At 64.8% G+C, this 224,358-nt stretch carries 204 protein-coding genes, 5 tRNA genes and 4 pseudogenes (2 of these 213 only partly in view); 84 read left to right on the top strand and 129 right to left on the bottom strand.

Annotated features, from left to right (window positions below; all coding sequences use genetic code 11):
* The 6 genes in view from AB7M16_RS01620 to AB7M16_RS01595 are tightly spaced (at most 47 nt apart) and all read left to right on the top strand, a layout consistent with a single transcriptional unit that may run on beyond the window.
* Window positions 1-283, top strand: partial view of a serine hydrolase gene (locus AB7M16_RS01620; protein ID WP_439363017.1) — the 3' end only. It extends 980 nt beyond the left edge of the window; 283 of the gene's 1,263 nt are visible here — the last part of the coding sequence; the start codon falls outside the window, past its left edge; its stop codon occupies window positions 281-283.
* 2 nt (window positions 284-285) lie between these two features.
* Entirely contained in the window at window positions 286-972 is a 687-nt protein-coding gene (gene tmk, locus AB7M16_RS01615; protein ID WP_453942959.1) for a dTMP kinase, read from the top strand.
* A complete protein-coding gene (locus tag AB7M16_RS01610; protein WP_453942958.1) occupies window positions 969-2,015 on the top strand; it encodes a DNA polymerase III subunit delta' in 1,047 nt (348 codons plus the stop codon). Before tmk ends, AB7M16_RS01610 begins: the two co-directional genes overlap by 4 nt.
* A gap of 47 nt (window positions 2,016-2,062) precedes the next feature.
* Window positions 2,063-4,018: a methionine--tRNA ligase gene (gene metG, locus AB7M16_RS01605; protein WP_453942957.1), complete on the top strand. Its 1,956-nt coding sequence runs from the start codon at window positions 2,063-2,065 to the stop codon at window positions 4,016-4,018.
* Window positions 4,019-4,031: 13 nt separating this feature from the next.
* Window positions 4,032-4,808 carry a TatD family hydrolase gene (locus AB7M16_RS01600; protein ID WP_172788941.1) on the top strand — a complete coding sequence of 259 codons (777 nt, stop codon included), beginning with the start codon at window positions 4,032-4,034 and terminating at the stop codon, window positions 4,806-4,808.
* A 13-nt stretch (window positions 4,809-4,821) separates the two neighbouring features.
* Window positions 4,822-5,619 (top strand): MBL fold metallo-hydrolase, encoded by a 798-nt coding sequence (locus tag AB7M16_RS01595; protein ID WP_172788942.1) that lies wholly within the window; start codon window positions 4,822-4,824, stop codon window positions 5,617-5,619.
* Between the two features lie 138 nt (window positions 5,620-5,757).
* Here the strand turns inward: AB7M16_RS01595 and AB7M16_RS01590 are convergent, their stop codons facing one another.
* From AB7M16_RS01590 to AB7M16_RS01575, 4 genes are all read right to left on the bottom strand, one after another.
* Complete coding sequence (locus AB7M16_RS01590; RefSeq protein WP_453942956.1) at window positions 5,758-7,062, bottom strand: Nramp family divalent metal transporter; 1,305 nt, start codon at window positions 7,060-7,062, stop codon at window positions 5,758-5,760.
* Between the two features lie 253 nt (window positions 7,063-7,315).
* Complete coding sequence (locus tag AB7M16_RS01585) at window positions 7,316-8,965, bottom strand: acyl-CoA synthetase (protein WP_453942955.1); 1,650 nt, start codon at window positions 8,963-8,965, stop codon at window positions 7,316-7,318.
* Between the two features lie 21 nt (window positions 8,966-8,986).
* On the bottom strand, window positions 8,987-10,876 hold the full coding sequence (locus AB7M16_RS01580; RefSeq protein WP_453942954.1) for a TRAP transporter large permease: 1,890 nt from the start codon (window positions 10,874-10,876) through the stop codon (window positions 8,987-8,989).
* A 27-nt stretch (window positions 10,877-10,903) separates the two neighbouring features.
* Window positions 10,904-11,935, bottom strand: a complete 1,032-nt coding sequence (locus AB7M16_RS01575) for a TRAP transporter substrate-binding protein (protein WP_453942953.1) — start codon at window positions 11,933-11,935, stop codon at window positions 10,904-10,906.
* A 631-nt stretch (window positions 11,936-12,566) separates the two neighbouring features.
* Between AB7M16_RS01575 and AB7M16_RS01570 the strand changes: the two genes are divergently transcribed.
* Window positions 12,567-16,385: a hypothetical protein gene (locus AB7M16_RS01570; protein WP_453942952.1), complete on the top strand. Its 3,819-nt coding sequence runs from the start codon at window positions 12,567-12,569 to the stop codon at window positions 16,383-16,385.
* A gap of 33 nt (window positions 16,386-16,418) precedes the next feature.
* Here the strand turns inward: AB7M16_RS01570 and AB7M16_RS01565 are convergent, their stop codons facing one another.
* From AB7M16_RS01565 to AB7M16_RS01535, 7 genes and pseudogenes are all read right to left on the bottom strand, one after another.
* Window positions 16,419-19,520 (bottom strand): ATP-binding protein, encoded by a 3,102-nt coding sequence (locus AB7M16_RS01565; RefSeq protein ID WP_453942951.1) that lies wholly within the window; start codon window positions 19,518-19,520, stop codon window positions 16,419-16,421.
* A 264-nt stretch (window positions 19,521-19,784) separates the two neighbouring features.
* Window positions 19,785-20,612: a hypothetical protein gene (locus AB7M16_RS01560; RefSeq protein ID WP_453942950.1), complete on the bottom strand. Its 828-nt coding sequence runs from the start codon at window positions 20,610-20,612 to the stop codon at window positions 19,785-19,787.
* A gap of 87 nt (window positions 20,613-20,699) precedes the next feature.
* Window positions 20,700-21,992, bottom strand: a complete 1,293-nt coding sequence (fsrB, locus tag AB7M16_RS01555; protein ID WP_271498330.1) for a siderophore utilization protein FsrB — start codon at window positions 21,990-21,992, stop codon at window positions 20,700-20,702.
* Window positions 21,993-22,048: 56 nt separating this feature from the next.
* Window positions 22,049-24,364 carry a TonB-dependent siderophore receptor gene (locus AB7M16_RS01550; protein ID WP_453942949.1) on the bottom strand — a complete coding sequence of 772 codons (2,316 nt, stop codon included), beginning with the start codon at window positions 24,362-24,364 and terminating at the stop codon, window positions 22,049-22,051.
* Window positions 24,365-24,556: 192 nt separating this feature from the next.
* Entirely contained in the window at window positions 24,557-25,222 is a 666-nt protein-coding gene (locus AB7M16_RS01545; protein WP_212257066.1) for a methionine ABC transporter permease, read from the bottom strand.
* On the bottom strand, window positions 25,212-26,351 hold the full coding sequence (locus AB7M16_RS01540; RefSeq protein WP_453942948.1) for a methionine ABC transporter ATP-binding protein: 1,140 nt from the start codon (window positions 26,349-26,351) through the stop codon (window positions 25,212-25,214). Before AB7M16_RS01540 ends, AB7M16_RS01545 begins: the two co-directional genes overlap by 11 nt.
* Window positions 26,352-26,585: 234 nt before the next feature.
* A pseudogene (locus tag AB7M16_RS01535) lies at window positions 26,586-26,833 on the bottom strand (anion permease); the annotation flags it as partial.
* Window positions 26,834-27,064: 231 nt separating this feature from the next.
* Here AB7M16_RS01535 and nthA point away from each other — a divergent pair.
* The 3 genes from nthA to AB7M16_RS01520 are packed head-to-tail and all read left to right on the top strand — an operon-like array spanning window position 27,065 to window position 28,727.
* Window positions 27,065-27,694, top strand: a complete 630-nt coding sequence (gene nthA, locus AB7M16_RS01530) for a nitrile hydratase subunit alpha (RefSeq protein ID WP_453942947.1) — start codon at window positions 27,065-27,067, stop codon at window positions 27,692-27,694.
* Window positions 27,691-28,350, top strand: a complete 660-nt coding sequence (gene nthB / locus AB7M16_RS01525; RefSeq protein WP_212257063.1) for a nitrile hydratase subunit beta — start codon at window positions 27,691-27,693, stop codon at window positions 28,348-28,350. Before nthA ends, nthB begins: the two co-directional genes overlap by 4 nt.
* A complete protein-coding gene (locus AB7M16_RS01520; protein WP_453942946.1) occupies window positions 28,350-28,727 on the top strand; it encodes a nitrile hydratase accessory protein in 378 nt (125 codons plus the stop codon). Before nthB ends, AB7M16_RS01520 begins: the two co-directional genes overlap by 1 nt.
* Window positions 28,728-28,868: 141 nt before the next feature.
* Here the strand turns inward: AB7M16_RS01520 and queC are convergent, their stop codons facing one another.
* Window positions 28,869-29,582, bottom strand: a complete 714-nt coding sequence (gene queC, locus AB7M16_RS01515) for a 7-cyano-7-deazaguanine synthase QueC (RefSeq protein ID WP_453942945.1) — start codon at window positions 29,580-29,582, stop codon at window positions 28,869-28,871.
* A gap of 127 nt (window positions 29,583-29,709) precedes the next feature.
* Here queC and mazG point away from each other — a divergent pair, with 127 nt between their 5' ends.
* The gene (gene mazG / locus AB7M16_RS01510) at window positions 29,710-30,528 is read left to right on the top strand and encodes a nucleoside triphosphate pyrophosphohydrolase (protein WP_453942944.1); all 819 of its coding nucleotides are present in this window, start codon (window positions 29,710-29,712) and stop codon (window positions 30,526-30,528) included.
* A gap of 191 nt (window positions 30,529-30,719) precedes the next feature.
* Window positions 30,720-31,748: a DUF2278 family protein gene (locus tag AB7M16_RS01505; protein WP_439363029.1), complete on the top strand. Its 1,029-nt coding sequence runs from the start codon at window positions 30,720-30,722 to the stop codon at window positions 31,746-31,748.
* A 160-nt stretch (window positions 31,749-31,908) separates the two neighbouring features.
* Here AB7M16_RS01505 and hflX read toward each other — a convergent pair whose 3' ends face one another.
* The 4 genes from hflX to AB7M16_RS01485 form a co-directional block, all read right to left on the bottom strand.
* The gene (gene hflX, locus AB7M16_RS01500; RefSeq protein ID WP_453942943.1) at window positions 31,909-33,291 is read right to left on the bottom strand and encodes a GTPase HflX; all 1,383 of its coding nucleotides are present in this window, start codon (window positions 33,289-33,291) and stop codon (window positions 31,909-31,911) included.
* Between the two features lie 11 nt (window positions 33,292-33,302).
* Window positions 33,303-33,551 carry an RNA chaperone Hfq gene (gene hfq / locus AB7M16_RS01495; protein ID WP_007591126.1) on the bottom strand — a complete coding sequence of 83 codons (249 nt, stop codon included), beginning with the start codon at window positions 33,549-33,551 and terminating at the stop codon, window positions 33,303-33,305.
* Between the two features lie 249 nt (window positions 33,552-33,800).
* Window positions 33,801-35,171, bottom strand: coding sequence for a nitrogen assimilation response regulator NtrX (gene ntrX, locus AB7M16_RS01490; RefSeq protein WP_453942942.1), 1,371 nt, complete (start codon window positions 35,169-35,171; stop codon window positions 33,801-33,803).
* Window positions 35,172-35,188: 17 nt separating this feature from the next.
* On the bottom strand, window positions 35,189-37,594 hold the full coding sequence (locus tag AB7M16_RS01485; RefSeq protein WP_453942941.1) for an ATP-binding protein: 2,406 nt from the start codon (window positions 37,592-37,594) through the stop codon (window positions 35,189-35,191).
* A 173-nt stretch (window positions 37,595-37,767) separates the two neighbouring features.
* Here AB7M16_RS01485 and AB7M16_RS01480 point away from each other — a divergent pair, with 173 nt between their 5' ends.
* A complete protein-coding gene (locus AB7M16_RS01480; protein WP_172788964.1) occupies window positions 37,768-37,914 on the top strand; it encodes a hypothetical protein in 147 nt (48 codons plus the stop codon).
* 165 nt (window positions 37,915-38,079) lie between these two features.
* On the opposite strand, the gene ntrC is transcribed toward AB7M16_RS01480, so the two are convergent.
* From ntrC to dusB, 3 genes are read right to left on the bottom strand one after another with little or no spacing between them, the layout of a single operon-like run.
* Entirely contained in the window at window positions 38,080-39,522 is a 1,443-nt protein-coding gene (gene ntrC, locus AB7M16_RS01475) for a nitrogen regulation protein NR(I) (protein ID WP_128261688.1), read from the bottom strand.
* A 9-nt stretch (window positions 39,523-39,531) separates the two neighbouring features.
* Window positions 39,532-40,707, bottom strand: a complete 1,176-nt coding sequence (locus AB7M16_RS01470) for a two-component system sensor histidine kinase NtrB (RefSeq protein WP_172788966.1) — start codon at window positions 40,705-40,707, stop codon at window positions 39,532-39,534.
* Window positions 40,704-41,705 (bottom strand): tRNA dihydrouridine synthase DusB, encoded by a 1,002-nt coding sequence (gene dusB, locus AB7M16_RS01465; RefSeq protein WP_453947111.1) that lies wholly within the window; start codon window positions 41,703-41,705, stop codon window positions 40,704-40,706. The genes AB7M16_RS01470 and dusB overlap by 4 nt, the downstream gene beginning before the upstream one ends.
* Window positions 41,706-41,982: 277 nt before the next feature.
* Here dusB and AB7M16_RS01460 point away from each other — a divergent pair, with 277 nt between their 5' ends.
* Both AB7M16_RS01460 and AB7M16_RS01455 read left to right on the top strand, forming a co-directional pair.
* Complete coding sequence (locus tag AB7M16_RS01460) at window positions 41,983-43,164, top strand: bifunctional 2-C-methyl-D-erythritol 4-phosphate cytidylyltransferase/2-C-methyl-D-erythritol 2,4-cyclodiphosphate synthase (protein ID WP_453942940.1); 1,182 nt, start codon at window positions 41,983-41,985, stop codon at window positions 43,162-43,164.
* A gap of 4 nt (window positions 43,165-43,168) precedes the next feature.
* A complete protein-coding gene (locus tag AB7M16_RS01455; RefSeq protein ID WP_157284384.1) occupies window positions 43,169-43,777 on the top strand; it encodes a CinA family protein in 609 nt (202 codons plus the stop codon).
* A gap of 6 nt (window positions 43,778-43,783) precedes the next feature.
* Here the strand turns inward: AB7M16_RS01455 and AB7M16_RS01450 are convergent, their stop codons facing one another.
* On the bottom strand, window positions 43,784-44,566 hold the full coding sequence (locus AB7M16_RS01450; protein ID WP_453942939.1) for a mechanosensitive ion channel family protein: 783 nt from the start codon (window positions 44,564-44,566) through the stop codon (window positions 43,784-43,786).
* A gap of 900 nt (window positions 44,567-45,466) precedes the next feature.
* On the opposite strand from AB7M16_RS01450, the gene AB7M16_RS01445 reads away from it, so the two are divergent.
* From AB7M16_RS01445 to AB7M16_RS01420, 6 genes are read left to right on the top strand one after another with little or no spacing between them, the layout of a single operon-like run.
* Complete coding sequence (locus tag AB7M16_RS01445) at window positions 45,467-46,174, top strand: c-type cytochrome (protein WP_453942938.1); 708 nt, start codon at window positions 45,467-45,469, stop codon at window positions 46,172-46,174.
* Between the two features lie 8 nt (window positions 46,175-46,182).
* Window positions 46,183-47,424 carry a cytochrome c gene (locus tag AB7M16_RS01440; RefSeq protein ID WP_453942937.1) on the top strand — a complete coding sequence of 414 codons (1,242 nt, stop codon included), beginning with the start codon at window positions 46,183-46,185 and terminating at the stop codon, window positions 47,422-47,424.
* Between the two features lie 16 nt (window positions 47,425-47,440).
* Window positions 47,441-47,617 (top strand): hypothetical protein, encoded by a 177-nt coding sequence (locus tag AB7M16_RS01435; protein ID WP_172789075.1) that lies wholly within the window; start codon window positions 47,441-47,443, stop codon window positions 47,615-47,617.
* A complete protein-coding gene (locus tag AB7M16_RS01430) occupies window positions 47,614-48,177 on the top strand; it encodes a cytochrome C oxidase subunit II (protein WP_453942936.1) in 564 nt (187 codons plus the stop codon). Before AB7M16_RS01435 ends, AB7M16_RS01430 begins: the two co-directional genes overlap by 4 nt.
* Window positions 48,164-49,786, top strand: a complete 1,623-nt coding sequence (locus AB7M16_RS01425; RefSeq protein ID WP_172789077.1) for a b(o/a)3-type cytochrome-c oxidase subunit 1 — start codon at window positions 48,164-48,166, stop codon at window positions 49,784-49,786. The genes AB7M16_RS01430 and AB7M16_RS01425 overlap by 14 nt, the downstream gene beginning before the upstream one ends.
* Entirely contained in the window at window positions 49,786-50,601 is an 816-nt protein-coding gene (locus AB7M16_RS01420) for a c-type cytochrome (protein ID WP_439363037.1), read from the top strand. Before AB7M16_RS01425 ends, AB7M16_RS01420 begins: the two co-directional genes overlap by 1 nt.
* A 109-nt stretch (window positions 50,602-50,710) precedes the next feature.
* Here AB7M16_RS01420 and AB7M16_RS01415 read toward each other — a convergent pair whose 3' ends face one another.
* Window positions 50,711-51,181 carry a type II toxin-antitoxin system RatA family toxin gene (locus tag AB7M16_RS01415; protein WP_172789079.1) on the bottom strand — a complete coding sequence of 157 codons (471 nt, stop codon included), beginning with the start codon at window positions 51,179-51,181 and terminating at the stop codon, window positions 50,711-50,713.
* Window positions 51,182-51,187: 6 nt separating this feature from the next.
* Window positions 51,188-52,144, bottom strand: coding sequence for a lipoyl synthase (lipA, locus tag AB7M16_RS01410; RefSeq protein ID WP_453942935.1), 957 nt, complete (start codon window positions 52,142-52,144; stop codon window positions 51,188-51,190).
* A 130-nt stretch (window positions 52,145-52,274) separates the two neighbouring features.
* Here lipA and AB7M16_RS01405 point away from each other — a divergent pair, with 130 nt between their 5' ends.
* Window positions 52,275-52,877 (top strand): DNA-3-methyladenine glycosylase, encoded by a 603-nt coding sequence (locus AB7M16_RS01405; protein ID WP_453942934.1) that lies wholly within the window; start codon window positions 52,275-52,277, stop codon window positions 52,875-52,877.
* A gap of 2 nt (window positions 52,878-52,879) precedes the next feature.
* On the opposite strand, the gene AB7M16_RS01400 is transcribed toward AB7M16_RS01405, so the two are convergent.
* The 11 genes and pseudogenes from AB7M16_RS01400 to AB7M16_RS01350 all read right to left on the bottom strand — a co-directional run bounded on the left by AB7M16_RS01400 (window position 52,880) and on the right by AB7M16_RS01350 (window position 64,790).
* Entirely contained in the window at window positions 52,880-55,756 is a 2,877-nt protein-coding gene (locus AB7M16_RS01400) for a valine--tRNA ligase (protein ID WP_439400592.1), read from the bottom strand.
* A gap of 140 nt (window positions 55,757-55,896) precedes the next feature.
* Window positions 55,897-56,664 carry a PopZ family protein gene (locus AB7M16_RS01395; protein ID WP_453942933.1) on the bottom strand — a complete coding sequence of 256 codons (768 nt, stop codon included), beginning with the start codon at window positions 56,662-56,664 and terminating at the stop codon, window positions 55,897-55,899.
* A 303-nt stretch (window positions 56,665-56,967) separates the two neighbouring features.
* Entirely contained in the window at window positions 56,968-58,353 is a 1,386-nt protein-coding gene (locus AB7M16_RS01390; protein ID WP_453947110.1) for a TolC family outer membrane protein, read from the bottom strand.
* 204 nt (window positions 58,354-58,557) lie between these two features.
* Complete coding sequence (locus tag AB7M16_RS01385; protein WP_453942932.1) at window positions 58,558-59,220, bottom strand: protein-L-isoaspartate O-methyltransferase family protein; 663 nt, start codon at window positions 59,218-59,220, stop codon at window positions 58,558-58,560.
* Between the two features lie 137 nt (window positions 59,221-59,357).
* Window positions 59,358-59,537, bottom strand: a complete 180-nt coding sequence (locus AB7M16_RS01380) for a hypothetical protein (protein WP_172789085.1) — start codon at window positions 59,535-59,537, stop codon at window positions 59,358-59,360.
* A gap of 203 nt (window positions 59,538-59,740) precedes the next feature.
* Window positions 59,741-59,815: transfer RNA gene (locus AB7M16_RS01375), tRNA-Asn, on the bottom strand.
* 136 nt (window positions 59,816-59,951) lie between these two features.
* Window positions 59,952-60,320, bottom strand: a complete 369-nt coding sequence (locus AB7M16_RS01370) for a hypothetical protein (RefSeq protein WP_212257048.1) — start codon at window positions 60,318-60,320, stop codon at window positions 59,952-59,954.
* Window positions 60,321-60,526: 206 nt separating this feature from the next.
* Window positions 60,527-62,221 (bottom strand): flotillin family protein, encoded by a 1,695-nt coding sequence (locus tag AB7M16_RS01365; RefSeq protein ID WP_453942931.1) that lies wholly within the window; start codon window positions 62,219-62,221, stop codon window positions 60,527-60,529.
* A 23-nt stretch (window positions 62,222-62,244) separates the two neighbouring features.
* Window positions 62,245-62,904: an OB-fold-containig protein gene (locus tag AB7M16_RS01360; RefSeq protein WP_439363044.1), complete on the bottom strand. Its 660-nt coding sequence runs from the start codon at window positions 62,902-62,904 to the stop codon at window positions 62,245-62,247.
* A gap of 10 nt (window positions 62,905-62,914) precedes the next feature.
* A pseudogene (locus AB7M16_RS01355) lies at window positions 62,915-64,079 on the bottom strand (PspA/IM30 family protein).
* 450 nt (window positions 64,080-64,529) lie between these two features.
* On the bottom strand, window positions 64,530-64,790 hold the full coding sequence (locus AB7M16_RS01350; protein ID WP_453942930.1) for a hypothetical protein: 261 nt from the start codon (window positions 64,788-64,790) through the stop codon (window positions 64,530-64,532).
* A gap of 261 nt (window positions 64,791-65,051) precedes the next feature.
* Here AB7M16_RS01350 and AB7M16_RS01345 point away from each other — a divergent pair, with 261 nt between their 5' ends.
* Window positions 65,052-65,246, top strand: coding sequence for a hypothetical protein (locus AB7M16_RS01345; RefSeq protein ID WP_172789091.1), 195 nt, complete (start codon window positions 65,052-65,054; stop codon window positions 65,244-65,246).
* Between the two features lie 78 nt (window positions 65,247-65,324).
* Here AB7M16_RS01345 and AB7M16_RS01340 read toward each other — a convergent pair whose 3' ends face one another.
* From AB7M16_RS01340 to AB7M16_RS01310, 7 genes and pseudogenes are all read right to left on the bottom strand, one after another.
* On the bottom strand, window positions 65,325-65,471 hold the full coding sequence (locus tag AB7M16_RS01340; RefSeq protein ID WP_172789092.1) for a hypothetical protein: 147 nt from the start codon (window positions 65,469-65,471) through the stop codon (window positions 65,325-65,327).
* Between the two features lie 191 nt (window positions 65,472-65,662).
* A tRNA-Cys gene (locus AB7M16_RS01335) sits at window positions 65,663-65,736 on the bottom strand.
* Between the two features lie 93 nt (window positions 65,737-65,829).
* Window positions 65,830-66,570: a tRNA-uridine aminocarboxypropyltransferase gene (locus AB7M16_RS01330; protein ID WP_453942929.1), complete on the bottom strand. Its 741-nt coding sequence runs from the start codon at window positions 66,568-66,570 to the stop codon at window positions 65,830-65,832.
* A 36-nt stretch (window positions 66,571-66,606) separates the two neighbouring features.
* Window positions 66,607-69,714 carry an efflux RND transporter permease subunit gene (locus AB7M16_RS01325; protein WP_453942928.1) on the bottom strand — a complete coding sequence of 1,036 codons (3,108 nt, stop codon included), beginning with the start codon at window positions 69,712-69,714 and terminating at the stop codon, window positions 66,607-66,609.
* Window positions 69,714-72,865: pseudogene (locus tag AB7M16_RS01320) on the bottom strand (efflux RND transporter permease subunit). The gene AB7M16_RS01325 and the pseudogene AB7M16_RS01320 overlap by 1 nt, the downstream one beginning before the upstream one ends.
* A 36-nt stretch (window positions 72,866-72,901) precedes the next feature.
* Complete coding sequence (locus tag AB7M16_RS01315) at window positions 72,902-74,293, bottom strand: efflux RND transporter periplasmic adaptor subunit (RefSeq protein ID WP_453942927.1); 1,392 nt, start codon at window positions 74,291-74,293, stop codon at window positions 72,902-72,904.
* Window positions 74,283-75,767 (bottom strand): efflux transporter outer membrane subunit, encoded by a 1,485-nt coding sequence (locus tag AB7M16_RS01310; RefSeq protein WP_453942926.1) that lies wholly within the window; start codon window positions 75,765-75,767, stop codon window positions 74,283-74,285. Before AB7M16_RS01310 ends, AB7M16_RS01315 begins: the two co-directional genes overlap by 11 nt.
* A 726-nt stretch (window positions 75,768-76,493) precedes the next feature.
* Between AB7M16_RS01310 and AB7M16_RS01305 the strand changes: the two genes are divergently transcribed.
* Window positions 76,494-77,528 carry a cysteine synthase A gene (locus AB7M16_RS01305; protein ID WP_453942925.1) on the top strand — a complete coding sequence of 345 codons (1,035 nt, stop codon included), beginning with the start codon at window positions 76,494-76,496 and terminating at the stop codon, window positions 77,526-77,528.
* A gap of 58 nt (window positions 77,529-77,586) precedes the next feature.
* Here AB7M16_RS01305 and AB7M16_RS01300 read toward each other — a convergent pair whose 3' ends face one another.
* The 7 genes from AB7M16_RS01300 to AB7M16_RS01270 all read right to left on the bottom strand — a co-directional run bounded on the left by AB7M16_RS01300 (window position 77,587) and on the right by AB7M16_RS01270 (window position 89,167).
* Window positions 77,587-79,824: an O-linked N-acetylglucosamine transferase family protein gene (locus tag AB7M16_RS01300; protein WP_453942924.1), complete on the bottom strand. Its 2,238-nt coding sequence runs from the start codon at window positions 79,822-79,824 to the stop codon at window positions 77,587-77,589.
* A gap of 118 nt (window positions 79,825-79,942) precedes the next feature.
* Window positions 79,943-82,213 carry an O-linked N-acetylglucosamine transferase, SPINDLY family protein gene (locus AB7M16_RS01295; RefSeq protein WP_453942923.1) on the bottom strand — a complete coding sequence of 757 codons (2,271 nt, stop codon included), beginning with the start codon at window positions 82,211-82,213 and terminating at the stop codon, window positions 79,943-79,945.
* Between the two features lie 114 nt (window positions 82,214-82,327).
* On the bottom strand, window positions 82,328-84,559 hold the full coding sequence (locus tag AB7M16_RS01290) for an O-linked N-acetylglucosamine transferase family protein (RefSeq protein WP_453942922.1): 2,232 nt from the start codon (window positions 84,557-84,559) through the stop codon (window positions 82,328-82,330).
* A 94-nt stretch (window positions 84,560-84,653) separates the two neighbouring features.
* On the bottom strand, window positions 84,654-85,391 hold the full coding sequence (locus tag AB7M16_RS01285; protein WP_172789102.1) for an amino acid ABC transporter ATP-binding protein: 738 nt from the start codon (window positions 85,389-85,391) through the stop codon (window positions 84,654-84,656).
* Between the two features lie 11 nt (window positions 85,392-85,402).
* Window positions 85,403-86,923: an amino acid ABC transporter permease gene (locus AB7M16_RS01280; protein WP_453942921.1), complete on the bottom strand. Its 1,521-nt coding sequence runs from the start codon at window positions 86,921-86,923 to the stop codon at window positions 85,403-85,405.
* Complete coding sequence (locus AB7M16_RS01275) at window positions 86,920-88,125, bottom strand: amino acid ABC transporter permease (protein WP_212257033.1); 1,206 nt, start codon at window positions 88,123-88,125, stop codon at window positions 86,920-86,922. Before AB7M16_RS01275 ends, AB7M16_RS01280 begins: the two co-directional genes overlap by 4 nt.
* A gap of 25 nt (window positions 88,126-88,150) precedes the next feature.
* Window positions 88,151-89,167: an amino acid ABC transporter substrate-binding protein gene (locus AB7M16_RS01270; protein ID WP_453942920.1), complete on the bottom strand. Its 1,017-nt coding sequence runs from the start codon at window positions 89,165-89,167 to the stop codon at window positions 88,151-88,153.
* 401 nt (window positions 89,168-89,568) lie between these two features.
* Between AB7M16_RS01270 and metC the strand changes: the two genes are divergently transcribed.
* Together metC and AB7M16_RS01260 are read left to right on the top strand one after the other, a co-directional pair.
* Window positions 89,569-90,753 carry a cystathionine beta-lyase gene (gene metC / locus AB7M16_RS01265; RefSeq protein ID WP_453942919.1) on the top strand — a complete coding sequence of 395 codons (1,185 nt, stop codon included), beginning with the start codon at window positions 89,569-89,571 and terminating at the stop codon, window positions 90,751-90,753.
* A 156-nt stretch (window positions 90,754-90,909) separates the two neighbouring features.
* On the top strand, window positions 90,910-92,601 hold the full coding sequence (locus AB7M16_RS01260; RefSeq protein ID WP_453942918.1) for a Na/Pi cotransporter family protein: 1,692 nt from the start codon (window positions 90,910-90,912) through the stop codon (window positions 92,599-92,601).
* Between the two features lie 10 nt (window positions 92,602-92,611).
* Here AB7M16_RS01260 and AB7M16_RS01255 read toward each other — a convergent pair whose 3' ends face one another.
* The 6 genes from AB7M16_RS01255 to AB7M16_RS01230 all read right to left on the bottom strand — a co-directional run bounded on the left by AB7M16_RS01255 (window position 92,612) and on the right by AB7M16_RS01230 (window position 103,804).
* On the bottom strand, window positions 92,612-92,950 hold the full coding sequence (locus AB7M16_RS01255; RefSeq protein WP_025036223.1) for a lipid-A-disaccharide synthase N-terminal domain-containing protein: 339 nt from the start codon (window positions 92,948-92,950) through the stop codon (window positions 92,612-92,614).
* On the bottom strand, window positions 92,947-93,684 hold the full coding sequence (locus AB7M16_RS01250; protein ID WP_453942917.1) for a glycosyltransferase family 2 protein: 738 nt from the start codon (window positions 93,682-93,684) through the stop codon (window positions 92,947-92,949). Before AB7M16_RS01250 ends, AB7M16_RS01255 begins: the two co-directional genes overlap by 4 nt.
* 64 nt (window positions 93,685-93,748) lie before the next feature.
* Window positions 93,749-94,594: a phosphatase PAP2 family protein gene (locus tag AB7M16_RS01245; protein ID WP_453942916.1), complete on the bottom strand. Its 846-nt coding sequence runs from the start codon at window positions 94,592-94,594 to the stop codon at window positions 93,749-93,751.
* Between the two features lies 1 nt (window position 94,595).
* On the bottom strand, window positions 94,596-96,338 hold the full coding sequence (locus AB7M16_RS01240; protein ID WP_453942915.1) for an ArnT family glycosyltransferase: 1,743 nt from the start codon (window positions 96,336-96,338) through the stop codon (window positions 94,596-94,598).
* Between the two features lie 50 nt (window positions 96,339-96,388).
* Complete coding sequence (gene pbpC, locus AB7M16_RS01235; RefSeq protein ID WP_453942914.1) at window positions 96,389-98,500, bottom strand: penicillin-binding protein 1C; 2,112 nt, start codon at window positions 98,498-98,500, stop codon at window positions 96,389-96,391.
* 99 nt (window positions 98,501-98,599) lie between these two features.
* On the bottom strand, window positions 98,600-103,804 hold the full coding sequence (locus AB7M16_RS01230; protein WP_453942913.1) for an alpha-2-macroglobulin family protein: 5,205 nt from the start codon (window positions 103,802-103,804) through the stop codon (window positions 98,600-98,602).
* 418 nt (window positions 103,805-104,222) lie between these two features.
* Here AB7M16_RS01230 and AB7M16_RS01225 point away from each other — a divergent pair.
* Together AB7M16_RS01225 and AB7M16_RS01220 are read left to right on the top strand one after the other, a co-directional pair.
* A tRNA-Arg gene (locus AB7M16_RS01225) sits at window positions 104,223-104,299 on the top strand.
* A gap of 118 nt (window positions 104,300-104,417) precedes the next feature.
* Window positions 104,418-104,660 carry a hypothetical protein gene (locus tag AB7M16_RS01220; protein WP_172789113.1) on the top strand — a complete coding sequence of 81 codons (243 nt, stop codon included), beginning with the start codon at window positions 104,418-104,420 and terminating at the stop codon, window positions 104,658-104,660.
* Here AB7M16_RS01220 and AB7M16_RS01215 read toward each other — a convergent pair.
* Window positions 104,590-105,975, bottom strand: a complete 1,386-nt coding sequence (locus AB7M16_RS01215) for a hypothetical protein (RefSeq protein WP_453942912.1) — start codon at window positions 105,973-105,975, stop codon at window positions 104,590-104,592. The genes AB7M16_RS01220 and AB7M16_RS01215 overlap by 71 nt on opposite strands.
* A 114-nt stretch (window positions 105,976-106,089) precedes the next feature.
* On the opposite strand from AB7M16_RS01215, the gene AB7M16_RS01210 reads away from it, so the two are divergent.
* On the top strand, window positions 106,090-106,317 hold the full coding sequence (locus AB7M16_RS01210) for a DUF2171 domain-containing protein (RefSeq protein ID WP_025036201.1): 228 nt from the start codon (window positions 106,090-106,092) through the stop codon (window positions 106,315-106,317).
* Between the two features lie 289 nt (window positions 106,318-106,606).
* On the opposite strand, the gene AB7M16_RS01205 is transcribed toward AB7M16_RS01210, so the two are convergent.
* Window positions 106,607-106,792 carry a hypothetical protein gene (locus AB7M16_RS01205; protein ID WP_172789114.1) on the bottom strand — a complete coding sequence of 62 codons (186 nt, stop codon included), beginning with the start codon at window positions 106,790-106,792 and terminating at the stop codon, window positions 106,607-106,609.
* Window positions 106,793-106,957: 165 nt separating this feature from the next.
* On the opposite strand from AB7M16_RS01205, the gene AB7M16_RS01200 reads away from it, so the two are divergent.
* Window positions 106,958-107,119 carry a hypothetical protein gene (locus AB7M16_RS01200; protein WP_172789115.1) on the top strand — a complete coding sequence of 54 codons (162 nt, stop codon included), beginning with the start codon at window positions 106,958-106,960 and terminating at the stop codon, window positions 107,117-107,119.
* Window positions 107,120-107,412: 293 nt separating this feature from the next.
* Here AB7M16_RS01200 and AB7M16_RS01195 read toward each other — a convergent pair whose 3' ends face one another.
* The 3 genes from AB7M16_RS01195 to AB7M16_RS01185 form a co-directional block, all read right to left on the bottom strand.
* Window positions 107,413-108,171 carry a hypothetical protein gene (locus AB7M16_RS01195; protein ID WP_453942911.1) on the bottom strand — a complete coding sequence of 253 codons (759 nt, stop codon included), beginning with the start codon at window positions 108,169-108,171 and terminating at the stop codon, window positions 107,413-107,415.
* Window positions 108,172-108,345: 174 nt separating this feature from the next.
* The gene (locus AB7M16_RS01190; protein ID WP_271504357.1) at window positions 108,346-108,582 is read right to left on the bottom strand and encodes a hypothetical protein; all 237 of its coding nucleotides are present in this window, start codon (window positions 108,580-108,582) and stop codon (window positions 108,346-108,348) included.
* A 76-nt stretch (window positions 108,583-108,658) separates the two neighbouring features.
* Window positions 108,659-108,895 (bottom strand): hypothetical protein, encoded by a 237-nt coding sequence (locus AB7M16_RS01185; protein WP_453942910.1) that lies wholly within the window; start codon window positions 108,893-108,895, stop codon window positions 108,659-108,661.
* A 265-nt stretch (window positions 108,896-109,160) separates the two neighbouring features.
* Here AB7M16_RS01185 and AB7M16_RS01180 point away from each other — a divergent pair, with 265 nt between their 5' ends.
* A complete protein-coding gene (locus AB7M16_RS01180) occupies window positions 109,161-109,508 on the top strand; it encodes a DUF6481 family protein (RefSeq protein ID WP_172789119.1) in 348 nt (115 codons plus the stop codon).
* A gap of 124 nt (window positions 109,509-109,632) precedes the next feature.
* On the opposite strand, the gene AB7M16_RS01175 is transcribed toward AB7M16_RS01180, so the two are convergent.
* On the bottom strand, window positions 109,633-109,878 hold the full coding sequence (locus tag AB7M16_RS01175) for a pentapeptide MXKDX repeat protein (RefSeq protein WP_453942909.1): 246 nt from the start codon (window positions 109,876-109,878) through the stop codon (window positions 109,633-109,635).
* A gap of 332 nt (window positions 109,879-110,210) precedes the next feature.
* Here AB7M16_RS01175 and AB7M16_RS01170 point away from each other — a divergent pair, with 332 nt between their 5' ends.
* The 3 genes from AB7M16_RS01170 to AB7M16_RS01160 are packed head-to-tail and all read left to right on the top strand — an operon-like array spanning window position 110,211 to window position 113,139.
* The gene (locus AB7M16_RS01170) at window positions 110,211-111,233 is read left to right on the top strand and encodes a TRAP transporter substrate-binding protein (RefSeq protein ID WP_172789120.1); all 1,023 of its coding nucleotides are present in this window, start codon (window positions 110,211-110,213) and stop codon (window positions 111,231-111,233) included.
* Window positions 111,230-111,784: a TRAP transporter small permease gene (locus tag AB7M16_RS01165; protein ID WP_172789121.1), complete on the top strand. Its 555-nt coding sequence runs from the start codon at window positions 111,230-111,232 to the stop codon at window positions 111,782-111,784. The genes AB7M16_RS01170 and AB7M16_RS01165 overlap by 4 nt, the downstream gene beginning before the upstream one ends.
* Window positions 111,781-113,139, top strand: a complete 1,359-nt coding sequence (locus tag AB7M16_RS01160; RefSeq protein WP_172789122.1) for a TRAP transporter large permease — start codon at window positions 111,781-111,783, stop codon at window positions 113,137-113,139. The genes AB7M16_RS01165 and AB7M16_RS01160 overlap by 4 nt, the downstream gene beginning before the upstream one ends.
* 102 nt (window positions 113,140-113,241) lie before the next feature.
* Here AB7M16_RS01160 and AB7M16_RS01155 read toward each other — a convergent pair whose 3' ends face one another.
* A complete protein-coding gene (locus tag AB7M16_RS01155; protein ID WP_453942908.1) occupies window positions 113,242-113,925 on the bottom strand; it encodes a GntR family transcriptional regulator in 684 nt (227 codons plus the stop codon).
* A gap of 216 nt (window positions 113,926-114,141) precedes the next feature.
* Here AB7M16_RS01155 and AB7M16_RS01150 point away from each other — a divergent pair, with 216 nt between their 5' ends.
* The 4 genes from AB7M16_RS01150 (at window position 114,142) to AB7M16_RS01135 (ending at window position 118,037) form a co-directional block, all read left to right on the top strand.
* Window positions 114,142-114,765, top strand: coding sequence for a TRAP transporter small permease (locus tag AB7M16_RS01150; RefSeq protein ID WP_453942907.1), 624 nt, complete (start codon window positions 114,142-114,144; stop codon window positions 114,763-114,765).
* On the top strand, window positions 114,765-116,030 hold the full coding sequence (locus tag AB7M16_RS01145; RefSeq protein ID WP_453942906.1) for a TRAP transporter large permease: 1,266 nt from the start codon (window positions 114,765-114,767) through the stop codon (window positions 116,028-116,030). The genes AB7M16_RS01150 and AB7M16_RS01145 overlap by 1 nt, the downstream gene beginning before the upstream one ends.
* A 23-nt stretch (window positions 116,031-116,053) precedes the next feature.
* Entirely contained in the window at window positions 116,054-117,037 is a 984-nt protein-coding gene (locus AB7M16_RS01140) for a TRAP transporter substrate-binding protein (RefSeq protein ID WP_453942905.1), read from the top strand.
* A gap of 73 nt (window positions 117,038-117,110) precedes the next feature.
* Entirely contained in the window at window positions 117,111-118,037 is a 927-nt protein-coding gene (locus tag AB7M16_RS01135; RefSeq protein WP_453942904.1) for a dihydrodipicolinate synthase family protein, read from the top strand.
* Between the two features lie 207 nt (window positions 118,038-118,244).
* On the opposite strand, the gene AB7M16_RS01130 is transcribed toward AB7M16_RS01135, so the two are convergent.
* Genes AB7M16_RS01130 through AB7M16_RS01115 form a run of 4 tightly spaced genes read right to left on the bottom strand, consistent with a single transcriptional unit; the run spans window position 118,245 to window position 123,967 of the window.
* Window positions 118,245-119,156 (bottom strand): hydroxymethylglutaryl-CoA lyase, encoded by a 912-nt coding sequence (locus tag AB7M16_RS01130; protein ID WP_453942903.1) that lies wholly within the window; start codon window positions 119,154-119,156, stop codon window positions 118,245-118,247.
* Between the two features lies 1 nt (window position 119,157).
* Entirely contained in the window at window positions 119,158-121,161 is a 2,004-nt protein-coding gene (locus AB7M16_RS01125) for an acetyl/propionyl/methylcrotonyl-CoA carboxylase subunit alpha (RefSeq protein WP_453942902.1), read from the bottom strand.
* Window positions 121,162-121,165: 4 nt separating this feature from the next.
* Window positions 121,166-122,770 (bottom strand): carboxyl transferase domain-containing protein, encoded by a 1,605-nt coding sequence (locus tag AB7M16_RS01120; RefSeq protein ID WP_453942901.1) that lies wholly within the window; start codon window positions 122,768-122,770, stop codon window positions 121,166-121,168.
* 24 nt (window positions 122,771-122,794) lie between these two features.
* Window positions 122,795-123,967, bottom strand: coding sequence for an isovaleryl-CoA dehydrogenase (locus tag AB7M16_RS01115; protein WP_453942900.1), 1,173 nt, complete (start codon window positions 123,965-123,967; stop codon window positions 122,795-122,797).
* Window positions 123,968-124,078: 111 nt separating this feature from the next.
* Between AB7M16_RS01115 and AB7M16_RS01110 the strand changes: the two genes are divergently transcribed.
* Window positions 124,079-125,107 (top strand): AraC family transcriptional regulator, encoded by a 1,029-nt coding sequence (locus AB7M16_RS01110; RefSeq protein WP_453942899.1) that lies wholly within the window; start codon window positions 124,079-124,081, stop codon window positions 125,105-125,107.
* A 45-nt stretch (window positions 125,108-125,152) separates the two neighbouring features.
* Here AB7M16_RS01110 and AB7M16_RS01105 read toward each other — a convergent pair whose 3' ends face one another.
* From AB7M16_RS01105 to AB7M16_RS01095, 3 genes are all read right to left on the bottom strand, one after another.
* Entirely contained in the window at window positions 125,153-125,647 is a 495-nt protein-coding gene (locus tag AB7M16_RS01105) for an Lrp/AsnC family transcriptional regulator (protein WP_172789574.1), read from the bottom strand.
* A 110-nt stretch (window positions 125,648-125,757) separates the two neighbouring features.
* A complete protein-coding gene (locus AB7M16_RS01100; RefSeq protein ID WP_453942898.1) occupies window positions 125,758-125,982 on the bottom strand; it encodes a hypothetical protein in 225 nt (74 codons plus the stop codon).
* Window positions 125,983-126,013: 31 nt separating this feature from the next.
* Complete coding sequence (locus AB7M16_RS01095) at window positions 126,014-126,319, bottom strand: ETC complex I subunit (protein ID WP_172789567.1); 306 nt, start codon at window positions 126,317-126,319, stop codon at window positions 126,014-126,016.
* A 249-nt stretch (window positions 126,320-126,568) separates the two neighbouring features.
* On the opposite strand from AB7M16_RS01095, the gene AB7M16_RS01090 reads away from it, so the two are divergent.
* The gene (locus AB7M16_RS01090; protein ID WP_172789566.1) at window positions 126,569-127,741 is read left to right on the top strand and encodes an OpgC domain-containing protein; all 1,173 of its coding nucleotides are present in this window, start codon (window positions 126,569-126,571) and stop codon (window positions 127,739-127,741) included.
* A 12-nt stretch (window positions 127,742-127,753) separates the two neighbouring features.
* On the opposite strand, the gene AB7M16_RS01085 is transcribed toward AB7M16_RS01090, so the two are convergent.
* The 5 genes from AB7M16_RS01085 to AB7M16_RS01065 all read right to left on the bottom strand — a co-directional run bounded on the left by AB7M16_RS01085 (window position 127,754) and on the right by AB7M16_RS01065 (window position 131,046).
* Window positions 127,754-127,948: a hypothetical protein gene (locus tag AB7M16_RS01085; protein WP_172789565.1), complete on the bottom strand. Its 195-nt coding sequence runs from the start codon at window positions 127,946-127,948 to the stop codon at window positions 127,754-127,756.
* Window positions 127,949-128,662: 714 nt separating this feature from the next.
* Window positions 128,663-128,739: transfer RNA gene (locus AB7M16_RS01080), tRNA-Pro, on the bottom strand.
* A 91-nt stretch (window positions 128,740-128,830) separates the two neighbouring features.
* On the bottom strand, window positions 128,831-129,313 hold the full coding sequence (locus AB7M16_RS01075; protein ID WP_453942897.1) for a DUF192 domain-containing protein: 483 nt from the start codon (window positions 129,311-129,313) through the stop codon (window positions 128,831-128,833).
* A gap of 110 nt (window positions 129,314-129,423) precedes the next feature.
* On the bottom strand, window positions 129,424-130,086 hold the full coding sequence (locus AB7M16_RS01070; RefSeq protein ID WP_172789563.1) for a cold-shock protein: 663 nt from the start codon (window positions 130,084-130,086) through the stop codon (window positions 129,424-129,426).
* Between the two features lie 198 nt (window positions 130,087-130,284).
* Window positions 130,285-131,046, bottom strand: coding sequence for an SIR2 family NAD-dependent protein deacylase (locus AB7M16_RS01065; protein ID WP_453942896.1), 762 nt, complete (start codon window positions 131,044-131,046; stop codon window positions 130,285-130,287).
* A 256-nt stretch (window positions 131,047-131,302) separates the two neighbouring features.
* Between AB7M16_RS01065 and AB7M16_RS01060 the strand changes: the two genes are divergently transcribed.
* Window positions 131,303-131,467 carry a hypothetical protein gene (locus AB7M16_RS01060; protein WP_453942895.1) on the top strand — a complete coding sequence of 55 codons (165 nt, stop codon included), beginning with the start codon at window positions 131,303-131,305 and terminating at the stop codon, window positions 131,465-131,467.
* 96 nt (window positions 131,468-131,563) lie between these two features.
* Here the strand turns inward: AB7M16_RS01060 and AB7M16_RS01055 are convergent, their stop codons facing one another.
* Window positions 131,564-131,851, bottom strand: a complete 288-nt coding sequence (locus AB7M16_RS01055; RefSeq protein WP_172789561.1) for a hypothetical protein — start codon at window positions 131,849-131,851, stop codon at window positions 131,564-131,566.
* A gap of 282 nt (window positions 131,852-132,133) precedes the next feature.
* On the opposite strand from AB7M16_RS01055, the gene AB7M16_RS01050 reads away from it, so the two are divergent.
* Together AB7M16_RS01050 and AB7M16_RS01045 are read left to right on the top strand one after the other, a co-directional pair.
* The gene (locus AB7M16_RS01050) at window positions 132,134-132,364 is read left to right on the top strand and encodes a hypothetical protein (protein WP_212257011.1); all 231 of its coding nucleotides are present in this window, start codon (window positions 132,134-132,136) and stop codon (window positions 132,362-132,364) included.
* Window positions 132,365-132,447: 83 nt separating this feature from the next.
* Window positions 132,448-132,573: a hypothetical protein gene (locus AB7M16_RS01045; RefSeq protein WP_257187420.1), complete on the top strand. Its 126-nt coding sequence runs from the start codon at window positions 132,448-132,450 to the stop codon at window positions 132,571-132,573.
* Here AB7M16_RS01045 and AB7M16_RS01040 read toward each other — a convergent pair.
* The 3 genes from AB7M16_RS01040 to AB7M16_RS01030 form a co-directional block, all read right to left on the bottom strand.
* Window positions 132,570-132,767 (bottom strand): hypothetical protein, encoded by a 198-nt coding sequence (locus AB7M16_RS01040; RefSeq protein ID WP_212257284.1) that lies wholly within the window; start codon window positions 132,765-132,767, stop codon window positions 132,570-132,572. The genes AB7M16_RS01045 and AB7M16_RS01040 overlap by 4 nt on opposite strands.
* Before the next feature lie 487 nt (window positions 132,768-133,254).
* On the bottom strand, window positions 133,255-133,389 hold the full coding sequence (locus tag AB7M16_RS01035) for a hypothetical protein (RefSeq protein ID WP_257187419.1): 135 nt from the start codon (window positions 133,387-133,389) through the stop codon (window positions 133,255-133,257).
* A gap of 498 nt (window positions 133,390-133,887) precedes the next feature.
* A complete protein-coding gene (locus tag AB7M16_RS01030; protein ID WP_018323108.1) occupies window positions 133,888-134,184 on the bottom strand; it encodes an HU family DNA-binding protein in 297 nt (98 codons plus the stop codon).
* 256 nt (window positions 134,185-134,440) lie between these two features.
* Between AB7M16_RS01030 and AB7M16_RS01025 the strand changes: the two genes are divergently transcribed.
* Entirely contained in the window at window positions 134,441-134,932 is a 492-nt protein-coding gene (locus tag AB7M16_RS01025) for a hypothetical protein (RefSeq protein ID WP_212257009.1), read from the top strand.
* A 212-nt stretch (window positions 134,933-135,144) separates the two neighbouring features.
* Window positions 135,145-135,447, top strand: coding sequence for a hypothetical protein (locus tag AB7M16_RS01020; protein ID WP_212257008.1), 303 nt, complete (start codon window positions 135,145-135,147; stop codon window positions 135,445-135,447).
* 83 nt (window positions 135,448-135,530) lie between these two features.
* On the opposite strand, the gene AB7M16_RS01015 is transcribed toward AB7M16_RS01020, so the two are convergent.
* The 3 genes from AB7M16_RS01015 to AB7M16_RS01005 form a co-directional block, all read right to left on the bottom strand.
* Window positions 135,531-135,737 (bottom strand): hypothetical protein, encoded by a 207-nt coding sequence (locus AB7M16_RS01015; RefSeq protein WP_260383572.1) that lies wholly within the window; start codon window positions 135,735-135,737, stop codon window positions 135,531-135,533.
* A gap of 688 nt (window positions 135,738-136,425) precedes the next feature.
* Window positions 136,426-136,653: a hypothetical protein gene (locus AB7M16_RS01010; protein WP_025036169.1), complete on the bottom strand. Its 228-nt coding sequence runs from the start codon at window positions 136,651-136,653 to the stop codon at window positions 136,426-136,428.
* Window positions 136,647-136,880: a hypothetical protein gene (locus AB7M16_RS01005; RefSeq protein WP_453942894.1), complete on the bottom strand. Its 234-nt coding sequence runs from the start codon at window positions 136,878-136,880 to the stop codon at window positions 136,647-136,649. Before AB7M16_RS01005 ends, AB7M16_RS01010 begins: the two co-directional genes overlap by 7 nt.
* A gap of 89 nt (window positions 136,881-136,969) precedes the next feature.
* On the opposite strand from AB7M16_RS01005, the gene AB7M16_RS01000 reads away from it, so the two are divergent.
* Together AB7M16_RS01000 and AB7M16_RS00995 are read left to right on the top strand one after the other, a co-directional pair.
* The gene (locus AB7M16_RS01000; RefSeq protein WP_453942893.1) at window positions 136,970-137,161 is read left to right on the top strand and encodes a DUF3072 domain-containing protein; all 192 of its coding nucleotides are present in this window, start codon (window positions 136,970-136,972) and stop codon (window positions 137,159-137,161) included.
* Between the two features lie 721 nt (window positions 137,162-137,882).
* Window positions 137,883-138,149, top strand: coding sequence for a hypothetical protein (locus AB7M16_RS00995; protein ID WP_453942892.1), 267 nt, complete (start codon window positions 137,883-137,885; stop codon window positions 138,147-138,149).
* A gap of 152 nt (window positions 138,150-138,301) precedes the next feature.
* On the opposite strand, the gene AB7M16_RS00990 is transcribed toward AB7M16_RS00995, so the two are convergent.
* Both AB7M16_RS00990 and AB7M16_RS00985 read right to left on the bottom strand, forming a co-directional pair.
* Window positions 138,302-138,565 (bottom strand): hypothetical protein, encoded by a 264-nt coding sequence (locus tag AB7M16_RS00990; RefSeq protein ID WP_453942891.1) that lies wholly within the window; start codon window positions 138,563-138,565, stop codon window positions 138,302-138,304.
* The gene (locus AB7M16_RS00985) at window positions 138,565-138,765 is read right to left on the bottom strand and encodes a hypothetical protein (RefSeq protein WP_453942890.1); all 201 of its coding nucleotides are present in this window, start codon (window positions 138,763-138,765) and stop codon (window positions 138,565-138,567) included. The genes AB7M16_RS00990 and AB7M16_RS00985 overlap by 1 nt, the downstream gene beginning before the upstream one ends.
* Window positions 138,766-139,019: 254 nt before the next feature.
* Between AB7M16_RS00985 and AB7M16_RS00980 the strand changes: the two genes are divergently transcribed.
* Window positions 139,020-139,808, top strand: coding sequence for an oxidoreductase (locus AB7M16_RS00980; protein ID WP_453942889.1), 789 nt, complete (start codon window positions 139,020-139,022; stop codon window positions 139,806-139,808).
* Window positions 139,809-140,078: 270 nt separating this feature from the next.
* On the opposite strand, the gene AB7M16_RS00975 is transcribed toward AB7M16_RS00980, so the two are convergent.
* The gene (locus AB7M16_RS00975) at window positions 140,079-141,857 is read right to left on the bottom strand and encodes a phospholipase D-like domain-containing protein (RefSeq protein ID WP_453942888.1); all 1,779 of its coding nucleotides are present in this window, start codon (window positions 141,855-141,857) and stop codon (window positions 140,079-140,081) included.
* 234 nt (window positions 141,858-142,091) lie between these two features.
* Here AB7M16_RS00975 and AB7M16_RS00970 point away from each other — a divergent pair, with 234 nt between their 5' ends.
* From AB7M16_RS00970 to AB7M16_RS00960, 3 genes are all read left to right on the top strand, one after another.
* Complete coding sequence (locus AB7M16_RS00970) at window positions 142,092-142,544, top strand: VOC family protein (RefSeq protein WP_453942887.1); 453 nt, start codon at window positions 142,092-142,094, stop codon at window positions 142,542-142,544.
* A 27-nt stretch (window positions 142,545-142,571) separates the two neighbouring features.
* Window positions 142,572-142,697, top strand: coding sequence for a hypothetical protein (locus AB7M16_RS00965; protein ID WP_453942886.1), 126 nt, complete (start codon window positions 142,572-142,574; stop codon window positions 142,695-142,697).
* Between the two features lie 139 nt (window positions 142,698-142,836).
* Window positions 142,837-143,475 (top strand): glutathione S-transferase family protein, encoded by a 639-nt coding sequence (locus AB7M16_RS00960; protein WP_453942885.1) that lies wholly within the window; start codon window positions 142,837-142,839, stop codon window positions 143,473-143,475.
* Between the two features lie 127 nt (window positions 143,476-143,602).
* On the opposite strand, the gene AB7M16_RS00955 is transcribed toward AB7M16_RS00960, so the two are convergent.
* Genes AB7M16_RS00955 through AB7M16_RS00945 form a run of 3 tightly spaced genes read right to left on the bottom strand, consistent with a single transcriptional unit; the run spans window position 143,603 to window position 144,329 of the window.
* A complete protein-coding gene (locus tag AB7M16_RS00955; RefSeq protein ID WP_453942884.1) occupies window positions 143,603-143,770 on the bottom strand; it encodes a hypothetical protein in 168 nt (55 codons plus the stop codon).
* Between the two features lie 5 nt (window positions 143,771-143,775).
* Window positions 143,776-144,024: a hypothetical protein gene (locus tag AB7M16_RS00950; RefSeq protein WP_453947109.1), complete on the bottom strand. Its 249-nt coding sequence runs from the start codon at window positions 144,022-144,024 to the stop codon at window positions 143,776-143,778.
* A gap of 50 nt (window positions 144,025-144,074) precedes the next feature.
* Window positions 144,075-144,329 (bottom strand): PilZ domain-containing protein, encoded by a 255-nt coding sequence (locus AB7M16_RS00945; protein ID WP_172789179.1) that lies wholly within the window; start codon window positions 144,327-144,329, stop codon window positions 144,075-144,077.
* 224 nt (window positions 144,330-144,553) lie between these two features.
* Between AB7M16_RS00945 and AB7M16_RS00940 the strand changes: the two genes are divergently transcribed.
* Window positions 144,554-144,628: transfer RNA gene (locus tag AB7M16_RS00940), tRNA-Glu, on the top strand.
* 18 nt (window positions 144,629-144,646) lie between these two features.
* Here the strand turns inward: AB7M16_RS00940 and AB7M16_RS00935 are convergent.
* Both AB7M16_RS00935 and AB7M16_RS00930 read right to left on the bottom strand, forming a co-directional pair.
* Entirely contained in the window at window positions 144,647-146,218 is a 1,572-nt protein-coding gene (locus tag AB7M16_RS00935) for a hypothetical protein (protein WP_453942883.1), read from the bottom strand.
* Window positions 146,219-146,307: 89 nt separating this feature from the next.
* A complete protein-coding gene (locus AB7M16_RS00930) occupies window positions 146,308-147,759 on the bottom strand; it encodes a glycosyltransferase (protein WP_453942882.1) in 1,452 nt (483 codons plus the stop codon).
* A 327-nt stretch (window positions 147,760-148,086) separates the two neighbouring features.
* Between AB7M16_RS00930 and AB7M16_RS00925 the strand changes: the two genes are divergently transcribed.
* The 6 genes from AB7M16_RS00925 to AB7M16_RS00900 all read left to right on the top strand — a co-directional run bounded on the left by AB7M16_RS00925 (window position 148,087) and on the right by AB7M16_RS00900 (window position 153,491).
* Window positions 148,087-148,761 carry a hypothetical protein gene (locus AB7M16_RS00925; protein ID WP_453942881.1) on the top strand — a complete coding sequence of 225 codons (675 nt, stop codon included), beginning with the start codon at window positions 148,087-148,089 and terminating at the stop codon, window positions 148,759-148,761.
* Window positions 148,762-148,978: 217 nt separating this feature from the next.
* Entirely contained in the window at window positions 148,979-149,605 is a 627-nt protein-coding gene (locus tag AB7M16_RS00920) for a PilZ domain-containing protein (RefSeq protein WP_172789177.1), read from the top strand.
* 104 nt (window positions 149,606-149,709) lie between these two features.
* Complete coding sequence (locus tag AB7M16_RS00915; protein WP_260383564.1) at window positions 149,710-149,982, top strand: hypothetical protein; 273 nt, start codon at window positions 149,710-149,712, stop codon at window positions 149,980-149,982.
* Window positions 149,983-150,482: 500 nt separating this feature from the next.
* Window positions 150,483-151,523, top strand: a complete 1,041-nt coding sequence (locus tag AB7M16_RS00910) for a PrsW family glutamic-type intramembrane protease (RefSeq protein ID WP_172789175.1) — start codon at window positions 150,483-150,485, stop codon at window positions 151,521-151,523.
* Window positions 151,524-151,591: 68 nt separating this feature from the next.
* Window positions 151,592-152,170, top strand: coding sequence for an HdeD family acid-resistance protein (locus AB7M16_RS00905; RefSeq protein ID WP_453942880.1), 579 nt, complete (start codon window positions 151,592-151,594; stop codon window positions 152,168-152,170).
* A gap of 235 nt (window positions 152,171-152,405) precedes the next feature.
* Window positions 152,406-153,491 carry a 3-deoxy-7-phosphoheptulonate synthase gene (locus AB7M16_RS00900; RefSeq protein WP_453942879.1) on the top strand — a complete coding sequence of 362 codons (1,086 nt, stop codon included), beginning with the start codon at window positions 152,406-152,408 and terminating at the stop codon, window positions 153,489-153,491.
* 60 nt (window positions 153,492-153,551) lie between these two features.
* On the opposite strand, the gene AB7M16_RS00895 is transcribed toward AB7M16_RS00900, so the two are convergent.
* From AB7M16_RS00895 to epmA, 3 genes are read right to left on the bottom strand one after another with little or no spacing between them, the layout of a single operon-like run.
* Entirely contained in the window at window positions 153,552-153,806 is a 255-nt protein-coding gene (locus tag AB7M16_RS00895) for a hypothetical protein (RefSeq protein ID WP_172789172.1), read from the bottom strand.
* 44 nt (window positions 153,807-153,850) lie between these two features.
* A complete protein-coding gene (locus AB7M16_RS00890) occupies window positions 153,851-154,945 on the bottom strand; it encodes a lysine-2,3-aminomutase-like protein (RefSeq protein ID WP_453942878.1) in 1,095 nt (364 codons plus the stop codon).
* Entirely contained in the window at window positions 154,942-155,994 is a 1,053-nt protein-coding gene (epmA, locus tag AB7M16_RS00885; protein ID WP_212258652.1) for an EF-P lysine aminoacylase EpmA, read from the bottom strand. Before epmA ends, AB7M16_RS00890 begins: the two co-directional genes overlap by 4 nt.
* A gap of 162 nt (window positions 155,995-156,156) precedes the next feature.
* Between epmA and efp the strand changes: the two genes are divergently transcribed.
* From efp to AB7M16_RS00870, 3 genes are all read left to right on the top strand, one after another.
* Window positions 156,157-156,723 carry an elongation factor P gene (gene efp / locus AB7M16_RS00880; RefSeq protein WP_172789169.1) on the top strand — a complete coding sequence of 189 codons (567 nt, stop codon included), beginning with the start codon at window positions 156,157-156,159 and terminating at the stop codon, window positions 156,721-156,723.
* A 45-nt stretch (window positions 156,724-156,768) separates the two neighbouring features.
* Window positions 156,769-158,370 carry a M23 family peptidase gene (locus AB7M16_RS00875; RefSeq protein WP_453942877.1) on the top strand — a complete coding sequence of 534 codons (1,602 nt, stop codon included), beginning with the start codon at window positions 156,769-156,771 and terminating at the stop codon, window positions 158,368-158,370.
* Between the two features lie 74 nt (window positions 158,371-158,444).
* Window positions 158,445-159,431 carry a DUF808 domain-containing protein gene (locus AB7M16_RS00870; protein ID WP_453942876.1) on the top strand — a complete coding sequence of 329 codons (987 nt, stop codon included), beginning with the start codon at window positions 158,445-158,447 and terminating at the stop codon, window positions 159,429-159,431.
* A gap of 29 nt (window positions 159,432-159,460) precedes the next feature.
* Here AB7M16_RS00870 and AB7M16_RS00865 read toward each other — a convergent pair whose 3' ends face one another.
* Both AB7M16_RS00865 and AB7M16_RS00860 read right to left on the bottom strand, forming a co-directional pair.
* Window positions 159,461-159,964, bottom strand: coding sequence for a cupin domain-containing protein (locus tag AB7M16_RS00865; protein ID WP_453942875.1), 504 nt, complete (start codon window positions 159,962-159,964; stop codon window positions 159,461-159,463).
* A 20-nt stretch (window positions 159,965-159,984) separates the two neighbouring features.
* The gene (locus tag AB7M16_RS00860) at window positions 159,985-160,464 is read right to left on the bottom strand and encodes a carboxymuconolactone decarboxylase family protein (protein WP_453942874.1); all 480 of its coding nucleotides are present in this window, start codon (window positions 160,462-160,464) and stop codon (window positions 159,985-159,987) included.
* A 54-nt stretch (window positions 160,465-160,518) separates the two neighbouring features.
* Here AB7M16_RS00860 and AB7M16_RS00855 point away from each other — a divergent pair, with 54 nt between their 5' ends.
* Window positions 160,519-161,040 (top strand): MarR family winged helix-turn-helix transcriptional regulator, encoded by a 522-nt coding sequence (locus AB7M16_RS00855; protein ID WP_172789164.1) that lies wholly within the window; start codon window positions 160,519-160,521, stop codon window positions 161,038-161,040.
* Window positions 161,041-161,073: 33 nt separating this feature from the next.
* On the opposite strand, the gene AB7M16_RS00850 is transcribed toward AB7M16_RS00855, so the two are convergent.
* Complete coding sequence (locus AB7M16_RS00850; RefSeq protein WP_172789163.1) at window positions 161,074-161,325, bottom strand: hypothetical protein; 252 nt, start codon at window positions 161,323-161,325, stop codon at window positions 161,074-161,076.
* Window positions 161,326-161,522: 197 nt separating this feature from the next.
* Between AB7M16_RS00850 and AB7M16_RS00845 the strand changes: the two genes are divergently transcribed.
* Window positions 161,523-162,752: a lytic murein transglycosylase gene (locus AB7M16_RS00845; protein WP_453942873.1), complete on the top strand. Its 1,230-nt coding sequence runs from the start codon at window positions 161,523-161,525 to the stop codon at window positions 162,750-162,752.
* A 133-nt stretch (window positions 162,753-162,885) separates the two neighbouring features.
* Here AB7M16_RS00845 and AB7M16_RS00840 read toward each other — a convergent pair whose 3' ends face one another.
* The 3 genes from AB7M16_RS00840 to recJ all read right to left on the bottom strand — a co-directional run bounded on the left by AB7M16_RS00840 (window position 162,886) and on the right by recJ (window position 166,496).
* Window positions 162,886-163,683 carry an aldolase gene (locus AB7M16_RS00840; RefSeq protein WP_212258641.1) on the bottom strand — a complete coding sequence of 266 codons (798 nt, stop codon included), beginning with the start codon at window positions 163,681-163,683 and terminating at the stop codon, window positions 162,886-162,888.
* Window positions 163,684-163,781: 98 nt separating this feature from the next.
* Window positions 163,782-164,591, bottom strand: coding sequence for an SDR family NAD(P)-dependent oxidoreductase (locus AB7M16_RS00835; protein ID WP_453942872.1), 810 nt, complete (start codon window positions 164,589-164,591; stop codon window positions 163,782-163,784).
* A gap of 63 nt (window positions 164,592-164,654) precedes the next feature.
* A complete protein-coding gene (gene recJ / locus AB7M16_RS00830; RefSeq protein ID WP_453942871.1) occupies window positions 164,655-166,496 on the bottom strand; it encodes a single-stranded-DNA-specific exonuclease RecJ in 1,842 nt (613 codons plus the stop codon).
* A gap of 283 nt (window positions 166,497-166,779) precedes the next feature.
* Here recJ and AB7M16_RS00825 point away from each other — a divergent pair, with 283 nt between their 5' ends.
* Together AB7M16_RS00825 and AB7M16_RS00820 are read left to right on the top strand one after the other, a co-directional pair.
* Window positions 166,780-167,856 (top strand): methyl-accepting chemotaxis protein, encoded by a 1,077-nt coding sequence (locus tag AB7M16_RS00825; RefSeq protein WP_172789158.1) that lies wholly within the window; start codon window positions 166,780-166,782, stop codon window positions 167,854-167,856.
* Window positions 167,857-168,122: 266 nt separating this feature from the next.
* Window positions 168,123-168,866: an SDR family oxidoreductase gene (locus AB7M16_RS00820; RefSeq protein ID WP_260383550.1), complete on the top strand. Its 744-nt coding sequence runs from the start codon at window positions 168,123-168,125 to the stop codon at window positions 168,864-168,866.
* Between the two features lie 14 nt (window positions 168,867-168,880).
* On the opposite strand, the gene AB7M16_RS00815 is transcribed toward AB7M16_RS00820, so the two are convergent.
* The 6 genes from AB7M16_RS00815 to AB7M16_RS00790 form a co-directional block, all read right to left on the bottom strand.
* Window positions 168,881-169,882 carry a 4-hydroxythreonine-4-phosphate dehydrogenase PdxA gene (locus AB7M16_RS00815; protein WP_453942870.1) on the bottom strand — a complete coding sequence of 334 codons (1,002 nt, stop codon included), beginning with the start codon at window positions 169,880-169,882 and terminating at the stop codon, window positions 168,881-168,883.
* Window positions 169,879-171,417, bottom strand: coding sequence for a tripartite tricarboxylate transporter permease (locus AB7M16_RS00810; RefSeq protein ID WP_453942869.1), 1,539 nt, complete (start codon window positions 171,415-171,417; stop codon window positions 169,879-169,881). The genes AB7M16_RS00815 and AB7M16_RS00810 overlap by 4 nt, the downstream gene beginning before the upstream one ends.
* A gap of 11 nt (window positions 171,418-171,428) precedes the next feature.
* Window positions 171,429-171,911, bottom strand: a complete 483-nt coding sequence (locus AB7M16_RS00805; protein WP_212258628.1) for a tripartite tricarboxylate transporter TctB family protein — start codon at window positions 171,909-171,911, stop codon at window positions 171,429-171,431.
* Window positions 171,912-172,089: 178 nt separating this feature from the next.
* Window positions 172,090-173,082 carry a Bug family tripartite tricarboxylate transporter substrate binding protein gene (locus tag AB7M16_RS00800; RefSeq protein WP_453942868.1) on the bottom strand — a complete coding sequence of 331 codons (993 nt, stop codon included), beginning with the start codon at window positions 173,080-173,082 and terminating at the stop codon, window positions 172,090-172,092.
* A gap of 53 nt (window positions 173,083-173,135) precedes the next feature.
* Window positions 173,136-174,389, bottom strand: coding sequence for a CaiB/BaiF CoA transferase family protein (locus AB7M16_RS00795; protein ID WP_453942867.1), 1,254 nt, complete (start codon window positions 174,387-174,389; stop codon window positions 173,136-173,138).
* A 9-nt stretch (window positions 174,390-174,398) separates the two neighbouring features.
* Window positions 174,399-175,193, bottom strand: coding sequence for an enoyl-CoA hydratase/isomerase family protein (locus tag AB7M16_RS00790; protein WP_453942866.1), 795 nt, complete (start codon window positions 175,191-175,193; stop codon window positions 174,399-174,401).
* A gap of 115 nt (window positions 175,194-175,308) precedes the next feature.
* Here AB7M16_RS00790 and AB7M16_RS00785 point away from each other — a divergent pair, with 115 nt between their 5' ends.
* Window positions 175,309-175,974, top strand: coding sequence for a GntR family transcriptional regulator (locus tag AB7M16_RS00785; RefSeq protein WP_453942865.1), 666 nt, complete (start codon window positions 175,309-175,311; stop codon window positions 175,972-175,974).
* A gap of 191 nt (window positions 175,975-176,165) precedes the next feature.
* Window positions 176,166-177,137, top strand: coding sequence for an MBL fold metallo-hydrolase (locus AB7M16_RS00780; RefSeq protein ID WP_453942864.1), 972 nt, complete (start codon window positions 176,166-176,168; stop codon window positions 177,135-177,137).
* A 111-nt stretch (window positions 177,138-177,248) separates the two neighbouring features.
* On the opposite strand, the gene AB7M16_RS00775 is transcribed toward AB7M16_RS00780, so the two are convergent.
* The 6 genes from AB7M16_RS00775 to AB7M16_RS00750 all read right to left on the bottom strand — a co-directional run bounded on the left by AB7M16_RS00775 (window position 177,249) and on the right by AB7M16_RS00750 (window position 182,740).
* Window positions 177,249-177,662, bottom strand: coding sequence for an ASCH domain-containing protein (locus tag AB7M16_RS00775; protein ID WP_453942863.1), 414 nt, complete (start codon window positions 177,660-177,662; stop codon window positions 177,249-177,251).
* A gap of 1 nt (window position 177,663) precedes the next feature.
* On the bottom strand, window positions 177,664-178,383 hold the full coding sequence (locus AB7M16_RS00770) for a haloacid dehalogenase type II (RefSeq protein ID WP_453942862.1): 720 nt from the start codon (window positions 178,381-178,383) through the stop codon (window positions 177,664-177,666).
* A 147-nt stretch (window positions 178,384-178,530) separates the two neighbouring features.
* On the bottom strand, window positions 178,531-179,532 hold the full coding sequence (glpX, locus tag AB7M16_RS00765) for a class II fructose-bisphosphatase (protein WP_453942861.1): 1,002 nt from the start codon (window positions 179,530-179,532) through the stop codon (window positions 178,531-178,533).
* A 138-nt stretch (window positions 179,533-179,670) separates the two neighbouring features.
* A complete protein-coding gene (locus AB7M16_RS00760; protein WP_172789144.1) occupies window positions 179,671-180,987 on the bottom strand; it encodes a homoserine dehydrogenase in 1,317 nt (438 codons plus the stop codon).
* Window positions 180,988-181,015: 28 nt separating this feature from the next.
* The gene (locus AB7M16_RS00755; protein WP_172789143.1) at window positions 181,016-182,236 is read right to left on the bottom strand and encodes an LL-diaminopimelate aminotransferase; all 1,221 of its coding nucleotides are present in this window, start codon (window positions 182,234-182,236) and stop codon (window positions 181,016-181,018) included.
* Between the two features lie 228 nt (window positions 182,237-182,464).
* Complete coding sequence (locus tag AB7M16_RS00750; RefSeq protein ID WP_453942860.1) at window positions 182,465-182,740, bottom strand: hypothetical protein; 276 nt, start codon at window positions 182,738-182,740, stop codon at window positions 182,465-182,467.
* A 254-nt stretch (window positions 182,741-182,994) separates the two neighbouring features.
* Here AB7M16_RS00750 and AB7M16_RS00745 point away from each other — a divergent pair, with 254 nt between their 5' ends.
* The 3 genes from AB7M16_RS00745 (at window position 182,995) to AB7M16_RS00735 (ending at window position 186,212) form a co-directional block, all read left to right on the top strand.
* Entirely contained in the window at window positions 182,995-184,803 is a 1,809-nt protein-coding gene (locus tag AB7M16_RS00745; RefSeq protein WP_453942859.1) for a PHA/PHB synthase family protein, read from the top strand.
* A 64-nt stretch (window positions 184,804-184,867) separates the two neighbouring features.
* Window positions 184,868-185,266: an MAPEG family protein gene (locus AB7M16_RS00740; protein WP_172789140.1), complete on the top strand. Its 399-nt coding sequence runs from the start codon at window positions 184,868-184,870 to the stop codon at window positions 185,264-185,266.
* A gap of 178 nt (window positions 185,267-185,444) precedes the next feature.
* The gene (locus AB7M16_RS00735) at window positions 185,445-186,212 is read left to right on the top strand and encodes an outer membrane protein (protein ID WP_453942858.1); all 768 of its coding nucleotides are present in this window, start codon (window positions 185,445-185,447) and stop codon (window positions 186,210-186,212) included.
* A 146-nt stretch (window positions 186,213-186,358) separates the two neighbouring features.
* On the opposite strand, the gene argC is transcribed toward AB7M16_RS00735, so the two are convergent.
* Entirely contained in the window at window positions 186,359-187,342 is a 984-nt protein-coding gene (argC, locus tag AB7M16_RS00730; protein WP_172789137.1) for an N-acetyl-gamma-glutamyl-phosphate reductase, read from the bottom strand.
* Entirely contained in the window at window positions 187,339-188,007 is a 669-nt protein-coding gene (locus AB7M16_RS00725) for an FMN-binding negative transcriptional regulator (RefSeq protein ID WP_453942857.1), read from the bottom strand. The genes argC and AB7M16_RS00725 overlap by 4 nt, the downstream gene beginning before the upstream one ends.
* A 423-nt stretch (window positions 188,008-188,430) precedes the next feature.
* On the opposite strand from AB7M16_RS00725, the gene AB7M16_RS00720 reads away from it, so the two are divergent.
* The gene (locus tag AB7M16_RS00720) at window positions 188,431-189,432 is read left to right on the top strand and encodes an MBL fold metallo-hydrolase (RefSeq protein ID WP_453942856.1); all 1,002 of its coding nucleotides are present in this window, start codon (window positions 188,431-188,433) and stop codon (window positions 189,430-189,432) included.
* A 40-nt stretch (window positions 189,433-189,472) separates the two neighbouring features.
* On the opposite strand, the gene AB7M16_RS00715 is transcribed toward AB7M16_RS00720, so the two are convergent.
* Complete coding sequence (locus tag AB7M16_RS00715) at window positions 189,473-190,003, bottom strand: DedA family protein (protein ID WP_271498485.1); 531 nt, start codon at window positions 190,001-190,003, stop codon at window positions 189,473-189,475.
* 274 nt (window positions 190,004-190,277) lie between these two features.
* On the opposite strand from AB7M16_RS00715, the gene parE reads away from it, so the two are divergent.
* The 4 genes from parE to AB7M16_RS00695 all read left to right on the top strand — a co-directional run bounded on the left by parE (window position 190,278) and on the right by AB7M16_RS00695 (window position 194,797).
* The gene (gene parE / locus AB7M16_RS00710; RefSeq protein ID WP_260383545.1) at window positions 190,278-192,320 is read left to right on the top strand and encodes a DNA topoisomerase IV subunit B; all 2,043 of its coding nucleotides are present in this window, start codon (window positions 190,278-190,280) and stop codon (window positions 192,318-192,320) included.
* Between the two features lie 438 nt (window positions 192,321-192,758).
* The gene (locus AB7M16_RS00705; protein ID WP_172789132.1) at window positions 192,759-193,541 is read left to right on the top strand and encodes an outer membrane protein; all 783 of its coding nucleotides are present in this window, start codon (window positions 192,759-192,761) and stop codon (window positions 193,539-193,541) included.
* A gap of 279 nt (window positions 193,542-193,820) precedes the next feature.
* A complete protein-coding gene (locus AB7M16_RS00700) occupies window positions 193,821-194,006 on the top strand; it encodes a hypothetical protein (protein WP_172789131.1) in 186 nt (61 codons plus the stop codon).
* A 20-nt stretch (window positions 194,007-194,026) separates the two neighbouring features.
* The gene (locus AB7M16_RS00695; RefSeq protein ID WP_453942855.1) at window positions 194,027-194,797 is read left to right on the top strand and encodes an SDR family NAD(P)-dependent oxidoreductase; all 771 of its coding nucleotides are present in this window, start codon (window positions 194,027-194,029) and stop codon (window positions 194,795-194,797) included.
* 112 nt (window positions 194,798-194,909) lie between these two features.
* Here AB7M16_RS00695 and AB7M16_RS00690 read toward each other — a convergent pair whose 3' ends face one another.
* The 5 genes from AB7M16_RS00690 to AB7M16_RS00670 form a co-directional block, all read right to left on the bottom strand.
* Complete coding sequence (locus AB7M16_RS00690) at window positions 194,910-195,677, bottom strand: outer membrane protein (protein ID WP_212258596.1); 768 nt, start codon at window positions 195,675-195,677, stop codon at window positions 194,910-194,912.
* A 178-nt stretch (window positions 195,678-195,855) separates the two neighbouring features.
* Window positions 195,856-197,103, bottom strand: a complete 1,248-nt coding sequence (locus tag AB7M16_RS00685; RefSeq protein WP_453942854.1) for an FAD-dependent oxidoreductase — start codon at window positions 197,101-197,103, stop codon at window positions 195,856-195,858.
* 153 nt (window positions 197,104-197,256) lie between these two features.
* Complete coding sequence (locus AB7M16_RS00680; protein ID WP_453942853.1) at window positions 197,257-197,658, bottom strand: hypothetical protein; 402 nt, start codon at window positions 197,656-197,658, stop codon at window positions 197,257-197,259.
* A 77-nt stretch (window positions 197,659-197,735) separates the two neighbouring features.
* Window positions 197,736-197,951 carry a hypothetical protein gene (locus AB7M16_RS00675; protein ID WP_172789126.1) on the bottom strand — a complete coding sequence of 72 codons (216 nt, stop codon included), beginning with the start codon at window positions 197,949-197,951 and terminating at the stop codon, window positions 197,736-197,738.
* 94 nt (window positions 197,952-198,045) lie between these two features.
* Window positions 198,046-199,560, bottom strand: a complete 1,515-nt coding sequence (locus AB7M16_RS00670) for a caspase family protein (protein ID WP_212258592.1) — start codon at window positions 199,558-199,560, stop codon at window positions 198,046-198,048.
* A gap of 201 nt (window positions 199,561-199,761) precedes the next feature.
* Here AB7M16_RS00670 and AB7M16_RS00665 point away from each other — a divergent pair.
* The 3 genes and pseudogenes from AB7M16_RS00665 to AB7M16_RS00655 all read left to right on the top strand — a co-directional run bounded on the left by AB7M16_RS00665 (window position 199,762) and on the right by AB7M16_RS00655 (window position 203,779).
* A pseudogene (locus tag AB7M16_RS00665) lies at window positions 199,762-200,737 on the top strand (helix-turn-helix transcriptional regulator).
* 299 nt (window positions 200,738-201,036) lie between these two features.
* Entirely contained in the window at window positions 201,037-202,545 is a 1,509-nt protein-coding gene (locus AB7M16_RS00660; protein WP_453942852.1) for a DEAD/DEAH box helicase, read from the top strand.
* A gap of 166 nt (window positions 202,546-202,711) precedes the next feature.
* Window positions 202,712-203,779 carry a GGDEF domain-containing protein gene (locus AB7M16_RS00655; RefSeq protein WP_271498472.1) on the top strand — a complete coding sequence of 356 codons (1,068 nt, stop codon included), beginning with the start codon at window positions 202,712-202,714 and terminating at the stop codon, window positions 203,777-203,779.
* Between the two features lie 88 nt (window positions 203,780-203,867).
* Here the strand turns inward: AB7M16_RS00655 and AB7M16_RS00650 are convergent, their stop codons facing one another.
* From AB7M16_RS00650 to AB7M16_RS00610, 9 genes are all read right to left on the bottom strand, one after another.
* Window positions 203,868-204,287: a TfoX/Sxy family protein gene (locus AB7M16_RS00650; RefSeq protein WP_439363161.1), complete on the bottom strand. Its 420-nt coding sequence runs from the start codon at window positions 204,285-204,287 to the stop codon at window positions 203,868-203,870.
* A 167-nt stretch (window positions 204,288-204,454) separates the two neighbouring features.
* On the bottom strand, window positions 204,455-204,856 hold the full coding sequence (locus tag AB7M16_RS00645) for a HesB/IscA family protein (protein WP_453942851.1): 402 nt from the start codon (window positions 204,854-204,856) through the stop codon (window positions 204,455-204,457).
* A 49-nt stretch (window positions 204,857-204,905) separates the two neighbouring features.
* Window positions 204,906-205,277, bottom strand: coding sequence for an SUF system Fe-S cluster assembly protein (locus AB7M16_RS00640; RefSeq protein WP_063683732.1), 372 nt, complete (start codon window positions 205,275-205,277; stop codon window positions 204,906-204,908).
* Entirely contained in the window at window positions 205,274-206,521 is a 1,248-nt protein-coding gene (locus tag AB7M16_RS00635) for a cysteine desulfurase (protein WP_453942850.1), read from the bottom strand. The genes AB7M16_RS00640 and AB7M16_RS00635 overlap by 4 nt, the downstream gene beginning before the upstream one ends.
* The gene (sufD, locus tag AB7M16_RS00630; RefSeq protein WP_453942849.1) at window positions 206,518-207,822 is read right to left on the bottom strand and encodes a Fe-S cluster assembly protein SufD; all 1,305 of its coding nucleotides are present in this window, start codon (window positions 207,820-207,822) and stop codon (window positions 206,518-206,520) included. The genes AB7M16_RS00635 and sufD overlap by 4 nt, the downstream gene beginning before the upstream one ends.
* A 12-nt stretch (window positions 207,823-207,834) precedes the next feature.
* Window positions 207,835-208,587, bottom strand: coding sequence for a Fe-S cluster assembly ATPase SufC (gene sufC, locus AB7M16_RS00625; RefSeq protein WP_172788691.1), 753 nt, complete (start codon window positions 208,585-208,587; stop codon window positions 207,835-207,837).
* A 67-nt stretch (window positions 208,588-208,654) separates the two neighbouring features.
* On the bottom strand, window positions 208,655-210,151 hold the full coding sequence (sufB, locus tag AB7M16_RS00620) for a Fe-S cluster assembly protein SufB (protein ID WP_172788690.1): 1,497 nt from the start codon (window positions 210,149-210,151) through the stop codon (window positions 208,655-208,657).
* Between the two features lie 113 nt (window positions 210,152-210,264).
* On the bottom strand, window positions 210,265-211,404 hold the full coding sequence (locus tag AB7M16_RS00615; RefSeq protein ID WP_453942848.1) for a cysteine desulfurase family protein: 1,140 nt from the start codon (window positions 211,402-211,404) through the stop codon (window positions 210,265-210,267).
* A gap of 52 nt (window positions 211,405-211,456) precedes the next feature.
* A complete protein-coding gene (locus AB7M16_RS00610) occupies window positions 211,457-212,647 on the bottom strand; it encodes an acyltransferase family protein (protein WP_453942847.1) in 1,191 nt (396 codons plus the stop codon).
* A 192-nt stretch (window positions 212,648-212,839) separates the two neighbouring features.
* Here AB7M16_RS00610 and AB7M16_RS00605 point away from each other — a divergent pair, with 192 nt between their 5' ends.
* Window positions 212,840-213,676: a LytTR family DNA-binding domain-containing protein gene (locus tag AB7M16_RS00605; protein WP_453942846.1), complete on the top strand. Its 837-nt coding sequence runs from the start codon at window positions 212,840-212,842 to the stop codon at window positions 213,674-213,676.
* A gap of 347 nt (window positions 213,677-214,023) precedes the next feature.
* Entirely contained in the window at window positions 214,024-214,671 is a 648-nt protein-coding gene (locus AB7M16_RS00600; protein ID WP_025036034.1) for an alpha/beta hydrolase, read from the top strand.
* Between the two features lie 10 nt (window positions 214,672-214,681).
* Here the strand turns inward: AB7M16_RS00600 and AB7M16_RS00595 are convergent, their stop codons facing one another.
* From AB7M16_RS00595 to AB7M16_RS00585, 3 genes are all read right to left on the bottom strand, one after another.
* Entirely contained in the window at window positions 214,682-215,005 is a 324-nt protein-coding gene (locus AB7M16_RS00595) for a DMT family transporter (protein ID WP_260383534.1), read from the bottom strand.
* Between the two features lie 4 nt (window positions 215,006-215,009).
* Complete coding sequence (locus AB7M16_RS00590) at window positions 215,010-215,687, bottom strand: glutathione S-transferase family protein (RefSeq protein ID WP_453942845.1); 678 nt, start codon at window positions 215,685-215,687, stop codon at window positions 215,010-215,012.
* Window positions 215,688-215,799: 112 nt separating this feature from the next.
* On the bottom strand, window positions 215,800-216,903 hold the full coding sequence (locus tag AB7M16_RS00585) for an anhydro-N-acetylmuramic acid kinase (protein WP_453942844.1): 1,104 nt from the start codon (window positions 216,901-216,903) through the stop codon (window positions 215,800-215,802).
* A gap of 166 nt (window positions 216,904-217,069) precedes the next feature.
* Here AB7M16_RS00585 and tyrS point away from each other — a divergent pair, with 166 nt between their 5' ends.
* The 4 genes from tyrS (at window position 217,070) to AB7M16_RS00565 (ending at window position 222,370) form a co-directional block, all read left to right on the top strand.
* The gene (gene tyrS, locus AB7M16_RS00580; protein ID WP_453942843.1) at window positions 217,070-218,323 is read left to right on the top strand and encodes a tyrosine--tRNA ligase; all 1,254 of its coding nucleotides are present in this window, start codon (window positions 217,070-217,072) and stop codon (window positions 218,321-218,323) included.
* 56 nt (window positions 218,324-218,379) lie between these two features.
* Window positions 218,380-219,651 carry an MFS transporter gene (locus tag AB7M16_RS00575; protein ID WP_172788682.1) on the top strand — a complete coding sequence of 424 codons (1,272 nt, stop codon included), beginning with the start codon at window positions 218,380-218,382 and terminating at the stop codon, window positions 219,649-219,651.
* Between the two features lie 221 nt (window positions 219,652-219,872).
* A complete protein-coding gene (locus AB7M16_RS00570; protein WP_172788704.1) occupies window positions 219,873-220,316 on the top strand; it encodes a DoxX family protein in 444 nt (147 codons plus the stop codon).
* Between the two features lie 359 nt (window positions 220,317-220,675).
* On the top strand, window positions 220,676-222,370 hold the full coding sequence (locus tag AB7M16_RS00565; protein ID WP_453942842.1) for a methyl-accepting chemotaxis protein: 1,695 nt from the start codon (window positions 220,676-220,678) through the stop codon (window positions 222,368-222,370).
* A gap of 164 nt (window positions 222,371-222,534) precedes the next feature.
* Here the strand turns inward: AB7M16_RS00565 and AB7M16_RS00560 are convergent, their stop codons facing one another.
* Window positions 222,535-224,358 carry the end of a YhdP family protein gene (locus AB7M16_RS00560; protein WP_453942841.1) on the bottom strand. Its footprint extends 1,983 nt past the window's final position, so only the last 1,824 of its 3,807 coding nucleotides appear in the window; its start codon lies off the right edge, out of view; its stop codon occupies window positions 222,535-222,537.

The raw sequence follows: 224,358 nt of genomic DNA, 5'->3' as shown, positions 1-224,358 counted from the left end.
GTCGGTCAAGCTCGTCGCCAAGACGCCGGTGAAGGTGATGGTGCACAAGAACGGCAGCGACAAGCTGATTGCGCGCATCGTCTACAGCGGCCCGGTGCGCGCGCCGGTGGAGGCCGGCCAGCGGGTCGGCGTGGTCAGGGTCTGGCGCAGCGGCAACATCGCGGTCGAGACGCCGGTCTATGCCGCTGAGGCGATCAGCACCGGCTCGACCATGCGCCGCGCGATCGACGGCGCCAGCGAGCTCGTGATCGGCATGTTCCGCGCAGGTGCCGAGAAGCTCTGATCATGAGTGAGAGTGCTGCACAGCGGCCGTCCGGACGGGGACGCTTCGTCACCTTTGAAGGCGGCGAGGGCACGGGCAAGTCGACCCAGATCAAGAAGCTCGCCGATCGCCTCACGGCGGCCAAGCTTCGCATCCGGGTCACGCGTGAGCCGGGCGGCTCGCCGGGCGCCGAGATCATGCGCCATCTGGTGCTGTCGGGCATGGGCAAGCTGCTCGGTCCCGAAGCCGAGACGCTGCTGTTTGCCGCCGCGCGCGATGATCATGTCCACACCGTGATTCAGCCGGCATTGAGCCAGGGCGTCTGGGTGCTGTGCGACCGCTTCGCCGACTCGACGCGGGCCTATCAGGGCAGCCTGGGCCGCGTACCTGAGGGCCTGATCAACGCCATGCAGCGGGTTACCATCGGCGATCTCAAGCCGGACCTCACCATCATCCTCGACTTGCCGGTCGAGATTGGCTTGCAACGCGCCGCCGCGCGCCGCGGCAGCAGTACGCCTGACCGGTTCGAGGCCGAGAAGCTCAGCTTCCACGAGGGCTTGCGCGAGGCCTATCGCAGGATCGCGGCGGAGGATCCGGCGCGCTGCGTGCTGATCGACGCCAATTCCGATCCGGACACGGTTGCCGCGCGCGTTTGGACCGCACTGCGCGAGCGTCTGCTGCCCACGCCTGCGTCAGTGGTGTCGGTATGAGTCCGCGTCAGGCCGAGCAGGAAACCGCCGTACCGCATCCGCGCGAGACGTCGCAGCTGTTCGGCCATCGCGAGGCGGAGGCTGCGCTGCTCGATGCCTATCGCAGCGGGCGCATTCCCCATGCCTGGCTGATCGGCGGATCGCAGGGGATCGGCAAGGCCACGCTGGCCTATCGGATGGCGCGGTTCGTGCTCGCCCATGCGCAGCCGTTGGCGCCGGCCGTGCAGCGCGCCGAGAGCCTTGCGATCGATCCCGACGACGCCGTGGCGCGGCAGGTGGCGGCTGGCTCACATGGTGGCCTGCTGACGCTCGAGCGTACCCCCAACGAGCGCGGCGTGATGCGCACCGTGATCACCGTGGACGAGACGCGCGAGACGATCGCGTTCTTCGGATCGACCGCGGCGGCCGAAGGCTGGCGCGTTTGCATCGTCGACACCGTCGACGAACTCAATCCGAACGCGGCCAACGCGCTTCTGAAAATTCTCGAGGAGCCGCCGCAGCAATCGCTGTTCCTGCTGGTCAGCCACGCGCCCGCGCGGGTGCTCGCCACGATCCAGTCGCGCTGCCGCAAGCTGCGCCTGCGGCCGCTCGCCACGAACGAGGTGATCGACGCTGCGGCTTCAGCGGCCGGGCTCGATCCGAACGATGCCGCGCTGCGCGAGGCGGCGGAGGCCTCCGAGGGCAGCGTCGCACGGGCGCTGACGTTGCTCGGTGGCGACGCCCTGAAGCTTCAGCAGCGCACGGCGGCGCTGCTCGCGCGCCTGCCGCAGGTCGACCCGCGCGAATTGCACACGCTCGGCGATTCGCTTGGCACCAGCGACCGCGTGGCGCTTGCGGCCTTCATCGACGGCATCGACCGCTGGATCGCGGAGCGCCTGCATGCGGATGAGGCCAATGCCAACCAGAACCTGCCGCGCCTTGCGCGGCTAGCTGAGGTATGGGAAAAGATCGTCCGCGCCGCGCGCGACACCGAAACCTACAATCTGGAGCGAAAGCCCTTGGTTTTCTCGGTGTTTGGCTGGCTGGCGGACGCAACGCGCTAAGCGCCGAGCCGTTTCCAAAATTCGAGAAGCCGGTAAAGGAATTCGTGGTGGCAACGCGAGCTAAGAAATCCGTCAAACGCAAGAGCGGCAAGAAGTCTGCGAAGAAGGCCGTCAAGAAAGCCGCGAAAAAGGCCGTGAAGGCGCGCGCGAGCAAAGCCGCCAAGAAGGTCAAAAAGACCAAGAAGGGTGCCGTCAAGAAGAGCGTGAAGAAGGGCGCAGCAAAGAAGGCGGGCAAGAAGGCCGCGAAGAAGAAGGTCGTCGCCAAGAAGGCGGTAAAGAAGGCTGCCAAGCGGCCGGCCAAGGCTCCGGCGAAGAAGGTCGCGAAAGAGGCGACTGCGCCTGCTGTGGCCGCCGCGCCGGCTCCCGTCGTCACGCCTGTGAAGCCAAAGCCGACGAAGCCAAAGGCCCCGCGCGCGCCAAAGCCCGTCACTTCGCCGCAAGTTGCCGCGCCCGCGGTCGCGCGCGACAACGTCTTCTACATCACAACCGCGATCGCCTATCCCAACGGCAGCCCGCATATCGGCCATGCCTACGAGGCGATTGCGACCGACACGCTGGCGCGCTTTGCGCGCCTCGACGGCAAGGATGTGTTCTTCCTGACCGGCACCGACGAGCACGGTCAGAAGATGATCCAGACGGCGGCGAACGAAGGCATGTCCGCTGCCGCGCTCGCGACGCGTAATGCCGGCCGCTTCAAGGAGATGGACGAGCGCCTGGACGTGTCGTTCGACCGCTTCATCCGCACCACCGAGGAGCAGCACCATCGCTCCAGCCAGGAGATCTGGCGGCGCATGGAGGCGAGCGGCGACATCTACGCCGACACCTATTCGGGCTGGTACTCGGTCCGCGACGAGGCCTATTACGCCGAGGACGAGACGCGCGTGAACGACGACGGCCTGCGGCTCGGACCACAGGGCACGCCGGTGGAATGGGTGGAGGAGAAGAGCTATTTCTTCCGCCTGTCGGCCTACCAGGACAAGCTGCTCAAGCTCTATGCGGACCACCCCGATTTCATCGGGCCGGATTCCCGCAAGAACGAGGTGGTGAGCTTCGTCAAGGGCGGCCTGCGCGATCTCTCGATCTCGCGCACCACGTTCGATTGGGGCGTGAAGGTGCCCGGCGACGAAGAGCATGTGATGTATGTCTGGGTCGACGCGCTGACCAACTACATCACCGGCGTCGGCTTCCCCGACGAGAGCGACAAGAACTGGCGCTACTGGCCGGCCGATGTGCACATCATCGGCAAGGACATCATCCGCTTCCATGCGGTGTACTGGCCCGCCTTCCTGCTCTCGGCCGGCATCCCACTGCCGAAGCGGGTCTATGCCCACGGCTTCCTGTTCAACAGGGGCGAGAAGATGTCGAAGTCGGTCGGCAACGTCGTCGATCCCTTCAACCTGGCCGAGCAGTACGGCGTCGACCAGATGCGCTACTTCTTCCTGCGCGAGGTGCCGTTCGGCCAGGACGGCAACTACAATCACGAGGCCATCGTGGCGCGCATCAATGCCGATCTCGCCAACGATCTCGGCAATCTCGCGCAGCGTTCGCTCTCGATGATCGCCAAGCAACTGGGCGGCGTGCTGCCTGAGCCCGGCGAGTTCAGCGACAACGACAAGGCGATCCTTTCGATGGCCGACGGCATGATCGCAGCGTCGCGCGAGGCCATGGCGACGCAGCAGATCCATCAATGGCTCAACGCCGTCTGGGCCGTGGTCGCGGAGGCCAACCGCTATTTTGCGGGCGAGGCGCCGTGGGCGCTCGCCAAGACCGATGCCGCCAGGCAGAAGACGGTGCTCTACGTCACCGCCGAAGTCGTGCGCCAGATCGCGATCCTGGCTCAGCCAGCGATGCCGACCGCCTCCGGCAAGCTGCTCGACAGCCTCGGTATCCCCGAAGCCGAGCGCAACTTCGCCATGCTCGGCGGCGCAAAGCGCATCGCGCCCGATTCGACGCTGCCGGCGCCGACGCCGGCGTTTCCGCGCTACATTGAGCCGGCGGCCTGAAGGCGCTCGCACGATGCTGGTCGACAGTCATTGCCATCTGGATTTTCCGGACTTTGCGGAAGATCTCGACGGGATCGTGTCGCGGGCGCGAGCCGCCGGCATCGCGCGCATGGTCACGATCTCGACGCGGGTGCGGCGGCTAAAGGACCTGCTCAAGATCGCCGAGCGGTATGACGACGTCTATTGCTCGGTCGGCACCCATCCGCATCATGCGGACGAGGAGGACGGCATCGCGCCGGACGAGCTGATTGCGTTGACCCAGCATCCCAAGGTCGTCGCGCTCGGTGAAGCCGGGCTCGATTATTTCTACGACAACGGCTCGCCGGAAGCGCAGGCGAGGGGCTTTCGCGCCCACATCGCCGCCGCCCGTGCCACCGGCCTGCCGCTGGTGATCCATACCCGCGAGGCCGACGAGGACTGCGCGCGCATCCTGGAAGAGGAGGCGGCAAAGGGATCGTTTCGCGCCGTGCTGCATTGTTACACGGGCGGGCGCGAGCTGGCGCTGAAGGCGGTGTCGCTCGGGCTCTATATCGGTTTCACGGGAATCCTGACCTTCAAAAAATCGGAGGCATTGCGCGCGCTCGCAGCCGAACTGCCGCCCGACCGTATTCTGGTTGAAACAGACTCGCCCTATCTTGCGCCCGGCAAGTTTCGGGGCAAGCGCAATGAGCCGGCCTACGTGGTCGAGGTCGCAAAAGTACTCGCCGAGACGCGCGGCGTGTCGCTTGACGAGGTTGCGCGCCAGACCAGCGAAAATTTCTTCCGCCTGTTCTCGAAGGTGAAAGCTTGAGACTGGGAGCCGCATGACGCTGACGCTGACGATCCTGGGCTGCGGCTCCTCCGCCGGCGTGCCGCGCCCGGCGCTCGGCTGGGGCGCCTGTGATCCCAACAATCCCAAGAACCGCCGTCGCCGCTGCTCGCTGCTGGTCGAACGGACGTCCGAGCACGGCACGACACGCATCGTGATCGACACCTCGCCGGACCTGCGCGAGCAATTGCTCTCGACCAATGTCGACCACATCGATGCGGTGTTCCTGACGCACGAGCATGCCGACCAGACTCACGGCATGGATGATCTGCGGTCGGTCGTCATGCACATGCGCCGGCGCATTCCGACCTATTTCAACCAGTCGACCGCCAAGGACATCCTGTCGCGGTTCTCGTATTGCTTCATCTCGCCCGAGGGCAGCGATTATCCGCCGATCCTGACCCGGCATTCGATCGAGGCGGGCGAAAGCCAGACCATTCTGGGGAAGGGCGGCGCCGTGACGATGACGGCGTTTCTGGTGCAGCACGGCAACATTCCCGCGCTCGGCTATCGCATCGGGAATGCGGCCTATACGCCGGATCTCAATGATATCCCGCGCGAGAGCTGGGGCGCGCTGGAGAATCTCGATCTCTGGATCGTCGACGGCCTGCGCTATACCAGCCATGTCAGCCATTTCAGCATCAACGATGCGCTGTCCTGGATCGAGCGCTTCAAGCCGAAGCGTGCGGTCATCACCAACATGACCGCCGACGTCGACTACGAGGTCATCCGGCAGTCGCTGCCCCCTGGCGTGGTGCCGGCCTATGACGGGCTGCGGCTGGAGACGCACTAAGGCGAGCAAGAATTCTGGTCAGTGAAACGTTAAAGCATGATCCGGGCAAGGGTGCAGCGATTTACGAAACGACCATGCGCGAGCCATGAGGTAAGGCGCGGTAAGGATCCATCCCGATCCGATCGCGCTTAGCCAAGACTAGATGAACCAGGAAGCGACGAGGCCCGCCGTCGCCGCGAAGATTGCGCCCACCGTGATCCACGAGAGGATGTTGAGCGGCAGGGTGTTGACTTTATCACCCATGATCTTGCGGTTGTTTGTCATCAACAGGATGAACAACAGCAGCGGCGGGGTCGAAAAGCCCTGTACGATCCCGGAATAGACCAGCGCGCGCATGGGATTGAAGCCAAGAAAATTCAGGACAACCGCAACCAGCGTAAAGCCGGCGATCACTGCATAGAATTTCTTGGCCTCCTTGGGACGCGCATGCAGGCTGCTCTTCCAGCCTATCACCTGACAGAGATCGTAGGCCGCGCCGGTGGTCATGATCGGCACAGCGAGGAAGCCGACTGCGATAATTCCGACCGCGAACAGGATGCCTGCTGTGTCCCCGGCGATCGGGCGCAAGGCTTCGGCGGCCTGTGCCGCCGTGTCGATATTGGTTTGGCCCGCCTTGTGAAGGGTGGCGCCGGTCGAAAGGATGATGAAATACATGATGATGTTGGAGAACAGCATTCCGGTCAGGATATCATTGCGCGATCGGCGCAAATCGCCCTGCGTCGTTCCGCGCCGCTCCTCCAGCGTGGTGCGTCCCTGCTGAATCTTCTCCTCGACCTCGACATTGGATTGCCAGGTGTAGAGGTACGCCGACAGGCTCGTGCCGATAATCGCAACGAGGATAGAGAGAAATTCGCCTGAGAATTGCACGGTCGGAGCCAAGGTGCCGCGCAGCACCTCCCACGGGTCCGGCTTGGCGAGAAGGGCCGAACCGACATAGGCAAACAGCACCAAGGCGAGCCATCTGAAAATGTTGCGGATGGTCTCGTACGAACCCCAAACCTGAAGCGCGAGAATCGCGAGGGCGACGCCGGACACGATGACCGGAGCAGGCAACGGAACGAACAGTCCGAGCGCTGCTGCCATGCCTCCGAGATCCGCGGCCGCTTCGATGGTGTTCCCAACCAGCACGCCTATCAGCGTCGGCCAGAGGACCCAACTTGAATAGTGATCTTTGATGACGTGAAACAGCCCCTTGCCGCTGACCTGCCCGAGCTTGGAGGAGAGGTAGACGACCGCGAACATCATTGGAAACGTGATGGGGGCAGTCCACAACAGCGATGTTCCAAATTGCGCTCCGGCGCTCGCATAGGTTCCTATGGCCGAGCAATCGTCGTCAGCGGCTCCGGTGACCACACCTAGCCCGAGCGAGCGCGCGAGACCACGCCGCTTCGGGTTTGAGGAGGGAGCCTCAGATTGTTCGCCGTCGTTCTCAGCCTTTGGCAACGTGCATTCCGAGCGTGGTTCGGGAAAAGTCGAACACCAATGGTCCCGCATGCGGGAGGTTCCTCCGCGACACGCGTTTCAGTCGTCAGGCTCACTTGCAAGCGGGAGCCCTGGTGTGGCTGTCGATAAGGATGCTACCCGAGGCGGTCGAAGCCTGCCCCGGGCTGCGGCGGGAATGCGTCTCCGACGTGTCCTGCGCACAATCATCGCGCGGGCGGAGACTTTCAGATCCCTTTGTGAGGCCGCGAGAAGCTCACGCTGAGATCGCCTTCGCGGAGTCCACCTGGTTACGCAGCAGGAATTTCTGGATCTTGCCGGTGGACGTCTTCGGGATCGGCCCAAACACGACCGCCTTCGGCGTCTTGAAGCCGCTCATGTGCGTTCGGCAGAACGCAATGATCTCGGCCTCGGTTGCGCTCGCGCCGTCCTTCAGCTCGACGAAGGCGCAAGGTACCTCACCCCATTTCGGATCGGGCTTTGCCACCACGGCGGCGAACAGCACTGCCGGGTGCTTGTAGAGGACGTCCTCGACCTCGACGGAGGAAATGTTCTCGCCGCCGGAGATGATGATGTCCTTGGAGCGGTCCTTGATGATGACGTAGCCGTGCTCGTCGAGCACGCCGAGATCGCCGGTGTGAAACCAGCCGCCTTCGAACGCTTCCTTGGTCGCCTTCTCGTTCTTGAGGTAACCCTTCATCACGATGTTGCCGCGGAACATGACCTCGCCGATGGTCTCGCCGTCGCGCGGCACCTCCAGCATGGTCTGCGGATTGATCACAGTGACGGCTTCCTCGAGCGGGTAGGGCACGCCCTGCCGGCGCTTCATGCGGGCGCGCTCGGCGGGAGGGAGCTCGTCCCAGCCCGGCTGCTCGGCGCAGACGGAGGCGGGGCCGTAGACCTCGGTCAGGCCGTAGACATGCGTCAGCTTGATGCCGATGCTTTCGGCGCCTTCCAGCACGGCGACCGGCGGCGCAGCGCCCGCGATCAGGCCGACGACGCGGCGGGCGGCATTGCCTTTGGGCGCATCGGGGGCGTTGATCAGCGTGTTGTAGACGATCGGCGCGCCGCACATATGGGTCACGCCCTGGCTCTTGATCAGCTCGAATATCTTTGTCGGCTCGACCTTGCGCAGGCAGACATTGATGCCGGCGGCGGCCGCGATGGTCCACGGAAAGCACCAGCCGTTGCAGTGGAACATCGGCAGGGTCCAGAGATAGACCGGATGCTGGCCGAGATTGCCTGCGAGGATGTTGCTGACGGCGTTCAGATAGGCGCCGCGATGGTGGGTGACGACGCCCTTGGGATTGCCCGTCGTGCCCGAGGTGTAGCTCAGTGCGATCGCGTCCCATTCATCGCTTAGCGTGATCGGCGCGAAGCCGGGATCGCCTTCGGCGACCGCTGTCTCATATTCGATCTCGCCGATGCGCTTGCCGCCTTTGAATGCGGCGTCGTCGACGTCGATCACCAACGGCTTGGGGCCGCTCATCTTCGCCAGCGCGTCGCTGATGACGGCCGAAAACTCTGGATCGACCAGGATGATCTTGGCGCCGCCATGGTCGAGCTGGAACGCGATCGAAGGCGCATCGAGCCGGATGTTGAGCGCGTTGAGCGCCGCGCCCGTCATCGGCACGGCGAAGTGCGCCTCGTTCATCGCGGGAATGTTCGGCAGCATCGCCGCGACCGTGTCGCCGACGCCGATGCCCTTGCCTGCGAGCCAGGACGCAAAGCGCCGGCAGCGCTCATAGGTCTGCGCCCAGGTGAAGCTGCGGCCTTCATAGACCGTGCTGACGTGAGCGGGATAGACGGCGGCGCTGCGCGCGAGGAAGCTGAGCGGGCTCAGCGGCACATAATTGGCTCGCGTCTTGTCGAGGCCGATATTGTACGGGTTCGGTCGCTCACTCATCGACACCCTCCTTAAACAGCTTCAAAGAAATCCGATCGAGATCCAGGGGAAGATCGCGACGATGATCAATCCCACCAGCAGCGCCAGCAGATAGCCCCAGATCGGCTTGATGCCTTCGGCCGGATCGACGCGTCCGATGGCGCAGGCGGCATAATAGCCGACACCGAAGGGCGGGGCGAATAGCCCGATACCCATGGCCAGAATGATCACCATGGCATAGTGCACCTCGTGCACGCCGACGGCGCGGGCGATCGGGAACAACAGCGGCCCGAACAGCACGATGGCCGGAATGCCCTCCAGCACGCTGCCGAGGATGGTGAAGGCCAGGATGGACACGGCAATGAAGGTCGCAGCTCCCCCTGGCAATCCGGTCATGGCCGCGGCCAGCGAGCGCGAGAAGCCGGACTGTGTCAGGCCCCAGGCCATGCCGGTCGCCGTGCCGATGATCAGGAGGATCGCTCCCGACAGCGCGGCGGTCTCGACCAGCATCGGAAACAGCCGCCGCCAGTCGAAGCGGCGATAGACAAGGAGGCCGACCACGGCGCCGTAGACGATGCCGATGGTGGAAACCTCGGTGGCGGTCGCGATGCCCTCGACCACGGCATAGCGGATCACGAAGGGCAGCGCGAGCGCGGGCAGGGCAATGACGAAGGTCTTGCCGATCTCGGAAGCGGTGGCGCGGCGAACATGGCTCATGTCCTCGTGGCGGTAGCGCCACCACACCAGCATGCAGAGCGTGACCGCGAGCACGACGCCGGGCAGCAGGCCTCCGGTGAAGAGGGCGGCGATCGAGACGCCCGTCACCGAGCCGATCGTGATCAGCACCAGGCTCGGCGGAATGGTCTCGGTCTGGGCGCCTGTTGCCGCCAGCAGCGCGACGAGATCGCCGGGCTTTGCGCCGCGCTGTTTCATCTCAGGGAACAGCACCGGCGCGACCGCGGCCATGTCGGCGGCCTTGGCGCCGGAAATGCCGGAGACGAGGTACATCGCGCCGACCAGCACGTAATGCAGGCCGCCCCTGATGTGGCCGAGCAGGCTCGCCAGGAACGCCACCATGGCCCGCGCCATGCCGGTCATCTCGATCAGCAGGCCTAAGAACACGAACAGCGGCACGGAAAGCAGGATGAGGTGGCTCATGCCCTCGTCCATGCGCCCGACCAGCACCATGACGGGTGTGCGCGTCGTCAGCGCGAGATAGCCGAAGATGGCGAGGCCAAAGCCGAACGCAATGGGAACGCCGGCAAAGACGCAGAAGCCGGCAACGCCGACGAAGAAGATGACGAGGTTGAGATTGCCGAGCGGCCGCAGGAGCGGCTCCGCTAGCCAGAACAGGCCGATCACGATCGCAACCGACAGCACGGCGGTGGCTACCATCCGGTAGTCGGCCGCGCGTAGCAGCCGCAGCAAGGCAAAGGCCGCCATCAGCCCGACGCCGGCCGGCAGCGCGGCGGCGCGCCACATGTTGGAGATCTGCAGCGCCGGCGTGGTGATGTAGCTCTCTTCGTAGGCATAGTCGCAGGACGGCCAGACGATCAGCGCCAGGAACGCCAGCGCGGCCGAGGTCGCGACCAGATCGAGATAGGCTCGCATCGCCGGCCTGGCGCTCGCGACGATCGCGGTCATGCGCATATGCTCGGAGCGGCGGAACGCGACTGCCGCGCCCAGCATGGCAAGCCACAGGAACAGGATCGAGGCGAGCTCGTCCGACCAGATCAGCGGCCGGTGCAGACCGTAGCGCGCGACCACACCGGCAAACAGGATCACGATCTCGGCGACGACCAGGGTCGCCGCCGGGATTTCGACGACGAGACCGAGCACGCGCTCGAGCGAAGTCAGCAGCGAAGGTCGGCGAGGGGACTGCAACGTCACCTCGCCCACCACTTCGGTCACCTCGATCCCGACGTGAGCCATCCTGATACTGACCTCGGGCCCAACGCGTTACGACAGCTTGCCGACGGCCTTCTCCAGGAGCTCCCAGGCCTGATCGCCATATTTGCCCTTCCATTCGGCATAGAAGCCGGCAGCGCGCAGCTTGTCGCGGAACGGCGCCACGGCCGGCTGGTTGAAGGTCAGGCCCTTGCCCGCGAGCTCCTGCTGCAGGTTGGCATTCAGCTTGGCGGTATCCTCACGTTCCTTGACGGCGGCGGCATTGATGTTCTTGGCGACCACGGTGCGCACGTCCTGCGGCAGCTTTTCCCAGGCTCTGCGGTTGGCCAGGAACCAGAAGCCGTCCCACATGTGGTTGGTCAGCGAGCAGTATTTCTGCACCTCGTAGAGCTTGGCGGTCGAGATGATGGCCAGCGGGTTCTCCTGGCCCTCGACGATCTTGGTCTGCAGCGCCGAATAGACTTCGCTGAAATTGATCGAGGCCGGTGCGGCATCGAACGCCTTGAACATCGAGGTCCACAGCGGCGACACCGGCACCCGGATCTTGAAGCCCTTGAGGTCGTCAGGCCCGGTGATCGGCTTGGTCGAGGACGTGGTCTGGCGGAAGCCGTTGTCCCAGATCTTGTCCATGACCTCGAGACCGGCCTTCTTGATCTCGCCGCGGACATGGGCGCCGAGATCGCCGTCCATGGCCTTCCAGACCGTATCGTAGTCCGGGAACGCGAAGCCGATGCCGTTGATCGACGCTGCCGGCACCAGGGTCGACAGGATCAGGCCCGACAGCGTGAAGAACTCGACGCCGCCGGAGCGGATCTGGCTCAGCATGTCGGTGTCCGAGCCGAGCTGGTTGTTCGGGAAGATCTGCAGGTCGAACTTGCCGCCTGTCTCGGTCTTGATCGCCGCCGCCATCTCCTTGGCGCGGACGTTGAGCGGATGGGTGTCGGGCAGGTTATTGGCGTACTTGTAGGTGAACTCGGCGCTCTGGGCGCGGGCCACATGGGGCGCACCGATGCCGCCCAGGACCGCGGTCGCGGCGGAGGCCTTGAGAAGCGTGCGTCGGGAAAAGCGCGTCGAAAAGACCATGGGTCTGCTTCCTCGGAAGGTTTGTTGTTGTTCTGAGATGCAAACCTATACGGACGGTCGCCTTAAGGTCATCTGCGATCTCGCGGAAGCCTCGCTTATTGCAGCCGGACAAGGTCACGGCAATATCGGCTTTCGGCACAGGAGACCCGATTTCAAATCTGCAAAAACAACCCCATGCACAGTAGCAAACACGAGCTCAGGCGACGGTCGAGGCGCAGGCCGCAACCAGCGCTCAAGTGGAGATACGGCTGAAGGAGTTTTGGCTAAACTATTGATCTGATTGTAGATAAATATATTCCATAATATACCTTATGCGAATCAGGGATATGGATGCCGACCGCTGTCTGCACGGCCTGTGAGCTGCACCGCTAGCTCGCGCGCGAGCGATTGCGGCCCCTTCCCGGGCTCAAACCTATGCCGCTCTCGCAGGCTAGCTGATTGCATTGCTCCGGCGAAACTTCCGCCTGCGCGCCGCGCCCGAAAGTTCGGAGAGTGTGGGCCAGTTCATACAATTGAACGGCCGAGAGCCGCACTATTCTCAAATAGCGTTGCATAACGAAACACGTTTCGGTTGCCGGGCCCAGGCGCGAAGGCGCCTCCAGCCCGCGTGCGACCCGGGGGAGCCAGAGACATGCGTCGTGATTTGACCATCAAGACCGGCAGCATGGCCGGCACGTCCGATTTCAGGGTGATGGCTCCGATCAAGAAGGGGTTCGTGCCCTCCCTGGATGCGACCACGTACAAGACCCGCGTCAAATATGTATTGCGGGCGCTGAATAGCGGACGCGCCAATGCGTATGAATACGAGCTCGCCCGCGTGCTGTCCGATTCCGTGGACCGCGTCGGACGGATCCACTCGGTGGGCATCGCCGTGCTCGAACCCGAGGACGATTCCGTCGATGCCGTGGACTACGTGCTGCTCACCGCGACGTTCGACGGCTCCTGGGAGGCCTATGTCCGCGTCATCTGGCAGAAGGCCGCCCGGCTGCTCGACCTCATCTTCTGCAATACCGAGGGCTACGTGCTCGGTCACGAGAACACGTACGAAAACTGGGGTATCTGGCTCAAGAGCAGGCAGACTGAAGCCTATTTCCTCTACGCCACCCCCGACCTGACCGTGGATGACACACGCTTCCTGCGGATGGAGGAGCGGGTCTATCGGCGCGCCTCGGGCGCCGGCGCCGATCAGATCGTCACGCGGATGAGGATTCCGTCGCCGGAAGAGATTGCGCGACGCTCGGTGTTCCAGGGCGTCGATCCGAGCAATGCCGGCTTCAGCGAACCGCTCACCCCCGAAGCGGCCGGCCGGCCCGCCTTTCGCCACGGCATCCTTGCGCTGGCGGGGCTCTACCGTCTGGCCGACTTCTATCCGCCGGGGACGCATGACGGAGTGGTTCTGCATCGGGCCGCCCACGAGCTGCTGCCGGAATTCGTCACCATGATCAACACTCCCGCCTATGCGGAAGGCGTCAAACGCGCCAGCCGGCGCTATGAAGAAGCGCTGCACTGGTTGATGACCCCGCCCGACGTGGCGCCGGTGCGACAAAAGCTCCCGCTCGCCCTGCCGCCCCAATCGCCGTTGCAGGATCGCTGCAACGTGCAAGGCGGGATTCTCTCCGCCTACCCCGCTTCGGATCACGGCTGCCTGCTGCTGTTGCAGTTCGCCAATCCGGCTGCGCTGGCGGCATTTCTCGACGTCCTGCAGGTGACGTCCGCGGCCGACGTTCTGACACCCGGACAGATCGTCACCAACATCGCATTCACCGTCGAGGGGCTGCGCCAGGCCGGCCTGTCAGACGAAGAGGTGCGCACACTGCCGGAAGAGTTTGTGCAGGGCATGGAAAGACGCGCCGGCTTGCTCGGCGACGTGCGCTGGAATCATCCCCAGCGATGGCGCCTTCCGGCCAGCAACTGGGCTCTCGGGATCAACGCGCCGGACCTGCCCGAAGGCGCCCCGGCGCCGCGCATCAGCATGAGCTCCGTCCATGCCGTCCTTCAGCTTCGCCTGCTGACCAAGGACCCGACCAAGGACCCGCAGACGGCGGCGGACGCGAGAAAACCGTTGATGGCCGAAATGAACCGCCTGGTCGAGGTGGATCCAGGCGTCAGGCCGCTGTCGATTCAGTGGATGCAGCGGCAACGTGTTGGGTCCTCTGAGAACATGAAGGACCATTTTGGTTTCGCCGATGGCAGTTCGAACCCGGTGCTGGACGCGAGCGAGGCCGGCGAGGTCTATTCCAATCGGGTGCATCTTGGCGAGATTCTGTGCGGCTACCCCAACCTCGCGGACGAGACCGCGCCGCTCGGCGACGCGACCAATCGTGCTCACGCAATGCTCCGCGACGGCAGCTTCATGGCGCTGCGCAAGCTGCGACAGGATGTCGAGCAGCTCGAGGACGTGCTGTGCCGCGCGACGCGACAGGCGACCGAGACGGCCGGACCGGACGCACCTGCCCTGACGCGCGAGATGCTGATGGCCAAGATGATGGGACGCTGGCCGACGGGCCATCCCCAGGCCGGCCAACCCCTGACCCCTACTCCGCCCCCCGACAAAGGCTACAACGACTTCAACTACGACGCCGATCCACAGGCCCAACTGTGCCCGTTTCACGCACACATACGGCGCGCCAATCCGCGCCTCTCGATCACCAAGGCGGATGCCGGCGCCAGGCCCCCACGGATCGTCAGGCGTGGCATGTCCTACGGTCCGCCCGTCGACGCGCAAACCGCCAAATCCGGCCAGCAACCAGAACGCGGCCTGGTCTTCATGGCCTACAATGCCAGCCTCGGCGAGCAGTTCGAGGTGGTGCAGAGCTGGCTGGCCGGCGGCAACAGCTCGGCGTCGTCCTCGGGGGTAAGCGATCCTTTCCTCGGCCTCGCCGAGCCTGGCCGGCTCCGACATTTCCGTTTCGAGCATGGAGGCCAAACCATTCGCGTGGCGCTGGACGGCTCGGACCGGCTCCACGATGAACCTCGTCCGTTCGTTCGTCTGGAATGGGGAGCGTATTTCTTTGCGCCATCCAAGAAGGCGCTTGCCGACCTGCAGCAATGGGCGGCGAGCCAGGGCCACAAACCGGCGGTGACGTGGAGCGTCGATCAGGGGGAAAAGGAGATCGCGCGTCTGCGCCTGATCGAGAGCCGGCAGGGCGAAGCCGCGGCGATGGCCGCATGGAAGACGGCGCTCGAAGATCCGGATTCGGCCTCGCATTTCGTCAACGCGTCGATCTGGGCTGCGATCCGCGAGCGCCACGGCGGCGCGCTCCGCACGCCCTTCGGTGTCTTGGTCGCCGACCGCGACATGGTCTACCGGGTCTTTGCCGATTCCGACACCAAGCTGACCATCACCGGCTACCTTCCCCGCATGCTGCGGTCGTTCGGCATCCTCTATCTTGGCCGCGACGCCGGACAGCCTGACCAAGTCTATGAGCAGGAATCCGCAGCCTGCAACGCTGCGATCATGGCCCTTGACCAACCCGCCGCATTCGAGCTGGCGCGCACAGTCACACAGAAGGTGCTGGGCTTCATGGTCAAGCAGATGATTGACTATGCCGCTAGCGACGGCGAAGCGAGCTGGGAACTGACCGTCGACGTGCACGAATTGGTGGATCCGCTGCTCGCCGCCTTCTGCGAAGCGTGGTTCGGGTTGAGCGAAGACGGGGGGCATTTCCGCCGCATCGGCTATCGCTGGGATTGGAAGCCAGGCGAGCCGCCCGGTTATCCCGGCCATTTCCTCTCCCCTTCGCGCTACATCTTCCAACCCCACCCGAACACGACGGTGGAGGCGATCGGCGCGGCACATGGCGACGCTGCGCGCCGCGCCATGGAGAGTTTCCTGACGCAGTTCGGGCCGACGAGCGGACCCGTGACGAAGGCGGTTTACAATTCGCCGCGAGGCACCGGCGACATTCCGTTCGTGGCTCGTACCATCGCCGGCGCCATGATGGGCTTCATTCCGACCGTCGACGGCAACCTGCGCAGGATATTGAACGAATGGCTGCGCGAAGGAACGCTATGGGCGTTGCGCGCTCGCTATGCCGGCACGGAAGCAAAGAACTACATGGACGCCCTCAACCGCCTGAGAGACGACTTCATCCCCGCGATGCAACTTCGCGCGGTGCCCGAACTGATTTGGCGCACAGCCGTCGTTTCGCAAACCATCGGAGGTGTCGAGGTCAGGCCGGGGGACGTCATCGTCGCCGGCGCGGTCTCCGCCACCCAGCAAAATCTCGCCGAAGGTCGTCAGGACCTCTATCACGCCTTCGGCGGCAACCGCAGGGTCGCGGGGCATCCCACGCATTCATGTCCCGGAGCAGATCCGGCATTGGCAGTGATGCTGGGTTTCTTCAGCGCATTGGTGGAGACGCCGCTACCCTTGCGGGCCGGCCCCATTCCAATGAGCCTGACGATGGACGGAAGGGTTCCCGCGCCGCCGAGTCCAGCTCTGCGCTAAATTTAGAGCCGTTCAGGACAGGCGGCGCAGCGACTAGACGGCACAAGGCTGAGCACGACCGAGTTGCTCGTTGGCGTAGACGACGGGTGTGCCGATGAAGAGCCGGATCGCCTGCTCCGCATGCCAGTGCATGCCGAGCGCCTTGAGTTTCTCGGCAGCTTCCATCATGGTCTGGCGGGCCGCCTCGCCCTGCCCCTGCCCCGCGAGAAGCTCGCCGCGCAGGGCCAGGTTCAGGGCCGCATCGCGCAGCGAACCGCGCCAGCCTGCGGAGGCCTCGGCCCGCTGCAACCACCGTTCGCTGAGGCTAAGATCCTGGCGCCGGGCTGCGAGCCTCGCCAGCGAGCGGCACGCTGCCGCCTCGCCCAGCCGCTCGCCTTCGCGCGCGCGGCGCAGGACATGGGCGGCATATCGCCGTGCCGTCTCGACGTCGCCTTCGGCCGTCGCCGCCTCGACGAGCCAGCTATATTGAACCGACGTGTAGAATTGAAAATTGCGCCGCTCCATCCATTCCGCGGCGTTGCGCAGCTGCAGCAAGCCATCGGCGTCGGCGGCCGCCGACCAGCGGGCAAATCCCGAGGCGGCCCGGCAATCCGCCAGCAGCAGCAGACTGCGGGTGTTCTCGGCGATGCGCGCCCCTTCGACGGCAAGCTGCTCCGCCTCGCGCCAGCGGCCCTGCCAGTTCAGCGCGACCGCAATCCAGTTGCGTACGGAATTGACGACCGGATGGGTCGAGCCTTCGACCAGGGCCATGGCTTCGCGGAAACATGCGTGGGCACCGTCGAAATCGCCGCGATCCGCGAGGATGCCGCCCTTGCACGACAGCGCGTAGGCCGCTCCGAAGGATATCGCGCCATGCCGCCGGGTGCGCTGCTGCTTGGTCGAAATGGCAGCGTCGATCAGGGCGATGGCTTCGTCGTACTGACAGCTTGCGGCCAGAATTTGCCCGAGCGTTGCTTCGATCTGGGCGATCAGGCGATGATCACCGAGCTTGCGCGCCAATTCCAGTGCCGTCCGCGTGTGCGTCACAGCTTCCCGGAAACGGCCGAACCCGTAGCACATGTAGCCGAGCCATTCATAGGCGCTGGCCATCGCGGCGGTCTCGCCGAGGGAGGACGCGATCGCAACCGCGCGTTCGAACACGGACGTATCGTCGGTCAGCGACAGCGGGTCGAAGATGTTGGCCATACCAAGCTTATTGGCCAGCAAGCACCAGCGCAGCGATTGCTCGCGGGAGCGATCCGGCACGCGATCCAGCGCCTGCATGGCGACCTGGTACTGCGCACTGGCACGATCGAGCGCGAATGCAGCCATGGCCTTGTCGCCGGCGCGTTCGGCATAGCGGGCGGCGCTTTCCCAATGACCTGCGCCGCGCGAATGATAGGCCAGAGCTTCCATCGCGTCCTCGCGATCAGCCTGCTCGGACCGCGCCAGCAAGGTGGCTTCGATCCGCTTGTGCAATGCCTGACGCTCGTGCAGGCCAATGCTGTCGTAGACCGCGTCGCGCGTGATGCCGTGCTTGAAGCGCAGGACGTCGCCCCCTGGATCGGCATAGAGAAAGTCCGCATCGGCCAATGCCCGCACGATGGCCGGGTCGGGTTCGCTGCCGCAGGCCGAAACCAGCAAGCCGTGCGGCACGGTGTTGCCGATGACGGCCGCGGCGCGGACCACCTTCGCCTCATCGGACGGCAGGCGTGCCAGGCGCGAGGCGACCAGTGTTGCGATCCAGCCCTGTTTGCTGCGCGCTTCGAATGAAGCAGGATCGTTGGCGGCGATGGAATGGCAGAGCTCTTCGATGAACAACGGCACTCCGCCCGCGTAGGCGTGGATGCGCGCGACGAGGAACGGATCGGCCTGCGGCACCCAGCGGCGTACGGCAAGGTCTGTTTCGGGCCCCTGAAACGGTTCGAGGAGCAGGTGCGGCGCGCCTGAAATCCATTCGGTGCCGTCCTCGCGTGGCCGGCTGGCGAGGATGACACGAGGTCCGTTGGGCAATTCCAGCAAGGCCTGGAGCAATTGGCGGCTTGCATCGTCGGACCATTGCCAATCGTCGATCACCAGCACCAGCGGGCCGTGCGCCGACACGCCGGTGAAGAACGCGAGGAGATCGCCGACGACGCCGTCGACGGTGATGCGGCCGCCGCGCGCATCGGCGCCGGCCGACGCCAGAGCGAGGATCGATTCTGCATGCGGGCCGAGCTGGGCGGCCCATGGCTCCAGAGCCGTGCGCGCGGTCTCCTTGGCCTCAACGATGGACGCATCCGGGCCTATTCCGAGTGCGGAGCGCAGCATTTGCAGGAACGGTTGCAGAACCTCGGCACCGACATAACTCTCGCAACTGCCCCGCAGCAGCCTGAAGCGCTCGGTGCCGACGTGCTCCAGCACTTCTTCCAGAAGGCGTGTCTTGCCGAGGCCGGGGCCGCCCACGACGACCGTGCAGCGTTGCGCGGGCGGAGGTGCCTCGCTCAGAAAGCGTGTCAGGAAGCCGAATACCTCGTTGCGGCCGATGAAGGGTGTCAAGCCGCGGCGCGCGGTTGCCTCGAAGCGTCGGGTCGCCGTGCTTCGTCTCAGCACCAGCCTCGCCTGCGGCATTCCGGAAATCCCTCCCGATGGGAGGTGGGCACCGAGCTCGAAGAAGTTGGCGTGCGGCCCAAGGGCATCGAGGCTGGCGAGGATCTGATCCGGACCGGCGTGACGCGACAGGTGCGCCGCCGTGTTTACGACATCGCCGATCAGGTCATACCGGCCGGACTCGATGTCGCCTTGGGTCAGGAGCACGGTGCCGGCATGGATACCCGAATGCATTCGCAGCGGCATCAGCGCCGGCGACACGCCATCGTGGCGCAGCTGCCCGACCCATTGGTGAATATCGAGCGCTGCTTCTGCAGCACGACGACCGTCGTCCTCGCCCGACTGGGGATGGCCGAAAATCGCGAGGGCACCGTCTCCCTGTGTTCTGATGATGTGACCGCCGTGCTTCGCCACCGCGCGATGCCAGATCTGCCGCAATTGGCTGAGGAGCTCGGAAAGGTGCTCGGACTCGACATCTCTGCCCAGGGCCGTGGACCCCACAAGGTCAGAGAACAGCACCGTCAATCGATGACGTTCGCCTTTTGGATCGCGGGTTTGCGTACTCATCGTCAATCGCAGCCAAATCGTTGACGAACCGCAAGAACGGTCCCCAGCTGGTGCCAGACCGGATGCAGCAAGTATGACAAAAGGCCATAGTATCTCGCCTAACCCGCAAGTGGAAGCTCGCGGATTGCATCCGCCGAACACGGCGCTTATCGGTCTAACTTGCTCAAAAATCTCATGTCTTGCCCTTTGCCGGACGGCGCGTCGGCCGCCTCGCCGGCACAGGCCAAGGCGGAGTATCAAGGTGGAGGATCTTGAGCTGGCGTTCTAGGGAAGCGGCAGCCGCTCCAACTGGCTCTGCGCCTTCTTGACGGCGGCCGCATACCAGCTCTGGCTCGGGGCTTCCTTGGCGAAGCACGAAGTGAAGGCGGTCATCGCCTTGTCTTCGCGGGCCATCTCGCCGCGCGGATCCTTCTTGTCGACGGGCTTTGCCATCATCTGCTTCCAGACCTTCTCGCAGGCCGGAATCGGGGCGGTCTTCACGGCCTCCGTTGCCGCGAGGAAATAGACCTTGTCGCCCTGGATCGCGACGACGTCGATTTCGTCCGGGGGACCCTTGAGGTCGCCATTGCCGCGCACGCCGAGCACAGCGGCTGCGACGCTCGCCCTTGCCGGCTTGGTGATCGGCAGCTCCGCATAGATCGCGAAGGCGGCGTCCTGGATCGCATAATAATAGAAGCGGTCGGATTTCAACGCTGCGCCGCTCTCCTGCGGCATGCCGTCCTCGCGATGCTCGCCCAGCCAGTGCCTGAGCAGGCCGGTCGTGGTCACCACGGCCTGCATCTTGTCGCCTTCGGAAGCGAAGCTCAGCCCGTCGAGATGGCCGAAGCCGATGTCGCTCTTGAACAGCGTATCGACGTTCGACTTGCCCTCGGCCGGGAGCCCCTTGATCGCGACCGGACCGACCAGGCCGCGCAGCACGCTGGCCAGCTCCTTCAGGGCCGCATCATGCTGCTTGTAGATCTCGTCGCTCTCCTTGGCGCTGGAGAATTTTGCGATGTAGCGGTCGCGCAGGTCGAGATAGTGCTGCTCGGGCGCGGCAGCACGGGCAGGTGCGGCCAGGACGAGCAGGCAGAGCAAGGCAGGCAATCTCATTGCAATTCCGGAAGACTGGAGAGCGATCTCCCATCTTTGTGCCGACGCCGGGTGCGAAGGTTCATCCGCTGGCAGAACGCGGGTGCCCTACTCTGCCGGCGTGAGTTGCTGCCGGTTCAGCCGCAGGGCCGCGGTCTCGCGTACGCGAACCCGGGCGCGGCGCTTGCGCCACCAGATCACGACGCCGGTGACCGAGAGCGCGGCGACCACGAGGCCCATCACCGAGATCAGGATGCGCCCGAACAATCCGACGATGCGGCCCGAATGCAGCGGAAACTGCGCCTGCACGAAGATGTCGGCAGCGGTGCCGACCCAGGGCAGTCGCTCGCCGATGGGACGGCCGTCCTCGCTGTCGTAATAGAGCTGCGCCGGGCCGACGCCGCCGGCGCCGTGATCGTCGCCGGGGTGGAAGAAGGCGGCGGCATAGACGCCATGGGCCGGGCCGTAATTGATCGACCCGACCGGGACCGTCCACCCGCGCGCCTTGCCGTCGGCCGCGGCGCGCGCGGCGATGTCGGCGAAGGTGACCTTGGGCTCGATGGGATCGTCGAGATCGCGGTACGGCCGCTGCTCGTAGGGCGTCGGCGTGTAGTTCGACACCATCTTCATCAGCGGCGAGAACACCTCGAAATAGAGGTTCAGCGAGAACGCCGTGAAGGCGATGATGAACAGCACACCCCACGTCCACAGGCTGAAAGCGCGATGGATGTCGAAATTGATCCGGTAGGCGCTGCCCGAGGTCTTGATGGTCCAGGCCGGCGCCCAGCGCGCCCAGAAGCCGCGCTCGAGCTGGCGCGCGACCGCGGGCGCGCGCGCCGCCTTGGCGCGCCGGCGCGAGGGCAGCGTCAGGTAGAAGCCGACGAAGCAATCGATGGTCCAGATGATGGCGATGATGCCGAGCACGCGCATGCCCCAGCGGTCGCTGCCCCAGAATTCCGGAATGTGCATCGTGTAGTGCAGCTTGTAGAGAAACGAGACGAAGTTTTCCCGCGTGACGGGCCACACCGCCCCCCAATAGCGCCGGCCAAGCTCCGCGCCGGTGTTGGGATCGAGGAAGACCTGATTGTAGTCGAGCGGGTAGCGCTTGCCCGTCGCGGGATCGATCCGCGGCATGACGAAGAACCACAGCGAGTGGCCCTGCTCCGGCGTCATGAAGAGGTAGACGACGCGCGCGCGGGGATCACGCTGCTCGATCATCTTGGCGAGCTCGAGCGAGGGAATGGCCGGCCCCTTCGTCGAGACATCGAACAGATGGCTGTTCAGGACGTCGTCGATCTCGTGATCCCAGGAGATGATCGCGCCGGTGATGCCGGAGAAGAACAGGAATCCGGCCGTGAGCAGTCCAGCCCAGCGATGCAGCCTGCCGAATATCGCTCTCATCGTCTTCCACTCTCATCCAGCGGGTCCGGCCCCCGGGTGCCGGACCGTCTTTGATTTCACCAGCGATAAGTCAGCTTGCCGATCGCCTTGCGTCCCTCGGCATAGAAGCAGCCCGCCAGGCTATAGCACGCAGCGACGTAGCGCGTGTCGGCCAGGTTGGTCACGTTCAGCGACAGCCGCCAATTGCCATGGGTGTAGGCAAGCAGGGCGTCCAGCACGGTCGAGGCGCCCACCTTGAAGGTGTTGGCGTCGTCGCCCCAGGTCGCGCCGACATAGCGGATGCCGCCGCCGAACTGCAGGCCCGCGAGCGGCCCGTTCTGCAGCGTGTAGTCGCTCCACAGCGAAGCGCGGTTGAGTGGCACGGTGACCGGCGCCTTGCCGACGTTGACCGGATCCTGCGTGACCATGGCGTCGACATAGGCATAGGCCGCGCGCAGGTTCCAGCCGTCGGCGAGCGACATCGTGCCTTCGAGCTCGATGCCGCGCGACTTCACCTGCCCGATCTGTTCGTAAAAGGTGGCTGCAGGCACGTACACAGCGAGGTTGTCGCGCGTCAGGTCGAACGCGGCGAAGGTGAACAGCGCGTTCCAGCCGATCGGCTGGTACTTGACGCCGACCTCGTATTGGACGCCGGTCTCGGGATTGAGCATCTGTCCGCCAAATCCGGTCGCGAGCAGCGGCAAAAACGATTCCGAGTAGCTGAAATAGGGCGCGATGCCGTTGTCGAAATTGTACATCACGGCAGCGCGGCCGGTGAAGGCCGAGGCGTCCTTCGCGACCGTGGTGTTGAAGATGCCGTTGTCGACCTGCGTCGTCACGAAATCCTGGCGGCCGCCGAGCTGGAACGAGAGCCGGCCGAGCTTGATCTGATCCTGCGCGTAAATTCCCACCTGCGACTGCTTGACGCCGGTCTTGTCGCTCGGCAGGCCGTCCACGGCATAGTCGTAGCTGTACACCGGGTTGAAGACGTCGATCGTCGGAGACGAGGTCGTCACGCCATAGGCGGTGTCGCGGAAGGACGTGTTGCGGTAGTCGACGCCGACCAGCGTGGTGTGGCTGAGAATGCCGGTGGTGAACTTGCCCTGGAGCTGATTATCGACGGCGAAGGAATTGATGTAGGAGTTGCTGTAGCTGCCATAGCGTGCGAGCTGCCCTGCGGCTTCATCGGCATAGCCGCCGCCGTAAAACACCTTTTCCTCGTTGTGCTGGTAGGCGTAGCGCAGGTTCTGCCGGAACGTGAGGTAGTCGGTGAAATCGTGCGAGAGCTGGTAGCCGATTGTTGCGATCTCGGTGTTGAATGCGTCGAAGCTCGGCACGCCCGCGAAGAACGAGACCGGGATGGTGCGGCCATTGTTCGGCCACACCGTGCCCGAGGCCGGCAGGAACTGGAGGCCCCACCCTGCCCGATCCCTCTGGTAGTTGGCGAGCAAGGTGATGGTGGTGTCCTCGTTCGGCTTGAAGGTGACGGCGGGCGCGATGAAGACGCGATTGTCCTTGCTGAAGTCGACCTGGGTTTCGCCGTCGCGCACGACGCCGGTCAGGCGCCACAGCACGGTGCCTTCCTTGTTGGCGGGGCCGCCCATGTCGAACTGGCCCTGATAGCGGTTGAAGCTGCCGCCGGAGATCGAGACCTCGCCGAACTGCTGCGCCGTCGGCAGCTTGGTCACGTAGTTGAGAATGCCGCCGGTGCCGCTGCCGCCATACATCGCGGAGGACGGGCCCTTGAGCACCTCGATACGCTCGGCCCCATAGGGCTCGAGGCCATTGAAGTGCACGTAATTGCTGGAGGGAATCCGCAAGCCGTCGACGTAGAGGCCCGGCATGGTCATGTCGAAGCCGCGAATCTGGAGGCCGCCGAAGCGGGTGTCCGAGCCGCCATTGACATCGCCGCTGACGCCGGCGGTGTAGCGCAGGGCCTCGCCGATCGAGACCGCGCCCTGGTTCCTGACCTGGTCGGTGGTGATGACGGACACCGACTGCGGCGTTTCGATCAGGGGCGTATCGGTCTTGGTCGCGGTACCGCTGCGCGTGGCGACAAAACCGCGTACCGGACCATTGGCGCGTTCGCCTGTGGCGCCATTCGATGACGCCGACTGCGTTGGCGCAGCCTGCTGCGCCGGGCCGCTGCGATTGGCGCGTGCGGTTCGCGCCGCCGCCCGTCGCGAGGACGCAATGGCCGCAGGACGGGCGCGCTGCGCCGGCGCTTCGACGGTGACCGCAGGAATTTGCGTCTGCGCCTCCACGGTAGCGAAGGGAATGACGAGAGAGAATGTGCTGACCGCCCCGAGGAAAAGTACCTGAATCTGTCGACGACGCGTGTCGCCACGCGAAGAAAATTGAAAGTCGCTCACGTCTTTCGAGGCCCCACGCACTGCCGGCTTCGCCGGTACCGTTTTTGATGCCCCGCCCTAGCTCAGCCGGTTTTCGAGTGCGATAGGAACCGCGTTAGAATTTCTCCAGACGTGTGCGCCGCACCTGCGACGAATGCGCTCAGGCGCGCTTCGCAGTTTGGAATGTTTCCAGGCAGAAGCAGAATCGCCCTGTCTGAAACATCGGGAAATGTTTCAGCGATGCCGCAGCCGGCGATTGACCCGGCGTGCCAGGTAATCGCCCGCGCTCTGGACGATCTGCACCAGGGCGATCAGCACGACCACGACGGCCAGCATCATCTCCGGCATGAAGCGCTGATAGCCGTAGCGAATACCGAGATCGCCAAGGCCCCCGCCGCCCACCGCGCCGACCATCGCGGAGTAGCCGAGCAGGCTGACGACGGCGAGCGTCAGCGCCAGCAGCAGTCCCGGCAGCGCCTCCGGGATCAGCACCTTGAACACGATCTGGAGCGGCGAGGCGCCGAACGAGGACGCGGTCTCGATCAGGCCGCCGTCGACCTCGCGGATCGCAGCCTCGACGAGGCGCGCGATGAACGGCGTCGAGGCGATGGTCAGCGGCACGATCGCCGCCGTCGAGCCGATCGAGGTGCCGGCCACGAGGCGCGTGAACGGGATGATGGCGACGACCAGGATGATGAAGGGCGTCGAGCGCGTCGCATTGACGACGATGCCGAGCACGCGATTGACGATGGGCGCCGCGAACAGCTCGCCTTTGCGGCTGGTGGCCAGGAACACGCCGAGCGGCAGGCCGAAGGCGGTGCCGAGCAGCGCCGCGATGCCGACCATGTACAGGCTTTCGAAGGTCGCCTGGATGATCAGGTTGATGAGTTCAGGCGACATAGCCGAGACGCTCCGCCGAGAATTGATATTGAGAGAGCCAGGCGAGCGTCCGCGTCACCGCGTCCTCGCCGCCGGGAAGTCCGAGCGTCAGCGAGCCCACATGCTGGCCGCCGATCTCGTCGATGCGCGCCGACAGCAGCGCGACGTCGAGCCCGAGCTCGCGCGCGAGCCGGGCCACCAATGTGTCGCCGGCCCCTGCCCCGCGCACCTGGACCCGGATCACGGCCTGCCCGCCGGCAGCCTGCTCCGAAACGATCCGGCTCGCCAGTGACACCGGCAGGCTGTCGCCGATCACCTCGGCCAGGAAGGACTGCGTAATCGGATGTTTGGGATCCGTGAAGATGTCGGCGACGTGGCCGCTCTCGACGACGCGGCCGGCGTCTAACACCACCACCTCCTTGGCGAGCTGGCGCACCACGGACATCTCATGCGTGATCAGCACGATGGTCACCCCGAGCTCGCGGTTGATGCTCGCAAGCAGATCGAGGATCGCCCGCGTGGTCTGCGGATCGAGCGCCGAGGTCGCTTCATCCGACAACAGCACGCTCGGCCGCGTCGCCAGCGCGCGGGCGATGCCGACGCGCTGCTTCTGGCCACCGGACAGTTCGGAAGGATAGCGATCGTGCTTGTCGGCGATACCGACCAGTGCGAGCAGCTCGGCGACGCGGGCCTTGATGTCGGCCTTGGCCCAGCCGGCGATCTCCAGCGGCAGCGCGATGTTGTCGGCGGCAGTGCGCGAGGACAGCAGATTGAAATGCTGGAAGATCATGCCGATCGAGCGCTGCGCCAGCCGCAGCTCGCGGCCGGTGAGCGCCGAGATATCCCTGTTGTCCACGATCACGCGGCCCGTGGTCGGCTTCTCCAGCCCGTTGATGAGCCGGACCAGGCTCGATTTTCCGGCGCCGGAGCGGCCGATCACGCCTGTGATGGAACCGCGCGGTATCGCGAAGTCGATGTCTTGCAGCGCGTCGACGCCGGGCTTGCCGCGATAGGCCGGATAGGTCTTCGAGATATTGGCGAAACGGACCATCGCGTCGGGCTCGGCCGGCGCGGGTGAAATCGCTTCAAGCGTTTCGATCGGTCGTCCAATCGCGAGCGATTGGTGGGCATTCATGGAGGCAGCCTTCATGCACAATAGTTCGCGTTCCCAGTTGGGCGCTCGGGAACCAAGTCGGCATCGCGCGACGGGAGAGAGACAGCGGTGAGGATCCGGAACGAACGCGCTGCACCGCAGCACGCACCATGGCCTTTTCCAGTCTTTCTTGCAATTTCAGATATTTGGCAGGAGTTGGACGAAGATTTCCCGATCACTCCCTGAAGCAGAAAATTCCTCCGCCGCGTCAGCCTCCACACTGGCTCGGTAGACCCTCAACCAGGGCAGCACGATCAGCAGGTGCCCGCGAAATAGAGCAGTCCGAAGGCCCAGAACTGCCCTTCCGGATATAGCCGCTGCCGAAATACATCGGCGCAGGTCCGGTGCGTAAGAAGCGAGATCACGCCATCAGGCCGAGCGAATACATGTAAAGCATGGCCAGCGTCGTGACTGGTAGGTCGGCGATGCCCGAGCCGACCGCCAGCACCCACCGGCAGCACTGCGGTGGCATGCGAAGTAGATCCCTCGATTGTCGTCGCGTCGTTCCGGCCTGACGGAGCCCTTTTGTCTTTGCGCCGCGTATACGGATTGTCCTCGGTGCAATCAATGGCCGTCTGGACCATCTTTTGCGATGGCTTCGCCAGGTTGCCGACAGCAATGTCAGCGCACAACAGCGTCACGAACACGTGGCCGGATTGGGCTGCAACGAACGCTCGACAGAAACGGACCCTTGCGCCTATCTTCGCGCCATGAGCCACGATCACGACCATCACCACGATCACGACCATTCCGAGCTGTCCGAGACCGAGCTGCGCGTGCGCGCACTCGAGACGATCCTGACCGAGAAGGGCTATGTCGAGCCGGCTGCGCTCGATGCCATCATCCAGGCCTATGAGACCAAGATCGGCCCGCACAATGGCGCGCGCGTCGTCGCCAAGGCCTGGACCGATCCGGCGTTCAGGAAGGCGCTGCTGGAGGATGGCTCCAAGGCCATCGGCACGCTCGGCCATGTCAGCCGCGTCGGCGATCATCTCGTCGTGGTCGAGAACACGCCCGAGCGGCACAACATGGTCGTGTGCACGCTGTGCTCCTGCTATCCCTGGGAAATGCTCGGGCTGCCGCCGGTCTGGTACAAGGCCGCGCCCTACCGCTCGCGTGCGGTGAAGGATCCGCGCGGCGTGCTCGCCGATTTCGGGGTCGCGCTGTCGAAGGACACGGAGATCCGGGTGTGGGATTCCACCGCCGAGACGCGCTTCCTGGTGCTGCCGATGCGCCCCGCCGGCACGGAAGGCTGGAGCGAGGAGCAGCTCGCCGAGCTCGTGACGCGCGACTCCATGATCGGCACTGGTTTTCCCAAGACGCCGGGAGCACCGTCGTGAACGGCGTGCACGACATGGGCGGCATGGACGGGTTCGGCAAGGTCGAGCCCGAGCCGAACGAGCCGATGTTTCACTGGGAATGGGAATCGCGCGTGCTGGCCATGGTGCGCGCGATGGGCGCGGCCGGCGCCTTCAACATCGACACCTCGCGCTTCTATCGCGAGACCTTGCCGCCGCAGGTCTATCTGTCGAGCTCCTATTACAAGAAATGGTTTCTCGGGCTCGAGGAGATGCTGATCGACAAGGGCTATCTCACCCGCGAGGAGGTCGCTGCCGGCCATGCGATGCAGCCCGCAAAGGCGCTCAAGCACGGCACGTTCGACCGCGCCAATGTCGAGCGCGTGATGGTGCGCGGCAAGTTCGACCGCCCTGCCCCGGCTCCGGCGAAATTCAAGATCGGCGATCGCGTGCGGGCGAAGAACATCCATCCTGCGACCCACACGCGGCTGCCTCGCTATGTCCGCGGCCATGTCGGTGTCGTCGAGCTGAATCACGGCTGTCACGTGTTTCCGGATACGGCGGCGATGGAGCGCGGCGAGAACCCGCAATGGCTCTATACCGTCGTGTTCGAGGGCCGCGACCTCTGGGGCGAGGACGGCGATCCCACGCTGAAGGTCTCGATCGACGCGTTCGAGCCCTATCTGGATCCGGCGTGATGAGCGGCGCACTTGCGGCCGCGGCGACGGCAGCGATCCCGAGCATTCCGCGCGACGACGACGGCCCGGTGTTCCGCGCGCCTTGGGAGGCGCATGCGTTCGCGATGGCCTTGAGCCTGCACGAGCGCGGCGTTTTCACCTGGCCGGAATGGGCCGCAGCACTCGCCGACGAGATCAAGCGCGCCCAGGCCGCGGGCGATCCTGACACCGGCGAGACCTACTATCTGCACTGGCTCGCCACGCTGGAGGGCCTCGTCGCGCGCAAGGGTGTCGCGTCGATGGAAACGCTGCACCGCTATCGCGACGCCTGGGACCACGCCGCAGATCGCACACCACACGGCAAGCCGATCGAGCTGCGGGAGGAGGATTTTGGCTAGCTGTCACTGAGATCGTCATTGCGAGCGAAGCGAAGCAATCCAGAATCCCTCCGCGGCGGCAGTCCGGATTGCTTCGTCGCATCAGCGCAAAATTGCTGCGCAATTTTGTCGCGAGCTCCTCGCAATGACGGCGGAGCGACCCTACCGCCCTGCCACGTACTCGTTCCACCCCTTCGCCCGCAAACTGCAGGCCGGGCACTCGCCGCAGCCATAGCCCCATTCATGCAGCGCGCCGCGTTCGCCGAGATAGCAGGTGTGCGATTGCTCACGGATGAGATCGACCAGCCCTTCACCGCCGAGATCGTGCGCCAGCTTCCAGGTCGCGGCCTTGTCGATCCACATCAGTGGCGTGTGCAGCTCGAAGGGCCTCGCCATGCCGAGCGAGAGCGCGGCCTGCATGGCGCGAATGGTCTCGTCGCGGCAATCGGGATAGCCGGAATAGTCGGTCTCGCACATGCCGCCGACGATGTGGCGGATGCCGCGCCGGTAGGCCAGCGCCGCGGCAAAGGTCAGGAACACGAGGTTGCGGCCCGGCACGAAAGTGTTGGGCAGGCCGTCCGCGCCCATCGCGATCGCGACGTCACGGGTCAGCGCCGTCTCGGAAACGGCCGCCAGCGTCGGGATCGACAGCGTGTGGCCCTCGCCGAGCCTTGCGGCCCAATCGGCGCGCAGGCCCTTGATGCCGTCGAGCAGGCGGTCGCGGCAGTCAAGCTCGATGGCGTGGCGCTGGCCGTACTCGAACCCCAGCGTCTCCACGCGGGCGAAGCGGCTCAAAGCCCAGGCGAGGCAGGTGGTGGAATCCTGGCCGCCGGAGAACAGCACCAGCGCGGTTTCGGAAGAAAATGCGTCGCTCATGGCCCGCGCTTTAGCATTGCGCGACTTGCTCGCCAATCGGTGGAAATCGGCCTGTTCCGCCGCCTTGCGCTGGGATTGGGGGTCCGCTTTTGGCATAAGGCTCTGGACCCCAGGAGACTGCCCGGCAATGGCCCCTTCCCGCGATATCTCCCGCCTGATCGAAATCATGGCGGCACTGCGCACCCCGGTGACCGGCTGCCCTTGGGACCTCGAGCAGGACTTTGCGACGATTGCGCCCTACACGATCGAGGAAGCCTATGAGGTGGTCGACGCCATCACCCGCGGCGATCTCGACGATCTCAGAGAGGAGCTCGGCGATCTCCTGCTTCAGGTGGTGTTCCACGCGCAGATGGCCTCAGAGCAGAACGCGTTCGATTTTGGTGACGTGGTCGAGGCCATCACCCGCAAGATGATCCGCCGCCATCCCCACGTCTTCGCCGACAAGGACGGCAATCTCGCCCCGCACCACGTCAAGGAGGTCTGGGACCGCATCAAGGCCGAGGAAAAGGCCGAACGCGCCGCGCGCCGGCCGCCGGAAGCGACGCCGACGCACAAGTCGCTGCTGTCGGGCGTGAAGGCCGGCCAGCCGGCGTTGACGCGCGCGATGGAGCTGCAGCGCAAGGCCTCCACCGTCGGCTTCGACTGGAACGACCCGCGCGCGGTCCTGCAGAAGATCCGCGAGGAAGCCGACGAGATCGAAGCCGCGCTGGACCGCAACGACCGCGCGGGCCTGGCGGAAGAGACCGGCGACCTGATGTTCGCGCTGGTCAACCTTGCCCGCCATGTCGATGCAGATCCGGAAGCCGCGTTGCGTGCGACCAACGCGAAATTCGAGCGGCGCTTTGCCTATATCGAGCGGGCGCTGGCGGCGCAGGGCCGGACGCTGGAGCAGGCCTCGCTGGCGGAGATGGACGCGCTGTGGAATGCGGCGAAGACCGCCGCTTAGTCGGGTGCGGTGGCGGAGAGATCCGGCAACACCATCCATCGCCGATCGGTCAGCAATGTACCCCGATTGACCGCCCCCAGCGGCTCGCACGGAAAGATGCGTCAAGCCGCCGCCATGAAATTGTCACCGCAGACAGTCTAAAGTTGTATAATTCTGACGCAGCCACCCCCCCCTACGGCAGGTGAAGCGCGATGCCATTGAAACATTATTCAGTCCTCAAGGGACGCCCGATTGCGATGCGTTTCGGCACCGGCAGGTCGCCGCACTATCAAGTCCATATCGTCGCCGGCGGTGAAGATTTCCGCATTGCCGTCAACGTGCAGTCGGCCGACGGAAGCGAGGTCGAATTCCTGGTGCGATCTCGTTTCGTCCATCCGATCACCGAACGACTCGCGGCACTCCCGGAGGGGCTGCACCCGCAGGCCCCCCAGCCCAACAGCATCGCGCTGGACTTCATCCGCGGTAATCTGATGCAGCCCCAGGAGATGGTGCCGCTGCCGCTGTCCGTGCCTGGGCCGGACAACGACCTCAACGAGAAGCTCGACCAGTTCGTCCAGCGCGCACTCTCGGACGAAAGCGCGATGGTCTACGCGTTCGGCGAGACATGGGGCCCCGAGACCAAGGCGGACAATTATTTCGGCTTCAGGCCGGGACGCGGCATTCACGACATCCATATGAACCAGGGAAATCCCATCGGAAGGTTCTCGGGCGACAACGGGCCGTGGCAGGACGGCGGGCTCGTGTTCGAATTCCCGGAGCAAAATTTATGGACGGCAGTCCTTCTCAAATTCCAGACGCAGGCCTGGCACACTGACGACGAGACCGGTCATCCGATTGATCTCGGCGGCGGCACGCCGACAGCGCCGCTGGATCCGACGGCCCCTCCGACGGAGGAAATGCCGGATGGGCTCGTGCGGATCATTGCGGCACTCGTCAACGCCGTGAAGACGCCGGAGCGCGAAGTCGTCACACTGCTCAACACGGCCGATCGCGACATCGATCTCACCGGCTGGAAGCTGGCCGACAAGCAGAAGAAGAAGATGACGCTGTCGGGGAAGATCGCAGCCGGAGGAACGCTCGCCGTCGTCGTGGAGAAGCCGATGGAATTGTCGAACCAGGGCGGCATTATCTCGCTGCTGGACACGCGTGGTATCAAGGTTCACGGCGTCGCCTATACCAGGGCGCAAGCCAAACATCCGGGCCTGACAATTCCGTTCTGATGTGCTGATCAAGTTCGCAACCGACGAGCGTCAGCACGCCGCCAGGTCAGCTGTCGTTCGTGCCCCGTGCGTAGCGCGCACGAGGGTGTAGCGATCCATGCCGCGTGTGATCTCTCGTCGCCAGATGCGATCGATGCCGCGCACCAATGGCATCGCGCCGTTATGTGGCGTGATGCGGCACGGCGTCGAACCTGTTCACCACGATGTCCCGCTTGGTCTCGTCCACCCGCACGGTCATGTCGAAGCGGCCGTCGTGCAGCTCCTTCGACAGCACCTCGGCATTGCGGTGCAGCCAGCTGATGCCGGCGCCGTCGGCGGCGTCGATCGACAGATCGAGCGTGGTGCGCTTGGCGGCCAGGCGTTGCTCGATCGCGGCGAGCAGAGCATCGATGCCCTCGCCCGACACGGCTGAGACCAGCATCGCCGGATGATCCTCCGGCCTGCGCGCGGCGATGTTGAGCAGCTCTTCGCGTTGCTCGGGGGCGAAACGGTCAATCTTGTTCCAGACCTCGATGATGCGGCCGGAATCGTCGGGGTTGATGCCGAGCTGGCGCAGCACCGCGTCAACGTCGCTCTGCTGCGCCTCGGCGTCTTCATGCGAGATGTCGCGGACATGCAGGATGACGTCGGCCTCCAGCACCTCCTCCAGCGTGGCGCGGAAGGCGGCGACGAGCTGCGTCGGCAGGTTGGAGATGAAGCCGACGGTGTCCGACAGCATCGCCTTGCCGCCATGCGGCAGGTTGAGCGCCCGCAAGGTGGGATCGAGCGTCGCAAACAGCATGTCGGCCGCCTGCACGTCGGCGCGGGTCAGGCGATTGAACAGCGTCGACTTGCCGGCATTGGTGTAACCGACCAGCGCGACGACGCGATACGGCACGCGTTGGCGGCCGGCGCGATGCAGCCGCCGCGTCGCCTGCACCTTTTTCAGCTCGCTCTCCAGCTTGGAGATGCGCTCCTGGATCAGGCGGCGGTCGGCCTCGATCTGGGTCTCGCCGGGACCGCCCATGAAGCCGAAACCGCCGCGCTGGCGTTCGAGATGGGTCCAGGAGCGCACCAGGCGCGAGCGCTGGTAGTTGAGATGCGCAAGCTCGACCTGCAGCGAGCCTTCCCTGGTCTTGGCGCGACGGCCGAAGATTTCGAGGATGAGCCCGGTTCGGTCGAGCACCTTGGCGTGCCATTCCTTCTCGAGGTTGCGCTGCTGGATCGGCGACAGCGCGCAATCCATCACCACGAGCTCGACCTCGAGGGTCTTGATCAGCCCGGCGATCTCCTCGACCTTGCCTTTGCCGATATAGGTCGCGGGCCGGATCTGGCTGACCGGGGCGACGATGGCGTCGGCAATGACGAGATCGATCGCGCGCGCAAGGCCCGCGGCTTCATCGAGCCGGGCCTCGGTGTCTCGCAAGGCATGAGTCTCCGATTGCGCGTCGGCACCGCCCGCGCGCACGCGCAAGTAGGGACCGATGACAAGCACCCGCCCCGTCTGCGTAGCCCCTGCCGACCGTGGACGGTCGGCATCCCCGTCGAAATTCCGGGGTTCCAATCAGATCACTCTCAAGCCGGCTGGTCCTCGCCGCCTTCGAACAGCTGAATCGGAGCGCCCGGCATGATGGTCGAGATCGCATGCTTGTAGACGAGCTGCGAATGACCGTCGCGCCGAAGCAGCAAACAGAAATTGTCGAACCAGGTCACGATGCCCTGGAGCTTCACTCCGTTGACCAGAAAGATCGTCAGTGGCGTCTTGGTTTTGCGAACGTGATTTAGGAAGGTGTCCTGTAGGTTTTGTGCGCGGTCTGCCGCCATTGTTTTTTTCTCGCTTTGAGTTTCTTTTTATTGCGCCGGATGCGGCCCTCTTTGTGGAGTTCGGGGCCTCCTCCGGTTGCCGTCCCTCATGAGATCCCCCTCGGAAGGAACAGCGGTTCGATTAGAGGACAGGTCGGGATATTAGGCAAGCCGCTTCAAGCGGCAGGCCCGGCCCTATTGCCCCGAAAAATTACGGAAATCGATGATTTTCTTGGCCTATTGTCGAGATGCCGCCGCGGCGTCGCAGCCTTAGCCGACGCCGAGCGCTTTCAACTTCCGGTGCAAGGCCGAACGTTCCATGCCAACGAACTCGGCCGTTCGGGAAATATTTCCTGAGAAACGGCTGATCTGTGCAATCAAATAGTCGCGCTCGAACACTTCGCGTGCCTCGCGCAGCGGCAGGCCCATGATGTGCTCGCCATTGTTGCTGGTCGGCATCGCCGGCACCATCGAGCCGACATCCTGCGGCAGCATGTCGGCGGTGATGATGACCTCCGGCCCACCGGCGGCCAGAATCATTACTCTTTCGACGTTATTGCGGAGCTGACGCACATTGCCGGGCCAGACATGCGATTGCAGCACCGCCATCGCGTCCTGACCGATCTGGCGCCTGGGCAGGCCGCTGCCCGCCGAGATCTGCTCCATGAAATAGTCGATCAATTCCGGAATGTCCTCGCGCCGCTCCGACAGTGCGGGCACGCGGATCGGCACCACCGAGAGCCGGTGGTAGAGATCCTCGCGGAAGCGGCCGGCCGTGATCTCCTCTTCGAGATTGCGGGCGGTCGATGAGATGATGCGCACGTCGACCTGCACCTTGGCGGTACCGCCGACGCGCTGGAACGACTGCTCCACCAGCACGCGCAGGATCTTGTTCTGGGTCTCGCGCGGCATGTCCGCGATCTCGTCGATGAACAGCGTGCCGCCATGCGCTTCTTCGAGCGCGCCGGGCTTGCGCGGCTGCTCGCCGTTGGACTGCTCGACGCCGAACAGCTCATGCTCCATCCGGTCCGGCGTGATCGCGGCGGCGTTGATGACGACGAAAGGACCGTCGGCGCGGCCCGAGGCGGCATGCAGCGTGCGCGCGGTCAGCTCCTTGCCGGCGCCGGCGGGGCCGACGATCAGGATGCGGCTGTTGGCCTTGGCCGCCCGCTCGATGGTCTGGCGCAGCTGGTTCATGCTGGGCGAGCGGCCGACCAGCTGGCTGGCGCTCGGCGCGAGCTGCTTCAGCTCCTTGACCTCGCGCTTGAGCCGCGAGTTCTCCAGCGCCCTGGTCGCGACCAGGATGAGGCGGTCGGCCTTGAACGGCTTCTCGATGAAATCGTAGGCGCCGCGCTTGATCGCGGCGACCGCGGTCTCGATGTTGCCGTGGCCGGAGATCATCACGACGGGCAGATCGGCATTGTCCTTCTTGACCTGCTCCAGGAGCTGCAGGCCGTCGAGCTTGGAGCCCTGCAGCCAGATATCGAGGAATACCAGGTGCGGCCGACGATTGGCGATCTCGGCGAGCGCCGAGTCGCTGTCGCGTGCGGTCCTTGTGACGAATCCCTCGTCTTCGAGAATGCCCGCAACGAGATCCCGAATATCGGCCTCATCATCGACAATCAGAATTTCACTTGCCATGGATCGCGCCTGTCTTGTCAGCTGCCTGTTGAGGCTTCGATTTTGGTTGAATCATTGGTCTTTTCAGCCGGCTCTTTGGTTCCGGCGGCCGGCTCTTTTGTTTCCCGGTTCTCGACGGATTCCGTCACCGTTTGCGTGATGTCGGCTTTGGAGGTCGTCTCGGTCGCGGCGTTGGCCGCCGGCACGTGCTCCGTTTTCGCGGGTTGCCCTGAGACGGCAAAGCGCATCCGCATCCAGGCGCCGCGCTGGCCTGCACGGAAGTCGGAGGCATCCTTCAGCTCGATCCGCCCGCCGTGGTCTTCCAGCACGCGGCCGACGATGGCGAGCCCGAGCCCGGTGCCCTTGGCGCGCGTGGTGACGTACGGTTCGAGCAGGCGCGAGCGCGCGACCTTGGGCAGGCCGATGCCGTTGTCGATGACGTCGATCAGCACGTCGTCGCCCTCGCGCGACACCACGACGTCGATCCGGCCCTTGCCCTTGCCGAGCTCCTCGGGCGGGACCTGCTCGATCGCCTCGGTGGCGTTCTTGACGATGTTGGTGACCGCCTGCGAGATCAGGCGCCGGTCGAACTGGGCGCGCAGCGGATCCTGCTTGAACTCAGCCTCGATGTCGATCTCGGGATGGGCGACCTTCATCAGGAACACCGCCTGGCGCACGGTGTCGGCGACGTCCTCCCCCTCCATCACGGGCTTGGGCATCCGCGCAAAGCGCGAGAACTCGTCGACCATGCGCCTGATGTCGTCGACCTGGCGCACAATGGTGTCGGTGCACTGATCGAATATCTGCTTGTCCTTGTCCTCGGTGATGGTCTTGCCGAACTTGCGGCGGATGCGCTCGGCCGAGAGCTGGATCGGGGTCAGCGGATTCTTGATCTCGTGGGCGATGCGGCGCGCGACGTCGCCCCAGGCCGAGGTGCGCTGCGCCGAGACCAGCTCGGTGATGTCGTCGAGCGTGATGATGTAGCTGTCGTGCGGCTGGTTCTTCTCGGCGCTGACGCGGACAGACAGGTTGCGCTCGGTGCCGTCGCGGGTGATCGTGATCTGGCCCTGCACCAGGCGCTGGGTCCCTTCCCGCGCGGTCTTCATCATCTCGTCCAGCTCCGGCAGCACGTCGGAGAGCGGATGGCCGAGCGTCTCGGCTTCGGAGTGCCCGATCAGCTTCTCGGCGGAGCGGTTGAGGATGCCGACGCTGCCGGACGCGTCGACGCCGATGATGCCGGCGCTCGCCGATGACAGCACCGCTTCGATGAAGCGGCGGCGGCTGTCGATGAGGTCGCTGGCGCTCACGAGCTCGTCGCGCTGGCTGCGCAACTCCTGCGTCATCTTGTTGAAGGTCTCGCCCAGCTGGGCGAGGTCGCCTTCCGACTGGTGCACGGGCACCTGGACGTGCAGGTCGCCGGTCGAGACCGTGTGGGCCGCGTTCATCAGCCGCCGGATCGGCGAGACCAGCGAGTTGGCGAAGTTGAGACCGATCAGCACCGAAGCCATCAAGATGGTCAGCGCGATCACCGCGAACATCAGCGCGAAGGCGACCTGGATACCGAGCCGGCGCGATTCGATCTGGGCGTATTCGGCGACGCTGACCTCGGTCTGCTTGAGCTGATTGACGACGTTCGGATCAAGCGGCCGGGCGACATAGAGGAAGGTGTCGTTGAAGGCACGCAGGCGGATCACCGCGGCGACGAAGCTCGCATCGGGAAGCACCGCGATCTCGGGCTCGGCCTCGTTGACGTTGCTGAGAAAGTCGGGCGCGGGCGGCGAATAAGCGAGCCGCATGCCGGTGTCGGCGGATTCCAGAATGTTGGTGTTCTTGTCGATGATCATCGCGCCCGGCAGGTTGCGGGACGCGGCGCTCGCCGTCAGCATCTCGCGAAACGTGCGGCGGTCCTGGTCATAGAGCGGCCGGGCATGGGCGATGTCGTTGGCCATGCCGAGAATGTCGCCGCGGATCAGCTGCGCATGGTCCTGCATATAGGCCCGCGCGATCGTCAGCGAGTTCTGGATGACCTGCTTGGTCGGCCCGGAGAACAGCCGGTCGAGGCCGCGCTCGATGGTGACATTGGCGACGACGGCGACCAGCACCGCCGGCAGCACCGCGACGATCGAGAACAGGCTGACGATCTGGACGTGAAGACGCGCCGCCGCCCTGCCCCGCCGCCGCGCCAGGATCAGCTGCCAGAGTTCCCGGATGATGATCCCGACCAGCAGCAGGATCGTGGCGGCATTGATCAGATAGAATGTGCGGACCACCCCGGGCGTCGGCTCGATCGTGCTCAGACCGGTCAGGACCAGGAAGGTCAGGAAGGCCGACAGCAGCGCCAGCGCGACGGCAAAGGGCGCCAGCCAGCGTCGCACCGACCAATGCCGGGTCTCTTCCGCTGGGGCCGTGTCAAAGTGTGCGGCCGAGGTCTCTGCGCTGGTCATTCCGGCAATGGTGCTGAAAACGGGTCCGCGGACGCGCGGATACTGATGTATTCGTACCACATTGTTGCCAAATTGCGACAATTCCGCGGCGTCTCGGCCGCGGCGGACCCGCGCAATCCACAGGCACATGCGGAGGGACGGGAACGGATTCCCGCCATTCCGGCTTGATCAGCATGGATAAGATCTGTCTCGCGACGATGGTTTCGGCCGTTCTGCTGCTGATCGTGGCCTCCGACCTCCTGGTCAACGGCCTCGGCCATAAGCAGGACCCGGTGACTCTCGCCAGCGTGATGCCGGCATCTGGGCGGCTGGTCAGATAGATGTGACGCCGCGCGCTGCGGCCTAACAAATTTAAATGGACGACCGGAACATTTGGGCCCAGCGCGGACTTCTGCTCACCGCGTCAGCCACAACGGCCAGCGCGATCCGGACAGGCTCAGCTCTGCCTTGGTAGGGGGAGCTGAGCCACCGTCCGCTTCGAGAGACTAGCCCCCGCTCCGATACACCTGGATGTCGAGATCCCGGATCTTCTTCCGCAGCGTGTTGCGGTTGAGACCGAGCAGGTCCGCGGCGCGGATCTGGTTGCCGCGGGTGGCGGCGAGCGCCGCCGTCAGCAACGGCACCTCGATCTCCTTGAGGATGCGGTGATAGAGGCCCGGCGGCGGCACGCCGTTCGGGAAGCCCTGGAAGTGCGAGGACAGATACGCCTCCACGGCGCCGCCGAGATTGTCGACGCCCTGCTGGACCGCGGCGCCCGGGCTGACCGAGGGCGGTGCGAGCTCGCCATCGATGACGGAGGACGTGATCACGTCCTGCGGATAGAGCGCGGCGAGGCGTCGGGCGAGGTTTTCTAGCTCGCGCACGTTGCCGGGCCAGCGGTGCTGCTTCAGCCGCTCCAGCGCCAGCGTATCCAGTTTCTTCGGCGGCAACCCGTCCTTCTCGGCCAGCGTGAAGAAGTGACGCACGAGATCGGGCAGGTCCTCGATGCGCTCGCGCAAGGGCGGCAGCCGCAGCGGAACGACATTGAGGCGGAAGAACAGGTCTTCGCGGAACAGGCCCTGCTGGATCAGGACGCGCAGGTCCTTGTTGGAGGCCGCGACGATGCGCACGTCGGTCTTGATCGGGGTGCGGCCGCCGACGGTGGTGTATTCGCCCTGCTGCAACACGCGCAGCAGGCGGGTCTGCGCCTCCATCGGCATGTCGCCGATCTCGTCCAGGAACAGCGTGCCGCCTTCGGCCTGCTCGAACCGGCCGGAGGCGCGGGTGTTGGCGCCGGTGAAGGCACCGCGCTCGTGGCCGAACAATTCGGACTCGATGAGATCGCGCGGGATCGCCGCCATGTTGACCGCGACGAACGGGCCGTTGCGGCGCTTGCCGTAATCGTGCAGCGCGCGCGCCACCAGCTCCTTGCCAGTGCCGGACTCGCCCGTGATCATCACGGTGAGGTCGGTCTGCATCAGGCGCGCCAGCACGCGGTAGATTTCCTGCATCGCTGGCGAGCGGCCGACCAGCGGGATCGCCTCCATCTCGGCGTCCTCGTCCGGCGTCGAGGTCCGCTCCTTCGGCTCGGCCAGCGCGCGGCCGACGATGGCGATCAGCTCCTTCAGGTCGAACGGCTTCGGCAGATATTCGTAAGCCCCGCGCTCGGAGGCGCGGATCGCCGTCATGAAGGTGTTCTGCGCACTCATGACGATGACGGGCAGGTTCGGCCGCATCTTCTTGATCCGCGGCAACAGATCGAAGGCGTTTTCATCCGGCATCACCACATCGGTGATGACGAGATCGCCCTCGCCCTGGCTGACCCAGCGCCACAGCGTCGCGGCATTGCCGGTCAGCCGCACTTCGTAACCGGCGCGGGACAGTGCCTGATTGAGAACGGTGCGGATGGCGGTATCGTCATCGGCTACGAGAATGCTACCTGCGGGCATTGTTAATCCTCATTTTGCCCCCTGTGACGCAGGCGACGACTTCCCGGCAGAGCCGTCGCGACTGCTTTGATCGGCGTGTTTCACCGATGTGGAATACATCGGCATCAGCACGCGGAAGGTGGTCTTGCGCGGCTGAGATTCGCATTCGATGATGCCCCCGTGATCGCCGACGATCTTGGCAACCAGCGCCAGGCCGAGACCCGAGCCGGTCTGCTTGGTGGTCACGAAGGGGTCGAACAGGTTGGGCAGAAGATCGTCGGGCACGCCGGGTCCGTTGTCCTTCACGCAGAATTCGAGCGGAAGGGATACCCGGGATTTTTGACCGGGGACTGACAGGCGCACACCGGGACGGAACGCGGTGGTGAGCTGGATCTCGGCGTCGGGCACGTCGATCAACGCTTCGGCGGCGTTCTTCACGAGATTGAGGAACACCTGGATCAGCTGGTCCTGGTTCGCCAGCACCGGCGGCAGCGACGGATCGTAGTCCTCGATGAAGCGGATGTTGCGGGCAAAGCCCGACTGCGCCAGCCGCTTCACGTGATCGAGCACCGAATGGATGTTGACGGGGCCGCGCACCACGGGGCGCTCGTCGCCGAACACCTCCATGCGATCGACCAGCGTCACGATGCGGTCGGCCTCGTCGCAGATCAGCCGCGTCAGCATGCGGTCCTCGGACGAGGCCTGCTGCTCGAGCAGCTGTGCGGCGCCGCGAATGCCCGACAGCGGATTCTTGATTTCATGCGCGAGCATCGCTGCTAGCGCTATCACCGAGCGCGCTGCGCTGCGGTGGGTGAGCTGCCGATCCATCTTGTCGGCGATGGTGCGCTCCTGCAGCATCACCACAATATGGCCGGGCCGCTCGGTGAGCGGCGCGACATGCAGGTCGACCTGGCGGTCGCCGCCCATGCGCGGCGTACCGAGATCGACCTTGTATTCGTTGACCGGCGAGTTCGACGAGCGCACCTGGTCGATCAGCGCCAGCAACGGACTTCCGAACGGCACCAGCTCCTTCAACGACTGCCGCTTCAGGAATTGCGTCGAGATCTCGAAGAAGGCTTCGGTGGCGATGTTGGCGGCGACGATCTTGCCGTCCGGCCCGATCATGAGAACGGGGTTGGGCAAGGCATCCAGGATGGCGTCGCTGTCGGACTGAAGCGGCCGACGATGTTCAGCGGCTGAGCTCATGCAGCAGCGCTCCATGCGAAGTCGTCGAAGGCGTCTTGCAGTGAATCGTGAACGAGGCGCGGATCCTCCGAGACCAGGATTTTCTGCCGCCAGGATTTCAGCTTCTCGGCCGGCGCACGGCTCGCCTGCGCTGCGACGTCGAGCGCCCAGCCCAGATGCTTGCGGGCGTGCCTCAGCCCGATGCGCAGACCATAGAGCGCACAAACGCCGTCATAGAGCGTGCGGACATAATGCAGCTGCGTTTCGAGCGAGGGCGCGGCTTCCTCGGCCCCGCCCTTCAGGCGGCGGCCGATCTGGCCTGGCAGCCAGGGCTGGCCCTGCGCGCCGCGGCCGATCATCACGGCGTCGGCGCCCGAGGCGTCCAATGCCGCGAGCGCCTTCTCGTAGGAGGTGATGTCGCCGTTGACGACGAGCGGAATGGAGACGGCCTCGCGCACGGCGCGGATCGCATCCCAATCGGCCTCGCCCTTGTAGAACTGGCAGCGGGTGCGGCCGTGCACGGTGACGAGCTTGACCCCGGCGGCCTGCGCGCGCCGCGCCAGCTCCGGCGCGTTGCGGCTGCGGTCGTCCCAGCCGAGCCGCATCTTCAGCGTAACCGGCACCTTCACCGCCGCGATCGTCGCCTCGATCAGGCTGACGGCATGGTCGAGGTCGCGCATCAAGGCCGAGCCGGACTGGCCGCCGGTGACGTGGCGGGCGGGACAGCCCATGTTGATGTCGATGATATCGGCGCCTTCCGCTTCGGCGATCCGGGCGCCTTCGGCCATCCAGTGCGTCTCGCAGCCGGCGAGCTGGACCACGTGCGGGCCGATGCCGGTGGCTTCGCAGCGCAACCGGGACATCCGGTGGCCGTTGGCGAGCTCATCGCTCGCGGTCATTTCGGACACGACGAGACCGGCTCCAAGCTCGGCAGCCAGCCGGCGGACGGGCGAGTCAGTCACACCCGACATCGGTGCCAGGAAGACCGGGGCGGCGACTTCAATATCGCCTATTTTCAACGGCTTAGAGCCTGATACTGCCGAGCCGGTCACGGGGGTCTCGTTGACTGGGCAGGGCCTCATCGCGCCTGCCATGATCTATCTTGCGCACAATTCTTGTGCAGTCAAGCGTCATGCCTACAGTTTAGACAGTTCTGTAGATCTTTCAAGTGCAGTGCAGCAAAATGCTGTTTCCCACAATCCAGGGAAACCCCCTTTTTTTGCGGGCCTGCCGTGCTAGAGGCATGCCGGCAAATCACCCCCTGCTCTTTCATTGGCAACTGAGTATTTGAGTCCTATGGCGAAATCACAGCGCACCGCGGTCGTCCTCGTCGCAGCCGGGCGTGGATTGCGCGCCGGCGCCGGCGGGCCGAAGCAATATCGCGAGATCGGCGGCGTGCCCGTGATTTATCGCGCGATGGAAGCCTTCAGCCGCCACGCCGATGTGTTTGCGGTGCAGCCGGTGGTGAACCCCGACGACAGCGCCATGTTCACGGCAGCGGTCGCAGGGCTAAGGCATGAGCCGCCGGCCAATGGCGGCGCGACGCGGCAGGCTTCGGTGCTCGCCGGCCTCGAGGCCCTGGCCAAGCACAAGCCGGACATCGTGCTGATCCACGACGCCGCGCGGCCCTTCGTTTCGGAAGGCGTGATCTCGCGCGCGATCGAGGCGGCGAGCCGCACCGGTGCTGCGATCCCCGTTGTTCCCGTCACCGACACCATCAAGGTCACCGGCGAGAGCGGCAACGTCGAGGCCACGCCGGACCGCGCTTCCTTGCGAATCGCACAGACGCCGCAATCCTTTCGTTTCGACGTCATCCTCGAGGCGCATCGTCGCGCGGCAAGGGATGCACGCTCGGATTTCACCGACGATGCCGCGATTGCCGAATGGGCGGGATTGACGGTCGCAACCTTTGAAGGCGATGTTGCCAACATGAAGCTCACCACTCCCGAGGATTTCGTGCGCGAGGAAGCGCGCCTGGCCGCCCAGCTAGGCGACATCAGGACCGGCACCGGCTACGACGTGCACGCCTTCGGCGAAGGCGACCATGTCATGATCTGCGGCGTGCGCGTGCCGCACACCAAGGGTTTTTTGGCTCATTCCGACGGCGACGTCGGCCTGCATGCGCTGGTCGACGCCATTCTCGGCGCGCTCGCCGACGGCGACATCGGCTCGCACTTTCCGCCGAGCGATGCGAAGTGGAAGGGCGCCTCCTCCGACCAGTTCCTGAAATATGCCATCGAGCGCGTCGCAGCGCGCGGCGGCCGCGTCGCCAATCTCGAGGTGACGCTGATCTGCGAGCGGCCGAAGATCGGTCCGTTGCGCGACACCATGCGCGCACGCATCGCCGAGATCTCCGGCGTCGACATCTCGCGCGTCGCGGTAAAGGCGACCACCAGCGAGCGGCTCGGCTTCACCGGCCGTGAGGAAGGCATCGCGGCCACCGCGAGCGCCACCATCCGCCTGCCCTGGGGCGTGTAAGGCCATGGGCGGCAGCGACGCACGCGCCCTCTCCCGCTCGCTGCTCGATCTGTGTCGGATGCGCAAGCTGACGATCGCGACCGCCGAATCCTGCACCGGCGGTCTCGTTGCGGGCGCGCTGACCGACATCCCCGGCTCGTCCGATGTCATCGACCGCGGCTTCGTCACCTATTCCAATGAGGCCAAGCGCGCGATGCTTGGCGTCGAGGCGAGCACGCTTGCGAATTTCGGTGCGGTGAGCAAGGAGACCGCGACCGCGATGGCGATCGGTGCGCTGGAGCGCGCCGATGTCGATCTCGCCGTCGCCATCACCGGCATCGCCGGCCCGGGCGGCGCCACGCCCGGCAAGCCGGTCGGTCTCGTGCACTTCGCCGCTGCCGCGCGCGACGGCCGCATCATCCACCGCGAGCACCGCTTCGGCGCCATCGGCCGCAGCGCCGTGCGCGCCCGCTCGGTTGTCGAGGCGCTGCGCATGCTGATGGATCTGGCCCGCGGCCCGCAAGTCGCGGCCAAGCCGCAACGTGCCGCGGCAAGCCGCCTCCGCCCGCGCGTGACCCGCTCGCCGCGCCGGCATGTGGTGAAGCGCCGGCCGCCACGTTCGCCGCGGGGATAAAACGCCTCAGGCCGCCGCCGCAAGCAACGCGCTCGCGTGATCGAGCACGCACTGCTTGACCGCGTCGGCTTCAGACGGCTTCGCCTTTGCGCTAACCGTCAATTCCAGGATCGGTGCTGCGGGATTGGCGACATCGAGGACCTTGGTGACGGAGACGGCAGGCGCAGCCTGCTCGTCCATGCGGGAGTCGTTGCGCAATTCCCTCAGGATGCGATCGGCCAGCGTATTGGCCGCGCCGGCGGGGACCGGAAACGTCACCTTGACCTCGCCCGTGCCAGGATAGGCGCTATGGTTGATGATGGCCGCGCCCCAGACCTGTCCATTCGGCAACAGGATCTGCGTGTTGTCGGGCGCGACCAGCTCGGTCATGAACAGCGACAGCGACCTCACCTTGCCGGCCTTGCCGGCGACCTCGACGTCGTCGCCGATGTGAAAGGGCCGGAACAAGAGCAGCATCACGCCGGCGGTGAGATTGGACAACGTGCCCTGCAAGGCGAGACCAATGGCGAGCGAGGTCGCGCCCAGAACGGCGACCAGGCTCGCCGTCTGGATGCCGAAGAGCTGCAGCACGGCGATGCCGACGACCGCGAGGACGCCATAGCGCGCAAGGCTGCCCACGAACAGCGTCACCAGCGGGTCGACGCGGTGCGTGACGCTGAGGACTCGCGTTGCGAAACGCTGCATCGCGCCGGACAGATACCAGCCGACCGCGAGCAACAGGATCGCGTAGATCGCGTTCAGCCCGTACAGGACGAGCGACGCTTTCAGCGTGTCGAAATTGATGGTCATGGCGGCTCCAACCCGGACTGTCAGTTGAGAACGCGCCGCAATGCGAAATGATCCCCGCGACGGCTGAGGCGGAACACGGGAGGAAACTCTTGGTCTGGTGGATTGCGCCTTCGGCTATCCACCTTACGAGATCTTGCGTTGCCCGACGGGCAAAACACACAAACGGCCGGTCAACCACCCGCAACGAAAATATTCGCCTTTACAGAATTTCGGCTTTGTCGCATTCTCGTCGCACCTCATCCCTTGTCAGAGGGGCGTATCGCGATCGTCACGAACGCGGGGTGAGCTGCGGTGGACGCTAGTTGCACCGGCGCGAAGGGTTTTGCAGGGCGGGCAACCGTGAGCGAAAACCGTCGCGCACACGACCGGTGTGATTTGCGTACGGCAAAACCGTGTCGTCCTGGCGCCCGGGGTCTGTGCGCCAAGTCTTGCGGTGATGTGGCGGTCCAACCGGACGCGCGCGTCAGTTATCGGCAAGGCGACGGGGGCAATAGTGCATCGCTCCCCGGGGAGAGCTCGGCATAAGCCGTCAAACCACTGCGCAGGGAAGGCCGGTTGTTGGGCTTCACCTGTATGCCGCTGTGCAGCCTCTTGTAGCGCAACCTTCGCACAGTGGACCGTGGGTGCCCGGCCGGCACCTGGTCTTCCCTGCGCCTTCTGACATTTGAGGGCGTCATGACAACGCAAAGCTCGGGCAGGAACTGTCGCGAGGCTGCAGCGTTATGTTCCGTTTTCAGAAAGCATGTAAATTCGTCGATACCGATCGGAACGCCCATGCGAACGGCGCGACCAAACCTCATCGCTGGTGTCCGATCTTGCACGGGAAAATATTGGCGCAATAATGCCGACTTAGGCTGTGCTCCGGAATCAACCGGACCAGCATCGTGGAGGGCGACGCAATTGTTCGCTCGCGTCGCGGCCTCGGCCGCCGTGATCATCACTTTGGCCGCCATTGATGGTGCGTCCGCGCAAATGGCCAACCAGCCGCCGGACACGATGGCAGCGCGGGTGGAGGCGTGCACGCCCTGCCATGGCAACAAGGGCGAAGGCACCAGCGACGTCTATTTCCCGCGCCTCGCGGGCAAGCCGGCCGGCTATCTCTACAACCAGCTTCTCGCCTTCCGCAGCGGCCGGCGCAAATATCCGCCGATGAACTATCTCCTGGAGTTTCTGCCCGATCCGTATCTGCAGGCAATGGCGGAGTATTTTGCCAACGAGCATCCGCCACTGCCGCAGCCGACGCCGAGCGAGGTCAGCAGGGACGTCCTCGCACAGGGCGAACAGCTCGCCACCAGCGGCGATGCCAATCGCAACATTCCGGCATGCGTGAGCTGCCACGGCCCCGACCTGACCGGCATGCAGCCAGGCATCCCCGGCCTGTTGGGCTTGCGCGCCGCCTATATCAGCGCACAGCTCGGCGCCTGGCGTTACGGCACCCGTACGGCCAAGTCGCCGGACTGCATGCAGCTCGTCGCCGGTCATCTCACCGAGGCCGACGTGACGGCCGTGGCCGCCTGGCTCGCGACGCGGCCTGCGCCCGCCAACCCGGCCCCCCTCCCGAAAGGCACCTATGCCCTGCCCTTCGGCTGCGGCAGCCAGCCCAACTGACGAGGCGGATGATGGTCTCGAAACTGTTGATCACGCTCTTTGCCATCGTTGCGCTCGCGACAATTGCGCACGCGCAAGACAAGAGCAGCGATGTCGTCGCGCGCGGCGAATATCTCGCCCGCGCCGGCGATTGCACGGCGTGCCACACTGCACCCGAGGGACGCTTGTTCGCCGGCGGCCGGCCTATGCCGACCCCGTTCGGCACGCTTTACACCTCCAACATCACGCCGGATCCCGACATGGGAATCGGCAAATGGAGCGCCGACGATTTCTACAAGACCATGCACAGCGGCCGCTTCCCGGACGGCGGGCTGATCTATCCAGCGATGCCGTTCGCCTCCTACACCAAGGTGACGCGCGCCGACAGCGACGCGATCTACGCCTATCTGCGCTCGATTCAGCCTGTGAACCAGAAGAACAAGCCGCACGAGCTGCGCTTCCCCTACGATAATCGCCAGCTCATCCTCGGCTGGCGCACGTTGTTCTTCACCGAGGGCGAGTTCAAGCCGGATCCGAAGAAATCGGCGGAATGGAATCGCGGCGCCTATCTCGTCGAGGGCCTCGGCCATTGCGGCATGTGCCATTCGCCGATCAACGCGCTCGGCGGCACCTCGCAATCGGACGCCTTCAAGGGCGGCCTGATCCCGATGCAAAACTGGTACGCGCCGTCCCTCACCTCAAATCGCGAAGCGGGGCTCGGCGACTGGAGCATCAAGGACATCACCGACCTGCTCCAGACCGGCGTCTCCATGCGCGGCGTCGTTTACGGCCCGATGGCCGAGGTCGTGCACAACAGCCTGCAATATCTCAGCGACGAGGACACGCGCGCCATGGCGGTGTACCTCAAGAGCATTGCGGAGCCCTCGCCGTCGCCGCCGGCAAGCTCGACACTGCCGACCAGCGAGAGCAGCCTCTTGATCAGCCTCGGCAAGACCGTTTACGACAAGCACTGCGCGAGCTGTCACGGCGCTCAGGGCGAAGGCAAGCCGCCGCACTGGCCGCCGCTCGCCAACAACCAGTCGATCGAGATGCAGTCGGCGGTCAATCCGATCCGCATGGTGCTCAATGGCGGCTATCCGCCGGGCACCAAGGGCAACCCGATGCCCTACGGCATGCCGCCGTTTGCGGGGCTTCTGTCCGATAACGAGATCGCTGCCGTCGTCTCCTACATCCGCACCGCCTGGGGCAATCGCGGCACGCCGGTCTCGGCGCGCGAGGCCAACGAGCTGCGCTCCGCACCGCTGAACTGAGACCCAGAGATCCGTCATGATCAATTCCGACCCGCCGACCAGCCCAGCCGCCGCCGACCAGGCCGTCGACGAGGTCGTCGCCCAAGGCCCGTCCGGGGCGATCGTGCTTGCCGGCATCGCCACGGCCTGCGTCGTCGCAATGTGGTTTGCCTTCTACCTGTTCGTCTTCCTGCCGCGCGGACCGCTGCAATGAGCGCCCAGGACACTCACGCCAGCGCTGAGGTCGCGGCCCGCGTCGAGCGGCGCTGGGCGACCATTGCCGTGATCATCATCGTGATGATGGCGCTGCTCGCGGCATTCGCCGGTATCCATCGCGCGACCATGCCGCAGCCGCGCGTCGAGACGACCGATCCATCCCGGCTGCATCTCTCAGGCGAATTCGTCGAGAGCAATCTCGGCAGCGTGCTCGAGGCGAACGGCAATGTGACCGTGCGCGCGATCGGCCAGCAATATTCCTTCACACCGGCCTGCATCCTGGTGCCTGCGGACACGCCGATCACGCTGCGCGCCACCAGCGCCGACGTCGTGCACGGCATCCTGATCCAGGGCACCAACGTCAACGCCATGCTGGTCCCGGGCTACATCTCCGAACAGCTCATGCGTTTCACGAAGACCGGCGATTATCTGATGCCCTGCCAGGAGTTTTGCAGCTTCGGCCACGAAGGCATGTGGGGCAAGGTCAAGGTGATCGACAAGGCCGAATTCGCCGGTCGTGCGAAGGGTGGCGGGAGGCTGAGCTGTGTTGGCCAATAGGAAGCTCATCCTCGCTCATTTCTGGCTCGCTTTTGCCGTATTCGGCATCGCGCTCGCGCTCGGCGCCTGGCAGATGTTCATCCGCAGCCCGATCGGCACATGGCTGTCCAATCCCGAACTGTACTACCGCTCGCTGACCGCGCATGGCACGGTGATGGGCTACGTCTTCCCGACGCTGGTCGCGATGGGTTTTGGCTATGCCATAGCTGAGTCCGCGCTGGAGCAGCGCCTGGTCGGGGTGCGCTGGGCCTGGACCGGGTTCTGGCTGATCGTCGCCGGCAGTATCATGGCGGTGATCCCGATCGCGCTCGGCCGCGCCTCGGTGCTCTACACCTTCTATCCGCCGCTGATCGGCAACGTCTTCTACTATCTCGGTGTCGTGCTGGTCGTGGTTGGCTCGTGGGTCTGGGTCGCGCTGATGTCGATCAATTTGCGCGTCTGGCGCAAGGCCCATCCCGGCGCGCCGGTGCCGCTCGCCATGTTCGCCAATGTCGCGGGCTCCTATTTATGGGCCTGGACCGCAGTCGGCGCCGCGCTCGAGCTGCTGCTCCAGATCATTCCCGTCGCGGCGGGCCTGAAGAGCACAATCGATGCCGGCCTTGCCCGCGTGTTCTTCTCCTGGACGCTGCACGCCATCGTCTATTTCTGGCTGATGCCGACCTACATTGCCTATTACACCATCGTGCCGCGCGCGATCGGCGGGCGCGTCTATTCCGACACCATGGCTCGCATCTCCTTCATCCTGTTCCTGGTGGTCGCGATGCCGATCGGCATGCACCACACCTTTGCCGATCCGCAGGTCGGCGCCGGCTTCAAGTTCATCCATTCGGCCTTCACCGCGCTGGTCGCGCTGCCGACGCTGCTGACCGTGTTCACGATCTGCGCCTCGGTCGAGATCGCTGCGCGGCTGCGCGGCGGGCGCGGCCTGTTCGGCTGGATCAGGGCCCTGCCCTGGGACAATCCGATGATGCTGGCGCTGGCCTTCTCGTTCGTCATGCTCGGCTTCGGCGGAGCCGGCGGCCTGATCAACATGAGCTATCAGCTCGATGCGTCCATCCACAACACGCAGTGGATCACCGGACATTTCCACCTGATCTTCGGCGGCGCCATCGTGATCATGTATTTCGCGATCGCCTATGATCTGTGGCCGCATCTGACCGGCCGCGAGCTGATCGATCTCCGCCTGATCCGGACCCAGCTCTGGCTCTGGTTCGTCGGCATGATGGTCACCACCTTCCCGTGGCACTGGGTCGGCATTCTGGGCATGCCGCGCCGCATGGCCTATTTCGACTTCGCCGATCCAGCGATCTCGCCGCAGGCGCTGTCCGTGACCCTTTCGGCGATCGGCGGCTTCATCCTGTTGACCTCGGGTATTCTGTTCCTGGTCATTCTTGCGCGCGGCATGCGCGCGCCGCAGGCTGACGCCGGGCCCTATCGGTTTGCGCTGGCCGTGCACCAGCCGGCGACCGTGCCGGTCGCGCTCAACACCTACGCCCTGTGGGTCGGGCTGATGATCGCGCTCACCCTCACCAATTACGGCTACCCGATCCTGACGCTGGCGCTGAACGAAGGCACCTCGGTGCCGGCCGTCTATGTGGGAGCGCAGTGATGAGTGCGCGCGACCTCTTCAGCTTCCGTAACCCGCATTTTACGACGGCTGTCGGCGTCACCGCCGCGATCCTCATCGTGACCGCGATCGGCGGCTTCATCGTGCTGCCGTTCGCGCAGCCCTGGGTCCAGTTCGCCAATGTCTGGGATGCGATCTGTAGTGCCGCCGGCCTGCCACAGCGCGCGGCAACCGTCACGGCGCCCGAGCAGACCAAGCGTCTGTCCGACGTCGTGCTCACCTCGAATACGCTCTCACGGCCGAGCCAGGAGGCGATCGGCCGCGGCGCGACGCTGGCACAGCGTTGCGCCATCTGTCACGGCCCGACCGGCATCAGTCGCGCGGACTCCCCCAACCTTGCGGGCCAGTATGCCGCGGTCATCTACAAGCAGCTGCACGACTTCCGCTCGGGCGCGCGCACCAATGCCGTGATGTCGCCGTTTGCGGTCAATCTGACCGACCAGGAGATCGCCGATCTCTCTCACTATTATGCCTATCTGCCGCGGCTGCCGGCCTATCATCCGACGCCGCAACTGCCGAAGCCCAACATCGTCATCTATGGCGCGCCGATGCGCGGGATCGCGCCCTGCGGCTCCTGCCATGGCAGCCTCGACAACAAGACCGGTAGCCCATGGCTCGAAGGACAATCGGAGACGTACATGAAGGCGCAGCTTCAGGCCTTCGCGTCAGGCGAGCGCCGCAACGACATCAGCCAGCAGATGCGCAACATCGCGCGCGCGATGACGCCGCAGGATATCGAGCAGGCGGCGGCGTATTACGCCTCGCAGCCGCCGGATGTGGTGAAGGCGGTGGATTGAGCCTCACTGTCATTGCGAGCGAAGCGAAGCAATCCAGAATCTTTCCGCGGAGGGATTCTGGATTGCTTCGTCGCAAGAGCTCCTCGCAATGACGGCGGAAAGAGTGTGCCTACGTCGACGCCACCTTCGGCCGACCGTAGATCGCGTCTGCCCGTTTCTCGAACGCCGTCGAGAACCGCGCAAAGGCGGCATCGAACATCGAGCCCATCAGCATCGCCAGCATGCGGCTCTTGAATTCGTAGGCGAGGAAGAAGCCGACGTCGCAGACGCCCTCTCCCTTGGGCTCGAACGTCCAACGATTTTCCAGATTCCTGAACGGACCTTGCAGGTATTCGACGAGGATTTTCAGGTTGGCGCGGTCGAGGGTCACGCGGCTGGTGAAGGATTCCTTGACCAGCTTGAACGACACCGTCATGTCGGCGACCAGCACCTCGGTGCCGTCGGGCTTCGCCATGCGCTGGCGCACCTTCAGCGCGCTGCACAGCGGCACGAATTCCGGGTAGCGCTCGACATCGGCGACCAGATCGAACATCTCGGACGCGCTGTGGTTGACACGGTGCTTGCTCGAAACTCGATGCATGGTACGTCAGCTGGCGTGAGCTGCCCGCGCAGCCTTCAGTCTCGCGAAATCCTCGCCGGCATGATGCGACGAGCGGGTGAGCGGGCTCGCCGACACCATCAGGAAGCCCTTGGTGTAGGCGATCTTTTCGTAGGACGAGAACTCGTCCGGCGGCACGTAGCGCATCACCGCGTGATGCTTGCGGGTCGGTTGCAAATATTGCCCGATGGTCAGAAAGTCGACGTCGGCCGAACGCAGATCGTCCATCACCTGCTGCACCTCGTGGCGCTCCTCGCCGAGGCCGACCATGATGCCGGACTTGGTGAAGATGGTGGGATCGAGCTCCTTGACCCGCTGCAGCAGCCGGATCGAATGGAAGTAGCGTGCGCCGGGCCGCACCGTGAGATAGCGCGACGGCACCGTCTCGAGATTGTGGTTGAACACGTCAGGCTTCGCCGCAACGACGATTTCGAGTGCCCCCTCCTTGCGCAGGAAGTCGGGCGTCAGGATCTCGATCGTCGTCGAGGGACACGCGGCCCTGATGGCGCGGATGGTCTCTGCGAAATGCTCGGCGCCGCCATCAGCGAGGTCGTCACGGTCGACCGAGGTGATGACGACGTGGGCGAGGCCGAGCTTGGCCACGGCCTCGGCGACATTCTCAGGCTCGGCCGCATCCAGTGCGTTCGGCAGGCCGGTCTTGACGTTGCAGAAAGCGCAGGCTCGGGTGCAGGTGTCACCCATGATCATGAAGGTCGCGTGCTTTTTGTCCCAGCACTCGCCGATATTCGGGCAGCCCGCCTCCTCGCACACCGTATGCAGGCCGTTCGCGCGCACGATGTTGCGGGTGTCGGCGTAGCCGCGGGTGTTGGGTGCGCGCACGCGGATCCAGTCCGGCTTCGGCGGCGAAGCGGAATCGGGGCGGTTCACCTTTTCGGGGTGGCGTGGGCGCAGCGGGTTCGCGATGGTATCGACAATAACGACCATGGGGTGTCCGGTCTGTTCAGGTCCTACCTAGTCGGTCTGGCCCGGCATCGCAACCCGGCTCGCCCCGCTTCAGGGAACATGGCAGATATGGGCAATATCCTGCTCTGTTCTCAGGCGATTCTCACCTCGAATGGCTCCAATCTCGAAGACTTCTCCACCGCGGCTCGGCAAGCCCCTGAAGCGCGCCTTCTTCGGACGCAGCGTGCACGAGGTCGCACCCGACCTGATCGGTGCCACCATGCTGGTCGACGGTGTCGGCGGCATCATCGTCGAGGTCGAGGCCTATCATCATACCGACCCGGCCGCGCACTCCTACCGCGGGGCGACGCCGCGGAACCAGGTCATGTTTGGCCCGCCCGGCTTTGCCTATGTCTACCGCTCCTACGGCATCCATTGGTGCGTGAACTTCGTTTGCGAGGAGGAAGGCTCGGCCAGCGCCGTGCTGATCCGTGCGCTGGAGCCGACGCATGGCCTGGCTGCGATGCGCCGACGCCGGCACATGCAGGACGTGCATGCGCTGTGCTCTGGCCCGGGCAAGCTGACCGAGGCACTCGGCATCACCATCGCGCACAACGCCCTGCCGCTGGATCGGCCGCCGATCTCGCTGCATGCGCGGACGGAGGAGATGGAGGTCGCAACCGGCATCCGCATCGGCATCACCAAGGCGGTCGAGCTGCCCTGGCGCTACGGCGTCAGGGGCTCGAACTTTCTGAGCAAGCCGTTTCCGAAGTAGCCCTAAGACGCCTGCTTCAGCCGCTCCAGCGCCTCCAGCAGCTTGGCCTTGCGGGCCAGCGCCGCCTCGCGCTTTTCGCGCTCCTCCTCGACGACCTCCTCGGCCGCGTTGGCGACGAACTTTTCGTTGGCCAGCTTGGACTCGGCACGCTTGATGTCGGCCTCGGCCTTGGCGATCTCCTTGTCGAGACGCGTGCGCTCGGCGGCCACGTCGATCACGCCCTTGAGCGGCAGCGCGGCGACCTCACCGCGCACCAGCAGCTGGACAGCGCCGTCAGGCGCGCGGTCGGCGAACGAGATATCCGACAGCCGCGCCAGGCGCTTGATGACATCGGTCCAGCGCGGCGCGCGCTCCTTCGTCTCGGCGGAGGCGCCGGCAAGCACCAGCGCCGTCAGCGTTGCCGGCGCGATGTTCATCTCGGCGCGCACCGAGCGGATCTGCGTGACGAGGTCGATGACCCAGCCGATCTCGGCCTCGGCCTTGGGATCGGCAAAGTCGGCATGATCGAAGATCGGCAGCACCCAGGCCGGCGAGACGAGCGCATCGGTCGGTCCCGTGGTCACCGCGAGCATCGCGAGCTGCTCCGGCGTCGGCTCGACCGGCCTCAGCGGCCACGGTGCCAGCGCGAGCAGGCCGTCGCGCTTGGCCGTCACCTCCCACAGCTCTTCGGTGATGAAGGGCATGAAGGGATGCAGCAGCTTCAGGATCTCGTCGCGCGCCCAGGCGACCATGGCGCGGGTCTCGTCCTTGGCAGGGCTGTCCGGACCGAGCAGCACGGGCTTGGCGAGTTCGACATACCAGTCGCAATAGACGTTCCAGACGAAGCGGTAGATGCTGCCGGCGGCATCGTTGAAGCGATAGGCCTCGATCGCCTCGGTCACCTCGCGCGTGGTGTGGGCGGTCTCATGCGCGATCCAGCGGTTCAGCGTCTCCTTTGCCTTCGCCGGCTCGAAGCCTTCCGGCACGGCGCAGTGGTTCATCTCCGCGAAGCGGCACGCGTTCCAGAGCTTGGTCGCGAAATTGCGGTAGCCTTCGACGCGGCTGGTGGCGAGCTTGATGTCGCGGCCCTGCGCTGCCATCGCCGCCAGCGTGAAGCGCAGCGCGTCCGCGCCGTATTCGTCGATCAGGTGGAGGGGATCGATGACGTTGCCCTTCGACTTCGACATCTTGGCGCCCTTCTCGTCCCGGACGAGGGCGTGGATGTAGACGGTCGAGAACGGCACCTCCTTCATGAAGTGCAGGCCCATCATCATCATGCGGGCGACCCAGAAGAAGATGATGTCGAAGCCGGTCACCAGCGCATTGGTCGGGTAGTAGCGCTGCACCTCGGGCGTGTCGTCGGGCCAGCCGAGCGTCGAGAACGGCCACAGCGCCGAGGAGAACCAGGTGTCGAGCACGTCCTCGTCGCGGGTGATGAAGCCTTCGCGCTTGTTGCGGTCGAGCGCCATCTCGCGGCCCTGCTCGGCCGTGATGACCTCCTGCTCGACGTAATAGCCGAGCGCGTGGCTGACGGCCTCCTCCTCGGTCTCGGCGACGAACACCTTGCCGTCCGGCCCGTACCAGGCCGGGATCTGGTGGCCCCACCAGAGCTGGCGCGAGATGCACCAGGGCTGGATGTTCTCCATCCAGTCGAAATAGGTCTTTTCCCAGTTCTTCGGCACGAACGTCGTTTCGCCCGAACGCACCGCGGCGATCGCAGGTCTCGCCAGCGTCTTGGCGTCGACGTACCACTGGTCGGTCAGGTAGGGCTCGATCACGCTGCCAGAGCGATCGCCGTGCGGCACCATGTGGGTGTGCGGCTCGATTCGCTCGACGAAGCCGAACGATTCCAGCCGCTCGACGATGCGCTTGCGCGCGGCGAAGCGGTCGACTTTGTGGAACTCCTCGGCGAATTGCGCGGCGCCTTCGGGCAGGTCGCGCAGATAGTCCTCATTGTCGAGGAGATCGAGGCAGCCTTCCCTGTCGAGCACGCTGATGCGACGCAGGCCGTGGCGATTGCCGACCTCGAAATCGTTGAAGTCGTGCGCCGGCGTCACCTTCACCGCGCCCGAGCCCTTCTCGGGATCGGAATACTCGTCGGCGACGATCTGGATCTTGCGGCCGACCAGCGGCAGGACGACGTTCTTGCCGATCAGCTTCTGATAGCGCTCGTCCTCCGGATGCACGGCCACGCCGGTATCGCCGAGCATGGTCTCGGGGCGCGTGGTGGCGACGACGATGAAACTCGAGGGATCCTCGGGGCTGAAGGTCTTGCCCTCGATCGGATAGCGCAGATACCAGAGGCTGCCCTTGACCTCGGTCTGCTGCACCTCGAGATCCGAGATCGCAGTGAGCAGCTTGGTGTCCCAATTCACCAGCCGCTTGTCCTTGTAGATCAGGCCCTCGCGGTGCAGCTCGACGAACACCTTGATGACGGCCTTCGACAGGCCCTCGTCCATGGTGAAGCGCTCGCGCGACCAGTCGCAGGACGCACCGAGCCGCTTGAGCTGGTTGATGATGGTGTCGCCGCTCTCGGCCTTCCACTGCCAGACCCGCTCCAGAAACTTCTCGCGCCCCATCTCGCGGCGGCCGGGCTGCTGACGCTCCATCAGCTGCCGCTCGACCACCATCTGGGTGGCGATGCCGGCATGGTCGGTGCCGGGCTGCCAGAGCACGTCGCGGCCGCGCATGCGCTCGAACCGGCACAGGATGTCCTGCAGCGTGTTGTTGAGGGCGTGGCCCATGTGCAGCGAGCCCGTCACGTTCGGCGGCGGGATCACGATGGTGAAGGGCACGGCATCACGGCGGTCGGGCCGGCCAGCCTTGAACGCAAGGCTGTCCTCCCACACCACGGACATGCGGGTTTCGATATCGGCGGGCTGGTAATTTTTCTCGATCATGGGGCTGCTAGAAAGCCGCGGGAGGGGGCCAAGTCAACGAAAAGGTCAGGGAAAAACGAGGCGGCAACGGCGCTTTCCGGCCCGGTCGGGGCGCGGATATGACACCCAAGCCGGGCTTTATGAGGGCCTGTCGGCCGCCCTCAGCGGCCGCCGCGCGAGACCCGCTCGATTTCGGCCTTCACGATGCGTTCAACGAGGCCGGGCAGGTTGTCGTCGAGCCAGGACTTCAGCATCGGCCGCAGCATCTCCTTGACGAGGTCTTCCAGCGTGCGCGCGTTGCTGCTGAGCACCGTATGGGCTAGGGAGTTGAAGGCGGATTCGACCGCGGAGACCGTCGATTGCGCGAGGATCGGCTGCTGCGGGGGCAGCGGCGGCGCGTCGAAGTCCACCGGCGCGTAGGACGGCGGCGGAGCGGGCCGCGGCGGTTCGGCGAATTCGAGATCGTCGCGCGGCTCGACCTTGCGGAAGCTCGGCGGCGGCGGAGGCGGCGTCGGGTCCATCGCCATGTCGTCGGTCAGCTCGAGCACGTCCGGCTCGGGCTCTGGCTCTGGTTCGGGCGCGCGGACCTCGGGCGCAGGTGTGGCCGCATCGAGGCCAGCCAGCAACGCGTCGATATCGTCCTGGCTGTTGGATGCGTCCGCCGCGGGCGCCGGCGCAGGTGGCGGCGCCGGCTTTGCGGCCGGCGGCGGTGCAGCGGGCTTCTCGGCAGCGGGTTTGGGTGGAGCGACCTTGGATGGCGGAATGTCGTTCATCGCCTGCGGCTTCGGCGGCGCGGCGGGCGCCGCCGCCTTCTCGGGCTTGGCGGCCTCGGCCGGCGGGGGCTTTGCCTCATCGTCGGCAATGATGCGCCGGATCGAGGCCAGAATCTCCTCCATGGAGGGTTCTGTGACCTTTGCAGGCTGCGTCATCTCCGACTCCACATCATCAACGCCCTCGCATGCGTTGTTTTACACCAAGCACGGCAGGATTGGCCGGTTCCGCAACGACAGGCCCGTCATTTTCGTCGCCGCAGCCCGACTTGTCCCCAGATCACGGCTCAACGTGCAGCGGCGTGCCCCTGCCCCCGGCACTGAAGCGTTACGCACACGACATCAACGCGGGGCGAATCGACCCGCATCATCTTGGCAAGGCTATGTCAGGGAATTTGATGATTGCAAGCAAAGCACCGGTCGACCTCGGCTGTTGGCGAGATCGACCGGATGATTGCGGGATCAGCGCCCGTCAGGCGTGCGCACGCCGGCCCAGCTGTCGCGGACCTGATGGTAGTGAACGCTGGGGTCGTAGACCGTGGTCGCAAGGCCGAGGACTTGCGGCGAGAGACGCCCGACCGCAGCGAGGACGTTATAGGATGCAACGACGCGATCGTGCTGCGCGGTCACCAACGCAACGCGCGCATTCACCAGCGCCTGCTGCGCGTTGAGCACGTCCAGCGTGGTGCGCTGGCCGGCCTTGGCCTCCTCACGTACGCCGTTCAGGGCGATCTCGGATGCCGCCACCTGCGCCTGGGCCGACTGGACCTGCGCCTTAGTGGCCTGCAGCGAGCCCCACCATTGCACAACCGTCGCACGGGTCTGGTCGCGGGTCGTTTCGAGGTTGAGGCGCTGCTGCGCCAGGTTTTCCTTGGACTGGCGGATCAGCGCGTATTCACTGCCGCCCTGATAGATCGGCACCGAGAGCTGCGCGATCGCGGATGCGTTGAACGAACGCAACGAAATCAAGGACTGTTCGTTGGCCTGTGTGGCCGATGCCTGGATCGTCATCGTGGGCAGCAACGCACCTTCGGCGACCTTGACCTGCAGGAAATTGACGTCGATGCCGAACATCGCAGCCGTGACGTTGGGATGCTCGATCAGGCCAAGCTCGATCGCTGCGGCAAGCGTTGAGGGGAGGAAACGATCGACAGGTGATCCGGGTGCAAGATTTGCCGGCTCGTTGCCGATGATGCGGCGGAAGTTTGCGCGCGTGGTGGTGAGATTTGCTTCCGCGGTAAGGGCCTGCGTTCGGCCGGCGGCCAGCTGTGCTTCCGATTGCGCAACGTCGGTGCGCGTCACTTCGCCGACATTGAAGCGATCGCGAGTTTGCTTCAACGTCTGCTCGAGCACGCGCACGTTGCTGCGCTGGACTTCGAGCGTGGCCGCATCGCGCAGATAGTCCATGTAGGTCGTTGCGGCCTGAAGCAGCACACTTTGATCTAGGCTGCGCAGTGCTTCGCGAGCACCGGACACCTGGCTCTCCGCCGCCCGCGTTCTGTTGGCTGTCTGATTGCCATTGTAGAGTGTCTGCGAAGCGGTAATTCCAGCGCTGCGAGGTAAGGTGGTTCCGTGGATTGAGTTGGTGCCGACGCCGCTCTGCAGATCCTGGTATTGATAGCCACCGCTCGCGGTCATCGAGACCCGAGGACGATAGCCAGACAAGGCCTGCGGCACGTTTTCGTCGGTCGAGCGCACCTGGGCACGCTGCGCGTTGAGCTGCGGATTGTTCTGATAGGCGCGCACCAGCGCGCCATCGATCGTATCCGCCAAGGCAGGCCTCGGCCCGGCAAGCGCCAGGAGCAGGACCGAAACCGCAGCTCCGGTGAAGAGCTTCACCCCATGCATCCGTGAAATTCCGTTCATTCTAGCGCCCGACTCGTGCCCGCGAGCCGGGTTACCGTACCAGTGGAGTCGTTGCCCCGCCGCAACATAGGACGCGGTCAAGCGCGACGGAACTACCCGAGGGTAGTTCTCAGTGGAAACTCTTCACGTGCAGCATCCCGGCCACACTTCTGATTCAGAACGGGATTTGGGGCGGCTTTGGGGCCGTCAGAAGACAAAGGCAGCCGCCCGCTCCAGCCCGGGAAGGACCGGGGCGGCGGCGTCGAAAAGCGCCCGATGGCCGAATTCGCCGTGAGTACGGGTCACAATTACGGCACGCGGCGGCCTCGATTCGGCCGACACCCCCACCAGGCGCCCACCCTCCTTCAGCTGCCCGAGCAGAGCTTCCGGCAGCACTTCGGCCGCCCCGTTGAGGACAATCACGTCATAGGGGGCGGCAGCGGGATCCCCGTCGGTACAGGCCGCCGCCTTGCAGGCGACATTGGCCAGCCCCTGGGCGGTGAAGGCGTCCCCGGCCTTGGCGGCCAAAGCCGAATCGCACTCGGTCGCCGTGACCTGCCGCGCCAGCTTAGCGGCCAGTGCGGCGAGATAGCCGGTGGCGCAGCCGACGACCAGCACGTTGTCACCCTCGCCGATTTCGGCGGCCTGAAGCAGCTTGCCGGTCAGCGCCGGCTTGATCAAAAACCGCTTGGCGGTGCCTTCGCTCACGTCGAGATCGAGATCGAGGTAGGCCAGCGCCTGCCTGCCGGCCGGCACAAAGGCTTCGCGCGGCACCGTGAGCATGGCATCGAGAACACGACGGTCGGTGACGTCATTGGTGCGCACCTGGCCATCGACCATTTTTTGGCGCGCGGTCGAGAAACCGGACATTTGCGGACCCTGCAATGCGGACGATGCCGCGGAGAAAAATCGCGGCATCTTTGGAGCATGCTCGGTCAAAACGCAACATGGCCGTTGGCGGTGGCGCACCGCGCTCCGCAGCCCGCCTGATGGGGGCCCGACCAGCCCTATTCGATGGCGACCGCCAGGCGGCCGATCAGGGCAGCGACCTCGTCCAGCCGCGCCGAATCCGGCGCCTCGACTGCGCGCGCGAGACAAGCGAGGCATTGATCGTCGCTGAGCTCGGGAATGCCGGCCGGCAGAATCGAGGGGGCGATATCCGAACGGTCGACCTGGATCTCTGGCATGGGAATCAGCTCCGCAAATGTCCGGCAAATCCACGCTCGACGTGAATTGAGTCGTCCCAATGGCGAGACGACGACCGACGCAAACACATCTGTTTGACCCCGATTCCGCGCCGGACCACGGGTGCAATGTTCAAAGATCAGGGAAAGCAGATCGCGCGCCGCGTTAGGAGGCGGACACAAATCATTGAAATATCTGAAAGATTTGGCTCCCCGGGCTGGATTCGAACCAGCGACCATCCGATTAACAGTCGGATGCTCTACCGCTGAGCTACCGAGGAAAAGGCGAACCATTCGTTCGCGCGCGGCTGCGTATAACAAAGCCGCTTGCGCTTGCAAAGGACGAATTCGTCATCATCCGCAACGCGCTCGGGAGGGGCCTGGAATGGCCTCTCCTCCGGCCCTGCCGGGCAAAGACTATTCGGCGAGGAACGAGGTGGTCTTGGTGCCGGGGTCGTAACGCAAGCGGAGCGCGGTGAACTTGCAGAGATTGACGTTCTTCCACAGCACCGACTCGTCATAGTTCTGCCAATCGACGCGAATGTTCCAGACGCAGCCCTCGTCGTCGTCGTCGAACTCGACATAGGTGCTGGCCTGGTTCTGCAACACCTTGTCGAGTTCGTTCTCCCATTCGTCCAGCCCGTCATCCGGCGCGTTGAAGCCGAGGAACTTGATGGCATAGCCGGTCTCGTTGACGACCGTGACGTTGCGGGCATCGGCCGCAAGCGACGGCGCAGCGGCGATCGAAAGACTGACGGCGATCAGTCCAGACAGAAATTGCTTCATGTGAAATTCTCCGATCGAAACAGGTCTCAGCGCCCGACGTCGATCGACGCAGGCGCTGCGGCAAACAAAACGTTGCCTCAAGACAAGTCCGGAGCGAGATCGAACGATTCAAGAGACGATCGGTCTGCACTTCCGAACGTTTGCGCGACGCGAGACGCGCCCAGCCTGTTTATCGGTTGGAATTCTCCGCAGCAATGAACGGGCATTCATAGTTCGGCAGGGCTTGTTTTCTCCGGCACCGGCGCCGGCATGGCCGCGCCGTTGCTCTTTCCCGTCACGGCGCCGACCAGCGCCTTCACCGGATCGTCGCCCGGCGCAAAGCCGCTCTGGCGCAGGATCTCGTCGATCATCGGACGCAGCGCGTGCACCTTGAGCAGCTCGCCGGCAAGGCCTTCGCCGAAGCCGACATTGCCTGCGCCAGCGCCGTTGCCGCCGAACGCGCCACCCGTGTGCAGGATGCGGACGTCCTTGAGGTTCGCGATCGGCTTCACCATCTCGGCCAGGGCCGAGGGCATGGTCTCGATCCGCTTCTTGGCGATCTCGAAATCGATCACGTTGCTGCCGAGCTTGTTCTGCGCCTCGTTCTTCATGGTGATGACGGCAGCTTCCGCCTCGCCGATATTGCGCACGCCGACTGCCTTGATCTTGTTGGATTCGGCTTCCGCCGTGGCCAGCGTCTTGACGGCCTCGGCGCGGTCGAGCGAGGCCTTCTTCTCGGCTTCGGCCGCAACGATCAATTCGGTCGACTTGCGCTCGGCCTCGGTCCGGGCGGCGAGCACCTGAGTGAGACGGGCGCGATCGGCGACCTCGACCGCGCGTGCAGTCACGACCTTTTCTTCGGCCGAGACGGCGAGCGCTTCGGCGGTCTTGGCCTCGGCGACGGCTTCCGAGGTCTGCTTGCTCTTCGCTGCGATCTGGATCTCGTTTTCCTGCGTCGCGATCTGGATCTCGCGCTGGGCGTCGGTCTTGCGCTTGTTGATCGCGAGGTCCGACTCGATCACCGCGGTTTCCTTGACCTGCTTGGCGCCGGCCTCCTTCTCGGCAACCGCCCTGTCGGTGTCGATGCGGGCATTCTCCTCGGTCAGGCGCGCGGTCTGCGTCGCGGTTGCGACCTCGGCGCGGGTGCTCGCGGTCTTGTTGGCGATGTCGCGCTCCTGGGAGAGCTCAGCTTCCTTCTTGGTCCGCTCGATCCCGAGGGTCTGCTGCCGCGCCTCGAGGTCCTTTTGCGCGATCGCCACCTCGTTGTCGCGCACGATGGCGTTGCGATCGCGGCGGCGGGTCTCGGTGACCGTCTTCAACTGGGTGAGACCTTCGGCGTCGAAGAAATTCTCCGGGTTGAAGAACTTGACGTCGGTCTGGTCGAGCTTGGTCAGCGACACCGATTCCAGCTCGAGCCCGTTCGATTTCACGTCGGACTCGACCGTCGATTGCACGTGCTTGACGAAGTCCGAGCGCTTCTCCTGAAGCTCCAGGATGCTCATGGTCGCCGCTACCGAGCGCAGGCCGTCGACGAATTTCGCTTCGACCTGGTTGCGTAGCGCTTCGGCATCGTTGGTCAACGCGCCCAGCGTCTGGCTCGCGAGCGCGATGCTTTCCTCGTCCGGGCGGACGCGCACATAGAACTCGGCCACGATGTCGACGCGCAGGCGGTCCTTGGTGATGAGGGATTCCCGCTCCTTGCGCTCGACGGTGAGCCGCAGCGTCTTCAGATTGACGCTGGCGTAGGAGTGGAAGATCGGCAGGATCATGGCGCCACCGTCGAGCACCACCTTCTTGCCGCCGAGCCCGGTGCGCACGAAGGCCTCGTCGCGGGTGGCGCGCTTGTAGAGAATGGTAAAGACGATCCCCAGGACGACGATCAGCGCGACGCCAATCACGGCCGGGACTGCGATGTCGAACATGGCTTTCTCCGCTGTGGAACTTGCTAACTGCTTAGAGTGGGCTTGGACGGCTTGAGTTCATCGTCGGCCTTCACCGCGACGAAACGGGTGCCATCGCGGTCGACCAGCAGGACCATGGTTCCCTGCGGCAAAGGCCCCGATGACGGCGCCGCGACCGCCGAGACGAAATGACGGTTGCCGTGGACGTCGGCGACGCTGACGCGGCCCGGCGGCCCCTGGTCGAGCGGGCCGACGACGACCTCCCCGATGCGGCCGACGAGATCGCCCAAGCCGACGACGTAGCTTTCGTCCTTGGGAATGATCCGCGCGATAGCCCGGCTGGCGGAGCGGACCAGCGGAACCGACACCACGACGGCGGCGGCAGAGGCGACCGTCGCCGGCAAGGGACCTGCAACAAACCGGGCGATGTCCTGGATCAGGAAGCCGGTAATGGAGAAGGCGCCGAGCAGCAACAACAGGAAGATCAAGAGCGGCACGCCACCGACATTGACCCAGGAGATGGCATTGAGCACGCCGTTGTCGCTGGGATGGGCGAAATCGATGTTGGTGCCGAGCATCTCGCTGAGCGAGGCCCCCACCAGCATGGAGACCACCTCGATCGAGCCGACGATGACGATCATGGCCGCCGCGATAGCGAACGGCCTGACTTCCGGCGACATGACGTGTTCGAGCAGAGCGCTCATGACACGGCACTCAGGAGCCTGACTTCAACCGGGCCAGCCGCGCTGCAATTTCCTTGTCGCGATGCAACGTGCTGAGCTCGTCGATGTCGCTCGAATAAGGGATGCCCGGAGGCACGCCGGTGGCCCGCGCCACCGCCCTGCCCGCGCGCAACGCCTTCGCGGCAGCGGAGGTGCCGCCGGATTTCCGCGACGACGTTGATGCCTGTGGGCTGGCATGTGCCTCGCTCTTTTCGAGATCGGCGCGGCGCTGCTCGGCATCCTGGAGCGCCGACAGCACCGCGCGCAGCGAGGTGACGCATTGCTCGATCTTCTCGTTGTTCTCGTCGATGGCCCGCGAGAGCACCTCGAACTGCGCCTCCAGATCCATCTGCCGCGCGATGCCGGCGCGAGCGAGATCGTCGCGGCCATCGGCGATCGCGCCCTCGATCTTGGCGGTCAGATCGGTCATCGCCCGCTCGATTTCGCTACGGCGCGCGTTGAGGCGGTATTCCTCGGCCCGCGCGGCGGCGAGCGCATCTCGCGCTTCGCTCTCGGCGCGCTCGATCTCGCGGATGGCTTGGCCAACCACCTTGAGCTTGTTCTTGCCTTCCGCCTGCTCGATCGCATCGTACGCGATCCCGGCGATCAGGCGCCCGACCCGGGACAGGAAGTTGTCGGGAGCGGCAGCGATGGTATCCATGGCGTTCTCCTCCTCTGGCAGGCTGTTCGGCGTGACGCCGTAGTGAACTTCGAAACCGTCGTCGGTGCGGATGAGGCGCGCCGGCACGCTCTGGCCCCAGCCCTCGGCATAGCCGGCGTAGTCGAAGGGCACGCTGAAGCGCCCTTGCACGGTCGCGATCGAAATGGTGGCCGGGCCCTTTGATCTTGGCGAGCTTGTCGTCGAGCGGCAGGCGGCGCCCCTGGGCGGCGCGATACTCCGTGCGGTCGCGCAGGCCGAGCGTCACCAGCCGCGAGGGCAGCGCGGTCTGTTTGCGGATCGACTCGTAGGCATGGGCGTGGAGCAGGACCACGTTGGAACCCACATTGTGAGCCCGCGCCACCTCGTCGAGGATCTCCATCATGCGGTCATAAGCCTGAAACGTCGCCTCGATGGCGGCCTTGGCGGCCGGGTCAGGGGCAAGCCTGTAACGCAGCGCAGACGGCGCGTGTCGGGGCGATTGGCTCATGGAAAGCACTAAAGCACCATTTTGGTGCTTTCGGAAGAGGAAGCTCGATCACGTTCCGCTGATCCCTATGCACTCTGTCGGTTAGTCGCGGCGCTCCGGGCCCGCGTTCAAGGCGGCCTGATCACCCCTAGCTCACGGCCGATCAAGACTTCTTGCACGCGTCGGTTGCAATTTGAGGCGAAATGCGGGGACGGTTCGGCAGTCCGTGGTTCATCAATGGGCTTCGAATGCTGGAAACCAACTGATATCGGCCGGCGCCGCAACTTCTTCGCGTTTACGAATCATTCGGTGAGCTCATTTGACAGAGCTATGACGATTGCCGACCAGGATGCGACGAGAGAGCGAAGCATCCACGTCCGGTATCCGCAGCAAATCCACAGCATATCCACAGGGTGACTGTGGCGGATTCGCGAGCCCGTGCGATGCCCTTGCTGCGCACAAACCCACAAGCGGGGCCGTTCAGCCACCCGCCTGGTCGAACACGGATCGGCAGGCCTCGCTGAGGCTGGCGCGGTTGCGGCGCAGGCAGGTGGTGATGGCGCGGACGTTGGGGATCTCGCCGGCGCACAGCCGGTAGACGTCGGGGGCACAGGCCCGCCGCTGCTCCGCTGTTCCCTGTGCATGGGCGGCGGAGGCAAACAGCGTCAGGAACAGCCCGACCGTCGAGGCGCCCCGCGCCCGGCTCTTCACGCCCGCAAACCGCAAGAATCTCGCCTTCATGACCAGTCTCCCGCTCTGCCCTGCCCGCTCCGGCCTGCATTGGCCGGCATGGTGCAAAGGGGTAGGAGAAATAAACCGCTGAGAATGTGATCTCTTTCACACCCGCCGCGAGGCGGCGGCGCTTAGGGTTCCATGGGGATTTTCAGGAATCGCTAACCATTCGGATCCCGATCGCCGCATCGTTAAAATGCGAACGATCGGGTCAATCCGGAAACAAACCGACTTTGCGACATTGCGCCATCCGCGTTCTGCGAGGGTGTGATGAGCGAAGCCGAATTCAATTTGCTGCTGGATGCTGTCCGGGACGCCATGGTCTTTGAAGATTTCGCGCCTGTGCCGGTGGAGGAATTCGTGCCTCGCTCGTGGAGCTTCGACGCGACGCCCAAGGCAGCCAATGACAACGAGGGCGCCTGGCCCCTCTTGCCCTTTCCCGACGGCTGGTACGCGGCCTGCTGAGGCCGACTTCACGTCAGCGGATGCGGCTCGCCTCGCGGGCGGCCCACCACCGAGCCCCCACGCCCAGCGTCACGACGATCAATTCTTGGCGCGCTCGTCGCCGTCCTGCGGCGCCCGCTCGGGTACGGCCGGTGGGAAGATGCTGTCATAGATCGCGCGCGCCTCACGAATGAGACGCGCCCGCTCCAGCTCGGATTTCGAGACAAATCGGACGATTTCGCCCACGTGCTCTCCAGCGCTCAGTTGATGGGAACATGCATCGCTTCGCACATGCGAAGTCTGTGCCATGGGACTGAATCGCGGGTTTCCGCCAAGCCCCGGACAAACCCGGTGGGCGCGGCAATGCAGGCCTTGCCGGCACTGCCGTGAAAGCCGCGGCGAGTTCGCATTTTTGCTGACAAATCAGGAGCTTGTAATGGAGGCCACGACCAGAATTGAACTGGTGTACACGGTTTTGCAGACCGTTGCGTAACCACTCCGCCACGTGGCCCCGTAGGGGCGGAGCAATATAGGGGATCAATGGCCGAGGCAACCGCCTTCGTGCGACTTGGACGGCACTAGCCTTTTCCAATGTGGACCAAAGTCAGGCGCGCTTGCCGCGCCGGAAGTCGCGCCGACGGCTCTTCGGCGCGGGTTTGGGCGCGAGTTCCGGCATCTCTGCCTGGACCTCGCGGTAGCGCGCCAGCATCCGTTCGAAACTGGTAAGCAATGTCTCGGCGATGTCGGAACGCCGCTCGAGGCCGGCCAGAATCGTCGCCGCCGCTTCGATGGTCGAGAGACCGTCGCGGCGCGGCTCCTTGCGCAGGCGTCCGTAGCGCGAGGGGCGTGACGGATTGAGGATCACGCGCTGGCATTTCAGCATCCAGGGATTGCGCCACCACAGCGCCTTGGCCTGGCTCCAGGTGCCGTCGAGCAGCACCACGCCTTCGAGCTTGCCGAGGAGCGCGCGCTGGTTCTCCGCGATCTCGCCCTTGCGGTTGAGCGCGACGATCTCGCCTTCAGCATCGAGATCGGCCGCGCGCGCCGAGCCGAGATAGAGCACGGCCCAGTGCGAGGCATTCTCGACCGGCCGTCCCAGCGCCTTGGACAGGCTCGGCCAGGACAGGCCGACCCGCACGGTGGCATCGGCGAAGTGCCTGGCCAGCAGCCGCGCCGTGCCGAGCGCTCTGTCCTGCTCCTGCGGATGCTGGAGGATCAGGAGCGAGAGCCGGTTCTCGATCGGCGTGACGCTGTCGCAAATGCAGAGCGGCATCGGCTTCTGGCAATGCGGGCATTCAGGGATCGGTTCGGCCGGCGCGGCGACGGTGTCGGGCGGGTTGGACATGGCGCCGCTATACGCTTGAAGCGGCGCGTCAACAACCTATTCCGCCGGTGCCGCCAGCGGCCGCGGCCCGGAGCGGCGCCGCATGCGGTCGATCAGCAGGTAGATCACGGGCGTCGTGTACAGCGTCAGGATCTGCGAGACGAACAGGCCGCCGATGATGGTGATTCCGAGCGGGCGGCGCAGCTCCGTGCCGGGGCCGGTCGCGATCACCAGCGGAATGCCGGCAAACAGCGCCGCCATGGTCGTCATCAGGATCGGGCGGAAACGCGCCTGGCAGGCCTCGAAGATCGCCTCGGCCGAGGACAGGCCGCGCTGGCGCTCGGCGTCGAGCGCGAAGTCCACCATCATGATCCCGTTCTTCTTGACGATGCCGATCAAGAGGATGATGCCGACGAAGGCAATCACCGTCAGCGGCGTGTTGGTGAGCTGCAAGGCGAGCAGCGCACCTAAGCCGGCCGAGGGCAGCGTCGAGATGATCGTGAGCGGATGGGCAAGGCTCTCATAGAGCACCCCGAGCACGATATACATCGCAACCAACGCGCCGAGGATCAAGAGCGGCTGGCGGCCGCTCGTCCTGGCGAAGTCGCCGGCATTGCCGTCGAAGCTGCCGCGAATGCCTTCCGGCATGTGCAACTCATCGACCGCGCGCTGGATGTTCTGCGTCGCCGCCTGAAGCGGCACGTCCGGCATCAGGTTGAAGGACACCGTAGTCGATGGGAACGACTGCGAATGATAGACGGCGAGCGCAGCGAGCCCGCGCGTCGCGCGCACCACGGCCGACAGCGGCACCTGCGCATCTCCCGCGCCGGCGACGTAGATGCGATCGAGATTGGAGGGGTCGACCTGGAACTTCGGGTCGATCTCCAGCACGGTCATGTACTGGTTGCGCTGGGTGTAGATGATGGAGATCTGCCGCTGTGCGAACGCGTTGTTCAGCGCGTTGTCGATGTCCTGAACCCTGACGCCGAGCGCGGACGCCTTCTGGCGGTCGATGGCGAGCGTCAGCTGCAGGCCGCCGGGGTCGCGATCGCTGGAGATGTCGGTGATGCCCTCCACGCTCTCCATGCGCTTGGCCACGATCGGCGCCCATGTCTGCAGCAGGCTGAGATCGGTGCTGGTGAGCGTATATTGGTAATCGGAATCGCTCTGCCGCCCGCCGGCGCGCACGTCCTGGGCGGCGAACATGAAGAGGCGGATGCCGGGCACGGGATACAGCGCCCGCCTGAGCCGGTCGATCACGACCTCCGTCGACACGTGCGCGCGCTCCTCCGGCGGTTTCAGGCTGATGAACATGGTGCCGCGGTTCGAGGTCGCCGGCCCCGGGCCCCCGCCTCCGCTGCCGACGGTCGATCCGATGCCGGCCACGGCCGGATCCTTCATCACGATCTCGGCGAGCCGCTGCTGCAGGCCGAGCATCGACTGGAACGAGATATCGGCCGAGGCGCGCGTCGCGCCGATGATCAAGCCGGAATCGTCCGTCGGGAAGTAGCCTTTGGGGATCTTGACGTAGAGCGTCACCGTGAGCGCGATGGTGGCGAAGAACACCAGCAACGTCAGAAGCGGGAATTCCAGCACTGTGCGCAGGCTGCGAGCGTAGAACACGATGGTGCGCGACAGCGTGCCTTCGATGATGCGGTCGAACAGCGTTGCCGTGCCGGAGGTGGTCTGCCGGATGTAATGGGCGCAGATCATCGGCGTGACCGTCAGCGACACCAGCGTCGAGACCAGGATGGCGAAGGTCAGCGTCAGGGAGAATTCGCGTAAGAGCCGGCCGACGACGCCGTCCATGAAGATCAGCGGCGTGAAGGCCGCGATCAGCGACAGGCTGATCGAAACCACGGTGAAGCCGATCTGCTTGGCGCCCTCCTGCGCCGCCCGGAACGGGGGCATGCCGTGCTCGAGATTGCGGAACATGTTCTCGATCATGACGATGGCATCGTCGACGACGAAGCCGACGGAGATGGCGAGCGCCATCAGCGACAGATTGTCAATGGAGAAGCCCGCGACCCACATGCCGGCGCAGGTCCCGGCGAGTGCCAGCGGCACCGAGATGCCGGCCGCGATGGTCGGCGTGATCCGCCGCAGGAACAGGAATACGACGACCATCACCAGGACGGCCGTCGCCAGCAGCGTCCATTGCATATCCAGCACGCTGGCGCGGATCGTGCCGGTCCGATCGACCAGGGTGGAGATTTCGACCCCGGCGGGGATCCACTGCTTCAGCTCGGGGATCAGCGCCTTGACCCTGTCGACGGTGTCGATGACGTTGGCATCGCCCTGCTTGGTGATCTGGATCAGAACCGCCGGTTGCCTGTTGAACCAGGCGATCGAGCGGACGTTGCGGACGGAATCCTCGATGTCGGCGACATCGGACAGCCGCACGAAATTGCTGCCCGAGCTCTTGATGACGATGTCGCGGAACTCCTTCGCCGTGCGCATCTGCTTGTTCAGCGACAGCGTCTCGCTTTGACGTTCGCCCTCGAAGATACCGACGGGGCCGAGCGCGTTGGCGCCGATGATCGCGGTGCGCACGTCGTCGGTCGCTATTCCAGCATTGGACAGTGCGACCGGGTTGAGCTGCACGCGCACGGCCGGCTGGTCGGCGCCGGAGATCGACACGTTGCCGACGCCCGGTACCTGTGAGATGCGTTGCGCCAGCACGCTGTCGGCGACGTCGTAGATCGCCGACGGAGAGATCGTCTTGGAGGTCAGCGCCAGCACGAAGATGGGTGCGCCGGCCGTGTTCGCCTTGCGGAAACGCGGCAACGTCGGCAGGTCGCTCGGCAGGTCGACCATCGCGGCGTTGATGGCCGCCTGCACGTCGCGCGCAGCCTTGTCGATGTTGCGGCCGATGTCGAACTGGAGCTGGATGCTGGTCGTGCCGAGGCTCGAGGTCGAGGTGATCTGGTTGATACCGGCGATCTCGCCGAGACGCCGCTCCAAGGGTGAAGCCACCGTCGCCGCCATCACGGATGGATCGGCGCCGGGCCGGCTGGCGGAGACGAAGATGGCGGGGAAGTCGACGTTCGGGACCGAGGCGACGGGCAGGAACTCGTAGGCGACGACCCCCAGCAGGAACAACCCGATCGACAGCAGCGTGGTCGCGACCGGACGGCGGATGAAGGGCTCCGAGATCGACGCCATCACTGCATCCCCTCGGTCGCGCCGGCAACCGGCGGGCCGCCGGATTCGGTCGGCGGCAACGCCCGCTCGAGACGGCGGTTGATGCGATCGAGCGCCAGATAGATCACGGGCGTCGTGTAAAGTGTCAGCAGTTGGCTGAGAAGCAGGCCGCCGATGATGGAGATGCCGAGCGGAAAGCGCAGCTCGGCGCCGGTGCCGCTCTCGATCGCGAGCGGCAGCGCCCCGAACAGCGCCGCCAGCGTCGTCATCATGATCGGGCGGAAGCGCAAGAGACACGCCTGCACGATCGCTTCATGGGGCGACATGCCCTGCCCGCGCTCGGCCTCGAGCGCAAAGTCGATCATCATGATCGCGTTCTTCTTGACGATGCCCATCAGGAGGATGATGCCGATCAGGCCGATCACCGAGAGGTCCTGTCCGCACAACATCAGTGCCAGGATGGCGCCGACGCCGGCCGAGGGTAGCGTCGAAAGGATCGTGATCGGGTGGATGTAGCTCTCGTAGAGCACCCCTAACACGATGTAGATCGTGATCACGGCGGGGCGAGCAGCAGCCAGGGCTGGCCGGCCAGCGCCTTGGCGAACTCGGCGGCATCGCCGGCATAAATGCCGACGATGCTGCCCGGCATTTCGATGCGGGTCTCGATCACCTTCACGGCTTCGACGGCATCGCCGAGCGCCGCGCCCGGCGCGAGGTTGAAGCTGAGTGACACCGACGGGAATTGCGCCTGGTGCGAGATCGCGAGCGGCGCCGTGGTCCGCTTCAGCGTCGCCACGGCCGACAGCGGCACCTGGGCATTGGGCGCGCCGGCGGTGGCGCTCGCCGCGCCCGGCAGATAGAGCTTAGACAGGATCGAGGGATCGCGCTGGTACATCGGCAGCGCCTCGAGCACCACGCGGTACTGGTTGGCCTGGCCGTAGATCGTCGAGATCTGCCGCTGTGCGAAGGCATCGTTCAGCGTGTCGGTGATTCCTTGCAGGCTCACGCCGAGCTGGCCGGCCCGGGTGCGGTCGACGTCGAGCTGCGCCCGCAGGCCGCCCTCCTGCGCCTCCGAGGAGACGTCGCGGAACAGGGGATCGCGCCGCATCTCCGCAACCAGCTTGCGCGCCCATTCCGAGACCAGCGTCGCATCGGTGCCGGTCAACGTGTACTGGTATTGCGAGCGGCTCGACTGGGTCGAGATCTGCACGTCCTGCACCGGCTGGAAATAGACGGTCATGCCGGGGATGTCGGAGACCCTCTCCTTCAGCCGGGTCACGACCACGCTGACATCGTCACGGCGCTCGCCGCGCGGCCGCAAGCTCATGACGAGGCGGCCGACATTAGTGGTCGGGTTGACGGAGCCCGCACCGATCACCGAGACCACGCCGACCACATCAGGATCAGCCCTGATGGCGTCCGCCGCCTCGGCCTGCCGCCTCTTCATCTCCGCAAACGACACGTCGGGCCCAGCCTCCGTCACCGCGGTGATCGAGGCGGTGTCCTGCAGCGGCAGGAAGCCCTTGGGCGCGACGACATAGAGCACCAGGGTCGCGATCAGCGTGGCGAAGGTCACGACCAGCGTGGCGCGCTGCCGCTCCAGCACCCACAACAGCGATCGGTGATAGGCATGGACCGTGCGGTCGATGAAGCGGCTGATCGCGGCCAGTCCCGGCACGGCCAGCTCCTCGTGGGCGTGCTTGAGCAGCCGCGAGCACATCATCGGCGTCAGGGTCAGCGAGACCACTGCCGAGGTCACGACCGCGATGGTCAGGGTCAGCGCGAACTCGCGGAACATGCGCCCGACCAGGCCCGACATGAACAGGAGCGGGATGAACACCGCGATCAGCGAGACCGTCAGCGATATCACGGTGAAGCCGATCTCGCTGGCGCCCTTGAGCGAGGCTTCCATCGCGCCGTCGCCATTCTCCATGTGGCGCACGATGTTCTCGATCATGACGATGGCGTCGTCGACGACGAACCCGGTGCCGATCGTCAGCGCCATCAGCGACAGATTGTCGAGGCTGAAGCCGGCAAAATACATGATGCCGAAGCTCGTGATCAGCGACAACGGCAGCGCGACGCCCGCGATCACGGTCGCGCGCAACGAACGCAGGAACAACAGCACGACCAGCGTCACCAGCACGACGGCAAGGACCAGCGTGAACTGCACGTCGCGCACCGAGGCGCGGATGGTGACGGTGCGGTCGGAGACGATGGTGAGGTTCACGCCGGCCGGGATCGCGCGCTGGACCTTGGGAATTTCGGCGCGGATCTGGCTGACGACGTCGATGACGTTGGCACCGGGCTGGCGCTGGATGTCGATGATCACCGCCGGCGTGCCCTGGTACCAGCCACCGGTGCGGTCGTTCTCGAGACCGTCGACGATCTGGGCGACGTCGGCAATGGTCACCGGAGAGCCGTTGCGGTAGGCGATGATGACGGGCTTGTAGGCCTCGGCGACGGCGATCTGGTCGTTGGCGGCGATGACGTAGGATTGCTGTGCGCCGTCGAGCGAGCCCTTCGGGCCCGAGACATTGGCATTGGCGATCGCCGTGCGCAGGTCTTCCATCGCGATGCCATAGGCTGCAAGGCGCGCAAGATCGGCCTGGATACGCACGGCCGGTTTCAACCCGCCCAGCACGGAAACGCGCCCGACGCCGGAGATCTGGCTCAAACGTTGCGCCAGAATGGTGTCGGCGATGTCGCTCATTGCGCGCAGCGAGATCGTGTCCGAGCGCAGCGCGAGCGTCATCACCGGCGCATCCGCCGGATTCACCTTCGCGTAGGTCGGCGGGTAAGGCAGCGTCTTGGGCAGCACGCCGGCCGCGGCATTGATCGCGGCCTGCACGTCCTGCGTTGCCCCGTCGATGTCGCGGTTGAGATCGAACTGCAGCGAGATCTGGCTGACGCCGAACGAGCTCGTCGAGTTCATCGCCGAGAGCGACGGGATCTGCCCGAGCTGCCGCTCCAGCGGCGCGGTGATCAGCGAGGCGATCACGTCGGGGCTCGCGCCAGGCAGCTGCGTCGTCACCTGCACGGTCGGGAAATCGACTTGCGGCAACGCCGAGACCGGCAGCGCGAAATAGCCCAACAGCCCGCCGATCAGTAGCGCAATGCCGAGCAGCGAGGTCGCGATCGGCCGGCGGATGAAGGGTTCAGAGACACCCATGGGCTGTGCCTGCCGCTGCAAGCGGCCGTTGTCGGATCATGGCTGCTTGGCTCCACTTTCCGATGCCCCCGGCCCCGGTGCCGGTCCTGTCTGCCCCTTCTGGTCGCCTTCGCTGCTCTTGCGCTTGGCGCGCAACTCGCTGTCCTTGCCCTGCCCGTCCTTCTGGCCTTCTTTGGCACCGTCCTGCCTCTGAGCGTCCGGTGCGCGCGAGCGCTTGCGCGGGGCGAGATCGGCCGACGGCGTCTGGTCGTCGCGGCCGACGATCACCTTGGAGCCGTCGGACAGATTGGCAAAGCCCGTGGTGACGACCCTGTCGCCCGCCGACAGGCCGCTGGCGATCACGGCATCATGCTCGTTCTGCTGGGTCACCGTCACGGGCTTGGCCGAGACGATGTTGCCCTCGCCGATGACGTAGCTGAAAGTGCCGATCGGGCCGCGCTGCACCGCCGAGGTCGGCACCACCAGCGCCTGCGTCAAGGTCTCGACCTTGAGGCGGACGTTGACGAACTGGCCCGGCCAGAGCTGGTAATTGGCATTGGGAAATTCGGCCTTGAGCCTGAGCGTGCCGGTGGTCTGGTCGACCTGGTTGTCGATGCCGGTAAGCTTGCCGGTATCGATCACCGTAATGCCGTCATTGCCGAACACGTCGACCGCGAGCGTACCCTTCGCCGCGGCCGCATTGACCCGCATGATCTGTTGCTGCGGCAGGCTGAACCACACCGCAATCGGCTGCAATTGCGTGATCACCACGAGGCCGGTGGTGTCGGAGGCATGAATGATGTTGCCCTGGTCGACCTGGCGCAGGCCGGCACGACCCGAGATCGGCGCCACGATCTTGGTGTAGCTCAGCGTCGCCGCAGCGTTGTCGATCGCGGCCTGATCGGCCTTGACCAGCGCCTCGGTCTGCGCGACCAGCGCGCGCTGGGTGTCGGCCTGCTGCTTGGAGCCGGCGTTGGAGGCGGCGAGCTGCTCGTAGCGTGTCAGGTCGATGCGCTGGTTTGCGAGCTGGGCCTGATCCTGCGCCTTCTTGGCGACCGCCTGGTCGTACTGCGCCTGATAGATGGCCGGATCGATCTCGCCGAGCACGTCGCCCTTCTTGACGTCCTGGCCCTCCGTGAAGTTGACCGCGATCAGCTTGCCGTCGACCTGCGAGCGCAGGGTCACGGTGTTGAGTGCGCGGATCGCGCCGACGCCGTCGAGATAGACCGGCACGTCCTGGATGCGCGGGCTCGCTGCCAGCACCGGCACAGGCAGATCGGGACGCTGGTTGCGGTTGTTCGTCTGCTGCTGGTGCATGACGATCCAGCCGACATAGCCCAGGCCGCCGAGGATCGCGAGCGTGATCAGGGTCATGACGAAGCCGCGGCCGCGCGATCTCGTCGCCGTCCCCTCTCCCGCGCCCTGCTTGGTGTCGGGCTTAAAGAGCATTGACCGGTTTCTCCATTCGCGGCTCCCAGCCGCCGCCGAGCGCCTGGTACAGGCTGACGATGGCCAGAAGCCGTGCGAGTTGGGCCTGCGACAGCGCGTCTTCCGCCTGGAACAGGGTCAGTTGGGTGTTGAGCACGGTGACGATGTCGGCGGTGCCGGCACGCAATTGCTGCTCGGAGAGATCGAAAGCGCGACGCGAGGCGGCAACGACGTCGCGCTGCAATTGCAGCTTGATCGTGGTCTGCTTGATCGAGAACAGCGCGTTGTCGACGTCGGCAAAGGCCTGGACGATGGTCTTGCGGTAGGTCTGCAGCAGCTCGTCCTGCCGCGCCTTGGCCAGTTCGAAATTGCCGAGGATCTTGCCGCCGTCGAAGATCGGCTGCGTCGCGCTGCCGACGAGCTGGAAGAAGGCCGCATGCGGCTGGAACAGCGAGACCAGCGCCGCGCTCTGATAGCCGCCATTGCCGGTGAGCTGGATGGTCGGAAAGAACTGCGCACGGGCATTGCCGATGTTGGCGGTGGCCGAGGCGAGCTGCGCCTCCTGCCGGCGGATGTCCGGCCGCTGCGTCAGCAGCTCCGACGGCAGGCCGGGCGTCACGCGCGGGATCGCGATCCGATCCAGGGAGCCGCCGTGCACGCGCACGCTCTCCGGCGGGCGCGAGACCAGCACGGCGAGCGCGTTGACGTTCTGATCGAGTGTCTGGCGCAGCGGCGGCACCAGGGCCTTCTGATTCGCCAGCACGCTCTCCTGCTGGGCGACGTCGAGATCGGTGCCGGTGCCGGCCTTGCGGCGGTCCCTCACCGCATCGAGGATGCGCTGCGCGCTCGCGATGTTGCGCTGAGAGGTCCTGATGCGATCCTGCGAGGCCAGCACCTGGAAATAGGCGTTGGCGACGGCGGCGAGCGTGGTCAGCGCGACCGTGTCGCGATCGAAGCGGTTGGCGTTCGCAGTCTCCTCTGCCGATTGCAGCGCGTCGCGGTTCTGGCCCCAGAAATCGAGCTGGTAGCTCGCGCTGAGCGAAGCCTGATAGTTGACGACCTCACGGCCGCCATTGGTGAGCCCCGAGGCCGAAGAGCCGGAGGTGCGCGAATAGGTCTCCTGGCCGGTGCCAGACAGACTCGGCAGCAACGCCGCGCCGGCCTGCCGCGCCTGGGCGTCAGCCTGGACGATACGGGCCACGGCGGCAGCGATGTCGAGATTGACGGTCTGCGCTTCCTCCATCAGCTGCGTCAGCTCCGCAGAGCGGAAACCGCGCCACCAATCCAGCGACGGCGGCGCATCGCCCTTGCCGGCATATTTGTAATGCGCGGGAACGTCGAGCGCGGGATCGGGAAGATCCTGGGTCAGCACGCAGGCCCCCGAGGCGGCGGCGAGACACAGCACGGCCATCCATCGGGCCGCGGGCCGCATCCTGAATGCAGAACCGAGAGATCGCCGCGAGGCGATCGCTGGAACTTGGTGTGTCACGTCCACCCCCCGCCGGGCAGATCAAGCCGCCGCAACGCCGCCGGATTAACCGATTCGCGGCGGGACAGTCGGGTGGCCTTGGACAACGCGTTCACAGCGGTGATGCTTTCTGCGGAACCTGCGATGCATACTAGCCGGGCGCGGAACGGCGGGACAGTGCCGCAGTTGCGAGATGCCCGGGCCAATGCGCTGGGCGCGAGCTGAAGAAAATACGAAAAGTACCTGTCTCGCAGTAACTTCTTTTACTGAGAAACATTGGGAAACGTAAGCAAGCTTACCAAGATTTCATGTGATATCGCGGCCACACCCTTAGCTTCGCTCTTCATTTGGACCGCCCAACGCGCCTTCAGCTCAGTCCCATCCTCTGCGCGGCGCGCAACACCGTCAATCTTGCCGAAAACGAAGCCGTCCAACGCGCCGATATTCTCCTGGGCTGTCACCGCGGTCCACGCGTCCTGTCGCAGCCCGTCTCGCCAGTGGCAAGAATTGGTCGCGACAGCGCTCATCGGGAGCGCAATCGTTTCTTGCCCTGGCCGGGGTTCGGCTGTTTCCTCCTACTCATATCCCGCCTCATGGCCCCGCGCATCAGCGCCGGTCTCTTCTCGGGCATATCACTGTTTCCGTGGGCGTTTCGCTCGGGTTCGCCGCAGCGCAAAAGCCTTCCCCTTTGGCGTGCCAAGCACTAGGTTCGGGCCAAAGCCGATCAACCCCTTGGTAGTGATTTCCCCTGACATGACCATTCGCAACGACGTTGTCGAGGCCATCGGCAACACCCCCCTCATCAAGCTCAAGCGGGCTTCGGAATTGACCGGCTGCACCATCCTGGGCAAGGCCGAGTTCATGAATCCCGGTCAGTCGGTGAAGGACCGCGCCGGCAAATGGATGATCCTGGAGGCCGAGAAGCGCGGCGAGCTGAAGCCCGGCGGGCTCGTGGTGGAAGCGACCGCCGGCAATACCGGCATCGGCCTTGCCGTCGTTGCGAGCGCGCGCGGCTACCGCACCCTGATCGTGATCCCGGAGACGCAGAGCCAGGAAAAGAAGGACTTCCTGAAGCTTTGCGGCGCCGAGCTGATCGAGGTGCCGGCCCTTCCCTACGCCAACCCCAACAACTACCAGCATGTCGGCCGGCGGCTCGCCGACGAGCTGCGCAAGACCGAGCCCAATGGCGTGCTGTTCGCCGACCAGTGGAACAACCTCGACAACGCCAAGGCGCATTACGAATCCACGGGGCCCGAGATCTGGGAGCAGACCGGCGGCAAGGTCGACGGCTTCGTCTGCTCGGTCGGCAGCGGCGGCACGCTGGCCGGCGTCAGCCGCTATCTGAAGGAGAAGAACAAGGACATCCGCATCGCCTGCGCCGATCCGCACGGCGCCGGCATGTACGAATATTTCAGGACCGGGGATCCCAAGGCGACGCCCGGCGGCTCGATCACCGAGGGCATCGGCCTCAACCGCGCCACGGCGATCGTCGAGACCGCCAAGGTCGACGAGGCCTATCTCGTTCCCGACACTGACGCCGTCAGCGCGATCTACGAGCTGCTCCAGCACGAAGGTCTGTGCCTCGGCGGCTCGACGGGCATCAATGTCGTCGGCGCGATGCGACTTGCGAAGCAGCTCGGGCCCGGCAAGACGATCGTCACCGTGCTGTGCGATTCCGGCAGCCGCTATCTGTCGAAGCTGTTCAACGCGGACTTCATGCGGGCCAAGAACCTGCCGGTGCCGGAATGGCTGGAGAAGCGCAGCAACATCAAGCCGCCGTTCGTCTGATCGTCACGCGCGTCCTCGGGCCGAGGGCGCACGTCCACAAGCACTGCGCAGTTCGGCTCTAAGCGATCTCCCCGCTTTCCAAGGCTGCGGCGCAATAGTCGCGCCAGAGCTTGCGGTAGCCCTCCTCGACCCTGCGCGTGTAGGTTTCGACATTGCCCGCGGCTGAAGCTGCGATCCGGGCCGGCAATTCCGCGCGCAACTGTGCCAGAAGCGCGGGCTGGGCAGCAAATTGGCACGCGATCGCGGCGTAGCCCGCGTCATCCTCGGCCACCCAGTCGTCGAGACCGACGGCCGCCACGATGGAGCCGCCGGCGCGCGACGATGCGCCGTGGCCGAGCTTGGCGACGACCGGAACGCCCGCATAGAGGGATTCCCAGGTGCTGACGCCACCGTTCTGCGGAAATGGATCGAGCGAAATATCGACCAAGGCGAAGGCTCGCAGATGATCGGCGCGCTCGGACGAGCCGAGGCAAGTGATCCTCTCTTCGGCAATCCCGTGAGCGACAAACCGCGCGAGGAGACCGTCGCGCACCAGGGCATCGTCGAGCAGCGTATGCTTGATGATGATCTTCGATCCGGCCACCTCCCGCATCACGTTCGACCAGACGCGGATGGCCTCGTCCGAAATCTTGTTGACGCGGTTGAACACGCCGAAGGTGACGTAGCCGTTGCGGAGCATGGGAAGCTCCGACGGCGGCACATCCAGGATGGGATCGATCGTGATCAGGCACGGCAGGTCATAGACCTTTTCGGTCAGCAGATGCCGTGCCGATTGCGGAATGAAGACGGGGTCCGCGAGCACGTAGTCCATCGTCCGAAGGCCCGTACCGGTCGCGTGTCCGAAGCCCGTGACCTGGATGGGCGCCGGCTTGCGGGCGAAGACCTGGAGCCTGTTGCCCGACGAATGCCCGGAGACGTCGATCAGGATATCGACCTTGTCGGCCTCGATACGATCGGCCAATTCGTCGTCGAACATCTGCCAGGCATCGACCCAGACGTCCGCCGCCGACCTGAATTCGGCCGTGATCGCATCTTTCGTCGGCGAACACGAATAACAGACGACCTCAAAGCTCGCATGATCATGGTGGCGCAGCACCGGCAGCAGGCCGAACGCCGCCGAGTGATACCAGAATTCGGCAGAAACATAGCCGATCACGATCCGCCTGTCGGGATCGAGCTGCCGAGAGGCGAGCGTCCTTTGCGGCAAGCGGGCGCCGATCGCTTCGCCCCAGGACCTTCGTGTCGCCTGCTGGATCGTGAAATCTGCGTCGGGAAGAAAGTCCAGAAAGTAGATCTTCCGCGCCATCAAGTCTGGATCCGGCGAGATCGCCAGCGCCGCGTCGAGATGTTCGATCGCGGAGGCGATTTCTCCCTGATTTGCAAGGCAGGAGCTCAGCAAGGCCAATGCGATCGTGGAACGTGGATTTTGCTCGAGCAAAGTCGTGCAGGCCAGGATCGCCTGTGCGGTGTTCCCCAGGCTGAGCGAGACCTCCGCCTTTCCCCGCAAGGCAAGTTCGAACCGCGGCGAAAGTGCAAGTGCCGCATCGAAGTCCGCGGCAGCCTGTTCCAGCCGCGACAGTGCCGAGTTGAGGCGTCCGCGCTGCGCCAGAATCTTCGCAGAATCGGGCTTGATCGCGAACGCCGCCGCGAGCGCAGCTTCCGCTTCATCGTAGCGCTTGAGCTCGATGCTGACCATTCCCTTGCCGATGAGCGCTTCGACGTGGCGCGGCTGAAACAACAGCGCGCGATCAAAGCTCTCCCTGGCGCGGTCAAAACGGTACAGTGCCAGCTCCGCCACGCCACGATTGCAAAGCGCGTCGGCGTAGTCGGGCTTCAGCTTGATGGCGCGATCGTAGATATCGATAGCCTGTCCCGGCAGGTTCATCTGGAGCAAGGTGTTGCCGAGGCCGACAAGGGCCGGCGTAAAATTCGGCTTCAGCGCGATCGCCCTCTCCTGACAGGCGCGGGCCGCCTCCAATTTCTGAAGGACGACGTAGACGGTCGCGAGATTGCTCTGCGCCTCGTGCGAACGCGGATCGATCGCGATCGCACGCTCGAGCAGCTGTTGCGCCTCCTCCAGGCGTCCGCCCTGCTGCACACTCAGCCCGAGCAGGTGCGTGGCGTCGAAATGATCCGGAACGGCTTGCACGATCTGGCGGCAGAGCGCCTCGCACTCCGCATACCTGCCCTGGCCATAGGCGCTCGCCGCGGCGGGAATGATGGCGTCGGCCTGCTTCTTCAATTTCTTCTGCAATCGCGCATTCTGGAATGCGCGCGCGCCGGCGCTGCTCTGCAAGGTGTCTCTCCGGAAGATGGCCCAGGGCCGAGTCTAACTGATTCGCGTCCCGGCCCGGCCGAACTGCCGGACCAGAAATCCGTCCGGGAGATCCCGGGGTTCGCCTGCAGGATGCGGCTCAGGAGCCGCCAGGTGCGTCCGCCTCGCTGACCGCGGCGTCGCCGCGCTCGCCGGCAGCGGCACAATAGTCGCGCCAGAACTTGCGGTACCCCGCTTCGAGCTCACGCGTGTAGATCTCGACATTGCCGGCGGGCGAGGCTGCGATCTGGGCCGGCAAGCCCGCGCGCAACTTCGCCAGATATTCGGGCTGCGAGGCAAACTTGCGGGCGATCTCGACATAGCCGTCGTCGTCCTCCGCGACCCATTCGCCGAGGCCGACGGCCGCCACGATGGAGGCGCCGGCACGCGAGGAGGCCCCAATGCCGAGCTTGGCCACGACCGGAACGCCCTTGTAGAGGGATTCCCAGGTGCTGATGCCGCCGTTCTGCGGGAACGTGTCGAGGGAAATATCGATCTTGTCGAACGCCATCAGGTGATCGTCGCGCGAGGTGGTGCCGAGGCAGGTGATGTCCTCCTCCGCAATGCCCTGCGCAATGAAACGTGCGACCAGGCTATCGCGCAGCAGGGTATCGTCGAGCAGACCGTGCTTGAGGACGATCTTCGATCCCGGCACCTCGCGCATGATGCGCGACCACACACGGATCGCATCATCCGAGATCTTGTAGATGCGGTTGAACACTCCGAAGGTAACGTAGCCGTTGCGGAGCATCGGCAGCTCGGAGGGCTGCAGATTGGTGACCGGCTCCATCGTGATCAGGCACGGCAGATCGTGGATCTTCTCGGGAAACAGATGCCGGGCCGAAGGCGGAATGAAGATGGGATCGGCGAGCACATAATCCATGGTCTGCATGCCTGTGCCCGTCGCGTGTCCGAAGCCGGTGGCCTGGATCGGAACCGGCTTCCGCGCGAAAACCTTCAGCCTGTTGCCGGTCGTGTGGCCGGACACGTCGATCAGGATGTCGACATTATCGGCCTGAATGCGATCGGCGAGCTCGTCGTCAGAAAGCCCCCAGGCATCCACCCAGACGTCCGCCAATGATTTGAACATGGCGGTGTACTCGTCCGCGCCCGGCCAGGAATAGTAGCAGACGATCTCGAACTTGGTATGATCGTGGTTGCGCAGCACCGGCAGCAAGGTGAGGCCCGCCGAGTGCTGCCGGAATTCGGCGGCGACATAGCCGACCACGATCCGCTTTTCCGGATCGAGCGGCCGCTTCGGCAGCGTCCTTTGCGGTATCTTCGAGCCGATCGCATCCCACCAGGACTTCCGTACAGCCTGCTGGACCGAGAAATCGGCCTCCGCGAGGTAGTCGAGCAAGAAGATCTTGCCCCTGATCGCATCTCCATAATCCGGCCGGAGAGCAAGTGCGCGATCGAGATAGTGGATCGCAGCGTCCATGTCTCCCTGGTTTGAATAGGCGAAGCCCATCAGGGCCTGCCCCATCTCGGAGCGCGGATTTTGCTCGATCAACGCCGCTGCGGCCGCCATCGCCTGCGCGGTCCTTCCCATCACGAGGCAGGCCTGTGCCTTGCCGCGCAGCGCCAGTTCGAGCTTGGGCGAGATCGCGAGCGCCGCTTCGAAATCCGCAAGCGCGGGCTCGAGGCGCTGCAGCTCGTAGCTGAGCCGCCCGCGCTGGGCCAGGATCCTCGGCGCGCCGGGCTTGATCGCGAGCGCCGTCGCAAATTTGGCTGCCGCCTCCTCGTGATGCCGCAGCTCCATGCTGACCATGCCGCTGCCGACGATGGCCTCGGCGTGACGCGGCTGAAACAGCAAAGCGCGATCGAAGCTCTCCTTGGCACGCATGATCTGCCCAAGCACGATCTCGACCATGCCGCGATTGCAGAACGCATCGGCATAATCCGGTTTGATCTTGATCGCGCGCTCGTGCAGCTCGAGCGCTTGTTCGTACTGGCCCATATGCATCAGCGTATTGCCGAGGTTGGTCAGCGCCACCGCGAAATTCGGCTTCAGCGCGATCGCCCTCTCCTGGCACCGCCGCGCCTCCTCGTAATTGCCGAGGTCGAAATGCACCGTCGCGAGGTTGTTATGGGCATCGTGCAGGCGCGGATCGAGCGCAATCACGCGCTCCAGCAGCTCTCTTGCCTCCTCGAGGCGCCGGCCGTCATGGGCGCACATGCCGAGCAGGTGAAGGGCATCGACATGATCCGGAAGGGCTTTCAGGATCTCGCGGCACAGCGCCTCGGTCTCGGCATATCGGCCCTGGCCATAGGCGTTCGCCGCGGCGGCAATCACGGCGTCGGCCTGCTTCATCAATTTCTTCTGCAATCGCGCATTCTGAAACGCGCGCGCGCCGCCGCTCTTCTGCAAGGTGTCTCTCCGGAGGATGCCCTCGGCAAAGTCTAACTGATTCGCGAGCCTGGCCGGCCGGTCACCCGAGCTCCATCGCTTCCGGGATTTCACGGGGCCCGGCGCAAGATCTTGCTACACCAGCTCCGAGGCGGCGGCACAATGATCGCGCCAGAACCGGCGATAGGCCGCCTCGACCTCACGCGTGTAAAGTCCGACGTCGCCGGCGGGCGAGGCAGCGATCCGAGCCGGCAGATCCGCCCGCAACTTTGCCAGATGGGCCGGCTGCGCCGCATATTTGCACGCGATCGCGGCATAGCCCTCGTCATCCTCGGCCACCCAGTCATCGAGGCCGACGGCCGCGACGATGGAGCCGCCGGCGCGCGACGAAGCGCCGTGGCCCAGCTTGGCGACGACCGGAACGCCGGCATAGAGGGACTCCCAGGTGCTGATGCCGCCATTCTGCGGGAACGTATCGAGGGAAATGTCGACCATCGCAAAGGCCCGCAGATGCTCGGGGCGCGAGGTCGAGCCCATGCAGATGACGTTCTCTTCGGCGATGCCCTGCGCCGTGAACCGCGCGATCAGCCGATCGCGCAGCAATGGATCGTCAAGCAGCCCGTTCTTGACGATGATCTTCGATCCCCTCACCGCATGCATGACTTTCGCCCAGACCCGGATGGCCTCGTCCGAAATCTTGAAGATGCGGTTGAACACGCCGAAAGTGACGTAGCCGTTGCGGAGCATGGGAGGCTCCGAAGGCGGCACGTGCAGGATCGGATCGATCGTGATCAGGCACGGCAGGTCATGGACCTTCTCGGCCAGGAGGTGGCGCACCGATTGCGGAATGAAGATCGGGTCCGCGAGCACGTAGTCCATGGTTCGAAGGCCTGTCCCCGTGGCGTGCCCGAAGCCCGTGACCTGGATCGGCGCCGGCTTGCGGGCAAAGACATGAAGCCTGCTGCCGGTCGTGTGCCCGGACACGTCGATCAGAATGTCGATCCCATCGGCCTGGATGCGGTCGGCCAGCTCGTCATCGGACAATTGTGCGGCGTCGACAAAGACATCCGCGAGAGGCTTGAACCTCTCCGTCATGTCGTCCTGCACCGGCCAGCAGGAATAGCAGACAATCTTGAACCTGGCGTGATCATGATGGCGCAGCACCGGCAACAGCGAGTACGCCGCGGAGTGGTTCCTGAATTCGGACGCGACGTATCCGATCACGATCCGCCGGTCCGGATCGAGCGACCGGGGCGCCAGCGTCCTTTGCGGAAGCTTGGCACCGATCGCATCCCACCAGTATCTTCGCGCGGCCTGCTGCGCGACGAAATCGGCCTCCGGCAGGTAGTCCAGCACAAAGATCTTGTATCCGATCGCCTCCGGGAAGTCCGGTGCGATCTCGAGCGCAGCGTCGAGGTGTGCGAGCGCCGTCCCGATGTCTCCCTGGTTGACGTGGCAGGCCGCCAGAAGCGCCAACCCCATCTCGGATCGCGGATTGACCTCGAGCAGTGTCTTGACGCCCGCCATCGCCCGCGCGGTGTTTCCCGCGAGAATGTCGATCTGCGCCCGCCAGCACAGCGCGAGCTCGAGCCGTGGCGATTGCGCCAGCGCCGCGTCGAGATCCGCGGCCGCCTGCTCCAGCCGGGACAGACTGAGGTTGAGCCGTCCACGCTGCAGCAGAATCCGCGGCGAACCCGGCTTGATCGCGAGCGCTGCGTCGAAGGCGGCAGCCGCCACCGCGAAGTGCCGGAGCTCGAGGCTGACCATGCCCCCGCCCGCGATCGCCTCGGCGTGAGATGGCTGAAACGACAGGGCGCGTTCGAAGCTCGCCTTGGCGCACTCGAACTGGCCGGTCATCAACTCCGCCATGCCGCGGTTGCAGAACGCATCGGCATAATCCGGCTTCAGCCTGATCGCCCGCTCATGCAGCCCGATCGCCTCATCGCCGAGGCCGATGTGCAGCAACGTATTGCCGAGATTGGTCAGGGTGATCGGACAATTCGGCTTCAGCGCGATGGCCTTCTCCTGGCAGGCGCGGGCGTCTTTGAATTTCTCCATCGCGAAATAGACGGCCCCGAGATTGCCGTGCGCGTCGGGCGAGCGCGGATCGAGCGCAATCGCACGCTCGAGCAGGAATTCCGCTTCCTCGAGCCGCCCGCCGTCGAACGCGCGCAGGCCGAGCAGGTGCGTGGCATGGAAATGATCGGGCACTTCCTTCAAGATCTCGCGGCAGAGCATCTCGGCCTCGGCAAGCCTGCCCTGCCCGAGCGCCTCGATCGCGAAGGCCATGACGGCGTCCGCCTGCTTCTTCAGCTTCTTTTCCAGTCGCGCATTCTGGTATGCGCGCGCGCCGGCACTGCTCTGCAAGGTCTCTCTCCGGAGGATGGGTCCGAAGAGAGGCAAGCCGATTCGGATGGTGCCAGGCTTGCGGTCAGGCCGGCGAGGCCGCCGGCGCCGAGGCTCAGCGCAGAATCTGGCTCAGGAACAGCTTCGTGCGCGCGTGCTGCGGGGCGGCGAAGAACTCGTTCGGGGTGTTGGCCTCGATGATCTGCCCGGCGTCCATGAACACGACGCGATTGGCAACCTCGCGGGCAAAGCCCATCTCGTGGGTGACGACCAGCATGGTCATGCCTTCTTCAGCGAGGTCGACCATGGTGTCGAGCACCTCCTTGACCATCTCGGGGTCGAGCGCCGAAGTCGGCTCGTCGAACAGCATCACCTTCGGGTTCATGGTCAGGGCCCGGGCAATCGCGACACGCTGCTGCTGGCCGCCGGACATCTGGCCCGGAAACTTGTTGGCCTGGTGCGGGATCTTGACCCGCTCCAGGAACTTCATCGCAGTCGCCTCGGCGTCCTTCTTGGGGATGTTGCGGACCCAGATCGGCGCCAACGTGCAATTGTCGAGCACGGTCAGATGCGGGAACAGATTGAAGCTTTGGAACACCATGCCGACTTCACGGCGAACCGCATCGATATGCTTGAGGTTCGGCCCGAGCTCGATGCCGTCGACGACGATCTCGCCCTCCTGGAATTCCTCCAGCGCATTGATGCAGCGGATCAGCGTGGACTTGCCCGAGCCCGAGGGGCCGCAGATCACGATGCGCTCGCCCTTCTGCACCGCAAGGTCGACGTCGCGCAGGACGTGGAAATCGCCGTACCATTTGTTCAGGCCGGAAATCTTGACGATGGGGGCGGACATGGTGGCCTCGATCAGTTGCGGCGGTGGGCGTTGAGGCGCCGCTCGACGAACAACGAATAGCGCGACATTCCAAAGCAGAACATGAAGTAGATGATCCCGGCGAAGGCGAAGCCGGTGAACGCCGTCGACGGCGTCGACCATTTCGGATCCGCGAACGAGGCGCGCAGCGAGCCGAGCAGATCGAACAGCGCCACGATCGAAACCAGCGAGGTGTCCTTGAACAGCGAGATGAAGCTGTTGACGAGGTTCGGAATGACGTGCCGCAGCGCCTGCGGCAGCACGATCAGCGAGGTCGTCTTCCACCAGGACAGCCCGAGGGCGGCGGCCGCCTCGCTTTGACCGCGCGGGATCGCCGCGAGCCCGCCGCGGACGTTCTCGGCCTGATAGGCACCGGTGAACAGCGCGATGCCGATCAGCGCACGCACCAGGCCATCGACGGTGAAATTTCCGGGCAGGAACAGGGGCAGCATGTAGGTTGCGAAGAACAGCACGGTGATCAGCGGCACGCCGCGCCAGAACTCGATGAAGGCGATCGAGAAGATCCGGATCAGTGGAATCGTCGAGCGGCGGCCGAGTGCGAGCGCAATGCCGATCGGCAGCGAGGTGACGATGCCGGTGACGGAGACCACCAGCGTCACCAGGAGGCCGCCCCACAGGTTCGTCGTCACGACCGGCAATCCGCCGTGGTCGAGATCCATCAGCTTGATCACGATGGCGATGGCAATGAAGGTGGCGATGCTCGATGCCAGAGCCCGCCCGCCGGTGCGAACACCGCCGCCGAGAACGAAGGCGATCAGGCAGACGATCGCGGCTGTGATGGCGAAATCCGTCCAGACCGACTGGCCCGTGCCCTGGATATAATCGCGCAGCCAGGTGAGCGGAAAGATCAGCCAATGGATCGCCGTGCCGAGCAGAACGATGAGGCTGCCGACGGCCCAGAGCAGCGGGCCGACCGCAGAGGTCCTGCTCGAGGTGAGCAGCGCCTGTCCGGCACCGACGATGCTCTCGTCGAACAATTGCAGCAGGCCAGCGGTCCAGCTCAGCCCAAAGCCCTTGATGCCGCCGCCGTGCAGCAGGAAGAAGGCCACCACCGGAAAGGCGACGAAGAACAGGCCGGCATTCAGGCTCTTCGCCGGCAGCCGCGGAACGAGCAGCGGCAACAGCAGGACGGTTGCGAGCAACAGCGTCAGGTTCACCCGCCAGCGCTCGGCCTCGGGATAGAAGCCGTAGATCAGTTGCGGGAGCTTCGCCTGGATGTAGGGCCAGCAGGCGCCGACCGCGAAGCCGGCGTTCTCGGCGAGGCACGCGGCGCGGTCCTTGCCGCTCCAGACCGCATCGACCATCAGGAACTTGACGGAGGGAATGATGGTGAACCAGAGCAGCAAGGCGCCCAGGATCGTCAGCAGGATGTTGGTCGGCGAGTTGAACAGGCGCGTGCGCATCAGGCCGATGAAGCCCGTCGTCTTCACCGGCGCCGGACGCTCGGCGAGCAGGTCCTGGCGGACGAAGTTGGATGACATGACATCGCTCATGCGCCGAGGCTCCGGCTGACGCGCCAACCGTAGACGCTCATGATCGCGCTGGTGAGGAGCGAGATCAGGAGATAAACACCCATCGTCATGGCGATGATCTCGATCGCCTGCCCGGTCTGGCTCAGCGACGTGCCGGCGAACACCGACACCAGGTCAGGATAGCCGATCGCGACCGCCAGCGACGAGTTCTTGGTGAGATTGAGGTACTGGTTGGTCAGCGGCGGCACGATGACGCGCATGGCCTGCGGCACGACGATGAGGCGGAGCGTGGCGCCGCGGCTGAGGCCGAGCGAAGATCCCGCCTCCATCTGCCCCTTGTGAACGGACAGGATGCCGGCGCGCACGATCTCGGCGATGAAGGCGGCGGTATAAGTGGACAGCGCCACCGTCAGCGCCACGAATTCCGGGATGATGCGTGAGCCGCCGGCGAAGTTGAACCCCTTCAGCTGCGGCAGCTCGAAGGTGAAGGGCAGACCGAATACCAGCATCGTGGCGAGCGGAAGCCCGAACAGCAGGGCCAGCACGTAAGGCCAGATGTGGATCACCTGCCCGCGCTGAAACAGCGCTCGCCTGGCGTAGAAGCGCAGCGCCAGCGAGGCGACGATGCCGAGCGCCAGCACCGCCAGGAATGGCTCGAGACCGCTCTGGCCGATCGGGCTCGGAACGACGAGGCCGCGATTGCTGATGAAGGCGACGCCGAGCAGGGAAATGCTCTGCCGCGGATTGGGCAAGGCCGCGAGCACCGCCAGATACCAGAACAGGATCTGGAACAGCAGCGGCAGGTTGCGGATGACCTCGACATAGATCTCGCCGACGCGCGACAGCAGCCAATTGGGCGACAGCCGGCACAGCGCGACGATGAAGCCGATCACCGTGGCGAAGAAGATGCCCACCACGGAGACCACGAGCGTGTTCAACAGCCCGACCACGAACACGCGCAGGAACGTGTCCGAGCCGGTATAGGAGATCAGGGTCTGGTTGACGTCGAAGCCGGCATTGTTCCTGAGGAAGCCGAAGCCGGCGGCGATGTGCTGGTTCTCGAGATTGGCCCGCGCATTGGAGACGATCTCGTAGCCGATCCAGCCCAGGATCGCCGCGAAGGCAAACTGGACGGCAACGCCGTTCCAGCCTGCCTTGCCGCCCAGAATGCGCCGGATCTTCAGCGCGATCTGGGGCGGCGGTTTTCGAGCCTCGGTGCTCATGCCGCTGCCGGCCGATCGGGGCTGATCAGCGGATCGGCGGCGCGTACTGAAGACCGCCCTTGTTCCAGAGATTGTTGACGCCGCGATTGATGCCGAGCGGCGAGCCGGCACCGACGTTGCGATCGAACACCTCGCCGTAATTGCCGACGGTCTTCACGATCCGCACCACCCAATCCTTGGTCAGGCCGAGCTGTTCGCCGAAATTGCCGTCGCTGCCCAGCACGCGCTTCAGCTCGGGATTTTCCAGCTTCGCCTTCTCGTCGACGTTCTTCGAGCTGACGCCGAGCTCTTCGGCGGTGAGCATCGCAAACAGCGTCCATTTCACGATGTCGAACCACTGGTCGTCGCCGTGGCGCACCATCGGGCCGAGCGGCTCCTTCGAGATGATCTCGGGCAGCACCATATGCTCGTTGGGATTGGCGAGCTTGAGGCGATTGGCGTACAGGCCCGACTGGTCGGTGGTGAAGACGTCGCAGCGGCCGGCTTCATAGGCCTTGACGGTTTCGTCGTTGGTGGCGAACGCGATCACCTCGTACTTCATGTTGTTGGCCGTGAAGTAGTCGGCGAGATTCTGCTCGGTGGTGGTGCCGGTCTGCACGCAGACCGACGCGCTGTTGAGCTCGAGCGCCGAATTCACCTTCAGCGACTTCTTCACCATGAAGCCCTGCCCGTCGTAATAGGTCACTCCGGTGAAATTGGCGCCGAGCGAGGTGTCGCGCGAGATGGTCCAGGTGGTGTTGCGCGAGAGCACGTCGATCTCGCCGGATTGCAGCGCGGTGAAGCGGTCCTTGGCGGACAGCGGCACGAACTTGACCTTGGTCGGATCGTTGAAGATCGCGCCGGCAATGGCGCGGCAGACGTCGACGTCGATGCCGGTCCAGTTGCCCTTGTCGTCGGGCGAGGAGAAGCCCGGCAGGCCCTGGCTGACGCCGCAGGACACCATGCCCCGGTCCTTGACAGTCTTGAGCGTTTGCGCATCGGCGGCTTGGGCGGTGAGGCCGGCGGCGAGAGCAAGGGTGAGAGCCAGGGTTACGCGTTTCATGGGCTTTGGGCCTTTCAAGGTCGTCTCAAGGTCAGGAATGTTGTCGTTAGGTTCGTCTCTGCCAGGCCAGGTCTTCTAAGGGTCTGGCCTTGCAAGAGTCATGCTGGAAAACCTTGCCGAACACTCGCCGATCTCGGGAGGCCATACCTTCATCCCCGCCGCTGGCGCCCGCCATCTCGTTGGCTGTGACGCGAAGTCCGGTCAGGCAATGGATCGAAGGTCGCGGCAGGCCCCTCAACATGCGGCGACTGAATAGCACCTGCGCATCACAGAACGACTGGCGAGCCGGGTCAAGGGGTTGACGGGACTCTTCTGTGTTCTGTTATTAACGACCGCGGCCTTCCGGCCGGCCCAGGGGCGCGATGCGTCCGGTGGAAAACGCGGTTTTTGAAAGCAGACGCATGGATTCTTCGCACCCCCAAGAGCAGCACGCCGAGACCCGGCTGGTCACCTCCGGCCGCGACACCAAGGCGCAGAAGGGGTTCGTCAATCCGCCGGTCTTCCACGGCTCGACCGTGCTCTATCCGACCGCCGAGGACCTGCACGCCCATCGCGGCGAGTTCACCTATGGCCGTCACGGTTCCCCGACCACCAAGGCGTTCCAGGAGACTCTGATGGCGCTGGAGGGTCCGCAATGCGCCGGCGTCGGCATCGTGCCGTCGGGGCTGTCGGCGATCTCCACCACCCTGCTCTCGGTGCTGAACGCCGGCGACCACATCCTGGTGGTCGACAACGTCTATCGGCCCACGCGCAATTTCTGCAACGGCATGCTGACCCGCTACGGCGTCGAGACCACCTATTTCGATCCGCTGATCGGCGCCGGCATCGACAAGCTGTTCAAGCCCAACACCCGGGCCGTTCTGGTGGAGGCGCCGGGCTCGCAGTCGTTCGAGATGCCCGACATCCGCGTCATCGCCGACGTCGCGCATGGGCGCGGCGCGCTCGTCATCGACGACAACACCTGGGCGACGCCGCTCTATCACCGCTCGCTGGAACAGGGCGTCGACATCAGCATGCAGGCCGCCACCAAATATATCGGCGGCCATTCCGACATCATGTTCGGCACCATCTCGGCCAACGCCAAGGCCTGGCCGATGATCGCCGAAGGCATCCGCCTGCTCGGCGTCTGCGCCGGCCCCGACGACGTCTTCCTGGCGCTGCGCGGCCTGCGCACCCTGTCGGTGCGGCTCGCGCAACATCATCGCTCCGGGCTCGAGATGGCGCGCTGGCTGGCGGCGAGGCCTGAGGTCGCGCGCGTGCTGCATCCCGGGCTTGAGACCGATCCCGGTCATGCGATCTGGAAGCGCGACTTCAGCGGCGCCTCGGGCCTGTTCAGCATCGTGCTGAAGCCGGCGCCGCAGAAGGCGGTCGACACCATGCTCAACACGCTCAAGCTGTTCGGCATGGGCTTCTCCTGGGGCGGATTCGAAAGCCTCGCGATTCCCTTCGATTGCGACGCCTATCGGACCGCGACCAAATGGGCGCCCGGCGGCCCGACGCTCCGTCTCCACATCGGGCTCGAGAGCACCGACGATCTCAAGGCCGATCTCGATCGCGGCTTCGCTGCCCTCAAAGCGGCAATGTGAGCCTGCGCGCAAGGCATCGCGCCTGCGGACGCGCCAATGCGCGCCGCGGGAACGTGCAGCCACGGCAAACGTTAACGCCGATGCGCCAACAAATGGTTTGATCCTCAAGCATTTGGCGCTAGCCTCAGCAATCGACTTCCAATCCGGACACGGAGCATGGGAACGTTGGTTCTGCTCGATCTCATGGGCGGCGTTGCGCTGTTGCTGTGGGGCCTGCACATGGTCCACAGCGGGATCTTGCGCGCCTTCGGCCCCGACCTCAGGCGCCTGCTCGGCAAGGCGCTGAGCAACCGCGCCAGCGCCTTCGCGGCCGGGCTCTCGCTCACGGCGCTGCTCCAGAGCAGCACGGCGACGGCGCTGATCACCTCGTCGTTCGCGGCCGAGGGCCTCGTCAGTCTCGCCGCAGCGCTTGCCATCATGCTGGGAGCCAATGTCGGCACGACGCTGATCGTGCAGGTGCTGTCATTCAACATCGCAGCCGTCGCGCCGGTGCTGTTCGTGCTCGGCCTCGTCGCCTTCCGCGCGGGACCGCGCTCCCGGATCAAGGACATTGGCCGCGTCTGCATCGGCCTCGGCCTGATGCTGCTGTCGCTGCACATCCTGCTCGACACGATGGCGCCGGCGGAGAACGCACCCGGCATGCGCCTCGTGATGTCGGCCGTCACCGGCGATCCCGTTCTCTGCATCGTCATCGCCGCGCTCGTCACCTGGGCGGTACATTCGAGCGTCGCCAGCGTGCTTCTGATCATGTCGCTGGCCTATTCGCAGTTCATCACGCCGGAAGCGGCGCTGGCGCTGGTGCTGGGTGCCAATCTCGGCAGCGCCATCAATCCGGTGTTCGAAGGCGCCAGGCGCGACGATCCCGCGAGCTATCGCCTGCCGGTCGGCAATCTCATCAACCGCGTCATCGGGATCGCGCTCGTGCTGCCCTTCCTCGGCGTCATCGCCGGGCACATGCATGCCTGGCAGCCGGATCTCGCGAAGATGACGGCGGCCTTCCACATCGCCTTCAACGTCGGCACGGCCGTCCTCTTCATCGGCCTGCTCGACACCTTGTCGCGCCTGCTCACGCGGCTGTTGCCCGATCGGGTGCAGGAGGCCGACCCGGCCCGGCCGCGCTATCTCGACGAGACCGCGCTGGAGACGCCCTCGCTTGCGCTCGCCGACGCCGCCCGCGAAACCTTGCGCATGGGCGACTTCGTCGAGGTGATGCTGCGCAAGGTGATGGCCGCGATGATGACCGGCGACCGTGCGCTGGTCGACCAGGTCTCCAAGATGGACAATCTCGTCGACGGTCTCGACGAGGCCATCAAGCTCTACGTGACGAAATTGATGCGCGGCAGCCTCGACGAGAGCGAAGGGCGGCGCGCGATGGAGATCATCTCCTTCGCCATCAACCTCGAGCATATAGGCGACATCATCGACAAGAGCCTGAGCGAGCTCGCCACCAAGAAGATCAAGCGCCGCTTCCAGTTCTCGGCCGAGGGGGCCGAGGAGCTCGCCGCCTTCCACAAGCGCACGATGGATTCGCTGCGCATCGCCTTCGGCGTCTTCATGTCGGGCGACGCCAACGAGGCGCGCAAGCTGCTGGTTGAAAAGACCATGCTGAAGAACGCCGAGCTTGCCGCCGTCGAGCGTCATCTCGACCGCCTGCGCGAGGGCCGCTCCGAAACCATCGAAACGACGTCGCTGCATCTCGACGTGCTGCGCGACCTCAGGCGCATCCATTCGCACATCTGCTCGGTCGCCTATCCCGTGCTCGATGCGGCCGGCGAGCCCTACCGCAGAACCGAGACGGAGACGGCCACCCTGCCCGCCTCAGGCGCGGCGTCGGCGCTGCCGCGATAACCACCTCGTATCAGCGGTCCAGCGTCTTCGAGGCGGTGCCGCGGTTCTTCCAGATCAGCATGATGTTGCGGATATAGATGATCGTCGCCAGCGACTGTCCGAGGATGATCACGGGCTCGCGCTTCACGACGCCATAGACCAGCGTCATCAGCCCGCCGCCCATCGAGCAGAACCAGAACGCCATCGGCACCACGCTGTTGCCGGCGCGCTCGCTCGCGATCCACTGCACCAGGAAGCGCGCGGTGAAGAACAATTGCGCGACAAGGCCGAACGCCAGCCAGAAGTCGAACTTGGCGACGAAGACGTCATACAGATAATTGCTCAGCGCCTGACCGTATTGAATGATCATGCGTTCACCTCGGTCACCTCAGGCGTCGGCTTCTTGCGGCGGATCAGCCACCACACGCCTGCGAGATCCATGATGCCGATCCACAGCCGATCGAAGAAGCCATAGTTGGACACGCCGGAATGGCGCGGCCGGTCGATCACGTCGACATAGGCGATGTTGTAGCCTTCGCGGCGGACCAGCGCGGGGAGGAAGCGATGCAGCCCGTCGAAATAGGGCAGCATCAGGAAGACGTCGCGGCGGAACGCCTTCAGCCCGCAGCCGGTGTCGCGCGTGCCGTCCTTCAGGATGGCATTGCGAACCCCATTGGCCACGCGCGACTGGAATTTCTTGAAACCGGTGTCCTTGCGCCCGACGCGCTGGCCGGCAGCGAGCCCGACGCGCCCTGCTCCCTTCTCGACCGCCGCGATCAGGTCGGGCAGGAAGGCCGGATTATTCTGGCCGTCGCCGTCGAGCGTCGCCACGATCTCTCCGCGCGCCGCGCGCACGCCGCTGCGCACGGCCGCGGACTGGCCGCCCGATCTTGCGTGGCGAAGCTGACGCAGATTGCTCCGTTGTTTCATGATGGCGGCAAGCCGCTCGCCGGTGGCGTCGGTGGAGCCATCGTTGACGTAGATGATCTCATAGGGCCAGCGGCCATCGAGCGCCGCGCCGATCTCCGCGATCAGTGGCGCGATGTTGTCGGCTTCGTTGCGCACGGGAACGACGATGGAAACCGATGGCTGGGACGTCGACAAATCGAGGCTCGTGGTTGGAATTGACCTGCCCAAGGGAACCGGTGGTCCCGGCAGGCAGCCGCTTTTATGGGCCGGATGCCCGGTGGGCAACCCTTTTGAGGCGGTCGGAAACCGTCCCTGAAAGCGGCACGATGGTGCCGTCGGCGCGGATGGCAAAGCCGAGTTTTCGAGCCGCGAACCAGTAGCGGACGGCCAGGGCGCCGACCGTTCCGACCAGAGCGCCGGCCACGACGTCGCTCGGGTGATGGGCCAGCAGCACGAGGCGCGTCAGCAGGATCACGATTGCGTAAGTGAACATGAAGACGCGCAGGCGCGGCCACAATGCGGACACGGCAAACGCCAGGGCGAACGCAGCCACGGCATGGCCGGACGGCAGGCTGGCATAAGCTCCCGTCCCCTCGAACGGAACGAAGTTAAACGGATTGGCCGTGCCCCCGACGAAGGGGCGTCCGCGGCCGATGAGATATTTCAGGATCTCGGCGACGAAGGCAGACACGGCAACCGACAGAAACATGAATTGCAGCCGTGTGCCGAAGCCCAGCAGCAGCGCGCGGCGGCTCCCGCGCAGCCCGGCCGCGACGAGCGCCAGCACCACCAGCGCAGCCCCCAGCACCGAGAGGATATACTCGTCCTTGCCGAAATCGGTCAGGATCCGGATCGGCCACAGGCTCGGCGTGCCGCGCGGCGGCATCAGCAGGATCTCGGTCTGATCGAACGCGACCATCAGCACGATGACCAGGGCTGCACCCGCCATGGCAAGCCATAGTGAATGCCGCGCCAGCTTCCGGGCGGCCTCGGCGCGGCACGAATGCGAGGGCGACCGCACGAGCTGCGCCAGCGCGCGCCAGGACACGGCGAGCAATTGCGCGGGGTAACCGGCATGCGGCGCAATATCGGTCGGCGCCTGCATCCTATTCGGTACCTTCCGAGCGGAAGATCGAGATCGAGATGGCTCGTCCTTGCGAGAAATTATAACCGTCGATGCGCGCGCCGACCTTGTAGCGCAGCCCGATCGCCTCGGCGCGCTGCACGAAGCTGCGCTCCGAGCGCTGCTCGATCAGCGCGAAGCGGCAGCTGCCCTGCCGCAGGAAGTCCGCCGCGCCGGAGCCGTCGGTGAGCAAGGTCCGGGTGCCCGCCAGGAAGACGAGGCTCGGCTCGTGATAACCGGCCGCAGCCGCCTTTGGTCCGACGCAGGTGACGTTGCGAAGCGCGCGCGCGATCTCGACGCTGGGAAAGAGCGGCGTCAGCGACGGCAGCACGATGCCGTAGATCGTCACGGCGAGCATCAGGGCTGCGACCAGCGCGTTGAGCAGTGAGCGCTCGGCGCGGTTGGTATCGAACAGCCACCAGGCGAACAGGCCGAAGATCAGCGCGGCCGCGATGAACGGCCAGGCCACGAAGGCGGGCTGCCGCGTCAGCATCACCGCGCCGACCACCGCAATGATCGAGGCGGCGGCGGGGATCGCGAACCACCAGGCCGACCCGCGCATCAGCCAGGAGCGCGACAGCACGCGCCGCTCGACCGCGCCGGCGGTGAGGATCGCGATCGCTGGATACAGCGGCAGCACGTAATGCGGCAGCTTGGTCAGCACGGCCTCGAACACGATCCAGGACGGGATCAGCCAGGCCAGCAGGAACTGCGCGCCGGGCTCGCGCCGGGCCCGCCACACCGCAGGCGCCGCCATCGCCGCCAGCGGCGCGCCCGGCCAGAACGTGATCCAGAACAGCGCCAGGTACAGTCCGGGCGGCGCGCCGTGGGATTCCTGGGCCCCGATCTTGCTCAGCATGTCACCGCCGACAGAGTCAGCGAAGAAGGTCTCGCCCGCGCGCCAGAAGATCGCGACGAACCACGGCAGCACCAGCACCAGCATCCACATCAGGCCCCAGACCGGCCGCAGCTTCCACAGCCAGGAGGCGTCGCGGTCCTGGATCGCGAGCGCGACGATGGTCAGGCCTGCAAACATCAGGATCAGCGGGCCCTTGATCAGGATGCCCACTGCGAGCGCGGTCCAGAAAATCGCGGGCCAGCTCCACGGCGGATGCGTCTCGTCCTCGGCGCGCTGCCAGGACAAATATGCCCGCGCCATCGCGCCCATCGCGGAGACGACGCAAAGCAGCAGCATCGCATCGGTCTTCGCCAGGCGCGCTTCGACGCCGAGCAGCACGGAGGCGCACATCATCAGCGCCGCCAGCACCGCGGCGCGCCGCGTGACGAAGCCGAGCGCGGCCCAATAGGTCATGAGCACGGCGCCGATCGCGCCCATCAGCGACGGCAGCCGGTAGACCCAGATGCGCAATTCGGCCTTCGGCAGCTTGAGCATCGCGGCGGCTTCGACGGTCGCCGATTGCAACCAGTAGATGCCGACCGGCTTCTTGTAGCGGACGTCCTCCTGAAAGCGGATATCGACATAGTCGCCGCTCTCGACCATCTGCTTGGTGGCCTGGGCAAACCGTGCCTCATCGCGATCGATCGGCGGAATGGTGAAGAAGCCCGGCAGGAACAGCAGCAGCGCGCACAGCACCAGGAAGGCGACCGCGCGCGTGTGGCTGGCGGTGACGATGTCGAGCATGCGCACGAGCCCGCTGCCCGGATTTGCGGGCGATTTCGGCTCGCGGGGGGCTCCAAAACGGGGGCTTGGGTAGGTCTCGGCCATTGGTTCCGCTTACGCTGAAACCGCCATGGCCACAACCGCTTAAGGCCGGGTCATTGAATTCGAATGACGACTGTGTCCGCGGCGCCCGTGGCGTCGATCACCGTGAGCCGTGCAAAGCCCGGGCCGGGCGGATCGATCAGCCGTTGCCGGCGGCCGTCGATCTCGCCGAGCGCGGTGCCGTTAACCATGACCGTCATGGGCAGCACGCCGCCGGCGACCTTGACCGGCATGGCTGCGCTCTCCCGGCCACCTGATCGATCGACGTCGATCCGCGAGCCGTTCAGGGGAAACTGGATGTGCAGCGCCTGCTCGCCCCCGCTTCGCACCAGTTCGCCGACCGGGCGGAACCGCTTCAAGGGCAGCGGCAGCTTCGCGTTGCTTGCGACCAGGGTTCCCTTGGGCGGCTTCGGCAAGGGGGCCAGCGTCTTGCCGCTGCGGGCGAAGGCGTCGAACAGGATGGGCGCAGCGGCGACGCGTCCGATCAGGCCGGGAACCGGCGCCCCATCCGGACGGCCGACCCAGACGCCGATAGTCATGCGGCCGTCGAAGCCGACCGACCAGGCATCGCGATAGCCATAGGAGGTGCCGGTCTTGAAGGCGATGCGGTTGTGGGCGACGTTCTCCGGCGGGGGCGTGCCGAGCAGGACGTTGCCGACCTGCCAGGCTGCGACCTGATCCAGCAGCCGGAGCGGCTCGCGATCGTCCTTGGCCGTCACGATCTCGCGAAGCGGCTTGGTGGTTCCGAGCCGGGCGAAGCCGGCATAGAGCTGGGCGAGGTCCTGGAGCGTCACGCCGACGCCGCCGAGGCCCATGGCAAGGCCGGGCGCTTCGTCCTTGGGCAGGATGAGGTTGCCGCCGGCCTGCCGCAGCCGCGAGGCGAGCCGGCTCGAGCCGACGCGGTCGAGCAGCACGATGGCCGGCACGTTCAACGACAATTGCAGCGCCTTCCTCACCGGCACCGCGCCCTGGAAGGTCATGTCGAAATTTTCCGGCGCATAGGAGCCGAAGCGGACCGGCCGGTCGTCGATCAGACTGTCGGGATGGACGAAGCCGTCCTCGAAGGCGAGTCCGTAGATGAAAGGCTTCAGTGTCGAGCCGGGCGAGCGGACTGCGCGGGTCATGTCGACCTGCCCTGCCCGGCTCTCGTCGAAATAATCGGCCGAGCCGACGCGCGCGAGCACGTCGCCGCTCTCATTGTCGATCACGATGATGCCAACCGAGATGTTCGGACCCAGCGCGATGGCGCGGTCGCGCGCCAGCGGCTCCAGCATCTTCTGCAGGTTCGCATCGAGCGCCAGCTTGATGATCGGCGTGTCCTTGACCGTCGACAACGCAGAGTCGGAGGCATGCGGCGCCAGGATCGGCATCGGCTTGCGCAGGTTCGGCACCGCCACAGCCTTGGCCTGCGCCGCGTCGTCGGCACTAACCACGTGCTCCTCGACCATGCGGTCGAGCACGCGGTCGCGCGCCTTTCGCGCCGCCTCAGGATAGCGGTCCAGCCGGCGCGTCTCCGGCGACTGCGGCAGCGCGACCAGCAGCGCGGCCTCCGCCAGCGACAGCCGCTTCGGCTCCTTGCCGAGATAGGCGATCGACGCCGCGCGGATTCCTTCGAGATTGCCGCCATAGGGCGCGAGCGCCAGATAGAGATCGAGGATCTCTTCCTTGCTCATGCTGCGCTCGATCTCGATCGCACGCACGATCTGCCGCAGCTTTGCGTAGAGCGAACGCTGCCGCCGCGGCTCCATCAGGCGGGCGAGCTGCATCGTGATGGTCGAGCCGCCCGAGACGATTTGGCCGCGCGTTCCCAGCTGCATCGCGGCGCGCCCCAGCGCCAGCGGATCGATGCCGTCATGAGCGTAGAAGCGCTGGTCCTCATAGGCGAACAGCAGCTTCAGGTATGTCGGATCGACGTTGGTCTTGGCATCGACCGGCAACCGCCAGCGCCCATCCGCCATCGCATAGGCGCGCAGCAGCTTGCCATTGCGATCGACGATGGTGGTGGAGACCTGGCGGGCTTCGTCGAGTGGAAGCGGGCCGAGGGAGTAGACCCAGGCGACGAAGCCGATGATGGTGAGGATGAAAGAGAGCGCGGCTGTCGAGAGAAAGCGAAAGGCAATGCGCCCTCTCCACCCGTCATGGCCGGGCTTGTCCCGGCCATCCACGTTCTGAGCCGCGGCGCCAAAGTCCGTGGATGCCCGGGCCAAGCCCGGGCATGACGACGGTGTTTGTGGCCCCTTCGGAGCGTCAGTCATTCCAAGCACTCACTTCGCCGCCCGCACCTCGACGGTCCCCGTGCTGGTCCGGCCATAGCGCGAGGGATTGTACATGTCCTCGACATAGGCCTGCGGCAATACGTATTTGCCGGGCGAGACCGCGCGGACGACATAGGCGACGGTGAAGACCGACTTGGAGTCCGAGGCCCGGTCGACGGCCGCGGTGAAGCGGTCGTCGCGGAACTCGGTGTCTTCAGGCTCCTCGCCGTCCTCGATCCAGTCCAGCGTCCCGCTGTCGCCCGACGAGACCAGCTTCGGATTGTCGATCTCCAGGCCCGCCGGCAGATAGTCGGACACCATGATGTGGCCGTACTCGGGCTTGGCCTCGGTGATCTTCAGCACCACCGCAAAGCGCTGGTTCTGCTTGACCTTGCTGATGTCCGCGGGCTTGCCGTCGAGCGTGTGGTAGCTGCGCTCGATCTTGAAGCCGTTCGACGCCGCCGGCTCCGGCGTCACCGGCGAGCCCGACACCGAGACGACCGCCTGCACCGGCGCATCGCCGGTGTTGGTGATCTTCAGCGGCTTGCCGCTCAACGTGTCCGCCTTGTAGCTGCGATACACGGCGGTCTTGACCGGTTGGCCGTCGACCTCGATCGAGAGGTTCTCCTTGGCGAGCGCTCGCGCCGCCAGCACCAGCCACGCATTCTCCTGCGTCGAGGTGTAGGGCGTCAGACCGCGGGCAGTCTCGACCCGGGACACGGCCTGCGTCAGCGTCGCCCTCGGCGCGTTGCCTTCGCTGGCGAGCGACACCAATGCTGCGGCATCGCGAAGCTGCGAGCCATAATCGGTGCGGCCGAATTCCAGCGCGGGTTTTGGCGCAAGGCTGTCGAGCGCCGCGCCATAGACCCGCTCGGCGCGGTTGCGGTCGCCGACGAGAGCGAGCGCCGCCGCAAGCTGCGACTTCGCGATCGGGGTCGCGAGGTTGTTCAGCTTGGTATCGGCGAGATAGCGGAGATCGCCGATCGGAGCTGCGCCGTTACGCGCCAGCACGTAGAGGCCGTAGGCGAGATCGCGGCCACCGTCCTTCTCCGGCTCGTTGCCATTGACGACGGAGTTGCGGATGCGGTCCAGCGCGTTCTTGAACAGCACGTCCGGCACCGCAAACCCCTTCTCGCGGGCGCGGGTAAGGAAGTCCGTCACATAGGCATCGAGCCAGGCATCGTCGCCGCCGGCCGACCACAGGCCGAACGAACCGTTCGAGCCCTGGCGGGAAAGCAGCCGATCGATGGCGTCGCGAATGCGCTGGTCGACCTCGGTATCCATGGCGAGATGCGCGCCGGCCGCGAGCTCGTTGACATAGAGCAGCGGCATGGCCCGGCTCGTGATCTGCTCCGAGCAACCATAGGGATAGCGGTCGAGCGCCTTCAGGATCGTTGCCGCATCGAGCGCGGTCGACAGGCTGGCCGAGACCGAGACACTGCCGGTGCCCGGCACCAGGTCGGAGAACATGTCCGAGGTCAGGGTCAGGCTCTCGCCCTTCGCCAGCGTCCGGATCGAACGCCGCGCCAGCACCTGCGTCGCCGCCTTGACGTCGAACGCATAGTGACGTGCCAGCGCGAGGCCGTTCGGCCCCTTGATGTCGACGTCGAGCGTCGCCTGCCCCGCCGCGGTCGCGTCCAGCGCGAGCGAGAACGAATTGCGCTGCTTGGCGGCGAGCTTCACCGTGGTTGCGGGATTGCCGGTCATCTTCACCGGGCCGCCCGCCTTCACATTGATGACGTAGTCGCCGGCCTGGCCCTCGACGTTGTCGATCTCAAGATTGACCGTGCCGTGGTCGCCGTTGAGCAGGAAGCGCGGCAGCGTCGTGGTCAGCACGACGGGATCGCGGATCACGACGTCGGTGTTGGCGCGGCCGAGCTTGGTCGCGGTCCACGCCACCGCCATCACGCGCGCGGTGCCGGCGAACTCCGGAATGTCGAAGCTCACGTCCGCGGTGCCGTCGGCAGCGACCGTGACGATGCCGGAATAGAGCGCGAGCGGCTTCTGCGTGGGCGGCGAGCCCTGGAGCTCACCCGCACCGGCATCGCCGCCGGACTTGATCTGGCCGCGCGTGCCGGACATCCCATCGATCAGCTGCCCGTAGAGATCGCGGATCTCGGCGCTGAGGCGGCGCTGGCCGAGATAGTAATCGTCCGGCGCGGGCGGCTTGTAATTGGTGAGGTTGAGGATGCCGACATCGACGGCGGCGATGACGACCTTGGCGTCCTCGCCCGGATTGAGGCCGTCGAGCTTGACCGGGATCTTCAGCGTGGAGTTCGGCCGGATCAGCGAGGGCGGCGACAGCTTCACCTGCAAGGTGCGGGTCTGCTTGTCGATGCCGAACCATTTCAGCCCGATCGCCCGGCCCGGCATGCGCTGGGCAGCCGCATCGAGCGGACGGCGCAGCGTCGCCACCACATAAGCACCGGTGCCCCAGTCCTTGCCGATCGGGAGCTTCACCTGCGCGGTGCCTTCCTTGACGTCGATGGTCTGCGTCGTCAGCAGGCGGTCGCCGAGCACGTTGACGGTGAGCTTGCCGGCGCTGCGGACGTTGACCGAGACCGTCATGGTGTCGCCGGAGGCATATTGCGGCTTGTCGACCGAGGTCTCCAGCAGGTCCGGCGTGTCAGCGCTGCCGTCGGAGTACCAGCCGACGTCGAACTGCACCGACGTCACCGGGCCGTCGGCGTCGTTGGACTTGACGTCGAGCCGGTAGCGGCCGGGCTGCGGCGTGAGCGAGATCCGCGCCGGCTTGTCGGCCGCGATCGTGACGTCACCGTCGGCGACGCGCGAGGTCGACTTGACCGGCTCATACTCCCAGTAATTGTTCTGGCGGTACCACTGGTAACGCGACTCCATCTTCAGGAGCTCGTAGCGCAGGCCGTCGCGGCGCAGCTTCTCGCCTTCCGGCGAGACGAACACGACGTCGAACTCGGCCTTGTCGCCCTCGGCGACGTTCTTGTCGCCGAACAGCGGCTTGATGCCGATCTGCGCCGTCGCGGGCGCGACCGGCAGCACGATCTTGCGCTCGACGGCGCGGCCGCCGGTCTCGACCATGCGGACGAAGATCTGCGCCTCCTGCGGACGCGTCGAGGCCGGCTGCTTGTCCAGCGTCACCGGGAAGGTGGCAACACCATTGGCGTCGGCTTCGGGTAGGCTCTCCAGCGGCGTGCGCTCGTTCGAGGTGGTTTCCTCGTCGTCGACGCCGAACTTGTAGCCGGCAAAGCCGGGCCGCTCGGCCGCGGGCGCGATCAGCATGTCGCCTTCGAGCTGAAGGCCCGAGGCCGGTGCGCCATAGAGGAAATGACCGTCGGCCTTAAGCTCCACTGGAGCGTTAGCTTTGATCCGCTTGTCCTTGGCGGACAGGTCGAATTCGATCCGATCGGGCACATAATCCTCGACCATGAAGGTGGTTTCGCCGACCGAAGCCCCCTTCGGATCGGTGAAGGCGCGCACCCGCCACGTTCCGGTGGGAACAGCCGAGTTGAGCGGCACCGAGAGCGTGCGGCCGCCGGCGCCCTGATCCGCCAGCACGGCGCGACGATATTCGACGCCGTCGGGGCGCTCGACCACCAGCGTCATCGGACCGCCGGTGACGGCATTGCCCTGCCCGTCGCGCAGCAGCGCGGTGAGGAAGACGGTCTCGCTGGAGCGGTACACGCCACGCTCGGCATAGACGAAGGCATCGGCGCCGGCGGGCGCCGCGCGGCCCGAGACGCCGCGGTCGGACAAGTCGAAGGCCGACGTCTTCAGGCTCAGGAAGGCATAGTCGGCCTTCTCGCCGGTGACCGTGAGCATCGCCGGCGACAATCCGCCCTCGCCGCGCGCAAGGCCGGCCTCGAACAGCACGTGACCGGTCTCGTCGGTCTTGCGCGTCGCCAGGATCTCGTTGTTGCGGGCGACCAGCCGCACCTCGGCCTTGCCGACCGGATCGGTCGACGCCAGCGAATTGACGAAGACATGGATGCCGTCATTGCCGGAGTAAGCGGAGATGCCGAGGTCGGAGACGATGAACCATTGCGTGGCGAGCTGGTAGTCGTCGTCCGAGCCTGGGCCCTTGGCCGCTGCCGTCATGACGTAGACACCGGGCTGCAGTTCGCCGAGCGCCTGATCGACCGGGAATGCCGTGGTGACGTCCTGATTCAGCGTCATCGCGGTCGCAAGCTCACCCGACCAGACCTTGACGCCGCGCTCGTCGCCGAGATCGCTGAGCTGATACTTGGACAGCGTCTTCTGGAAATCGCTGTCGACCACCGTGTTGATCAGGTTGCGGTCGCCGATCCTGTAAACGTTGATGTTGACCGCGGGCGTGTTGACGCTGACGACGGGAATGCCGCGCTGGCCGGTCCGCGGCAGCACATAGGCCCGGCTGGTGAAGCGCACGAAGGGCTTGCGGTCGCGCACATAGATGTTGAACTCGGCCGATTTCGGCAGCCCCTCCTTCACCGTGGACGGCAGGCCGGCGCGTAGATTGATGTTGTAGCGCTCGCCGTGCTTGAGCCCGTCGACGCAGAGCTGCTTGGCTTCGGCCGACAGCGCTGGCTTGTCCTGGCCCGCCAGCGCCAGGAACGGCGCGAAATCGGTGCGCTTGGCCAATTCCTCGGAGAATTGGAAGCAGGCGCGCGGGCTCGCCGAATCCGAGTCGACGGTGTAGTCGAGCAGGCGGAAGCCGTGCTCGTCGCGCATCCTCTCATATTGGCCGCGAACGTCGGCAACCTCGCGCATGTCGAGCGACAGCCGCAGCGCATCCAGCGCCGGCCGCCACAGCTTGCGTTCAGCCAGCGCCTTGCCGAGCACGGCGAGCGCGTCGGCCTCCTCGCCCGAATTGCCGGCGCGCTGATAGGCGATATAGGCCGCGGTCGAGGCGCGCTCCAGCAGGAAGGTCTGCTCGCTCGAGCTCTTCGGCGAGATCTGGAAGATGACCTTGGCTAGCCGCAGCCAGTTGCCGGCATCCTCGGGCGTGGTTGCGGCGATCTGGCCGAGCACCGAAAGTCCGGTGCGATTATCATTGCGCCGGAAGGCGGCGTCGGCGTCCGTCTTCAGCGTCGCGTTGGTCTTGGCGACCGGCCCCGCCTCGCTCTTGATCTGGGCCTCGAGCTTGATCGCGGAATCGGCGAGGTCGTCGCGTTTGAACGCCTTGTCGGCGGCCTCTGCAGCGACAAGGCCGAGCGCCAGCGCGGCGCAGATTGTGACGGCGCGAACAAGACCGATCATGGAGGACTCCCGGAAAGCGCGGACGAACGCCGCGGCGGCAAATGAAATGCGCGGAAAGGTGACCGACTCAAGGCGATGGAACCGTAAGGTGCAAATCGTCGCATTCGCCATGACAAGGCAAGCCCAGGGAGACCAGCCGAGATACTGCCGCGCACGCCGTCCTGATGGCGCAGCAACACCTAGCCAGTCGACCGGCGGCCGTGTCCCGGAAGCTGTTCAGCGTTCCCGGCGATGTGATCCATCGTCCAATCCGCTGCCGCTCAACCCGGCACCCTGACACCCCACCGTTCCGCTTTGTCGCAGCACGGAGGAAAACGGTTCGGTTCAGGCTTGGCGAAACACCCAATTTTTCATATTGGCATGCTACATGAACGGCCAGCCGCCCAATCCGGGCGGCCCCAACCGGCCGGCTCAAGACGGTCCCGTAGCTCAACTGGATAGAGTAGCGGATTTCTACTCCGCGGGTTGCAGGTTCGAGTCCTGCCGGGATCGCCACTCACGATTGCAAAGCCGGCGCCCATCACGAACGCGTGGGTAACCATATGCCGGCCTTTGAACGGTGCCGACCAGCACTATGTAAGCGCCGGGCGAGACGGGCCCGACAGGTTTCTGAATGCAGCAATCCGAGCTGACGAGAATGGCGATCGCATCTGCGGTCGCGGTCGTTGCGATATCGTATCTGGCAATCGACGCAGGCGTGGTGAACACCAATGTGGTCACGCGGCCCATCAAGCTGGCCCAGGCCTCGATCATTGGCGCCGCAACGGGACAACGTCAGCCTGCATTTACCCTCCAGGAGTGGGCGCGCCGCGACCGCGAGAAGCCGCAACTGGAATATTGCCTGGCGGTCGACTGATCGACGCGCCCTCCGCCGGGCCGTCGACAGACACGTCACCGCCTGCCGGCTGATGACCGCGCCACCACCGCGCAATGGCAGCGGTGAGATCGCCCCACATCTCGGTCGGCAGATCCGGAACCGCCACCCGGACACTGTACTGATCCGTCGTCGCATCGTGAAACCATTCGGTCGCGGCGAAGTCGAAGCCGAAGCTGCCGGCGTGGCGGATGGGAAAGCCCTCGCGGCGCAATTCGCAGCTCATGTCTTCGGCAGCCTGCCGCGCTGCCGCCTCGTCGAGCGCGCGCTGTCCGCGAAGGGTCACGTAGAGACCGTGGGTGAAGCGAAGCTGAGCCGAGAGCGCCGGGATCTCGGCGGCAAAGTATCGCGCCGAGCTTCGGCCGTTACGCAAGATCGCCGCCACGCGCCGCTTCGTCAGCGCCCAGTACGCCGCGCTGCCTGCGAAGGGCGGGAAGTGGGCCGGCAATGCCGCACCGCCGAGCAGCCGCACCGCATTGCGCGTTTCGGACGCGAGACGTGTCCATTCAATATCCCCTGCCCGCGGCGAACGCTCATGCCCGTGCACGAAGACGGCTGAGCCGAGCCGGCCATATTCCGCTCCGAGCGAGTCGAGCTTGTTGTGGCTTCGCACCAGCACCAGCGGAATTCCGTGCCGCCTGGCCCACCTCGAGACCCGCCTGATGCGACCAGACCTGCCGGCGAAGCACGTCGTATCGAAAATCAGGAGATCGAGTCCCGAGCCGTCACGGCGCAGCACCGCTTCGATGGCGCCGGCGACGGAGCAGGAATCCAGCAGGAGGATCCGCGGCGAGCCCACCCGTGCCAACGCATCGCCGAGCGGCAGCGTCAAGGCCTCGATCCGCAAATGCGGGATGAAGCTTCGGATCAGCTCCAGCGACTCGCCGTAGGAGCCTGGCAGCACCAGGATGTCGGCCTTCGCAACGATCCGCGCGGAGGCAAGCAGCACCGCGGAGATCGCCGCCATTCCCGAGGCGGTGTAGATCGCCGTGCTCGTGCAGCCGCCGTCGAGCGCGTAGAACGACGGGCCGCGTACCGTGAGATCGGCCCGCTGGTAATCGTAACTGAACTCGAATGGCCCACTGGCGGGATCGGCCGTGTGCGACCAGGCCGTCTCGGTCGCCTTCCACTCGTGCAATTCGTGCTCCGCCCTGAGCGCCGCAGTGATCTGGAATTTGGATCGGACGACGTCGTCGACGGAACACGGCGGCGCCAAGTCGAGCGGGTTTCTCAGGCTGCCGTTCAACAGCCTGAGTTCCGCGTGCTTGCGCTCCAGATAGGCTCGAATGGTCTCCATTGCGCTTCTTGACAGATCCAGTCAGGCGTCAACGTCTGGAAAACCCAGCGGGTCCAACGCGCCTGCTGCAACGAACAGGCACCTTCGCAGTTGAATCCATGCAAGGAGGACAGCATGGCTGACATCAGAGAGCACATGAAAATCATCGGCAAGGACGGCGCACATGTCGGCACCGTCGATCGGCTCGAGGGCAACCGCATCAAGCTGACGCGCAAGGACAGCCCGGAAGGTCACAAGGACCATCACCACTATATCGACACGAAATATGTCGGTGCCGTCGAAGGCGACGTCGTCAAGCTGTCGGTGAATGCCGATGCCGTTCCGAAGACGGAAGCGGCGTAAAACACTGAGCCCCCGCGGGGCTTTTGTTTGTTCACGGTCCGACTCCGCTTCGTTCGCAAGCACGAATCGCAACCGCAATTCGATTGGCGCGGCGCATTCGTTAACGATGGCTTGCTGCGGTGGAAGATCGCTGCAATTCGATGGCCTTGATCACTGCGGAGCGATCGGGAACGAATGCGCGATCAGCGCGTTTGATAACCGAACAGAGTGGTGCCGATCCGCCAGCCCCGGTCGGCTTTGAAGGACCCCGTGCTTGTCCCCCGAGCACGGGGTTTTTCTCATGTCAGTGCTATCGGGCCGGCGGTCTGTGTCCGGCCGGATGCGAGGCGCCGGCTTGCTCATCGCGCAGATCGCGGGCGAGTTCGTGCCATGCCAGGGCCAGCTGGATCAGCCGTTGCCGGTCGACACCCTCGGCCTCCGCGGCGCGCTTCATTGCGGCCTCGGCCTCATGTTGCGGATCGTACTCGGTGTACATGAGGCAGACTCTAGCCGGCCATCTGGACAAGCGCGTGGCAATTTCGTTCCGTATGATTGCGGGGTCCCCCGCCAGCCGCGTGGACCGATCTGTGAACCACGTCACAGCCTGTCCGCGACATCTCCGCTAAACAAGCTGCCAAGGCTTCATGGGTGATGTCCGGTCATGACACGCAAAGCAGCAACCGAAGTCATCGTGCCGACGCAGCGACATCGCGCGGACCTGCTCGGCATCGCCTATCTCGGTACCATCGGCGTCGTCATGGTGGCCTGGATCGCCGGCCTGGTCTGGGCCTCGATCGCGTTCTTCAACTGGCTCGTGTCCTGACGCGCCGACGTGGTCGGTCTGCCCGCTGATCCTGCCTTAGATCAGGCTGGGCAGCACCTGCGCGAGTTTAATTCCGCCGCAAACGATCATGGCCCAGAGCGCCAGGCTGATCTGGATGGCATCCAGCATGTCCCACATCCCCGCGAATCATCCCGTCATTTTTCTTTGAGATTTGCGTGGAGCGGCGGCGAGCGCCAGAGCCAATTCGAAGCAACCGCCGGTGTGCAAGAAGATGAGGCGGGCCCGAGCCCGCCTCAATGGTCCGATCCGGCCAGGAAAACTCAATAGAAAACTCAATAGCAGGCGCGGGGATCGGCCTGCACATATTGGCCGTTCGGATAGCGGTAGTAGCAGGCGCCCTGCGCCCAGTAATAGCCGGGCTGGGCTGCAGCGGTCGCACCGGCGATTGCCCCCGTTGCACCGCCGAGGACCGCGCCAGCCGCAGCCCCTGTTGCATTGCCTGAGATCAGCCCGCCCAGCAGGCCGCCGACGATCGCGCCGCCAAGCGCGCTGGCGCCGGGATCAGCCGGTGGCGGCGGCGGAGGTGGCGGCGCATAGGCCACCGAAGGCGGGGCGTAGGCTACCGGCTCGTCGTCGATATAGTCCTCTGAGATGTAGGCCGGCGGGCCAGCCATGCGCTGCGGATAATAGTACCAGACGCCGCCAACGTCCCACCACCAGCCGGACCGGCCATGGCGGACTTCGTGGCGCCAGCGTCCGCCCTCCCAGGCTAGATTGCCGCGATAGCTGTGTCCGCCCCAGTCCCGTGCCGGAGCAGGACCGCGCGCAACATGACGTCCGGACGGCGGGCCGCCGGCATTGTGACCCGCATGGGGCTGACCGCCGGGCTGCGCAGGGCGGGTCGCCTGCTGGGGTGGAGGGCCCTTGCGCATGGTCGGATTGGCCTGTGGCGGCGCGCCTGCGGCCGGCCCCGCCGGCGGTGGGCCGGCGTCTTTCGGTGGCCTGGCCTCCTGGGCCTGCGCCGACAGCGCGAGCAACGAGATGGCGGAGACCACGGGAAGGATGATCTTGATGCGTTTGGACGCACTCATGCGTGCTAGCCCCCTGTTCTTTCCATGGCCATGATTTCCGGGCGCGATCGACGAATCGCCACGCGCCGGGCTGATGCCGGCCGAAATCACTGCCCTGCTTGATCGGCTAAGTCCCGTTACAAATGATTAAGATCAGGGCCTTTTTTCAGCCCTGCGGGTCGTGCGGGATCGCGCCTACCGCGCCGGCTCGATCACGTTGCAATTGCTTCGCCCGGACATCAGGCAATCCTGCATCTTGCTGGCTGCCGTCAGATCCCGGGCCAGCCACCAGCCGACGCCGAGGATCACGACCGCGATGATCAATCCTGCGAGCGCGCCGCGGCGGTCGCCGCCGGACGGACGCTTGGGCTGACGGTTCGGTCGAGGATTGGGCTCCTCGCCCGGTTCGGATCTGGACTCTGGTTTCGACATGGCCGCCTGGTCACGCTGGCGCGCTGGCTTTACCACCTCTGCGGCGTCGCGTCACATCCCGATCACCCGGCCCAATTCAGCCCCGGGTCTGCCGCATCGCATCCTTGCGCAAGGTTTCGACCGCCGGAATTGCCTCCTGAACGCGCGGTGCGCAGCTCGTGAGCACGAATGCAGTCCGGGTGCATTCCCAATCCGCTCCCAGCACCGCACTTTCGATGGGCTGCGGACGTGCGAGCAGCAGCGCGGCGCCGGCCACGCCTGCCACGGCGAAGGCAATCGCCAGCGCTTTCAGGCTTGGTCTTGAGATCGTCATGCCCGTGCTCCGTCTCGTACGGGGCGGACGCTAGGCGTCGCCCGTGTGCCCCGTTTATGAGGGACATCACAATTCAGCAGTTTTTCCGGGCTACGAGAGATCGTCGGGGGGCGATTTTTCGTTGACCTGATCGGCTGCGATTATGGGTGGCTTCGCGACGCGCGCCGATGTACACGCTTCTGCGTCGCGTGGCGCCTGCTATGCCCAGCCGACGTACCAACAGGCACCGATGTAGGATCGAAAGCGAGGAAGACAAGGCTCGTCGATGAGTGGATTCAGGGAACCCGGCTTTGCAGACCGGCAAAAGGCGGCGCAGGACGCTCGCAAGAATCTTTTGAACAAGTTCAAGTCGCAGCCGGGCCCCGATGATCCGGCGGTGATCGCGCGCCGCGCTGAACGCGAGGCCCTTGCGGCCAAGCGCGCCGAGGCAAAGGCCGCGCGCGAGGCCGAAAAGGCCGAGCAGAAGCGCCTCGAGGAAGAGGCCAAGGCGGCGGAAGCTGCGCGGATCGCGCGGGAGGCCGAGGAAGCCGCCGAGAGGCTGGCTGCGCTCGAGGCCGAGCAGAAGGCCAAGCGCGATGCGCGCTACGCCGCCCGCAAAGCGAAGCGCAAGTAAGACTCGCCGGTCACGTTCAATTGAACTTGAACTGAACAATCATTCCGGAGGCGGCCTCAAAGGCCGCCGCCGGAATTCGAGAGGGCGCGACCCGCCAAAGGGCGTTGCGCGATGACGGCCTGGATCAGTTCTTCTTCATCATCCCGTCGTCTTTCTTCATGCCGTCCTTCGACATGTGGTCCTTCTTCATGCCGTCGTCCTTGGAAATGGTGTCCTTCTTCATCATGCCGTCCTTCGACATCGTGTCCTTTTTCATCATGCCCTCGTCCTTGCCCATCTTGTCCTGAGCAAAAGCGGCCGGCGCAAACGCGAGGCCTAGCGAGAGAGCGGCAGCCGAGACGCCGAGCACGATGCGGGTGCGAATGGTCATGGTTCATCTTTCCTTCGAGATGGTGTTTGTCAGCGACGGACGCCGCTATTCAATATCGACGGATCGCCAGTCGGCGTTGTTACGCCGCTGCCTATAAATTTTGGCGAGCCATCCGCTGGCCGCTGTACGGCGTGCTTCGCGCTCACAACCGGGATCGCAAGTGTGCAGCGCAGCACGGCCGGCACTTGCCGGGGCATTCGGTCTCGAACTATCAGATGAGAGAATATCGGGTGGAAGACCGGCTAGGATGGGCCCGAACGCCGGTCTGACAAGACCCGACCCAAATCACACCAACAAGAACAGTCCAAAGAAACGATCAAAGGGATCACACCATGATTACGCGCCGACATCTGATCGCGACCGCCGTCGCGGCACCCGCCATTCTGCGCTTCGGCACTGGCACCGCGCAGGCCGCGACCACGCTGAAGATCTCACATCAATTTCCGGGCGGCACCATCGACAAGGGCGATTTCCGCGACCGGCTCTGCCGCATGTTCGCCGCTGAAGTTGCCAAGCGCAGCAACGGCGACATTGCCGCCGAGATCTATCCGAACTCCTCGCTGATCAAGACCAACGCGCAGTTCTCCGCCATGCGCAAGGGCGCGCTCGATATCAGCCTCTATCCGATGCCCTATGCCGGCGGCGAGGTGCCGGAAACCAATATCGGCCTGATGCCGGGCCTGGTGACCACCTACGACCAGGGCCTGCGCTGGAAGAAGGAGCCCGTCGGCAAGGCGCTGACCGACTTCCTCGCCGACAAGGGCATCATCCTGCTCACCTGGGTCTGGCAGGCCGGCGGCGTCGCCAGCCGCTCGAAGCCGATCGTCGCGCCGGAAGACGCCAAGGGCCTGAAGGTGCGCGGCGGCTCGCGCGAGATGGACATGGTGCTGCAGACCGCCGGCGCCTCGGTGCTGTCGGTGCCTTCCAACGAAATCTACGCGGCGATGCAGACCGGCGCCTGCGATGCCGGCATCACCTCCTCGACCAGCCTGATCTCGTTCCGCCTGGAAGAGGTCGCGAAGTCGCTGACATCAGGGGCAGGCGCCTCCTACTGGTTCATGCTCGAGCCGCTGATGATGTCGAAGGCGATCTTCGACAAGCTGCCGAAGAACCATCAGGACATCCTGCTCGCGGTCGGCACCGAGCTCGAAGCCTTCGGCCGCAAGGGCGCGCAGGACGACGACGTCGAGGTCGCCAAGGTCTACGAGAAGGCCGGCGCCAAGGTCTCGGTTCTGGATGCCGCGACCGTCGGCAAATGGCGCGACATCGCGCGCGACACCGCGTGGAAGGATTACAGCGCCAAGACCGCGACCGCCGCAAACCTGCTCAAGCTCGCCATCGACGTCGCGGCATGAGCCACGGTCCGCTTCCGGATCGTGACGACCAGGCGAGCGTTGCCGCAGGGACCGGCCCTGCGGCGGCGATCGATCGCGGTCTCGCTGTCCTCAACAGCATCATCGTCGTGTTCGCCGCGATTGCGCTGGTCGCCGCCTGCACCATCCTGAGCTACAGCGTGCTCAGCCGCGCGCTGTTCAAGGCCGCCAATTACTGGCAGGACGAGGCCGCCGTGTTCCTCCTGGTCGGCGCCACCTTCATGACGGCGGCCTATGTGCAGCAGAATCGCGGTCATATCGGCATCGAGGCCTTCGTCGGCCTGCTGTCGCCATTCGCGAACCAGGTTCGCCTCTGGCTGGTCGATGCCGCCACATTCCTGTTCTGCGCCTTCTTCACCTGGAAGTCCTGGACACTGGCCCATGAGGCCTATGTCGACGGCCAAGTCTCCAACTCGATGTGGTCGCCGCCGCTCGCGATCCCCTACTCGCTGATGGCACTCGGGATGAGCCTGCTCTGCCTCCAGATCCTCGTGCAGCTTGCGCTGCCCTTCACCGGAGCCAAGCGGCCATGAGCGTTTTCGGCATTGGCCTTGCCTACGGCATTGCGACCCTGCTGGTGATGTTCTCGGGCATGCCGATCGCGTTCGCGCTCGGCGCGGTCGCGGTCGTGTTCATGGGCATCTACATGCCCTCCGCCTCGCTCGATACGGTGACACAGAACGTCTACGAGGAGATGGCCTCGATCACGCTGCTGTCGATCCCGCTCTTCATCCTGAAGGGCGCGGCGATCGGCAAGTCGCGCGCGGGCCAGGATCTCTATTCGGCGTTGCACGCCTGGCTGCATCGCGTGCCCGGCGGCCTCGGCGTCGCCAACGTGTTCGCCTGCGCATTGTTCGCGGCGATGGCCGGCTCCTCGCCCGCGACCTGCTCGGCGATCGGCTCGGCCGGCATCCCCGAGATGCGCAAGCGCGGCTATTCCGGCGGCTTCGCCGCTGGCATCATCGCCGCCGGCGGCACACTCGGCATCCTGCTTCCGCCCTCGATCACCATGATCCTGTTCGCGGTCGCCGCCGAAAAGTCGCTCGGGCGGTTGTTCCTCGCCGGCATCGGACCGGGCCTGCTGCTGGTCACGCTGTTCGGCGCCTATGCCGTGATCCGCTTCCGCCAGGAATACAGGGCGGCCGAAGCGGTCTACAAGAACGGCGGGCCGGAGGCTGCGATCCTCACCCGCGACGAATATACGCTCGCCGAGCGCTTCAGCGTGCTGCCGCGCGTGATCCCTTTCGTGCTGCTGCTCACGGGTGTCATGGTCGCGCTCTATGGCGGCTACGCCACGCCGTCGGAAACCGCGGGCCTCGGCGGCCTCCTGGCGCTGGCGCTGATCGCGGCAATCTACAGCGTGTGGCGGCCGAGCGACCTCGCCCCGATCATGAAGTCGACGATCCGGGAATCGACCATGCTGATGATGATCATCGGCATGTCGCTGCTCTATTCCTACGTGATGAGCTATCTGCACATCTCGCAATCGGTGGCCGAAGCCATCGTCGCAATGCATTTGCCGCGCTGGGAGCTGCTGTTCGCGATCCTCGTCATGGTCGTCGTGCTCGGCTTCTTCCTGCCGCCGGTCTCGATCATCCTGATGACGGCGCCGATCATCCTGCCGCCGCTCCGCGCCGCCAACTTCGACATCATCTGGTTCGGCGTGGTCATGACCATCGTGATGGAGATGGGGCTGATCCATCCGCCGGTCGGCCTCAACATTTTCGTCATCCGCAACGTCGCGCCCGATATTCCCCTGCGCGAGGTGATCTGGGGCACGCTGCCCTTCGTGCTCTTGATGATGCTCGCGGTGCTGCTGCTCTGCTTCGTGCCGGGGATCTCGACCTGGCTGCCGGACCTCGTGATGGGGCCGGACGGCAGCAGGTGACGCTGCGGCCGCTATCGTAGGGTGGGCAAAGCGAAGCGTGCCCACCACCTGTCGGCAGTCACGAAGAGATGGTGGGCACGGCGCTGCGCGCCTTTGCCCACCCTACGAATTCTCTTTCCGCCGTCCCTTCGGCGCATTCGCCACCACCTGCAACAGATCCTTGCGCACGGCCTCGATGTGCCGCTCCAGAAACCGGCAGGCCTCGTCCACCTTCTCCGCACGGCACAGCGCGATCAGCTGGGCGTGCTCCTTCTCGGCAATGCCCATCGCCTTGGTGTTGGAGAGCTGTAGGCGCGTGTAGCGGTCGCTGGTCTGGAGCAGCGACAGCACGATCGCGCGGGTGCGCGGCTGCGGCGCGTGAACGTAGAGCGCCATGTGGAAGTCGGCGTTGAGCTGGCCCCACTCACTGACGTTGCGCGCCTTGATCGCCTTCTCGAAACTCTTGTGGATGTTATCGAGCCCGTCGAAATCCTCAGTCGTGAAACGCGGCGCCGACTGCGCCAGCAGCCGCGGCTCCAGGATGCGGCGCAGGTCGAACACGTCGTTGATCTCGTCCAGCGACAGCTCGGAGACGATGGCGCCCTTCTGCGGCACGATCCGCACCAGGCCTTCCGCCTCGAGCTGGAATAGCGCCTCGCGCACGGGAATGCGGCTGACGCCATAGGCCTCGCCGAGCGCGTCCTGGCGCAGTTGCGATCCGGCCGGATAGGTGCCGTCGAGGATCGCCTGGCGGAGCTGGTCGACGATCGCAGCCGACAGGGTGCGATGCTTCAGAGGCTGTTTCATCTGATCGTCCGTTGTCCTTCCCGACTCGTGCGGCCGACGCGGTCCCTGTCTTGCATGTCGAGCTGCCCGGCAAAAGCCAAGGCGCCACAACCAAAGTGCCCAGCAAAAGCGCGCCCTGCCGACGAAACGACCGCAAACTCCGTTTGACTCCCAAAATGTATAAATTATACATTCGGCAATCGCACGACAAATCTTCAGGGGGTTGGGGCCTCTTTCATGATCGAGCAGACCATGCCGGCCACGCGCGCACTCGGCCTCCGACGCATGATCGTCCGGATGTCGAGCGCCCTGCTCGCCTGCGAGCGGCTGGCGCTGATGGGCCTGATGTACCTGCTCACCGGCCTGATCCTGGTGAACGTCGTCACCCGCTACTCGCACTTCCCGATCTACTGGATCGACGAATCCGCCGTTTATTGCGTGGTCTGGCTGACCTTCATCGGGGCGTCCGCGATGACGCGGCTGCGGCTCGATTTTGCGGTGTCCATGCTGACGGAGCGGCTGTCGCCGCAGCACCAGAAATTTGCAAAAGTGATCTCGACCGGGCTCGTCGTCGTGTTCGGCGTCGCGCTGATCGTCACCTGCGTGCTCTGGATGGACCCGGTCGGCCTCGCCCGCGCCGGCTTCGACGGGCGCAAGCTCGCCGCCGAGACCTTCAACTTCCTCTACACCGAGCGCACCCAGACGCTGAACTGGCCGACCTGGGTGCTCTATCTCACGCTGCCGATCTTCGCGGTGTCGATGACCATCCACGGCGTCGCCAATCTGCTGGAAGATCTCGAGCTGGTCCCGCGCACGCCGCTGACAGGCTTCCAGCTCTCCGAGCTAGACGGGGTCAATTGATGATCACGTCAGCAGCCTTCATGGCGTTCATGCTGGTCGGCGTTCCGATCGGCCTCTGCCTCTGCCTCGCCGGGCTCGTCTATATCGCGGCGTCCGGCAACCCGGTGCTGTTCCAGTCCTATCCGCTTCAGCTGTTCGGCGGCGTCGACAGCTACGGCCTGATCGCGATCCCGCTCTTCATTCTGATCGGCGAGATCATGAACGGCGGCGGCATCACGCGGCGCATCGTCGACATGGCGATGGCCTTCGTCGGCTCGCTCAAGGGCGGGCTCGCCTACGTCAACATCCTCGCCAACATGTTCATCTCCTCCATCCTGGGCTCGGCAACCGCGCAGGTCGCGATCATGGCCCAGATCATGGTGCCGGAGATGGAGAAGAAGGGCTACGACAAGACTTTTGCGGCCGGCCTCACCGCCTATGGCGGCATGCTCGGCCCGATCATCCCGCCCTCGGTGATGTTCGTGGTCTACAGCGTGCTGGCGCAGGTCTCGGTCAGCGACATGCTGATCGCCGGCATCGTGCCGGGCGTCATCCTCACCGTGATGTTCTGCCTCGTCATCGCGCTGATGGGCTACATCTACAACTATCCCCGCGCCGACTATCAGACGCCGCGCCAGCGAGTCATGACGATCCTGCGGACCTCGCCGACCCTGCTGATCCCGATCGTCATCGTCGGCAGCATTCTCGGCGGCCTCGCCAACGCCACGGAATCCGCCGCCGTCGGCGCCGTGGCCGCCGCGCTGGTCGGAAAGTTCTGGACCAGGGAGTTCGAGTTCTCGCAGCTGCCGCAGATGATGCTGCGCAGCGCCATCTATTCGGCGATCGTGCTGTTTCTGGTCGCGGCCGCCGCCGTGTTCTCCTGGGTCCTGATCTTCGGCAAGGTGCCGCAGGAGACCGCGGCCTGGATCCAGACCGCCGCCAAGGATCCCGTCAGCTTCATGCTGATCTGCAACGCCATCCTGCTGGTGATCGGCACTGTGATCGACGGCATTCCCGGCCTGATCATGACGGTGCCGATCCTGCTGCCGGTCGCAACCGAGATCTATCACATCGACCCCCGGCAGTTCGGCGTCGTCGTGGTGATCAACCTCGTGCTCGGCCTTTTGTCGCCGCCAGTCGGGCTCTGCTTCTTCGTCGCGGCCGCCGTCACCGGCGCCAAGCCCGGCAGGATGTTCATTGTGACACTGCCCTTCTTCGTCATCTCCTGCGTCCTCCTGGTGCTGCTCTCGCTCTATCCCTCGCTCTCGCTGATCCTCGTCAAATAGGCCCATCCGAAAGGAGCCCGACCATGCCGCTTTCACGCCGCCACTTTCTCGCCGCCAGTGCCGCCGCCTCGGTGTTCGCGCCGTCGCTGGCGCTCGCCCAGGCCAAGGAATTCCGTCTCGGCCTGATCACGCCGAACGGCCATTCCTGGAACAAGGCCGCGCTCAAATTCGGCGACGAGCTCAAGGCCGCCACCAACGGCCGCCTGACCTTGACCGTGTTTCACTCCGGCCAGCTCGGCAACGAGACCGCGATGATGCAGCAATTGCAATCCGGCGCGCTCGACATGGGCTTCATCCAGGCCGCCGAGCTCGGCTCGCGCGTGCCGCACATCGCCGCGATCAACGCACCCTATATCGTCCGCTCGACGCCGGCGGTGGCGAAGTTCGTGCGGCATCCGGCGGCGGTGAAGCTGTTCGAGGTGCTGCCGCAGGAGACCGGCACGATCGGGCTCGGCTGGGGCATCACCGGCATGCGCGCGGTGTTCTCCTCCAAGGACCTGAATTCGCTGGCCGACATCAAGGGCATGAAGCTGCGCATCAACCCGACGCCGGTCTATCGCGATTTCTATTCATCGCTCGGCGCAGCGCCGACGCCGATTCCGACGCCGCAGGTGTTCGATGCCATGGCCAACGGCCAGGTCGACGGCCTCGAAGCCGATCTCGAATTCTCCTGGAACCAGCGCTTCGACAAGGTGTCGAAGGTCATCCTGCAGATGAACGCCGTCTTCATGCCGATGGCAGCCGTCGTCTCCGGCCGCGTCTGGCAATCGCTGCCCGCCGCCGACCGCGAGCTGATTACCAAGACGATCAAGACGACGCTGGACGCGCAGATCGACGAGCTCGCCGGCAACGAGCCCACGCTGATCCAGAACTTCAAGAACGCGCCGATCCCGATCCGCCAGGTCGACGCCAAGGACACCGAGGCCGTCATTGCCGAGTTCGACAAGATCTGGCTGCCCAAGGCGCCCGTCCTCGCCGAGCTGCGCAAGGTCGGCGCGACGCTCTGATCCGGTTCCCCATCCCTTTCACATAAGCCGGCGGCTCCAGCCCCCCGCCGGCATATTCACCTGGAGTCCAACCATGAGCCGCCGCGTTGCCTGGGAAGGCGTCTTCCCGGCCGTCACCACCCAATTCCACGACGATCTCTCGCTCGACATTGACGCGACCGCCAAGGTGATGGACGGATTGATCCGCGACGGCGTCTCCGGCCTGATCGTCTGCGGCTCGGTCGGCGAGAACACCTCGCTGGAGCGCAAGGAGAAGGTCGCGATCATGGAGACGGCGAAGGCGGTCGCGAAGGGCCGCGTGCCCGTGCTGTGCGGCATCGCCGAGTTCACCACCGCGTTTGCGGTGGAGACCGCGAAGGAAGCCGCACGCGTCGGCATCGACGGCGTCATGGTGATGCCGGCGCTGGTCTATTCCTCCAAGCCGCACGAGACCGCCGCGCATTTCCGCGCCGTCGCCTCTGCGACCGACCTGCCGGTGATGCTCTACAACAATCCGCCGATCTACAAGAACGACGTCACACCCGACATCCTGGCCTCGCTCGCCGACGTCGAGACCGTGGTCTGCTTCAAGGATTCCTCCGGCGACACGCGACGATTCATCGATACCAGGAACATGGTCGGTGACCGCTTCGTGCTGTTCGCAGGGCTCGACGACGTCATCGTCGAGAGCATCGCCATGGGTGCCGTCGGCTGGGTCTCCGGCATGTCCAACGCCTTCCCGCGCGAGGGCGAAACGCTGTTCCGCCTGGCCAAAGCCGGCCGCTTGGCCGAGGCGATGCCGCTCTACGAATGGTTTATGCCGCTATTGCATCTCGATGCCCGCCCGGACCTCGTCCAGTGCATCAAGCTGTGCGAGCACATCATGGGCCGCGGCACCGCCCTGACCCGCCCGCCCCGCCTCGCACTGCTGCCGCACGAGAAGGCCGAGGTCGAGGCCATGATGGCCAAGGCGCTCAAGAACCGGCCGCGTCTGCCGGATGTCGGGCTGAAGGCGGCGTAACGGCAGGTCTCGTAGGGTGGGCAAAGCGAAAGCGTGCCCACCTTCTGCCAACGATTGTGAAAGATGGTGGGCACGGCGCTTCGCGCCTTTGCCCACCCTACGAAGGCTCTCTCACTTGTCATTGCGAGGAGCGAAGCGACGAAGCAATCCAGACCGCCTCAACGGAAAGACTCTGGATTGCTTCGCTGCGCTCGCAATGACGGAGACTTACGAACCCACCTGCTTCTTCTTCGCGTTCAGCGCGGAGGCCACGCGGCTCACGGGCGGCTTGCCCAGCACGACGCTCATCGCGTTCGTCGCCACGAGCAGCTTGTCCATATCGACGCCGGTCCTGATACCCATGCCCTCGAGCATGTAGACGACATCCTCGGTCGCGACATTGCCGGTCGCGCCCGGCGCATAGGGACAGCCGCCGAGCCCACCGGCGGCGGCGTCGATGACGCGAACGCCCTCCTCCAGGCCGGCATAGAGATTGGCGAGCGCCTGACCATAGGTGTCGTGGAAATGCATCGCGAGTTTTGCTGGCGGGATGTTGGCGCTGACCGCGCGTAACATGTCCTTCGCCCTATCAGGCGTGCCGACGCCGATGGTATCGCCGAGCGAGATCTCGTAGCATCCGAGATCCCACAGCGTGCTCGCAAGATCGGCCACCGCCTTCGGCTTGATCTCGCCATCGAACGGACAGCCGAGCACGCAGGAGATATAGCCGCGCACCTTGACGCCATCGTCCCTAGCGCGCGCCAGCACCGGCTTGAAGCGCTCGATGGACTCCGCAACCGTGCAGTTGATGTTCGCCCGCGAAAATCCTTCAGAGGCCGCCGCGAACACGGAGACCACTTTGGCGCCCGCAGCGCGCGCGGCGTCATAGCCCTTCTCGTTCGGTACCAGCACGTGGAATTCGGCGTCCTTCACATGCGCGACGCCGCGCAGCACGGCGTCCGAGCTTGCCATCTGCGGGATGGCCTTGGGCGAGACGAAGGCGCCGACCTCGACCGTATGTAGCCCGGCCGCGACCAGCGCCTCGACGAACGCGATGCGCGCCTCGACGCTGACAGGCGTCTTCTCGTTCTGAAGGCCGTCGCGCGGCCCCATTTCGATGATGCGGACCTGGTCGCTCATGTCACTCTCCTGCAGGCTCGACCACGGCGAGCTCGACGCCCTCCTGCACGATGTCCCCGACCTTGCACTTGATGGATTTCAGCACACCGGCATAGGGCGCGCGCAGCGTCTGCTCCATCTTCATCACTTCGAGCGTGAGGATCGGCGCACCCTTCTCCAGCTTGGCACCCTCCTCGGCCAGCACGGCGACGACGGTTCCCGGCAGCGGCGCTGCGATCTTGTCCTCGCCGACATGCTCCTCGCTCTCGCCGCCGAATGGATCGACCCAGTGCAGGTCGAAGCGGCCGTTGCGCGTGCGCAGGTACAGTTCATGGCCGTCGATCACAGCCGCAACCGATGATTTGACGCCGTCAAGCGTGAGATCGAATCCGCCGTCCTTGGCCGCGATCGTGAACGCCAGCTCGCGCTCGCCGATCACCAGCGTCGCCGGCCCGCTGCCGTAGTTCAGCGTGATCTTCTGCTCCGGACCATGGCCGACGCGGAAGGCAAAGCTGCGCTGGCGGCGGCCGACCGGCTGCCAGCCAAAGGTCTGCCAGGGCGAATTCGCTTCCGCCTGCGCCGTCTGCCGCTCCTCGTTGACGATTGCACCGACTGCGGCGCAGAGCTCGAGCTCTCCAGGCGCCGGCGCCGCCGACGTCAGTACCGCCAGCTCGCGCTCGATGAAGCCGGTGTCGATCGCGTTCGCGCGCACCTTCGGGTGGGTGATCAGCGCGGACAGGAACGGGATGTTGGTGACGATGCCGCGGACATCGGACTCCTCCAGGCCGCGGTTCAGGCGGTCGATCGCAACGTCCCGCGTGGGCGCCCATGCAATCGTCTTTGCGAGCATCGCATCGTAGTAGGGCGAGACGCTATCGCCCTCGCGATAGCCGGCGTCGATGCGCAGGCCGCCGGTTTCCGCCGGCATGCGCCAGGTCGAGATTCTGCCGACCGACGGCATGAAGTTCTTGGTCGGGTTCTCGGCGTAGACGCGCGCCTCGATGGTATGGCCGTTGAGCTTGATCTCGTCCTGCTTCAGCGGCAGCGCCTCGCCGAAGGCGACGCGCAGCTGCCACTCGACGAGGTCGATCCCGGTGATCAGCTCGGTTACGGGATGCTCGACCTGCAGGCGCGTGTTCATCTCGATGAAGAACACATCCTTGCCGTCGGAGACGAACTCGATGGTGCCGGCACCGACATAGTTCACGGCGCCCGCTGCCTTTCGCGCGGCAGCACAAACTGTCTCGCGCTGCGCGGCATTGAGCGTTGGCGATGGCGCCTCCTCGATCACCTTCTGGTGCCGGCGCTGCAGCGTGCATTCGCGCTCGAACAGCGAGAGCAGATTGCCATGGCTGTCGCCGATGATCTGGACCTCGATATGCCTGGGATTGTCGACGTACTTTTCAATCAGCATGCGGTCGTCGCCGAAGGCGGCCTTGGCCTCGCGCTTGGCGCTGACGATCGCAGGCGCAAGCTCATCAGCCGAGCGCACGATGCGCATGCCGCGACCGCCGCCGCCGGCCGAGGCCTTCACCAGCACGGGAAAGCCGACCTTCTCGGCCGCCTTCGCCAGCGTCGCGTCGTCCTGCGCATCGCCGTGATAGCCGGGCACCAGCGGCACGCCGGCCTGCTCCATCAGCTCTTTCGAGCCGGATTTTGAGCCCATCGCCGTCATCATCCCGGCGGTGGGGCCGACGAACACCAACCCGGCGTCCAAGCAGGCTCGTGCAAACTCGGCATTTTCCGACAGGAAGCCATAGCCGGGATGCACGGCCTCGGCGCCGGTCTTGCGCGCGGCCTCGATCAGCCGCTCGATATTGAGATAGCTGTCGCGGGCCCGGGCGGGCCCGAGCAACACGGCCTCGTCCGCGAGCGCGACGTGCATCGCATCGCGATCGGCTTCGGAATAGACCGCGACCGTGCGCAGGCCCATGGCCCGCGCGGTGCGGATGACGCGGCAGGCGATCTCGCCGCGGTTGGCGATCAGGAGCGTGCGAAAACGCCGGTAGAGCTTTGAGCGGTCCATCGCATCACATCCTGAACAGGCCGAATTTCGTCGGCTCGATCGGCGCATTCGACGCCGCCGAGAGGCCGAGGCCGAGCACGAGGCGCGTGTCGGCGGGGTCGATCACGCCGTCGTCCCACAGCCGTGCGGTTGCGTAATATGGGTGGCCCTGGCTCTCATATTGCGCGCGAATGGGCTCGCGGAATTTATCTTCCTCTTCCCTGGACCAGCTGTCGCCCTTGGCCTCGATATTGTCGCGGCGGACCTGGCTCAGCACCATCGAAGCCTGCTCGCCACCCATCACCGAGATGCGCGCGTTCGGCCACATCCAGAGGAAGCGCGGCGCGTAGGCGCGGCCGCACATGCCGTAATTGCCGGCGCCATAGGAGCCGCCGATCACGACCGTAAATTTCGGCACCGACGCCGTCGCGACCGCCGTCACCAGCTTGGCGCCGTCGCGGGCGATGCCGCCGGCCTCGTATTTCTTGCCGACCATGAAGCCGGTGATGTTCTGCAGGAACACCAGCGGAATGCCGCGCTGGCAGCACAGCTCGATGAAATGCGCGCCCTTCAGCGAGCTCTCGCTGAACAAAATGCCGTTGTTGGCGATGATGCCGACCGGATAGCCCCAGATATGGGCGAAGCCGCACACCAGCGTCGTGCCGTAAAGCTTCTTGAACTCGTCGAACTCCGAGCCGTCGACGATGCGGGCGATGATGTCGCGCACGTCGAACGGTTTTCTGCCGTCGACCGGCACCACGCCATAGATTTCCTCCGCCGCGAACAGCGGATCGCGCGGCTTATGCATGTTCAGGTTCGGCCGCGTGGAAGGCTTGAGCGTGCCGACGATGCGCCGGGCGATGCCGATCGCATGCGCATCGTTCTGGGCGTAGTGATCGGTCACGCCGGACTGCCGCGAATGAACATCGGCGCCGCCGAGCTCCTCGGCGCTGACGACCTCACCGGTCGCGGCCTTCACCAGCGGCGGGCCGCCGAGGAAGATGGTGCCTTGGTTGCGCACGATAATGCTCTCGTCCGACATCGCCGGCACATAGGCGCCGCCGGCGGTGCAGGAGCCCATCACGATCGCGATCTGCGGAATGCCCTGCGACGACATCTGCGCCTGATTGTAGAAGATGCGGCCGAAGTGCCGCTCGTCCGGAAAGATCTCGTCCTGCAGCGGCAGGAAGGCGCCGCCGGAATCCACCAAGTAGACGCAGGGCAGATTGTTCTGCCGCGCGATGTCCTGCGCCCGCAGATGCTTCTTCACCGTCATCGGGTAGTAGGTGCCGCCCTTGATGGTGGCGTCGTTGGCGACGATCACGCATTCACGCCCCGAGATGCGGCCGACCCCGGTGACGACACTGGCCGAATGCACGTCGCCGCCATAGAGGCCGTAGGCCGCGAGCGGCGACAGCTCCAGGAACGAGGTGCCGGGATCGACCAACAGGTCGACGCGCTCACGCGCCAGCATCTTGCCGCGCGCGGTGTGGCGCTGGCGCGAGGCCTCGCCGCCGCCGCCGGCGACTTGGGCAAGCTTTTCGCGCAAGTCGGCGACGAGGCCGCGCATGGCCTCGGAATTGCGCGCGAAATCTGATGAAGACGGATCGATGCTGGAATGGAGCGGCATGGTGATTCCAATGGAGTGAAGGACTTAAGCCGTCTCGGCCATCAGTTCGCGGCCGATCAGCATGCGCCGAACTTCGGAGGTGCCGGCGCCGATCTCGTAGAGTTTTGCGTCGCGCCACAGGCGCCCGACCGGGAATTCGGAGGTATAGCCGACCCCGCCCAGAGCCTGGATCGCCTCGCCAGCCATCCACGTTGCCTTCTCTGCTGAATAGAGGATCGCAGCAGCAGCGTCCTTGCGTAAGCTGCGCGCATGGTCGGCGCGGTCGCAGGCGCGTCCCACCGCATAGACATAGGCGCGCGTGGCCTGCCAGGTCGCGTACATGTCGGCGAGCTTGCCCTGCATCAGCTGGAAATCGCCGATCGGCTGACCGAACTGCTTGCGCTCGTGCATGTAGGGCACGACCGCGTCCATGCAGGCCGCCATGATGCCGAGCGGGCCGCCCGAGAGCACCGCGCGCTCGTAGTCGAGGCCGGACATCAGCACCTTGACGCCCTCGCCCACCTTGCCCATCACATTCTCCTCCGGCACCTCGCAATCGTCGAAGAACAGCGGATAGGTGTTGGAGCCGCGCATGCCGAGCTTGTCGAGATGCTGGCCGTGGGTGAAGCCCTTGAAGCCTTTCTCGATGAGGAAGGCGGTCATGCCGCGCGGGCCGGCCTCCGGATCGGTCTTGGCATAGACCACCAGCACGTCGGCATCGCCGCCATTGGTGATCCACATCTTGGAGCCGTTGAGCACGTAGCGGTCGCCGCGCTTGTCGGCGCGCAGCTTCATCGAGACGACGTCGGAGCCGGCGCCCGGCTCGGACATCGCGAGCGCACCGACATATTCGCCTGAGATCAGCTTCGGCAGATAGCGCTGCCGCTGCGCGTCATTGCCGTTGCGGCGGATCTGGTTGACGCAGAGGTTGGAATGGGCGCCGTAGGACAGCCCCACGGCCGCCGAGCCGCGCGAGATTTCCTCCATGGCGACGATATGGGCGAGATAGCCCATGTTGGAGCCGCCATATTGCTCCGGCGCGGTCATGCCGAGCAGGCCGAGGTCGCCAAGGCGCTCCCACAGGTCTGCCGGGAACAGGTTGGCCTTCTCGATCTCGGCCGCGCGCGGCGTGATCTCCGCCTCCACGAAGGCGCGGAGCGTGTCGCGCAGCATGCCGATATCTTCGCCCAGATCGAAATCGATGCTCGGGATGTTCAAGGCGATTCCTCCGTAATTTGGGTCCGAACCTAGCGAGGTCCGGGACCTTCTCCGGTCGAAAAGGTTGCATTTTCCGCCAAACTTGGCGAGGATTTTCCGGAGGGAATTCCGATGCCTTTTCAAGCCGTAACCGCGATCCCGCGTCGCGCCGTCACCCCCACCGCCTTCGTCCGCGGCGTCGTGGCCGCGTATGAGCGATATGGCCGCGATCCCGCGGAGGCGTTGAGCCGGGGTCAGGTTGCGCCGGACCTGGTCAGTTCTCCGGACGGGCGGGTCACCGCCGCCCAGTTCGAGGCCCTCGCCGGCCACGCCATGCGCGAGCTCGATGACGAGGCGCTCGGCTGGTTCTCGCGCCGGCTGCCATGGGGCTCCTACGGCATGCTGTGCCGCGCCTCGATCACCGCGCCGACGCTGGAGGTCGCGCTCAAGCGCTGGTGCCGGCATCACCGCCTGCTCACCGAGGACGTGCTGCTCGATCTCGAAATCGGCGAGGAGACTGCGGTCGTAGCGATCCGGGAGCAGCGTGACCTCGGGGCTTTGCGCGAATTCTGCCTGGTCACCCTGCTCCGCTACGTGCTCGGCTTCTCCTGCTGGGCGGTGGATTCCAGGATCGCGCTCCGCGCAGCCGAATTTCCCCACCCGGAGCCGGGCCACGTCTCGGTCTATCCGACCATCTTTTGCCGAAACGTCCGCTTCGACGCGGCCCATGCCCGCATCGTCTTCGATAAGCACTATCTGTCGCTGCCGCTGACGCGCAGCGCGGCCGATCTCGACAACATGCTCAAGGGCGCGCTCCGGCTCACCGTGCTGCCCTACCGGCGCGACCGCCTACTGGTCGAGCGCGTCCGCCGCGTGCTGCGCAATGCGCGCGGACGCGTCCTCGGGGCCGAGGACGTCGCGAGTGAGCTCGCGCTTTCCACCCGCACGATGCATCGCCGCCTGCGCGAGGAGTCCACCTCGCTGCGCGATCTCAAGGAGGAGGCGAAATTCGAGCTCGCCAAACAGGAGCTGATGCGCGGCCGCACGCCGATCAAGCGCATCGCGGAGATCGCCGGATTCCGCAACGAGAAGAGCTTCTCGCGCGCTTTCCGCACCTGGACCGGTGCCAGCCCGCGCGAGTTTCGTGGGCGGTATCGCTGAGACGCGCCTCTGAACTTCAGATTTGATGGTGGGATATTCGAAGCCCTACCCAGCCGCCTCCGCCACCGCGACCTCCTGCAAAGGCAGCGGCACGTCCTTGGCAACCCCGAGCACGGGGAAGCTGCGGACGTTCTTGACGTTTGGCATCGCGGCGAAATGCAGGAGCTGCTGGCGCATGCTCTCGACACTCGGCGCCACGCATTTGAGGAGATAGTCAGTATCGCCGGAAATCCGCCAGCATTGCTGGATGCGCGGGATCGCGGCGATCGAGCTCTCGAACGCCTCCAGCACCGGCTGGGCCTGGCTGCCGAGCTGGATCGAGACGAACGACACCACCTCGTAGCCGAGCAGCCGCTCGTCGATCACGGCGCGCACTGCCCGGATCACGCCGCGGCTGAACAGCGACTTCAGCCGCCGCAGGCAGTTCGGCGCGGACACACCGACCCGCAGTGCCAGCTCGTTGTTGCGAACCCGCCCGTCCTGCTGCAGCTCGGATAGGATTTTCAGATCGACGCCGTCGAGCTGGTCACGCCCCGCCATACCCCGCCTCGTCCTGGTCGTGTCATGCGGGGCAGCGAAGCATGGGGCGGAATTGATGCCAAGGGCAATTCGAGGCCAGGATTTGCTTCGACCAGGGCTCCGTAGACTGTTCAGAACCGATCGCGCAGCCCCGAGTCCAGGATCGTAAAGCTTAACCGCTTGCCGATTGGCTTGCGTCGAATTTTGGCCAGCCCGCGCTCCACACAATAGCTGGCTACGGGCGATAGCCGGCGGTCGATCCTCATGAGCCCGCTGTGTGCGCCTCGACGCCCGGCATTGAGCCAGCGCAAAAAGTCCATCGCCCGCGCATGCTTCTTTCGTTTGTCTCTGCTCATGGCGCGCTCCCGGACAGGTACTGGCCGCCCCTCAATGCGTCCAGGGCTCGCCGCGACGGAACGAGAAATTGTCGGCATAGGCAACCGGCCTGCGGATCGACTCCTTGGGCTCGATCACCTGATAGGCGATGCCCTTGCGCTCGCAATAGGCGATCGCCTCTTCCTTGCTGTGGAAACGCAGCGTAATTTGCTGCTTCATGTCGGCCGACGAAGTCCAGCCCATCAGCGGCTCGACCGACCGCGGCTGCTCCGGCTCGTAGTCGAGCTGCCATTCCTTGGTCTTGGACCGGCCGGATTGCATCGCGTTCTTGGCAGGCTTGAAAATGCGTGCGGTCATGACTGGTCCGGGCCTCTTCGTCTTTTCGTTCGATTTCGATGCGTCACGGTGGCAGTTGGTGGAAATCTCGGGGATAGTATAGAGAAACCGGTTGGGAACTGATCGTGATTCCGGCCCCGGCACCCTCGCCAACGGTATAGTCATTATGCTGCACCGTGACAATTGCGTACCCGCCTTCCGCGCCGGGATCCCGCCCGACGCCGTCTCGTCGATACCAGCAGATCCGTCCTCTTCGAGAGCTTCTGTCGCATGGCCTTCCTGAACATCAACGCCACGCTGCCCGAAAAGGGCCGTGACCTCAGGCTCGACCTGTTTCGCGGTGTCGCGAACTGGGCGATCTTTCTCGACCACATCCCCGACAACGTCGTGAACTGGATCACGACCCGTAACTACGGCTTTTCCGACGCGGCCGACCTGTTCGTGTTCATCTCCGGCTACACCGCCTCCTTCGTCTATGCACGGATGATGCTGGACCGCGGCTTCATCGTCGGCGCGACGCGGCTGACCAAGCGGGTCTGGCAGCTCTATGTCGCCCACATCATCCTGTTCGTGATCTACATCGCCTCGATCAGCTATCTCGCGCTGCGCTTCGGCGATTCCGAGATGATCAACGAGTTCAACGTCGCCGGCCTCGTCGACAACGCCACCGAGACGCTGCGCCAGGGCCTGTTCCTGCGCTTCAAGCCGCTCAACCTCGACGTGCTGCCGCTCTATATCGTGCTGATGGGCCTGTTCCCGCCGGTGCTGTGGTTCATGCTGCGCAAGCCCGATTTGACGATGATCCTGTCGATCGTGCTGTGGCTCGCCGCGCGCCATTTCGGCTGGAATCTCACCGCCTATCCGGCCGGCCAGTGGTACTTCAATCCGTATTGCTGGCAGGTGCTGTTCGTGTTCGGCGCCTGGTGCTCCATGGGCGGCGCGCGCCGCTCGATCGCGCTGATCAATTCGCCTGTTACGCTGTGGGTCTGCCTCGGTTATCTCCTGTTCGCGCTGGTCATGACCATGGCCGGCCGTTTCCCCACCTTCGGCGGCATGTTCCCGGAATGGCTGTTCTCGGCCTTCAACCCCAATGACAAGACCAACCTCGCGCCGTACCGCTTCCTCCATTTCGTGGTGATCGTGATCCTGGTGATCCGCTTCGTGCCGAAGGAGTGGCCGGGGCTGGAGTGGAAGGTGTTCGACCCCTTGATCGTCTGCGGCCAGCAGTCGCTCGCCGTGTTCTGCGTCGGCGTGTTCTTGTCCTTCGTCGGTCATTTCGAGCTGTCGATGAGCTCGGGCTCGCTGCTCGCGCAGATCTTCGTCAGTGTCGCCGGCATCGCGATCATGACGACCGTGGCCTATTACATCTCGTGGTCGAAGAAGCAGGACAAGCCGCTGAAGCCGCCGCCGGCCAAGCCGGCTGCCGAAGCGAAGGCGGCCTGAGAGAGGCGGCGGCTAAGCCGCCTCTTCGCCGTCGAACTCGGTGAACTTCTTGTAGATCCAGTCGCGGCCGTCGTGGCGACGCCAGACCTTGCCGAGCACGAACTGCCCGTTGATGGAGCGGCGCGGTACGATCACCGTCCAGAGGTGCCAGATCTCGGTCCAGTTCGATTGCGGACCGACGGTCCTGATGTTGGGATCAAGAGACATGGGCAGAACTCGCTGGCGCAGAACTCAAAAGATGCGCGCGCCGCGACGAACCGTCATCTGTGGTCGCACAGAGTGAAAGCAGCCCATCGCGAGCCGGGACCGACGTGATAACAGCCACGCAGACGACCGCAACAGCCGCTCGCCTTTAACCTTGCCGATCAACCTTACTTCTTGGGATGGGGCGGCGCGATCGGTTGAAAGTCGGCGCCGGTTTTTCTAGAATGTCCGTGATTTGAGGGCGAGCGCGCCGTTTCGGCGCACAGTGATTTCTAGACTGAACTTTGCAGACGATCGGACGTTTGGAAGCAAGTAGATTGCGGGGGGACAATAATGTTGAAATTGCAATGGGCACGTCTGCGCCTCGCGCTCCGCGTGGCGCGGCCCGCGTCAATCGTGAGCACGGCATCGCAAGAGCCACCGCAAGCCGCCAACGACAACCAGATGGCCTGGTCGTACGTCCCATTTCCGCCCGGCTGGTGCGCGTCGAACTGACGAGCGCGGCCCGAAAAGCGCAACGCCGCACAAGCGGAATATTCATCGCTTGGCGGCGTCCGTTTAGACATTGGGCGCTGAAATCCCCAACACGGATTTGTCGATGGCGACGGGCGAAGGTTCGATGAGGTCTTGGTGATTTCCGCGCGATGCGGAGGCCGGACGCGTGGACGTGGCCATTGCCGGTTGGATGCTGACCTCTAGGCCAGCGCCGCCCGGGACTGGTCGGGGCAGCTGGATTCGAACCAACGACCTGCAGTACCCAAAACTGCCGCGCTACCAGGCTGCGCTATACCCCGAATGTCCGGCGAGCCCCGTCGATACACGCTTCCCGGAGCGCCAGCAAGCTTCCAAAAGCCGCCGGCCGGGGCGGCAATAGCCCTGCCCGCCCTATTTGCCGCCGAACAGGGGGTGACCGACGCGGTCACCGGGACGGATGCCGTACTTCTGCGCCGTTCCCGCCACCACCTCCAGCACGGCCCGAGCGGGCCCCCGGGAGGAGATGATCTTCGTCGACAACGGCTCGGTATTCTCGGCGATGCGCAAAATGCGGCCATCGGCGCGGATGAAGATCATGTCGAGCGAAACATAAGTGTTCTTCATCCACATCGAGATTTCCTGCTCGGGATTGAAGTCGAACAGCATGCCTTTGCCGTCGGCCAATTCCTTGCGGTACATCAGGCCGGTCTCCTTCTCCTCCGCGGTCGTTGCCATCTCGACCGAGAACACCTGCACGCCATTCTTGGTGACGATCTCGAGCGGCTGGAAGCTGGCGGCGCCGACCGGCGCGCCGGCGACGGCCCAGACGGCGATGACGAGGATGGCGGCCAGCCAGCCCTTCACGGACCAGACGGCCTTTCGATCAGAATTCATGGGGGCTCTCGCGGCGTGGGACTTAAAGTCAGTCCTTACGCGGCGACCGCCCGAAAAGGAAGAGGCGCGCCACACTCGCAGCGCGCCTCTGCTCACGATTGCGGGAATTCTTAGTGCGACTGCAATCCCGGCGATCCGGTCTCGGGATGGATCTCGGCCGCCATCATGCCCTTGGAGCCGGGCCCGAAGCGGACCAGCACATACTGGCCCGGCCTGAGCTCGGTCATGCCGAAGCGGCGCAGCGTCTCCATGTGCACGAAGATGTCAGGGGTGCCCTCGCCGCAGGTCAGGAAGCCGAAGCCGCGCAGCCGGTTGAACCATTTGACTTGGGCCCGCTCCAGCCCGCTGGTCGGGGTGACCGTGACATGGGTGCGCGGCGGCAGCATCTGCGCCGGATGGATCGCGGTCGATTCGTCCATCGAGACGACGCGGAAAGCCTGGTAGCCCTTGGCGCGCTGGATGCACTCGACGACGATGCGGGCGCCTTCATAAGCCGTCTGGAAGCCGTCGCGCCTAAGCACGGTAACGTGCAGCAGGACGTCGGGCCAGCCATTGTCGGGAACGATGAAGCCGTAGCCTTTGGAGGCGTCGAACCATTTGATGACGCCGGTGACCTCGACGAGGTTGGCGCTGGCTTCGCCCAATCCGGTGAAGGGACTGAGTGCGGTGTCGCGGCCGGCGCTGCCATGCTCGCTCGGCGTCAAGCGCCCCGGCGAGGTGCCCTGTCCGGGAACTCCAAGCTTCTTGGACTCAAATCCGTCCGACGACCCCATAACCCCGGACCCCACACTGCCATGCAACCCGCCACATTGGCGGCGCTCGAATCACGCGTCTTAAGAGAATGTTCTCAATTCGACGCGACGCGAATCTTTCGACTCAAAAGATAACACTCCCGGTTGCGACGCATAGACAAAAAAGAGATTCGCCGGAACCTATGAACAGCTTGCACAGCCGCGAATCAAAATGACGCCTCAATTTGCGACAAAGGGCCCGAGAGTCTCGCCGATGTCGTGCTGGATGACGAGGTCGGCGATGTCGTCCTGCTCGGTCGGCTCGCGATTGATGATCACGAGACGTGCACCGGCGCGCTTGGCCATCATCGGAAAACCGGCGGCCGGCCAGACCACCAGCGAGGAACCGACCGCGATGAAGAGATCGCAAGCCTGCGACAGCGCTGTCGCGCGCTGCATCTCGTCCTCCGGCATCATCTGGCCGAAGGAAATCGTGGCGGTTTTCACCGGCTCGTCGCAGGCGGTGCAGTTGGGCGCCGCGCCATCGTCGTCGAAACGGCGCTTCACCCAGTCGAGCGGATAGGCCTGCCCACAACCGATGCAGCGCGCATAAGTGGTATTTCCGTGAAGTTCAACCACGTGCTCCGGCGCGAAGCCCGAAGCCTGGTGCAGGTTGTCGATGTTCTGGGTGATGACGGCGGGAACCTTGCCGGCGCGGTAGAGCGATGCCAGCGCCCGATGGCCGCGGCCGGGCTTCGCTGCGGCAAAGACCGCCTCCATCGCAAAGCGCCGACGCCAGGATTCGTCCCGCGCCTCCTGGCTCGCGACGAACTCGTCGAACGGGATCGGACGGTTGCGCGTCCAAATTCCGCCCGGCGAGCGGAAGTCGGGAATGCCGCATTCGGTCGAGATGCCGGCACCGGTGAACGGCACGATGGTCCTGGCACCGGCGATCATGTCGCCGAGCCGCTCGATACCGCTCTGAAGATCCGATGCGATCAATCGCGCCTCCCGACTCCGTTTGGCCTGACAGCAACATGCGCAAGCGGCAAGATCGTTGACGCTCTTATCAAGCGCCAACGCAACGCGCTCGGCAATTTCTTCCGACCTTCGCATATCACAATCCTGCAATGCCTCCTCCCCATTGACGCCCCATTCGGAAGTGCCAATGGATGTGTTGACGCGACTCAACGTGATTGCGGCGGCAGTGCTTGAGTTCAGATGTGCACATACTCAAGGTGTAGAGGGGAGATTTGACATGACCGAGGACGAACAGCGCAAAGCGCGCGAACGCGAAGAGATCGCCGCCCGTGTCGCCGCCTTCCGTGCCACTCAGGAAAAGTTCAAGCGCGAGCGCGAGGAATACTTCGTGTCGACGCTGGAGAATGCCCGCAAGGTCGAGCGGCCCTCGCTCTGGCCGTAATCGGTCGCGCCGGCAGGGCGCGACGACATGCGAATGAAAAAAGCCCGGAGCAGCGCTCCGGGCTTTTCGCTATCGGCGATCACTCAATTACCGGACTTACCAATGGCGCCAGTGGTGGTGGCGTCGGTAGTACGGCCCGCCGTAATAGGCATACGGACCCGGTCCGTAATAATAGCTCGGGCCGTCATAATAGCCGTAGCGGGGGCCGTAATAGCCATAGGGATGGGAGGCTGCGACCGCGCCCGCGGTGATGGCGCCGGCGGCAAGGCCGAACGCGAGGCCCGGCCCGATGCCGCGGTGACCTGCCTCGGCGGGCGCAGGGGCCGCGACCGCGGTCACGCCAACGGCTGCGACGGTGGCCAGAACTGCCAGTGTCTTCTTCATGCTCTCCTCCTTCGCGTCTTGCGGGGATAACCGCGAGCGCCCGCGATGGTTGCGCGGGGCGCAGGGAACCGATCGCGGTCAAAAATGTCGATGCAGCGGGAACGAAATCGCCTGTGGCGGATTGACGTTCCAAGTGCGGGAGCCTCCGCCATCCGGGTTGAGGCGACAGCACGAAGACCCCGTCAGCATCTCCGCGATGCTGGCGGGGTTTTCAGTTTCACGGGAGCAGATGGCAGCAGACCATGACGGTTGCCAGCAGGGACGACGATCGAGGAGGAAAGCTTGCCGTTATCCGCTTTGCTGGCCCGTATCCGCAAATTGGTTCCCAGATCCGACGATGAGCACTACGACGAGATCGTCCGCAGCTTCGGTGTCGGCACGCTGCGCCCGCCGCCGACGCCGATGAGCGACCGCGAGCTGGCGCAGGCGATCTCCGAGTTCCTGAAGGAGCAGCCGTCGAGCGAATCCGTCGCCACCCTCGGCCGAAGGCTCGACCCCTCCTCTCCGCTTTGAATTTCTCTGCGGGAGCACGGAACCGGGATTGCGCGCGGACGTTGAATCTTTCCTCCCGCTGAGCGGAGGGAAAGAAGGCCGATATGCCCGTCTGGCTCGAAGTCTTGCTCAACCTGTCCGGCTATGCCGGCTTCGTGGCGCTCGCCTCGCGCGGTGCCGCATGCCCGCAGGCACGGGCCGACGACCGCCGCTGCGGCGACGAGCGTTAATTGGCGCGCGGTGCCTGGCCTGCCGTGCGGACCAGCCGGTCGGCCTTGACCGCAACGCGCGTGTCCTCGGCCTGCGGCCGCAGCGAGAAGCTGATCACGACGAAGGCAAGACAGAACAGCGCGCCGACGACGGCGACGCGCCGGTAGGTGTGCCGGTCGCCTTGAAAAAAGGACGGCTCTGAAAAAGGCATCATGGCAAATTTGCTTCTTGGCAAAGTCGTTTCTTGCTTGTCTTTGCAGGACACCTACTCCAAGGCGCAGCAAGCGCAACGCGATTGGGCTTTTAACCTAACCGAATAGGGTTATCGGCATCCGCGTAAGCTATCGTTAGCCAGACCGCAGCCGGCAGCTCCGCGGCGATGAACTGCAACAACACGACCCGCTTTGTTCCAGCTTCGACTCCATTTCGTTCGCGAAGAACGAATCGGAGTCGCAAGAATCAGCGCAGAGCAATTCCTAACGATCGATGAAAGCGCGCACGCTCACACGTTCGCCGCGGCAGGACTCTTCGGCGGCAAGACTCTGCAACAAGACCCTTCTGCAACAAGACCTTCTCCGACAAAACTCCGCGACAAGAGTTCGCCGGCAAGAGTTCGCCGGCAAGCAACGCGGCGACAGATCAAGCACGCTCCCCTCAGAGCGGGATCGCGCTTGCGCGTCGCCGCGCGGCGTCGATGCAGGTCAGGCCGCCCGCTTCGTCTTCTCCTTCGAGAAGCATTCGAGGATCTGGATGCGGAGCTCTTCCGCGGCAGGGCCCTCGAGCTTCCTGAGCTCGTTCCAGAGCCTGATCACTTCGCGCTGTTTTTCGACGGTCATGAGCAACCTCCAACGGTCCACCTGGGCGGCTCATACTAGAACAAAATGAGAACAAAAAGTCCAGCCCCCACCAGCGAAATTTCCTGGGGCGGTGTTGAACCTTTGCGGCGCAGCAAGCACTCATTGAAGCTGGGGATTTCAGCGCCCAGTTACACGGCAGCGCCGCCTGACGAACATATTCCGTCACGGCGGCGCTGTTGCTTTTTGCAATTTCAACTTTAGGTTAGAAGCCTTGGCTGTCGGCCAGGCGCTGAAATCCCAATGCCGTCAGCCAAAAGAGCCTCGCGCGAAAGCGCGGGGCTTTTTCTTGTGAAAGCGGGTGAGGATGGTGACGGAACGGGGCTCGCCGTTCCCGATGGCGCGAGCACCGCGCGCTACGGCTTGTCCTGATGGTCTGGTGATGTTCGGCATCGCCATGGCCGAGCACCACCTGGTCTTCAGCGGTTGATCGTTGCGGCGTCGCGCCAATGACCGCGCCGCAACGACATCGCCGGCACGTCAGACGGCGTCCTTGGCCACCTTCAGCGGCGAGGCTTTGACCGACTTGCTGGCGGGCTTCGCCGCGAACTGCATCGGCTCCTTGGTGAAGGGATTGACGCCCATGCGGGCTTCGGTCGCCGGCTTGTTCACGACCGACATCTTCACGAAGCCGGGAATGACGAACTCGCCGGACTCGTTGAGCTCCTTGTAGCCGACGGTCGCCATGTACTCGATCACGGACTTCACGTCGTTCTTCGAAAGCTGCGTGCCCTCGGCAATTGCATCGATCAATTGGGTCTTCGTCATCTTTGCCATGGTCTGAATTCCTTTGAATGGGTGCGCGGAGCAATCTGCTGCTGGGGACGCGGCCGGACCCGCGAATGCGCGCTGCTGATTCATGCCAGAAGTCATGAAGTGATCGGGCTTAGACCCTATCGAGGCCGAAAACGCAAGCATGGGCTCTGCGGGGTTCCGGACTTCCTGTGCAAGATGTTGTAAGACCTGCAATTTTCTTGAACCTGTGAGAGCACCGCGCCTGCTATAAGGTCGCAAGTTTTCCGATGGGGTGCTGATGAAGGTCGCTATCGTCATTGCAGGTTTGATCGTGTTCGCTGTCGCAGCCCTCGTCGCGATCCAGCCAGGCTTCTTGAAGCCTGCGTCGCTTGCCCTCGTGAAAAAGTCCGACATCTTCGGCTTCTCGCCGGGGATGACATTCGATGAGGCGAGCAAGCTCGTCAGTCAACGCCACTATCTCTGCCGGCAGAGCCGAGGTCCGTACACCCTCGAATGCGAGATCAACGGCGCCAAGGTCACAGCCCACGGCGTTGAAGCCGACGCCAGGCATCCGATCTGGCGCGTCGATGCGACGCTGAACAATCCCGGATCGCAGGACACCGCCGTCAAATCGATCTCCGAGCAGTTCAACGCACCTGCCATCAAGGACCGCGAAGGCTGGACTTGGATCGTCGGCCGCGGGCTCAAGCTGAGTTATGACGGCGCCACCTTGAACCTGGTGGACGAGGCCACGGAGGCCGGGCTTCGCAAGGAGGACGCCAGGCGTTAGAGCATGATCCGGAGAAGTGTGGAGCGGTTCTCCGAAATGATCATGCTCAAACAATAACCTAAAGCGCGATGACGATTCATCCCCAAGCATCGGGCTTTAGAGCATGGAGTCACCTCGTCGTGAAACTTGTGGCTCGGCGCCCGTTGTTGACGCTTCGGTAACCTAACGCGACCAAGCTTCGATCAGGTTGGTTGCGTTGGAGTATCCTGACAGTGCTGGATTTTAACGAGCTGCGTGAACTCGCAGCTGATGTTCGTGTTTTTGTCGATGTCGCCGAAGACAAGGCAGAGGCGCTCAGAGCGGTCATCGCGGCTTACGACGTGGTGCTGGCGATCTTCCCCGTCGATGACGGCATGGGCCTCCACGTCATCAAGGGCAAGGATATCCTGGACAAGATCGCGGCGTCGCGGACACACGCGATGTACAGCCACACGGCGATCGCGGTTCCGGATCTCGCACATGCCGAAGCGCTCAAGTTCCTGACGACGCCGGTCGAACACCGGATCGCGGCCTAGCCCGGCCGCAAGAGCGTGCAAGTGCGCACCGGCTTTCAGCGATGGAGGCAGGTCGCTCAGCAGCCTTGTCCGGACGCGCAGGCTCAAGCGGTTCGCCGCTTCCGTCGCAGGCCGATGCGCGTGCCCGGGAGATTGATGCCAAGCTCGATCGCGCGCGACCTGATCGATGCAATGGGCCGCTTCAGCTTCACGATCATCAGCGTGAGGCTCTTGCCGCTATCACACATGGATCGAAGCAGCCGGTCGTCGTCTTCCGACCAGCGTTCGTGATTGTAGGTGCGGGCAGCCATGGACGTTTGCCTCTGAGGCCAATGAGGCGGGACCTTAAGCGGGAGAATGTCAAAGGACCCAGCTTCGCCTGTTCTGAGCGCGGCGGCTGGGTGTCAGTTGAAGGGCGGCTTGTTACGCTGCCGCCTGACGCAGAGATAGTTTTTCGGCGTCGGTTTTCAACCGAGTTACGGATTTGTAATTGCCCGGCGCGAGTGCATCCGCGTCCTCATTTGAACTTTCTTGCCGCTTGCGCGTCTTACAGTTGAAGCGTCCCTAAGCTTCACCTCGACAGAGAACCCCGCTCCAAAAGGGCGGGGTTTTCGCTTTTGGCGCTGCATCAGCTCGCCCGGGATTTCAAGCGCTCTTTGCGGTTGACCCGGCAGCCCTCCAGACCCATTTTTGCTACGGGCAGGGTTTTGAGGAGCCGTGATGCCGAAAACCCTTGTGGAATTCAGAGCGCAGAACCTTCGTTTGCTCGAGCGGCTTTGTCCCGAGGACCCGCGATATATCGCGGCCTGGCTGAAGCAGTTCGATGAGCAGAACGGGATCACGCCAAGAGCTGGCCCGAAGTCGGGCAAGAGCCGCGCGACTGCCTCGCCGCGAAGCAAGACCGCTTCGCCCGGGCGTGCGAGGTCAGCGCCCTCCTCCTCGATCTCACCGCGCTGATCGGCAACGATAGCCGCGCAGTCCCGAGAGCCGCTGGAACGCTCACGGAATGTCCGCCGCCTTCCGGTTGTCTCCGATCGAAACCGGCTTGTTCAGGAAATACTCGCGGTTACCTGTCGCAGCTTCCGCGTATTGATCAATGGCGACGATGATGGCCTGGACGTGGGCATAGCACCACCCTTCCCGCGTCGCTCTGCGGCGAACGTCCTCGAGCGCGGTCAGGAAGGGCGACAGGTCTCTCTCGTCGTCGAACCACCGCCTGCTCACCATGTCCTCCCTCCGAGCACCCGGCCCTTGGTCTGGCGCGGCTCTGCCGCCTTCAACGCGTCCCGCTCCGCGCACAGGCTCTCGACCTTCGCCTCCATCCGCGACAGCAGCGCCTCAGTCGAGGCCGTGCCGATCCCCGCCCGCTGGAGCTGGAGGATCTCCTTCCTCTGCCTGCCCATCTGGATGCGCATCCGTTCGATTTCCCGCCTGAGATAGTCCAGGTCCGGCATTGTTCCGCCTCGCGAATTCTAGAGATAGCCCATGAGAACAAAAACGGAACGAAGAGTCGAGTCCGACGTTCTAGAATAGGAGATGCGCGATGGCCGACAACACCCGGAAGGACCCGAAGGACTGGGTTTCCGGCGACGACCCGATGACCGGAGCCCAGGAATCCTATCTCAAGACCCTCGCCGAGCAGGCTCACCAGGACCTGCCCGAGGACGAGCTGACCAAGGCCGAGGCCTCGGAGCTGATCGACAAGATGCGGCAAAAGGCCGGGCTGGAGCAGTGAGCCGCCCGATTGCGGGAACCCGGCTCCGTGCGTATGCAAACGAAATTGGGAATCGAGAATGCCTTATTTCGTTTGCGCCCGCGACGGAGCGGGCCAGATCATCTTGAAGAGAGACACAAGGGAAGCGGCCGAGAAAAAAGCCGCCGAGCTCCGCGACATGGGCTATTTCGAAGTCGAGATCGTCGCGAAGGGGGCTGAGAAGCCCTGCAGATGAACGTACGCCGTAGCACCGCCGTCATAGGTCGAGCTAACCATACCTGGAGCGGTGCATGTCCATGTCGATTGGGCCCACGCTGTTGTCGTCGGACAGACGGCGGCCTGGATAAGCAGGCTCTCATCACCGCCGCCTCGACTCCTTCGGCAGCACTGACGGCTGCGTATCCGAGATGACCTTCTTTTCGCTCATCGATTTACCGCAATATGACTGGCATTGAGATTGACTGCGGCCACCCGCCACGCAACACGGCACACACTGTGCGTAAGACTTCGAGCCACAGACCTGCGCGTGAGACGGAGACAAAGAGTTTGACCAAACCACAGCTGCAGCAAGTAGAATATACCTCATAACCTTCCCCCTCTGGTTGAAACCGCAGGAAGGTATCAAGGGGCCCATATCCGATCTAGTGGGGTACTCAGAAATTAACGCAGGACATCAAGCACCACACTTGCGCTTTCAATTTCCCATCGCGATCATACCCGCTTTCGAACCAAGGATCAGTACATGCGCATTTTGATTGCCTTTTTGCTCTTCGTCCTCAGCACTGCTTCGTTTGCACAAACCACGTCCGGTCCCGCCAATGGTAAGTCCTGCAGTGACCTCGTCCAGGAATGCGTCGACTACAACCACTCACGCGGCCATGACACTGCTCGCTGTCAGGGCTACAAGGCGAGCTGTATGAAAAGCGGCGTCTACAAGGACCGCAACCGCACCATTACGGCGTCGCGAAGCGGTAACGCAGGCTACCTCTTCGACCCGACCGCCCGCTGATACCGGCAATTATCGAGAGCCCAGCCGTTCCAGGAATGGGTGGCTCACCTGTTTCCAGTACGCATCCCCTCATGACGAGCGAATAATTACGGTGACAGTGCTGGACAGCACTGCTATCGCAACTCCCCTCCCGATCATTTAAAGCCAGCGCTTCATGCGTCCCTCAGCACCTTGAATGCGCTGAGAATGACGAAAGCACCGAGACCATAGCTCAGTGCATTCACGACCCAGGAAATGGCGATGCCGAGGAAGGCGTTTCCTCCGACCGCTCCCCGGAAAAAATACGCTGCGCTGATGCCCGGCCACTCCAGCCAAAGGAACGCGAAGTCGGTCAGCGGCTCAAGAACGAGGAGCACCGTCGAGATAAGCGCCCCGATGGCTAACGCGATGACGAAGTGTGTCCTGATCGAAGGCATCAAAGACCCAGCAGGCCGGCGATCACAGGAATGAGGAAGAAAGCGGCGATCCCCAGCAGCCCGCCCATGACAAAGCGTGCAGCGCGGCCGTGAATCTTGGTATCGAGCCACGCACCGATGGCGAACGCAGTCTCTCTCAGCCAGCTCCTCACGAGGGCTCTGACGAGATCGAACAGAAGTTCTGCAACGAATGCGGCCATGGCGTTTGGTCGGCGCCACTGCTGGCGGGGTTCATTGGGCCGGACATCGCGGCGTCTTGATCGGCCAAATGGCCGGCACAGGCGAGTTCGTCATTGTCGGCACGCCATGTCGCGGCCTATACCGTAGCGGAAGGCTCGATCCGGATGTTGCGCATCCTGCACCGACCTACGGCCGCCACTCCCCCTGACTTTCAACAACCGATCAGCTCGTAGGATGGGTAGAGCGAAGCGAAACCCATCGAGGGCCTTGTTGCGTGACGAAACAGGATGGGTTTCGCAAGTGCTCTACCCATCCTACCGAGCTAACCCAGGTTTGCCTTGGGCCTCCTGATCTGCATTCATCAACCTGGCCTTTGGGCTCTCAACGCGAAACGGTGGCTCGAATGAAAACCGCACTTGTCTTCGGCGCAACCGGCTTCATCGGCTCGCATTTGCTGCGCGACCTCCTGGACAGTCCCGATTATTCGCGGGTTGTGGCGGTGGCCCGCAAGCCGCTGGCGGAGAGCCATCCGAAGCTCAGGGTGCTGATCGGCGATCTCGCCTCCCTGCCCGCGCTCAAGCCGCAATTGGTTGCGGACGAGATCTTCATTGCGGTGGGGACGACGCGCAAGCACACCCCTGACGAGGCCGAGTACTACAAGATCGATCATGATTATCCGGTGTTGGCGGCCGAGATCGCAAAAGCGAACGGCGCGCGGTCTGTGTTTCTGGTCACGGCCGTTGGCGCCAACGCCGGCTCCGGCGTGTTCTATCTCAGGACCAAGGGCGAGGTGGAGCGCGACATTCTCGCGCTCGATTTCGAGCACACGCATATTTTCCGCCCGTCGATGATCCTCGGCGCGCGCGATGAGGACCGCCCGCGTGAACGCCTCATCATCGCGATATGGGGCGTGCTCAATCCGCTGCTCCTTGGCCCGGCCGACCGATATCGCGGGCTCGCCGGCAACGACATCGCGCACGCCATCGCCAAAGCCGCGCGGCATCAAACGGAGAAGGTGCGAATCTATCATTGGAAAGAGATGGCGGCACTGCTTCGAACGTGATGCAGCTCGTAGGATGGGTTGAGCCCTTGCGAAACCTTCTCGATCGACGCTCTTCGTCGCCAGCAACGTAAGCTCGTAGATGGGTAGAGCGAAGCGAAACCCATCTAGAGCCTTGTTGCGTGACGAAGCATGATGGGTTTCGCAAGTGCTCTACCCATTCTACGAACCAAGTCAGTGTCCGGCGTCCCGCCCCACACTCCGGGAGTCTGGTGCACGTCACCCTAAGTCGAAGCCGCCTCTTCGGGCGACGTTAATCCCAACAGCTTCCAATCAATCCTGCTTCATGAAGATCTCGCGCCGCAACTGCTTTTGCCCCGCTTTGAAATGACCGGGCACCCATTCCTTCCAATTCTCCTTCAGGAAACCAGCGTCCGGGTCGCCCTTGCCCGCCTCCTTGATCTTCTTGACGACATAGCGCGAGTAGAAGTGGTCGAACACGCGCATGAACTCGCCGAAATAGATGTCGGCGACTCTCGTGTTACCGCGGATGACCAGCATATTCTCGTCGTTGGCGTTCTGTGACGGCTGGCTGAAATTTGCAGTGCCGGTGACGACGACCGGGTCGCCTCCCAGCGGATCGACTAGCAGAAACTTGTCGTGAACATAGAAGTTGCGGTTGAAACCGGTCAGCTTCTCGCCGAGGAAGAATTCGAGATCGCCCTTTGAAAGCTTGGCGCCCGGCGCCATGACACTGTTGCCCGTGACTTTGATTTCGTCGGCAAACTCGTCTCCCGGATCCTTGTCGAACAGCGAGTAGCGGAGAGTATCATCGTCTTTTGCCAGCGCCTCGTAGAGGAAGTCGTCCAGGTTGAAGGCGAACGTGATGCAGGCCATCCGCTTGGCGTCGGCGATGAGATCCGCATACCATTCCAGTGTCGTCGGCTTCGTCTTGTCGTCGCGCGGCGAGTACAGCTGCAAGATGCGATTCTTCGGCGGCAAAGTATGGCGCGCAGGCGTCGCATCGACAGCGAGATTTGCTTTCTTCAGGGGAGCAAGCGTGACGTCCGGTGCAGCCAGGCGCTCCCAATAATCGAGGAAGCTCTGTGCAATCTCCCCATCCCATATGACATGGCCGACATTGGAATGGCCGAAGATGCCGCCCGAGGAAATGTTCGTCGACCCCGTCCAGACGGCGATCGGCACGTCGTTGTGGAGCAGAACGATGAACTTATTGTGCCTAATTCCGGCGCGCGACTTCTGCGGCGTGCAGATGCTCTTGATCCTGGCCGCAGCTATCATCTCCTCGTTTTCGTCCACATAGCTTTGTGCCTCGTAGCGGATATCGACGTCGACGCCGGCATTCTTCGCTTTCTTGAACGCCAGGCCGACGGGCTTGTAACGAAACTCGTAAAGCATCGCCCGCAAGGCGTAGTCACCGGGGTTTTGCAGCGTCGAGGGATATTCGATGAACTTGACGAGTGCCTCGAACAGGCCACGGGAAAGCCATTTCATCGCATCCGAGCTGGGATCGTTTTCATCGAGCTCGGTCTTGCCGAACTTGCGTGCGAACGCCTGAGAACCGGCGGCACCGCGGTTGAAATAGATGTCGTGAGTGAGTTCTCCCGGCTTCTTTCCACCCTCTTCTGCCTCCGTGCTCACACGAATTTTGGTTGCCGATGCAACATCGAGCTCGAGGAGTTTTGGCTTGCCGTAGACCGGGATGACGCGGAATTCGTAGGTTGTCTCGGGCTTGGCGGTGTAGTCGCCCCACTGAAATGTCTGAATCGGATGCTCCGACGTCGGCACCGGAGTTCCAGGAGCCAGTCCCTCGTCCTTGTGCTTGAAGCGCTTGATCCCTCTAATGAAGTAGCGCTCGTGGATATTGTCGTTCCTGTCGAACTCGGTGCGCTCGATGGCAAAGCCCAATAGTCCGGTTTTCTTGGCTTCCTGGCCCGGTGCGAAGTCCCAAGCCAGCGTAACGACGTGCAGTCCAGCAATTGCGCGCACGTGCAATACGGCGCCTTCTTCAAATTCGCGCACGGAGATCCCCCAGTTTTGTCCCTGCGCAATATGCAGGGGGTTGCGTTCTCTCAACGAGAACACGTGCATCTTTTCACGCGAACAATCCAAAGTCGAGACACCTCGTGGAAGATCACTGCAGCTGCCGTCGGAAAAGGGACTCATCGGGTGCCGTCAGCATCGTGTGTCCGGCTGGCAATCTTCGCTGACGCTTCGGCTTCGCGCGAGCCTTCCCCCTGCCCCTCCTCCCCGTTTCCTGCTATTTCCTACCCCGCCGTCCCGGCCCAAGACAAAACCCTCCGTCCGTTCCAGGGAGCAACAACCATGCGATACCTCCACACCATGCTGCGCGTGCGCAATCTCGATGTCGCGCTGAAATTCTATGTTGATGCTTTCGGCTTGAAGGAGGTGCGGCGGATCGAGAACGAGAAGGGGCGGTTCACGCTGGTGTTCCTGTGCTCGGCGGACGATCTCGAAGCCTTGAGGAAGCAGCCGCCGACCCGCGGGGCGCCGCTGGTCGAGCTCACCTACAATTGGGACGAGGAGAAGTACGGCGAGGATCGCTTCTTCGGCCATCTCGCCTATGAGGTCGACGACATCTACGCCACCTGCGAGAAGCTGATGAAGGCGGGCGTCACCATCAACCGTCCCCCGCGCGACGGCAACATGGCCTTCGTCCGCTCGCCGGACCTGCACTCGATCGAGCTGCTGCAGAAGGGCGATCCGAAGCCGCCGCAGGAGCCCTGGGCGTCGATGCCCAATACCGGCCATTGGTAGGCCCTTTCGCGCAGGAACAAGCGCCCATTGCCCGCGTTCACCCTCCAAGCGATGCGATTGGAGGAGGATGCGATGGCGAGAGGGCTGTTGCTGTGGATGCTTGGCGTGCCGATCCCTGTGATCATTCTGTTGTGGCTGTTCTTCGGCCGCTGAGCGAAAGTCTTGAAATTTGCAATGAAGGCTCCGCCGCGTGCGGAGCTTTTTGCATGAGGGGCACGATGCAATCGCGCATCGCTCGGCGCGCCGAATTCCGCTATCACCCGCAGCGAGTGACAATGCGGGGAGACGCTTCATGGCCGATACCAAGCCGACGATCTGGGGCCGCGCCAATTCGGTCAACGTGCAAAAGGTGCTGTGGTGCTGCACCGAGCTCGGCCTCGCTTACGAGCGCATCGATGCCGGCATGCAATACGGCAAGACGCGCGAGGCCGATTATTTGGCGATGAATCCGAACGCGCGGATTCCGACGCTGGTCGAGGGCGACTTCGTGCTGTGGGAGTCCAACTCGATCATGCGCTATCTCTGCCTCGCGCATGGGCGCGGCACGCCGCTCTATCCCGAGGCGCCGAAGCAGCGCGCCTCGATCGACCGCTGGCTCGACTGGACGCTGTCGACGGTGCAGCCGGTCGACCGCCCGGTGTTCTGGGGCATCGTGCGCACCGCGCCCGCCGAGCGCGACATGATCCAGGTGCAGCGCGACGCCGATGCCGCCGCCGAGGTCTGGGCCATCGCCGACCGCCTGCTCGCCACGCGCCGCTTCATCGAGGGCGATGCGTTCACGCTGGCCGACATCGCGATCGGATCCTATGCGCGGCGCTGGCTCGGGGTCGAAGGCATCAGCCGGCCGGCCCAGCCGCACCTCACCCGCTGGCTCGCCGAGCTCGGCAAGCGGCCGGGATTTGCGCAATTCGTCGCACCGCCGATGTCGTGAGCACCTCGCGCACCTTAAGCCGCGGCGATCGCGCGGGGAATCCGCGTTCCGGCGCCCTTCCGCGGCGTCACCGCCGCGCTTGACGGCTACTGTGCATGGGGTTGTTTTCGCGGTTTTGTTTCAGGCTTTAGCGCCAGCCGCGCTCGACCAGCAGCACGATGATGATCAGCAGCAGCGTCACGGCGGCCGTGGCGAGCCGCGCGGTCCAGCTGAGGCCGCGGCCGACCCACCACAACAACGCGCAATACATCAGCACGGGGACGATGATGTCGAGCCGCACCAGATCCGCGGGCATGGGCTTCAGCGCCGGGTGTTGGTGTCGAGGCTGGTCGAGCCGCCGAGCTTGACGCAGGTCCCGGTGCCCTCGGCCATCGCGAAGCCCGGGCCGTAGGCGGCGCAGGAGCCTGCCTTCGCCTTCCCGGCCGTGCTGCCGGCCAGCGGCAGCGCCTTGCCCGCCTGTGGCGGCGCGGCAGGCGGCAGGCGCAGGCTCTCGGCCGCGGTCGCGGACGTGGCCAGCAGGGAGAGCAGGATGAGGAGCGGCGTGCGCATCGCCGCCTTGTAGCCCGGACCGGCCGCGCGCGCCATCGGGCGGTCCGCGATCAGAGGAACCTGACGCCGGCCGACTTGCCGCGGCGCCAGATCACCTGGCAGCTCCGCCCGGTGCGCGCATCGCGCGCGAAGGCCATCCGGATCACGCCGGGAAGCTGGCTTGCGTCCTCGTCGAGGGTGATCTTGGCACCCGAATCCGAAATGTCCTGAACCAGGCAATGCCGCGCGGCGAATCCGCCGTCCAGCGTAATCCAGGCGTGCTGCGACAGCAGCTTGCGGGCTGCGCGCTTCTTCGGCGGTGGCATCGGCAAAATCTCCCCATCCAGCGCTACGCAGGGAACCCTAACAAACCGTTGAAATCGCCTCCGAATGATCCCGGGCTCGGAGCTATCCACCGGAGCCAAAAGACCGTTCCCGAACGGCTTGCCCGGGAGCGCAAAGGCCACTATACGTTCGCCCGCTGCAAGCCGCCGGACCCTGTTCGGCCGGCCAGCGGCCGTGCCGGGACAATCGGCAGGGCCCTGCGTTTGCTCCCTTCGTCTATCGGTTAGGACGCCACCCTTTCACGGTGGAGAGAGCGGTTCGATTCCGCTAGGGAGCGCCAGCCAGTCCGCAATCCCCCTCACCGCTGCTCCAGGAAGCTGCTGCCGACCTTCGCGCAGGCAAGCCCGACGGTATAGACGTGGATCCCCTCGATCAGGCAATGGTCGGGATTAAGTGTCAGCAGCCCGATCGAGTTTTCGGCGTCGAGCGCCTCCGGTGCGCGGACGATGATGCAGGGATAATCCGCCGCGAGCTTCGCGTAGCTGTCCGGACGAAAGTTGTTCTTGAGAACGTGCGTGTAGCCGTTGTGGTCCAGCAGCGGGATCCTGAAGACGCTCGCATAGGCCGCAGAGAACCTGTCCCGCATCGCCTTGTCGCCCCAGAGCTGCACCGTCATGTCCCAGCCGTGGTTCATGTCGTTCTCCGGCGCGCGCACGAACATGCTGGAGACGTTGGCGCAGGCGGGGCCTGCCGCGACCACGGCCTTCGAGAGCCTGACTCCGATCGCGTTCAAGCGATACGAATGCAGTGCTGCGGCGCGGGCTTCGATCAGCGTCCCCGCGCTGATCGCCACGCACAGGCTGCCAGCGAGCAGGCTCAGCGCGGCCGACGGGACCGCCGGGACGAGCCGTCTGACCTGCACCACGACCAGGACCAGTACGCCGCCCGTCAGCACCCAGGGCAGCAGCATGTAATGGACCGCATAATGCTTCGACGTTGCCACGAGGTGCGCAGCATAGATGAGGACGGCGGCACCGAGCGTCAGGCTGACCGGATCCCGCCAGCTCCGGCTCCTGACGCACCAGGTCAGCGCCACGGCCGCGGCGACGACGTACACGGCGAGCACAAGCGGCGCGGCTTTGACGATCGCGGCCATGTTCGACCAGAATATTCCGAAATCAATGAACCCTGGCTCGCCCTCGCCGTAGTTTCCCTTGTGGGTGGCGATTTGCGCAAGCCATCCGAATCCGCGCGTGATCGTTCCCGGATTGAAGATCAGGCTGAAGCCAACGAAGCCGATCGCCCCGGCGATCGTGGCGGCGACGAACGCACGCCTGTTTCTGAGCAGGCACACGGCGAACAGCGCCTGCGGCAGATAGAGATATTTGGTCGAAAATCCGACGGCGAAGATGACCCCGGACACGACGCCGAGCCCCGTCCCCGGCGGGCGCGCATCGAGCGCGGCCTTGATCACGATCGCCATGCCGAACAGCGCGAAGGCGGCCATCAGGCTTTCCGGCGCGAGCACGGTCTGGAAGTGAAACGAGTCGGAGTGCACGAACGCACCGGCCTGAAACAGCATCGCAGCGATCGCGCTCTGGGTCGTCCGACCGACGATGAGTCCGCCGGCCAGCAACGCGCCAGTGAGCGCCAGCGCCTCTCCGGTTCGGCCCGCCCATGTGATGGCATCGTAGTGTTCGAGCCCGAACGCAAGGATATCCCCGGCCCCGGCGACCAGAGCCCAGCCCCTGACGATCAACGCGACGAGCAGCGTCGTCGTCGTACCCGGGTGATCGAATTTCAGCGAGCCGTATCCCGCCGCCATCGCCAGCCCGTTCATCGTGTAGGCCGATTCCGGATCGACCTGGACGCCCCAAACTGCCTGGTAGGCCGAATAGAGCAAGGTCGCCGCCAGGTACAGCGACGGCACGATGAGGATCAGCGGCGTTCTGATCCTTCCGCTTAACCGTGCGTCGGGAAAGCAATCGTCTGACATACTCGAACCGTGGCTTCCGCGGCCTAGATCGCCTTGATCTTGAAGAAGGCGAAAGCCACCATCTTCAGCAACATCCAGCCATGGCGAAACCTGGAGATCTGAGTCTCGCCGTACGTGCGCGCGGCATAGCGGATCGGGAGATCCACGGTCTTCAGGTTGAGCTTCGATGCGCCGAAGATCAGGTCGAAGTCGCCGAACGGATCGAAATCACCGAAATAGGCCTTGCCGGCCTTCAGGCGCTGATAGTCGCTGCGGCGCAGAACCTTGGTGCCGCACAGCGTGTCGGTATAGCGCTGATTGAGCAGCCAGGAGAACAGATAGGAGAAGATCTTGTTGGCGATCAGGTTGAGGAAGCGCATCGCGCCATCGTCCATGGGATAGACCAGGCGCGATCCGTTGACGAATTCGCCCTTGCCCGCCTGCAGCGCCTCGACGAATTTCGGAATCTGCTCCGGCGGCATCGTCAGGTCGGCGTCGAGAATGATCAGCACGTCGCCGCGCGCCGCGTCGAAGGCGGTGAAGACGGCGTCGGCTTTGCCCTTGCCCGGCTGCCGCATCACCTTGATGTCCTTGGATGGATGCGCCTGCTTGACCCGCTCCATCTCCTCGAACGTACCGTCCTGGCTGTGACCTTCGATGAAGATGATCTCGATGTCGCTGCAGAAGTCGGGAATTCGCAGGACCGCAGGCTCGATATTGCCGCGTTCGTTGCGCGCCGGGACGACGACGGTGGCCGAAGCGAATTCTTCCCTCGCGCTGCGGCCGGAGCGAGCGACCAGATAATGCCGAAGCGCCAGTTGGCGGATCCCCGGGAGCACGCTGACGAAACGATTGAGAAAACGGCCGACCCCGAACATCCCGACCGGAGAGAGCACGCGTTGCTCCGACTTCACCGGATCGAAATCCGCAAGCCTGGCAAGGCTGCGCAGGTCGGTCGGCGACAGCACGTTCTGGTCCGGTTGCGGCATTCGCAGGCCGACGAATTCGGCGAATTTCAGCAGGGGATACCAGAGATGCGAGAAGTAGCCGATCACCAGGCGCGTATTCCGCGTACAGAACGGATGCAGCTGGGCGATGAACCTCTGACAATCCTCCACCGAACCGATCGTATCGAGGACGAGGATATAGTCGAACGGACCTTGCAGCCCATCGAGCGTCGCGGGGTCTTCGGCATCGCCTTCGATGAAGGTGAGATCGGGGTGGCGCTGCCGCGCGATCGTGATTTGCTTGCGACAGAGATCGACCCCGACGCCATGTGATGGCGCAAGACTCGCGAGCGTATCGCCGATGCCGCAACCAATGTCGAGGACGCGGCTTCCCGGCGGGATCAGAAACCGGAGATAGCGCTCATCCTCCTCGTGAAAAAAGCGGTTCTTCTCGCGCCAGGCCACGCGATCCGCGGCGATCCGGTCGGCGTGATCGAGAATTCCTGCCTTCCGCGGGGACAGGCAGTCGGAGACGACTGTCATGTCCATGGCAAGACGCAGGTTTCATTGAGCCTGCTCGAACTGAAACGGACCGCAAAATTCAACGCCGCGGCGCAGGATGCCGCAGCCACTAAAATAGACATCAATATGGTCCCCCAGACCTGATCGTACTCAAGCGCAACTGGGGGGCGAGATCAACAGGAAGATCATCGACGTGGATCGCCGGATATGCCGCCATCCATTCGTCCTCGGCCGGCGACGATGAGCGGCAAAATCCGTTACCAGGCATGAACTCCCCGGCCCTCACCCGCAACCAATGTCTGAAGGAAACCACCGCCGCGGCGGCGCCGCGCATTGAAGGATCTGGTTCGACTCATGGAGCAGGGCAAGCCGACCTTGGAAGGCCAGTCCGGCCTCCCCTCCACGACGACCACGCCACTGGCATGGATGCGCCGCACCGCGCCATATTCGCCGGAGCGACGCGCCAAAATGCTCGAGCACATGGCGCGCGCCCGGTCGGCGCCGCGGCCGCAGGCCGATTTTGCGCCGGCCGCACCCGTGCCGTCTGGCAGCAGCGCCAAGGACGTTGTTAGCGATGTCATCGCCTACGTCGTCCTGTCCGGTGTCGGCGGGCTGCTCTTCCAGTCGCACGTTCCTCTCAATTTCGGCGCGTTTCTGTTCCTGACCGACGGCGAGCGCATTGAACGCGCGCTGGCAAGCATCGGTATCCGCCTCGAGCCCGAAACGATCGGCCCAGACCTCGTCAAGCGCTCTGTATTCTGGTTCGGATGGTTCGCGTTGCTCGGCGCTTTGAAAGGCTCCGTCCCCGTGTGGCTCGCACCATGGATGCCTCCGACCGAGTCATGGCCTTCCCTGGCAGGCATTGCCCTTCTGCTCGCCGTCGTCGAGGCATTGACGGCGCTCGCATTGCGGCGCGCATTGCCGCGTTTAGTATGGGAGATCCGTCCGGACGCCCCGACGTGGAGGACGATCCAGTTCGCCGTGGCCGCTGCCGCGCTGACTATTCTGGTGCTGTTCGGACTCCTCTAGGGGCCGCCGCGGAGCGCCGTGTCTTCGCTGCACCCTGAGTGGACAACGCTGTGCGATTGCCTGTAGCACAACGGGGCTTTATGCCGCGCGCCCTACTGTGCCGCCGAGCCGCGCATTTACTGAAAATTTACCCCTGCTCTTGGGCTTCAGTATCATTTGCTTAGAGTTTCGCAGTTACCGTGAAAGTACGGAAGTCATCCAAAGCAGATTGGCGCTCATGTCCGTCGCAGAATTCCTGAGGCAGCGAGCAGTGGATGTTGCGGTCAGCGGCAGCTACTCGCTGCCCCGCTGGTACGATTGCGAGGGCAAGCTCCGCAGCTTCGCCTGCCGGACCAAGCGCGTCTCACCCTTCCGGATGATCGTGGACGTGCCTGTGGTCGGCAAGGTCGGCGAGCGCTTGACCTCTTACTTCCAGGATTTCGGCGAATTCCAGGGCACCATCAGTGCGACATTGAAGGCAGGCTTCCTGATGGAGCTCGAGATGACGCGGGCGCGGCGCGCCTGGATGTCGGAAAAGCTGACCTGGCTGGAGAAGAAGCAGAAGGATGCCAGCGTTCGGGAGCTGCGGCGTGACGCGCGTTTCGTTCCGCAGATCTCGCACACCGTCCTGACCCTCGCGGACGGCAGCAGCCATTCCTGCTTCATCATCGACGTCTCGACGGCCGGCGTCGCGGTGTCCTCCGAATACGATCCGGCGATCGGAACCCCGCTTGCTGTCGGCGGCTGCGTCGGGCGGGTGATCCGCAAGTTCGACCACGGCTTTGCGGTCAAATTCGCCGAAAAGCAGGACCGGGACGACCTCGGCCGCCTGATCGTGCGCGCGCCCTTGCTGAAGTCGGCCTGACCCTCCGCCACGCCGCCCTATAGCGGCCCCAATGCCGGATCAGCTTTTGCAGGTCTGTGCCTCGGGCCGGACGTCATTTTGCAGACTTGCGATCGGGGGACCGAATGGCAGTCGACAAGATCACGGCTGAAAAGATCAAGGTTGGTAAGATCACCTGGGACAGGGTCGGCCGGGTCACCGAGCCCGGACGCTACATGTACACGTTCGGCTGGCTCACCATCACCGCCGGCGATCTCGAGATCTGGAAGCGATACCCACAAGCCGCGTTCACGCTGCTGGCGCAGAGTTCCGAATCGCCCGACTCCACCGGCGAGGAATTCCATCTCGGCGCCTTCGACGTCGCACCCGACGCGCCGCCTGCGATCACCACGCACTGAGCTGGAAAAAGCGCGGACCGTCGCGGGAACGCCTGGCATGGGCGTTGCTTTATCATCGCCATGATACACATCCCTGCCGTCGATCAGGCATTTCTGTTGCTGCTCATCGTCCTCTGCCTCGGCACGTGCCTCGTCCGCGCGTTCTGGGAGCTGGAGCGGTTGCGCGCACGCCGGATCGACGCCCCGCGCCACGGGCGCATAGCGAAGCGAGACTAGGACCGGCCGCCGCCGGGCCATGTGCGCCGAGAATCGAAGAACCAACGCATTGCCTTGATCTGGCTTGCAAATCTCAATCCCACGCCCGCCGCGCACTCGTTGCCATGGATGACGAGCATCTTTTGTCATGCAATTGATTGCGCTTGTATTCTACCTCGTAACGGGAGAGGAGCGCATGAACGGCAGCTGTCGCGCGTGTTAAGCGACCCGACAGCAGGCGCATGACACATGGTCGCATCGGTGAACGTAGATAAGCGGATCAAGGGAACCTATTTTCGGCGCCAATGTACCTGATCGAAGCGCTCCCCACCGTCATTGGAACTGCCGCCATCGCCCCGGCGCTGCTGATGCTCTGGCTCGTCATCGCCGCCGAAGAGCGGCCCGGCCCGCCGGCCCAGGTCTGGACCGCATTCCTGCTGGGGGCGGCCAGCATTTCACTCCTGGGTCTCGCGCGCGCCCCCTTCGCCAAGATGGTCGCCGCCCCGGACGACCCCTGGGCGGCGCTGGCCATGCATTCGATCTTCGGCGTCGCGCTGCCCGAGGAGGCCGTCAAGGTGGTCGCCATCGTGCTGGTCTCTTCCACCAAGCGGCGGACCTTTGCCAATCCGATGGACACCGTGGTCTACGGAGCCGCGGTCGGCCTCGGCTTCGCCGCCTACGAGAACCTCGCCTACCTGGTCCAGCACGCCGACATGTGGCGCTCGCTAGCCGCGCTGCGCAGCGTCCTGACCGTGCCCTTCCACGGTGCGCTCGGCATCATCGCGGGCGCCTACCTGACCATCGCGCGCGCCGGCACGGCGCTGGGCGCGAACCGCCATCATCGCGATTGGGCCCGTCTGTCCAGCCGGCTGTTGATCTTCGCCGGCCCGCTCGCGCTGCATTCGGCCTTCGACTTCCCGCTGCTGACGCTCCAGCGCATGCCCGATCTCGATCCCAGCTTGCGCATGTGGCTGGGCGCGGCGAGCCTGTTGATCGGCTTCGGCTCGATCGCCTTTGCCATCCGCCTGGTCCGGCGCGTCGCTCGCCACCATGCGCCGCGGACCGATGTCGCACGCGAGCGGCTCAGCCAGCTGCGCCGGATGTGGGCGCTGCTGCTCGCCGGCGGTGGCATCGGCTTTGTCGGGCTCGCCTTCGTCCTGACCTCGATCCATCACTGGCTGATCAACCCCGAGCGTAACCTGACGCTGGCGCTGATCCCGATCGGTTTCGTCTCGATCCTGCTCGGCCTTGCGCTTCTGATTGTCACATCGGCGATCTACATTCTCGGTCGCAACCGCATCCGCACCAGCGCGGAGGGCTTCTCCTCGGCGCCCGGCAGCAGTTGATCCACCGCATGGCGAACGCGCCATCGGCCTACTAGATTGGGGTAATCCTCTCGTTCCGGAGCCCGACGATGACATCGCCCGAGGAATTTGCTCGCCTCCAATCCGAGATGAACCAGGCGGTCGAGACGCATTGGAAGGCTTTTCTGTTCGAAGGCATCCTGCTTGCCGTCCTCGGCATTGCCGCGCTTGTCCTGCCGCCGCTCGCCAGTCTTGCGACCGCGATCTTCCTCGGCTGGATGTTCCTGATCGGCGGCATCGGCGGACTGATCGCGACCTATTGGGCGCGCAGCACGCCGGGTTTCTGGTGGTCGCTGATCTCGGCTGCGCTGGCCGTGCTCACCGGCATGCTGCTGTTGGCCCGGCCGATGCAGGCCGTGCTGACGCTGACCATCGTGCTCGGCGCCTATTTCCTCGCCGAGGGCGTCGCCACCATCATGTACGCGCTGGAGCACCGCCGCGAGCTCAGCGGCCGCTGGTCGTGGCTCCTGATCTCGGGCCTCGTCGACATCGCGATCTCGTTCATGGTGATCACGGGACTGCCGAGCTCGGCGGAATGGGCGATCGGCGTCCTCGTCGGTATCAACCTGCTGTTCGGCGGCGCCACCCTGATCGGCATGGCGCTGGCGGCACGCAAAAGCAACACCTGAGACGCGCGTTGCGTCTTGTGCCGTCGCGGGGGGTGACAAGGCGCCAGCGGCACGCTATATGGCCTTCCCATGATCACCGTCGCCACCAGCTATTTTTGGTACTTTAGCTACGACAGCTCGCTGGCGGCGGGAGGATCGCGCTCAATCTAAAACATTGCAGCAAACGTCCGAACAGCCGCCAGACCTGGCGGCTTTTTTATTGGCCGGCAGGTTCTAGAACAGACAGGAGCCCGCCGTGCTGAGCACGACCGACGATCTTCGTATCCGCGAACTGAAAGAGCTGAGCACGCCTGAAGAGGTGATGCGGGAAGTCCCCCGTACGCTCACCGCAACGCGTGTGGTGATGGCCGCGCGCAACGCCATCCACGCCATCCTGAGCAATCAGGACGACCGCCTTTTGGTCGTCGTCGGCCCATGCTCAGTGCATGATCCCAAGGCCGCGCTCGACTACGCCGAGCGCCTGGCAAGACTGCGCGAGGATCTCGCCGATCAGCTCGAGATCGTGATGCGGGTCTATTTCGAGAAGCCGCGCACGACGGTCGGCTGGAAGGGCCTGATCAACGATCCCGACCTCGACGGCAGCTTCGACATCAACAAGGGCTTGCGGCTCGCGCGCAACGTGCTCGCGGCCGTGAACAATCTCGGCCTGCCTGCGGGCACCGAGTTCCTGGACATGACCACGCCGCAATACATCGCCGACCTCGTCTCCTGGGCTGCGATCGGCGCACGTACGACCGAGAGCCAGATCCATCGCGAGCTGGCATCGGGGCTGTCCTGTCCGGTCGGCTTCAAGAACGGCACCGACGGCAATATGCGGATCGCGGCCGACGCGGTGAAATCAGCCTCGCATCCCCATCATTTCATGGCCGTCACGAAGCTCGGCCGCTCGGCGATCGCCTCGACCGCCGGCAACGAGGACTGCCACATCATCCTGCGCGGCGGAGCTGAGCCAAACTACGACGCGGCAAGCGTTGCGGCCGCCTGCAATGAATTGACCAAATCCGGCGTTGCCCCGCTGGTGATGGTCGATGCCAGCCATGCCAATTCGAGCAAGAAGCCGGAGAACCAGCCGCTGGTGATGGCCGATATCGCCCGCCAGATCTCGGGCGGCGAGAGCCGCATCATGGGCGTGATGATCGAGAGCAATCTCGTCGCCGGCCGCCAGGATGTCGTGCCGGGCAAGCCGCTCACCTATGGGCAGAGCATCACTGACGGTTGCATCGACTGGGCAACGACGTCGAAGACGCTCGAGCAGCTCGCCGACGCCGTCGAGATCCGCCGCAACACCCAGCGCGCGGGACTGCACGAGAGGTCAGCCTGACGGATCACTGGGTTAGATGGCTCGTTCCTCACCTCTCCCCGACGGGGAGAGGTGAAAGTCTCAGCAGCCGCGGCAGATGCTTTTGATCTTCTTGTCGAGCGCCTGGTTTTCCTTGCTGAGCGGATCGTTCGCATCGCTCAGATTCTTCTCGCTAGGCACATCCCCTGCACGCGGCTGGCGATGACCGACCGGCGCCGGCAACACCGATCCGGACGATGCGCCGCTTGATGTCGATCCCTTGGAGCCGCCGGTCTGCGCAACAGCCGCGCCGCCAAGCAAGACCACGAGCGATGTTGCCAGCATGATCTTCTTCATGTCCGTTTCTCCATTCTCAAATCAAGCGTCCATGCCATCGCCCCTCATGTCTCGGGCGGATAGAGATGAACGTCGCCGCAATAGTCGACGATACGATAGCGCGTTTCCGATTCCGCTTCACGCGCCTCGTCCGCGGTATTTTGCAGCGCCAACACGTAATTCGGCCCTACCGGCGACTTGCCGGCGCCGCCGGGAATGTCGATGACATAGTCCGGTTGACACAGGCCTGACACCCGTCCGCGCAACTGCCGCATCAAGTCCTGGCCTTGCGCCAGCGTCGTTCGCAGATGCGCGGTGCCCGGCGCGAGATCGCCGTGATGCAGGTAATAGGGCTTGATCCGGCATTCGACGAAAGCTCTCATCAAATCCGACAGCGCGGCGATGTCGTCGTTGACGCCGCGCAACAGCACGGACTGGCTCACAAGCGGTATACCAGCATCGACGAGCCGCGCACAGGCGGCGCGCGCGGGACCCGTCAGTTCCCGCGCGTGGTTGGCGTGTACCGCGACCCAGGTGGCCGCGCCCGCGACCTTCAGGGCCGCAACCATCTCAGCGCTGACGCGTGCAGGTTCGGCCACGGGAACGCGGGTATGAAGACGGATGATCTTGACGTGATCGATGGCCGCAAGTTCGGCCATGATCTCGCTCATTCGCCGGGGCGACAGCATCAGGGGATCGCCGCCGGTCAGGATCACTTCCCAAATCTCGCCATGCGCCCGGATATAGTCGATCGCGGCGCGATAGGCACTCTCCGACAACGCATTGTCCTTGCCGGGGCCGACCATCTCGCGGCGGAAGCAGAAGCGGCAGTAGACCGCACAGACATGAACGAGCTTGAACAGCACGCGGTCGGGATAGCGGTGCACGATTCCGGCGACCGGCGAATACGGGCGATCGCCGATCGGATCGGCATTCTCGCCCGGCCGCGCCTCGAGCTCGGCCGAGGTCGGAACGAACTGCCGCGCGATGGGATCGTCGGGATCCGTCGGGTCGATCAATCCGGCCAGATCAGGCGTGATCGCCACGGCATAGCGCGCGGCAACGCGTTCGAGCGCCGGCAGCGCCGCTGCGGGCGCCAGCCCCTCGGCCACCAGCTCGGCAGGCTCGCGCAGAGTGCGTGCAAGATTGGTCTTTGTCATCTCTCATCCGCAGGGGGTGTCCACACCACCTGATCAATTCGTGTCGCGCCGCTCGCCAGCATCACCAGCCGATCGAAGCCGAGCGCGACACCACTTGCCTCCGGCATTGCGGCAACCGCCGTCAGAAAATCCTCGTCGAGCGGATAGGCTTCGCCGTAGCGGCGCTGCTTCTCCGTCATCGATTCCGTGAAGCGTTTGCGCTGCTCCTCGGCATCGGTCAGCTCTCCAAAGCCGTTGGCGAGCTCGACGCCGCAGGCATAGACCTCGAAACGTTCGGCGACCCTCGGATCGACCGTCTTCACCCGCGCCAGCGCCGCCTCTGGAGATGGGTATTCGAACAGGATGGTCAAACGCCCCTGCCCCAGCTGCGGCTCGACATGCTCGACCAGGACCTTGCTGAAGATGTCCGACCAGGTGTCGTCCTCGGCGACACGGACCTTTCCGGCTGCCGCCGCGGCCAGCGCCGCACGGTTACCCTCGCCGCCCGAAATTGTCGACAGCAGGTCGATGCCGGCAAAGTGCTCGAAGGCGCCCGCGACCGTCAGGAGCTCCGGCTCGGCGAAGGGATCGGCGGTCCGGCCGCGGAAGGAGAAGGTCCCGATCCCGGTCGCCTGCGCCGCACGGGCGATCACCACGACGCAATCAGCCATGATGGCATCATAGGGGGCGCCTGCCCGGTACCATTCCAGCATGGTGAACTCCGGCAGATGCAGGTCGCCGCGCTCGCGGTCCCGGAACACCCGTGCGAACTCGAAAATCCGCGTCTCGCCCGCCGCCAGCAGCTTCTTGCAGGCGAATTCAGGCGAGGTCCGCAGGTATCGGCTGGCCCGGCTGCCGTCGGGCCGCATGATCTCGGTCCGGGGGGCGTGCAGATGGGTCTCGTTGCCCGGAGAGACCTGGAGAACGGAGGTTTCGACCTCCACAAACCCTTGTTCGGCGAAAAACCCCCGCAAAGCTCCGGTCACGGCGGCCCTGGCCTGGAGGAACGGCCGCCGGTCGAGGTGCCGCGAGGGCGACCAAAACGGCGACATCGGCTTGTCCCCAGCCATCAACCGACCGCCCCGACCGGCAGCAAAGTGCTGGCATCCAACGGCAAAATCAGTATGTTGCGGCCCGAAACGGGCGCCGAGGTCCGATTTGAGGCCCCAAGTCCCCCATCAATTCGACCACGTCCTGGCTGGTGCCGGGCCAAGCAAGCAGGAAATACAGCTTTGAGAGTCATCGCCAGTTCTATTCGCAAGGGCAACGTGATCGAGCAAGACGGCAAGCTCTACGTCGTCGTGAGCGCCGAGAACATCCATCCCGGCAAGGGCACCCCGGTCAGCCAGATCGAAATGCGCCGAATCTCGGACGGGGTAAAGATCTCGGAACGCTACAAGACCACCGACCAGGTCGAAAAGGCCACGATCGAAGAGCGCAACTACACCTACCTCTATGAGGATGGCGACGGCTACCATTTCATGAACCCGGAGACCTACGACCAGGTCCAGGTTTCCAAGGACGTCGTCGGCGACGCCGCCGCCTATCTTCAGCCAGACATGACCGTCAAGCTGTCGACCCACGACGTCAATGTGGTGTCGATGGCGCTGCCGCAGCGCGTGACGCTCGAAGTGGTCGAAACCGAGCCCGTGACCAAGGGGCAGACCGCCTCCTCCTCCTACAAGCCGGCGGTGCTCTCCAACGGCGTGCGCACCACCGTGCCGCCGCACATCTCGGTCGGCACCCGTATCGTGGTGATGACCGAAGACGGCTCCTACTCCGAGCGCGCCAAGGACTGACGGGGAACCGAGCGATCGCAACAGGTACCGCCGGGGGGCGAGGCAGTGGTTGGGAAGGGTTTCCGCTTCGTCTCGCTGCATCTGGCGCTGCTTTCGCTCCTCCTTGCCACTCCCCTCGCTGCGGATGAATTCCGCAGCCCCTCGCTGACGGCCCTGCGCGTCGACTGGCGCGCGGCGCTCGACCAGCTTCGCAGCGAGATCAACAGCCGTCCCCAGATTGCGGGCGACTTCATCTTCGCACCCCGCCGTACAGTGCCGCGCTACGACCCGCGCGCGATGCCCGCACTGGTGCAGCTCAACGCGATCTCCTCGCGCTTCTTCACCGGCATTACCCGAAGTCCAGTCCCCGTGCTGCTGCCGTTCGACGCCGCCGCGTATCTCGATGCGCAGCGCAGCGGCGCGCCGGCTACGCTCGCGCTCTCGCGCTACCAGGCCGATTTCAATCCCGTCGACATGTTCGATGCCGGGCCCGCCGGCTACAGCGCGACCTTCTCGCTCGATCCAGGCGCCGGTGAAGGCATGCCAAGCCGGGTGTACGCAAGGCCTGTCGAGGTGCAGATCACGGGCTCGGCGCTCGTCTACGACATCGCCGATCCCGCCGGGGGCAAGGGCGAGCCAGTCAAGCCGCTCGCAGCAGCCTATCCGGATCTGCGCAGGTTCATCCGGGAAGGCTATGTGCGCTACGCCTTCACCCGCTTCGGCGCCGCCTATGTGGTGTCGATCCAGTGCCTCGACAGCGTCGCGAGGCCGCGGCGGCTCGCCTGCAAGGAGGCCTATCCGGTCGCCGAGCGTTTCCTGAAGGCGCTGCGCATCGCTGGCGGCCAGCGCATGCGGCCACTGACGGACGTTGCCTCCAACATCATCGATCGCCCCGCGGTGCGTTCACCGGATTTCAGCTACCGGCCGAGCGGCGACATCATCCCGAACACCGGCTACCGCAAGCAGGGCGGCCATCCCGACGCTATGGCCTACGCCCAGATCCGCTTTCCGCTGGAGAAGGCGCCCGCCTTCGTGCGCTCGCAATCCTACGGCAAACGTGACAAGAGCGAAGGCCCGACCGCCTTTCCCTGGCGCGACAATTTCTGCGAGTCGCGCAGTTTCGAAGTGTGGCAATGCGGCGGAGGCTACGGCCATCAGGGCGAGGACATCCGCGCCGCCGGCTGTCCGCCGCCCGGCGAAGGCCGCGAGCCCTGCGATCCCAAGCAGCGCGGCGTCGTCGCCGTGCGTGATGCAATCGTCATCCGCGGTGTCAAGGACCAGGCGGCGACGCTTCAGGTCAATAGCCGCACCGAGCACATCCGTTTCCGCTACATGCACATGAATCCGCACGCGATGAACGCCGACGGCCTCGTCAACGGCCGCCTCGTCAGCGAAGGCGAGAAGATCGGCGTGGTCTCGAACTATCTCGACCGTCCCGCCGGAACGTCGCTGCACCTGCATTTCGACGTCCAGGTATTCACCCGCGACGGCTGGATCTGGGTCAATCCCTACGTCACGCTGGTATCGGCCTATGAGCGGCTGATCCGCGCGCGCGGCCGCGAGATCGGCCCGGAGATCGCAATCACGTCGCAACCGGTGGCCCATGCGCTGCCGCAGGACGTGCTCAAGCCCGACTTGCGCGAGGGGGCGGGCGGCGAGGAGAACTGAGAGCGTACTCGTTCGTTGCCGGAGCGTGCATCTGGTCGCGCATCTCGCCGGCTCGAACGAAGAAGGACAGGTTGATGAGTGTCGGACTGATCGGTCTTCTCGACGACATCGCGGGGATCGCAAAGGTGGCTGCAGCCTCGCTCGACGATGTCGCGGCCCAGGCTGCCAAGGCGGGCACAAAGGCGGCCGGCGTGGTCATCGATGATGCGGCGGTCACGCCGAACTACGTCATCGGTTTTGCATCGAAGCGCGAACTGCCGATCGTCGGGAAGATCGCGATCGGATCGCTGCGCAACAAGCTGCTGATTCTGCTGCCCGTTGCCCTGTTGCTTGGCTATTTCCTTCCCGCCGCGGTCACGCCGCTGCTGATGCTGGGCGGCGCCTTTCTCTGCTATGAGGGCGCCGAAAAGGTGCTCGAAGCCGTGCTGCCGCATCATGCGCATCAGCACGAAGCTCAGCTGCAGCCGATTGCGTTGAATACGCGGTCGGTCGAGGACGAGAAGGTCGCAAGCGCCATCAAGACGGACTTCATCCTGTCGGCTGAGATCATGGCGATCACGCTGGCGGCTATCCCTGCGGGCAGCATCTGGACGCAGGCGCTGGTGCTGGCGCTGGTCGGCGTCTTCATCACCGTTGGGGTCTATGGCGTGGTCGCCTTGATCGTGAAGGCGGACGATGTCGGCATCGCCCTTGCGCGCTACGGCGGCACTTCACTCCTTGGTCGCGCGATCCGCTTGCTTGGACGCGCGCTCGTCCGCGGCATGCCCGCCTTCCTGGCGGTGCTGAGCGCGATCGGCACCGCCGCCATGATCTGGGTCGGCGGCGGCATCATCCTGCATGGTATCGAAAAGTACGGCCCGCCCGCAATTGGCCATGCGGTCCATGCCGCAACCGAGGCTGCCGCACATCTCCTTCCATCCGTTGCCGGCATCGTCGAATGGTCGGTCGAGGCAGCCATCTCGGGCGCGCTTGGACTGCTCATCGGCGCGGTTGCCATTCCGGTCGTCGAATACGGACTCGCACCGGCATGGAAACGGCTGAGGCGATCGCGATCGGCCTGAGCACGGCCGTCGCGAATGCCCCGTGTAGGCTACTCCAGGAAAGTCGTCAGCTGCGCGCCTTCATCGGCCACGAACACCGCAATCAACTCCGCCGGCTCCGTCATACTGGCATTGGCCGAGACCAGGTGCGTCGAGCCCGGTGGTTCGAAGAAGGACTGGCCGACGCCGAACGTCTCGACCGGGCCGCCGCCGAGTTGCGAGCGGATCTCGCCCTTGGTGATGTAGGCGGTAACGGATCCCGCGTGGCGATGCGGCCGCGAAAACCCGCCCGGACCATAGGACACGCGCACGATGGTGACGCGCTTGCCCGGGACGTTCGGCAGCGTGTAGGAGCCGATCGGCTCGACCTTGTCGAGCGGCGAGCCCTCCGCGGCCGTGGCGCAGAGCGGGGTCAGTACGCCTGCGACGGTGTCCATCGTCACCGGCAGCGTCTTGCCGATCGCGAGCGCGCAGGCGACCCCTGCGACGACGGCGAGCGTCGTCGAACGCGACGGCGCCGGCCACTGCACGGCAGAAAAGCTCATGGCTGTCATCGTGATCTCCCTTGCCTCCGTCAGGACGCAGCGGCGGCCGTTGCGACCGGCCGCTTTGCAGGCGTCCAGCGAAACGCCGCGCCAAAGCGGTTCCAGACGTTGATCGAGGCGACGGCCGAGGTCAGGTACGTCAGTTCAGTCTCGGAGAATTCGCCGGACGCTTCCGCATAGACCTCGTCGCCGACGCCGTCGGGCAGACAGGTCAGCGCCTCGGCCCAGGCGAAGGCAGCCCGCTCGCGCGGCGAAAAGATCGGCGCCTCGCGCCAGACCGCGACCAGATGGAGCTTGTCGACGGGAACGCCGATCCGTTCCGAAAGCAGGACGTGGTGCTGCACGCAGAAGGCGCAGCCGTTGATCTGCGAGGCGCGCAGCTTGACCAGCTCGAGCAGTTGCTTGTCGAGGCCGGCCTTGGCCGCAAGCTGGCCCAGCGCCAGCACCAGATCATACGCATCGGGCGCGATCCGCTTGAAATCTTCATATTCGCTGCGGGCGTGTGACATTGCCATTCACCTCGGCCTATTATAAGAGCTCGGATATCTTATAAGAGCTCTTATATGCCACGCAAGACCAATGACGTCACGAGATCGCAATCGGGACGAAAGGCAGTTGAACACGGCGCCGTGCATGTTCCCGCGCCGGGCGAAGGCAAGCGCGGCGAGCAGGGCTACCTCGGCTATCTGCTGCGCCAGGCCCACGCCGCGGTTCGTCTGACGATGGAGCGCACCCTGGCCGATCTCGGCGTGACGTCGCCGCAATTCGCGGTGCTGACGATGCTGAACGCCTATCCGGGCTTGTCGGGGGCCGATGTCGCCCGCCTCACCTTCCTGACGCCCCAGACCGTCGGCGTCATCATTCGCAACCTCGAACGCGACGGTGCCATTGTCATGACGCCTCATCCCGTCCACGGCCGCATCCAGCAATGGACGCTGACGCCGCGCGGCGCGACACTTTTGAAGACGTGCCGGCAGCGTGTGCTCGAATTGGAGAAGCGCCTCGCTCGAAATCTGGATTCAAAGGCGGAAACCACGATCCGGCGCTGGCTTGCCGGAATTGCGGCTGACCTGCAGGAGGACTAGGCGACCGGCATCGCAGCTGTCGCGGCCACAGTTCTACCCGCCTTTCAAGGCGTTCTTGACTGCGCCGTCGGGCCAGGTCTCGTCCGCCGCGATCACCCGCACGCGGGTCTGGTCCGCGGTATTGACCAGCACGTGCGAATTCACTCGCTCACCGCTCGGCTCGAGACGCAAATCGGTTTCGGGCTTCCAGCTCAGCGTCGTCGCGAGGTCGCCGGGAAAGATCTTCCATTGCGATCCGTCGTCGAGCTCGACGACATGGCTTTCCGCATGCGTGCGTATCTTCATTGGACCCCGATGTTTTGATGAACAGACATACGGAAGGCAGGCCCACGGCCCCGTCTTCTCCTCCCGGGTGTGGAGGGAATGCGGGAAGAGCGACCCTTGTTCCGGTGGGAACAGCTGACCCGCCCAGGCAGGACTTCAGCACGCTGCCGTTTCTGGAACCGACTCACACGGGCCATGTTTCCGGCTAGAATGTGCCCATGAAGCACGCTGATTCCTCGCCCCGTCACACCCGCCGCGCCCTGCTCCAGTCGACGCTTGGTGTAGCCGCTTTGCTCGCGCTGCCCAGCCGCGCTCTCGCCGCGCCCCCCGGCTTCGACGAATGGCGTGAGAGCTTTCGCGCACGCGCGATGGCAAAAGGTATTTCCGCCGCGACATGGCAGCGCGCGATGGGACGGGTCGAGCCGGACATGAGCGTGTTCGCGCAGATGCGCAACCAGCCCGAATTCCACGAGCAGGTCTGGCAGTACATCAACCGTCGCGTCTCGGACTGGCGCATCATCAACGGCAAGGTCGCGCTGAAGAACAACGAGGCGCTGCTCGCCCGCGTCGAGCGCGATTTCGGGGTCGAGCGCGGCACACTGCTGGCGCTGTGGGGCGTCGAGTCCGCCTATGGCGATCCCCTGGTGCAGCAGAACCATATGAGGCCGGTGTTTCCCTCGCTCGCCGCGCTCGCCTGGAACGAGCCGCGCCGCAAGGCCTATTGGGAGACCGAGCTGATGAACGCGCTGCGCATCGTCGACAAGGGTTGGAGCACGCCTGAGGAAATGCGAGGCTCCTGGGCCGGCGCGATGGGGCACTCGCAATGGATGCCGGAGGTCTGGCTCAATGTCGGCATTGACTATGACGGCGACGGCAAGGTCTCGCCGTTCGGCAAGCCCGACGACGCGCTGGGCTCGACTGCAAAATACCTTGTCAATCGCGGCAAGTGGCATCGCGGCGAGCATTGGGGCTACGAGGTGCGCGCGTCCGGCAACATGAGCGGCAGCCGTACCTATGCAGCCTGGCAGGCGGCCGGCGTCAGCCGCGCCGACGGCCAACCGTTTCCGCAAGCCTCCGCATCCGCACAGATGTGGACGCCGGTTGCGGGCGGGCCGACCTTCCTGCTCGGACCGAACTTCTATTCGGTGAAGAGCTATAACCCTTCCATGAACTACGCGCTGGCGATCTGCCATCTCGGGGATCGCTGCCTGGGAGCCCCGCCCTTCATCCAGCCCTTCCCCGGCTCCGAGCGCGCGTTGACGCTCGCCGAGGTGCAGGAGATGCAAACGCGCCTCACCAAGGCCGGCTTCGACACCGGCGGCACCGACGGCCGCGTCGGCAACGACACCATGAAGGCGGTCAAGGATTTCCAGCAGCGCGCCGGCATCACGCCGGCGGACGGCTATGGTGGACTGAAGGTGCTGGCCAAGCTGCGGCAGGGTGGATAGTCGCGCTCGTCATTCCGGGGCGCGCGAAGCGCGAGCCCGGAATCCATCGGGCAGCAAGCGCGCGGAAAAATGGATTCCGGGTTCGCGCCAAGTGGCGCGCCCCGGAATGAAACCGTGGCTGGTGCTCCCTTTCTCAGTGCCTGTATTGCGGCTCTTCCGCATCGAGCTGTCTGCGGATCGCAGCGAGATGCAGCCGGGCAGATTCGGAATCGCCCTCGCGCATCTGCCTGTAGGTCTCGGCCGCAATCGCGGGATCGACCGGCAGCACCTTGCGCCCCGTCGACATCGCCAGCACCTGCACCTCGGCGGCGCGCTCGAGATAATAGAGATCGTCCCAGGCCTCCGCGATGGTCGGCGCCAGCACCATCACGCCGTGATGCTTCATGAAGACGATGTCGGCATCGCCAACGGCGGCGGCGATACGCGCGCCTTCGCGGTTGTCGAGCGCGAGGCCGTTATAGTCGCGGTCGACCGCGGTGCGGCCGTAGAATTTCAGCGCGGTCTGGCCGGCCCAGATCAGGGGCTCGCCCTCTGTCATCGACAGCGCCGTGGCATAGGGCATGTGCGTATGGAAGGCGACCTTGGCGCGCGGCAGCAGCCTGTGCATCTCGGCGTGGATGTAGAAGGCGGTCGCCTCGGGCACGCCCTCGCCGTCAAGCACGTTGCCGTGGAAATCGCAGATCAGGAGCTTTGACGCCGTCAGTTCGCGGAAGGCGTAGCCGTAGGGGTTGACCAGGAAGAGGTCGTCATGGCCCGGCACGACCGCCGAGAAGTGATTGCAGATGCCCTCCTCAAAGCCGTTGCGCGCGGCCATGCGGAAGCAGGCGGCGAGATCCTCGCGCGCGGTGCGGATCGCGTCGGTGGCGAGATCCGGCCGATTGGAGCGGAAGGTCGCGGGCGCGGGTGAGGACGCGTGAAGGCTGTGCGCCATGGCGAAGGAGACCTCTGTCGGTTGGGGGGCTGGCCAGTGTTGTACAGGGCTGGCGCCTTCGCGTCAGCCCCTGCGGCCGCCACCCTGCCCTGCGCAGTTCAAGCGCGCCGCGGCACCCCGCCGGCGTTCATGCCGCCATCGATGACGAGCTCGCTGCCGGTGACATAGCGCGAGGCATCGGAGGCGAGATACAGCACGCCCGAGGCGATCTCCGCGGCCTGGCCGGCGCGGCCAAGCGGCGTGACGACACGGGCGCGCTCCTCCGGATCGATCGGGGCATTCTGGCCAGAGCCGGCCGCCCCCGTCGGGATCTTGCCCCAGATCGGGGTATCGATGATGCCGGGATGAACCGAGTTGACGCGGATGTCGTCGCCTGCCGCCGCGCACTCCATCGCGATCGACTTGGCGAACAGCCGCACGCCGCCCTTTGTCGCTGAATAGGCCGACAATCCAGGCGAGCCGCGCAGGCCGGCGAGCGAGGACATCATGACGATCGAGCCGCCACCGGTTTTGCGCATCAGGGGCAGGCAATGCTTGACCGACAGAAACACGCCATCGAGATTGATCGCATTCTGCTTGCGCCAGTCAGCGAGAGTCATGTCGACGATCGATGGCACGGAAATGCCGATGCCGGCATTGGAGACGAGCACGTCGAGCCGGCCGTAGCGCCTTGCGATCTCGGCGACGATCTCGATCCAGCGCTCTTCGCCGGTGACGTCCTGCTCCAGAAAGATCGCCTTGCCGCCGGCATTCGTCACGCGTTTGGCGAGGTCGGGCCCGCGCAGCTCGTCGATGTCGGTGATGACAATGGTCGCGCCTTCGCGCGCGAACAGCTCGACGATAGCCTCGCCAATGCCGGAGGCGCCGCCCGTCACCAGCGCGACCTTGCCCTCAACCTGCCCTGCCATGTTCACTCCCTTTTTTGTTGTTTGAGCAACCTGCTTCTGACGCATGATCTCGTCGATCATGCGTCATCTAATCACGGATGGCCCCTGGTCCGGTAGCGCGACGTCGACGACGCGGAATTGCACGCGCTCCGCGCCCTGGTAGCGGTCCACCGACAACGAGCCCGCGACATGCATCTGCTGGCCGCGATTGGCGAGCAGCGCATTGCCGAGCTTCTGGCCGATCGAACGGAACGCGATGCCGTTGACGATGGCGCCATCACCCGCCTTGAAGCGCAGGCGCAGATGTGCCTGCCCGACTTCGTCGGCGAAGACGAGTTGATGCGCCGGTAGTGCCAGCACCGGCTCCGGATTGCCGCTGCCGAAGGGACCGGCGCGGTTGAGCGTCGTCGCTAGCTCCGGCGTCACCGCGCGCGCCGAGACCGCGCCGTCGATATAGAGCTCGTTGACGTGGCGCGCCTCGGCGACGTCGCGCGCCAGCGCGTTCTCGAGATAGGCGCGGAATTCGGCGAGCTTCTCCTTGCGCAGCGTCACGCCCGCGGCCATGGCGTGGCCGCCCCCCTTGAGCAGAATGCCGTCAGCGACCGCCTGCCGCACCGCCTTGCCGAGATCCACGCCCGCGATCGAGCGGCCCGAGCCGGTGCCGATGCCGCCGGGCTCCAGCGCAATGGCAAAGGCAGGCCGCGAAAACTTCTCCTTCAGGCGCGAGGCGACGAGGCCGACCACGCCCGGATGCCAGCCTTCCGAGGCCGTGACGATCACGGCGAGCTTGTCCTCCAACCCGATCGAGGCCAGCGCCTCGGCTTCGGCCTGGGCTTCCGCCGCCTGCTCGATGACGCGGCGTTCGCCGTTGAGACGGTCGAGCTCGGCCGCGATCCGCGCCGCCTCGATGCTGTCGCCTTCGAGCAGCAGCCGCACGCCGAGATCGGCGCGGCCGATACGGCCGCCGGCATTGACACGCGGCCCCAGCATGAAACCGAGATGCCAGGCTTCCGGCGGGCCGTTGAGCCGTGCCACGTCCATCAGCGCAGTGTGGCCGACATGGTCGCGCCGACGCATCGCGATCAGCCCCTTCGCCACGAAGGCGCGGTTGAGCCCGATCAGCGGCGCGACGTCGGCGACGGTACCGAGCGCGACGTGGTGCAGCATGCCCAGGAGATCGGGCTCCGGCATCTCGCTCGTCCAGAAGCCGCGCTGGCGCAGCTCGCGGTTGACCGCGACCAGCGTCACCAGCACGAGGCCGACCGCGGCGAGATGGCCAAGGCCCGAGAGATCATCGGGGCGGTTCGGGTTGACCAGCGCATCGACCTCGGGGAGATCGAGGCCGCATTGGTGGTGGTCGATCACCACCACGGACATGCCGAGGCGTTTGGCCTCGGCGAGCGGCTCGATGCTGGTGGTGCCGCAATCGACGGTGACGAGCAGCGTCGCGCCCTTTGCGGCGAGCCCGCGCACGGCCTCGACGTTCGGGCCGTAGCCCTCGAAAATCCGGTCGGGAATGTGGATCAGCGGATCGAGCCCGCAATGGCGCAGGTGCCAGGCCAGCAGCGCCGCCGAGGTCGCGCCGTCGACGTCGTAGTCGCCGAAGATCGCGACCTTCTCGCCCGTAGTCGCGGCATCCGCGACGCGCCTGGAGGCGGCCTCCATTTCCGTCACCGTGAACGGGTCCGGCAGCAGCTTACGGATGGTCGGATCGAGGAAATCGGCGACGGCGTCGATATCGACCCCGCGCCCCGCCAGCACCCGCGCCAGCAGCTCCGGCAATTGGTGCCGCTGCACCATGGCGAGCGCCTGGGCCGCGCCGCGGGCATCGAGCCGGTCGCGCCACAGCTTGTCGGTGAGCGAGCGTGCCACGCCCAGGAACGCCTGGGGCGCTTCGACGGGCAGTGCGGATGCGGGAGGCGTCATGGCGAGGGCTATCGATTGGGAACTCGGGTCCGGGCGATCACGCTCGCGACCGGGACTGGCTTGAAAGGATTGGCTGGGAAACCCCGGCGATTTGCAACGGCTGGGGCGCACAAAGCGGTGGATGGCAGGTCGGCGGGCCGGAGTGACTATCATTTAGGCATTCCGTCAAACAGCAAATTAAGCAGGCGTTAGGCGGAATCCTCGAAAAAGAATCGTATTCGATCTGTAAGTTGTTGTTCCGGGTTCATTGCAGATCAGACCTCATTGCCAAGGGAAGTTCCCGATGTCAGCTGCGCTGGGTCTGAAAGCCAAGCCGATCGCCACCGCACCTGCGGACGATGATTCCGACATCTCCGCGCTGATCAACCGCCTCACCGCGGAGGTCAACCAGATCGCGGTCGATAAGACCAAGTCGATCCAGCAGATTACCAACCAGATGAAGATGCTGGCGCTGAACGCGCTGATCGAAAGCTCGCGCGCCGGCGCGCAAGGCGCGGGCTTTGCAGTCGTGGCGCAGGAGGTGCGCGGCGTCGGCCAGCAGGTCGAGACCATCGCCCGCGAGCTCGAGACCCAGCTAACCAAACGCACCGGCGATCTCGTCGCCTCGATCGACCGCATGAGCCAGCGCTCCCGCGGCGAGCGGATGGTCGACCTGTCGCTCAACGCGATCGAGCTGATCGACCGCAATCTCTATGAACGCACCTGCGACGTGCGCTGGTGGGCGACCGATTCCGCCGTGGTCGATTGCGCGGCCTCGCCCAGTGCTGCGGCCGTCTCCCATGCCTCGCAGCGCCTCGGCGTGATCCTCGGGGCCTACACCGTCTATCTCGATCTCTGGCTCTGCGACCTCGACGGCAACGTCATCGCCAACGGCCGCGCCGACCGCTTCCGCGTCGTCGGCCAGAACGTCGCCCATACCAAATGGTTTCGCGACGCGCGGTCCTTGCGCTCCGGCGACGATTATGTCGCCGGCGACGTCGAGAACCAGCCGCTGCTCGGCAATGCCCAGGTCGCGACCTATTGCGCCAGCGTCCGCGCCGGCGGCCAGGCCAACGGCGCGCCGATCGGAGTACTCGCCATCCATTTCGACTGGGAGCCGCAGGCCCGCGCCATCGTGCAGGGCGTGCGCGTCGGCGACAGCGACAAGGCCCGCGTGCTGCTGGTCGATTCGAATTTCCGCGTGATCGCGGCCTCCGACGGCCAGGGCATCCTCAGCGAACGCATCTCGCTGTCGCTGAACGGCCAGCGCTCCGGCTTCTACCACGACCGCACGGGCACGCTGGTCGCTTTCCATGCCACCCCGGGCTACGAGACCTATCGCGGGCTCGGCTGGTACGGCGTGATCGTCTGCGGGGCGTGACGCGACCAGGGGCCGCCTTCCCGAAATCGGACGCGGTCGCCCGTCCAATCCCAAACTGCGAAAACAACCCCATGCACAGTAGCCTGAGGGTTGTTTTCATTGGCCTTTTTTAGGGGCCTGCGCCACCTTGCGTTCATCAGGACGTTTTGAAACGTCGGGCAAAATGCGGGCAGCATTTTCCGCCAAGGTATGCCTGTTACAGGGTGACGCGCGACTTTCGATTGGCTTCGATCATCTCGCGCTCCGCAATCGCAAGGAGACATGCCATGAAGATCGTCGTGATCGGCGGAACGGGATTGATTGGGTCCAGGCTCGTGGCGAAGCTCAAGCTGCACGGCCACGATGCGGTGGCTGCCTCGCCGAAATCCGGCGTGAACGCCGTCACCGGGGAAGGCCTTGCCGCAGCGCTTTCAGGCGCGGATGTGGTCGTCGACGTCGCCAACGCGCCGTCCTGGGAGCCGGCCGCGGTGCTCGCGTTCTTCCAGCGATCGAGCGAGAATCTCGTCGCGGCCGAGGCCGCAGCAGGCGTGAGACATCACGTGGCGCTCTCGATCGTCGGCACCGACCGCTCGCCCGACAACGCCTATTTCCGTGCCAAGCTGGCGCAGGAAACCGTCATCAAGTCCGGCTCGGTCCCCTACTCGATCGTGCGCGCCACCCAGTTCTTCGAGTTCCTCGGCGCCATCGCCGAGACCAGCGTGCGCGAGGGGAAGATCGTCGTTCCCTCCGCATTGTTTCAGCCGATCGCGGCAGCCGACGTCGCCGACCGCCTCGCCGAAGTCGCAACGGAGCAGCCGCTCAACGGGACGATCGATATCGCCGGACCCGAGAAGGCGCCCTTCAACGAATTCATCGCGCGGCGTCTGAGGGCATCCGGCGACGCCCGGCCTGTGGTCGGAGATCCGAAGGCGCCCTATTACGGCGCTCTCATCGACGACCAATCGCTGAACCCGCTCGGCGAGGCGCGGCTCGGGACGACGCCGCTCGCCAAGTGGCTCGCGACGGCCTGAATATCCCTGATTCATTAGCGGGTGCGCCGAGCCATCTCCGCTGCGAGCAGCAGTGCCGCGCGGCTGGCGCCAATCGAGGCGATGCCTTGCCCCGCAATGTCGTAGGCGGTGCCGTGCGCGGGCGTGCAGATCGGGAACGGGAAGCCGCCGAGCAAGGTCACGCCGCGATCGAAACCCATCAGCTTCATCGCGATCTGGCCCTCGTCGTGATACATCGTCAGCACGGCATCGAAGGCGCCGGCCTTGGCGCGCAGGAACACGGTGTCGGCGGGAAACGGTCCCTCCGCAGCAATGCCCTCGCGCTGGCTTGCTGCGACCACCGGCGCAATCACATCGATCTCCTCGCGGCCGAAATTGCCACCGTCGCCGGCATGGGGATTGAGGCCTGCGACCGCGATCCGCGGCCGCGCAAAGCCGGCGTTGCGCATGCAGGAATCGGTCAGCTTGAGCGCGCGATGGATGCGTTCGCCGGACAGCTTCGCAGCGACGTCCTTGAGCGGGATGTGGGAAGTGACCCGTGCGTTCCAGAGCCGGTCGAGCACGTTGAATTCGCTTGCCGGCGTTTTGAGACCGACGACCTCGGCCGAGAACGCGATCTCGTCGTCGTACTCGGCACGGGCAAGACGCATCGCCTGCTTGTTGAAGGGGGTGAAACAGACCGCGTCGACATGGCCGTCGCGGCCGAGCTCGAGCGCATGTCTGTAATTGGCCAGCGCGAATTTTCCGCCGGCAAGGGTCGCGGTCTTCGGCTCGACCGCCCTGGGGTCGAGGTGGCGGAGATCGATGAACAGTGCATCCTCCCCCGCCGCGCGAAGCTCGGTCCCCTGCTCCACCGTGGACAAGTCCGGCCTGACGCCGGCGACGCGTGCCCCCTCGTCGAAGATGCGGCGGTCGCCGATGACGACGAGCCGGCAGCTCGCGCGAATGTCGTCCTGCGCCACGAGCTTCGCCGTCAGCTCCGGACTGATGCCGGCGGGATCGCCCATGGCCAGCGCAATCAGCGGCTTTGCAGTCATATGATCACCTTTTCCTGGACTGGCGTATCGGTCGCGGGCGAAGAGGGTTTGCGCCAGAGCCGCGCCAGCTGCAGCACAAGCGGAAGCAGCAGCAGCGCGATGCCGCCCACGATCAGGCACGTCACCAGCTTGTTCGCGAAGAATATGCCCAGCGAGCCCTTGGAGATCAGCATCGACTGCCGGAACGCGTCCTCGGCCTTGTCGCCGATGACGATTGCGAGCACGAGCGGCGCCAGCGGATAGAACAGCTTCTTGAAGAGATAGCCGACGACCCCGAAGCCGAGCATCATGACAACATCGAGATAGGAGTTCGACACCGAATAGGCGCCGACGACGCAGATGATGACGATCAGCGGTGCGATCACCACGAACGGAATCCGCATCAAGGCGGCGAACACCGGGACCGTCAGCAGCACCAGCACCACGGCGACGATGTTGCCGACATACATCGAGGCGATCAGGCCCCAGACGAAATCCTTGCTGTCGACGAACAGCATGGGCCCGGGATTGAGGCCCCAGATCATCAGCCCGCCCATCATCACGGCCGCGGTCGCCGAGCCGGGAATGCCGAGCGAGAGCATCGGCAATAGCGCGCTGGTCCCGGCGGCATGATCGGCCGTCTCCGGAGAAATGATACCTTCGACCTCGCCGGTGCCGAAAAATCGGCCGCGGCGCGAGAAGCGGCGTGCAATCCCGTAGCTCATGAAGGAGGCCGCTGTCGGGCCGCCCGGCGTGATCCCCATCCAGCAGCCGATCGCGGCACTGCGCAGCAAGGCGACGCCGTGCCGCGGCAGGCGCCCGACGGCGCGAAACACCTCGCGCCAATCGATCTTCGAGGAAACCGCGCGGGCGTGAAACTCCTCCTCGACGGCGACCAGCAGCTCGCCGATGCCGAACAGGCCCATCACTGCGACGACGAAGCTGACGCCCTTGACGAGCTCATCGACGCCCATGGTGAGGCGGACGCTGCCGGACACCGTGTCGATGCCGATGGCGGCGATGGCAAAGCCGATTGCGAGTGCCACGACGGTCTTGATCGGTGCCGCGCCACCCATGCCGACGAAGCTGGCGAAGGCCAGGAAATACACCGCAAAATACTCGGCCGGTCCAAAGGCGAGCGCGACCTGCGCCACCCAGGAGGCGAGGAACGTGATCAGAATGACGCCGATCAGCGCACCGAACGCCGCCGAGCCGAAGGCGGTCGCGAGCGCCGTGGTCGGGCGGCCGTCGCGCGCCATGGGATAGCCGTCGAAGGTGGTCGCCACCGACGACGGCTCGCCCGGAATGTTGAACAGGATCGAGGTTACCGAGCCGCCGAACAGTGCGCCCCAATACATGCTGGAGAGCAGGATGATGGCCGAGACCGGCTGCATGCCGAAGGTGAGCGGCAGGAGCAGCGACACCCCGTTCGGCGCGCCCAGCCCCGGCAGCACGCCGACGAGAATGCCGAGCAGCACGCCGACCACCATCAGAACCAGATGCGGCGCCGTGACCGCGATGGTGAAGCCGTGCAGGAGCTCTGCGAGATTGTCCATCGGGCCCTCCGTCAGAACCCGAAGGCGGCGGCGAGCGCGCCGTGCGGCAGGCTGACCTGGAACATGCGCTCGAACACGAGATAGAGCGCGAGCGCCGTGGCTCCTGCCATGGCGAGCGCGCGCGGCACGGATTGGTGCCGCGGGATCGCGAGCACCGCGAAGACGTAAAGAGCCGAGGCGACGTACATCCCGGCGAGCGGGATCGCGGCGACGAAGATCGCAGCCGGCACGAACAGGCCCGCGAGCCGCCGCAGCTCGATGGACGTGATCGCGATCGGTACGTTTGCGAGCGTCGCGGCCGGCAGCAGGCCTCGTCCCAGATTGTAGAGGCTGCCGAGCACGACGATGATCCCGGTCAAGAACGGGAACGTGCCGGCATCGACGCCTGCGCTCGACCAGCCAATGCCGTTGTCGAGGCTGGAGACGACGACAGCCACACCGAAGCTGCCGGTGAGCACGGCGGTCGCAAGCTCAAGCGTGCGGCGTGAGATCATGGGCAGCTCCGGCGAAACAGTCCTCGTCCTGAGGAGCGCGCTTTGGCGCGCGTCTCGAAGGACGGCTCCAGGCGAGATCGCATCCACGGCCATCCTTCGAGACGCCCGCCTCCGGCGGGCCCCTCAGGATGAGGACCAGGGCTGTAGTCGGCTGCGCGATCGAAGGCCATCCTCGGCCTCACTTGACCAGCCAGCCCTGCTCGCCTGCGACCTGCTTGACGTGCTCGAGGTCCTCCTTGATGAACTTGTCGAGCTCGGCGCCGGTCAGGAACGTGTCGACCTGGGAGGTCTTCTCGATGTAGTCCTTCCACTCCGGCGTCGCCTGCACCTTCTTCATGAGGTCGACATAGAACGCGGCCTGCTCCGGCGTGACCTTGCCGGGCAGCCACACGGTGCGGGGCTGCTCGTATTGCTTAATGTCGAGGCCCTGCTCGACGCAGGTCGGAACGTCGCCCCAGCCTTCGGTCGCGGTGACCTTCGGGCCCTGCGGCAGCCGCTTCGGGCTGAACACGCAAAGCGGTCGCTGCGTGCCGCCGCGCCATTGCCCGAGGCTCTCGCTGGGATTGTTGACGTGGGAGTCGAGATGGCCGCCGGCGAGCTGCACGGCGGTCTCGGCGCCACTCTTGAAGGGGATGTAGGTCAGCTTGACCTTGCCGACCTTCTCGATCATGCGGGTCAGCACCTCGTCGGTGTCCTTGGACTGCGCGCCGCCCATCTTGAATTCGCCCGATGCGGCCGCCTTCAGATAGTCGCCCGCAGTCTTGTAGGGCGCGTCCTGCTTGACCCAGAGCAGGAACTCGTCCTGCGCCATCGCCGCGATCGGCGTGAGATCGGTGTAGTTGAAGGCGACCTTGGAGACGAGCGGCTGCTGCCAGGCGTTCGAGGTGCCGAAGATCACCTTGTAGGGATCGCCCGCGGAGGCCTTGCCGTAGACATAGCCCTCGGCGCCGCTGCCGCCGCCCTTGTTGACGACGACGATCGGCTGGTCCGTCAGCTTGTGCTTGGTGATGATGTTCTGCACCGCGCGCGCGAGATTGTCGGTGCCGCCGCCGGGGCCGGCGGTGGCAATGAACTCGATCGGCTTTTGCGGCTGCCAGGCGGCGAGCGCCGGCATGGTGCCGGCGAGCACGACTGCGGCTGCGGAGAGCAGAAATGTTGACGTCCGACCCATGATTTCCTCCAGCTGATTTTTTTGTCTTTTATTGTTGTCGTATCGACGTCCGTTCAGGCGACGCGTTCCTCGCGCTTTTCCTGGGCGGAAACGATTGCGCCTTCTTTTTCGAGCGCTTCGATTCGTGACTGGTCGAACCCGTGCTCGGCCAGAACCTCTCGCGTGTGTTCACCATAGACCGGTGCGCCTGATCGCACTTTGCCCGGGGTCTCCGAAAACTTGATGGGAAGCCCGATCGTCTTGACGGGACCGAGCGTGGAGTGCTCGACCTCGACAACCATCTCCCGCGCCAGCGTCTGCGGATCGCTCAGCGCCTCCAGCATGTCGTGCACGGGGCCGCACGGCACGCCCTTCTCGTCCAGCGCCGCGAGCCAATGCGCCCGCGTTTGGGTGCGGAAGCGCTCGCTGAGGACGGCTTCGAGCTCCTTCAGATTGGCCATGCGATCGGCGCCGGTGACGAAGCGCGGATCGTCGGCGAGCTCGCTTGCGCCGAGCGCGTCCAGCATCAACAGCCAATGCTTCTTGTTGGCGCCGCCGACCACGAGCCAGCCGTCCGAGGCTTCGAAGGCCTGATACGGCGCGTTGAGCGGATGCGCCGAGCCCATCGCGCGCGGCGCGGTGCCCGCGGCGAGCGCGATGGTCGACTGCCAATAGGTCTGCACCAAGGCGGCTTCATACAGCGAGGTCTCGACCCACTGCCCCTCGCCCGTCTTGAGGCGATGGGTGTAGGCCGCAAGGATGCCCATGCTCGCGAGCAGGCCGGCCGTGATGTCGGACAGCGGCGGCCCGCACTTGACCGGCGGACCGTCGGGCCGCTCGCCGGTAAAGCTCATGATGCCGCTCATGGCCTGCGCGACGAGGTCGAATCCCCTGCGATGCTTGTAGGGGCCGGTACGGCCGAAGCCCGACAGGGAGCAATAGATCAGTGCCGGGAATTCCGCGTTGAGCGCCTCATAGCCGAAGCCGAGGCGCTCCATCGCGCCAGGCGCAAAGTTCTCGACCAGCACGTCGGCATTCGCGATCAGCCGGCGCAGCACCTCCTTGCCGCCGTCGGTCTTGAGATCCAGCACGATGCCGCGCTTGTTGCGGTTCATCATCAGGAAGGACGCCGCCTCGTCGCCGATCTTCGGCGGCACCGAATGGCGGGTGTCGTCGCCGTTCGGCCATTTCTCGATCTTGATGACGTCGGCGCCCATGTCGGCGAGCATCAAGGTGCAGGTCGGTCCGGCCATGACGTGGGTAAGGTCAATGACCTTGAGGCCGGCCAGCGGCCCCGAACGGCGAGAGGTGGATTGTGAACTTTGCATCGGCTCGTCCTATTGGCCGCGCCATTGCGGCGCGCGCTTGTTGAGGAAAGCATCGAGCCCTTCGCGAAAATCCTGGCTCGTGTAGCACATCAGGATGAGGTCTTCGCCCTCGTCCTGCGTCAGCCGCCGTTGCAGGCGGCCGACAGCCTGCTTGGTCGCATTCAGCGTCAGCGGCGCATGGCTCGCAACGAGCCGGGCGACCTCGTCCGCGCGTCGTTCAAGGGCGGCAAGATCCTCGACGACCTCGCCGAGCAGTCCGACGCTTGCGGCCTCCGCGGCATCGACGAGGCGCGCGGTGAAGATGAGATCCTTGACGCGCGCCGCGCCGATCAGGGCGGTGAGACGGCCGACATTGGACATCGACAGGCAATTGCCGAGCGTCCTGGCGATGGGGAATCCGATCTTTGCGCTTTTCGTGCCGATGCGGAGATCGCAGGCCGCGGCAATGCCGGCGCCGCCGCCGGTGCAGAACCCGTTGATCGCCGCGATCGTCGGCACCCGGCACTGCTCCAGCGTGGTCAGCACACGATCGATGCGGTTCTCGTAATCGATGGCGTCCTGCGGCGTCCTGAATTCGCGGAACTGGTTGATGTCGGTGCCCGAAGCGAAGGCCTTGTCGCCGGCACCGCGCAGTACAAGCACCTTGATCGCAGGGTCGCGGTCGGCCTGCTCGCAGATCGCGGCGAGCCGCTCGTACATGGCGAAGGTAAAGGCATTGCGGGCTTGCGGCCGGTTGAAGGTGATCCGCCCGATGCCGTCGTTGCATTCAAAAACGAGGTCGTCCGCCTCCGTAGCCAGGTCCATTTCCTCATGTCCTCTTGTTTTTTACATTTTTGAATGCAAAATTTGCGATTAGCAAGCGGGAACTTCCGAATATCGCCATATAATCCCGCTTTTGCATTCAAAACGGAGCGCTTCCATGCTTCACGAGGAGGTTGTCGGCCGCATCCGCGCCATCCTGCTCGACGGCGAAATTCCGCCGGGCGCGCGGATTCCCGAGCGCGAGCTGTGCGAGCGGCTCGAAATCTCGCGCACGCCGCTGCGCGAGGCGCTCAAGGTCCTGGCCGCGGAAGGGCTCGTGCAGCTGCTGCCGCATCGCGGCTCGCGCGCAGCAAAACTGACCGACAAGGACATGCGCGACCTGTTCGAGGTCTGCCAGGGCTTGGAGGCCCTCGCCGGCGAACTCGCCTGCGAGCGCATCAGCGATGCCGAGATCGACGCGATCGCCGCCGCGCATGACGAGATGGTGCAGCATTATCGCGACCGCGATTTGATCCAGTACTATCGCGGCAACCGCGCCATCCACGAAGGCATCGTGACCGCAGCCGGAAATCCCGTGCTCGCAGGGCTTTACGCCTCGGTGACCGCGCGCATCCGGCGCGCGCGCTACGTCACGCCGATGACGCCGCAGCGCTGGGCGCTCGCCGTGAAGGAGCACGAGGCGATCCTCAACGCACTTCAGCGCCGCGACGGAGTCGGCCTCGCCCACATCCTGCGGGCGCATCTTCGTCACAAGCGCGAAGAGGTGCTGCAGGCGGGCTTTGCCGAGACGGATGCAAGTGAGCCCTCGCTCCGTATCGCGTGAGATTTCTGCAGCGACGATCCAGCGAACACAATCGCGACACAATCATTGATTGATCCTTGCGCGCCACGCGATCATCAATCCGTTTCCTCTTGCGAGCCTGTCTGAACCGGCGCAGCATCCCGCTGCCGGCCCAAGGCCGCACATCACGCGCGAACAATCGCGCGGATCAAAACAGAAAATGGAGGATACGAATGACACTTGACGTCTCGCGTCGATCCCTACTCGCACTCGGAGCCGGGCTCGGCGCCAGCGCCATGCTCGGCAGCAGCGCGATGGCGCGGGCGCCCAAGCTCGGCACCCAGACGCCCTACTGGCACCGCTTCGTTCTCGGCGATGCCGAGGTGACCGTCGTATCCGACGGACCGCTTCCGCTCGGCGATCCCTCCGGGACCTTCACCGGCGTTCCCAAGGAAGAGGTCAAGAAGATGCTGGCCGACAATTTCCTGTCGCCGGACAATGTCGTGCTCGAACAGAATTCTCCGATCGTCAACACCGGCGACAAGCTCATCCTGTTCGACACCGGCATGGGCTCATCGAAGATGTTCGGCGCCAGCACCGGACGTCAGCAGAAGAGCATGACGGAGGCCGGCATCAAGCCGGAGGACATCGATGCCGTCGTGTGCTCGCATGCCCATATCGATCATATCGGTGGCATCGTCGACGAGGGCGGCAAGCCGCTGTTCCCCAACGCGCAAGTCTACATTGCCCAGAGCGATTTCGACTTCTGGACCGACGAAGGCAAGCTCGGCAGCGCGGCAAAGGACTTCGTCGTCCACGCCCGCAAGAACCTGCTGCCGGTCCGCGAGCGGATCAAGTTCTTCAGGGATGGCGAGGAATTCCTGCCCGGCGTGCAGGCGATCGCGGCGCCCGGCCACACCGTCGGCCACACCATCTTCATGGTCTCGTCGGCAGGCAAGTCATTCGCCTTCCTCGGCGATCTCTCGCACCATTCGGTGCTGCTGCTGGAGAAACCACGGATGGAGTTCTCCTACGACTCCGACCCGAAGCAGGCGGCCGAGTCGCGCGTCAAGCTGCTGACGATGCTGGCGGCGAACAAGATCCCGGTGATGTCCTATCACTTCGCCTGGCCTGGCTATGGCCACGTCGCCAAGGCCGGAGATGGCTTCCGCTACTATCCGGAGCCGATGAAGATGACGTTGTAGCTATCAGTTCAGGTCCGGGCGGCGCGGGCCGCCCGGACTGTTTCTCGCGGCACGAGGCGCCCCACAAGCCGGTCTCGTACGAGCGATCCAGAGTTAGGATCTCCTCGTCCCCTATGGATCCATACCGGCATCGCCGAAGACCTCGACCAGGCGAAATCGCTCGCACATCAGCATCATGTCGTCGCTGTAGCGACCGAGCCTGCCGAAATAGGATTGATGGGCACGGCGCCAATCAGCCAGGCTCCGGTCGCCCTCTCCCTCGTCGTGTGCAAAGGCTGCATCGACCTCATTGAAGCGCCGGTATGTCACCTCGATGGTTTCGATGACGCAGCGCGGCTCTCCGCGCCCGTCGAGCACGACCCAGCGCTCACCGGGCGTAGAGGTGTTCGGCTCGTCCTCGGTGCTGCACGTCGCGGTCTTGATACCCTTGACGACGAGGTCGACCAATTCGTCCGCCAGCGCAGGGCTGTCGCCGAACGCGAAGGTTCGCAGATCTCGATATCGTTCGGGGATCTGCTTGCCCATCCTAGCAGCCGAGCTTGTCGGCGATGCCGCCAAAATCCTTCGCGACGATGTCCCAATTGCCGGTTGCTTCGAAATCGACCTTCTGGAGCGGCCCGTACTCCGTCGGTCGCGCGACGAAGGCGGTCTTCAATCCGTTCTTCTGCGCGGCCGCGAGATCGCCATTGTGGGCGGCGACCATCATCACCTCTTCCGGCTTGAGGCAGAGCAGGCGCGCGGCGCCGAGATAGGTTTCCGGATCGGGCTTGTAATGCTCGAACAGCTCGGCCGACAGGATGAGGTCCCACGGCAGGCCGGCGAACTTCGCCATGTTGGTGAGCAGCGCGACGTTACCGTTCGACAGCGGCGAGATCACGAATTTTGATTTCAGCCGCGTCAGGCCGGCGACGCTGTCGGGCCAGGGATGGAGCCGATGCCAGCCCTTGGTGAGGTAATCGAGATCGGCCTCGGTGAGGCCCTTGATCGCGAATTTCTCGACGAGCTGCTCCAGCGAGCGGCGGTGAAGATCATCGAGCATGACATAGCCGCGCTCGGGATGTTTGCGCACGTCGTCCATCGAGGCCATGTACATGCCGCGCCAGCCGTCGACGAGCGCGGTCCAATCGGCGCTGATGCCGCGCTGCTTGCTCCACCACATGAAGTCGGTGATCAGGCTGGTGCGCCAGTCCACGACCGTGCCGAAGACGTCGAAGACGAGGGCTTTGACGGCGGAGAGATCGGACATGGCGCTTCCTCCGATTGTTTTTGTTGTCATTCCGGGGCGATGCGCAGCATCGAGCCCGGAATCCATTTCGCGTCGGAGTTTGCCGCCCGATGGATTCCGGGCTCTCGCTTCGCGAGCCCCGGAATGAGGCAGTTGGTGTTGCCTGGATCAGTCCAGATGGAACTTGGCCAGCTCGCGGTGCTCGGCCTTGATGTAGCGCACCGTGCCGGTGACCGAGCGCATCACGACCGTCTCGGTCTCGATCACGCCGTCCTTGCGGAATTTGACGCCTGACAGCAGCGAGCCCGTGGTGACGCCGGTGGCGGCGAACAGGCAGTCGCCGCGTGCCATGTCCTCGATGCCGTAGATCATCTTGGGATCGTTGACGCCCATCTTGGCGGCGCGCTCGCGCTTCTCGTCGGAGTCGAGGATCAGGCGGCACTGCATCTGGCCGCCGATGCAGCGCAGCGCCACGGCGGCGAGCACGCCTTCCGGTGCACCGCCGGTGCCGAGATACATGTCGACGCCGGTGTTGTCGGGGTCGGCGCAGTGGATGACGCCGGCGACGTCGCCGTCGGTGATCAGGCGCACGGCAGCGCCGGTCGAGCGCACGCTCGAAATGATGTCGGCGTGGCGCGGACGGTCGAGCACGAGAACGGTGATACCCTCCGCCTTGACGCCCTTGGCCTTGGCGAGGCGGCGGACGTTGTCGGCCGGCGAGGCATCGAGATCGACGACGCCCTTGTCGTAACCGGGGCCGATCGCGAGCTTCTGCATGTAGACGTCGGGCGCGTGCAGCAGCGTGCCGCCGTCGGCCATCGCCATGGTGGCGATCGAGCCCGGCATGTTCTTGGCGCACAGCGTGGTGCCTTCGAGCGGGTCGACCGCGATATCGACCTCGGGACCTGCCTTGAGGCCGACCTGCTCGCCGATGTACAGCATCGGCGCCTCGTCGCGCTCGCCCTCGCCGATCACGATGGTGCCCTGGATCGGCAGCTTGTTGAGCTCGCGCCGCATCGCGTCGACCGCGGCCTGGTCGGCCGCTTTCTCGTTGCCGTGGCCGCGCAACCGCGCCGACGACACCGCCGCCCGCTCCGTCACCCGCACGATCTCCAGCGTCAGAATGCGCTCGAGCAAGGCGTGCGGGGGGACTTCAATATGGGTCGACATCGGCTCACTCCTTCGAAACGTTTGGGACGGAAATCTCCGTCCGCATCAACTCGCAACACCCACAGTTCGTTCGAACCGTGCTCTATGGTTTGAGCATGCTCTTGCCGAAAAACCGCGTCACACTTTTCCGGAGCATGCTCAGTTCTTCTCAATCCTGATGACCTGCGGCCGTCCGCTGATCACCTTGTCCTTCTGCACGGCAGCGAGCGCACGGCGCACGGCGTCCTCATGCGTCGCATATGTGATCAGGATGACGGGCACGGGGACCGCCTTGCCGTCAGCGGGTGCTGCGCCGCCATTGGGATGACGCTGCACGATCGACTCGATCGAAATCTTCTGCTCCGCAAGCCGCGTCGCGATCGCGGCCGCAGTGCCGGGGAAATCGCGCGCGAGCAGGCGGATGTAATAGCCGCCCTCGTGGCGCTCCATCGGCGCCTTCTTGGTGTCGCGGAGCTGCGCGATCGGCCGGCCGAACGGATTGGCGCGGATGCCGCGCGCGACGTCGGCGATGTCGGCAACGACGGCGGATGCGGTCGCGGCACCGCCGGCGCCGGGGCCGACCAGCGTGATCGGCGGAATGCCCTCGCCATCGATCGTGACCGCATTGGTGACACCCATCACCTGCGCGATCGAGGAGGATTTCGGCACCATGGTCGGATGCACGCGCTGCTCGATGCCCTTGGCGGTGCGAACGGCAACGCCGAGCAGCTTGACGCGGTAACCGAGATCGGCGGCGGCGCGAAGATCTTCCGGCGCAATGGATGAGATGCCTTCGACATACACGGCGCTTTGAGCAACTTTCGTGCCGAAAGCGAGGCTGGCGAGAATGGCGAGCTTCTGCGCGGTATCGTGACCGTCGACATCGAAGGACGGGTTGGCCTCGGCATAGCCGAGCCGCTGCGCGTCCTTGAGGCATTCGGCGAAGGACAGGCCCTCCTGCTCCATCCGGGTCAGGATGTAATTGCAGGTGCCGTTGAGGATGCCGTAGACGCGGTTGACGCCGGTTCCGGCAAGACCTTCGCGCAACGTCTTGATGACGGGGATCGCGGCGCCGACGGCTGCCTCGAAATTCAGCGCACCGCCGTGCTTTTCAGCCGCCTTGGCGAGCTTGAGGCCGTGCTTGGCGAGCAGCGCCTTGTTGGCCGTGACGACCGACTTGCCGGCACTGAGCGCAGCGTCCACCGCCGACAGCGCGGGATCGCCGGCGCCGCCCATCAGCTCGACGAAGCAATCGACCTCCGGATGCGTGGCGAGCGCCATCGGATCCTTGGCCCAGTCGACGCCGCGCAGGTCGATGCCGCGCTTCTTCGCCTTCGAACGCGCGGTGACGGCAACGACGCGGATGCCGCGGCCGCTGCGTCCCGCCAGCACGCGCGCTTGCGTTTCGATCAAGCGGACAACTTCGGCACCCACGGTGCCGAGCCCCGCTATGCCCACTTTCAGGGGTGCGACCATGATACTTCAGAAAACCTGCAGAAGAGAATTAACGCCGATTGGCGAGCGGAACGACGTTGTGCAACGTTTCGATCCCGCTTTCAAGGAAGCGGCGCACGCCGCGCGCGGCCTGCCTGATCCGTTGCTCGTTTTCCACCATGGCGATGCGGACATATCCTTCACCATGCTCGCCGAAGCCGACGCCGGGCGACACCGCGACTCCGGATTTCTCCACCATCAGGGTGGCGAACTGCATGCTGCCGATGCTGCGGAAGGCTTCCGGCAGCGGCACCCAGGCGAACATCGAGGCTTCCGGCGGCGGGATGTCCCAGCCGGCACGGCCGAACGATTCCACCAGCGCGTCGCGACGCTTGCGGTAGGTGTCGCGCATCTCCTTGATGCAATCGTCCGGGCCGTTCAGCGCCGCGGTCGCCGCGACCTGCACCGGCGTGAACGCGCCGTAATCGAGGTAGGATTTGACGCGGGCGAGCGCAGCGATCACGCGTTCATTGCCGACCGCAAAGCCCATGCGCCAGCCGGCCATCGAATAGGTCTTCGACATCGAGGTGAACTCGACGGTGCAGTCCATCGCGCCCGGCACCTGCAGCACCGAGGGCGGCGGGTTGCTCTCGTCGAAATAGACCTCGGCATAAGCGAGATCGGACAGGATCAGGATCTCGTGCTTCTTGGCGAAGGCGACGAGGTCCTTGTAGAAGTCCAGGCTCGCGACATAGGCGGTCGGGTTCGAGGGATAGCAGACGACGAGCGCGAGCGGCTTGGGGATCGAATGCACGATCGCGCGCTCCGCCGCCTCGAAGAATTGCGGCGTCGGCTCTGACGGCACCGAGCGGATCACGCCGCCCGCCATCAAGAAGCCGAAGGCGTGAATCGGATAGCTCGGGTTCGGACAGAGGATGACGTCGCCGGGCGCGGTGATCGCCTGCGCCACGTTGGCAAAGCCTTCCTTCGAACCCAGCGTCGCCACCACCTGGGTGTCGGGGTTCAGCTTCACGCCGAAGCGGCGGGCGTAATAGGCGGCCTGGGCCCGGCGCAGTCCGGGGATGCCGCGCGAGGCGGAGTAGCGGTCGGTGCGCGGCTTGCCCAGCGTCTCCTTCAGCTTCTCCAGCACGTGCGCCGGCGCCGGCAGGTCCGGATTGCCCATGCCGAGGTCGATGATGTCGGCGCCGGCATTCCGCGCAGCCGCCTTGGCCCGGTTGACCTGCTCGAACACGTACGGCGGAAGGCGGCGAATGCGGTAAAATTCTTCCATGGCTCTCTGGGCTCCGGGCAACCGGTCAGGACAGAATCGAGGGGCCGCGAGGGCCATTCCAAAAGCCCTCAGGTCTCATCGCGAAAATTACTCAAAATCAAATACTTAGAGCAATCGTCGGCGACGAAGACTGAAGTCGTTCGCCCTGACTCTTGGCTGAACCGAGGTCTTTTAGCACGGCAACACGGACGCGCCAGCGATTACCTTGCCGGTCTCGCTGTCACGGGCCTATTTGCCGTCCTTGGCGGCAGCGGCCTGGCGGTCGCGCGCGGCGGCGAGCTCGGCTTCGATCTTGGCGCGCTGCTCCAGCGGGATGATCGCCTGGTCGCGATCCGGCGGCAGATCGTGCACCGGCAGATAGGTGCCGGGCTCCCTGGCACGCGGCGGCGCATCCGCAGGCGCCATATCCGCGAACTGGCTCGAACACCCGCCCAGGGCGAGCGCCGCGATCAGCACCGCGCCGCAGATCGGCAGCGTCTTTTGCAGGTCCCATACCGCCAACACTTGGGAAATCCCCTACTCGTCCCAAAGCACGGCCCCGGGCAAGCTTACCCAAGACCGCACCCAAGCTCAAACCATTGCTGCCCAAAATGGTAGGAGCGAGAAAACAGCCGATGCCCAACAAACCGAGCCGTGCGGCCCGATTGTGACGGAACCAAGAAGATTTGTCGCAGTGCAACACATCTTCGAGAGTGTTTAACGTCAAACATGCGAGCTTCGCGGTGACGAATACGGAATGAATCGTTACTGTTCTGCTCATGAGTATGGCCACCACCGATACGCCGAAACCCGAGACGAAGTTCGATGCCGAAGCCTTCGCGATGAACGTCGCGCGGGCGATGGAGAGCGGTGGCAAGGCGCTGGCCGCCTACCTTAAGCCGCGCGAGAGCGGCGAGGTGCAGGACCGCCCGCCGCCCGAGCTCACGGAGATGGTCAAGACCTTCACCGCGGTCGCCGAATACTGGCTATCGGACTCCTCGCGCTCGTCCGATCTGCAGACCAAGCTCGCCAAAGACTATCTCGACCTCTGGGGCTCGGCGGCGCGCCGCCTGGCCGGTCAGAACGCCGAGCCGGCGATCGCGCCCTCGCCGCGCGACAAGCGCTTCGCCGATCCGGAGTGGAAGTCGAACCAATTCTTCGACTTCGTCATGCAGCTCTATCTGCTCACGACCAAATGGGCGCAGGAACTGGTGCGCGACGCCGAAGGGCTCGATCCGAACACGCGCCGCAAGGCCGAGTTCTACGTCCAACAGGTCACCAACGCGCTCTCGCCGTCGAACTTCGTGCTGACCAATCCCGAGGTGCTGCGCGAGACGGTGGCGTCCAGCGGCGAGAACCTCGCGCGCGGCCTGAAGATGCTGGCCGAGGACATCGCCGCCGGCAAGGGCATGCTGAAGATCCGCCAGTCCAACCCGGACAATCTCGTCGTCGGCGTCAACATGGCGACGACGCCGGGCAAGGTGATCTACCAGAACGAGATGATGCAGCTGATCCAGTATTCGCCGACGACGGAGAAGGTGCTGCGCACCCCGCTCCTGATCGTGCCGCCCTGGATCAACAAGTTCTACATCCTCGATCTCAAGCCGGAGAAATCCTACATCAAGTGGTGCGTCGACCAGGGCATCACCGTGTTCGTGGTCTCATGGGTCAATCCCGACAAGCGGCTCGGCACCAAGGGCTGGGAAGACTACATGAAGGAAGGCCCCCTCACGGCGATGGACGTGATCGAGAAGGTCACCGGCGAGATGAAGGTGCACACCGCCGGCTATTGCGTCGGCGGTACGATGCTCGCGACCACGCTGGCCTGGCTTGCCGAGAAGCGCCGCCAGCGCGTGTCGTCCGCGACCTTCTTCGCGGCGCAAGTCGACTTCACCCATGCCGGTGACCTCCTCGTGTTCGTCGACGAGGAGCAGATCGCAGCGCTCGAGCACGACATGAAGACGGCCGGCGTGCTCGAAGGCTCGAAGATGGCGATGGCCTTCAACATGCTGCGCTCCAACGACCTGATCTGGTCCTATGTGGTCAGCAATTATCTGAAGGGCCAGCAGCCGAGCGCGTTCGACCTGTTGCACTGGAACTCCGATGCGACACGGATGACCCAGGCCAACCATTCCTATTACCTGCGCAATTGCTACCTCGAGAACCGGCTCTCCACCGGCACGATGGTGCTCGAGAACACCCTGCTCGATCTCTCCAAGGTCAAGGTGCCCGTCTACAACCTCGCCACCCGCGAGGACCACATCGCGCCCGCTGAATCGGTGCTGTACGGCTCGCAGTTCTTCGGCGGCCCCGTGAAATACGTGCTGTCCGGCTCGGGCCACATCGCGGGCGTGGTCAATCCGCCTGCCGCGAACAAGTACCAATATTGGACCAACGACAACATCAAGAACGTCAACGTCGCGCAGTGGATGAAGGGCGCCGTGGAGCACAAGGGCTCGTGGTGGCCGGACTGGCGCCAATGGCTGGGCGAGCTCGATCCCGAGGAAGTCCCGGCGCGCGCGGTCGGCAGCGAAGCTTTCCCGCCGATCGAGGACGCGCCCGGCAGCTATGTCAGAGTTCGCGCGTAGCGGAATCCGGCGCGCTTTCGTATAGACACGCCTCAATCCAGCGACGACACAGGGGACCGGCACTATGACACGCGAATTGTTCTGGCTGACACTGACGGTGATCCTGACGGGGGTTTTGTGGATTCCCTACATCATCAACCGCTGCCAGGTTCGCGGGTTGAGCGGTGCCATGGCCAACCCCTCGCGGGGCGACAAGCCGCAGGCGGAATGGGCGAACCGGCTGATGTTCGCGCATGACAACGCGGTCGAGAACCTCATTATCTTCGCCCCGCTGGTGCTGATCCTGAACGCGATCGACTATTCCACGAAATGGACGGTCCTCGCCTGCGCCGTCTATTTCTGGTCGCGCGTCGCGCACACCATCGTGTATGCGCTCGGAATTCCGGTGTTCCGTACCCTCGCCTTCACCGTCGGCTTCCTCGCCCAGGCCGTGCTGGCGCTGGCGATCTTCGGATTGGTTTGAAGCGGCAGGCTTGCGCCGAAGTCACGCTTTCGCAGCCGCAACCAGCGGTTGGATGACCGATAGACTGTTGCCGAAGGATGACAGTCCGGAAGAATCGGCAACGGCCGCTCTGCCAACGCGCTGGCTCGTTCTTCCACAGCTATATTTACCCATCGCAATTGATTGATTCGGGGCAGACATGAATTGGAAGATTGCATCCGCGCTCGGCGCGCTCTCGCTCGCAGCCATCACGACGCAGGCCGGTGCCGCCGATCTCGCCGCCCGCCCCTACACCAAGGCGCCGCCGATGATCGCCGCGATCTATGACTGGAGCGGCTTCTACATCGGCGCCAATGGCGGATACGGTACGTCGCGCAAGTGCTGGGACCAGATCGCCGGCTTCGGCGCCGGCATTGCCGAAGGGTGCCATGATGCGACCGGCGCGGTGGCCGGCGGTCAGGTGGGCTATCGCTGGCAGAGCAGTGCCTTCGTGTTTGGTCTCGAAGCGCAGGGCGACTGGGCCGATCTCTATGGCCGGAATGCCAGCGCCATTCTCGGCGTCGAGAACCGCACCCGGATCGAGGCTTTCGGCCTGTTCACCGGCCAGGTCGGCTACGCCTGGAACAGCGCGCTGCTCTATGTGAAGGGCGGCGCCGCCGTCACCAGCGATCGCTACCGGGGAGCCGGCACGGGCGGTCTGGCCGGAGCCGAGTTCGACCGTGCCAACGAGACTCGTTGGGGCGCCGCGGTCGGCGTCGGCTTCGAGTACGGCTTTGCCCCGAACTGGTCGGTCGGCCTCGAATACGACCATCTGTTCATGGGCCGGCGCGACGTCACGCTGACCTCCACCGGCGCGCTGGCGCCTGCCGGCACGTTCTCGCGCACCGATCGGATCGGTCAGGACGTCGATCTGATCACCGCCCGCATCAACTACCGGTTCGGCGGGCCGCTCGTCGCGAAGTACTGAGCTTGTGCCCCGGACGCAGTGCAACGCCTCTTGGCGGTGCGCTGCAGAGCCGGGGCCCATGGTCTTGCTTTCGCTTGTCGTGTTCTGGGTTCCGGCTCTGCGGAGCAGCGCTAAGGGCTGCACCGCGTCCGGGACACGAGACTGCCCTACTCCTCCGGCAGGCCGAGCATCAGTCGCATGTTCTGCACCGCTGCACCGGATGCGCCCTTGCCGAGATTGTCGAGCCGGGCGACCAGTAGCGCCTGGTGATATTTGTCGCTGGCGAAGACGTAGAGCTCGAGCATGTTGGTCTCGTTGAGCGCCTCCGGCTCGAGCCGGCCGCCCTTGCTCGCCTCGCTCTGCAGCGGCATCACCTTGACGTATTTCGAGCCGGCGTAACGCTTCGCCATCGCCGCCTGCAGGTCGGCGCCGCCAGGCTTGCCCGGCAGCGTGTCGAGCTGGAGCGGCACCGAAACCAGCATGCCCTGTCGATAGTTGCCGACCGAGGGGATGAAGATCGGCCGCCGCGTCAGGTTCGAATAGAGCTGCATCTCCGGCAGATGCTTGTGCTCGAAGCCGAGGCCGTAGAGCTCGAAGGACGGCGCGCTGCCATCCTCGAAGCTTGCGATCATCGACTTGCCGCCGCCGGAATAGCCGCTCACCGCGTTGACGGTGACGGGATAATCCGATGGCAGCAGGCCAGCATCGACGATCGGCCGCAACAGCGCGATCGCGCCGGTCGGATAGCAGCCGGGATTGGAGACCTTCTTCGCGGCCTTGATCTTGCCGGCCTGGTCCGGCGTCAGCTCCGGAAAGCCGTAAGCCCAGTCCGGCGCGACCCGGTAGGCGGTCGAGGCATCCAGCACCTTCGGCCCTTGATTGCCCATGCTGTCGACCAGGGCAACGGTTTCCTTGGCGGCGTCGTCGGGTAGGCAGAGGATGACGAGATCCACCTCCTCCATCAGTGCCTTCTTGGCGGCCGGATCCTTGCGCTTGTCGTCGGCGATGGTCTTGACCGCAACGTCGCTCTGGAGCTTCAACCGCTCGTTGATGCCGAGCCCGGTGGTGCCGGAGCCGCCGTCGACGAAGACGGTGGCGGGCTTCTTGGCCGCGCCGGTGATCGGGGCTTTCGTGGTTTCGGTGAGGCTCATGGAACGCTCCTTTCGAGCTCGTTGGTCTCGGCCGCAAAGGCTTCCGGCCTCACGTCCTGCATCAGTTGCGCGATTTTCCTGGCGTCGGCCGCGGGCTGCGCGCCGAGCGCATTGGCGATCGCCGTATAGTCGGCGTCGGACTTGTGCTGGTTGAGCTTGAAGCTGCCCTCGACCTCTTCAACCGTCATGACCAGACCCACGATTCCCTTCTTCATCGCTTCCAGCCGGCCCGCCGTCATCTTGTCCGAGGTCCATGGCTTCTTCGGCAGCAGCCAATTCTCGAACTTGTCGCTGAGCGTGTCGACCTGCACCGCGAGCTCCTCATCCGACAACGGCCGTACTGGACCGCTCAGATGCACCGATTGGTAGAGCCAGGTCGGAACCTGATCCGGCGAGACGTACCAGTCCGGCGATACATAGGCATCGGGGCCGTTGACCGCGAGCAGCCACGACGCATCGCCGCCCGCCTGCTTTAGCAGCGGATTGTGACGGGCGAGATGAAACGCGGCATGCGGCGTGCCGTCTGCGGCATAGGTCAAATAGAACGGCAATGGCGAGGCGATCGGCTTCCTGCCGTCGAACGCGCACATGGTGCCGAAGCCGCGCTCCTCGGCGAATTTCAGGCTCGCGGCGCGGTCCTGCTTGAAAAAGGGTGGCGTGTACATCGTGGTCTCCTGCTGGGCCTCCTCGGGGGGCCGCCGGATCAGATCGCGCTGACAGGAGAGAGGATGCCGCGGATCGGGTCCAGCGGCAAAGACGATGATCTCAAACGCGATCGACCGCCCAAACCGCTAAGCTGCGGCGGCGGCGGCGAGCGAACAGGATGGTCGCGGCGTTGATCATGGCGCGCGGCTATAAGGCCTGCGGGTTCCAGGGTCAAGTCCAAATCGGCTCGCGGGATGCCGGGGCCGACCGCCACAATGCCGCACTGGTGACGGCACGTTGCCGCACTGGTGACGGCACGTTGCCGCACGGATGTCATCGGCTTGCAGCGGAATTTCCCTTAAGCGTGGGTGTTCCCGAGAATGACCGGCGGGCCACAACCTCGCCGGGTCCTCCCTTTCGCAACCCAGCCTCAGGACATCGTCATGACCGAGATCACCCGTCGCGCAACGCTGGCCGGTGCCGCCGCCTCGGCGCTCCTGCCCTTCGTGAAGACCTCTCCCGCGAGCGCCGCCGCGCCCCCGGCCGAAAAGCAGAATGCGAGCTTTTATCGCTACAATGTCGGCACCCATCAGGTCACGGTGGTCTGCGACGGCGTTGCCACCGTCAATTTGACCGACAATTACGCGGCCGGTGCCAGCAAGGACGACATCAACAAGGTCTTCGCCGAACATCACCTGCCGACCGACAAGGTCACCCACACATTCAACCCCGTGGTCGTCAACACCGGACCGAAGCTCGTCGTCATCGACACCGGTCTTGGGCCCGACCAGTTCGCGCAGACCAAGGGCAAGGTCGGCCAGTTCCACAACAACCTGGCAGCCGCAAGCATCGACCGCGCGGCGATCGACACCGTCATCATCTCCCACTTCCATGGCGACCACATCAACGGCCTGCTGGCAGCCGAGAACAAGCCCGCCTTCCCCAATGCCGAGATCATGGTGCCGGCGGCGGAATGGAAGTTCTGGATGGACGAAGGCGAGATGAGCAAGGGAATGGGCAATCCGATCCTCGAGAACAATTTCAAGAACATCCGCCGCGTGTTCGATGCCCTGGGCCGCAAGGTCACGCAATATGAGCCCGGAAAGGAAGTCGCGCCCGGTATCACCTCGGTGGCTAGCCCCGGCCACACGCCGGGCCACAATTCCTTTGTCGTCGCCTCCGGCGCCGAGAAGGTGCTTGTACAGGTGGATATCACCGCGGGCGCAGCGTTCCTGTTCGTGAAGCATCCCGAATGGAACATCGCATCCGATGTCGACAAACCGCTGGCACAGCAGACGCGGCGCAAGCTCTACGACATGGCGATTGCCGAGAAGATGCCGATCCAGGCCTTCCACGCCGCCTTCCCCGGTCTCGTCCGGATCGAGAAGGAAAAGGACGGCTCCGGCTATCGCTGGATCCCCGCGATCTGGAACGCAACGCTGTAGGCTTGGCCTGACGCCCTGACCGGGCGGCCCGGTTGCCCGGTCAGATCACCCGCCAGATCCATTCCATGATCTTGGCGAGCACGTCGCCGAACAGCAGCAGCACGGCCGACCAGATCAGGGCCGAGACGAAATTGGCGGCCTGAAAACTCCAATAGGGCATCTCGAAAATGCCGGCCGCGAGCGGCACGGAGGCGCGCAAGGGGCCGAAGAAGCGGCCGATGAAGATGCTGGGGATGCCCCAGCTGCGCACGAAGGCCTCACCTCGAGGCAGGAGTTCCGGATAACGCGAGAGCGGCCACATCTGGGCAACCCTCTCCTTGTAGCGGTAGCCGAACCAGTAGGAGACCCAGTCGCCCAGCGCCGCGCCGAGGCCGCCGGCGATCCAGACCGGGTAGAAGCTGATGCCGCTCGCCCCGATCAGTGCGCCGATGGCCACCAGCGCACCCCAGGCCGGGACCAGAAGCGAGATGAACGCGAGCGACTCGCCGAACGCCAGCACGAACACGATTGGCGCCGCCCAGGCCTGGTGAACGCGCACGAAGTCAGCCAGGGCGTGCGCAAACTGCTCCATCCAAAAAAGCCTTCCCGCCCCGTCTCAAGGTGCTGCTCGATGAAAAGGACTGGTAAGCCAAGGACTTGTGTGACATCAAGTCACAAAACCCGACATGACTAAGGCGGGAACGTCAAATTGCCGGGAAATGGCGGGCCTGCGGCGTAAAATCGCCGGGATTGGCTCCCAACCCACAGCGCGCGGCCCGCCCTCCGGTAACCTTTCCAGGTGAGAAGTGGCATAGTCGGCCTAACCGATTCGCCGCTTCCGCGGCCCTCAAAACGTATCAAGATACATGTCCAAGCAATTGAAGCCCAAAGCAAAAGATGACTTTTTCGGCGGTGACGAGCCGAAGCCCCGCGCCGCCAAGGCGGCGCCGCGCGGAAGCGGCGGGGAAGCCGATTACACGGCAGCCGACATCGAAGTGCTCGAAGGGCTGGAACCGGTGCGGCGCCGGCCCGGCATGTATATCGGCGGCACCGACGAGAAGGCGCTGCATCACCTGTTCGCCGAGGTCATCGACAACTCGATGGACGAGGCGCTGGCCGGACACGCAACCTTCATCGGAGTCGAGCTCAGCGCAGACGGGTTCCTGACCGTGACCGACAACGGCCGCGGCATCCCGGTCGACCCGCATCCGAAATTCCCAAAGAAGTCGGCGCTCGAAGTCATCATGTGCACGCTGCATTCGGGCGGCAAGTTCGACAGCAAGGTCTACGAGACCTCGGGCGGCCTGCACGGCGTCGGCATCTCGGTGGTGAACGCCCTCTCCTCCCGTCTCGAGGTCGAGGTCGCGCGCAGCCAGAAGCTGTACCGCATGACGTTCGAGCGCGGTCACCCCAAGGGCAAGCTCGAGGATCTCGGCAAGATCAACAACCGCCGCGGCACGCGCGTGCGCTTCAAGCCCGACACCGACATCTTCGGTGCCAAGGCCGCGTTCAAGCCGCAGCGGCTGTTCAAGATGACGCGCTCGAAGGCCTATCTGTTCGGCGGCGTCGAGATCCGCTGGAACTGCGCGCCGGAGCTGCTCAAGGGCGTCGAGGACGTGCCGGCGGAGGCGACCTTCCACTTCCCCGGCGGCCTCAAGGATTATCTCGCGGCCGCGATCCACGCCGACACGCTGGTGCATCCCGACATCTTCTCCGGCAAGTCGGGGCGCAACGGCGCGCACGGCGCCTGCGAATGGGCGGTGGCCTGGACCGCGGATGCCGACGGCTTCCTCTCGTCCTACACCAACACCGTGCCGACGCCCGACGGCGGCACGCACGAATCCGGCCTGCGCAGCGCGCTGCTGCGCGGCCTGAAGGATCACGCCGAGCGCGTCGGCCAGGGCAAGCGCGCGGCCTCCGTCACCTCGGAAGACGTGATGGTGGGCGCCGCCGTGATGCTCTCGGTGTTCGTGCGCGAGCCCGAATTCCAGGGCCAGACCAAGGATCGCCTCGCCACCGCCGAAGCACAGCGCATCGTCGAGCAGGCGATGAAGGATCCGTTCGACCATTGGCTGTCGGGCAATCCGAACATGGCCAACCGGCTGCTCGACTTCGTCATCGACCGCGCCGAGGAGCGCCTGCGGCGGCGGCAGGAGAAAGAGACCGCTCGGAAAACCGCCGGCAAGAAGCTGCGCCTGCCCGGCAAGCTCGCCGACTGCACCGATGCCGGCACCGACGGCTCCGAGCTCTTCATCGTCGAGGGCGACTCGGCAGGCGGCAGCGCCAAGCAGGCGCGCGACCGCAAGACGCAAGCGGTGCTGCCGCTGCGCGGCAAGATCCTCAACGTCGCTTCCGCCGGCAAGGACAAGCTGACGGCGAACGCGCAGCTCTCGGATCTCGTGCAGGCGATCGGCTGCGGTACGCTCGCGCAATATCGCGAAGAGGATCTGCGCTATCAGCGCATCATCATCATGACCGACGCCGACGTCGACGGCGCCCACATCGCCTCGCTCCTGATCACCTTCTTCTACCGCCAGATGCCGCGCCTGATCGACGAAGGCCACCTCTTCCTCGCAGTGCCGCCGCTCTACAAGCTGACCCACGGCTCGAAGTCGGTCTACGCCCGCGACGACGCCCACAAGGAGGCGCTGCTCAAGAGCGCGTTCAACGCCAACGCCAAGGTCGAGGTGAACCGCTTCAAAGGTCTCGGCGAGATGATGCCGGCGCAGCTCAAGGAGACCACCATGGACCCGGCCAAGCGGACGCTGCTCAAGGTGGTGCTGCTGGCCGACGACCGCGACACCACGGCGGATTCGGTCGAGCGGCTGATGGGCACCAAGGCCGAGGCCCGCTTTGCCTTCATCTCGGACAAGGCCGAGTTTGCCAGCGACGAGCTGCTGGACGTCTGAGGCGGCAACCCAACCGGCCACACGCCAATCACAGCCCCGGTCCTAAGCCGGGGCTGTGTCGTTTGAGGAGCGGGTGCCCGATCCGGCCGGCTTTCCGGGTGGACTGCCGGTATTTCGTTGATTCCCGGATCGTCTCAAGGCGACTCGGCCAGCGACTCAACGGATGTCGCGACCGAGGCATGTTTGCCTCCATTTCGGACAAAGCCGAATTTGCTAACGAGACGTTACCAAAATCGAAACGCCGGAATTCGCTCAAGTTATTGAAATGCAATCGATATTACAGATTCCCGCGACAACGCCGCAAATACCTCCGCACCGGCGTTTTCCGGCGACTGTGCCTGCCCTGCAACAGCATTTCGGCGAGAACCGTCTATAGTTCGGGCATCAGATGACACGGACTTCAGTGCGCTCGCGCCGACAAGGTTTGGGGATTTTAACATGAAGAAGATTTTGCTCGCTCTGACCGCGGTCGCGGCGATGACCGGCTCGGCCTCGGCCGCCGACTTGGCTGCCCGTCCCTACGCGAAGGCCCCGATGCCGGCGCCCGTCGCCAACTGGACCGGCTTCTACGTCTTCGGCGGCGGCGGCGGCGGTCTCTCGAATGCTGACCAGAGCGTTGTCGATACCGGCACGGGTACCCCGCTGACGATCACTCAGCGCCAGGGCGGCTCGGGCTGGTTCGGCACGGTTGGCGCCGGCTACGACTGGCAGTTCAGCGGCACTTGGGTCGCTGGTGTGTTCGCCGACGGTCAGTTCGGCAGCATCCGCGCCACCATCCAGGATCCGACCCTCGGCATCACTGGCAACCAGAAGCTGGAAACCTCCTGGGCTGCGGGTGTTCGCCTCGGTTGGCTGGTCGCCCCGAACGTTTTGTCCTACGTCAACGGCGGTTACTCCGGCGCTCATTTCGGCCAGACCAACTTCACGACGCTGGGCGGCACTCCCGTGGGCGTCCATCTCAGCAGCTACGATCGGCACGGCTGGTTCGTGGGTGGCGGCGTCGAGAACAGCCTGAACATCTTCGGCATCACGTCGCCCGGCTGGTTCATGAAGACCGAGTATCGTTCGGCCTTCTACAATGCCAAGACTCAGGACGAACTGTTCGACGTCAGCAACCTTCCGGTCGGCAACAGCATCCGCGCCAACAGCTGGAACCAGACGATCTCGACCTCGCTGGTCTACCGCTTCAACTGGACCGGTCCGGTCGTCGCGAAGTACTGATCTGATCTCACGATCAAGCGTCAAAGCCCCGGCATCGCCGGGGCTTTTTCGTTTGAGGTTCTATCGTTCGACACTGACCTTGAGCGCTTCATATGGGCCGGCGAGCCGGGCGCCCCCTGGACGATCTTGCGCATCGACATGCGTCCTCCGCGCGGCCTTGCGGCCACCGCCCATTGTATCCGCACCAGGGCTACGGCTAGTCTGGCGCCAAGTTTTCGTGGCTGCGGCATTCATTGAATGCCGTGGACCGCGACAGAAGCGGACCGATGGGAGGAAGGCATGCGCAGATTTCTGCTGGTGGCAGGCCTGTTTGCCACCGCTCTCGGGCTGCTCTGGATCGGACAGGGCACCGGCACGGTTCCGTGGCCCCGATCGAGCTTCATGGTCGACCAGCTGCAATGGGCCGGCTATGGCGCAGCCATGGCCGGGTTCGGTCTGGTGCTGATCTGGCAGAGCAACCAATGAAGAAACCAGGGAATACAAGCATGACATCCAGCCGGTTCGATCTCCGCGGCAAGGTCGCGATCGTCACGGGAGGCAATGGCGGCATCGGGCTCGGCATGGCGCGGGGCCTCGCCGATGCCGGCGCCGATATCGCCGTGGTCGGACGCAACGAGACCAAGTCCGCGGCCGCCGTGGCCGATCTCAGGCAGCGCGGCGTGAAGGCGATCGCCGTTGCCACCGACATCACCGACAAGGCGGCGGTCGCCTCCATGATCGAGCGCGTCGTCAAGGAGCTCGGCCGCATCGACGTCCTCGTCAACAATGCCGGCATGAGCATCCGCAAGCCGCCGCACGAGCTCGAGCTCGACGAGTGGAACAAGGTGATCGACACCAACCTCACCAGCGCCTTCGTGTGCTCGAAGCTGGCCTATCCCGCGCTGAAGGCGTCCGGCAATGGCAAGGTGATCAACATCGGCTCGATGATGTCTATCTTCGGCGCGAGCTTCGCGACCGCCTATGCGGCCAGCAAGGGCGGCATCGTGCAGTACACCCGCGCCTGCGCCAATGCCTGGGCGCCCGACAACATCCAGGTCAACGCCATCCTGCCGGGCTGGATCGACACCGATCTCACCCGCGGCGCACGGCAGCAGGTCTCGGGGCTGCACGAGCGCGTGCTGGCGCGAACGCCCGCGGGGCGTTGGGGCGACATCGACGACTTCGCCGGCATCGCCGTGTTCCTGGCATCGCCCGCGTCGAATTTCGTCACGGGCACGGCGATCCCGGTCGACGGCGGATTTTCGGTGATGGCCTGAGGCCCGCCCGCCCGCCCGCCCGATAGCGCAAAAAAAGAAGCCCCGGACAAGGCCGGGGCTTTTAATTGAGGCAGTGCTTTTCTTGATCGTTGGTCGCGTTGCGTCGACGTGCTCAGTAGCGGGCGATGGTGGGGGCATCGAACTTGTAGCTCGCGCGCACGACGGCCCACTGAATGTCCCGCGGCTTGGCATCGAAGGTGTAGCTGCCGCCGGTGCCGCCGAGCTGATAGGTCTGGCTGCCGAAGGCCGCGTAATTGTATTCGAGGCCGACGATCCAGTTGCGGGTGACGCCGTATTCCCATCCAGCGCCGACGGTCCAGCCGTTGGCCCAGTGGGTCTGACCGCCGGAGCCCGTCGCCGGAGCGACCGTGTCGGCGACCGAGAGACGATTGTTCACGCCGGCATAGCCGCCCTTGATGTAGAAGAGGTTGTTCTGCACGGCGAAGCCCGCACGGCCCACGACGGTCGCGAGCACGTTGGCGCGCCAGGAGAACACGTCATCCCCGGCACCAAACGCGGTGTTCGTGAACGAGCCCTTGTTGTCGAGGCCGGAGATCGTGCCTTCCACGCCGAACACATAGTTGTTGGCCTGCCAGTTGTAGCCGATCTGGGCGCCGCCCATGAGGCCCGAACCACGCTGCCGATAGCCCTGGCCCGGAGCGAGATCGCCGAATGCCGTCGTGTTGCCGCTGTTGATGAACTGTTCGTTGGTCCATGCGCCACCGATGTGGCCGCCGACATAGAAGCCGGTCCAGTTGAACAGCGGCTCGACGTAAGCGGGCGCCTTCGTGTAGCGCGCACCGAGATCGGCGGCGGAAGCAGCACCCGTCGAAACCAGAGCGGTCGTGCAGGCGAAGGCGGCAATCAATTTATTACGCATGGTACACCCCGTGTCCTTGATGGGCGCACGGTCACAGACGGCCCTTACTAAAATTGAAATCAACACGGTTAACGTGGCGGTTGAACGCGCACCGTGGCGTCAATCCGGTAGCGCTGTTGCAGGCGCGCAACGCGCCGCGCGCGATTTCACGCAACGTTATCCCTACCGAAGTCCTACGCTAAAATTCCGGTGCGGCCCGCGAATGCACGTGCTCCGGCCGAACGCCGAGCGCGATCAGGCGCGCCGGAATGCCCTGCAGCCATGGCAGCGCGGTGATGAGGCGCACGACCAGCGGCACCTTCAGCGGGCCGCCGCCGCCCTGCAAGGCGCCGCTGATGATGTTGTTCTGCACGACCACCTGCATGCGCTGCGTCATCTTCACCGGGAACTCGCGACGGCGCCTGATGGCATCGAGCTCGTGCTCGGACGGGCAGCCATGCTGCAGCTTGTCCGCCAGGATGTTCGCGGTCGCAACCGCATCCTGCACGGCCAGATTGACGCCGACGCCGCCGACTGGCGACATCGCATGCGCGGCGTCGCCAATGCACAAAAGGCCAGGCTGCGTCCAACGCGCCAGACGGTTGATCGCGACGGTGAGCAGCTTGACGTCGTCGAATCTCTTCACCTCGGCGATGCCGGAGCGGAGCATCGGCGCCATCCGCACGACGTCGTCGAGCAGCGCCGATAGTCCCCTCGCCTTCACCGCCTCGTACTGCCCCTTGGCGATGACATAGGCGCATTGCCAGTAGTCGCCGCGGTCGAAGGTGATCATCATCTTGCCGGGCTCGACCCGCGCGAACACGTTCTCGGTCTCGTCGGGTCTGCGGCCGGCCCGGAACCAGAGCACATCCATCGGCGCGCCGATCTCCTCGATCGCAAGCCCAGCGCGTTCACGCACCGTCGAATGCCGGCCGTCGCAGGCGATGGTGAGATCGGCTTCGATGTCGATGATGCCGTCAGGCGTCTTCGCCCGCACGCCGGCGATCGTCTCGCCACGGCGGATCAGATCGATCGCCTCCGCGCTCATCATCACCTCGAGGGAAGCAAAGCGCCGGCCGGCCTCGCGCAGAAAATTCAAGAAGTCCCATTGCGGCATGAAGGCGATGAAGGGGTATTTGGTATGGAGCCGGCTGAGATCGGCAATGCGCACCGGCGTGCCGCCGAACAGGCCGTCCATCTTCTGCAGGCGCTGGTGCGGCAGCTTCAGGAAGTCGTCGATCAGGCCGAGCTCGTCCATCACCTGAAGCGTCGAGGGATGCACGGTGTCGCCGCGGAAATCGCGGAAGAAATCCGCATGCTTCTCCAGCACCACGACGTCGATTCCGGCACGGCCCAGGAGATAGCCCAGCATCATGCCGGCAGGTCCGCCGCCGACGATGCAGCAGCGGACTTTCATGGTCCGCTTCGCCTGTTGATCGGATGTCATTGCCGCCGCGATCTACTATCGATCAAGAAATACCTGACGATACTAGCGCGATTCACGGCGAGACGGTCTCAATTTGCAGCGACAGCCCGTGCGGGCCGTTCGCAGCATACAAAGGCCCGCAGGAGCGCGGGCCTTTGCTTGATGCGGGGATGACTATTTCTGGTCTTCGTTGCTGGTCCCGGACCCCGGACTGCCGATCGGCATGCCATTGGGCGCATGACCGACGCCGGAGTTTCGCTCGGCCTGGGCGGCAGCAGGCGACCTACCGTTCGCGGTCGGTGGCTGAACATTCGGATTGTTCGGGCTGTTGTTGGTCTTGACGTTCGCTCCGGTGGTGGTTCCCTGGGTCCCCATTCCGGACGGAGCCGACGGTCCCGAATTGGCGCTGCTGGACGACGTGCCCGTTCCGGCACCTGAGCTTGCCGCAGATCCCGCGCTGGCACCACTGGCACCGCCCGCACCACCGCCGCCGCCACCTCCGCCTCCGCCTTGAGCAAGGGCGGTCGTCGAGACTGCAGCACAAGCGATCATCACGAGAATGGATTTGCGGATCATGGATCGTCTCCCTGGTTTGGCAGACAATCCGAGTCAGCAGGAGTAGTTCCTTCCGAGAGACTCGACGTTCGCTTGCCTCAGGGCTTTTGCGACTTCCGTTCCCACGGGCGCTTGCCGTCAGCGTCGCGATCCCAGGGTCGGGTGATCGGAGCGACCCTCTCTTCTTCAGCGGCTTTCGCACGATCCGCTTGGACGCGTTCGCGGTCGGTGAGTGGCGGCGCGCCGGGGGCCGCAGTCGTTTGGGCCAGAACCGGAAGCGTCGTAAGGAACGCTGCGATGATGAATTTTGTCATCCCCGGCTCTAGCACTTTCACCTTGACCTGTCCGATTTAACTTCGTTCACGCCGTAAGGTGATCCTGTCACAATCCGCCGGGCCGAACAGCGCATCAATTGTTGCTCCGGTTCGCGCTCCTGAAGCTCTTGATCTCCGAGACGCTGCCGTCGCGATAGGTCAGCTCGACCGAGACGGATTTCGTGCTTGGCGCGAGCTTCATGTAGAGCGGCATGCCGGCGCTGACTGCGCTGGGATCACGCATGTCGCAGGCCGGCATCTTCAGCACCTGGTTGGGCACGGCGGTGTCGATGCCGATGCGCACCTCGCGGATGGCGCAGCGATAGGAGACGAGGTGGGTGTAATAGACGAGCAGCCCGTTGAACTCGCGGAACGACAACCAGCTCGTCGAGGTCATGTCGAGGATCTTGCGCTGGTCGCGGATCAGCGCGGCCTCGGGATCGAACCTGATCGGGAACGGGCCCTGCATGTCGCCGGACTGGTCGACGTAGCGAACCTCGATGGTGCCGGCCTGCGCATCCGGCGGCAGCTCGATCGACGGGTTCGGCATCCGCTTGCGCGTGCGCGGATCGAGCGTATCGATGAAGCCGGTCTCGCGGAAATCGCCCGCGCCGGCCATGCGCCAGGAAATGCCGAGCGTCGGATCGGCGAAGGAGAACGTCACGCTCCAGCCGCCATTGTGCCGCGAGAAGCTCGCGATCGGCGCGTTGAGGGTCTCCTCCTTGGGCATCCTCGGCACCGACACCGGCGGCAGCGCCGCGAGCTTCTGCGGCGGCGGATCGTCCGAACGCGCGACGGCGTCCTTGGCAAGGCCGCTGAGGAAGACATCGTCGACCATCTGGTCGAAATAGACCGGCACCTGCCTGTGCTTCACGGTATCGGCCATCTCGCTGACGGCACGGCGGGTCCGCTGCGCCACCTGAACCAGATTCTCGCCGGGCTTGAGCAGCTCCTTGGCGAAAGTGCGCGTGAACACCGAATTCGGATTGGCGTCGTCATTGGAGAGCCGATCGAGCGCGGTCTGGCGGGGACCCGCGGAGAACACCGAGAACACGCCCTCGGGCAGCTGCGTCATCGGCGCGAGCCCGCCGCCGCCGGCGACCGCGCGGGTGCCCTTGCGCTCGAACGGATTGTTGCGGCAGGCATCGAACACCAGGATCGAGGTCCGTGCCTTCTTGTTCTGCAGCCGCTCGACGATGCGGTCGGCGAGGATCGAGGCGTCGCGCACCAGCTCTTCCTGTCCTTCCGTCGCCGCCGGCACGTCGGTCGGCAGCAGATAGTTCTGGCCGGCGATCTCGAAGCCGTGGCCGGCATAGAAGAAGAACGCGGTGTCGCCGGGCTCGATCGCCTTGTCGAAGGCGAGCAGCGTCTCGGAGAATTGCTGCCGGCTCTGGTTCTCGGCGACCATCACCGAGAAGCCGAGCTGCTTCAGCGTGTCGCCCATGGTGCGGGCGTCGTTGACGGCCTTGAGCAGCTTCGGCACGTTCTTGTAGTCGTTGTTGCCGACGACGAGCGCGACGCGCTTCTCGGCACAGGCTGGCGCGGCGAAGCCGCTCAGGCTTGCTGCGAGGCCAAGGGCCGCCAGAATTCTGAAAAGCCGACGCGTCATCGCAAAATTCCTGTTGCAGAACCGGCCCTGCCGCCGATCTTCGAACGGCAGTTCATGGGACCCCCCGCCGCTGTGTGATAGTCGGCCGAGACCAGATGACGGTTCAAGGGACCTCGGGCTCCGATAGCACGATCGGCCTATGGCCGATTCCGCTGGAATCTGTTTCCCTTTGGATAATTTCGCCGCAAGCGAGGGACTGCCGTGTTGCACTGGTGTACGGACGAGGTCGACCCGAAGGATCGGTTCGACTATTGGCGCGAGGTGCGCGCCAGGGGATTGTTCGGCGTCACCGCCGAGCTCGCGCGCGAGCGGCGCGCGGACTTTTTCGGCGAATTCTCGCTGCGTCAGCTGGGCGGCGCCGGCCTCGTCGAGCTGAAGGCCTCGCCCTACGCGGTCGAGCGCAGCGCGGCGGACATCGCCTACGCCCCGGGTGAGGCGATCTGCGTCTACCAGCAGCTCGGCAGCGGCGGCTGGTTCGGCGGCATGCGCACGAGCGACTTTGCGATTGCCAATGGCAGCTTCGCCACCAGCCATACCGACCTGCCCTACCGCACCGCGCCGCTGGGCACCGGGGGGTTCCACCTGCGGATCCTCAAGATCCCCGTGAGCAGCATCCCGGTGCAGGACAAGCGCATGCGCGAGCTTGCGCCCAGGACCTTCAACGATCCGGCCCTGGTGCCCCTGCTCGCAGCCTGCTTTGCCGATCTCGGCGAGATTGCCGCGGACGATGCGGCCTCTGCCGTCCAGACCTCCTTGGTCCAGGCTTTGGCCCATCTGGCGCTGATCGAGCGCGGCGTCGTGCGGCCCGGCAGCCGTCGGGGACAGCAGGCGCTGCGGACCGCCCGTCTCTCGCAAGCCCGGCGGCATCGTGCGCCACCTTGAGGACCCCAATCTGGCACCGGCCATGGTGGCCGACCTGCTCGGCGTCTCCGTGCGTCACCTGCACATGCTGTTCGAGATGGCGGAAAAGAGCTTCTCCCAGACGGTGACCGACGAGCGCCTGAATCAGAGCCGCCGCCTCCTGCGCGAGGCGCCGGAGCGGCTGATCGCTGATATCGCGGCCTCGTGCGGCTTCGAGAGCCTCGCGACCTATTACCGGGTGTTCAACGCCGCCTATGGCATGGCCCCCGGCGACTTCCGGGCCAAGGGGACCGACAAGGGCACGGAGGGGCGCTAGCTGCTGTCTTGGCGCTGGCGGGCGGGCTGAGGTCCTCGGGGGAAAACCCGAGCCGCGCCCGTGATTTGGGCAAAAACCTCAGGTTTTTTAGGCTCTTCCCGCGCCCGCTCCATTGACTTTGGCCAATTCCCGCCTATGTTCCGGGTCGACGCGGCTCAGATCGAAGAGCGATTCCTGAGCCTTGCGCTTTGTTCGCGTGAGTCAGCACCCCCAGCTTCTTTGAGAGCGCGCCGTTTCGGGGTGGAACGCGACAGCCTTATTACCCTCGATTCCGAACGGCGGTTTCGACCAGAGGCTCAATGTCCTTTTCAGATCTCGGACTGTCCGAAAAAGTCCTCGCCGCAGTGGCGGCCACCGGTTACACCACCCCCACCCCCATTCAGGAACAGGCGATCCCCCACGTCCTCGCACGCAAGGACGTGCTCGGCATCGCCCAAACCGGCACCGGCAAGACCGCGGCCTTCGTGCTGCCGATGCTCACCATCCTCGAAAAGGGCCGCGCCCGGGCGCGCATGCCGCGCACGCTGATCCTCGAGCCGACCCGCGAGCTGGCAGCCCAGGTGAAGGAAAACTTCGACCGCTACGGCGCCGGCCAGAAACTCAACGTCGCCCTCCTGATCGGCGGCGTCTCGTTCGGCGACCAGGATGCCAAGCTGATGCGCGGCGTCGACGTGCTGATCGCCACCCCGGGCCGCCTGCTCGACCATACCGAGCGCGGCGGCCTCCTGCTCACCGGCGTCGAGCTGCTCGTCATCGACGAAGCCGACCGCATGCTGGACATGGGCTTCATCCCCGACATCGAGCGCATCTGCAAGCTCGTCCCCTTCACCCGGCAGACCCTGTTCTTCACCGCGACCATGCCGCCGGAAATCCGGCGCATCACCGAGGCCTTCCTGCACAATCCGCAGAAGGTCGAGGTCTCCAGGCCCGCCACGACCGCCGTCACCGTGACGCAGGCCCAGGTGCCCGCCGGCCGCGAGGCGCACGAGAAGCGCGAATTGCTCCGCCGCCTGCTGCGCGAGGCGAAAGACCTCAAGAACGCGATCATCTTCTGCAATCGCAAGCGCGAGGTCGCGATCGTTCACAAATCGCTGCAGAAGCACGGCTTCAGCGTCGGCGCCCTGCACGGCGACATGGACCAGCCGGCCCGCATGGCGGCACTCGACCAGTTCCGCAAGGGTGAGCTGCCCCTCCTCGTCGCCTCCGACGTCGCCGCCCGCGGCCTCGATATTCCCGAGGTCAGCCATGTCTTCAATTTCGACGTTCCCCACCACGCCGACGACTACGTCCACCGCATCGGCCGCACCGGCCGCGCCGGCCGAACCGGCACCGCGATCTCGATCGTGACACCGCTCGACCAGAAGTCGATGGCGGCGATCGAGAAGCTGATCGGCCAGAGCATTCCGCGCGCCGAAGGCGACTATGACGTCCTCGCCGAAGCGGGCGAACAAGGCGAGCGTCCGCGCGAACAGCGCGGCCGCGAGCGTTCACGCGGCGGACGCGGCAAGCCGCAGCGCGGCGAGCGGCGCGGTCATGACCGCGAACGCGGCCACGAGCCGCGCGAGGCACGTGGCGAGGCCCGGCCGGCTCCCGAGGCGAGGCCCGCACGCGAGGCACGGCCGCCGCGCGAAGCCAGGCAATCATCCGAGCCGCGCAACGGTGCGCGCCCGCAAGCGAATTCGTCGCATGTGCCCTCGATCGGCCGTCCCGAGCCGCGCCGCCAGCGCGAGGTCGATACCGAGCCGGGCGATCACTCGCATCTGCCGGCTTTTCTGCTACGGCCGGTCCGCTCCCCCGCCGGCGCCTGACGCGCGCCGGTACTACCTGACTTCGGTTGAAAATCCTCGCTTTGCAATTATTTGGATGCGCCCGTGAACGTATATTTACGGGGTGTTCACAATCGTCCGTTAGCCTACGAACATAATTTAAGCATTGCTGCGGTCGATGGCGCGTCGGCCGCTGTGGGGATGTTCCGTGATCAAGGTGCTCGACGAACACGAACGCACGATGGCGTTCGCCGAGGTGGCGCTCGGCCAGATCCGATCGCTGCGACAGACCGCCATTCCCCGCAATTACGAGATTTGGTACGTCTACGCGACCGGCTACAACGCACCGCTCAACAAGATCATCAATGAGACGCTGGCGCGCAGCGGCAAGCTGACCGAAGCCGATCTCGAGCAGATCTACGAGACCTATCTCTCCCACATCAAGACCACCGACCGCATCGACAAGGTCGGCGCGCGCGTCGTCGGCGAGATCGACGACGTGGTGAAGGTGCTGGGCGAGGCGCTCGGCATGACCGGGGCCTACGATTCCAGCCTCTCGGGTGCGACCGAGAAACTGTCGTCGGCCGAGAGCCGCGACCAGATCAAGGCGATCGTCGAGACCCTGCTGCGCTCGACCAGCGAGATGCGCGAGGCCAACAAGGCGCTGGAAGACCGTCTGACGCTGTCGAAGAACGAGATCAGCAATCTCCAGCAGAGCCTGGAGGCGATCCGCGCCGAGAGCCTGACCGATCCGCTCACGGGCCTGGGAAATCGCAAATATTTCGACCGCATGATCGGCATGGCCGTGCAGAGCGCGCTCGCCTCGGGCGAGCCGCTGTCGCTGCTGCTGTTCGACATCGATCACTTCAAGTCGTTCAACGATTCCTACGGTCATCTCACCGGCGACCAGGTGCTGCGGCTCGTCGGCCTTTCGCTCAAGCAGACCATCAAGGGCCAGGACATCACCGCGCGCTACGGCGGCGAGGAATTTGCGGTGGTGCTGCCCAACACCGCGATGCGCCAGGCGCTCACGGTGGCCGATCACATCCGCCGCGCCGTGATGGCGAAGGAATTGAAGAAGAAATCGACCGGCGAGATCCTCGGCCGCGTCACCATCTCCGTCGGCGTTTCCATGCTGAGGGAGGGTGACGACACCGACGCGCTGATCGAGCGTGCGGACGCCTGCCTCTACGCCGCCAAGCGCAACGGCCGCAACCGCGTGATCTGCGAAGCCGATCCGGAATTCGCGATCGAGAGCCACAGCCGGGTGGCGTGACGTTCATCCTCGCATTTGTAGGGTGGGTTAGCGCAGCGTAACCCACCTCTTGTCTATCAAGATGGATGAAGTGGTGGGTTACCCTGCGCTAACCCACCCTACGCAGCGCCTTCTTGGCAACCTTCTTCGCCAGACGCTTCTTCGGCGCAACCTTCTTCGCCGCCGGCTTCTTCGCCTTCGGTCGTTTCTTCACCTTGGCGCGCTGCGCCGCGGCGAGCGCCGCCCTCGCCCATTGCGCAAGCTCCGCGGAATCATCGAACAGGCGCGCCGGCAGCTCCCAGTAGGAATTCACCACCACGGTCTTGGCGCGGGTCGAATACTGGAACGGCTTCGAGCCTTCGGCTTCGAAATCGGGAATGGTCGTCTCGTCGGCGCGGAAGAACAGGCCGGCGCGCAGTGACAGCGCGAAATTGACGCCGTCGGCGGAGATGCCGAAGCCCGAGAACATTTTTCGGATGGTGACCGGGCCGAAATCGGCGAACAGGTCGATCAGGAATTCGCGGTCCATCGGAGGCTACCCTGCGCGAGCAAGTGAGCCTTCATAGCATTTCCGTCATTGCGAGCGAAGCGAAGCAATCCAGACTTCCGCCGCGGAGGCAGTCTGGATTGCTTCGTCGCCAGCGCAAAATTGCTTCGCAATTTTGTCGCGGGCTCCTCGCAATGACGGTGGAGAGATTACCCGTCGATCTTGGCCGGCCGCAGCTCGACCGATTCGCCGCAGCCGCAGGCGGAGATCTGGTTGGGATTGTTGAAGATGAACTGGGCCTGCATCTTGTCGGCCTTGTAGTCCATCTCGGTGCCGAGCAGGAACAGCACGGCCTTGGGATCGACCAGGATCTTGACGCCCTTGTCCTCGACGACCTCGTCGGTCGGGCGGATCTCGTGGGCGTATTCGACCGTGTAGGACTGGCCGGCGCAGCCGCCGTTCTTGACGCCGACTCGCAGGCCCACGATCTCGGAATCGGCGCGCTGGGTCAGCTCGGTGATGCGCTGGGCAGCAGCGTCCGTCAGCCGCATCACCTGCGGGCGCGGACGCCGCGGCTTCGGAGTGGAGGATGCTGGTGTCGCCTGGGTCATGTTGTTTATGTGGTCCGTTGCGGAGCGAATTCAATGCGGGCCGAGGCCGTCACCACATGTTCAGCACGAGGCGCGCCTCGTCGCTCATGCGCTCGGGCGACCACGGCGGCTCCCAGACGACCTTGACGTCGACCACGCCGACGCCAGGGACGCTGGCGACCGCGTTCTCGACCATGGTCGGCAGCTCGCCTGCGGCCGGACAATTCGGCGTCGTCAGCGTCATCTGGACGTCCACCGAGCGGTCGTCCTTGATCTCGACCTTGTAGATCAGGCCGAGCTCGTAGATGTCGGCCGGAATTTCCGGATCGAACACGGTCTTGAGCCCGGCGATGATCTCGGTGGTGAGACGCTCGGTCTCCTCCGGCGGAAGCGCCGAATGAGTCTCCATCGGATTGGCTTTGATTTCGGCCGTGTCACTCATGCGAACAAATCCCGCGCCTTCAGCAGCGCCTGTGCCAGATGATCGACTTCTTCCCGCGTATTATACATGCCGAACGAGGCCCGGCAGGTGGCCGTGACGTTGAACCGCTCTAAAAGCGGCATGACGCAATGGGTGCCGGCGCGCACCGCGATGCCCTGGCGGTCGATCACGGTGGCGACGTCGTGGGCATGCGCGCCCTTGAGCTCGAAGGAGATCACCGGGCCCTTGCCCCGCGCCGTGCCGATCAGCCGCAGCGAGTTGATCTCGCGCAGCTTCTCCTGGGCATAGGCGGTGAGGTCGGCCTCGTGGGCGGCGATGCGCTCCTTGCCGATCGAATTGACGTAGTCGATGGCGGCGCCAAGGCCGACGGCCTCGACGATCGCCGGCGTGCCGGCCTCGAACTTGTGCGGGGGATCGCCATAGGTGACGACCTCGCGTGAGACCTCGCGGATCATCTCGCCGCCGCCATTGAAGGGGCGCATCGCGACGAGGTGGTCGTACTTGGCCCAGAGCACGCCGATGCCGGTCGGGCCATAGACCTTGTGGCCGGTGAAGACGTAGAAGTCGCAGCCGATGTCCTGGACGTCGACGGGCAGATGCACCGCGCCCTGGCTGCCGTCGACCAGCACCGGAATGCCGCGGGCATGGGCGATCCTGACGACGTCCTTGACCGGCACGATGGTGCCGAGCGCGTTCGACATCTGCGTGATCGCGACCAGCTTGGTCTTCGGGCTCAAGACCTTCTCGAACTCGTCGATGAGGAAATTGCCCTCGTCGTCGACCGGCGCCCACTTAATCACCGCGCCCTGGCGCTCCCTCAGGAAGTGCCAGGGTACGATGTTGGAGTGGTGCTCCATGATCGAAATGACGATCTCGTCGCCTTCCCCGATATTGGGGCCACCCCAGGAGGATGCGACCAGGTTGATCGCCTCGGTCGCATTGCGGGTGAAGATCACTTCCTCGGTGCGCGCAGCGTTGATGAACTGCGCCACCTTGGCGCGGCCGCCCTCATAGGCCTCTGTCGCGGCATTGGCGAGGTAGTGCAGGCCGCGATGCACATTGGCGTATTCGGACGTATAAGCCTGCGTCATGCGGTCCAGCACGGCGCTCGGCTTCTGCGCCGAGGCGGCGTTGTCGAGATACACGAGCGGTTTGCCGTAGACCTGCATGGCGAGCGCCGGAAAATCCTGGCGCACGCGCGCAACGTCATAGGCTCCGTTCTTGACCGCCGGATGCGTGCTCATGACCGCCGCTCCAGCCAGCGCTCGGCGATGCCGATCACGTGCTCGCGCAAGGTATCATCGGCGATCTGCTCGATCGCCTCGCCGACGAAGGCCTGGATCAGTAGCGCCTGGGCCTGCTTCTCCGGCAGGCCGCGGGCCTTCAGATAGAACAGCAGGCTCTCGTCCAGCGCGCCGGCGGTCGCGCCGTGGCCACACGAGACATCGTCGGCAAAGATTTCCAGCTCGGGCTTGTTGTCCGCTTCGGCCTCGTCCGACAGCAGCAGCGCCCGGGTCATCATCTTGCCGTCCGTCTTCTGCGCGTCGGGGCGGACGATGATGCGGCCCTGGAACACCGAATGGGCGCGGTCGTCGATCACGGCGCGGAAGATCTCGCGGCTGACGCAGTTCGGCACGGCGTGGTCGACCACCAGCGTGGTGTCACCGTGCTCGGTTTTCTTCAACAAGTTGACACCGTTGGCCGAGAGCTCACTGCCCTCGCCGGCCAGCGTGATGAAGCCCTGAAGACGGCTCACCGCGGCGCCCGTGGTCATGTTGAAGAAATTGAACTTCACATTGGCGCCGATGGTGACGAACTGCGAGGTGACGTTCACAGCGTCGGGCGCGTCGTCCATCAGGCGGATATGTGCGACGTCGGCGTTGTCGCCGACCGAGACGATGACGGCGTCGTTGACCTGATAGGCCTTGGCTTCCGCCGCAACAAAAGTCTCGACGATGGTGACGCGAACGCCCTTCCCGACCGCGATCTGTGAGCGGGTGAAGGCCGAGGTCGACGCGGCGGTCGCGATGTGGATGATCTGGATCGGCGCGGACAGCTGCGCGCCATCCGCAATCGACAACACGACGCCGTCGGTCGCCATTGCTGCGTTCAGCGCGATCACGGCATCGCTGGACGCGGTCTTGAGGAGACCGGCATCCTTGTCCAGCGTCTCGCGCAGCGTCTCGAAGCTCACTTCGGACGCAATCGCCTTCACGTCGGAAAGCTCGGCTGCGAACACGCCGTCGACCAGCACCAGCTTGCGGGCGCCGGCGATGGCATGCGCCTTGACCGCGTCCGCGGCGCGCTTCAGCGCGGCGGAATCGGGCGCGCCTGCCAGCGGCAGCATCTCGCCGACCAGCGCGCGCAGGTCGGTGTATTTCCATTCCTCGATCCGGCGGTGCGGCAGGCCGAGACGCTCGTAGGTCTCGAACGCCTCGCGGCGCACTGCTGCCACTCCCGGCGAACCCGGCAAGCGGCCCTCGGCGCTGGCGAAGAGATCGCTCACCGCGCGGCCGCCCCCGGTCTTTGCCACAGCAACGTTCATCTTGAAAATTCCTTACGCGGCATCCTCGAACTGGGCGTAGCCGGAGGCTTCCAGCTCCAGCGCCAGATCCTTGCCGCCGCTCTTCACGACGCGGCCCCTCGACATCACGTGCACGAAATCAGGCACGATGTAGTTGAGCAGCCGCTGATAGTGGGTGATGACGACCATCGCACGCCCCGGCGAGCGCAGCGCATTGACGCCGTCGGCCGCGATCCGCAGCGCATCGATGTCGAGACCGGAATCCATCTCGTCGAGGATGCACAGGCTCGGCTCGAACAGCGCCATCTGCAGCACCTCGTTGCGCTTCTTCTCGCCACCGGAGAAGCCGACGTTGACGCCGCGCTTGAGCATGTCCTGCGGGATGTTCAGCGACTTCGAGACTTCGCGGACCTTCTTCAGGAAGTCCGGCACCATCAGCTCGCTCTCGCCGCGCGCCTTTCGCTGCGCATTGAGCGCAGTGCGCAGGAAATTCATGGTGGTGACGCCGGGAATCTCGACCGGATATTGGAACGCCAGGAACACGCCCTTGGCGGCGCGCTCGTCCGGATCCATCTCCAAGAGGTCCTCGCCCCTGAACAGGATCTGGCCGTCGGTGACCTCGTAGCCGGGCTTGCCGGCGATGACGTGCGAAAGCGTCGACTTACCGGAGCCGTTCGGCCCCATGATCGCGTGCACCTCGCCCTCGTTCACGGTCAGCGTCAGGCCGTGGAGGATCTCACGCTCCTCGACACGAACCTTGAGGTCTTTCACTTCAAGCAAAGCCATCTTGGTATCCAGTCTATTCAATTCAATTGATGTTGGTGCGCGAGGCGCGCGCCGCGAGGGTCGGCAATTAGCCGACCGACCCTTCGAGCGAGATCGAGATCAGCTTCTGCGCTTCCACCGCGAATTCCATCGGCAGCTGCTGCAGCACGTCCTTGACGAAGCCGTTGACGACGAGGCCGACCGCTTCTTCCTGGCTGAGCCCGCGCTGGATGCAGTAGAACAGCACGTCCTCGGAGATCTTCGAGGTCGTCGCCTCGTGCTCGAAGGTCGCCGAGGAGTTCTTGGCCTCGATGTACGGCACGGTGTGCGCGCCGCATTTGTCGCCGATCAGCAGCGAATCGCAGGCGGTGAAGTTGCGCGCCCCGGTCGCTTTCCGATGCGCCGTGACGAGACCGCGATAGGTGTTCTGCGACTTGCCGGCGGCAATGCCCTTGGAGATGATGCGGCTCGACGTGTTCTTGCCGAGATGGATCATCTTGGTGCCCGAATCGACCTGCTGGAAGCCGTTCGAGATCGCGATCGAGTAGAACTCGCCGCGGGAGTTGTCGCCGCGGAGAATGCAGCTTGGATATTTCCAGGTGATCGCAGAGCCGGTCTCGACCTGGGTCCAGGAAATCTTGGAATTGGCGCCGCGGCAGTCGCCACGCTTGGTGACGAAATTGTAGATGCCGCCCTTGCCTTCCGAATTACCGGGGTACCAGTTCTGCACCGTCGAATACTTGATCTCGGCATCGTCGAGCGCGACGAGCTCGACCACGGCGGCATGCAGCTGGTTCTCGTCGCGCTGCGGCGCGGTGCAGCCCTCGAGATAGGAGACGTAGGAGCCCTTGTCGGCGATGATCAGCGTACGCTCGAACTGGCCGGTGTTGCGCTCGTTGATGCGGAAATAGGTCGACAGCTCCATCGGGCAGCGCACGCCCGGCGGCACGTAGACGAACGAGCCGTCGGAGAACACCGCCGAGTTCAGCGTGGCGTAGAAATTGTCCGAGGTCGGAACCACCGAGCCCAGATATTTCTGCACCAATTCAGGATGCTCGCGGATGGCCTCCGAGATCGGCATGAAGATCACGCCGGCCTTCTTCAGCTCGGCCTTGAACGTGGTCGCAACCGAGACCGAGTCGAACACGGCGTCGACCGCGATCTTGCGGCGGGCCGGGTCTTCCTCGCCGGGCTTGGGTTCGACGCCTTCGAGCATGGCGACTTCCCGCAAGGGGATGCCGAGCTTCTCGTAGGTCTTCAGGATCTCCGGATCGATCTCGTCCAGTGAGGAGACCGTCTTCTTCGGCTTCGGCGCCGCGTAGTAATAGAGGTCCTGGAAGTCGATCTTGGGATAGTCGACACGGGCCCAGGTCGGCTCGGTCATGGTCAGCCAGCGCCGATAGGCTTCCAGCCGCCACTGGAGCATCCAGGCGGGCTCATTCTTTTTCTGCGAGATGAATTTTACGATCTCTTCCGACAGCCCCTTGGGGGCTTTCTCGGTGTCGATCAGGGTCTCAAACCCATAACGATACTGGTCGACGTCGATGCGCTTCACGCGCTCGACCGTCTCTTGTACGGCTGGCATTCCATCCTCCGCTCGCGGTTTCAAGGACCGCGGTGGATCAAACTTGGACGAGTATTACGATATTTCTCCGCGGAAAGCACGGGCTTAGAACCGTTCAAGCCGTGTTTCGTCGCTCATCTCTTAAGTAGGGTATTACCAAGCTTTCGCCAAGCCTCTAACGCCCGATTGATGTCCTCCGGTTCCGTGGACCAGCCCAGACTGAGACGCACCGCTCCCTGGGCCACCGCGGGATCATAGCCCATCGCCGACAGGACGTGAGACGGCTGGACCTTTCCGGAGGAGCAGGCCGAGCCGGAGGACACCGCGATTCCCTCCAGATCGAAGCCGATCACGGCGGTTTCGGCCTTCAAGCCCGGCGCGGTGAAAAGGACGGTATTTGGCAACCGCGCCACCTCTGTCGCAAAGACGGTCGTCCCGGGTACGTCACGAAGGCCATTTTCCAAACGATCTCTGAGGCTTGCCATGCGCTTCACATCCTCCGGCAGAGCCTGAAGCGCAGCCTTTACCGCGGCCCCGAAGCCGGCGATCCCGGCAATGTTCTCGGTTCCGGCCCGACGGTTGAGCTCCTGCCCGCCGCCCCGCAGCACCGGCTCGAGGCCGCTTATCCCCTCGGTCAGCGCCAGGGCGCCGACCCCCTTGGGACCGCCGATCTTGTGCGCAGAAAAGGTGGCAAGGTCGGCGCCTACCGAATTGATATCGAATGAAATTTTGCCCAGCGCCTGGATCGCATCGACATGCAGGAGGCCGCCGGCCTCGTGGACGATGGTTGCAGCCTCCGTGACGGGCTGAACGGCGCCCGTCTCGTTGTTGGCGGCCATGATCGAGACCAGGGCTGGCGGGCCGTCCTTCAGCTGCCGCTTCAACTGATCGAGGTCGACCACGCCGGAGCGCGTGACCTGGATCAGGCCGATCTTGTCCGCCGGGAACCGGCCGCCGGCCAGCACCGAGGCGTGCTCAACCGCCGAGACCAGCAGCCGCGCGATGGGTCCGCCGGACGGACCCCGCAAGCCCGGCGAGAGCGCCAGCGCATTGGCCTCGGTTCCAGCTGAGGTGAAGACGACGTTGCGCGGCTGCGCCCCCACCGCGGCCGCAAGCGTCGCGCGAGCTTCTTCGACCAGCCGCCGCGCCTCCCGCCCCTCGGCATGGACCGAGGAGGGATTGCCGACCAGGTCGAAGGCCGCCACCATCGCCGCCCGCGCCTCGGCGCGCAGCGGCGTGGTCGCATTCCAGTCGAGATAGACACGGTTCGGCATCTCGCCCTCTTAGCACCTTTTGTCGTCCGGCCAATCGGAGGGTGGGCACTCGTCAGGCCGGCTGCTGTTCCACCCTTCGCACCGTTCGCGGCACCGCCCGCAATCCAAACAGAGGCCGCAGCCAGGCAACGCGCCGGACAATCTCATAGGTCGCCACACATGTGAGCGCGGTCCCAGCGATGACAATCAGCGCTTCGGTCCCGGCCGGCAGACCGCTGTCGCGCAATTGATGAGCGATCACGATGATCGCGGTCTGGTGCACGATGTAGTACGGGAAGATCGCGTCGGTGAGATAGCGCCGCGCCGGGCTGTCGGCGGTGAGATGGCGCCGCGCTAAACCCAGCACGGCGGCGATCGCGAGCCATTGGTAGCAACCATAGGCCGAGGCCGCGGCCCACTTCAGCGCAGGCGACGGCGCAAACAGGCCGGCGCGTACCAGGATGAAGGCCGAGAAGCAGGCGACGGCCGCCAGCAGGGCCACGAAGCGCTGCCGCTCCAGTTCGCGCCAGATTCCCTCCTGCCGGGCCAGCAGGAAACCGATCAGGAAGGCCGTCGCGTGGTCCGCGTGGTTATACCAGTCGCCGAACAACGCGTGCGTCGACGGGAAAGCCGGGAACAGCACCAGGCGCCAGGCCGCAAACAGCAGGCAGGGCCCGATCAGGAGCCATGGCCCGGCGAGCATGCCAGCGAGCTTACGGCCAATCCAGTCAGCCCCCGCCGGCCACAGCGCGAGCACGCCGATCAAGGCCATCGTGTAGACCCATAGATAGACCACGAACCAGAGATGGTTCCAGGTCGGCAACACGATGCACGGGTTCGGACAGAACTGCGGGCCGAAGGCAAAGTAGTGCCTGGTGTAGAAATCGAGGAAGCCGGCGGGATAGCCGAGGCTTTCGACGATCTGGAGATAGGCCTGCGGCGGCACGATCACGAGCATCCCGAAGATCAGCGGGATCAGGAGCCGCGCCGATCGCGCAGCCGCGAGCGAGGCCAGGCTGGACTTGCCGAGCATGAAACGGGTGGCAACCCCGGACACCAGGAACAGCAGCGACAGCCGCCAGGGGTTGAGGAATAGCATCACCGGTTCCAGCCAGGTTAGCCGGTGCGCGCTCTTGATGTGGAATCCCCAGGACACGTAGAGCATGCCGACGTGGTAGAAGATCAAGAGCCCGAAGGCTAAAATCCGCACCCAGTCCAGGTCGATACGTCTTTCCGAGCTTTGGAATTGCTGTGGTGTTGTCATGGTTTTCTGCTCCTTGACGGGACGACGAACGCGGTTTTGGGGCCAGGGCTGACATCGAAAATGGCTGACACCGAAAATGCTCCGCCTGCGGCGCGCGTCGAGCCGGTTTGGGATCAGAATCGGACGCGAGGGGATGAGCCGCCGGCAGCTGGGACGAGTCGCGGGTCTTTTGGGATCAGCGGCGGCGACCGGATGATGTTCGCAGCGATCGCGGCCGTCGCGCTCGCGATCGGAATCGTCAATGCGTTCTCAGGCGCGCAGGACGCGGCTTGGCGTGGCGACAGCTACGACATCGGCCGGCGGCTGTTCTGGGAGATGTCGAGCATCGGCGTCATCCTGCTGTTGCTGCCGATCCTGGTCTTGGCGGTCCGCCGCATGCGCCGGACACCGGGCCTCGCCGCACAGGCGGCAATCGGGGCGATCGCCCTGCTCGGCTTCTCCACCCTCCACATCACCGGCATGGTCTGGGTGCGAAAGCTCGCGCTATGGCTCGCCGGCGGCGCCTACGATTTCCGTTTCTCGCTCGCGACGGTCCTGTACGAATTCCGCAAAGACGCCGTGGCCGTTGTCCTGATCGGCGCCACGATCTGGCTGCTCGAAAGCCGGCGTGAGCTGAAGAGCGCCGCGATCGCTTCGTCGGCGCCGTCCGCCCCGCAGCCCCCGTCTCCCGATCTGATCTGGCTGCGTGACGGCACCAGCCGCATTCGCGTGGTGCCGCGCGACATCCTCTGGGTGGCGTCCGCCGGCAATTACATCGAATACAGCCTCGCCGACGGCACCCAGCATCTCATCCGGGGCACGCTGGCGGCGGCGGAAAGCGAGCTGGCGCGCTTTTCCATCGTTCGCGTTCATCGGACCAAGCTTGCCAATCTCGACCGGGTGCGCGGCGTGGACCTCAAGCCGTCAGGAGATTTCGAGCTCGCCTTCGACAACGGCCAGACCCTCGGCGGCAGCCGGCGCTACCGGTCGACCGTCGCCGCGCTCGGAAGCCGAACCGCCTCGGCGGGAAGCGCCACCGGCGATCCATAAACAATCGTGATTCCAATCGGTTGAGCGCTGCCCTCCGGCGCAGCGGGCAACCCCTGCCGGCTCCGGTTGATTCAGGCAGGTCCCGATCCTGGGAGGCGGGCCGGCGATGACAGCACAATGACCGGCTAAGCTGTTGAGCTGATTGAGAGATGTCGAAGAAGCTTGCTTTTTGACCCTGGCCTCGTGTTAGAAGCGCGCGTCAGTTCACCCGCGCGCCACTCGCGCATCATCCGAGGGCGCGCCTCTCCACCTTTCATCCGTGCTCTCGTCGGCGGCAACGCTGCGAGAGCCACAATCGGACGATTGCGCAGGGATCACCTCCAAGGGACTTAAATCAGAGATCATCGATGCCTGAAGTCATTTTCACCGGCCCTGCCGGCCGCCTCGAGGGCCGCTATCACCCGGCCAAGCAGAAGAACGCGCCGATCGCGATGATCCTGCATCCGCATCCGCAGTTCCACGGCACGATGAACCATCAGATCGTGTACCAGTGCTACTACGCCTTCGCGCATCGCGGATTCTCGGTGCTGCGCTTCAATTTCCGCGGCGTCGGCCGCAGCCAGGGCTCGTTCGACCATGGCACCGGTGAATTGTCGGATGCAGCCGCCGCGCTCGACTGGGCGCAGACCATCAATCCCGAGGCGCGCGCCTGCTGGGTCGCCGGCTTCTCCTTCGGCGCCTGGATCGGCATGCAGCTCCTGATGCGCCGCCCCGAGGTCGAGGGCTTCATCTCGATCGCGCCGCCGGCCAACCTCTACGACTTCTCGTTCCTCGCGCCTTGCCCGTCCTCAGGCCTGATCGTTCACGGCGAGAAGGACGCGGTGGTGCCGCCCAAGGACGTCAACACGCTGGTCGAGAAGCTGAAGACGCAGAAGGGCATCGTGATCGACCAGCAGATCATCCCCGGCGCCAACCACTTCTTCGACTCCAAGCTCGAGCCGCTGATGGAAACCATCACGGCGTATCTGGACATGCGCCTCGCCAACGTGCGGTAAAGGCTGCGGCTCAAGCGAGCTTGAGCGCGACAATCCCCATCAAGACGAGCGCGATGCCGGCAAGCTTCATCGCGCTCAAACTCTCGCCGAACAGTACGACGCCCATGATGAAGGTGCCGGCCGCACCGATGCCGGTCCAAACCGAATAGGCGACGCCGACCTCGAGTACCTTCAAGGCGCGTCCGAGCAGGAAGACGAAGGCCGCAAGCAGCACGAGCGAAATAACGCTCCAGCCTGCCCGCGTGTAGCCTTCCGCGTATTTCATCGAGATCGCCCAGCCGACATCGAGCGCGCCGGCGATCACCAGCAACAGCCAGGCCACGGATTGCGACATGCGCTCAGGCCGCGAGCTTGAGCAGATGCGCGTCGTGGCGAACGAGGAACGCGCGCAGCAATTGCGGATAGTCCGCCCCGACCGCGCCGCGCACGCTCGGGCGCTTTGCGAGCTCGGCGCGCCAAGCGCGAACCTTCGGCACATCGTTGAAAATGCCGTGCTCGGTCAATTCGTCGAACAGATCGAAATAGCGGAAGACCGGCGCGAACACGGCATCGACCAGACTGAACGCATTGCCGGCGAAGAACGGGCCTGCGCCTAGCGCGGCCTCGACACGCGCGAACTTTGCGACCAGCGCCTGGCGCTTGCTTTCGAACGTCGCCGCGTCGGTCGTCGTTTCCAGGCCCCAGAGGTCGCCGAGGATCGCCGAGCCGAACTCCATCCAGGCACGGTGCTCGGCCCGCTGCAACGGATCCGCCGGATGCAGCTTAGCGCCTGCTTGCGTCTCCTCGATGTATTCGCAGATCACATTGCTCTCGAACAGCGCGACCTCGCCCCTCTCGGTCGTCACCACCAGCACCGGCACCTTGCCGAGCGGCGAGAGCTTCAAGAACCAGTCCGGCTTGTTGGCGAGATCGATGTCGATCCGCTCGAACGGCACGCCCTTCTCCTTCAGCGCGATCACCGCGCGCTGCACATAGGGACAAAGCTTGTGGCTGATCAGTTTCAGTGAAGCGGTCATGGCAACGATCCCGGCGGTTAGATGCAACTGCATCAAATATAAATGCAGCTGCATCTACCCGTCAAGGTCAATGCATTTGCATCAACCGGGCGTGATCGTCAGGCAGTAATCTTCAGGGCCTGGCAATCACCCCACCGGTCATCGGCATCGGCACGCCCGTGGTGGCGGGATAGGACAGTGGCAGGCCTTTCATGCCGCGGACGGCGAGAAAGCCGAAGGCCTGCGCTTCGATGGCGTCGGAGGCCCAGCCGAGCGTTTCGGCCGCCTCGACCGTCGCCGAGCCCACCCGCTCCCGCAGCATCCGCAACATGGTGAGGTTGCGGGCGCCGCCGCCGCAGACGATCCAGCTCCGCGGCCGGCGCGGCAACAGCGGAATGACACGGGCGATCGCGGCGGCGGTGAAGGCGGTCAGCGTCGCCGCGCCGTCGGCCGGCGCCACCTCGCCGAGCCGCAGGGCCGCAAAATCGTTGCGGTCGAGCGATTTCGGCGGCGGGCTTGCGAAGAACGGCAGCTCCAGCGCCCGCGCGATCCAGGCCTCGTCCACCTTGCCGAGCGCCGCGAACTTTCCTTCCGCATCGAACGCCTGGTTCATGGTGCGGTACATGAAATCGTCCAGCAACGCGTTCCCGGGGCCGGTGTCGCAGGCGATCAGCGTATCGTTGCCGTCGATATAGGTGATGTTGGAGACGCCGCCGATATTGACCACGACGATTGGCCCTTCGCGCTCCAGCGAATGGGCGAGCGCGCGGTGGTAGACCGGCACGAGCGGCGCGCCCTGCCCGCCCGCCTCGACGTCGGCGGCGCGGAAGTCGTGCATCACGGGAATGTGGATGGCCCTTGCCAGCGCCGGCGCGTCGCCAATCTGCACCGTCAGCCGTCTTTCGGGCCGATGCAGCACGGTCTGGCCGTGAAAGCCGACAATGTCGATGTCCTCCGCCCTCATCCGGTTCTGGGCGAGGAAGGCCGCAACCGCCTCGGCATGGGCCTGCGTTACCACACGCTCGGCATCGCCCAGAATGCCCGGGCGGGCGTCGCGTTGCTGCAGATGCACGGCCTCGCTCAGCGCCTGGCGCAGCAGGTTGCGCTCGGCCGGGCCGTAGGGCCGGTAACCGGATGGCCCGAATGCCTTGACCTGCTTTCCGTCGGTTTCGATCAGCGCGACATCCACCCCGTCCAGCGAGGTGCCGCTCATCAAACCGAGTGCCGTCAACATCATGGACCAGCGTCCTCAAGAAACCCGCCCTGGCATGCCGATCTTGTGCCAGAGGGACACATCTTATAATGCCAACGCGCCAAGTGGCGGGCGGCCAATCGGGTTCCCGCGGAAGACCCTTAAATTGCCCCCAAAACGGTAAACCAAGAATTGTCAGGCACGCCGACAGATGACTGCATTTAAATCGGATTTCCTCAACACCCTGCAGGAACGTGGATTCATCCACCAGTGCTCCGATTTCGAGGGGCTGGACGCGCTCGCCGCCAAGGGCGAGGCGACGGCCTATGTCGGCTACGATTGCACCGCCCGCTCGCTGCACATCGGCAACTATCTGACCATGATGATGCTCTACTGGCTGCAGCAGTCCGGCAACAAGCCGATCACGCTGATGGGCGGCGGCACCACCATGGTGGGTGATCCCTCCGGCAAGGACGAGACGCGCGCGATCCGCACCATTGCCGAGATCGAGGCCAACAAGGAATCGATCCGCGGCGTGTTCGCCAAGGTGCTGCGCTACGGCGAGGGCAAGAGCGACGCCGTCATGCTCGACAATGCGGAATGGCTGACCAAGCTGAACTGGATCGAGATGCTGCGCGACGTCGGCCGGCACTTCTCGGTCAACCGCATGCTGACCATGGATTCCGTGCGGCTGCGCCTCGAGCGCGAGCAGGAGATGAGCTTCATCGAGTTCAACTACATGGTCTGCCAGGCCTACGACTTCGTCGAGCTGGCCAAGCGCACCGGCTGCCGCCTCCAGATGGGCGGCTCGGACCAATGGGGCAACATCATCATGGGCGTCGATCTCGGCCGCCGCATGGGCACGCACCAGCTGTTCGCGCTGACGACGCCGCTGCTGACGACCGCCTCGGGCGCCAAGATGGGCAAGACCGCGCAAGGCGCGGTGTGGCTCAACGCCGACCAGTTCAGCCCGTACGACTTCTGGCAGTACTGGCGCAACACCGAGGACGCCGACGTCGGCAAGTTCCTGAAACTGTTCACGACGCTGCCGATGGCCGAGATCAGGAAGCTCGAGGCGCTCGGCGGCTCGGAGATCAACGAGGCGAAGAAGGTGCTCGCGACCGAAGCGACCGCGCTGCTGCACGGCCGCGACGCCGCGCGCGAAGCCGCGGAGACCGCGCGCCGCACCTTCGAGGAAGGTGCGCTCGCCGAAAGCCTGCCGACCGTGGAAATTCCGCGCGGCGAGCTCGACGCCGGCCTGGGCGTGCTCAACGCCTTCGTCAAGGCAGGCCTCGTCGGCTCCAACGGCGAAGCGCGGCGCCAGATCAAAAGCGGCGGCCTGCGCGTCAATGATGCGCCCGTCACCGACGAGAAGATGGCGCTGTCGGCAGGCAATCTGACGCCGGAAGGCGTGATCAAGCTGTCCTTCGGCAAGAAGAAGCACGTGCTCATCAAGCCTGCATAGGCGTATGAGCTTTTCACTGCTTGTCAGGGCGCACAGATGCGCGCTCCCTGACGGCAATGAAACAATACACGCCCAGGGAAGCGAGCAAGGATACGCACCGTGACGGCGTCGCGGCGACACCGCAAGGCGTCGCGCGCGTCGCGCTCACCGTGCTCGCACTCTGCTTCACGCTGGCCGTGCTGGGCCGCGGGCTCGGCGACAGTTTTACGGTATTCCTGAAGCCGATCTCGGAAAGCTTTGGCTGGGACCGCGCGCAGATCGTCTCGGTCTATTCACTCACCTGGCTTGCGAGCGGCCTTACCGCCCCCTTCGTCGGACGCCTGTTCGATCATTCCGGACCGCGCATTGTCTATGCGCTCGGCCTTTTGCTGCTCGGCGCCGCCTTCCTGATCGCGGCGCACGCGCAGCGCCTGTGGCAGTTCCAGCTCTCGATCGGCCTCTGCGTCGGCGTCGGTATCGCCTTCATCGGCATCGTGCCGAACTCGATCCTGCTCGGCCGCTGGTTCGGGCCGCGCCTGCCGACCGCGATGTCGGTGGTGTATTCGGCGATGGGCGGCGGCGTGCTGGTGCTGCTGCCGGCCTCGCAGCTGCTGATCGATCACATCGGCTGGCGCGGCACCTACCAGCTGTTCGGCTTCGCCGCCTTGGGCCTCCTGGTCCCGCTACTGCTGCTGCCGTGGCGGCTGTTCGCCGCGGGCTCGCCGCATGTCGTGAAGAAGACCGATCCTGATTTCGTCGACAACGGCTGGACGCTGCTCCGCGCGATGCGTCACCACGCCTTCTGGGCGCTGTTCTCGACGTTCTTCTTCACCGCCGTCGGCATGTACGCGATCGCCGCGCAGATCGTGGCGTATCTGATCGATGCCGGCTTCCCCCCGCTCCAGGCCGCGACCGCCTGGGGTTTTTCCGGCGTCGTGCTGGTGTTCGGCATGCTCGGTGTGTCTGCGCTCGACGGCCTGATCGGGCGAAGGCCGTCCGTGCTCTTGAGCTACGCGATCTCGATCCTCGGCATCGCCCTGCTCTGGCTGCTGCAATATTCCCCGAACATGCTGCTGCTCACCGGTTTCATCGTCTGCTTCGGCAGCATGATGGGCTCGCGCGGCCCGCTGATCAGCGCGACCGCGATGCGGATCTTCCAGGGCAAGCGCGTGGGCACCATCTACGGCACGATCTCGATCGGCAGCGGCCTCGGCTCGGCGTTCGGCTCCTGGAGCGGCGGCCTGATCCATGACGCGACGCACGGCTACAACGCCCTGCTCGCCTTCGCACTTGCGAGCGTGATCCTCGGAATGATTCCATTCCTGATCGTGCCCGCCTTGCGGCGCTAGGTATCTCAGGGGTAACCTGATCGCATTCGTGTCACCGGAAAATTACGGGTGGGACCGGCACGAATACGCGCAAAAAATGCGGATCACACGCGGCCGAAACCCCGGCCTGCGGTGTTATGTCCGACATGACGAAAATGTCAGCGCAGAATCAATCTTGGGTGGCTTGCGAGGAGGAACCGAATGCGGTCCAAGTCGCTGCATTGGATGGAGGGCAAACCAAAATGGACTTTTCTTTTCTCTCTCGCTTTCAACCGGTTCTGCTGAGCCTGTTTCGCTTCATCACCGGCCTCTTGCTGTTCCAGTACGGCATTGCCAAGCTGTTCAAGTTCCCGGCTGTGCCGATGTTCGCGAAGGTCGAACTGATGTCGCTCTACGGCGCGGCCGGCACGATCGAACTGGTGGTTGGCGGGCTGTTGATGATCGGCCTGTTCACGCGCCTCTCCGCTTTCATCCTCTCGGGTGAAATGGCCTTCGCCTACTTCATGGGGCACATGTTCAGGGGCGATGCGCCGGTGTTCCTGCCGCTGCTCAATGGCGGTACCGCAGCGATCCTGTTCTGCTTCGCCTGCCTCTACCTGTCGGCAGCCGGTGGCGGGCCGATCAGCGTCGATGCCGCGATGGGCAAGGAGAGCGGCGCAGCCGGCGGCGCGTTCGCGCGGCGCTGAGGCGCCTCCAGATCACTTCGCAAGCAGGACGGCACCGGCGGGCCCGCCGGTGCCGTTTCAACGCGTCCCCAGCACGTTCCACATGAGAACCAGGGCCGCGACGAGCAGCACGGACATGATGATGCGATGAACGAATCGATTCATTGCGCGTTCGGCTCCACTCCATAGCCACCAAAATCCAAGATCGATTCCCTTCCTCAGATGGGCTGGAGCCCGCTGGCAGAGCAATTTGCCTGCACCATTGCGCACGCGCCTGCGAACGCTGTCCGCGCGGCAGGCCGTCGCATGCCTCCATTCATGATTGGTAAGAACTTCATGCTACCGGTGCGAGCAATAACAACCATTCCGTAGGGGCTGTGATGAAGCTGCTCAGTCATCTGAAGATCCGCACCAAGCTTGCCAGCATGGTCTGCCTTGCGGCGCTCACCGTCACAGCCATCATCGGCGTATCGGCCGTGCTCAGCAAGAGCCGCATGATGGAGGACCGCGTCCAGCAGATGCGGACCGCCGTCGAGCTCCTCTACAACTACGCCCAAGCGCTTCAGGACGAGGTGACCGCCGGCAAGCTGACGGCGACCGAGGCCAAGAGCCTGTTCCACCAGCGCGGCCGCCGCATGAACTTCAACGGCAACCAGGGCTATCCGGTGGTCTACAACCAGGACGGCTCGCTCGTAGTGAACGGCGCCAATCAGCAGCTCGAAGGCAAGATCACCGGCGCCAAGGATTCCAACGGCGTTCTGATCGCCGACGCCATCATCAAGGCCGGCAACGAGACCGCCCAGGGCGGCGTCACCTCCTATCTCTATCCCCGTCCGGGCCAGACCGAGCCGCTCCGCAAAACCGTGTTCGCGCGCAAATTCGCGCCCTGGAACGTGACCATCAGCTACGGCCTCTATGTCGACGACATCGACGCCGACGTGCGCGCCTTGACGCTGGAGCTCGCTGCGGTCGGCGTCGGCCTGATGCTGCTGATGGCGGCGCTGTCCTGGCTGATCGCGCGCGACGTGCTCGGCGCGCTCGATCGTCAGAAGAACCGCATGCAGGCGATTTCCGAAGGCGCCATCGACAAGCCGGTCGAGGAAACCGACCGCGGCGACGAGATCGGCCGCATGGCCGAGACGCTCGAAGTCCTCAGGCAGACCGCGCTCACGGCCCGCACGCTCGAGGCCGAGCAGGTCGCGGCCAAGGCTCGCAGCGAGCAGGAGAAGCGCGAGGCCCTGATCGCGCTTGCCGACCGCTTCGATGCCTCCGTCGGCCAGCTCGTCGGCCTGATGGCCTCCGGCTCCGGTGAATTGGAGACCACCGCCAAGTCGATGTCGTCCACCGCCGAAGGCACCAACCGCCGCGCCGCATTGGTCGGCTCGGCCGCCAATGAGGCCAGCCAGCGCGTCCAGACCGTCGCCTCCGCCGCCGAGGAGCTCTCCTCCTCGATCACCGAGATCAGCCGGCAGGTCGCGCAATCCGCCGAGGTCACCGGCCGCGCGGTGGACAGCGCCCGCCGCACCGACACCATCGTGCGCGCGCTGTCGGACGGCGCCCAGCAGATCGAGCACGTCGCCGAGCTGATCTCCAACATCGCGGCGCAAACCAACCTGCTCGCGCTCAACGCCACCATCGAGGCGGCCCGTGCCGGCGAAGCCGGCCGCGGCTTTGCCGTCGTCGCCTCCGAGGTGAAGTCGCTGGCGAGCCAGACTGCGGAAGCCACCCGCGAGATCGGCGACAAGATCGCCCAGATCCAGGGCGCGACCAAGGAAGCGGTCGATGCGATCGGCGGCATCACCGCCACCATCGAGGAGGTCAGCCGCATCGCCACCTCGATCGGCGCAGCGATCGAGGAGCAAGGCGCCGCCACCGCCGAGATCGCCCGCAGCGTCTCGCAGACCGCGGAGGCGACCAAGGAGGTCACCACCAATATCGGCGGTGTCAGCACGGCGGCGAACGAGACCGGCAACGCCGCCGGCATGGTGCTCACGGCAGCCAGCAACCTGTCCAAGCAGGCCGAGCAGCTCTCCGGCGAAGTCGGAACGTTCCTGAAGGGCGTGCGCGCGGCGTAACACGCCGCTTGAGAGTCGAGACGTTCGGCGCAAAAGCGTCGCGACATTCGTCATGGCCGGGCTCGTCCCGGCCATCCACGTGTTGGCCACGCGGCACGAAGAACGTGGATGCCCGGGACAAGCCTGGACAAGCCCGGGCATGACGGCCTGATTGATATTCGCTACTACCGCCGCGCGACGGTGCACCCGCTCGACAGCTGGCGCGTCGATCCGGTCGAGCCGTCGTTTGACTGCGACGGGAATTCCTCGAACGGCGAGTTCTGCTTGCCGGTGTTGAACTCGAAGATCTTGCGGAACAGGCCCGGCGCCATCGCCGAGATCGGATTGACGCGCATCACGGGCGCGGCCGGCGTACCGACGACCTCGTAGGTCACGCCGATCAGCCCCTCATTGTTGCCGCCGCCGAGAAAGATGCCGAACAGCGGGATCTGGCCGAAGATGTTGTTGACGCCATACATCGGCACGAAGGTGCCGCTCATGCACACCTGGTTGCCGGGATAGTCGATCGAGCCCTCGATGGTGGCGCCGATCATCGGCCCCTTGACCACACCGTCGCGGATCGTGAGCGCGCCGTTCTGCCGGGTGAACTCGGCGCGCAGCGCGCTGAAGGAGACGCCATTCCCGGTGCCGTTGGGGGCGCCGGCGGCCACGCGCTCGAGCTGCGCCTCGCCCTTCACGGTGAAGTCGCGCACGTTGATGAGTCCCTCGCGCGCCGTGTTCGGCTCGGAAGACGGCGGCTCCATCGCCACCACCATCTGGCCGCCGACCGCTTTGGTGTAGGTGTCGGTGAAGCGCAGCAGCGCGCCCGCGTCATTGGTCTGCAGGTAGATCACCTCGCGGTTGCCCTGGGCGCGGCCGCCGCGCAGATCTGCCGCGACAGGCGTGTCACGGCCGATCTTGCCGCTCAGCGTGAGCGCCTTGATGGCCCCGTTGCGCTTCGACATCTTGGCGTCGACGCTGCGCATGGCCTCGCCGTTGAAGCCCGCGACGGCACCGAGCTTCACGTCGATGTCGAAATCGAGGTTCTTCAACTTGTTCTTGTCGTCCTTGGAATTGCCCGAGATCGCCGACTTCAAAAAGCCGCGGCCGTCGAACACGTCGCCGCGCATGGTGCCGCGCACCACACCGTCCTGGCTGCGCTCCACTCTGAGCGAGGCCTTGTCGCCGTCGGACGGCGCGTAGGTCGGAAAGTTCGCGTTTACGAGATCGCCGTTCGCGTCGAGCTCGAGCGAGCCCTTGATCGAAGCGCCGCCACCGTCGATGACGATGTCCTCGAAACGCGTCGATTGCGCCGTCGGCACCACCTTGAAGCTGGCCTTGCCGGACTTGCCCGGCAGCTTGACCCAGCCGGGCAGGATGTTGTCGAGCCTGACCGAGGTCAGGTCGGCCTCGACGCCGAGCTTCGTCGTCTGATCCGCACCGCTCGCGATCTTGCCCGACAGCTTGATCGGCAACGATCCGCTGACGGCGGGGCTGAGATCGAAGCCGAGCCGCGAGCGGCTGGCATCGTCCAGCGTCGCCTGCAACCTGACGTCCGCGTCGCCCTCGGCCGGCTTGCGATAATCGAGCGAGGCCGCCTGACCGTTGATCTTGACGTCGCCCTTGACCTGGTAGCCCTGGTTGTTGGCCGATATCTTGAGGTTGTTGGCTTCCAGCTTCTGGTTCATCACCAGCTTGTCGGCGGCAAAGCCGTTGAGATCGGCGGTGACCGCATAGGTGGTGTCGGCCTTGGTCAATTCGCCCTTGACCGGCATGCCGAGCTGGATGTTCGCCGCGAATGTTCCCTTGCTGGTGTTGGGATCGACGACGGTCGCCGACAGGTCGCTCAGCCGATCATTGGCGAGCATTTCAGCGGCCGCAGGCACCGGGCCCTCGACACGGAATCTGCTCCGCGACGGCGACGGCTTGGGCGCCATGTCGGGCACTTCGAACACGAAGTCGGAGATGGTGACCTTGCGGCCCGCGGGCGTATCGGCAATGCCCTGCCC

It is taken from the genome of Bradyrhizobium sp. USDA 372 (genome assembly GCF_053629095.1).
Note: the sequence above shows the minus strand (reverse complement) of the source record. Positions and strands in the feature narration are given on the sequence as shown.

Excerpts from the sequence above, each read along its gene's own strand:
- tmk (WP_453942959.1), top strand. The coding sequence starts at position 286 with ATGAGTGAGAGTGCTGCACAGCGGCCGTCCGGACGGGGACGCTTCGTC.
- AB7M16_RS01610 (WP_453942958.1), top strand. The coding sequence starts at position 969 with ATGAGTCCGCGTCAGGCCGAGCAGGAAACCGCCGTACCGCATCCGCGC.
- AB7M16_RS01600 (WP_172788941.1), top strand. The coding sequence starts at position 4,032 with ATGCTGGTCGACAGTCATTGCCATCTGGATTTTCCGGACTTTGCGGAA.
- AB7M16_RS01595 (WP_172788942.1), top strand. The coding sequence starts at position 4,822 with ATGACGCTGACGCTGACGATCCTGGGCTGCGGCTCCTCCGCCGGCGTG.
- AB7M16_RS01585 (WP_453942955.1), bottom strand. The coding sequence starts at position 8,965 with ATGAGTGAGCGACCGAACCCGTACAATATCGGCCTCGACAAGACGCGA.
- AB7M16_RS01580 (WP_453942954.1), bottom strand. The coding sequence starts at position 10,876 with ATGGCTCACGTCGGGATCGAGGTGACCGAAGTGGTGGGCGAGGTGACG.
- AB7M16_RS01575 (WP_453942953.1), bottom strand. The coding sequence starts at position 11,935 with ATGGTCTTTTCGACGCGCTTTTCCCGACGCACGCTTCTCAAGGCCTCC.
- AB7M16_RS01570 (WP_453942952.1), top strand. The coding sequence starts at position 12,567 with ATGCGTCGTGATTTGACCATCAAGACCGGCAGCATGGCCGGCACGTCC.
- AB7M16_RS01565 (WP_453942951.1), bottom strand. The coding sequence starts at position 19,520 with ATGAGTACGCAAACCCGCGATCCAAAAGGCGAACGTCATCGATTGACG.
- AB7M16_RS01560 (WP_453942950.1), bottom strand. The coding sequence starts at position 20,612 with ATGAGATTGCCTGCCTTGCTCTGCCTGCTCGTCCTGGCCGCACCTGCC.
- fsrB (WP_271498330.1), bottom strand. The coding sequence starts at position 21,992 with ATGAGAGCGATATTCGGCAGGCTGCATCGCTGGGCTGGACTGCTCACG.
- AB7M16_RS01545 (WP_212257066.1), bottom strand. The coding sequence starts at position 25,222 with ATGTCGCCTGAACTCATCAACCTGATCATCCAGGCGACCTTCGAAAGC.
- AB7M16_RS01540 (WP_453942948.1), bottom strand. The coding sequence starts at position 26,351 with ATGAAGGCTGCCTCCATGAATGCCCACCAATCGCTCGCGATTGGACGA.
- nthA (WP_453942947.1), top strand. The coding sequence starts at position 27,065 with ATGAGCCACGATCACGACCATCACCACGATCACGACCATTCCGAGCTG.
- AB7M16_RS01520 (WP_453942946.1), top strand. The coding sequence starts at position 28,350 with ATGAGCGGCGCACTTGCGGCCGCGGCGACGGCAGCGATCCCGAGCATT.
- queC (WP_453942945.1), bottom strand. The coding sequence starts at position 29,582 with ATGAGCGACGCATTTTCTTCCGAAACCGCGCTGGTGCTGTTCTCCGGC.
- mazG (WP_453942944.1), top strand. The coding sequence starts at position 29,710 with ATGGCCCCTTCCCGCGATATCTCCCGCCTGATCGAAATCATGGCGGCA.
- AB7M16_RS01505 (WP_439363029.1), top strand. The coding sequence starts at position 30,720 with ATGCCATTGAAACATTATTCAGTCCTCAAGGGACGCCCGATTGCGATG.
- hfq (WP_007591126.1), bottom strand. The coding sequence starts at position 33,551 with ATGGCGGCAGACCGCGCACAAAACCTACAGGACACCTTCCTAAATCAC.
- ntrX (WP_453942942.1), bottom strand. The coding sequence starts at position 35,171 with ATGGCAAGTGAAATTCTGATTGTCGATGATGAGGCCGATATTCGGGAT.
- AB7M16_RS01485 (WP_453942941.1), bottom strand. The coding sequence starts at position 37,594 with ATGACCAGCGCAGAGACCTCGGCCGCACACTTTGACACGGCCCCAGCG.
- AB7M16_RS01480 (WP_172788964.1), top strand. The coding sequence starts at position 37,768 with ATGGATAAGATCTGTCTCGCGACGATGGTTTCGGCCGTTCTGCTGCTG.
- ntrC (WP_128261688.1), bottom strand. The coding sequence starts at position 39,522 with ATGCCCGCAGGTAGCATTCTCGTAGCCGATGACGATACCGCCATCCGC.
- AB7M16_RS01470 (WP_172788966.1), bottom strand. The coding sequence starts at position 40,707 with ATGAGCTCAGCCGCTGAACATCGTCGGCCGCTTCAGTCCGACAGCGAC.
- AB7M16_RS01460 (WP_453942940.1), top strand. The coding sequence starts at position 41,983 with ATGGCGAAATCACAGCGCACCGCGGTCGTCCTCGTCGCAGCCGGGCGT.
- AB7M16_RS01455 (WP_157284384.1), top strand. The coding sequence starts at position 43,169 with ATGGGCGGCAGCGACGCACGCGCCCTCTCCCGCTCGCTGCTCGATCTG.
- AB7M16_RS01450 (WP_453942939.1), bottom strand. The coding sequence starts at position 44,566 with ATGACCATCAATTTCGACACGCTGAAAGCGTCGCTCGTCCTGTACGGG.
- AB7M16_RS01440 (WP_453942937.1), top strand. The coding sequence starts at position 46,183 with ATGATGGTCTCGAAACTGTTGATCACGCTCTTTGCCATCGTTGCGCTC.
- AB7M16_RS01435 (WP_172789075.1), top strand. The coding sequence starts at position 47,441 with ATGATCAATTCCGACCCGCCGACCAGCCCAGCCGCCGCCGACCAGGCC.
- AB7M16_RS01430 (WP_453942936.1), top strand. The coding sequence starts at position 47,614 with ATGAGCGCCCAGGACACTCACGCCAGCGCTGAGGTCGCGGCCCGCGTC.
- AB7M16_RS01420 (WP_439363037.1), top strand. The coding sequence starts at position 49,786 with ATGAGTGCGCGCGACCTCTTCAGCTTCCGTAACCCGCATTTTACGACG.
- AB7M16_RS01415 (WP_172789079.1), bottom strand. The coding sequence starts at position 51,181 with ATGCATCGAGTTTCGAGCAAGCACCGTGTCAACCACAGCGCGTCCGAG.
- lipA (WP_453942935.1), bottom strand. The coding sequence starts at position 52,144 with ATGGTCGTTATTGTCGATACCATCGCGAACCCGCTGCGCCCACGCCAC.
- AB7M16_RS01405 (WP_453942934.1), top strand. The coding sequence starts at position 52,275 with ATGGCTCCAATCTCGAAGACTTCTCCACCGCGGCTCGGCAAGCCCCTG.
- AB7M16_RS01400 (WP_439400592.1), bottom strand. The coding sequence starts at position 55,756 with ATGATCGAGAAAAATTACCAGCCCGCCGATATCGAAACCCGCATGTCC.
- AB7M16_RS01395 (WP_453942933.1), bottom strand. The coding sequence starts at position 56,664 with ATGACGCAGCCTGCAAAGGTCACAGAACCCTCCATGGAGGAGATTCTG.
- AB7M16_RS01390 (WP_453947110.1), bottom strand. The coding sequence starts at position 58,353 with ATGCATGGGGTGAAGCTCTTCACCGGAGCTGCGGTTTCGGTCCTGCTC.
- AB7M16_RS01385 (WP_453942932.1), bottom strand. The coding sequence starts at position 59,220 with ATGTCCGGTTTCTCGACCGCGCGCCAAAAAATGGTCGATGGCCAGGTG.
- AB7M16_RS01380 (WP_172789085.1), bottom strand. The coding sequence starts at position 59,537 with ATGCCAGAGATCCAGGTCGACCGTTCGGATATCGCCCCCTCGATTCTG.
- AB7M16_RS01370 (WP_212257048.1), bottom strand. The coding sequence starts at position 60,320 with ATGAAGCAATTTCTGTCTGGACTGATCGCCGTCAGTCTTTCGATCGCC.
- AB7M16_RS01365 (WP_453942931.1), bottom strand. The coding sequence starts at position 62,221 with ATGTTCGACATCGCAGTCCCGGCCGTGATTGGCGTCGCGCTGATCGTC.
- AB7M16_RS01360 (WP_439363044.1), bottom strand. The coding sequence starts at position 62,904 with ATGAGCGCTCTGCTCGAACACGTCATGTCGCCGGAAGTCAGGCCGTTC.
- AB7M16_RS01350 (WP_453942930.1), bottom strand. The coding sequence starts at position 64,790 with ATGAAGGCGAGATTCTTGCGGTTTGCGGGCGTGAAGAGCCGGGCGCGG.
- AB7M16_RS01345 (WP_172789091.1), top strand. The coding sequence starts at position 65,052 with ATGAGCGAAGCCGAATTCAATTTGCTGCTGGATGCTGTCCGGGACGCC.
- AB7M16_RS01330 (WP_453942929.1), bottom strand. The coding sequence starts at position 66,570 with ATGTCCAACCCGCCCGACACCGTCGCCGCGCCGGCCGAACCGATCCCT.
- AB7M16_RS01325 (WP_453942928.1), bottom strand. The coding sequence starts at position 69,714 with ATGGCGTCGATCTCGGAGCCCTTCATCCGCCGTCCGGTCGCGACCACG.
- AB7M16_RS01315 (WP_453942927.1), bottom strand. The coding sequence starts at position 74,293 with ATGCTCTTTAAGCCCGACACCAAGCAGGGCGCGGGAGAGGGGACGGCG.
- AB7M16_RS01305 (WP_453942925.1), top strand. The coding sequence starts at position 76,494 with ATGACCATTCGCAACGACGTTGTCGAGGCCATCGGCAACACCCCCCTC.
- AB7M16_RS01285 (WP_172789102.1), bottom strand. The coding sequence starts at position 85,391 with ATGTCCGCCCCCATCGTCAAGATTTCCGGCCTGAACAAATGGTACGGC.
- AB7M16_RS01280 (WP_453942921.1), bottom strand. The coding sequence starts at position 86,923 with ATGAGCGATGTCATGTCATCCAACTTCGTCCGCCAGGACCTGCTCGCC.
- AB7M16_RS01275 (WP_212257033.1), bottom strand. The coding sequence starts at position 88,125 with ATGAGCACCGAGGCTCGAAAACCGCCGCCCCAGATCGCGCTGAAGATC.
- AB7M16_RS01270 (WP_453942920.1), bottom strand. The coding sequence starts at position 89,167 with ATGAAACGCGTAACCCTGGCTCTCACCCTTGCTCTCGCCGCCGGCCTC.
- metC (WP_453942919.1), top strand. The coding sequence starts at position 89,569 with ATGGATTCTTCGCACCCCCAAGAGCAGCACGCCGAGACCCGGCTGGTC.
- AB7M16_RS01260 (WP_453942918.1), top strand. The coding sequence starts at position 90,910 with ATGGGAACGTTGGTTCTGCTCGATCTCATGGGCGGCGTTGCGCTGTTG.
- AB7M16_RS01255 (WP_025036223.1), bottom strand. The coding sequence starts at position 92,950 with ATGATCATTCAATACGGTCAGGCGCTGAGCAATTATCTGTATGACGTC.
- AB7M16_RS01245 (WP_453942916.1), bottom strand. The coding sequence starts at position 94,594 with ATGCAGGCGCCGACCGATATTGCGCCGCATGCCGGTTACCCCGCGCAA.
- AB7M16_RS01240 (WP_453942915.1), bottom strand. The coding sequence starts at position 96,338 with ATGGCCGAGACCTACCCAAGCCCCCGTTTTGGAGCCCCCCGCGAGCCG.
- AB7M16_RS01230 (WP_453942913.1), bottom strand. The coding sequence starts at position 103,804 with ATGATCGGTCTTGTTCGCGCCGTCACAATCTGCGCCGCGCTGGCGCTC.
- AB7M16_RS01220 (WP_172789113.1), top strand. The coding sequence starts at position 104,418 with ATGCAGCAATCCGAGCTGACGAGAATGGCGATCGCATCTGCGGTCGCG.
- AB7M16_RS01215 (WP_453942912.1), bottom strand. The coding sequence starts at position 105,975 with ATGGAGACCATTCGAGCCTATCTGGAGCGCAAGCACGCGGAACTCAGG.
- AB7M16_RS01210 (WP_025036201.1), top strand. The coding sequence starts at position 106,090 with ATGGCTGACATCAGAGAGCACATGAAAATCATCGGCAAGGACGGCGCA.
- AB7M16_RS01205 (WP_172789114.1), bottom strand. The coding sequence starts at position 106,792 with ATGTACACCGAGTACGATCCGCAACATGAGGCCGAGGCCGCAATGAAG.
- AB7M16_RS01200 (WP_172789115.1), top strand. The coding sequence starts at position 106,958 with ATGACACGCAAAGCAGCAACCGAAGTCATCGTGCCGACGCAGCGACAT.
- AB7M16_RS01195 (WP_453942911.1), bottom strand. The coding sequence starts at position 108,171 with ATGAGTGCGTCCAAACGCATCAAGATCATCCTTCCCGTGGTCTCCGCC.
- AB7M16_RS01190 (WP_271504357.1), bottom strand. The coding sequence starts at position 108,582 with ATGTCGAAACCAGAGTCCAGATCCGAACCGGGCGAGGAGCCCAATCCT.
- AB7M16_RS01185 (WP_453942910.1), bottom strand. The coding sequence starts at position 108,895 with ATGACGATCTCAAGACCAAGCCTGAAAGCGCTGGCGATTGCCTTCGCC.
- AB7M16_RS01180 (WP_172789119.1), top strand. The coding sequence starts at position 109,161 with ATGAGTGGATTCAGGGAACCCGGCTTTGCAGACCGGCAAAAGGCGGCG.
- AB7M16_RS01175 (WP_453942909.1), bottom strand. The coding sequence starts at position 109,878 with ATGACCATTCGCACCCGCATCGTGCTCGGCGTCTCGGCTGCCGCTCTC.
- AB7M16_RS01170 (WP_172789120.1), top strand. The coding sequence starts at position 110,211 with ATGATTACGCGCCGACATCTGATCGCGACCGCCGTCGCGGCACCCGCC.
- AB7M16_RS01165 (WP_172789121.1), top strand. The coding sequence starts at position 111,230 with ATGAGCCACGGTCCGCTTCCGGATCGTGACGACCAGGCGAGCGTTGCC.
- AB7M16_RS01160 (WP_172789122.1), top strand. The coding sequence starts at position 111,781 with ATGAGCGTTTTCGGCATTGGCCTTGCCTACGGCATTGCGACCCTGCTG.
- AB7M16_RS01155 (WP_453942908.1), bottom strand. The coding sequence starts at position 113,925 with ATGAAACAGCCTCTGAAGCATCGCACCCTGTCGGCTGCGATCGTCGAC.
- AB7M16_RS01150 (WP_453942907.1), top strand. The coding sequence starts at position 114,142 with ATGATCGAGCAGACCATGCCGGCCACGCGCGCACTCGGCCTCCGACGC.
- AB7M16_RS01145 (WP_453942906.1), top strand. The coding sequence starts at position 114,765 with ATGATCACGTCAGCAGCCTTCATGGCGTTCATGCTGGTCGGCGTTCCG.
- AB7M16_RS01140 (WP_453942905.1), top strand. The coding sequence starts at position 116,054 with ATGCCGCTTTCACGCCGCCACTTTCTCGCCGCCAGTGCCGCCGCCTCG.
- AB7M16_RS01135 (WP_453942904.1), top strand. The coding sequence starts at position 117,111 with ATGAGCCGCCGCGTTGCCTGGGAAGGCGTCTTCCCGGCCGTCACCACC.
- AB7M16_RS01130 (WP_453942903.1), bottom strand. The coding sequence starts at position 119,156 with ATGAGCGACCAGGTCCGCATCATCGAAATGGGGCCGCGCGACGGCCTT.
- AB7M16_RS01125 (WP_453942902.1), bottom strand. The coding sequence starts at position 121,161 with ATGGACCGCTCAAAGCTCTACCGGCGTTTTCGCACGCTCCTGATCGCC.
- AB7M16_RS01120 (WP_453942901.1), bottom strand. The coding sequence starts at position 122,770 with ATGCCGCTCCATTCCAGCATCGATCCGTCTTCATCAGATTTCGCGCGC.
- AB7M16_RS01110 (WP_453942899.1), top strand. The coding sequence starts at position 124,079 with ATGCCTTTTCAAGCCGTAACCGCGATCCCGCGTCGCGCCGTCACCCCC.
- AB7M16_RS01105 (WP_172789574.1), bottom strand. The coding sequence starts at position 125,647 with ATGGCGGGGCGTGACCAGCTCGACGGCGTCGATCTGAAAATCCTATCC.
- AB7M16_RS01100 (WP_453942898.1), bottom strand. The coding sequence starts at position 125,982 with ATGAGCAGAGACAAACGAAAGAAGCATGCGCGGGCGATGGACTTTTTG.
- AB7M16_RS01095 (WP_172789567.1), bottom strand. The coding sequence starts at position 126,319 with ATGACCGCACGCATTTTCAAGCCTGCCAAGAACGCGATGCAATCCGGC.
- AB7M16_RS01090 (WP_172789566.1), top strand. The coding sequence starts at position 126,569 with ATGGCCTTCCTGAACATCAACGCCACGCTGCCCGAAAAGGGCCGTGAC.
- AB7M16_RS01085 (WP_172789565.1), bottom strand. The coding sequence starts at position 127,948 with ATGTCTCTTGATCCCAACATCAGGACCGTCGGTCCGCAATCGAACTGG.
- AB7M16_RS01075 (WP_453942897.1), bottom strand. The coding sequence starts at position 129,313 with ATGAATTCTGATCGAAAGGCCGTCTGGTCCGTGAAGGGCTGGCTGGCC.
- AB7M16_RS01070 (WP_172789563.1), bottom strand. The coding sequence starts at position 130,086 with ATGGGGTCGTCGGACGGATTTGAGTCCAAGAAGCTTGGAGTTCCCGGA.
- AB7M16_RS01060 (WP_453942895.1), top strand. The coding sequence starts at position 131,303 with ATGACCGAGGACGAACAGCGCAAAGCGCGCGAACGCGAAGAGATCGCC.
- AB7M16_RS01055 (WP_172789561.1), bottom strand. The coding sequence starts at position 131,851 with ATGAAGAAGACACTGGCAGTTCTGGCCACCGTCGCAGCCGTTGGCGTG.
- AB7M16_RS01045 (WP_257187420.1), top strand. The coding sequence starts at position 132,448 with ATGCCCGTCTGGCTCGAAGTCTTGCTCAACCTGTCCGGCTATGCCGGC.
- AB7M16_RS01040 (WP_212257284.1), bottom strand. The coding sequence starts at position 132,767 with ATGATGCCTTTTTCAGAGCCGTCCTTTTTTCAAGGCGACCGGCACACC.
- AB7M16_RS01035 (WP_257187419.1), bottom strand. The coding sequence starts at position 133,389 with ATGACCGTCGAAAAACAGCGCGAAGTGATCAGGCTCTGGAACGAGCTC.
- AB7M16_RS01030 (WP_018323108.1), bottom strand. The coding sequence starts at position 134,184 with ATGGCAAAGATGACGAAGACCCAATTGATCGATGCAATTGCCGAGGGC.
- AB7M16_RS01025 (WP_212257009.1), top strand. The coding sequence starts at position 134,441 with ATGAAGGTCGCTATCGTCATTGCAGGTTTGATCGTGTTCGCTGTCGCA.
- AB7M16_RS01015 (WP_260383572.1), bottom strand. The coding sequence starts at position 135,737 with ATGGCTGCCCGCACCTACAATCACGAACGCTGGTCGGAAGACGACGAC.
- AB7M16_RS01010 (WP_025036169.1), bottom strand. The coding sequence starts at position 136,653 with ATGGTGAGCAGGCGGTGGTTCGACGACGAGAGAGACCTGTCGCCCTTC.
- AB7M16_RS01005 (WP_453942894.1), bottom strand. The coding sequence starts at position 136,880 with ATGCCGGACCTGGACTATCTCAGGCGGGAAATCGAACGGATGCGCATC.
- AB7M16_RS01000 (WP_453942893.1), top strand. The coding sequence starts at position 136,970 with ATGGCCGACAACACCCGGAAGGACCCGAAGGACTGGGTTTCCGGCGAC.
- AB7M16_RS00995 (WP_453942892.1), top strand. The coding sequence starts at position 137,883 with ATGCGCATTTTGATTGCCTTTTTGCTCTTCGTCCTCAGCACTGCTTCG.
- AB7M16_RS00990 (WP_453942891.1), bottom strand. The coding sequence starts at position 138,565 with ATGCCTTCGATCAGGACACACTTCGTCATCGCGTTAGCCATCGGGGCG.
- AB7M16_RS00985 (WP_453942890.1), bottom strand. The coding sequence starts at position 138,765 with ATGGCCGCATTCGTTGCAGAACTTCTGTTCGATCTCGTCAGAGCCCTC.
- AB7M16_RS00975 (WP_453942888.1), bottom strand. The coding sequence starts at position 141,857 with ATGCACGTGTTCTCGTTGAGAGAACGCAACCCCCTGCATATTGCGCAG.
- AB7M16_RS00970 (WP_453942887.1), top strand. The coding sequence starts at position 142,092 with ATGCGATACCTCCACACCATGCTGCGCGTGCGCAATCTCGATGTCGCG.
- AB7M16_RS00960 (WP_453942885.1), top strand. The coding sequence starts at position 142,837 with ATGGCCGATACCAAGCCGACGATCTGGGGCCGCGCCAATTCGGTCAAC.
- AB7M16_RS00955 (WP_453942884.1), bottom strand. The coding sequence starts at position 143,770 with ATGCCCGCGGATCTGGTGCGGCTCGACATCATCGTCCCCGTGCTGATG.
- AB7M16_RS00950 (WP_453947109.1), bottom strand. The coding sequence starts at position 144,024 with ATGCGCACGCCGCTCCTCATCCTGCTCTCCCTGCTGGCCACGTCCGCG.
- AB7M16_RS00945 (WP_172789179.1), bottom strand. The coding sequence starts at position 144,329 with ATGCCACCGCCGAAGAAGCGCGCAGCCCGCAAGCTGCTGTCGCAGCAC.
- AB7M16_RS00930 (WP_453942882.1), bottom strand. The coding sequence starts at position 147,759 with ATGGACATGACAGTCGTCTCCGACTGCCTGTCCCCGCGGAAGGCAGGA.
- AB7M16_RS00925 (WP_453942881.1), top strand. The coding sequence starts at position 148,087 with ATGGAGCAGGGCAAGCCGACCTTGGAAGGCCAGTCCGGCCTCCCCTCC.
- AB7M16_RS00920 (WP_172789177.1), top strand. The coding sequence starts at position 148,979 with ATGTCCGTCGCAGAATTCCTGAGGCAGCGAGCAGTGGATGTTGCGGTC.
- AB7M16_RS00915 (WP_260383564.1), top strand. The coding sequence starts at position 149,710 with ATGGCAGTCGACAAGATCACGGCTGAAAAGATCAAGGTTGGTAAGATC.
- AB7M16_RS00910 (WP_172789175.1), top strand. The coding sequence starts at position 150,483 with ATGTACCTGATCGAAGCGCTCCCCACCGTCATTGGAACTGCCGCCATC.
- AB7M16_RS00905 (WP_453942880.1), top strand. The coding sequence starts at position 151,592 with ATGACATCGCCCGAGGAATTTGCTCGCCTCCAATCCGAGATGAACCAG.
- AB7M16_RS00895 (WP_172789172.1), bottom strand. The coding sequence starts at position 153,806 with ATGAAGAAGATCATGCTGGCAACATCGCTCGTGGTCTTGCTTGGCGGC.
- AB7M16_RS00890 (WP_453942878.1), bottom strand. The coding sequence starts at position 154,945 with ATGACAAAGACCAATCTTGCACGCACTCTGCGCGAGCCTGCCGAGCTG.
- epmA (WP_212258652.1), bottom strand. The coding sequence starts at position 155,994 with ATGGCTGGGGACAAGCCGATGTCGCCGTTTTGGTCGCCCTCGCGGCAC.
- AB7M16_RS00870 (WP_453942876.1), top strand. The coding sequence starts at position 158,445 with ATGAGTGTCGGACTGATCGGTCTTCTCGACGACATCGCGGGGATCGCA.
- AB7M16_RS00865 (WP_453942875.1), bottom strand. The coding sequence starts at position 159,964 with ATGACAGCCATGAGCTTTTCTGCCGTGCAGTGGCCGGCGCCGTCGCGT.
- AB7M16_RS00860 (WP_453942874.1), bottom strand. The coding sequence starts at position 160,464 with ATGTCACACGCCCGCAGCGAATATGAAGATTTCAAGCGGATCGCGCCC.
- AB7M16_RS00855 (WP_172789164.1), top strand. The coding sequence starts at position 160,519 with ATGCCACGCAAGACCAATGACGTCACGAGATCGCAATCGGGACGAAAG.
- AB7M16_RS00850 (WP_172789163.1), bottom strand. The coding sequence starts at position 161,325 with ATGAAGATACGCACGCATGCGGAAAGCCATGTCGTCGAGCTCGACGAC.
- AB7M16_RS00845 (WP_453942873.1), top strand. The coding sequence starts at position 161,523 with ATGAAGCACGCTGATTCCTCGCCCCGTCACACCCGCCGCGCCCTGCTC.
- AB7M16_RS00840 (WP_212258641.1), bottom strand. The coding sequence starts at position 163,683 with ATGGCGCACAGCCTTCACGCGTCCTCACCCGCGCCCGCGACCTTCCGC.
- AB7M16_RS00835 (WP_453942872.1), bottom strand. The coding sequence starts at position 164,591 with ATGGCAGGGCAGGTTGAGGGCAAGGTCGCGCTGGTGACGGGCGGCGCC.
- recJ (WP_453942871.1), bottom strand. The coding sequence starts at position 166,496 with ATGACGCCTCCCGCATCCGCACTGCCCGTCGAAGCGCCCCAGGCGTTC.
- AB7M16_RS00825 (WP_172789158.1), top strand. The coding sequence starts at position 166,780 with ATGTCAGCTGCGCTGGGTCTGAAAGCCAAGCCGATCGCCACCGCACCT.
- AB7M16_RS00820 (WP_260383550.1), top strand. The coding sequence starts at position 168,123 with ATGAAGATCGTCGTGATCGGCGGAACGGGATTGATTGGGTCCAGGCTC.
- AB7M16_RS00815 (WP_453942870.1), bottom strand. The coding sequence starts at position 169,882 with ATGACTGCAAAGCCGCTGATTGCGCTGGCCATGGGCGATCCCGCCGGC.
- AB7M16_RS00810 (WP_453942869.1), bottom strand. The coding sequence starts at position 171,417 with ATGGACAATCTCGCAGAGCTCCTGCACGGCTTCACCATCGCGGTCACG.
- AB7M16_RS00805 (WP_212258628.1), bottom strand. The coding sequence starts at position 171,911 with ATGATCTCACGCCGCACGCTTGAGCTTGCGACCGCCGTGCTCACCGGC.
- AB7M16_RS00800 (WP_453942868.1), bottom strand. The coding sequence starts at position 173,082 with ATGGGTCGGACGTCAACATTTCTGCTCTCCGCAGCCGCAGTCGTGCTC.
- AB7M16_RS00795 (WP_453942867.1), bottom strand. The coding sequence starts at position 174,389 with ATGCAAAGTTCACAATCCACCTCTCGCCGTTCGGGGCCGCTGGCCGGC.
- AB7M16_RS00790 (WP_453942866.1), bottom strand. The coding sequence starts at position 175,193 with ATGGACCTGGCTACGGAGGCGGACGACCTCGTTTTTGAATGCAACGAC.
- AB7M16_RS00785 (WP_453942865.1), top strand. The coding sequence starts at position 175,309 with ATGCTTCACGAGGAGGTTGTCGGCCGCATCCGCGCCATCCTGCTCGAC.
- AB7M16_RS00780 (WP_453942864.1), top strand. The coding sequence starts at position 176,166 with ATGACACTTGACGTCTCGCGTCGATCCCTACTCGCACTCGGAGCCGGG.
- AB7M16_RS00775 (WP_453942863.1), bottom strand. The coding sequence starts at position 177,662 with ATGGGCAAGCAGATCCCCGAACGATATCGAGATCTGCGAACCTTCGCG.
- AB7M16_RS00770 (WP_453942862.1), bottom strand. The coding sequence starts at position 178,383 with ATGTCCGATCTCTCCGCCGTCAAAGCCCTCGTCTTCGACGTCTTCGGC.
- glpX (WP_453942861.1), bottom strand. The coding sequence starts at position 179,532 with ATGTCGACCCATATTGAAGTCCCCCCGCACGCCTTGCTCGAGCGCATT.
- AB7M16_RS00760 (WP_172789144.1), bottom strand. The coding sequence starts at position 180,987 with ATGGTCGCACCCCTGAAAGTGGGCATAGCGGGGCTCGGCACCGTGGGT.
- AB7M16_RS00755 (WP_172789143.1), bottom strand. The coding sequence starts at position 182,236 with ATGGAAGAATTTTACCGCATTCGCCGCCTTCCGCCGTACGTGTTCGAG.
- AB7M16_RS00745 (WP_453942859.1), top strand. The coding sequence starts at position 182,995 with ATGAGTATGGCCACCACCGATACGCCGAAACCCGAGACGAAGTTCGAT.
- AB7M16_RS00740 (WP_172789140.1), top strand. The coding sequence starts at position 184,868 with ATGACACGCGAATTGTTCTGGCTGACACTGACGGTGATCCTGACGGGG.
- AB7M16_RS00735 (WP_453942858.1), top strand. The coding sequence starts at position 185,445 with ATGAATTGGAAGATTGCATCCGCGCTCGGCGCGCTCTCGCTCGCAGCC.
- argC (WP_172789137.1), bottom strand. The coding sequence starts at position 187,342 with ATGAGCCTCACCGAAACCACGAAAGCCCCGATCACCGGCGCGGCCAAG.
- AB7M16_RS00725 (WP_453942857.1), bottom strand. The coding sequence starts at position 188,007 with ATGTACACGCCACCCTTTTTCAAGCAGGACCGCGCCGCGAGCCTGAAA.
- AB7M16_RS00720 (WP_453942856.1), top strand. The coding sequence starts at position 188,431 with ATGACCGAGATCACCCGTCGCGCAACGCTGGCCGGTGCCGCCGCCTCG.
- AB7M16_RS00715 (WP_271498485.1), bottom strand. The coding sequence starts at position 190,003 with ATGGAGCAGTTTGCGCACGCCCTGGCTGACTTCGTGCGCGTTCACCAG.
- parE (WP_260383545.1), top strand. The coding sequence starts at position 190,278 with ATGTCCAAGCAATTGAAGCCCAAAGCAAAAGATGACTTTTTCGGCGGT.
- AB7M16_RS00705 (WP_172789132.1), top strand. The coding sequence starts at position 192,759 with ATGAAGAAGATTTTGCTCGCTCTGACCGCGGTCGCGGCGATGACCGGC.
- AB7M16_RS00700 (WP_172789131.1), top strand. The coding sequence starts at position 193,821 with ATGCGCAGATTTCTGCTGGTGGCAGGCCTGTTTGCCACCGCTCTCGGG.
- AB7M16_RS00695 (WP_453942855.1), top strand. The coding sequence starts at position 194,027 with ATGACATCCAGCCGGTTCGATCTCCGCGGCAAGGTCGCGATCGTCACG.
- AB7M16_RS00690 (WP_212258596.1), bottom strand. The coding sequence starts at position 195,677 with ATGCGTAATAAATTGATTGCCGCCTTCGCCTGCACGACCGCTCTGGTT.
- AB7M16_RS00685 (WP_453942854.1), bottom strand. The coding sequence starts at position 197,103 with ATGACATCCGATCAACAGGCGAAGCGGACCATGAAAGTCCGCTGCTGC.
- AB7M16_RS00680 (WP_453942853.1), bottom strand. The coding sequence starts at position 197,658 with ATGATCCGCAAATCCATTCTCGTGATGATCGCTTGTGCTGCAGTCTCG.
- AB7M16_RS00675 (WP_172789126.1), bottom strand. The coding sequence starts at position 197,951 with ATGACAAAATTCATCATCGCAGCGTTCCTTACGACGCTTCCGGTTCTG.
- AB7M16_RS00670 (WP_212258592.1), bottom strand. The coding sequence starts at position 199,560 with ATGACGCGTCGGCTTTTCAGAATTCTGGCGGCCCTTGGCCTCGCAGCA.
- AB7M16_RS00660 (WP_453942852.1), top strand. The coding sequence starts at position 201,037 with ATGTCCTTTTCAGATCTCGGACTGTCCGAAAAAGTCCTCGCCGCAGTG.
- AB7M16_RS00650 (WP_439363161.1), bottom strand. The coding sequence starts at position 204,287 with ATGGACCGCGAATTCCTGATCGACCTGTTCGCCGATTTCGGCCCGGTC.
- AB7M16_RS00645 (WP_453942851.1), bottom strand. The coding sequence starts at position 204,856 with ATGACCCAGGCGACACCAGCATCCTCCACTCCGAAGCCGCGGCGTCCG.
- AB7M16_RS00640 (WP_063683732.1), bottom strand. The coding sequence starts at position 205,277 with ATGAGTGACACGGCCGAAATCAAAGCCAATCCGATGGAGACTCATTCG.
- AB7M16_RS00635 (WP_453942850.1), bottom strand. The coding sequence starts at position 206,521 with ATGAGCACGCATCCGGCGGTCAAGAACGGAGCCTATGACGTTGCGCGC.
- sufD (WP_453942849.1), bottom strand. The coding sequence starts at position 207,822 with ATGAACGTTGCTGTGGCAAAGACCGGGGGCGGCCGCGCGGTGAGCGAT.
- sufC (WP_172788691.1), bottom strand. The coding sequence starts at position 208,587 with ATGGCTTTGCTTGAAGTGAAAGACCTCAAGGTTCGTGTCGAGGAGCGT.
- sufB (WP_172788690.1), bottom strand. The coding sequence starts at position 210,151 with ATGCCAGCCGTACAAGAGACGGTCGAGCGCGTGAAGCGCATCGACGTC.
- AB7M16_RS00615 (WP_453942848.1), bottom strand. The coding sequence starts at position 211,404 with ATGCCGAACCGTGTCTATCTCGACTGGAATGCGACCACGCCGCTGCGC.
- AB7M16_RS00610 (WP_453942847.1), bottom strand. The coding sequence starts at position 212,647 with ATGACAACACCACAGCAATTCCAAAGCTCGGAAAGACGTATCGACCTG.
- AB7M16_RS00605 (WP_453942846.1), top strand. The coding sequence starts at position 212,840 with ATGATGTTCGCAGCGATCGCGGCCGTCGCGCTCGCGATCGGAATCGTC.
- AB7M16_RS00600 (WP_025036034.1), top strand. The coding sequence starts at position 214,024 with ATGCCTGAAGTCATTTTCACCGGCCCTGCCGGCCGCCTCGAGGGCCGC.
- AB7M16_RS00595 (WP_260383534.1), bottom strand. The coding sequence starts at position 215,005 with ATGTCGCAATCCGTGGCCTGGCTGTTGCTGGTGATCGCCGGCGCGCTC.
- AB7M16_RS00590 (WP_453942845.1), bottom strand. The coding sequence starts at position 215,687 with ATGACCGCTTCACTGAAACTGATCAGCCACAAGCTTTGTCCCTATGTG.
- AB7M16_RS00585 (WP_453942844.1), bottom strand. The coding sequence starts at position 216,903 with ATGATGTTGACGGCACTCGGTTTGATGAGCGGCACCTCGCTGGACGGG.
- tyrS (WP_453942843.1), top strand. The coding sequence starts at position 217,070 with ATGACTGCATTTAAATCGGATTTCCTCAACACCCTGCAGGAACGTGGA.
- AB7M16_RS00575 (WP_172788682.1), top strand. The coding sequence starts at position 218,380 with ATGAAACAATACACGCCCAGGGAAGCGAGCAAGGATACGCACCGTGAC.
- AB7M16_RS00570 (WP_172788704.1), top strand. The coding sequence starts at position 219,873 with ATGGACTTTTCTTTTCTCTCTCGCTTTCAACCGGTTCTGCTGAGCCTG.
- AB7M16_RS00565 (WP_453942842.1), top strand. The coding sequence starts at position 220,676 with ATGAAGCTGCTCAGTCATCTGAAGATCCGCACCAAGCTTGCCAGCATG.